This is a genomic window from Nonomuraea sp. NPDC049637, from assembly GCF_040675235.1.
Taxonomy (GTDB): Bacteria; Actinomycetota; Actinomycetes; order Streptosporangiales; family Streptosporangiaceae; genus Nonomuraea.
In genome coordinates this window covers 55,541-281,769 of the sequence record NZ_JBFAOM010000002.1, presented here as the reverse complement: position 1 = coordinate 281,769, position 226,229 = coordinate 55,541, and the positions used below count along the sequence as shown (strand labels likewise).

214 protein-coding genes, 4 tRNA genes, 1 pseudogene and 1 riboswitch (2 of these 220 running past the window's edge) are annotated in these 226,229 nt (G+C 70.5%); of the genes and pseudogenes, 115 read left to right on the top strand and 104 right to left on the bottom strand.

Going from position 1 to position 226,229, the window contains the following annotated elements; translation table 11 throughout:
- Both AB0J71_RS03770 and AB0J71_RS03765 read right to left on the bottom strand, forming a co-directional pair.
- Positions 1-398: the 5' end (the start) of a SpoIIE family protein phosphatase gene (locus AB0J71_RS03770; protein ID WP_364412544.1), read on the bottom strand. Its footprint begins 1,384 nt before the window's first position; only the first 398 of its 1,782 coding nucleotides appear in the window; its start codon is at positions 396-398; the stop codon falls past the left edge of the window.
- A gap of 136 nt (positions 399-534) precedes the next feature.
- Positions 535-684, bottom strand: coding sequence for a GPGG-motif small membrane protein (locus AB0J71_RS03765; RefSeq protein WP_165959640.1), 150 nt, complete (start codon positions 682-684; stop codon positions 535-537).
- 71 nt (positions 685-755) lie between these two features.
- Between AB0J71_RS03765 and AB0J71_RS03760 the strand changes: the two genes are divergently transcribed.
- Positions 756-1,709, top strand: a complete 954-nt coding sequence (locus AB0J71_RS03760; RefSeq protein ID WP_352319536.1) for a TIGR03557 family F420-dependent LLM class oxidoreductase — start codon at positions 756-758, stop codon at positions 1,707-1,709.
- A gap of 45 nt (positions 1,710-1,754) precedes the next feature.
- Here the strand turns inward: AB0J71_RS03760 and AB0J71_RS03755 are convergent, their stop codons facing one another.
- Positions 1,755-2,240: a DUF1360 domain-containing protein gene (locus tag AB0J71_RS03755; RefSeq protein ID WP_352319538.1), complete on the bottom strand. Its 486-nt coding sequence runs from the start codon at positions 2,238-2,240 to the stop codon at positions 1,755-1,757.
- Positions 2,241-2,391: 151 nt separating this feature from the next.
- Here AB0J71_RS03755 and AB0J71_RS03750 point away from each other — a divergent pair, with 151 nt between their 5' ends.
- On the top strand, positions 2,392-2,943 hold the full coding sequence (locus tag AB0J71_RS03750; RefSeq protein WP_352319540.1) for a nucleotidyltransferase: 552 nt from the start codon (positions 2,392-2,394) through the stop codon (positions 2,941-2,943).
- Positions 2,944-3,117: 174 nt separating this feature from the next.
- On the opposite strand, the gene AB0J71_RS03745 is transcribed toward AB0J71_RS03750, so the two are convergent.
- Complete coding sequence (locus tag AB0J71_RS03745) at positions 3,118-3,462, bottom strand: PRC-barrel domain containing protein (RefSeq protein WP_352319541.1); 345 nt, start codon at positions 3,460-3,462, stop codon at positions 3,118-3,120.
- 132 nt (positions 3,463-3,594) lie between these two features.
- Between AB0J71_RS03745 and AB0J71_RS03740 the strand changes: the two genes are divergently transcribed.
- From AB0J71_RS03740 to AB0J71_RS03720, 5 genes are all read left to right on the top strand, one after another.
- A complete protein-coding gene (locus AB0J71_RS03740; protein WP_364412541.1) occupies positions 3,595-4,410 on the top strand; it encodes an SAM-dependent methyltransferase in 816 nt (271 codons plus the stop codon).
- Between the two features lie 191 nt (positions 4,411-4,601).
- On the top strand, positions 4,602-5,471 hold the full coding sequence (locus AB0J71_RS03735) for an EamA family transporter (RefSeq protein ID WP_364412538.1): 870 nt from the start codon (positions 4,602-4,604) through the stop codon (positions 5,469-5,471).
- Positions 5,472-5,638: 167 nt separating this feature from the next.
- Positions 5,639-7,789, top strand: coding sequence for an accessory Sec system translocase SecA2 (gene secA2 / locus AB0J71_RS03730; RefSeq protein ID WP_364412536.1), 2,151 nt, complete (start codon positions 5,639-5,641; stop codon positions 7,787-7,789).
- Between the two features lie 54 nt (positions 7,790-7,843).
- The gene (locus tag AB0J71_RS03725) at positions 7,844-8,218 is read left to right on the top strand and encodes a VOC family protein (protein WP_352319548.1); all 375 of its coding nucleotides are present in this window, start codon (positions 7,844-7,846) and stop codon (positions 8,216-8,218) included.
- Positions 8,219-8,382: 164 nt separating this feature from the next.
- Positions 8,383-9,348, top strand: a complete 966-nt coding sequence (locus tag AB0J71_RS03720; protein WP_352319550.1) for a DMT family transporter — start codon at positions 8,383-8,385, stop codon at positions 9,346-9,348.
- On the opposite strand, the gene AB0J71_RS03715 is transcribed toward AB0J71_RS03720, so the two are convergent.
- Positions 9,317-10,477 (bottom strand): FAD-dependent monooxygenase, encoded by a 1,161-nt coding sequence (locus AB0J71_RS03715; protein WP_352319552.1) that lies wholly within the window; start codon positions 10,475-10,477, stop codon positions 9,317-9,319. The two genes, AB0J71_RS03720 and AB0J71_RS03715, sit on opposite strands and share 32 nt — an antisense overlap.
- 82 nt (positions 10,478-10,559) lie before the next feature.
- Between AB0J71_RS03715 and AB0J71_RS03710 the strand changes: the two genes are divergently transcribed.
- Positions 10,560-11,132, top strand: a complete 573-nt coding sequence (locus AB0J71_RS03710; protein ID WP_352319554.1) for a TetR/AcrR family transcriptional regulator — start codon at positions 10,560-10,562, stop codon at positions 11,130-11,132.
- Positions 11,133-11,174: 42 nt separating this feature from the next.
- On the opposite strand, the gene AB0J71_RS03705 is transcribed toward AB0J71_RS03710, so the two are convergent.
- From AB0J71_RS03705 to AB0J71_RS03695, 3 genes are all read right to left on the bottom strand, one after another.
- Positions 11,175-11,300 carry a hypothetical protein gene (locus AB0J71_RS03705; RefSeq protein WP_352319556.1) on the bottom strand — a complete coding sequence of 42 codons (126 nt, stop codon included), beginning with the start codon at positions 11,298-11,300 and terminating at the stop codon, positions 11,175-11,177.
- Between the two features lie 169 nt (positions 11,301-11,469).
- Positions 11,470-13,866, bottom strand: a complete 2,397-nt coding sequence (locus tag AB0J71_RS03700) for a hypothetical protein (RefSeq protein ID WP_364412533.1) — start codon at positions 13,864-13,866, stop codon at positions 11,470-11,472.
- 24 nt (positions 13,867-13,890) lie between these two features.
- On the bottom strand, positions 13,891-14,466 hold the full coding sequence (locus tag AB0J71_RS03695; RefSeq protein WP_352319560.1) for a GNAT family protein: 576 nt from the start codon (positions 14,464-14,466) through the stop codon (positions 13,891-13,893).
- A 107-nt stretch (positions 14,467-14,573) separates the two neighbouring features.
- Here AB0J71_RS03695 and AB0J71_RS03690 point away from each other — a divergent pair, with 107 nt between their 5' ends.
- The 3 genes from AB0J71_RS03690 to AB0J71_RS03680 are packed head-to-tail and all read left to right on the top strand — an operon-like array spanning position 14,574 to position 17,988.
- Positions 14,574-15,776: an acyl-CoA dehydrogenase family protein gene (locus tag AB0J71_RS03690; protein WP_364412530.1), complete on the top strand. Its 1,203-nt coding sequence runs from the start codon at positions 14,574-14,576 to the stop codon at positions 15,774-15,776.
- Positions 15,773-16,936, top strand: a complete 1,164-nt coding sequence (locus tag AB0J71_RS03685) for an acyl-CoA dehydrogenase family protein (protein WP_364412527.1) — start codon at positions 15,773-15,775, stop codon at positions 16,934-16,936. The genes AB0J71_RS03690 and AB0J71_RS03685 overlap by 4 nt, the downstream gene beginning before the upstream one ends.
- Positions 16,933-17,988, top strand: coding sequence for an acyl-CoA dehydrogenase family protein (locus AB0J71_RS03680; protein WP_364412524.1), 1,056 nt, complete (start codon positions 16,933-16,935; stop codon positions 17,986-17,988). The genes AB0J71_RS03685 and AB0J71_RS03680 overlap by 4 nt, the downstream gene beginning before the upstream one ends.
- On the opposite strand, the gene AB0J71_RS03675 is transcribed toward AB0J71_RS03680, so the two are convergent.
- Positions 17,947-18,537: a TetR/AcrR family transcriptional regulator gene (locus AB0J71_RS03675; protein ID WP_364412521.1), complete on the bottom strand. Its 591-nt coding sequence runs from the start codon at positions 18,535-18,537 to the stop codon at positions 17,947-17,949. The two genes, AB0J71_RS03680 and AB0J71_RS03675, sit on opposite strands and share 42 nt — an antisense overlap.
- A 173-nt stretch (positions 18,538-18,710) precedes the next feature.
- On the opposite strand from AB0J71_RS03675, the gene AB0J71_RS03670 reads away from it, so the two are divergent.
- Positions 18,711-19,475 (top strand): nuclease-related domain-containing protein, encoded by a 765-nt coding sequence (locus tag AB0J71_RS03670; protein WP_352319568.1) that lies wholly within the window; start codon positions 18,711-18,713, stop codon positions 19,473-19,475.
- Between the two features lie 6 nt (positions 19,476-19,481).
- On the opposite strand, the gene AB0J71_RS03665 is transcribed toward AB0J71_RS03670, so the two are convergent.
- Positions 19,482-20,861, bottom strand: a complete 1,380-nt coding sequence (locus AB0J71_RS03665) for a VWA domain-containing protein (RefSeq protein ID WP_364412518.1) — start codon at positions 20,859-20,861, stop codon at positions 19,482-19,484.
- A complete protein-coding gene (locus AB0J71_RS03660) occupies positions 20,854-21,693 on the bottom strand; it encodes a MoxR family ATPase (protein ID WP_352319572.1) in 840 nt (279 codons plus the stop codon). The genes AB0J71_RS03665 and AB0J71_RS03660 overlap by 8 nt, the downstream gene beginning before the upstream one ends.
- A gap of 101 nt (positions 21,694-21,794) precedes the next feature.
- On the opposite strand from AB0J71_RS03660, the gene AB0J71_RS03655 reads away from it, so the two are divergent.
- The 8 genes from AB0J71_RS03655 to AB0J71_RS03620 all read left to right on the top strand — a co-directional run bounded on the left by AB0J71_RS03655 (position 21,795) and on the right by AB0J71_RS03620 (position 30,224).
- Positions 21,795-21,868 (top strand) — tRNA-Lys (locus AB0J71_RS03655).
- Between the two features lie 213 nt (positions 21,869-22,081).
- Positions 22,082-23,245 (top strand): aminotransferase class V-fold PLP-dependent enzyme, encoded by a 1,164-nt coding sequence (locus AB0J71_RS03650; protein ID WP_364412515.1) that lies wholly within the window; start codon positions 22,082-22,084, stop codon positions 23,243-23,245.
- The gene (locus AB0J71_RS03645; protein ID WP_352319576.1) at positions 23,242-24,552 is read left to right on the top strand and encodes a sugar ABC transporter substrate-binding protein; all 1,311 of its coding nucleotides are present in this window, start codon (positions 23,242-23,244) and stop codon (positions 24,550-24,552) included. Before AB0J71_RS03650 ends, AB0J71_RS03645 begins: the two co-directional genes overlap by 4 nt.
- Complete coding sequence (locus tag AB0J71_RS03640) at positions 24,549-25,418, top strand: sugar ABC transporter permease (protein ID WP_364412512.1); 870 nt, start codon at positions 24,549-24,551, stop codon at positions 25,416-25,418. Before AB0J71_RS03645 ends, AB0J71_RS03640 begins: the two co-directional genes overlap by 4 nt.
- Positions 25,415-26,224, top strand: a complete 810-nt coding sequence (locus AB0J71_RS03635; RefSeq protein ID WP_352319580.1) for a carbohydrate ABC transporter permease — start codon at positions 25,415-25,417, stop codon at positions 26,222-26,224. Before AB0J71_RS03640 ends, AB0J71_RS03635 begins: the two co-directional genes overlap by 4 nt.
- Before the next feature lie 2 nt (positions 26,225-26,226).
- Entirely contained in the window at positions 26,227-27,870 is a 1,644-nt protein-coding gene (locus AB0J71_RS03630) for a glycoside hydrolase family 36 protein (protein WP_364412509.1), read from the top strand.
- Positions 27,871-28,887: a LacI family DNA-binding transcriptional regulator gene (locus tag AB0J71_RS03625; protein WP_364412506.1), complete on the top strand. Its 1,017-nt coding sequence runs from the start codon at positions 27,871-27,873 to the stop codon at positions 28,885-28,887.
- Positions 28,884-30,224, top strand: coding sequence for a hypothetical protein (locus AB0J71_RS03620; RefSeq protein ID WP_364412503.1), 1,341 nt, complete (start codon positions 28,884-28,886; stop codon positions 30,222-30,224). Before AB0J71_RS03625 ends, AB0J71_RS03620 begins: the two co-directional genes overlap by 4 nt.
- A gap of 42 nt (positions 30,225-30,266) precedes the next feature.
- Here the strand turns inward: AB0J71_RS03620 and AB0J71_RS03615 are convergent, their stop codons facing one another.
- Both AB0J71_RS03615 and AB0J71_RS03610 read right to left on the bottom strand, forming a co-directional pair.
- Positions 30,267-30,899, bottom strand: a complete 633-nt coding sequence (locus AB0J71_RS03615) for an L-threonylcarbamoyladenylate synthase (RefSeq protein ID WP_364412500.1) — start codon at positions 30,897-30,899, stop codon at positions 30,267-30,269.
- A gap of 72 nt (positions 30,900-30,971) precedes the next feature.
- A complete protein-coding gene (locus tag AB0J71_RS03610) occupies positions 30,972-31,727 on the bottom strand; it encodes a hypothetical protein (protein WP_364412497.1) in 756 nt (251 codons plus the stop codon).
- Between the two features lie 225 nt (positions 31,728-31,952).
- Between AB0J71_RS03610 and AB0J71_RS03605 the strand changes: the two genes are divergently transcribed.
- The 5 genes from AB0J71_RS03605 to AB0J71_RS03585 all read left to right on the top strand — a co-directional run bounded on the left by AB0J71_RS03605 (position 31,953) and on the right by AB0J71_RS03585 (position 38,939).
- Entirely contained in the window at positions 31,953-32,579 is a 627-nt protein-coding gene (locus AB0J71_RS03605; RefSeq protein WP_352323315.1) for a hypothetical protein, read from the top strand.
- 136 nt (positions 32,580-32,715) lie between these two features.
- Positions 32,716-34,425, top strand: coding sequence for an ATP-binding protein (locus AB0J71_RS03600; RefSeq protein WP_352323316.1), 1,710 nt, complete (start codon positions 32,716-32,718; stop codon positions 34,423-34,425).
- Positions 34,426-34,435: 10 nt separating this feature from the next.
- A complete protein-coding gene (locus tag AB0J71_RS03595) occupies positions 34,436-35,575 on the top strand; it encodes an exonuclease SbcCD subunit D (protein ID WP_352323317.1) in 1,140 nt (379 codons plus the stop codon).
- Entirely contained in the window at positions 35,575-37,995 is a 2,421-nt protein-coding gene (locus tag AB0J71_RS03590; protein ID WP_352323318.1) for an SMC family ATPase, read from the top strand. The genes AB0J71_RS03595 and AB0J71_RS03590 overlap by 1 nt, the downstream gene beginning before the upstream one ends.
- Positions 37,992-38,939: a hypothetical protein gene (locus AB0J71_RS03585; RefSeq protein ID WP_352323319.1), complete on the top strand. Its 948-nt coding sequence runs from the start codon at positions 37,992-37,994 to the stop codon at positions 38,937-38,939. Before AB0J71_RS03590 ends, AB0J71_RS03585 begins: the two co-directional genes overlap by 4 nt.
- A 5-nt stretch (positions 38,940-38,944) precedes the next feature.
- On the opposite strand, the gene AB0J71_RS03580 is transcribed toward AB0J71_RS03585, so the two are convergent.
- Both AB0J71_RS03580 and AB0J71_RS03575 read right to left on the bottom strand, forming a co-directional pair.
- Positions 38,945-40,132: a HAMP domain-containing sensor histidine kinase gene (locus AB0J71_RS03580; RefSeq protein WP_352323320.1), complete on the bottom strand. Its 1,188-nt coding sequence runs from the start codon at positions 40,130-40,132 to the stop codon at positions 38,945-38,947.
- Entirely contained in the window at positions 40,129-40,785 is a 657-nt protein-coding gene (locus AB0J71_RS03575) for a response regulator transcription factor (RefSeq protein WP_352323321.1), read from the bottom strand. Before AB0J71_RS03575 ends, AB0J71_RS03580 begins: the two co-directional genes overlap by 4 nt.
- Before the next feature lie 135 nt (positions 40,786-40,920).
- Here AB0J71_RS03575 and AB0J71_RS03570 point away from each other — a divergent pair, with 135 nt between their 5' ends.
- The 4 genes from AB0J71_RS03570 (at position 40,921) to AB0J71_RS03555 (ending at position 44,724) form a co-directional block, all read left to right on the top strand.
- Positions 40,921-41,442, top strand: coding sequence for a hypothetical protein (locus AB0J71_RS03570; protein WP_364412494.1), 522 nt, complete (start codon positions 40,921-40,923; stop codon positions 41,440-41,442).
- Positions 41,442-42,569 (top strand): efflux RND transporter periplasmic adaptor subunit, encoded by a 1,128-nt coding sequence (locus tag AB0J71_RS03565; RefSeq protein ID WP_352323323.1) that lies wholly within the window; start codon positions 41,442-41,444, stop codon positions 42,567-42,569. The genes AB0J71_RS03570 and AB0J71_RS03565 overlap by 1 nt, the downstream gene beginning before the upstream one ends.
- 107 nt (positions 42,570-42,676) lie before the next feature.
- Positions 42,677-43,510, top strand: coding sequence for an ABC transporter ATP-binding protein (locus tag AB0J71_RS03560; protein WP_364412491.1), 834 nt, complete (start codon positions 42,677-42,679; stop codon positions 43,508-43,510).
- Positions 43,510-44,724: an ABC transporter permease gene (locus AB0J71_RS03555; protein ID WP_364412488.1), complete on the top strand. Its 1,215-nt coding sequence runs from the start codon at positions 43,510-43,512 to the stop codon at positions 44,722-44,724. Before AB0J71_RS03560 ends, AB0J71_RS03555 begins: the two co-directional genes overlap by 1 nt.
- Positions 44,725-44,784: 60 nt before the next feature.
- Here AB0J71_RS03555 and AB0J71_RS03550 read toward each other — a convergent pair whose 3' ends face one another.
- The 4 genes from AB0J71_RS03550 to AB0J71_RS03535 form a co-directional block, all read right to left on the bottom strand.
- Positions 44,785-45,249 (bottom strand): hypothetical protein, encoded by a 465-nt coding sequence (locus AB0J71_RS03550; RefSeq protein ID WP_352323326.1) that lies wholly within the window; start codon positions 45,247-45,249, stop codon positions 44,785-44,787.
- A gap of 90 nt (positions 45,250-45,339) precedes the next feature.
- Positions 45,340-45,909: a YetF domain-containing protein gene (locus AB0J71_RS03545; RefSeq protein ID WP_352323327.1), complete on the bottom strand. Its 570-nt coding sequence runs from the start codon at positions 45,907-45,909 to the stop codon at positions 45,340-45,342.
- Positions 45,906-46,928 carry a rod shape-determining protein gene (locus AB0J71_RS03540; protein WP_364412485.1) on the bottom strand — a complete coding sequence of 341 codons (1,023 nt, stop codon included), beginning with the start codon at positions 46,926-46,928 and terminating at the stop codon, positions 45,906-45,908. Before AB0J71_RS03540 ends, AB0J71_RS03545 begins: the two co-directional genes overlap by 4 nt.
- A gap of 84 nt (positions 46,929-47,012) precedes the next feature.
- Entirely contained in the window at positions 47,013-47,510 is a 498-nt protein-coding gene (locus AB0J71_RS03535) for a PadR family transcriptional regulator (RefSeq protein ID WP_352323329.1), read from the bottom strand.
- Between the two features lie 56 nt (positions 47,511-47,566).
- Between AB0J71_RS03535 and AB0J71_RS03530 the strand changes: the two genes are divergently transcribed.
- The 4 genes and pseudogenes from AB0J71_RS03530 to AB0J71_RS03515 all read left to right on the top strand — a co-directional run bounded on the left by AB0J71_RS03530 (position 47,567) and on the right by AB0J71_RS03515 (position 51,382).
- Positions 47,567-49,021 carry an MDR family MFS transporter gene (locus tag AB0J71_RS03530; protein ID WP_364412482.1) on the top strand — a complete coding sequence of 485 codons (1,455 nt, stop codon included), beginning with the start codon at positions 47,567-47,569 and terminating at the stop codon, positions 49,019-49,021.
- Positions 49,022-49,068: 47 nt separating this feature from the next.
- Entirely contained in the window at positions 49,069-49,269 is a 201-nt protein-coding gene (locus AB0J71_RS03525; protein ID WP_352323331.1) for a DUF5302 domain-containing protein, read from the top strand.
- 165 nt (positions 49,270-49,434) lie between these two features.
- A riboswitch (cyclic di-AMP (ydaO/yuaA leader) is annotated at positions 49,435-49,569 on the top strand.
- A 223-nt stretch (positions 49,570-49,792) separates the two neighbouring features.
- A pseudogene (locus AB0J71_RS03520) lies at positions 49,793-50,221 on the top strand (hypothetical protein); the annotation flags it as partial.
- Positions 50,222-50,506: 285 nt separating this feature from the next.
- Complete coding sequence (locus AB0J71_RS03515) at positions 50,507-51,382, top strand: alpha/beta hydrolase (protein ID WP_352323332.1); 876 nt, start codon at positions 50,507-50,509, stop codon at positions 51,380-51,382.
- Between the two features lie 43 nt (positions 51,383-51,425).
- On the opposite strand, the gene AB0J71_RS03510 is transcribed toward AB0J71_RS03515, so the two are convergent.
- The 5 genes from AB0J71_RS03510 to AB0J71_RS03490 all read right to left on the bottom strand — a co-directional run bounded on the left by AB0J71_RS03510 (position 51,426) and on the right by AB0J71_RS03490 (position 53,921).
- Positions 51,426-51,797 carry a hypothetical protein gene (locus tag AB0J71_RS03510; protein ID WP_352323333.1) on the bottom strand — a complete coding sequence of 124 codons (372 nt, stop codon included), beginning with the start codon at positions 51,795-51,797 and terminating at the stop codon, positions 51,426-51,428.
- Positions 51,798-51,823: 26 nt separating this feature from the next.
- Positions 51,824-52,195: a roadblock/LC7 domain-containing protein gene (locus AB0J71_RS03505; protein ID WP_352323334.1), complete on the bottom strand. Its 372-nt coding sequence runs from the start codon at positions 52,193-52,195 to the stop codon at positions 51,824-51,826.
- Between the two features lie 32 nt (positions 52,196-52,227).
- Positions 52,228-53,055, bottom strand: coding sequence for a DUF4388 domain-containing protein (locus AB0J71_RS03500; RefSeq protein WP_364412479.1), 828 nt, complete (start codon positions 53,053-53,055; stop codon positions 52,228-52,230).
- A 3-nt stretch (positions 53,056-53,058) separates the two neighbouring features.
- A complete protein-coding gene (locus AB0J71_RS03495; protein ID WP_352323336.1) occupies positions 53,059-53,433 on the bottom strand; it encodes a roadblock/LC7 domain-containing protein in 375 nt (124 codons plus the stop codon).
- Between the two features lie 137 nt (positions 53,434-53,570).
- Positions 53,571-53,921, bottom strand: a complete 351-nt coding sequence (locus AB0J71_RS03490; protein WP_352323337.1) for a helix-turn-helix domain-containing protein — start codon at positions 53,919-53,921, stop codon at positions 53,571-53,573.
- 54 nt (positions 53,922-53,975) lie between these two features.
- On the opposite strand from AB0J71_RS03490, the gene AB0J71_RS03485 reads away from it, so the two are divergent.
- Complete coding sequence (locus AB0J71_RS03485; RefSeq protein ID WP_352323338.1) at positions 53,976-54,578, top strand: NAD(P)H-binding protein; 603 nt, start codon at positions 53,976-53,978, stop codon at positions 54,576-54,578.
- Here the strand turns inward: AB0J71_RS03485 and AB0J71_RS03480 are convergent.
- Entirely contained in the window at positions 54,572-55,789 is a 1,218-nt protein-coding gene (locus AB0J71_RS03480) for a DUF4032 domain-containing protein (protein ID WP_352323339.1), read from the bottom strand. The genes AB0J71_RS03485 and AB0J71_RS03480 overlap by 7 nt on opposite strands.
- Before the next feature lie 23 nt (positions 55,790-55,812).
- On the opposite strand from AB0J71_RS03480, the gene AB0J71_RS03475 reads away from it, so the two are divergent.
- Positions 55,813-57,381, top strand: coding sequence for a DUF885 domain-containing protein (locus tag AB0J71_RS03475; protein WP_364412476.1), 1,569 nt, complete (start codon positions 55,813-55,815; stop codon positions 57,379-57,381).
- 58 nt (positions 57,382-57,439) lie between these two features.
- On the opposite strand, the gene AB0J71_RS03470 is transcribed toward AB0J71_RS03475, so the two are convergent.
- Positions 57,440-58,078, bottom strand: coding sequence for a class II aldolase/adducin family protein (locus AB0J71_RS03470; RefSeq protein ID WP_352323341.1), 639 nt, complete (start codon positions 58,076-58,078; stop codon positions 57,440-57,442).
- Positions 58,079-58,132: 54 nt separating this feature from the next.
- Positions 58,133-58,717 carry a TetR/AcrR family transcriptional regulator gene (locus AB0J71_RS03465; protein ID WP_352323342.1) on the bottom strand — a complete coding sequence of 195 codons (585 nt, stop codon included), beginning with the start codon at positions 58,715-58,717 and terminating at the stop codon, positions 58,133-58,135.
- 72 nt (positions 58,718-58,789) lie between these two features.
- Here AB0J71_RS03465 and AB0J71_RS03460 point away from each other — a divergent pair, with 72 nt between their 5' ends.
- From AB0J71_RS03460 to AB0J71_RS03450, 3 genes are all read left to right on the top strand, one after another.
- Positions 58,790-59,710: a carbohydrate kinase family protein gene (locus AB0J71_RS03460; protein WP_352323343.1), complete on the top strand. Its 921-nt coding sequence runs from the start codon at positions 58,790-58,792 to the stop codon at positions 59,708-59,710.
- Positions 59,707-60,921 (top strand): aminotransferase class III-fold pyridoxal phosphate-dependent enzyme, encoded by a 1,215-nt coding sequence (locus AB0J71_RS03455; RefSeq protein WP_352323344.1) that lies wholly within the window; start codon positions 59,707-59,709, stop codon positions 60,919-60,921. The genes AB0J71_RS03460 and AB0J71_RS03455 overlap by 4 nt, the downstream gene beginning before the upstream one ends.
- Positions 60,922-61,169: 248 nt before the next feature.
- Positions 61,170-62,087: a hypothetical protein gene (locus AB0J71_RS03450; RefSeq protein WP_364412473.1), complete on the top strand. Its 918-nt coding sequence runs from the start codon at positions 61,170-61,172 to the stop codon at positions 62,085-62,087.
- Between the two features lie 262 nt (positions 62,088-62,349).
- On the opposite strand, the gene AB0J71_RS03445 is transcribed toward AB0J71_RS03450, so the two are convergent.
- Complete coding sequence (locus AB0J71_RS03445) at positions 62,350-62,793, bottom strand: NUDIX domain-containing protein (protein WP_352323346.1); 444 nt, start codon at positions 62,791-62,793, stop codon at positions 62,350-62,352.
- 92 nt (positions 62,794-62,885) lie between these two features.
- Between AB0J71_RS03445 and AB0J71_RS03440 the strand changes: the two genes are divergently transcribed.
- Together AB0J71_RS03440 and AB0J71_RS03435 are read left to right on the top strand one after the other, a co-directional pair.
- Positions 62,886-63,428, top strand: coding sequence for a sigma-70 family RNA polymerase sigma factor (locus tag AB0J71_RS03440; protein ID WP_352323347.1), 543 nt, complete (start codon positions 62,886-62,888; stop codon positions 63,426-63,428).
- On the top strand, positions 63,425-64,339 hold the full coding sequence (locus AB0J71_RS03435) for a hypothetical protein (protein ID WP_352323348.1): 915 nt from the start codon (positions 63,425-63,427) through the stop codon (positions 64,337-64,339). Before AB0J71_RS03440 ends, AB0J71_RS03435 begins: the two co-directional genes overlap by 4 nt.
- 33 nt (positions 64,340-64,372) lie before the next feature.
- On the opposite strand, the gene AB0J71_RS03430 is transcribed toward AB0J71_RS03435, so the two are convergent.
- Positions 64,373-65,704 carry an alkyl sulfatase dimerization domain-containing protein gene (locus tag AB0J71_RS03430; protein WP_364412470.1) on the bottom strand — a complete coding sequence of 444 codons (1,332 nt, stop codon included), beginning with the start codon at positions 65,702-65,704 and terminating at the stop codon, positions 64,373-64,375.
- A gap of 155 nt (positions 65,705-65,859) precedes the next feature.
- Here AB0J71_RS03430 and ngcE point away from each other — a divergent pair, with 155 nt between their 5' ends.
- The 6 genes from ngcE (at position 65,860) to AB0J71_RS03400 (ending at position 71,249) form a co-directional block, all read left to right on the top strand.
- On the top strand, positions 65,860-67,308 hold the full coding sequence (gene ngcE, locus AB0J71_RS03425) for an N-acetylglucosamine/diacetylchitobiose ABC transporter substrate-binding protein (protein WP_352326099.1): 1,449 nt from the start codon (positions 65,860-65,862) through the stop codon (positions 67,306-67,308).
- A gap of 4 nt (positions 67,309-67,312) precedes the next feature.
- Positions 67,313-68,230 (top strand): sugar ABC transporter permease, encoded by a 918-nt coding sequence (locus AB0J71_RS03420; RefSeq protein WP_352326100.1) that lies wholly within the window; start codon positions 67,313-67,315, stop codon positions 68,228-68,230.
- Positions 68,230-69,084 (top strand): carbohydrate ABC transporter permease, encoded by an 855-nt coding sequence (locus AB0J71_RS03415; protein ID WP_352326101.1) that lies wholly within the window; start codon positions 68,230-68,232, stop codon positions 69,082-69,084. Before AB0J71_RS03420 ends, AB0J71_RS03415 begins: the two co-directional genes overlap by 1 nt.
- A gap of 81 nt (positions 69,085-69,165) precedes the next feature.
- Positions 69,166-69,711 (top strand): superoxide dismutase family protein, encoded by a 546-nt coding sequence (locus AB0J71_RS03410; protein ID WP_352326102.1) that lies wholly within the window; start codon positions 69,166-69,168, stop codon positions 69,709-69,711.
- 84 nt (positions 69,712-69,795) lie between these two features.
- Positions 69,796-70,866, top strand: coding sequence for a low temperature requirement protein A (locus tag AB0J71_RS03405; RefSeq protein ID WP_364412467.1), 1,071 nt, complete (start codon positions 69,796-69,798; stop codon positions 70,864-70,866).
- 8 nt (positions 70,867-70,874) lie between these two features.
- Positions 70,875-71,249, top strand: coding sequence for a nuclear transport factor 2 family protein (locus AB0J71_RS03400; protein ID WP_364412464.1), 375 nt, complete (start codon positions 70,875-70,877; stop codon positions 71,247-71,249).
- Positions 71,250-71,325: 76 nt separating this feature from the next.
- Here AB0J71_RS03400 and AB0J71_RS03395 read toward each other — a convergent pair whose 3' ends face one another.
- From AB0J71_RS03395 to AB0J71_RS03385, 3 genes are all read right to left on the bottom strand, one after another.
- The gene (locus AB0J71_RS03395) at positions 71,326-71,874 is read right to left on the bottom strand and encodes a MarR family transcriptional regulator (RefSeq protein WP_364412461.1); all 549 of its coding nucleotides are present in this window, start codon (positions 71,872-71,874) and stop codon (positions 71,326-71,328) included.
- A gap of 66 nt (positions 71,875-71,940) precedes the next feature.
- Complete coding sequence (locus tag AB0J71_RS03390; RefSeq protein WP_364412458.1) at positions 71,941-72,912, bottom strand: pirin family protein; 972 nt, start codon at positions 72,910-72,912, stop codon at positions 71,941-71,943.
- A 65-nt stretch (positions 72,913-72,977) separates the two neighbouring features.
- Entirely contained in the window at positions 72,978-73,616 is a 639-nt protein-coding gene (locus AB0J71_RS03385; protein ID WP_352326109.1) for a GntR family transcriptional regulator, read from the bottom strand.
- A gap of 112 nt (positions 73,617-73,728) precedes the next feature.
- On the opposite strand from AB0J71_RS03385, the gene AB0J71_RS03380 reads away from it, so the two are divergent.
- From AB0J71_RS03380 to AB0J71_RS03340, 9 genes are read left to right on the top strand one after another with little or no spacing between them, the layout of a single operon-like run.
- Positions 73,729-75,675, top strand: coding sequence for a beta-galactosidase (locus AB0J71_RS03380; protein ID WP_352326110.1), 1,947 nt, complete (start codon positions 73,729-73,731; stop codon positions 75,673-75,675).
- Positions 75,672-77,003 carry an aminomethyl-transferring glycine dehydrogenase subunit GcvPA gene (gene gcvPA / locus AB0J71_RS03375; RefSeq protein ID WP_352326111.1) on the top strand — a complete coding sequence of 444 codons (1,332 nt, stop codon included), beginning with the start codon at positions 75,672-75,674 and terminating at the stop codon, positions 77,001-77,003. Before AB0J71_RS03380 ends, gcvPA begins: the two co-directional genes overlap by 4 nt.
- Positions 77,000-78,556, top strand: coding sequence for an aminomethyl-transferring glycine dehydrogenase subunit GcvPB (gcvPB, locus tag AB0J71_RS03370; RefSeq protein ID WP_352326113.1), 1,557 nt, complete (start codon positions 77,000-77,002; stop codon positions 78,554-78,556). Before gcvPA ends, gcvPB begins: the two co-directional genes overlap by 4 nt.
- 3 nt (positions 78,557-78,559) lie before the next feature.
- Positions 78,560-79,762 (top strand): NAD(+)/NADH kinase, encoded by a 1,203-nt coding sequence (locus tag AB0J71_RS03365; RefSeq protein ID WP_352326114.1) that lies wholly within the window; start codon positions 78,560-78,562, stop codon positions 79,760-79,762.
- Positions 79,759-80,514 carry an SDR family NAD(P)-dependent oxidoreductase gene (locus AB0J71_RS03360; protein ID WP_352326115.1) on the top strand — a complete coding sequence of 252 codons (756 nt, stop codon included), beginning with the start codon at positions 79,759-79,761 and terminating at the stop codon, positions 80,512-80,514. The genes AB0J71_RS03365 and AB0J71_RS03360 overlap by 4 nt, the downstream gene beginning before the upstream one ends.
- 36 nt (positions 80,515-80,550) lie before the next feature.
- On the top strand, positions 80,551-81,840 hold the full coding sequence (locus AB0J71_RS03355; protein ID WP_352326116.1) for a sugar ABC transporter substrate-binding protein: 1,290 nt from the start codon (positions 80,551-80,553) through the stop codon (positions 81,838-81,840).
- 3 nt (positions 81,841-81,843) lie between these two features.
- Positions 81,844-82,773, top strand: coding sequence for a sugar ABC transporter permease (locus AB0J71_RS03350; protein ID WP_364391629.1), 930 nt, complete (start codon positions 81,844-81,846; stop codon positions 82,771-82,773).
- A 10-nt stretch (positions 82,774-82,783) separates the two neighbouring features.
- Positions 82,784-83,605 (top strand): carbohydrate ABC transporter permease, encoded by an 822-nt coding sequence (locus AB0J71_RS03345; protein ID WP_352325200.1) that lies wholly within the window; start codon positions 82,784-82,786, stop codon positions 83,603-83,605.
- Positions 83,606-85,144 carry a glycogen debranching protein gene (locus AB0J71_RS03340; RefSeq protein ID WP_364412455.1) on the top strand — a complete coding sequence of 513 codons (1,539 nt, stop codon included), beginning with the start codon at positions 83,606-83,608 and terminating at the stop codon, positions 85,142-85,144. It begins immediately after the preceding gene.
- Between the two features lie 9 nt (positions 85,145-85,153).
- Here AB0J71_RS03340 and AB0J71_RS03335 read toward each other — a convergent pair whose 3' ends face one another.
- A complete protein-coding gene (locus tag AB0J71_RS03335; RefSeq protein WP_364412452.1) occupies positions 85,154-86,506 on the bottom strand; it encodes a serine hydrolase in 1,353 nt (450 codons plus the stop codon).
- 133 nt (positions 86,507-86,639) lie between these two features.
- On the opposite strand from AB0J71_RS03335, the gene AB0J71_RS03330 reads away from it, so the two are divergent.
- Together AB0J71_RS03330 and AB0J71_RS03325 are read left to right on the top strand one after the other, a co-directional pair.
- On the top strand, positions 86,640-88,370 hold the full coding sequence (locus AB0J71_RS03330; protein ID WP_364412449.1) for an ATP-binding protein: 1,731 nt from the start codon (positions 86,640-86,642) through the stop codon (positions 88,368-88,370).
- A complete protein-coding gene (locus AB0J71_RS03325; RefSeq protein ID WP_352325195.1) occupies positions 88,363-89,040 on the top strand; it encodes a response regulator transcription factor in 678 nt (225 codons plus the stop codon). Before AB0J71_RS03330 ends, AB0J71_RS03325 begins: the two co-directional genes overlap by 8 nt.
- Before the next feature lie 41 nt (positions 89,041-89,081).
- Here the strand turns inward: AB0J71_RS03325 and AB0J71_RS03320 are convergent, their stop codons facing one another.
- Positions 89,082-89,927, bottom strand: a complete 846-nt coding sequence (locus AB0J71_RS03320; protein ID WP_352325194.1) for a fused MFS/spermidine synthase — start codon at positions 89,925-89,927, stop codon at positions 89,082-89,084.
- Between the two features lie 25 nt (positions 89,928-89,952).
- On the opposite strand from AB0J71_RS03320, the gene AB0J71_RS03315 reads away from it, so the two are divergent.
- From AB0J71_RS03315 to lat, 4 genes are all read left to right on the top strand, one after another.
- Positions 89,953-91,485 carry a penicillin-binding transpeptidase domain-containing protein gene (locus tag AB0J71_RS03315; RefSeq protein ID WP_352325193.1) on the top strand — a complete coding sequence of 511 codons (1,533 nt, stop codon included), beginning with the start codon at positions 89,953-89,955 and terminating at the stop codon, positions 91,483-91,485.
- A 75-nt stretch (positions 91,486-91,560) separates the two neighbouring features.
- Entirely contained in the window at positions 91,561-92,208 is a 648-nt protein-coding gene (locus AB0J71_RS03310; protein ID WP_352325192.1) for a hemolysin III family protein, read from the top strand.
- A gap of 58 nt (positions 92,209-92,266) precedes the next feature.
- Complete coding sequence (locus tag AB0J71_RS03305) at positions 92,267-92,809, top strand: HdeD family acid-resistance protein (protein WP_352325190.1); 543 nt, start codon at positions 92,267-92,269, stop codon at positions 92,807-92,809.
- Between the two features lie 66 nt (positions 92,810-92,875).
- Positions 92,876-94,144: an L-lysine 6-transaminase gene (gene lat, locus AB0J71_RS03300; RefSeq protein ID WP_364412447.1), complete on the top strand. Its 1,269-nt coding sequence runs from the start codon at positions 92,876-92,878 to the stop codon at positions 94,142-94,144.
- 23 nt (positions 94,145-94,167) lie between these two features.
- Here the strand turns inward: lat and AB0J71_RS03295 are convergent, their stop codons facing one another.
- Positions 94,168-95,424, bottom strand: coding sequence for an NAD(P)/FAD-dependent oxidoreductase (locus AB0J71_RS03295; protein WP_364412444.1), 1,257 nt, complete (start codon positions 95,422-95,424; stop codon positions 94,168-94,170).
- Positions 95,425-95,511: 87 nt separating this feature from the next.
- Here AB0J71_RS03295 and AB0J71_RS03290 point away from each other — a divergent pair, with 87 nt between their 5' ends.
- Positions 95,512-96,180, top strand: a complete 669-nt coding sequence (locus AB0J71_RS03290) for a pyridoxamine 5'-phosphate oxidase family protein (RefSeq protein ID WP_364412441.1) — start codon at positions 95,512-95,514, stop codon at positions 96,178-96,180.
- 12 nt (positions 96,181-96,192) lie between these two features.
- Here AB0J71_RS03290 and AB0J71_RS03285 read toward each other — a convergent pair whose 3' ends face one another.
- The 8 genes from AB0J71_RS03285 to AB0J71_RS03250 form a co-directional block, all read right to left on the bottom strand.
- The gene (locus AB0J71_RS03285) at positions 96,193-96,426 is read right to left on the bottom strand and encodes a helix-turn-helix transcriptional regulator (RefSeq protein ID WP_352325186.1); all 234 of its coding nucleotides are present in this window, start codon (positions 96,424-96,426) and stop codon (positions 96,193-96,195) included.
- A gap of 155 nt (positions 96,427-96,581) precedes the next feature.
- A tRNA-His gene (locus AB0J71_RS03280) sits at positions 96,582-96,657 on the bottom strand.
- Between the two features lie 68 nt (positions 96,658-96,725).
- On the bottom strand, positions 96,726-97,319 hold the full coding sequence (orn, locus tag AB0J71_RS03275) for an oligoribonuclease (protein WP_352325185.1): 594 nt from the start codon (positions 97,317-97,319) through the stop codon (positions 96,726-96,728).
- 68 nt (positions 97,320-97,387) lie between these two features.
- Complete coding sequence (locus AB0J71_RS03270; protein ID WP_352325183.1) at positions 97,388-98,566, bottom strand: DUF2510 domain-containing protein; 1,179 nt, start codon at positions 98,564-98,566, stop codon at positions 97,388-97,390.
- A 46-nt stretch (positions 98,567-98,612) separates the two neighbouring features.
- Positions 98,613-100,022 carry a hypothetical protein gene (locus tag AB0J71_RS03265; protein WP_364412438.1) on the bottom strand — a complete coding sequence of 470 codons (1,410 nt, stop codon included), beginning with the start codon at positions 100,020-100,022 and terminating at the stop codon, positions 98,613-98,615.
- A gap of 22 nt (positions 100,023-100,044) precedes the next feature.
- Positions 100,045-101,712 (bottom strand): protein kinase, encoded by a 1,668-nt coding sequence (locus AB0J71_RS03260; protein ID WP_364412435.1) that lies wholly within the window; start codon positions 101,710-101,712, stop codon positions 100,045-100,047.
- A gap of 114 nt (positions 101,713-101,826) precedes the next feature.
- Positions 101,827-104,190 (bottom strand): protein kinase, encoded by a 2,364-nt coding sequence (locus AB0J71_RS03255; protein WP_364412432.1) that lies wholly within the window; start codon positions 104,188-104,190, stop codon positions 101,827-101,829.
- A gap of 85 nt (positions 104,191-104,275) precedes the next feature.
- Complete coding sequence (locus tag AB0J71_RS03250; RefSeq protein WP_352326057.1) at positions 104,276-104,914, bottom strand: pyridoxamine 5'-phosphate oxidase family protein; 639 nt, start codon at positions 104,912-104,914, stop codon at positions 104,276-104,278.
- Positions 104,915-104,985: 71 nt separating this feature from the next.
- Between AB0J71_RS03250 and AB0J71_RS03245 the strand changes: the two genes are divergently transcribed.
- Together AB0J71_RS03245 and AB0J71_RS03240 are read left to right on the top strand one after the other, a co-directional pair.
- Positions 104,986-106,380: a PLP-dependent aminotransferase family protein gene (locus tag AB0J71_RS03245; RefSeq protein ID WP_352326056.1), complete on the top strand. Its 1,395-nt coding sequence runs from the start codon at positions 104,986-104,988 to the stop codon at positions 106,378-106,380.
- 41 nt (positions 106,381-106,421) lie between these two features.
- The gene (locus AB0J71_RS03240; RefSeq protein WP_352326054.1) at positions 106,422-107,141 is read left to right on the top strand and encodes a hypothetical protein; all 720 of its coding nucleotides are present in this window, start codon (positions 106,422-106,424) and stop codon (positions 107,139-107,141) included.
- Here AB0J71_RS03240 and AB0J71_RS03235 read toward each other — a convergent pair.
- Together AB0J71_RS03235 and AB0J71_RS03230 are read right to left on the bottom strand one after the other, a co-directional pair.
- A complete protein-coding gene (locus AB0J71_RS03235; protein ID WP_364412429.1) occupies positions 107,113-108,243 on the bottom strand; it encodes a DegT/DnrJ/EryC1/StrS family aminotransferase in 1,131 nt (376 codons plus the stop codon). The two genes, AB0J71_RS03240 and AB0J71_RS03235, sit on opposite strands and share 29 nt — an antisense overlap.
- Positions 108,240-109,322, bottom strand: coding sequence for a GNAT family N-acetyltransferase (locus AB0J71_RS03230; RefSeq protein ID WP_352326052.1), 1,083 nt, complete (start codon positions 109,320-109,322; stop codon positions 108,240-108,242). Before AB0J71_RS03230 ends, AB0J71_RS03235 begins: the two co-directional genes overlap by 4 nt.
- A gap of 157 nt (positions 109,323-109,479) precedes the next feature.
- Between AB0J71_RS03230 and AB0J71_RS03225 the strand changes: the two genes are divergently transcribed.
- The 4 genes from AB0J71_RS03225 to AB0J71_RS03210 all read left to right on the top strand — a co-directional run bounded on the left by AB0J71_RS03225 (position 109,480) and on the right by AB0J71_RS03210 (position 113,982).
- Positions 109,480-110,517 carry a phosphotransferase family protein gene (locus AB0J71_RS03225; RefSeq protein WP_352326051.1) on the top strand — a complete coding sequence of 346 codons (1,038 nt, stop codon included), beginning with the start codon at positions 109,480-109,482 and terminating at the stop codon, positions 110,515-110,517.
- 16 nt (positions 110,518-110,533) lie between these two features.
- Complete coding sequence (locus tag AB0J71_RS03220) at positions 110,534-111,286, top strand: SDR family NAD(P)-dependent oxidoreductase (protein ID WP_364412426.1); 753 nt, start codon at positions 110,534-110,536, stop codon at positions 111,284-111,286.
- 90 nt (positions 111,287-111,376) lie between these two features.
- Positions 111,377-112,768 (top strand): xylan 1,4-beta-xylosidase, encoded by a 1,392-nt coding sequence (locus tag AB0J71_RS03215; protein WP_364412423.1) that lies wholly within the window; start codon positions 111,377-111,379, stop codon positions 112,766-112,768.
- A gap of 434 nt (positions 112,769-113,202) precedes the next feature.
- Positions 113,203-113,982 carry a methyltransferase domain-containing protein gene (locus AB0J71_RS03210; RefSeq protein WP_364412420.1) on the top strand — a complete coding sequence of 260 codons (780 nt, stop codon included), beginning with the start codon at positions 113,203-113,205 and terminating at the stop codon, positions 113,980-113,982.
- Positions 113,983-114,180: 198 nt separating this feature from the next.
- On the opposite strand, the gene AB0J71_RS03205 is transcribed toward AB0J71_RS03210, so the two are convergent.
- Positions 114,181-114,756 carry a TetR/AcrR family transcriptional regulator gene (locus AB0J71_RS03205; RefSeq protein WP_364412417.1) on the bottom strand — a complete coding sequence of 192 codons (576 nt, stop codon included), beginning with the start codon at positions 114,754-114,756 and terminating at the stop codon, positions 114,181-114,183.
- 52 nt (positions 114,757-114,808) lie between these two features.
- On the opposite strand from AB0J71_RS03205, the gene AB0J71_RS03200 reads away from it, so the two are divergent.
- Positions 114,809-115,273, top strand: a complete 465-nt coding sequence (locus tag AB0J71_RS03200) for a DUF2867 domain-containing protein (RefSeq protein WP_352326045.1) — start codon at positions 114,809-114,811, stop codon at positions 115,271-115,273.
- Here the strand turns inward: AB0J71_RS03200 and AB0J71_RS03195 are convergent.
- The 14 genes from AB0J71_RS03195 to AB0J71_RS03130 all read right to left on the bottom strand — a co-directional run bounded on the left by AB0J71_RS03195 (position 115,263) and on the right by AB0J71_RS03130 (position 131,472).
- On the bottom strand, positions 115,263-116,237 hold the full coding sequence (locus AB0J71_RS03195) for an NAD(P)-dependent alcohol dehydrogenase (RefSeq protein WP_364412414.1): 975 nt from the start codon (positions 116,235-116,237) through the stop codon (positions 115,263-115,265). The genes AB0J71_RS03200 and AB0J71_RS03195 overlap by 11 nt on opposite strands.
- Before the next feature lie 9 nt (positions 116,238-116,246).
- On the bottom strand, positions 116,247-116,513 hold the full coding sequence (locus AB0J71_RS03190) for a hypothetical protein (protein WP_352326042.1): 267 nt from the start codon (positions 116,511-116,513) through the stop codon (positions 116,247-116,249).
- On the bottom strand, positions 116,513-116,851 hold the full coding sequence (locus tag AB0J71_RS03185) for a winged helix-turn-helix domain-containing protein (protein ID WP_352326040.1): 339 nt from the start codon (positions 116,849-116,851) through the stop codon (positions 116,513-116,515). Before AB0J71_RS03185 ends, AB0J71_RS03190 begins: the two co-directional genes overlap by 1 nt.
- Before the next feature lie 75 nt (positions 116,852-116,926).
- Positions 116,927-118,132, bottom strand: coding sequence for a DUF418 domain-containing protein (locus AB0J71_RS03180; RefSeq protein ID WP_364412411.1), 1,206 nt, complete (start codon positions 118,130-118,132; stop codon positions 116,927-116,929).
- 70 nt (positions 118,133-118,202) lie between these two features.
- Positions 118,203-121,409 (bottom strand): hypothetical protein, encoded by a 3,207-nt coding sequence (locus tag AB0J71_RS03175; RefSeq protein ID WP_364412408.1) that lies wholly within the window; start codon positions 121,407-121,409, stop codon positions 118,203-118,205.
- A gap of 32 nt (positions 121,410-121,441) precedes the next feature.
- The gene (locus tag AB0J71_RS03170; RefSeq protein ID WP_352327064.1) at positions 121,442-122,758 is read right to left on the bottom strand and encodes a hypothetical protein; all 1,317 of its coding nucleotides are present in this window, start codon (positions 122,756-122,758) and stop codon (positions 121,442-121,444) included.
- A complete protein-coding gene (locus tag AB0J71_RS03165) occupies positions 122,751-123,554 on the bottom strand; it encodes a polysaccharide deacetylase family protein (RefSeq protein WP_352327063.1) in 804 nt (267 codons plus the stop codon). Before AB0J71_RS03165 ends, AB0J71_RS03170 begins: the two co-directional genes overlap by 8 nt.
- Complete coding sequence (locus tag AB0J71_RS03160) at positions 123,551-124,492, bottom strand: glycosyltransferase family 2 protein (RefSeq protein ID WP_358288006.1); 942 nt, start codon at positions 124,490-124,492, stop codon at positions 123,551-123,553. The genes AB0J71_RS03165 and AB0J71_RS03160 overlap by 4 nt, the downstream gene beginning before the upstream one ends.
- Before the next feature lie 11 nt (positions 124,493-124,503).
- Positions 124,504-125,337, bottom strand: a complete 834-nt coding sequence (locus AB0J71_RS03155; RefSeq protein ID WP_352327061.1) for a glycosyltransferase family 2 protein — start codon at positions 125,335-125,337, stop codon at positions 124,504-124,506.
- A gap of 150 nt (positions 125,338-125,487) precedes the next feature.
- Positions 125,488-126,603, bottom strand: coding sequence for a GNAT family N-acetyltransferase (locus tag AB0J71_RS03150; RefSeq protein ID WP_352327060.1), 1,116 nt, complete (start codon positions 126,601-126,603; stop codon positions 125,488-125,490).
- An 11-nt stretch (positions 126,604-126,614) separates the two neighbouring features.
- Entirely contained in the window at positions 126,615-126,983 is a 369-nt protein-coding gene (locus AB0J71_RS03145) for a hypothetical protein (protein WP_352327059.1), read from the bottom strand.
- Positions 126,984-127,257: 274 nt separating this feature from the next.
- Positions 127,258-128,787 (bottom strand): sigma factor-like helix-turn-helix DNA-binding protein, encoded by a 1,530-nt coding sequence (locus AB0J71_RS03140; protein ID WP_364412405.1) that lies wholly within the window; start codon positions 128,785-128,787, stop codon positions 127,258-127,260.
- A 139-nt stretch (positions 128,788-128,926) separates the two neighbouring features.
- Positions 128,927-130,699: a substrate-binding domain-containing protein gene (locus AB0J71_RS03135; protein WP_364412402.1), complete on the bottom strand. Its 1,773-nt coding sequence runs from the start codon at positions 130,697-130,699 to the stop codon at positions 128,927-128,929.
- Positions 130,700-130,833: 134 nt separating this feature from the next.
- Positions 130,834-131,472, bottom strand: coding sequence for a hypothetical protein (locus AB0J71_RS03130; protein ID WP_352327056.1), 639 nt, complete (start codon positions 131,470-131,472; stop codon positions 130,834-130,836).
- A 139-nt stretch (positions 131,473-131,611) separates the two neighbouring features.
- Here AB0J71_RS03130 and AB0J71_RS03125 point away from each other — a divergent pair, with 139 nt between their 5' ends.
- The 3 genes from AB0J71_RS03125 to AB0J71_RS03115 are packed head-to-tail and all read left to right on the top strand — an operon-like array spanning position 131,612 to position 133,701.
- Positions 131,612-132,385 (top strand): DUF4184 family protein, encoded by a 774-nt coding sequence (locus AB0J71_RS03125; RefSeq protein ID WP_364412399.1) that lies wholly within the window; start codon positions 131,612-131,614, stop codon positions 132,383-132,385.
- Positions 132,378-133,193, top strand: coding sequence for an RNA methyltransferase (locus tag AB0J71_RS03120; RefSeq protein ID WP_352327054.1), 816 nt, complete (start codon positions 132,378-132,380; stop codon positions 133,191-133,193). Before AB0J71_RS03125 ends, AB0J71_RS03120 begins: the two co-directional genes overlap by 8 nt.
- Before the next feature lie 58 nt (positions 133,194-133,251).
- Positions 133,252-133,701, top strand: a complete 450-nt coding sequence (locus tag AB0J71_RS03115) for a group II truncated hemoglobin (RefSeq protein WP_352327053.1) — start codon at positions 133,252-133,254, stop codon at positions 133,699-133,701.
- A gap of 4 nt (positions 133,702-133,705) precedes the next feature.
- Here the strand turns inward: AB0J71_RS03115 and AB0J71_RS03110 are convergent, their stop codons facing one another.
- A complete protein-coding gene (locus AB0J71_RS03110) occupies positions 133,706-133,999 on the bottom strand; it encodes a hypothetical protein (RefSeq protein WP_352327052.1) in 294 nt (97 codons plus the stop codon).
- A 196-nt stretch (positions 134,000-134,195) separates the two neighbouring features.
- Here AB0J71_RS03110 and AB0J71_RS03105 point away from each other — a divergent pair, with 196 nt between their 5' ends.
- Complete coding sequence (locus AB0J71_RS03105) at positions 134,196-134,807, top strand: hypothetical protein (RefSeq protein ID WP_364412396.1); 612 nt, start codon at positions 134,196-134,198, stop codon at positions 134,805-134,807.
- Positions 134,808-134,903: 96 nt separating this feature from the next.
- Here AB0J71_RS03105 and AB0J71_RS03100 read toward each other — a convergent pair whose 3' ends face one another.
- A complete protein-coding gene (locus AB0J71_RS03100) occupies positions 134,904-135,749 on the bottom strand; it encodes a serine hydrolase (protein WP_352327050.1) in 846 nt (281 codons plus the stop codon).
- Between the two features lie 111 nt (positions 135,750-135,860).
- Here AB0J71_RS03100 and AB0J71_RS03095 point away from each other — a divergent pair, with 111 nt between their 5' ends.
- Positions 135,861-136,052 (top strand): DUF1508 domain-containing protein, encoded by a 192-nt coding sequence (locus AB0J71_RS03095; protein ID WP_352327049.1) that lies wholly within the window; start codon positions 135,861-135,863, stop codon positions 136,050-136,052.
- On the opposite strand, the gene AB0J71_RS03090 is transcribed toward AB0J71_RS03095, so the two are convergent.
- Positions 136,049-136,570 (bottom strand): VTT domain-containing protein, encoded by a 522-nt coding sequence (locus tag AB0J71_RS03090; RefSeq protein ID WP_364412392.1) that lies wholly within the window; start codon positions 136,568-136,570, stop codon positions 136,049-136,051. The genes AB0J71_RS03095 and AB0J71_RS03090 overlap by 4 nt on opposite strands.
- A 154-nt stretch (positions 136,571-136,724) precedes the next feature.
- Here AB0J71_RS03090 and AB0J71_RS03085 point away from each other — a divergent pair, with 154 nt between their 5' ends.
- Complete coding sequence (locus AB0J71_RS03085; RefSeq protein ID WP_352327047.1) at positions 136,725-137,240, top strand: hypothetical protein; 516 nt, start codon at positions 136,725-136,727, stop codon at positions 137,238-137,240.
- On the opposite strand, the gene AB0J71_RS03080 is transcribed toward AB0J71_RS03085, so the two are convergent.
- The 3 genes from AB0J71_RS03080 to AB0J71_RS03070 all read right to left on the bottom strand — a co-directional run bounded on the left by AB0J71_RS03080 (position 137,209) and on the right by AB0J71_RS03070 (position 142,603).
- Positions 137,209-140,613: a BTAD domain-containing putative transcriptional regulator gene (locus tag AB0J71_RS03080; protein ID WP_352327046.1), complete on the bottom strand. Its 3,405-nt coding sequence runs from the start codon at positions 140,611-140,613 to the stop codon at positions 137,209-137,211. The genes AB0J71_RS03085 and AB0J71_RS03080 overlap by 32 nt on opposite strands.
- 63 nt (positions 140,614-140,676) lie before the next feature.
- Entirely contained in the window at positions 140,677-141,735 is a 1,059-nt protein-coding gene (locus tag AB0J71_RS03075; protein ID WP_352327045.1) for a lysylphosphatidylglycerol synthase transmembrane domain-containing protein, read from the bottom strand.
- A 49-nt stretch (positions 141,736-141,784) separates the two neighbouring features.
- The gene (locus AB0J71_RS03070) at positions 141,785-142,603 is read right to left on the bottom strand and encodes a PIG-L family deacetylase (protein ID WP_352327044.1); all 819 of its coding nucleotides are present in this window, start codon (positions 142,601-142,603) and stop codon (positions 141,785-141,787) included.
- A gap of 38 nt (positions 142,604-142,641) precedes the next feature.
- On the opposite strand from AB0J71_RS03070, the gene AB0J71_RS03065 reads away from it, so the two are divergent.
- A complete protein-coding gene (locus AB0J71_RS03065; RefSeq protein ID WP_364412389.1) occupies positions 142,642-143,724 on the top strand; it encodes a glycosyltransferase in 1,083 nt (360 codons plus the stop codon).
- Here the strand turns inward: AB0J71_RS03065 and AB0J71_RS03060 are convergent.
- From AB0J71_RS03060 to AB0J71_RS03050, 3 genes are all read right to left on the bottom strand, one after another.
- Positions 143,721-144,512 carry an NAD(P)-dependent oxidoreductase gene (locus AB0J71_RS03060; protein ID WP_364412386.1) on the bottom strand — a complete coding sequence of 264 codons (792 nt, stop codon included), beginning with the start codon at positions 144,510-144,512 and terminating at the stop codon, positions 143,721-143,723. The genes AB0J71_RS03065 and AB0J71_RS03060 overlap by 4 nt on opposite strands.
- A gap of 31 nt (positions 144,513-144,543) precedes the next feature.
- Positions 144,544-146,007, bottom strand: coding sequence for a DUF2079 domain-containing protein (locus AB0J71_RS03055; RefSeq protein ID WP_352327041.1), 1,464 nt, complete (start codon positions 146,005-146,007; stop codon positions 144,544-144,546).
- Between the two features lie 115 nt (positions 146,008-146,122).
- On the bottom strand, positions 146,123-146,491 hold the full coding sequence (locus AB0J71_RS03050; protein ID WP_352327040.1) for a hypothetical protein: 369 nt from the start codon (positions 146,489-146,491) through the stop codon (positions 146,123-146,125).
- Between the two features lie 218 nt (positions 146,492-146,709).
- Between AB0J71_RS03050 and AB0J71_RS03045 the strand changes: the two genes are divergently transcribed.
- On the top strand, positions 146,710-147,822 hold the full coding sequence (locus tag AB0J71_RS03045) for an aromatic ring-hydroxylating dioxygenase subunit alpha (RefSeq protein ID WP_364412383.1): 1,113 nt from the start codon (positions 146,710-146,712) through the stop codon (positions 147,820-147,822).
- Here AB0J71_RS03045 and AB0J71_RS03040 read toward each other — a convergent pair.
- On the bottom strand, positions 147,792-148,346 hold the full coding sequence (locus tag AB0J71_RS03040) for a DUF1707 domain-containing protein (protein ID WP_364391683.1): 555 nt from the start codon (positions 148,344-148,346) through the stop codon (positions 147,792-147,794). The two genes, AB0J71_RS03045 and AB0J71_RS03040, sit on opposite strands and share 31 nt — an antisense overlap.
- A gap of 179 nt (positions 148,347-148,525) precedes the next feature.
- Here AB0J71_RS03040 and AB0J71_RS03035 point away from each other — a divergent pair, with 179 nt between their 5' ends.
- Together AB0J71_RS03035 and AB0J71_RS03030 are read left to right on the top strand one after the other, a co-directional pair.
- Positions 148,526-149,458, top strand: a complete 933-nt coding sequence (locus AB0J71_RS03035; protein WP_352327176.1) for a sensor histidine kinase — start codon at positions 148,526-148,528, stop codon at positions 149,456-149,458.
- Between the two features lie 10 nt (positions 149,459-149,468).
- The gene (locus AB0J71_RS03030; RefSeq protein ID WP_364412381.1) at positions 149,469-150,608 is read left to right on the top strand and encodes a low temperature requirement protein A; all 1,140 of its coding nucleotides are present in this window, start codon (positions 149,469-149,471) and stop codon (positions 150,606-150,608) included.
- Here AB0J71_RS03030 and AB0J71_RS03025 read toward each other — a convergent pair.
- Both AB0J71_RS03025 and AB0J71_RS03020 read right to left on the bottom strand, forming a co-directional pair.
- Positions 150,605-151,579, bottom strand: a complete 975-nt coding sequence (locus tag AB0J71_RS03025) for an aldo/keto reductase (RefSeq protein WP_352327174.1) — start codon at positions 151,577-151,579, stop codon at positions 150,605-150,607. The two genes, AB0J71_RS03030 and AB0J71_RS03025, sit on opposite strands and share 4 nt — an antisense overlap.
- Positions 151,576-151,926: a MerR family transcriptional regulator gene (locus AB0J71_RS03020; RefSeq protein ID WP_364412378.1), complete on the bottom strand. Its 351-nt coding sequence runs from the start codon at positions 151,924-151,926 to the stop codon at positions 151,576-151,578. Before AB0J71_RS03020 ends, AB0J71_RS03025 begins: the two co-directional genes overlap by 4 nt.
- A 216-nt stretch (positions 151,927-152,142) precedes the next feature.
- Between AB0J71_RS03020 and AB0J71_RS03015 the strand changes: the two genes are divergently transcribed.
- The 8 genes from AB0J71_RS03015 to AB0J71_RS02980 all read left to right on the top strand — a co-directional run bounded on the left by AB0J71_RS03015 (position 152,143) and on the right by AB0J71_RS02980 (position 159,241).
- A complete protein-coding gene (locus tag AB0J71_RS03015) occupies positions 152,143-152,760 on the top strand; it encodes a DUF998 domain-containing protein (protein WP_352327172.1) in 618 nt (205 codons plus the stop codon).
- Between the two features lie 110 nt (positions 152,761-152,870).
- On the top strand, positions 152,871-153,329 hold the full coding sequence (locus tag AB0J71_RS03010) for a universal stress protein (RefSeq protein WP_352327171.1): 459 nt from the start codon (positions 152,871-152,873) through the stop codon (positions 153,327-153,329).
- Between the two features lie 104 nt (positions 153,330-153,433).
- Positions 153,434-154,681 (top strand): APC family permease, encoded by a 1,248-nt coding sequence (locus AB0J71_RS03005; protein WP_352327170.1) that lies wholly within the window; start codon positions 153,434-153,436, stop codon positions 154,679-154,681.
- A 92-nt stretch (positions 154,682-154,773) separates the two neighbouring features.
- Positions 154,774-155,277 carry a TrmH family RNA methyltransferase gene (locus tag AB0J71_RS03000; protein ID WP_352327169.1) on the top strand — a complete coding sequence of 168 codons (504 nt, stop codon included), beginning with the start codon at positions 154,774-154,776 and terminating at the stop codon, positions 155,275-155,277.
- 136 nt (positions 155,278-155,413) lie between these two features.
- Positions 155,414-156,811: a methionine--tRNA ligase gene (locus tag AB0J71_RS02995; protein WP_364412375.1), complete on the top strand. Its 1,398-nt coding sequence runs from the start codon at positions 155,414-155,416 to the stop codon at positions 156,809-156,811.
- Between the two features lie 109 nt (positions 156,812-156,920).
- Complete coding sequence (locus tag AB0J71_RS02990; RefSeq protein WP_364412372.1) at positions 156,921-157,898, top strand: phosphotriesterase-related protein; 978 nt, start codon at positions 156,921-156,923, stop codon at positions 157,896-157,898.
- Positions 157,899-157,950: 52 nt separating this feature from the next.
- Positions 157,951-158,337, top strand: a complete 387-nt coding sequence (locus tag AB0J71_RS02985) for an STAS domain-containing protein (protein ID WP_352327166.1) — start codon at positions 157,951-157,953, stop codon at positions 158,335-158,337.
- Positions 158,338-158,347: 10 nt separating this feature from the next.
- Positions 158,348-159,241, top strand: coding sequence for a sigma-70 family RNA polymerase sigma factor (locus AB0J71_RS02980; protein ID WP_352327165.1), 894 nt, complete (start codon positions 158,348-158,350; stop codon positions 159,239-159,241).
- Positions 159,242-159,561: 320 nt separating this feature from the next.
- On the opposite strand, the gene AB0J71_RS02975 is transcribed toward AB0J71_RS02980, so the two are convergent.
- The 7 genes from AB0J71_RS02975 to AB0J71_RS02945 all read right to left on the bottom strand — a co-directional run bounded on the left by AB0J71_RS02975 (position 159,562) and on the right by AB0J71_RS02945 (position 166,099).
- Positions 159,562-160,608 (bottom strand): hypothetical protein, encoded by a 1,047-nt coding sequence (locus tag AB0J71_RS02975; RefSeq protein WP_364412369.1) that lies wholly within the window; start codon positions 160,606-160,608, stop codon positions 159,562-159,564.
- 327 nt (positions 160,609-160,935) lie between these two features.
- Positions 160,936-163,458: a Tex family protein gene (locus tag AB0J71_RS02970; protein WP_364412366.1), complete on the bottom strand. Its 2,523-nt coding sequence runs from the start codon at positions 163,456-163,458 to the stop codon at positions 160,936-160,938.
- Positions 163,459-163,485: 27 nt separating this feature from the next.
- Entirely contained in the window at positions 163,486-164,649 is a 1,164-nt protein-coding gene (locus tag AB0J71_RS02965; RefSeq protein ID WP_364412364.1) for an amidohydrolase, read from the bottom strand.
- An 83-nt stretch (positions 164,650-164,732) separates the two neighbouring features.
- Positions 164,733-164,957 (bottom strand): hypothetical protein, encoded by a 225-nt coding sequence (locus AB0J71_RS02960; protein WP_352328727.1) that lies wholly within the window; start codon positions 164,955-164,957, stop codon positions 164,733-164,735.
- Positions 164,958-164,967: 10 nt separating this feature from the next.
- Positions 164,968-165,402, bottom strand: a complete 435-nt coding sequence (locus tag AB0J71_RS02955; protein ID WP_364412361.1) for an RpiB/LacA/LacB family sugar-phosphate isomerase — start codon at positions 165,400-165,402, stop codon at positions 164,968-164,970.
- A 22-nt stretch (positions 165,403-165,424) separates the two neighbouring features.
- Positions 165,425-165,500 (bottom strand) — tRNA-Met (locus AB0J71_RS02950).
- Between the two features lie 137 nt (positions 165,501-165,637).
- Positions 165,638-166,099, bottom strand: a complete 462-nt coding sequence (locus AB0J71_RS02945) for a MarR family transcriptional regulator (RefSeq protein ID WP_352328725.1) — start codon at positions 166,097-166,099, stop codon at positions 165,638-165,640.
- A gap of 73 nt (positions 166,100-166,172) precedes the next feature.
- Between AB0J71_RS02945 and AB0J71_RS02940 the strand changes: the two genes are divergently transcribed.
- A complete protein-coding gene (locus AB0J71_RS02940) occupies positions 166,173-167,579 on the top strand; it encodes an MFS transporter (protein WP_364412358.1) in 1,407 nt (468 codons plus the stop codon).
- Here the strand turns inward: AB0J71_RS02940 and AB0J71_RS02935 are convergent.
- Complete coding sequence (locus AB0J71_RS02935) at positions 167,557-167,913, bottom strand: DUF742 domain-containing protein (protein ID WP_352328721.1); 357 nt, start codon at positions 167,911-167,913, stop codon at positions 167,557-167,559. The genes AB0J71_RS02940 and AB0J71_RS02935 overlap by 23 nt on opposite strands.
- A complete protein-coding gene (locus tag AB0J71_RS02930; RefSeq protein WP_352328719.1) occupies positions 167,906-169,750 on the bottom strand; it encodes a nitrate- and nitrite sensing domain-containing protein in 1,845 nt (614 codons plus the stop codon). Before AB0J71_RS02930 ends, AB0J71_RS02935 begins: the two co-directional genes overlap by 8 nt.
- 208 nt (positions 169,751-169,958) lie before the next feature.
- On the opposite strand from AB0J71_RS02930, the gene AB0J71_RS02925 reads away from it, so the two are divergent.
- Positions 169,959-171,518: an ABC transporter substrate-binding protein gene (locus tag AB0J71_RS02925; RefSeq protein ID WP_364391703.1), complete on the top strand. Its 1,560-nt coding sequence runs from the start codon at positions 169,959-169,961 to the stop codon at positions 171,516-171,518.
- Here the strand turns inward: AB0J71_RS02925 and AB0J71_RS02920 are convergent.
- The gene (locus tag AB0J71_RS02920; RefSeq protein ID WP_352327461.1) at positions 171,494-171,685 is read right to left on the bottom strand and encodes a hypothetical protein; all 192 of its coding nucleotides are present in this window, start codon (positions 171,683-171,685) and stop codon (positions 171,494-171,496) included. The genes AB0J71_RS02925 and AB0J71_RS02920 overlap by 25 nt on opposite strands.
- Positions 171,686-171,705: 20 nt before the next feature.
- Here AB0J71_RS02920 and AB0J71_RS02915 point away from each other — a divergent pair, with 20 nt between their 5' ends.
- Complete coding sequence (locus AB0J71_RS02915; RefSeq protein WP_352327466.1) at positions 171,706-172,329, top strand: hypothetical protein; 624 nt, start codon at positions 171,706-171,708, stop codon at positions 172,327-172,329.
- On the opposite strand, the gene AB0J71_RS02910 is transcribed toward AB0J71_RS02915, so the two are convergent.
- Complete coding sequence (locus tag AB0J71_RS02910; RefSeq protein ID WP_364412355.1) at positions 172,298-173,401, bottom strand: MFS transporter; 1,104 nt, start codon at positions 173,399-173,401, stop codon at positions 172,298-172,300. The genes AB0J71_RS02915 and AB0J71_RS02910 overlap by 32 nt on opposite strands.
- A gap of 74 nt (positions 173,402-173,475) precedes the next feature.
- Between AB0J71_RS02910 and AB0J71_RS02905 the strand changes: the two genes are divergently transcribed.
- The 4 genes from AB0J71_RS02905 (at position 173,476) to AB0J71_RS02890 (ending at position 178,106) form a co-directional block, all read left to right on the top strand.
- Entirely contained in the window at positions 173,476-175,962 is a 2,487-nt protein-coding gene (locus AB0J71_RS02905) for an AAA family ATPase (RefSeq protein WP_364412352.1), read from the top strand.
- Positions 175,963-175,970: 8 nt separating this feature from the next.
- Positions 175,971-176,942 carry an inositol-3-phosphate synthase gene (locus tag AB0J71_RS02900; RefSeq protein ID WP_364412349.1) on the top strand — a complete coding sequence of 324 codons (972 nt, stop codon included), beginning with the start codon at positions 175,971-175,973 and terminating at the stop codon, positions 176,940-176,942.
- A 37-nt stretch (positions 176,943-176,979) separates the two neighbouring features.
- A complete protein-coding gene (locus tag AB0J71_RS02895) occupies positions 176,980-177,780 on the top strand; it encodes an exodeoxyribonuclease III (RefSeq protein ID WP_352328021.1) in 801 nt (266 codons plus the stop codon).
- An 89-nt stretch (positions 177,781-177,869) separates the two neighbouring features.
- On the top strand, positions 177,870-178,106 hold the full coding sequence (locus AB0J71_RS02890; RefSeq protein ID WP_352328020.1) for a hypothetical protein: 237 nt from the start codon (positions 177,870-177,872) through the stop codon (positions 178,104-178,106).
- A 24-nt stretch (positions 178,107-178,130) separates the two neighbouring features.
- On the opposite strand, the gene AB0J71_RS02885 is transcribed toward AB0J71_RS02890, so the two are convergent.
- Together AB0J71_RS02885 and AB0J71_RS02880 are read right to left on the bottom strand one after the other, a co-directional pair.
- On the bottom strand, positions 178,131-179,066 hold the full coding sequence (locus tag AB0J71_RS02885) for a cobalamin biosynthesis protein (protein WP_352328019.1): 936 nt from the start codon (positions 179,064-179,066) through the stop codon (positions 178,131-178,133).
- Complete coding sequence (locus AB0J71_RS02880; RefSeq protein ID WP_352328018.1) at positions 179,050-179,844, bottom strand: phosphotransferase; 795 nt, start codon at positions 179,842-179,844, stop codon at positions 179,050-179,052. The genes AB0J71_RS02885 and AB0J71_RS02880 overlap by 17 nt, the downstream gene beginning before the upstream one ends.
- A 593-nt stretch (positions 179,845-180,437) precedes the next feature.
- On the opposite strand from AB0J71_RS02880, the gene AB0J71_RS02875 reads away from it, so the two are divergent.
- Both AB0J71_RS02875 and AB0J71_RS02870 read left to right on the top strand, forming a co-directional pair.
- The gene (locus AB0J71_RS02875) at positions 180,438-181,172 is read left to right on the top strand and encodes a ZIP family metal transporter (RefSeq protein WP_352328017.1); all 735 of its coding nucleotides are present in this window, start codon (positions 180,438-180,440) and stop codon (positions 181,170-181,172) included.
- A 54-nt stretch (positions 181,173-181,226) separates the two neighbouring features.
- Positions 181,227-181,300: transfer RNA gene (locus tag AB0J71_RS02870), tRNA-Arg, on the top strand.
- 207 nt (positions 181,301-181,507) lie between these two features.
- Here the strand turns inward: AB0J71_RS02870 and AB0J71_RS02865 are convergent.
- Positions 181,508-182,164, bottom strand: coding sequence for a site-specific integrase (locus AB0J71_RS02865; RefSeq protein WP_364412347.1), 657 nt, complete (start codon positions 182,162-182,164; stop codon positions 181,508-181,510).
- Positions 182,165-182,542: 378 nt separating this feature from the next.
- On the opposite strand from AB0J71_RS02865, the gene AB0J71_RS02860 reads away from it, so the two are divergent.
- Together AB0J71_RS02860 and AB0J71_RS02855 are read left to right on the top strand one after the other, a co-directional pair.
- Positions 182,543-182,983, top strand: a complete 441-nt coding sequence (locus AB0J71_RS02860) for a hypothetical protein (RefSeq protein ID WP_364412344.1) — start codon at positions 182,543-182,545, stop codon at positions 182,981-182,983.
- Between the two features lie 28 nt (positions 182,984-183,011).
- Positions 183,012-183,230, top strand: coding sequence for a hypothetical protein (locus tag AB0J71_RS02855; protein ID WP_364412341.1), 219 nt, complete (start codon positions 183,012-183,014; stop codon positions 183,228-183,230).
- 170 nt (positions 183,231-183,400) lie between these two features.
- Here the strand turns inward: AB0J71_RS02855 and AB0J71_RS02850 are convergent, their stop codons facing one another.
- The 4 genes from AB0J71_RS02850 to AB0J71_RS02835 form a co-directional block, all read right to left on the bottom strand.
- Complete coding sequence (locus tag AB0J71_RS02850) at positions 183,401-186,718, bottom strand: S8 family serine peptidase (RefSeq protein WP_364412338.1); 3,318 nt, start codon at positions 186,716-186,718, stop codon at positions 183,401-183,403.
- A 15-nt stretch (positions 186,719-186,733) separates the two neighbouring features.
- On the bottom strand, positions 186,734-187,612 hold the full coding sequence (locus AB0J71_RS02845; protein ID WP_364412335.1) for a hypothetical protein: 879 nt from the start codon (positions 187,610-187,612) through the stop codon (positions 186,734-186,736).
- A gap of 96 nt (positions 187,613-187,708) precedes the next feature.
- Positions 187,709-188,767 carry a CU044_5270 family protein gene (locus AB0J71_RS02840; RefSeq protein WP_364412332.1) on the bottom strand — a complete coding sequence of 353 codons (1,059 nt, stop codon included), beginning with the start codon at positions 188,765-188,767 and terminating at the stop codon, positions 187,709-187,711.
- Positions 188,767-189,351, bottom strand: a complete 585-nt coding sequence (locus AB0J71_RS02835) for an RNA polymerase sigma factor (protein ID WP_364412329.1) — start codon at positions 189,349-189,351, stop codon at positions 188,767-188,769. Before AB0J71_RS02835 ends, AB0J71_RS02840 begins: the two co-directional genes overlap by 1 nt.
- 201 nt (positions 189,352-189,552) lie before the next feature.
- On the opposite strand from AB0J71_RS02835, the gene AB0J71_RS02830 reads away from it, so the two are divergent.
- The 4 genes from AB0J71_RS02830 to AB0J71_RS02815 all read left to right on the top strand — a co-directional run bounded on the left by AB0J71_RS02830 (position 189,553) and on the right by AB0J71_RS02815 (position 192,136).
- Positions 189,553-190,026, top strand: a complete 474-nt coding sequence (locus tag AB0J71_RS02830) for a hypothetical protein (protein ID WP_364412326.1) — start codon at positions 189,553-189,555, stop codon at positions 190,024-190,026.
- The gene (locus AB0J71_RS02825) at positions 190,026-190,166 is read left to right on the top strand and encodes a hypothetical protein (RefSeq protein ID WP_364412323.1); all 141 of its coding nucleotides are present in this window, start codon (positions 190,026-190,028) and stop codon (positions 190,164-190,166) included. Before AB0J71_RS02830 ends, AB0J71_RS02825 begins: the two co-directional genes overlap by 1 nt.
- 425 nt (positions 190,167-190,591) lie before the next feature.
- Positions 190,592-191,071: an integrase core domain-containing protein gene (locus tag AB0J71_RS02820; protein WP_364412320.1), complete on the top strand. Its 480-nt coding sequence runs from the start codon at positions 190,592-190,594 to the stop codon at positions 191,069-191,071.
- A 147-nt stretch (positions 191,072-191,218) separates the two neighbouring features.
- A complete protein-coding gene (locus AB0J71_RS02815; protein WP_364412317.1) occupies positions 191,219-192,136 on the top strand; it encodes a sulfotransferase domain-containing protein in 918 nt (305 codons plus the stop codon).
- A gap of 26 nt (positions 192,137-192,162) precedes the next feature.
- Here the strand turns inward: AB0J71_RS02815 and AB0J71_RS02810 are convergent, their stop codons facing one another.
- The 3 genes from AB0J71_RS02810 to AB0J71_RS02800 all read right to left on the bottom strand — a co-directional run bounded on the left by AB0J71_RS02810 (position 192,163) and on the right by AB0J71_RS02800 (position 193,540).
- On the bottom strand, positions 192,163-192,852 hold the full coding sequence (locus tag AB0J71_RS02810) for a hypothetical protein (RefSeq protein WP_364412314.1): 690 nt from the start codon (positions 192,850-192,852) through the stop codon (positions 192,163-192,165).
- 134 nt (positions 192,853-192,986) lie between these two features.
- Positions 192,987-193,262, bottom strand: a complete 276-nt coding sequence (locus AB0J71_RS02805) for a hypothetical protein (protein ID WP_364412311.1) — start codon at positions 193,260-193,262, stop codon at positions 192,987-192,989.
- Positions 193,259-193,540 (bottom strand): hypothetical protein, encoded by a 282-nt coding sequence (locus AB0J71_RS02800; RefSeq protein ID WP_364412308.1) that lies wholly within the window; start codon positions 193,538-193,540, stop codon positions 193,259-193,261. The genes AB0J71_RS02805 and AB0J71_RS02800 overlap by 4 nt, the downstream gene beginning before the upstream one ends.
- Positions 193,541-193,580: 40 nt before the next feature.
- Here AB0J71_RS02800 and AB0J71_RS02795 point away from each other — a divergent pair, with 40 nt between their 5' ends.
- Entirely contained in the window at positions 193,581-194,501 is a 921-nt protein-coding gene (locus tag AB0J71_RS02795; RefSeq protein WP_364412305.1) for a pentapeptide repeat-containing protein, read from the top strand.
- A gap of 156 nt (positions 194,502-194,657) precedes the next feature.
- Here the strand turns inward: AB0J71_RS02795 and AB0J71_RS02790 are convergent, their stop codons facing one another.
- The 6 genes from AB0J71_RS02790 to AB0J71_RS02765 form a co-directional block, all read right to left on the bottom strand.
- On the bottom strand, positions 194,658-195,548 hold the full coding sequence (locus AB0J71_RS02790) for a hypothetical protein (protein WP_364412302.1): 891 nt from the start codon (positions 195,546-195,548) through the stop codon (positions 194,658-194,660).
- 822 nt (positions 195,549-196,370) lie between these two features.
- Positions 196,371-196,598, bottom strand: a complete 228-nt coding sequence (locus AB0J71_RS02785) for a hypothetical protein (RefSeq protein WP_364412299.1) — start codon at positions 196,596-196,598, stop codon at positions 196,371-196,373.
- A gap of 1 nt (position 196,599) precedes the next feature.
- Positions 196,600-197,664, bottom strand: a complete 1,065-nt coding sequence (locus AB0J71_RS02780) for an integrase core domain-containing protein (RefSeq protein WP_364412296.1) — start codon at positions 197,662-197,664, stop codon at positions 196,600-196,602.
- Positions 197,665-198,221: 557 nt separating this feature from the next.
- The gene (locus AB0J71_RS02775) at positions 198,222-198,833 is read right to left on the bottom strand and encodes a hypothetical protein (protein ID WP_364412293.1); all 612 of its coding nucleotides are present in this window, start codon (positions 198,831-198,833) and stop codon (positions 198,222-198,224) included.
- Positions 198,834-198,926: 93 nt separating this feature from the next.
- A complete protein-coding gene (locus AB0J71_RS02770; RefSeq protein ID WP_364412290.1) occupies positions 198,927-200,912 on the bottom strand; it encodes a hypothetical protein in 1,986 nt (661 codons plus the stop codon).
- 404 nt (positions 200,913-201,316) lie between these two features.
- Positions 201,317-201,481, bottom strand: a complete 165-nt coding sequence (locus AB0J71_RS02765; protein ID WP_352330316.1) for a hypothetical protein — start codon at positions 201,479-201,481, stop codon at positions 201,317-201,319.
- A gap of 1,866 nt (positions 201,482-203,347) precedes the next feature.
- Between AB0J71_RS02765 and AB0J71_RS02760 the strand changes: the two genes are divergently transcribed.
- From AB0J71_RS02760 to AB0J71_RS02745, 4 genes are all read left to right on the top strand, one after another.
- Positions 203,348-206,308, top strand: a complete 2,961-nt coding sequence (locus AB0J71_RS02760) for a BTAD domain-containing putative transcriptional regulator (protein ID WP_364412287.1) — start codon at positions 203,348-203,350, stop codon at positions 206,306-206,308.
- 322 nt (positions 206,309-206,630) lie between these two features.
- Complete coding sequence (locus tag AB0J71_RS02755; protein WP_364412284.1) at positions 206,631-207,179, top strand: hydroxyisourate hydrolase; 549 nt, start codon at positions 206,631-206,633, stop codon at positions 207,177-207,179.
- A gap of 80 nt (positions 207,180-207,259) precedes the next feature.
- Positions 207,260-208,081, top strand: coding sequence for an AfsR/SARP family transcriptional regulator (locus AB0J71_RS02750; protein ID WP_364412281.1), 822 nt, complete (start codon positions 207,260-207,262; stop codon positions 208,079-208,081).
- A 136-nt stretch (positions 208,082-208,217) separates the two neighbouring features.
- Positions 208,218-209,195 (top strand): hypothetical protein, encoded by a 978-nt coding sequence (locus AB0J71_RS02745; RefSeq protein ID WP_364412278.1) that lies wholly within the window; start codon positions 208,218-208,220, stop codon positions 209,193-209,195.
- Between the two features lie 61 nt (positions 209,196-209,256).
- Here AB0J71_RS02745 and AB0J71_RS02740 read toward each other — a convergent pair whose 3' ends face one another.
- Entirely contained in the window at positions 209,257-210,471 is a 1,215-nt protein-coding gene (locus AB0J71_RS02740; RefSeq protein WP_352324167.1) for a lanthionine synthetase C family protein, read from the bottom strand.
- A gap of 275 nt (positions 210,472-210,746) precedes the next feature.
- On the opposite strand from AB0J71_RS02740, the gene AB0J71_RS02735 reads away from it, so the two are divergent.
- From AB0J71_RS02735 to AB0J71_RS02710, 6 genes are all read left to right on the top strand, one after another.
- Positions 210,747-210,938 (top strand): hypothetical protein, encoded by a 192-nt coding sequence (locus AB0J71_RS02735; RefSeq protein WP_352324169.1) that lies wholly within the window; start codon positions 210,747-210,749, stop codon positions 210,936-210,938.
- A 47-nt stretch (positions 210,939-210,985) separates the two neighbouring features.
- Positions 210,986-211,753 (top strand): transposase, encoded by a 768-nt coding sequence (locus AB0J71_RS02730; protein ID WP_364412747.1) that lies wholly within the window; start codon positions 210,986-210,988, stop codon positions 211,751-211,753.
- Positions 211,754-212,694: 941 nt separating this feature from the next.
- A complete protein-coding gene (locus AB0J71_RS02725; RefSeq protein WP_364412274.1) occupies positions 212,695-215,871 on the top strand; it encodes a lantibiotic dehydratase in 3,177 nt (1,058 codons plus the stop codon).
- Positions 215,872-215,876: 5 nt separating this feature from the next.
- Entirely contained in the window at positions 215,877-217,217 is a 1,341-nt protein-coding gene (locus AB0J71_RS02720; RefSeq protein ID WP_364412744.1) for a lanthionine synthetase C family protein, read from the top strand.
- Between the two features lie 109 nt (positions 217,218-217,326).
- On the top strand, positions 217,327-219,273 hold the full coding sequence (locus AB0J71_RS02715; protein ID WP_364412271.1) for an ABC transporter ATP-binding protein: 1,947 nt from the start codon (positions 217,327-217,329) through the stop codon (positions 219,271-219,273).
- A gap of 1,019 nt (positions 219,274-220,292) precedes the next feature.
- Positions 220,293-221,111 carry a DUF2785 domain-containing protein gene (locus AB0J71_RS02710; RefSeq protein WP_364412268.1) on the top strand — a complete coding sequence of 273 codons (819 nt, stop codon included), beginning with the start codon at positions 220,293-220,295 and terminating at the stop codon, positions 221,109-221,111.
- A gap of 477 nt (positions 221,112-221,588) precedes the next feature.
- Here the strand turns inward: AB0J71_RS02710 and AB0J71_RS02705 are convergent, their stop codons facing one another.
- The 3 genes from AB0J71_RS02705 to AB0J71_RS02695 all read right to left on the bottom strand — a co-directional run bounded on the left by AB0J71_RS02705 (position 221,589) and on the right by AB0J71_RS02695 (position 223,810).
- A complete protein-coding gene (locus AB0J71_RS02705) occupies positions 221,589-222,752 on the bottom strand; it encodes a hypothetical protein (protein WP_364412265.1) in 1,164 nt (387 codons plus the stop codon).
- Complete coding sequence (locus AB0J71_RS02700; protein ID WP_364412262.1) at positions 222,749-223,279, bottom strand: RNA polymerase sigma factor; 531 nt, start codon at positions 223,277-223,279, stop codon at positions 222,749-222,751. Before AB0J71_RS02700 ends, AB0J71_RS02705 begins: the two co-directional genes overlap by 4 nt.
- Positions 223,280-223,597: 318 nt before the next feature.
- The gene (locus tag AB0J71_RS02695; protein ID WP_364412259.1) at positions 223,598-223,810 is read right to left on the bottom strand and encodes a hypothetical protein; all 213 of its coding nucleotides are present in this window, start codon (positions 223,808-223,810) and stop codon (positions 223,598-223,600) included.
- 40 nt (positions 223,811-223,850) lie between these two features.
- Here AB0J71_RS02695 and AB0J71_RS02690 point away from each other — a divergent pair, with 40 nt between their 5' ends.
- Positions 223,851-224,288, top strand: a complete 438-nt coding sequence (locus tag AB0J71_RS02690; protein WP_364412256.1) for a GNAT family N-acetyltransferase — start codon at positions 223,851-223,853, stop codon at positions 224,286-224,288.
- A gap of 299 nt (positions 224,289-224,587) precedes the next feature.
- Here AB0J71_RS02690 and AB0J71_RS02685 read toward each other — a convergent pair whose 3' ends face one another.
- Positions 224,588-225,520 (bottom strand): NADP-dependent oxidoreductase, encoded by a 933-nt coding sequence (locus AB0J71_RS02685; RefSeq protein WP_364412253.1) that lies wholly within the window; start codon positions 225,518-225,520, stop codon positions 224,588-224,590.
- 118 nt (positions 225,521-225,638) lie between these two features.
- Here AB0J71_RS02685 and AB0J71_RS02680 point away from each other — a divergent pair, with 118 nt between their 5' ends.
- Positions 225,639-226,229, top strand: partial view of a helix-turn-helix domain-containing protein gene (locus tag AB0J71_RS02680; protein ID WP_352324179.1) — the 5' portion only. Its footprint extends 390 nt past the window's final position; the window shows 591 of its 981 coding nt (coding positions 1-591); its start codon is at positions 225,639-225,641; the stop codon falls past the right edge of the window.

The following is a 226,229-nucleotide window of genomic DNA, read 5'->3' as shown; positions in this document are numbered from 1 at the left end:
GCGGGGGTCCGGGCGTGCTGGTTCGCGGCCAGGACGAGGAAGTCCACGACGCGGCCCGCGTCGTCGTGGACGGGGGTGAGGAAGAGGGCCGAGGCGTGCACGCCCGCCAGCATGCCGCGTACCCACTCGGGCACCTCGGGCCGTTCGAGCACCTGCTCGGACGGCCGTTCGATGCCCTTGGCGACCTCGATGAGATCCAGACCGCTGTGCTGGGCCATCCTGGCGAGTTGCTCGGCGGCCTCGCCTGGGCGGATGTTGAGCCGGGTGGCCAGGCGGGCCGTGGCCTCGTCGAGGATGGCCTGGGTACGCAGGTGGCGGCGTACGTGAACAAGTTGCTCACGGACCCGTGCCGAAGCCGCGTTCATCTCGAAGCGGCTGAACGGCGGGAATCTGCTCACTCGCTCCCCATGCCCGATCAATCGGGATTGAGGGCCGGTGGTGCTGATATTTCGGCAAAACTATGGGGTCCGCTGGGCCGTTCTCGAGGTTCGGCCCAGCGGGTTGTCACGGACGGAGTGCGGGGCGGCGTGCGCCCTACACATTGAAGATGCTGACCCCGCCCGGGCCCACGAGGAAGCCGAGGACGATGAGCACGATCCCCCAGAGGAGGTCGCGACGGGCCAGAATCACATAGATCCCGGAGATGACGAGGATAACGGCGATGATCCAAAGCAAAGTAGCCATGTGACTGCAACTGCCCCCACGCGCGACTCCTTAACATGTTTTCCTCCGCCGTAACGGGCAGGTGGTGATCCATGACGACATTCGGCTATTTCTTGTCGTGTGAGGAACACGGACCCAAAGAACTGGTACGCCAGGCCAAGGCCGCCGAACGCGCCGGTTTCGAGGCTCTGTGGATCTCCGACCACTTCCACCCCTGGCTGGACGAGCAGGGCCAGGCGCCCTTCGTCTGGTCGGTGATCGGCGCGGTGGCCGAGGCGACCTCCCTGCCCATCACCACGGCCGTCACCTGTCCCCTCATCCGTACGCACCCGGTCGTCGTCGCGCAGGCCGCCGCCACCACCGGGGCGCTCACCGGCGGACGTTTCCGGCTCGGCGTGGGCACCGGCGAGGCGCTGAACGAGCACGTCGTCGAGTCGCGCTGGCCCCCGCTCAGCGAGCGCCTGGAGATGCTCGAAGAGGCCGTCGGGCTGATGCGCGAGCTGTTCACCGGCAAGCTGGTGACCCACCGGGGCGCTCACTACCGCGTGGACACCGCCCGGCTCTACACGCTGCCCGACGAGCCGGTGCCCATCCTGATGTCGGGGTTCGGCGAGAAGTCCACGACGCTGGCCGGCCGGCTGGCCGACGGCTACATCTCCACCGCGCCGGACGCCGAGTCCGTCACGCGGTTCCGCGAGGCGGGCGGCGCGGGCAAACCGGCGCTCGGCGGCCTCAAGGCGTGCTACGCGGCCGACGAGGCCACCGCGCGCAAGACCGTCCACCGCCTGTGGCCCACGCAGGGGATCAAGGGGGAGGCGTCGCAGATCCTGCCGCTGCCCCGCCACTTCGAGCAGCTCGCCGAGTCGGTCACCGAGGACGAGGCCGTGGGCGGCAGCCCGGTCGGCCCCGACCCCGAGGTCCACGCGCGGGCGCTCAAGGAGTACGTGGACGCTGGCTTCGACGAGGTCTACGTCAACCAGATCGGCACGGAGCAGGACGCGTTCTTCGACTTCTACGAACGCGAGGTGCTCCCGAGAGTGCGCTGACCGGCCGGCTTCGTCGGCTCGACGTACCCGAGGGGGCGCTGACAGCTAGTCGGCCGACTTCATCAGCTTGGCGTACCCGAGCTGCAGCCAGTCGGAGATGGCCACCGCGGTCATCGTGGCGCCGACGAGCCTGGTCACCCTGGGGGCGAAGACCAGGCCGACGGCGTACGCGGTGGCCGCCCACTGGGCCAGGCAGAACGGGCAGGCCAGCAGCTCGCCCATCGGCCCGCGCGGCTCCTCCTGGACCTCGGAGGGGCCGCCCTGGCCCTCGTACCTGGTGAAGGGCGCCCGCAGGGGGCTCATGACCGGGTCCTTGGCCAGGCGCCGGGAGACCTTGTGCGTGCAGGCCGCCATGAGCGCGATGTCGAGGACGCCGACCCGTTCGGGCAGCTTCCGCTTGGTGAGCACCGCGGCCGCCGCCGCCCCGGCCACCCCTGCGCCGTACGTGGCGAGGATGCCCAGGTAGCCGCCCAGCGGACGATCATGCCCGTTGCCGTAGGCGCGTTCCGTCTTCTCCAGCATGTCGGTCATAGGGTGTGGCGCTACCCTCAACCCCTGCCTCTACGCGCCGTCCCTCGGGGTGTCTCTTGGGCTGTTCCCAACGTCTACATGACGATCGTGAGGGTAGCCCGGAACCATGAGCAGCCATGGTCATGCGGTCACTGACGCCATCCTTGACACGTTGAAGCGCGCGAGCTCCGGGCTGAAGGACGCCGGGGTGAAGTTCGCGCTGGCCGGCGGCTGCGCGGCCTATGCGAGAGGCGCCGCCCCCTCCTTGCACGACGTCGACTTCGTGCTCACCGAGCATGACGTGCCCGCCGCCCTGGAGGCCCTGCGCGGGCTGGGCTTCGAGACCGCCAAACCGCCGGAGGACTGGCTGGTCAAGGCGTACGACGAGGGCCGGCTGGTCGATCTGATCTTCCGCGTCTCCGACCATGAGATCACCGAGGAGCTGCTGGACCGGGCCGAGCCGCTGAAGGCGTCGGCGGTGATCGTGCCCGTGCTGGAGGCCACCGACCTGGTCATCTCCTGGCTGCTGCCGCTGTCGGAGCACGCCTGCGACTACGGCTCCCTGCTGGCCCAGGTGCGGGCGCTGCGCGAGCAGGTGGACTGGCCGCGGGTGGTGGCGGTGGTGGCCGACTCGCCGTACGCGACGACGTTCGTGACGCTGCTGGAGCGGCTGGGCGTGCTGAGCGAGCCGGTGGTGGCGAGCGGCGAAAGCCGGTGGCCGTGACCCCGCGCCCCTGACCCCGCGCCCCTGACCCCGCGCCCCTGACCCCGCGCCCCTGACTCCGCAGCCCTGACCCGGCGGCCCTGAAAGGCCCTGAAAGGCTCGGAAAGGCCCGGAACGGGCGGAGGGCCGCGCCCTGATCGGACGCGGCCCTCCCTCTAGGACAGACTGCGAGGGTCACCCGCCGTAGCGGCCGTAGTAGTCACCCAGCCGCGTGCGGTACTCGGGCTCCTTGTACCTGCCCTCGTCGAACTCGGGCGCGTCCTTGATCTCGGCCTTGGTGCGCGCGACGTGCACGTTGCGCTCCTGAGGGTCGATGCGCGTGACGACCTGCGCCGGCAGCATGACCTTCTTGCCGAAGATCCAGGGACCGGTGTCGACGATGATGTAACTCTCGCCGACCTCGTACGTCGCCTCGTCGACGGACCCGATCTTCCCGTCGGTCGCCTGGACGTGGTACCCCACGAGATCCAGGCTCTGGCCGCGGTCATAGACGTCAGGACGATAGTTCCAGAGCTCCATCGGGCTCTCTTCCTCTCTTCTTCCGTCTTTTCTCGGGCAAGACCTCCGCTACCCCGACATACTCCGGTAAACCCCCAACAAAGCGTCGGTGGTGGCGGATACGATCCGCGTCACGGACTGGAAGGGGGCCGGATGACCGTCGGCGAGGCGCAGGAGTGGGTCCCTCCGGGCGTCGACGTCACGCGTCCCAGCGTGGCCCGCGTGCACGACTGCCTGCTCGGCGGCGTGGAGAACTTCTCCGTCGACCGCTCGGTGGCGCGCCGGCTCAAGGACGCCGTGCCCGAGGTGGTCGACCTCGTCTGGTGCAACCGGGCCTTCATCGGCCGGGTCGTCGACTTCCTCGTCCGCGAGGCGGGCATCAGGCAGATCGTCGACCTCGGCGCCGGGCTGCCGACCATCGAGAACACGCACGAGGTCGCCCAGTTCGCCGACCCCCGTACCCGGGTCGTCTACGTGGACATCGACCCCATGGTCGAGCCGCACGCCCGCGCCATCCTGAGCGGCAACCCCCACGCCACCGCGATCACCGCCGACGCCCGCGACGTCGACGCCGTGCTCAGCCACCCCGAGCTGGGCCGCCTGATCGACCTCGACCAGCCCACGGCCCTGCTGGCCATCGGGCTGCTGCACCTGTTCCCCGACGCCGACGACCCCCACGGCCTGGTCCGGCGGTACGTCGCCGAACTCGCCCCCGGCAGCCACCTGGCCGTCTCCAACATGCTGGCCTCCGGCAACCCCAAGGCCAAGGCGCTGGAGGCGCTGCTCCAGGCCACGATGGGCACCGGCCACTTCCGCGAGCGCGCGGCGATCGAGGCGTACTTCGACGGTCTCGTGCTGGTCGAGCCCGGGGTGGTGCACTTCCCCGAGTGGCACCCCGACGAGCGGCTGCCCGGCCCGCTGGCTCCCTGGGAAGAGCTGCTGCTGGGAGGCGTGGCCCGCAAGCCGTGAAACCCGGGTGCTTTCGCGGCGGAGGGACGGCTAGGGTGGCGCCCATGCCGCGTCGATTCCTCGTCTGCTCCCCGCCGCCGGCCCGCTAGCGGGCGGCGGCGTCTCAGGATTCTCCGGGTCTGAGCGATCCGGGGGTGGTTGCTGCCCGCATACGGGCCCATTCCGACCACTCCATCCGGAGAACTCCTGTCATGACCCCTGTCTCCGCCCGCCGTGGCGCCGTCTACGTCTCCGTGGCCGCCACGGCCTGGGGCACCGGCGGCGCCGCCGGCGCGCTGCTGTTCGAGTCGGGCCACCTCGGCCCCGTCGGCGTCTCGCTCTGGCGCTACCTGCTCGGCGCCGCCTTCCTGCTCGCGCTCACCCGCCGCGCGGCGCGTCCGCGCCGGCTCACCTGGCACGTGCTGCCGATCGGGGCCGGCATGGCCGTCTACCAGACCGCGTACTTCGCGGCCATCGCCGGGTCCGGCGTCGCGGTCGCGACGGTCGTGACCATGGGCGCCACGCCGATCATCACCGCCCTCGGCGGGCGGCTGCTGCTGCGCGAGCCGCTCGGCCCGGTCGCCCGCGCCGCGCTGGCCGCCGCGCCGGTCGGGCTCGTCCTGCTCACCTGGGAGTCCGTCGTCCAGGCCCGCTCTCTGTCCGGCATCGGGTACGCCCTGCTCTCGGCCGCCGGGTACGCCGGCGTGACGCTCTTCTCCCGCCACCACAGGGCGGCCGACCCGCAGGCCACCGCGGTCGGCGGTTTCGTGGTCGGGGCGGCCTGCCTGGCGCCCTTCGCCCTCCCGGCGGGCGTGCTGCCCGAGCTGAGCCTGTCATCGGTGGCGCTGCTGCTCTATCTGGGCGCGGTGCCCACCGCCCTGGCCTACGGCCTGTTCTTCCGCGCGCTCACCGCGTTGCCGGCCACCACGGTCTCGATCATCTCGCTGGGCGAGGCGGCCGGGGCCGCGCTGATCGGCGTCCTGCTGTTCGGCGAGCGGCTGACCCCGCTCGCCTGGTGCGGGTGCGCGCTCCTGCTCGCCGCGGTCGCCGTTCTCGCGCTGAAAGCGGAAACGGAGATGTGAGGTCCAGGGCCCGTGATGAGTTAAGGTCCGGTACGGCGACGCTTGCCGTATCGTCGCTCCGTTCTCTCATTTCGGCATAACGGAACGGCGCCGGCGAAAAGTGCGTTGGAGGAACTGTGGCCTCGATAAAGGGAATATTCAGAAACCTCCTGGATCGTCCAGGCGGCGTGAACCTGAGCCCCTATCTGAAGATCGTCAAGGCGGCCGAAGACCGCGCCGGCCGCGTCGGGAAGCTCGACGAGCTGCCGACGCCGGCCATGGACGATCTGGCCGAGTTCTGCGCCGTCGTGCGTGAGGCCGCCGACCGCACTCTCGGGCTCCGGCCGTACGACGTGCAGTTGCTGGGCACGCTCGCCCTGCTCGACGGCAAGGTGGCGGAGATGGCGACCGGCGAGGGCAAGACCCTGTCGGGCGCCATGGCCGCCGCCGGCTACGCGTTGCAGGGCAAGCGCGTCCACGTGATGTCCGTCAACGACTACCTGGCCAGGCGCGACGCCGAGTGGATGGGCCCGCTCTACGAGGCGCTCGGCGTCAGCGTGGGCTGGATCGACCAGAACTCCACCCCGGAGGAGCGCCGCGCCGCCTACGCCAAGGACGTCACGTACGGGCCGGTCAGCGAGATCGGCTTCGACGTGTTGCGCGACCGGCTGCGCACCGACCCGGCCGAGATCGTGGTGCCCGCGCCCGAGGTGGCGCTGATCGACGAGGCCGACTCCGTGCTGGTCGACGAGGCGCGGGTGCCGCTGGTGATGGCGGGCGCGGCCGACCCCGGCAGCGCGGTGCCGGAGATGGCGGCGCTGGTGCGCACGCTCGTCCGCGGCTACCACTACGAGATCGACGAGCAGGCGCGCAACGTCTACCTCACCCCCAAGGGCGCCGACAGCGTCGAGAACATCCTCGGCGTCGAGCTCTACGACGAGCACGAGCCCGGCACCCTCATCGAGCTCAACCTCGCCCTGCACGCCCACGCGCTGCTCGCCCGCGACGTCGACTACATCGTGCGCGACGGCAGGGTGCAGCTGATCAACCCCTCGCGCGGCCGGGTGGCGCTGCTGCAGCGCTGGCCCGACGGGCTGCAGGCGGCGGTGGAGGCCAAGGAGGCGCTGCCGCCGAGCGAGAAGGGCGAGATCCTCGACTCGATCACCGTCCAGGGGCTGATCCGCCGCTACCCGCAGATCTGCGGCATGACGGGCACCGCCGTCGCGGTCAACGAGCAGCTCGGCGAGTTCTACGGCCTCAAGGTCGCGGTCATCCCGTCCAACCGGCCGTGCGTGCGCCAGGACGAGCCCGACCGCATCTACCCGACCGTCCCCGACAAGGACGCCGCGCTGGTCGAGGAGATCCAGGAGGTGCACGAGACGGGCCGGCCGATCCTCATCGGCACCCTCGACGTGGCCGAGTCGGAGAACCTCGCCAAGCTGCTGCAGCGCCGCGGCATGGAGCCGGTCGTCCTCAACGCCAAGAACGACGCCGAAGAGGCCACGATCATCTCCAGGGCGGGCGAGCGCGGCGCGATCACCGTCTCCACCCAGATGGCCGGTCGCGGCACCGACATCCGGCTCGGCGAGGGCGTGGCCGAGCTCGGCGGCCTCTACGTGATCGGCTCCGGCCGCCACGCCAGCAGCCGCCTCGACGACCAGCTCCGCGGCCGGGCCGGCCGCCAGGGCGACCCGGGCGGCTCGGTCTTCTTCGTCAGCATGACCGACGACCTGATCACCCAGTTCGTCCCCGACGAGCGCCCGCCCGCCCCCGACCCCGACGGCCTGGTGCGCCACCGGCGCGGCGCGTACATCGTGGGCCACGCCCAGCGGGTGGCCGAGGGCGTCAACCTGGAGATCCACCGCAACACCTGGCGCTACACCCGCCTGCTGGAACACCAGCGTGAGCTGATCCTCGAATGGCGCGACAAGGTCCTGCACGGCGACGCCGCGGCCAAGGCGCTGGCCGAGGCCGACCCCGAGCGCTGGGCCGAGCTGCCCGAGGACACCAGGGACGAGACGGCCCGCCAGATCGTCCTGCACGCCATCGACACCTGCTGGACCGAGCACCTGGCCTTCCTCAACGACCTGCGCGAGGGCATCCACCTGCGCGCGCTGGGCCGGATGAGCCCGGTCGACGAGTTCCAGCGGGAGGCCGTGGCCGAGTACAAGGCGCTGCAGGCCGAGGTCGAACGCCGCTCGCTGGAGTCGTTCGAGGCCCCCGAGCCCGACCTCAAGCGCCCGTCGGCCACCTGGACGTACCTGGTGCAGGACAACCCGTTCGGCACGGAATGGGACCGGATCCTCAAGCGGGTGACCGCCGCCACGCGCCGCGGCTGAACCCGCCGGGCGTACCTGACAGAAGATGACAGGTACGCCCGACAGAATGGACGCATGACGACGAAAGCCAAGCTCATCGCCTTCACCATCGACTGCGACGACCCCCGGAAGCTGGCCGCCTTCTACCACGAGGTGACCGGCTTCGAGATCCAGTACTCGGAGGAGGAGTACGCGGCGATCGGCGACGGGTCCACGAACATCTACTTCGGCCGTGTCCCCGGTTACAAGCCGGGCGAGTGGCCCAGCGCCGACAAGAAGTTCCATCTCGACTTCCGCGTGCCCGACCTGGACAAGGCGGTCGAGGAGTACACCGCGCTCGGGGCGGTCAAGCCGGAGTTCCAGCCGGGCGTCACCGAGGAGGGCACGCGCTGGATCGTGCTGCAGGACCCGGAGGGCCACCTGTTCTGCGTGGTGCCCGAGCAATCGTAGGCCCCGCGACGCCCCCGCGGGGGCTCAAGGATCAGCCACAAGTTCCTGCAGGTGGCAGCCCCAATTGGGCGATTTATCAGCCTAAAGAATGATGGTAGTGCTCCGCTCGGCTCTTAAGCTGGAGCAATGCTCCTGCACGGACCCCTGCCCCTGCGTGGGCGCCGATGACCTGGATCGGACTGCTCATCGCGCTGGCCGGAGCGCTGGGATACGCGCTCGGCGCCGCCCTCCAACAGTACGAGGCCGTGGCCGCGGGCGCCTCGCTCAAGCTGGTCCGGCGCCCCCGCTGGTGGATCGGCGGCGTCATCGGCTTCACCGGGGCGTGCCTGCACGCCGTGGCGCTCAGCTTCGCGCCGCTGGTGGCCGTGCAGCCGATCAGCGTGGCCACCCTGGTGTTCGCGGTGCCGCTGGCCGCCTTCATGTACGGGCGCAGGCCGTACCGGGCGGAGATCCTCGGCTCGATCGCCGTGGCCGTGGGCCTGCTCTGGCTCATGCTGCTGGTGCCCCAGCACAACGTCACGCCCCGGCTGAGCAGCGGCGCCGCGCTCGCCTTCCTGGGCGTCATCGCGGCGATCGCGCTGGTGTCGCAGGTGCTCGCGCGGCGCTTCCACGGGCCCGCGCGGGCGCTGCTGCTGTCGGTGGGCGCCGGCGTCGTGACGGCGAGCGTCTCGACGTTCGTGCGGGTGGTCGGCGGCGGGCTGGAGGGCGACTGGGGGCGGCTGATCCACTGGTTCACGCTGGCCGTGCCGGTGCTGCTGGTCTGCGCGGTGGTGCTGCTCCAGCGCTCGTACGCGGTCGGCTACTTCGGCATCGCCTACGCCGGCGTCCAGGTCATCGACCCGATCACCTCGGTGCTGGCGGGGGCGATCCTGCTCGGCGAACCGCTGCCCGCCAGCCCGTCCACGGCGATCCCCGCCCTGCTGGCCGGGGCGCTGACCATCGGCGGCACGATCACCCTCGGCCGCCTCACCCCCGACCACTCCAAGCCGGCCCCGGCCCCCGCTCCCGTCCCCCCGGTGCTGACCTCCGCCACGGTGGCCGCCGAGGCGGCAACCAAGGCGTCCGGGACGGCCTCCGAGACGGCCTCCGAGGGCGCGGTCACCGGTCGGCGGCCCGCGTCCGGTCAGTGACCGCCGCCACCGGCGGACGCCAGGCCAGCACGTCGTCCATCGAACGCAGCATCAGCTCCGGGCTGAGCCGGCCCGCCACGGTCACCGCGAGGTCGCGCAGCCGTACCGCGAGCGGGTTGCGCAGCTTGGTGACCCGGCAGATCGTCATCGACCGCCGCACGACGTCCGACGTGCGCGCCAGCCGGGCCGCGGTGTAGGCGGCCAGGTCGCCGTCCGCCACGTGCGCGAGCACCACGGCGTCCTCCAGCGCCTGGCAGGCGCCCTGGCCCAGGTTCGGGGTCATCGGATGGGCCGCGTCGCCCACCAGCGCCACCCTGCCCCGGTGCAGGGCGGGCAGCGGCGTCCTCAGGTAGTGGACGTCGTTGCGGATGATCCGGGCGGGGTCGGCGGCCCGCAGCAGCGCCGGGATCGGCTCGTGCCAGCCGCCGAACCTGCGCAGCAGCTCCTCCCGCTCGTCCCCGTGGGCGGCGCCGGCGGGTGACAGGTCGGTGGCGTACAGGTAGACCAGGTCGTCGGTGAGCTGGTGGACGCCGAACACCAGCCCCCTGCCCCAGCTCTCCGACCGGGGGATCTCCAGCCCGTTCCGCGGGACGAGCGCCCGCCACGCCGTCACCCCCGAGTACACCGGTCCCGGATGGCCGGGGAAGAGCGCCCGCCGGGTCGCCGAGCGGATGCCGTCGGCGCCCACGACGAGGTCCGCCTCGATCTCGTCCGCGTCCGTGCGCACGATCCCGCGCTCGGCGTCCACGCCCGTCACGGTGACGCCCAGCCGCAGGACGCCCGGGTCCAGCGCGCCGGCGAGCACGTCCATGAGGGTCGCCCGCAGCATGACCACCACCGAGTCCCCGTACCGGGCGTCGGCGTGGTCGGTCGTGGTGCGCGTCAGCCAGCGGCCGTCCGGCCGCCGCACGCCGAGCGGCCCCTCCACCGTGGACAGCTCGCGCACCCGGTCGCCCAATCCCAGCGTGTCGAGCGCCTTGAGGGCGTTGGCGGCGACCGCCAGCCCCGACCCGACGGGCTCGACGGCGGCCGCCCGCTCAAGGACGCTCACCTCCCACCCCTTGCGGCGCAGGGCCACGCCGCAGGCCAGCCCTCCGATGCCGCCACCGATCACCACAGCCTTGGGCATGACGCCTCCTCGGTTACTACGTCTGTAGTGCGAGCGTACTACACCTGTAGTTCGCTCGCACTACCCCTGTAGTATTCGGTCCGTGAAACGAGCCGACGCCGTCGCCGACACGGCCATCACCCTGCTGGCCGAGCGGGGCATGCGCGGCCTCACCCACCGCGCCGTGGACGAGGCGGCCGGGCTGCCGCCCGGATCCACCTCCAACCTGGCCCGCACCCGGGCCGCGCTGCTGGAGCTGACCCTGTCCCGGCTCACCGAGCTGGAGATGAAGGCCATGGCGATCGCGTACGAGCCGGCGGCGCTCACCCTCGACGACCTGCCCGCCCGGCTGGCCGAGGCGGTGCGCGTGCAGCTCGACGACCGCAGGCGCACCCTGGCCCGCTACGAGCTGGCCCTGGAGGCCACCAGGCGTCCGGAACTGCGCGAGATCTACAACCGGGCGGGCCGCCACTTCCGCGACCCGGCGCCCGCCATGCTGGCCGCCCTGGGGTCGAAGGACCCGGCGCGCCACGCCCGCCAGCTCGTGGCCTTCGGCGAGGGGCTGATGTTCGACGCGATCGCGGGCGCGGGCTCCGTGCCCACCGTGAAGGAGCTCACCCTCGCGCTGCGCGACCTGCTGACCGGCATGCTGCGTGACGAGGGCGCCGGCGGATAGGACCGCCGGCGCCCGTGTCGGCCGTGCGTGGCCTCGGGCGGCCTACTTCTCGCCGCCCGTGTCCTCGCCGTCCCTCGCGTGCTTGCCGCGAGGCTCCCGGTGGCCGTCGGCCGCGCCGGACTCGGCCTCCGGCGACTCGTCCTTGGGGGGTGCCTCATGCCTGCCCATACGGGGGGAACTCTCCTTCTCTTCGACCAACAGCTCACGGTGACCGTATGACTACAGTTACGTGCCCGGCAAGGGGGTTGGTTCAAGATCCACGCAACGAATTCGAGAATAATTCGCGTAACGCCGTGATCAGCCGGAATCGGCAGCGGTCAGCCGGGATCAGCCGCCGTCAGCCGGGACAGGTCGGTCGGTAGGGCACCTCGGGCAGGTGCCGGGCCCAGTCCGCGGCCGACAGGCCCCCGTAGCGGGCGCACACCGCCGACGCCGGGTCGCCGGCCGCGGGCGAGCGGGCCAGGTCCAGCGTGAGCACCGTCCCGCCGGCGGCCAGCACGCGGGCCGTACGCCCGTCGCCGGCCAGCACCGCCCGCGCCGGCCGGTCCGCGCCGCCCACCGGCACCTGACGTTCGGCCAGCAACACGCGGTCGGGGACGCGCCACACCCGCACCCGGTCGTTGTCCGTCCCGGCCAGCAGTCGGCCGTCCGGGCTGAAGCGCAGGTGGCCGGGGGAGGGCCGCAGCCGGGTGCCGAGCACGGGCACGCCGTCCAGGTCGTAGATCTGGATGCCGGTCTCCTCGGCGATGGCCACCCGCTCGCCGTCCGGCGCGAACGTCGTGTACTCCCACGGCATCCGGTCCAGCCACGGCGCGGGCGTGACGCGGTCGCCGCGCCTGATCGCCGAGCGCCGGCCGTCGAACGTCAGCGCCACCCGGTCACCGGGGCCGGCCACCGCGTACTCGCCGACGAAGGCCGCCCGGCGGGCCCGCAGGTCCCAGGCCCACCGCTCGCCCGACTGCCGGGCCGCCGCGAACAGCAGCCCGCCGCCCGGGCTGAACCACGCCGACTGCTCGCCCGGCGCGCCCAGCCCCCTCCCGAACGGCGGCCCCACGCCCTGCCCCGACGCCGTGTCCCACAGGTACGATCGGTCCACGCCGACGAAGGCCAGCGTGCGGCCGTCGGGGGACCAGGCCATCGCCCGCACGCTCTGCTCGGGACCGGCCGTCTCGGCGATCCGCCGGTGCCCGGGGACGTCGTAGACGCGTACCGTATCGTCGGTCAGCGCGGCCAGCCGGGAGCCGTCGTCGCTGATCGCGTACAGCGAGCGCGGCCCGGCCTGCGGGTCGGTGAAGACGTCCACGGCCGGGTCGGCGGCCGCCGCCGTCAGCGCCCGCCGCGCCTGCGGCACCCGGGCCAGCCGCCAGGCCGCCAGGCTCAGCCGGCGCGCGGTCACCGGATCGGCCACCCGCAGCGCCTCGGCCCGCGACGCGGCGACCCTGGCCATCGCCTGCTCCAGCCGCCCTTCGGCGGCCCCGCGCTGCCACACCGCGAGCAGCGCCGCCAGCAGCGCGACCGACAACAGGCCCGACAGCAGCCCGACCATGAGCCGCCGCCGCCTGCGCGCGCCGCCGCGGGCCCGCGCGAGGGCCTCGTCCAGGAAGGTCTGCTCGCCGGGGCTCAGGGTGACCCGCCGCCGCCCGCCGGCCGCCCATGCCATCGCCTGGTCGAGGGGTTCGCCCTGGTAGAGGTCGGACTCGCGGCGCCCGCCCGCCTCCCAGGCGCGCGCCACCCTGGCCAGCTCCCGGTGCACGGCCAGGCCCTCCCGCTCGCCGTCCAGCCACTCGTGCAGGCGCGGCCAGGCCCGCAGCAACGCCGTGTACGTGATCGTGAGGGATCCCCGGTCGCCGATCGTCAGGATCCCGGCCTTCCCGTACGCCTCCAGCACCCGGTCGATCGCGGCCACCTCGTCGGGGGCGCGTCCGGCGACCAGGTCGTCACGGAGGGCGGGGGCCACGGTGTCGCCGCCGGACTCGTCGAGCCCGACCAGGCGCAGGAAGACCTCGGGCACCAGATCCTGGTCCGCCCGGCAGAGCTGGAGGTAGATGGCCTCGGCACGGACGCCGAGCGGCGGGTCGTCGACCGGCTCCGGCGGCAGCAGGCGGCCGAGCTGGGACTGCGGGGCGTCGAGCAGGGACATGAGCAGGTGGCGGGCGTCCGGACGCCGGTCGGGGTCGTCGTGGAGCGCGGCGGCGACCAGGCCGCGTAACAGCCGGTCGAGGCGCTCCCCGTTGCCTAATCGCTCGGTGAGCCCGTACGCGGCGAACAGCAGGACGCGCCCCCACGCCTGGACGTCGTCCGCCGGCCCGGCCTCGGCGTCGGCCAGCCCCAGCCCCACCAGGCGCGGCCCCTCGACGCCTAAGATGATCTTGTCGGGCGTGAGCGACCCGTGCACCGCCCCCGCCTCGTGCACCGCGGCCAGCGCGGTGGCCGTGGCGGCGGCCAGGCGGTAGAGGTCGTCACCGGCGAAGGGGCCGTGCCGCTCGACGACCTGGCGCAGCGTCGGCCCCTCGATGTACTCGCTGACCAGGTACGGCGGATCGCCCTGCGGGCACGCCTCGACCAGTCGCGCCGCGTGCACCGAGCGCACCTGCGGGACCGTCGCGTACGCGCCCGGTCCTGGCAGGTGGAGGGCATGGCGACCGCCCGACTCGTCGTAGGCCTCGCGGACGGTGGTCCGCCCGCCGCCGTCGAGCCGGGCGCCGAGCCAGTAGCCTCCCAGCCGATCAGTCATGCGGGATTAGATGCCGCCTTCCGTTCAGCGGTTCAGTCGAGCCCGGTGCTCCGGCCATTCCTCTTCGAGGATGCCGAAATAGACCGTGTCGCGCCAGGTGCCGTCGGGCCTCCTGCGGTGGCGGCGCAGGGTTCCCTCGTGCACGCCGCCGATGCGCCGGATGGCGGCCTGGGAGCGCAGGTTCAGCACGTCGGTCTTGAGCAGGACCCGGTTGAACCCGAGTCCGAAGGCGTGGTCGAGCAGCAGCAGCTTGCAGTTGGTGTTCACCGCGGTGCGCCAGTGGGCGCGGCCGTACCAGGTCCAGCCGATCTCGACGCTGTCGTCGAAGCCGGGCACGTCGATGTAGGTCGTCCAGCCGCCCGGCCGTCCGGTCTCCTTGGGGATCACCGCGAACGGCACGTGCTGGTCGTCGCCGATGAGCGCGCGGGCGGTCCTGGCCAGGTCCTCCTCGGTGCGCGGGGTGGCGATCGGCAGCCAGCGCCACAGCTCGTCGTCCCCGCCGCCGGCGGCGAACAGGTCGGGGACGTGTTCCAGGGTGAGCGGCTCTAGGCGCACGACGTCGTTCTCCAGCACCACGGGCGCGGGCAGCTTGGCGGTCATGCCGCCACGATAGGCGGCGGTCCCGTCGCAGGTTGACGGCCACCTGGCCCTTTTTGCGGGGAACCACCTGTCGACATCCATACCGGCCGGTCGGTAGGCTCACCGGCATGGACTTCGCCTTCGACACCGTCACCGAGGACCTGCGCGAGCGCCTGCTCCGCTTCATGGACGAATGCGTCTATCCGGCCGAGCCCGCCTTCGAGGAGCAGGCCGCGGCCGCCGGCTGGAGCCCGCCACCGCTGCTCGACGACCTCAAGGACGAGGCGAGGAAGCGCGGCCTGTGGAACCTGTTCCTGCCCGGGGCGCACGGCGCCGGCCTGACGAACCTCCAGTACGCCCCGCTGGCCGAGATCATGGCCCGCAGCCCCAGCATCGCCCCCACCGCCACCAACTGCGCCGCCCCCGACACCGGCAACATGGAAGTGCTGGCGATGTTCGGCAGCCAGTGGCAGCGCGAGGAGTGGCTGCGCCCGCTGCTCGACGGCGAGATCCGGTCGGCCTTCGCGATGACCGAGCCCGACGTCGCCTCCTCCGACGCCACCAACATCGCCACCTCGATCGTCCGCGACGGCGGCGAGTACGTCATCAACGGCCGCAAGTGGTTCATCTCCGGCGCGATGAACCCCAATTGCAAGATCTTCGTCGTCATGGGCAAGACGAACCCCGACGCGCCCAAGCACCGCCAGCAGAGCATGGTCCTGGTGCCGCGCGACACCCCGGGGCTGCACGTCAAGCGCGGCATGCACGTCTTCGGCTACACCGACGCCGACCACGGCGGCCACGCCGAAGTGATCTTCGAGGACGTGCGCGTACCGGTCGAGAACCTGATCGGCGAGGAGGGCGGCGGCTTCGCCATCGCGCAGGCCAGGCTCGGCCCCGGCCGCATCCACCACTGCATGCGCCTGATCGGCATGGCCGAGCGCGCGGTCGAGCTGATGTGCCGGCGGGCCCTGGCCAGGACGGCGTTCGGCAAGCCGGTCGCCCAGCAGGGCGTGGTCCAGGACTGGATCGCCGAGTCCCGCATCAGGATCGAGCAGTTGCGCCTGCTCGTGCTCAAGACCGCCTGGCTGATGGACACCGTGGGCAACCAGGGCGCCCACACCGAGATCCAGGCCATCAAGATCTCCACCCCGATCACCGTCGAATGGATCCTGGACAAGGCCATCCAGGTGCACGGCGCGGGCGGGGTCTCCCAGGACTTCCCGCTGGCCGCGCTCTGGGCGGGCGCCCGGTCCCTGCGTCTGGCCGACGGCCCCGACGAGGTGCACAAGCGGTCCCTGGCCCATCGCGAGCTGAAGAGGTTCATGTGAACGAAGCGCAGATCAAGGAGCGCGTGCGCGCGTTCCTCGGCGAGCACGACCCCGAGGGGGACCGGCTGGAGTTCCTGCGGGCCAGGTTCGACGCCGGGCTGGCCTGGGTCTGGTTCCCCGAAGGGCTCGGCGGCCTCGGCGCGGCCAGGGAGCTGCAGCAGGTGGTTGAGCACGAGCTGGCCGGCACGCCGCAGATCAACAGCGGCGTCCAGGGCATCGGCCTCGGCATGGCCGCGCCGACGATCCTGGCGTTCGGCACGCCGGAGCAGAAACGGCGCTTCCTGCGCCCGCTGTGGACCGGCGAGGAGATCTGGTGCCAGCTCTTCAGCGAGCCCGGCGCCGGCTCCGACCTGGCCACGCTCGCCACCCGCGCGGTCCGCGACGGCGAGGAGTGGGTGGTCGACGGCCAGAAGGTCTGGACGTCGGGCGCCCACCACTCCCGCTGGGCCATCCTGGTCACCCGCACCGACCCGGACGTGCCCAAGCACCGCGGCATGACGTACTTCGTCTGCGACATGCACGCCCCCGGCGTCGAGGTGCGGCCGCTGCGGCAGATCACCGGCGAGGCCGAGTTCAACGAGGTGTTCCTGACCGGCGTGCGGCTCTCCGACGACCTGCGGCTGGGCGAGGTCGGCGACGGCTGGCGGGTCGCGCAGACCACGCTGATGAACGAACGCGTCGCGATCGGCGGCGCACCCGTGCGGCGCGGCGGCGGCATGGTCGGCGCGGTGCTGGAAGCCTGGCGCGCACACCCCGAGCTGCGCACCCATGACCTGCACCAGCGGCTGCTGGCGTTGTGGGTGGAGGCCGAGGTCACCCGCCTGTCCGGGGCCCGGCTGCGCGAGCAGCTCGCCGCCGGCCAGCCCGGCCCCGAGGGCTCGGGCATGAAGTTGTCGTTCGCCAGGCTCAACCAGGCGCTGTCCGGCTTCGACGTCGAGCTCCGCCGCGACCTCGGCTACGACGACTGGACGTTCCGCCGCTCGGAGGACGTCGACTTCTACGGCCGCGGCCCCGGCTACCGCTACCTGCGGGCCAAGGGCAACTCGATCGAGGGCGGCACGTCCGAGATCCTGCGCAACATCATCTCCGAACGGGTGCTCGGCCTGCCCTCCGAGCCCCGCGTCGACAAGGACGTGCCCTGGAAGGACCTGCCGCGATGACTCTGCTCTACTCCGAGGTCGAGGAGGAGCTGCGGGCGGCCGTGCGCGGCCTGCTCGCCGACCGCTGCCCGCCCGCCGCGGTGCTCGGGCGCGTCGAGTCGCAGCCCTACGACCTGGACCTGTGGAAGACGCTGGCGGGCGAGATCGGCGTCGCCGGGCTGCTCGTGCCCGAGGAGCTGGGCGGCGCGGGCGCCTCGGCCAGCGAGGCGGCCGTCGTGCTGGAGGAACTGGGCCGGGCCGTGGCGCCGGTGCCGTTCCTGACCAGCGCGGTCCTGGCCACCAAGGCGCTGCTGCCCACCGGTGACGCCCTGCTCGGCGAGCTGGCCGAAGGACGCAGGACGGCGGCGCTGGTCGTGTCGTTCGCGGCCTCGCCGTACCGGCCGGGGCGCGGGTCGTCGCTGCGGCTGGCGGACGGGCGGCTGTCCGGCACCGTCACCGGCGTGGCCGGCGCGGACGTGGCCGACGTGCTCCTCGTCCCCTTCGAGGGCAGGCTGTACGAGGCCGAGGGCGCCACCGTGGAGGTCGTGCCCTCGCTCGACCTGACCCGGCCGGTCGCCACCGTCACCCTGTCCGGGGCGCAGGTCCGCGACGTCGGCGCGTGCGACCTGGCCGGCGTGCTGAGGTTCGGGGCCGGGCTGCTGGCCTCCGAGCAGGTCGGCGTGGCCGAGTGGTGCCTCGACACGACGCTCGCCTACGTCAAGGAGCGCCACCAGTTCGCCCGGCCGGTCGGCTCGTTCCAGGCGATCAAGCACCGGCTGGCCGACCTCTGGCTGGACGTCGTCAGGGCTCGGGCCGCCGCCCGCGGCGCGGCCGCCGATCCCGGGGACATCGCGGTCGCGGTGGCGCAGTCGTGGAACGCGGGGGTGGCGGTGCACGCCGCCGAGGAGGCGGTGCAGCTCCACGGCGGGATCGGGATGACCTGGGAGCATCCCGTACATCTGTATCTCAAGCGCGCCAAGGCCAGCGAGATCGCGCTCGGCACGCCCGGCGACCATCGGGAGGCGCTGGCCTCACTCGCCGGCGTCCCCGGCCCCGAGGGAGTTCAGCAGTAGGTCGGCGAAGTGCTTGCCCACCTGGGCGCCGGTCAGCGGCCCGTCCGCGTGGAACCAGGTGCCCAGGTGGTGCACCGAGCCGAAGAAGTAGTCGACGACCAGCTCGGCGGGCACCCGGTCGCTGAGCACGCCGGTGCGCTGCCCCTCGGCCACCAGGTCGCGGAAACGCTCGTGGTAGCGGCGGCGCTCGGCGCGCACGGTCTTCTGCTTCTCGGTCGCGAGCAGGTGCATCGACCTGAAGAAGATCTTGGAGTCGTCGAGGTTGGCGGTCGTGGTCTCCACGACGTCGGCCGCGGCCCGGTGCAGCCGCTCGCGGATCGTGCCGGGGCCGTCGGCGATGCGCGTCAGCCGGTCCATCTGCATGCGGAGCAGGCGGGCGTAGATCTCGTGCAGCAGATCGTCTTTTGAGTCAAAATAGTGGTACATGGCGCCCTTGGTGACGCCGGCCGCCTGGACGATCTCCTGGACCGAGGTCCCCTCGAATCCACGGGCCGCGAACAGCCGGGTCGCCTCGGCGAGCAACCGCTGCCGAACGGGTTCTTCCTTCACATCGTCCCCCTTGTCACCCGCCATAGCATACCGACTGGTCGGTTGACGGTCTTGCAGGTTTTATTTGCGTCACCTTAGGCTCGCCTTGGTTCGTACTTGGGTATGCCTCCGTCCGGCGAGGGATCTTCGGAGTGGCAGATCCTGAGGGTTTCTACTCATTCGGGGAGTTTGCCGTGCCCGGTGGCTCTATCTACGTGCAGCAGGACGAGAAGTACACAGGCTCATCCCCGCAGTGGTGGTACGAGAAGTTCTGGCGCGAGGACGCGCCCAACCGCCGCCGCTCCCGGTACGTCAAGGCAGGCGTGGGCGCGGTGGGCGGCATCCTGCTGGCGCTGCGGTTCGGCTCGGAGTACATGCTGTTCTGGGGGGCCGTCACCGCCGGTCTCGTGGCCGCCGTCGACTGGTACATCGACTGGCGCGCCTTCCGCGCGACAGCCGTCTGGCGCGGCGCCCGGCGCGGTGAGCTGATCACCGGCCGGCTGCTGCGCAGGCAGCTCGCCAGGCGCGGCTACCAGGTGCTCGACGGCCGCGCGATCCGCGACCAGGCCTCCATCGACCACCTCGTGATCGGCCCGACCGGCATCTGGGTCATCGACAACGAGTCCTGGAGCCCCGACACCGAGATCGGCTGCTACAACGGCAGGCTGTTCTTCAGCGAGAAGTACGGCACCAAGTGGGCCAAACCGCTGGTGGACACCGCCGAGGCCTTCGCCGAGCTGCTGACCCGCGAGACCGGGATCGAGGTCACGATCTCGCCCATGCTGGCCGTCCACTGCGGGCTGCTGCCGCGCGGCGGCGTCGTGGTCGGGGAGGGGCTCACGCTGCTCAAGCCGCGCCTGGTGGCCAGGCGCATCAAGGCGGTCGACGGCGTGGTGTTCACCGACGAGCAGGTCGAGCTGCTGGCCCGCACCGCGGCCAGGGAGCTGCAGAAGGTCTGACCGCCGTCAGGCCAGCGTCTCGATGAACGCGGTGAGCTGAGCGACGTTGCGGCACTCGTGCATCTCCACCACGGTGCCGTACTCGCTCGCGACCGAGTCGCCGGTGTCCCACTGCTGCCTGGGCTCGGGGTTGAGCCAATAGGCGTGGCGGGCCCCCGACGTCAGGCGCCTGAGCACGTCGAGGGCCGGCGGCTGGTAGTTGGAGCGGGCGTCGCCGAGGATCAGCAGCGAGGTCCTGGGGCCGATGGCGTCGGAGTGCCGCTCGGCGAAGCCTTCCAGGGCGTGGCCGTAGTTCGTCCGTCCGAAGCGCGACATGTCGGCCTCGTTCGCGAGCCGCGTCATGGCCTCCACGACGTCCGCGCCGGGCACGAAGAAGCGGGTGATCTCGTCCACCCTGTCCACGAACCCGAACGCCCGCACCTTCGTGAACTGCTCCCGCAGCGCGTACGTCAGCAGCAGCGTGAAGTGCGCGAACGACGAGACCGAGTCGCTGGTGTCGCAGAGGATGACCAGCTCCGGCTTGTGCGGCCGGGGCGGTCTGAAGTGCGTGGTCAGCGGCACGCCGCCGCTCTGCAGCGAGGCCCGTACGGTGCGCCGGAAGTCCAGCCGCCCCCTGCGCCCCTTCCTGTGCTTGATCGTCAGCCGCGCGGCCAGCCGCCTGGCCAGCGGATGGACCTCCTTGCGCAGCCTGGCCAGGTCGGCCCTGGTGATGCGGAGGAAGTCGATCTGGTCGAGCGGCGGGCGCACGGCCGAGCGGGCGATGCGCTCGATCCCCGAGTCCTCGGCGATGCGCCGGCGCACGTCGGTGGCCACGGCCTCCTCGAACCGCCGGATGTTGCCGGTGACGCGCTGCCGCACGGTCTTCTCGGCCAGCCCGCCGCGTTCCTGCCCGGCCAGCACGTTCTGCAGGATGCGGGCCATCAGCGTCTCGGGGGACAGGGCGCGCAGGACGCTGTAGGAGAACCAGTTCTGGCGGCCCGGCCCGGTGGTCTGCTGGCGGCCGAACCGCTCGACCATGGCCTGGGCGAACTCCCGCAGCTCGCTGTCCGTGCTGCCGGTGAGCAGCTCCGCCAGGCGCTCGCGCAGCTCGTCCACCGGGGCCGTCTGAGGGTCCAGGCGGGCTTCGGCGGGGCGGGGGGCGTACATGCCGGTCGTGGACGACGGGAACCACAGGTCGAACAGCACGTCGAAGCCCGGACGGTAGGCCGGCTTCTTGACCAGCGTGGCCGCGTAGGCGGCGCGCAGCGACTCGCGCTCGCTCAGGTCGATCACCCGCAGCGCGCGGGCCGCGTCGAGCCCCTCGGCGAGCGACACCGGCAGGCCCGCCTCGCGCAGCGCGTGCACGAAACCGACATGCCGGTCCACCAGCGATCCGCGCTCAGGCATCCGGCAGCCCCAGCTCCTTGATCGCCCGCGTCTGGTCGGAGGCGTGCTTGAGCACCACGCCCAGCGTCCCGGCCACCGTCGCCTCGTCCAGCTCCTGGCGGCCGAGGGCCAGCAGCGTGTTGGCCCAGTCGACGGTCTCGGCGACCGACGGCGCCTTCTTCAGCTCCAGCGCCCGCATGGTGGCGACCGTCCTGGCGAGCTGCTCGGCCAGGTCGGCGCGGATGGTGGGCACCTGCGCGAGCACGATGTCGCGCTCCCGCTCCGGCGTCGGGTACTCGATGTGCAGGTAGAGGCAGCGCCGCTTGAGCGCCTCGGACAGCTCGCGGGTGGCGTTGGAGGTCAGCAGCACGAACGGCCGGCGGGTGGCGGCGATCGTGCCCAGCTCGGGGATGGTGACCTGGAAGTCCGACAGCAGCTCCAGCAGCAGGCCCTCGACCTCGACGTCGGCCTTGTCGGTCTCGTCGATGAGCAGCACGGTGGGGGCGGCCGACCTGATCGCCTTCAGCAGCGGGCGTTCGAGCAGGAACTCCTCGGTGAAGATGTCGTCGTCGGCGCTGGTGGCCTGGATGCGGAGCAGCTGCTTCTTGTAGTTCCACTCGTACAGCGCGCGGGCCTCGTCGAGACCTTCGTAACACTGGAGGCGGACCAGCTCTGAGCCGGTCGCTTGGGCCACGGCCTTGGCGAGCTGCGTCTTGCCCACCCCGGCGGGCCCTTCGACCAGCAGCGGCTTGCCCAGCGCGGCGGCGAGGAACACCGAGGTGGAGATGGCGTCGTCGGAGAGGTAGTCCACGGCGGCGAGCCGCGCCGTCACGTCGGCGGGCGAGTCGAACATCGATGCTCCCTGTCTGCAGGCCGAACTTTATTCTAGCGGTAGGAGCTCGACCCAGGTCGATTCGACCAACATGCGGATCACCGGTATATTCCTCTCTGCAAGCGCCGCTAGCTCAGTTGGTTAGAGCAGCTGACTCTTAATCAGCGGGTCCGGGGTTCGAGTCCCTGGCGGCGCACCGCACGAAAGCCCCAGTTCAGTACGCTGAGCTGGGGCTTTCTCGTTTTCCCGCAGCTGTGTGAGCCGCCTGCTTCCCTGGCCCGTTATGCAATCTTTGCTTGCGGCCAGGAGGAAGCTGCGTAATATGAACGTTCATATCGCTTCGCCCTGTTATCCCCGGTCAACAGCACACTCCTCCCTTCGTCATGCCTAGACGGGCCCGCCAGAGGATATGAACGTTCAAAATTTTGGAGAGCCGTCCGGCTACCTCGACTTCGCCCGGCTGGGGCCGCTCTCCCACGCGGTCGCGGCGGTCCTGGCCGAGTCGGCCCGCCGCCGCGTCGGCGACATGCCGCTCGCCTGGTTCGAGGAGCAGGCCGCGCGCACGCGCTCGGCCGCGGCGCGGCTGCTGCGGGCGGCCGAGCACGAAGTGGCGTTCCTCTCCTCCACCAGCCACGGGCTGTTCGCCGCCGCCGCCGCGCTGCCCGGAGAGGGCGTGGTGCTGCTGCCCCGGGGCGAGTTCCCCGCGAACGTCTACCCCTGGCTGCGGTTCGAGGGACGCGGCGGGCTCCGGGTGCGGTGGATCGACGAAGCGCGCCTCACCCCACAGGTGCTGGCCGAGCACCTGGACGCGTCGGTGCGGGCACTCGCGGTCAGCGCGGTCGACGCGCTCACCGGCTACCCGGCGCCGCTGGGCGCGCTGAAGGAGGTGCTCGGGCCGGGACGCGTGCTCGTCGTGGACGCGATCCAGGGGCTGGGCGTCGTGCCGCTGGAGGTGGAGGCCGCCGACGTGCTGGTCTGCGGCGGGCAGAAGTGGCTGCGCGCCGGATGGGGAGCGGCTCTCCTCCTGGCCCGCGACCGCGTCGCCGGGCTGATGGCGCCAGGACTCGGCGGGTGGTCGGGGGTCGAGGACCCGCTGGCGGGGCCCGCGCCCCGGCCGCCGCTCGCGGGAGCGGCCGCGCACACGATGACCAATCCCGACTGGTCCGCCGTGGCCGCCCTGGGCGTCGCGATCGAGCTGGTCCTGGAGGCCGGCGTCGCGGAGATCGGCCGCAGGACGGCCGACCGGCTGGGTGAGCTGCTCGACACGGCCCGCGCCGCCGGGGCACGGGTGCTGCTGGACGGGCCCGCCGGCGCCGGCGGACCGGCGCCGCCCGGCGCCGGACGTGGCGCCGGACATGGCGCCGGACGCGGCGCCGCGGAGTGGAGCGGGATCGGGTCCTTCACGATGCCCGGCCGGGATCCGGCGGCCGTCCATGCCGCGCTGGCCGCCGCCGGGCTCACCACGACTCTGCGGGGCGAGTGGATCCGTCTGTCGCCCCACGCCACCACCTCGGGCGAGGCCGTACAGCGTCTGGCCGCCGCCCTGCACCCCCCGAGAAAGGAATCATCATGAACCGACCTCTCGTCACGGTCGTCTCCGCGACTCTCGCCCTGGCCGTCACGGCCTGCGGCGGCGGGGGCGGGAGCGACCAGACGTCCACCGGTCCCGTGAAGATCACGGTCTGGAGCTGGAAGCCCGCCTCCGACGGGCTGGCCTCGGTGGCCAAGGACTTCGAGCAGGCGAACCCCGGCATCAAGGTCGACGTCCAGGTGGTCGGGAACCCCGCGATCTGGGAGAAGATCACGGTGGGGATGGCCGCGGGAGGCAAGGGCCTGGGGGACGTCCTGCACATCGGCATCGACTACCTGCCCGGATACATGGAGAAGTTCCCCGGCGGGCTGGCGGACCTGAGCGAGCTGGGCGCCGACAAGTACAAGGACGCCTTCGCCAAGGGTCTGTGGCCGACGGTCACCGGCAAGGACGGCAAGGCGTACGCGATGCCGTGGGAGGTCAACCCGGTCGGGTTCTTCTACCGTTCGGACCTGTTCGACAAGGCGGGCATCGACTCGGCGGCGATCAGGACCTGGGACGACGCGATCGAGGCGGGCAAGAAGCTCAAGGAGAAGACGGGCGCCTACCTGATCGGACTGAACAAGCCGGCGGCCGGCAGCGTGGACATGGACCTCTTCCAGTCGCTGCTGCAGCAGCAGGGCGCCTTCTACTTCGACCGTCAGGGAGAGGTCACGCTCTCCTCGGCGCCCGCCGTGCAGGCGATGACCCTGATCAAGAAGATGAACGACGCCGGGATCGTCGCCGACACCTCCGGCGAGGGCACGCGGAAGAAGCTGATCAGCGAGAACAAGGTCGCGGTGCTGCCGTGGGCGGCCTGGGCGGTCGGCTACATCCCCGAGATGTGGCCGGAGCAGAAGGGGCTCTGGCGCGTCATGCAGCCGCCGGCCGTCGTGCCGGGCGGCAAGCGCACCGCGATCGTCAACTCCACGTACCTGTCGGTCTCCGGGACCAGCCCGCACAAGGCGGAGGCGTTCAAGTTCCTCGAGTACGCGCTGACCAGGCCCGAGGTCATCAACAAGGCGTTCAAGGACGGCGGGGTCTTCCCCGCCCTGAACGCCGCCTACGCCGACCCGCGGTTCACCGCCAAGACGGACTACTACGGCGGGCAGCCCGCGCTCAAGACCTTCGTGGACGCGCTGGGCGAGGGCGCGGACGCCACCTACTACTCCGGCGACTACGCCCGCGCGCTGAAGATCGCCAGTGACGCGCAGACCCAGGTTCTGCTGAAGGGCGCCGACCCGGCCGCGGCGCTGAGCCAGGCGGCCCAGCAGTTGTCCCAGCAGTCCGGCAGGAAGCTCGCGGGATGACCGGCCGCCTGCTCACCAGGAGAAACGTTCCGTACTTCCTGGTGCTGCCCGCGCTGCTCGGCTTCGTCTGCTTCAAGGCCTATCCGATCCTGGCGGCGGCCTACATCAGCCTGACGACCGGCGCCGGGGCGGCGCGTTCCTTCGCCGGACTGGACAACTACGTCAGGCTGGTGAACGACCCGCTGTTTTGGACGTCGTTGTGGAACACCGCGCTGATCCTCGTCGTCCAGGTCCCGATCATGCTGATCCTCGCGCTGCTGCTGGCGCTGGGCCTCAACTCCAGGCTCGTACGGCTGCGCGCCCTGTGGCGGCTCGGCGTCTTCATGCCCTCGCTGACCGGCCTGGTCGCCTACGGCGTGATGTTCTCGGTGATCCTCAGCAAGGACTCCGGCCTGCTCAACTGGCTGCTCGGCCTCTTCGGCGTCAGCCCGATCGACTGGCTGGGCAGCCCCTTCTGGGCGCGAATCGCCATCGTCATCGCGCTGACCTGGCACTACTGCGGCTACAACGCGGTGATCTACCTGGCCGGGCTGCAGAGCATCGCGAAGGAGCTGTACGAGGCGGCGATGGTCGACGGCGCGGGAGCGGTCCGCCGCTTCTGGTCGATCACCGTCCCGCAACTGCGGCCGATCCTGCTGCTGACGATCGTGTTGTCGGCGATCGGCACGCTGCAGCTGTTCGACGAGCCGTTCGTGCTCACCGGCGGCGGCCCGGACAACTCCACCCTGACGATCTCCCTCTACCTGTACCAGAACGGCTTCCGCTACTTCGACTTCGGTTACGCCTCGGCGATCGCCTACGCGCTCACGCTGATCGTGGCCGGCTTCGGGCTGGTGCAGCTCAAGCTCACCGGAGGCAGGAAATGAAGGGCTGGCTGCTGACCTTCGCGCTCGCCGCGTGCTTCGCCCTGTGCGTCGGCCCGTTCTACTGGCTGACCATGGCGGCCACGCACGCCAACGCCGACATCTTCGGCGCCACGCCCACGTTCTCGCCGGGCGACCAGCTCGGAGCGAACACCGCGAAGCTGGAGGAGTCCATCGGCCTGCTGCACGTGCTGGGGAACACGCTGCTCGTGGCGACCGTCCAGACGTCGATCGCGCTGGTCGTGGCGTTGCTGGCGGGCTACGCGTTCGCCAAGTTCGAGTTCCGTGGCAGGAACGCCTTCTTCGTCCTGCTGCTGTCGACGCTGGTGATCCCGGGCGGCGTCACCATCATCCCGATCTTCGAGATGATGAACGACCTCGGGCTGATCGACACCTTCCCGGCGCTCATCCTGCCGAACCTGACCGTCCCGTTCGGGATCTTCCTCATCCGGCAGTCGCTGCAGGCCGTCCCCGACGAGTTGCTGGACGCGGCGCGCGTGGACGGGGCGGGGGAGCTCCGGGTGTTGTGGCGGGTGGTGGTGCCGGTCATGCGGCCCGCGCTCGCGGCGTTGGCGGTCTTCCTGTTCCTCGGCGCGTGGAACGACTTCCTGTGGCCGCTGATCGCGCTGCGCACGCCCGGGATGTTCACCCTGCCGGTCGCGCTGGCCACCCTCCAGGGGCTGGCCAGGACCGACTTCGGCCAGGTCATGGTGGGCACCGCGATCTCCGCGCTGCCCATGATGATCCTCTTTCTCGTCCTTCAGAAACAGTTCATCTCCGGCCTGCTGGCCGGGGCCACGAAAGGTTGATCATGCAGATCTGGGAGCCGCACGCCCTCGGGGAGACGACCGTCGTCCGCGCGGGCGAGGTCGAGGTGGCGATAGCCGGTACGGAGGCGATCACGGTCACCCCGGTCGCGCCGGACGTCTGGCTGATCGACGCCCCGGAAGGGACCGCGGCGCAGTGGAGACTGCCGTGCGTCGACGCCGCGGCCTTCTGGACGCCGGGCTCGGGCACCCGCTGGATCCCGCCGATCTGGAGCTCTGCGACGGCGGCCGGGCTGGTCTCCGGCGCGCCCGTCGTCAGCCTTGTCGGCACGGCGGGGGCCAACCTGTGCACGGTGGCCCTGGCCTCGGTGACCGGCAGCTTCACCGGCGGCGTGATCGAGGAGACCGGCGAGTTCGTCTTCACCGTGCAGAACGAGGGGCTGCGGATCCGGCTGGACCTGTCGGACCGGCAGTTCTCCGCGGCGCTGACCGAGGTCGCCGGATGGTGGCAGGAGGGCCGCGACCTGCCGCCCACGCCGCGTCAGGCCAGGCTGCCCGTGTACTCGACCTGGTACAGCATGCACCAGGAGGTCTCGCGGGAGTCGGTGGAGCTCCAGGCCCGGCTGGCGAAGGAGCTGGGCTGCGCCACGATGATCGTGGACGACGGGTGGCAGACGGCCGACCGGTCGCGGGGGTACGCCTTCTGCGGCGACTGGGAGCCCAACATCTCCGACATCCGGCAGCACATCCAGAAGGTCCAGAACGACGGCATGGCCTACCTGTTGTGGTACGCGCTGCCGTTCGTGGGCAAGCACAACGCCGCGTTCGAGCGTTTCGAGGGGAAGTTCCTGCGCTACCTCGACCACATGGACGCGGCCGTCCTCGACCCGCGTCACCCCGAGGTGCGCGCGTTTCTCGTCGACAAGCTGGCGCGAGCGGTGGAGGAGTGGGGCGCGGACGGCCTGAAGATCGACTTCGTCGACCGTTTCGGCACCGACGAAGGGGTGGCCGAGCTGCTGCGCGAGCTCGACGTCAGGCTCCGGGCGGCGAAGCCGGACGTGCTGATCGAGCACCGCCAGCCGTACACGAGCCCAGGTCTGTGGCCGTACGCGAACATGGTCAGGGCGGTGGACTGCCCGCTCAGCCCGCAGGAGAACCGGCAGCGGACGATCGACCTGCGGCTGACCGCCGGACCTCAGGCCGTGCACTCGGACATGATCCTCTGGCATCCGGACGAGTCCGCCGAGCAGGTCGCGGTACACCTGATCAACGTGCTCTTCTCGGTGCCGCAGATCTCCGTGGACCTGGCGGCCCAGCGGCCCGACCAGCTCGCCGCGATCCGGTTCTGGCTGGGCGTCTTCCGCAGCCACCTGGCCACGCTGCAGCTCGGCGTGCTGGAACCGCACGGGGTCGAGCACGGATACCCGCTGGTGCGGGCCTACAGTGAGGAGAGCGAGGTCGTGGCCCGGTACGCTGCCCTGCCTGTGGACGTGCCGGAGACCGCAGAGCTGCTCGTGGCCAACGCCGCCCCCGACACCCGCGTCGTCCTGTACGGGCGGGGTGTCGCGACGGCCGAGGTCCGCGACTGCGGCGGGCGGCTCGTGAGCGAGAGCGAGCTGCGCTTCACCTCCGGCGCGAGCGTGGTCGAGGTCCCCGTGGGGGGCCTGCTGACGGTGAGGAGAGACTGAGTGGCGGCACGCCGTGGGATCACCATCGAGGACGTCGCCCGCGCGGCCGGCGTGTCCCGCCAGACGATCTCCAACGCGCTCAACGCCCCCCAGCGGCTCAAGCCGGAGACGCTGGAACGGGTGACCCGGCTGATCGAGGAGCTCGGCTACCGGCCCGACCAGTCGGCGCGCAGCCTCAAGTCGGGCACCAGGCGCATCATCGCCTACCCGACGCCGGTGGACGACCCCGCCAACCCCAACCCGCTGATGGGCGGGTTCCTGGAGGCCGTGGTGGCCTCGGCCGGCGAGGTCGGCTACCGGATCCTGCTGCTGCGGCCGCGCCCGGGCCAGAGCCAGGAACAGGCGCTGGACGAGGTGATCGCGGCCCGCACCGTGGACGCCTTCCTGCTGTCGGACGTGATGCGCGACGACCCCAGAGTCGCGCACCTGACCGAGGCGGGGTTCCCGTTCGCCGCGTTCGGCAGGACGATGCCGGACCAGCCGCAGTCGTGGGTGGACGTCGACAGCGTTCAGGCGGTCATCGAGCTGGTCGGGCTGCTGGCCGCCAGGGGGCATCGGCGCGTGGCCTTCCTGGCCTCCGTCGGCGCGCAACCCTGGATGGAGGACCGCAGAGAGGGCTTCCGCGCCGGCGTCCGCAGGCACGGCCTGGTGGGGCAGGAGTTCTCCGCGCCGGGCGACGGCCCAGCGGAGCTCGTCACGGTCACCCGTGAGCTGCTGCGCGGACGCAACCGTCCGACGGCCGTCGTGGCCGCCGGCGACTGGCTCGCGCTCGGCGTCTACGCCGCGGCCAGGGAGGAGGGCATCGAGATCGGCGCCGACCTCGCTCTGGCCGCCTTCGACGACCTTCCCCTCACCGCGTTCCTCCATCCCGCCCTGACCACGGTACGGCTGCCGCTCCAGCGCATCGCGCGGGCGCTGATCGGCCGGCTGATCCAGACGGTGGAGGACGGCGCGACCCCTCAGGCGGGGCTGCTGCTGCCCGGGGAGCTGGTGATCCGTCCCAGCATCGGCCCATGATGCGCATCGGCTCGGCCAGCTCCGAGCTGGTCGCGATGTTCGAGTGGGCCCGGGCGAAGGCGCTGCGCCTGCGGCACGAGGGCGGCTCGCAGGGCCCCGTCGACGTCGACGAGCACCGGCCCGAGGGGACGGGACAGGGCCGCTACCTGCCCTCCTACTGGGCGGGTTACGCACACCGCAGCGGCTTCTACGCCCGCGACTTCGCCCACCAGATCGTCGGCGCGCACCTGCTCGGCATGGCCGAGGCCAACCTCACCATGCTGCGCTGCTTCGCCGCCTCGGCCACCCCCGAGCACGGCTTCCACCCGGTGTGGGCGTTCAACTTCGACGGCTCCTACCTGTCCATCGACTACCGCGGCCCCGGCTCCTTCGTCCGCGAGCTGCCCGCGGTGTACGAGCTGGTGGAGAAGGCCTGGGCCGCCTACCGATGGACCTGGGACCGCGCCTACGTCGAGGATCCCGTGCTGTGGTCCTACTACCGCAACGCGCTGACGGAGATCGTGCCGCGGGCCACCGGAAAAGGCATCTTCCAGGGCGTGGCCAGCTACAACGAGCTGGCCGGCGAGCACCTGGCGGAGGCGGGGGACTCCGTCGGCTCCCGGTACCAGGCGTACCTGGCGATGAGCGCCCTGAGCCGGGCCCGCGGCCTGGACGGCGAGGACTTCGCCGGCCGGGCCGCCGAGCTGAGGCGGCACTTCAACGAGGTCTGGAGCGTTGGCGAGAACCCCGCGGACCTGGTGCGCGGCTACACCGTGGACGGCGCCCCCGTCACCGGATGGGGCTGTGAGAACAGCTGGTTCATGCCGCTCAAGGACCTCATCGAGCCAGGTCCGCGCAACGAGGCCTACCTCGACTTCATCGACGGCCAAGCCGCCGGCCCCGAGCGTCCCCGCAACATCGAGGCCTACACGTACCTGCCCGACACCTTCTTCCGTCACGACAGGAACGCGGCCGCCTGGCGCTGGATGCGGCACGTCTTCGACCGGCGTGCGGAACCGCACGTCGCGGGCGGCCTCAACGGCGACTACCCGGAGGTGTCCTTCACTCTCGTCAGCCAGGTCGTCGAGGGCCTGCTCGGCGTCTCACCCGATGTGAACGCCGTGACCACGCTGTCCCGCCTGCCCGACGACATCGCCTGGGCCGAGGTCTCGGGCATCCCCGTGGGTGACGGCACGATCACCGTCCGGCACGACGGCAGGACCGCCACCACGCTCACCAACACCTCCAGCGACACCACCTACCGCTGGCAGGCCCGCTTCCCGGACGCCCCCGCCGTGGTCACGCGGGTCGCGCCGGGACAGAGCGCCCTGGTCACCGCTCCCGGCCGTCCAGGGTGAGAGCGGGCCCGGCCGGCTTCCCCTTCGGGTGGCCGGCCGGGCCTATTCGAAGAGGGACGGGTCTCCGGTGCCGCGACGAAGGATCTCGGGCTCGTCCTGCGAGAGGTCCACGACGGTCGTCGGCGTGGCGCCGCATTCCCCCGAATCGATGACGGCGTCCACCAGGTGGTCGAGGCTCTCCTTGATCTCCCAGCCCTGCGTCGAGGGCTCGGTCTCGCCGGGCAGGATCAGCGTGCTCGACACCAGCGGTTCGCCGAGCTCGGCCAGCAGCGCCTGGGTGACGACGTGATCGGGGATCCGGACGCCGACGGTCTTCTTCCGGGGATGCAGCAACCTGCGCGGCACCTCCTTGGTCGCCGGCAGGATGAACGTGTACCCGCCCGGAGTCGCCGCCTTGACCAGCCGGAACACCGCGTTGCTCACATGAACGAACTGACCGAACTGCGCGAAGTCCTTGCAGACCAGGGTGAAGTGGTGGTCGCTGCCGAGGTGCCGGATCTCTCTGATCCGGTCGAGGCCGTCCTTGTTGCCCAGCCGGCACCCCAGCGCGTAGCACGAGTCCGTCGGGTACGCGATCAGCCCGTCGGCGTGCAGGGACTCGACCACCTGGCCGATCAGGCGAGGCTGGGGGTTGTCAGGGTGCAGGTCGAAGTACTTGGCCACGCATCGGATCATAGGAGCACGTACGTGCACGCATGACACGCGGCCCGGCCCGTACGGCCGGGTCACGCACCGGGCGCGGACCGTCTACGGGCGGGACGGGCGGCGCAGGCGTAGGCCGGTGAGGGCGGCGGCGAGGACCAGCGAGCCGGCCAGCGCCAGCGCCCGCCCGTCGGGGCCCGCCTCGCCCCCGCCGCCCGTGTTCGCGCCGCCCGTCGGCGTGGCGGTGGGCGTGTCCTCGGCGGTCTCGTCCGGGGGCGTGGCCTCAGTGTCCGAGGTGTCTTGGGTGTCCGGAGTGTCCGAGGTATCCGGGCTCGCGGCGGTGCCGGCGGCGGTGACGGTCAGGGGGTACGACTTGGGCGCGTCCTTGTCCTGGAGCTCGCACTCGATCAGGCGTCGCTGCGGGGTCGGCCCGAAGTTCACCGACGCGGGCCGGACCGTGCCCGCTCCCGGATCCCGGGGCGTGGTCCGCAGCTCGACCGTGCCCCGGGGGAGGGGGATGACCGCCCCCGGGACGATCAGGCCGGGGCTGCCGACGCCCGTCGCCGAGGTCAGCCGGTCGATCCCGCTGACGGCGGCGTAGGCGTAGAGGTTGACCTCGCCGTCCAGGCCGGTGGCGGGGGCGCGCAGCTCGGCGCCCTCGACGTACGAGCCGCGCCAGCCGATGGTCATCTGCCGGCCTGCGGAGGCGGTCGCGGGCACGGTGAGCGTGATGTCCATCTTGACGATCTGCGTCTCGTTCGTACCGGTGGTCCTGCACGTGTACGCCGCCACCGTGCCGCTCCCGGGCGCGGGCGTGGCGAACAGCAGGACGGCCAAGGGCAGGATCAGGGGCAGGCGCACGACGTTTTCCCTTTGTGACGGATGTGACACAGAAGGGACGGCGGACGGACGCGACAGGTTGACCGGACCGTCCACATCCGGACAACGCGGGCTGTGCGGAGCCGGTTCTGTCGGACCCGGGTGGTATCCATGGCTCCCATCAAGATGATCACGCTGGACGGCGGAGGCCCCGGGCTCTCGTGGAGAACGCGCAACTGAAGGTAATCGGTCTGCAACAATTCGTGCATGGCGATGTTGCGGTCAGTCAATGGCCTGCCCCACCACGGGTGCGGCGAGCTCGGGCGGGTGGCTCACGGCGCGCTGACCGGCCCCTCGGAGTCGGCCGGGTGGCCGAGGCTGTTCCTCGGCTACAACACCCTCCCCGACCCGCCGTTCCCGCTGGTCGGCTACCTGCAGTACGAGCTGGCTCCGCCGGCGGGCGAGCTCGACCTGCCGGCGTTGCTGCGCACGATGGCCGAGTCGATGCGGGCCCAGCCCGTGCCGCCAGAGACGGCCTTCGACGAGTCCCGGCGGCGGGTGGCCACGGCGATGCGGGTCGACGCGATGGTGCTCGTCGCCCCCGCGCCTGCCCTCGCGCCGGCGGAGGGCCAGGCCGCGTGGCGACCTCCGGCGCACCGGGAGGGGCCGCGCAGGCCCGCCGCGGCGCACCGCGACGGCGCGTGGGAGCCGGCCGCGGCCCTGGCGGTCGACCGGGCGGGCGCGCGGGTGCTGCTGGTGGCCGGGCGGAGCGCCGAGGGCGGCCGCATCGGGCCGAGGCAGTCGGCCGGGCGGGCCGACCCCGCGCTGGCCGGCCTGCTGGGCGAGGTTCTCGACGCCCAGTTCGCCTGGACCAAGGCGGCCTTCGCGCTCTGACGCGGCGCGGCGAAGGCGGCAATGAGCCGGACGCATCCCCGGCCCCCGACTACTCTCCTTTGGAAGGGCATGTCTGGTGGTGGAGGGATTCGTGACGGTCAACGGGGCTGCGAGCCGCGAGGCGTCTCCTGCGGCGATGGCGACCGGTGAGGCGGTCGGCCGGGTCCTGGGCACCCAGGCCGCCTCGCCGCTGTCGTTCTGGGTCGGCCTGGAGCCCGGCAAGGTGCTCCAGCTCGACGACGTCGTGGTCACCAGGCGCGACGTGCCCGGCCACGGCCCGGTGCTGGTCGCCGGCGTGGTGACCACGGTCGAGGCCAGGCACGAGGGCGCCGCCTACGACTCCGACGTGTTCCTCATCGCCGAGGGCGCGCTGCCCGCCGCCGTGGTCGAGGTGGCCGAGGTGCGGGTGACCAGGGTCGAGCCCGAGGTGTTCGTGCCGCCGCTGCCGGGCGCGAAGGTCTTCGTGGCCGGGGCCGGCGACCGCGACCAGGCGCTCTACTTCGACGTGATGGACCGCCGGGTGCCCATGGGCATGGGCCGCGACGGCCTGCCGCTCTACGTCAACTTCGACTTCCTCGACGGCACCCGCGGCGCGCACGTGTCGATCTCCGGCGTCTCCGGCGTGGCCACCAAGACGTCCTTCGCCACGTTCCTGCTCTACTCGATCTTCAACTCGGGCGTGCTCGACGCCGAGTCGGCCAACACCAAGGCCCTGATCTTCTCCGTCAAGGGCGAGGACCTGCTCTTCCTCGACCACGACAACGTGCGCCTCGACGACCAGGCGCGGGCCGCGTACGCCCGGCTCGGGCTGCCCGCCCAGCCGTTCGGCAGCGTGCACGTGTTCGCGCCGCCGCGGCCCGGCGACCCCAACGGCGTGCCGCACGTGTCCGCCCGCACCCAGGGCGTCAGCTCGTTCTACTGGACGCTGGTCGAGCTGTGCGAGGAGGAGCTGCTGCGGTTCGTCTTCGCCGACGCCGACGACGAGCGCGCCGGCTACTCCCTGCTGGTGGGCCAGGTGGCGGCCCGGCTGAAGTCATGGGCCGAGCCGGTCGGCGACGGCGGCGCGGTCATGATCAGGGGCACCGCCTGCCGCACCTTCGGCGACCTGGTCGAGCTGCTGTCCGACCAGTTGCAGGACGAGGCCACCCGCATCGAGTGGACCGGCGCCCAGACCCCGCTCGGCACGGTCAACGCCTTCCTGCGCAGGCTGCGCAGCGCCGTCAAGCCGCTGTCCCCGATCGTCCGCGGCGACCTGCCGTTCTTCCGGGCCCACTCGGTGCGCACGTCCGACGCCCAGGTCACCATCGTCGACCTGCACAACCTGCCCGAACGGGCCCAGCGGTTCGTGGTGGGCGTCGTGCTGCGCGGCGAGTTCCACCGCAAGGAGACCTCGGGCACGGCCAAGCCGCTGCTGTTCGTCGTGCTCGACGAGCTGAACAAGTACGCGCCGCGCGAGGGCGACTCGCCGATCAAGGAGATCCTGCTCGACGTGGCCGAGCGCGGCCGGTCGCTCGGCGTGATCCTCATCGGCGCCCAGCAGACCGCCTCCGAGGTCGAGCGCCGCATCGTCTCCAACAGCGCCGTACGCGTCGCCGGCCGCCTCGACCCGGCCGAGGCCGCCCGCTCCGAGTACGGCTGGCTGCCCCCGGCCGTCAGGGAACGCGCCACGATCGCCAAGCCGGGCACCATGTTCGTCGCCCAGCCGGAGATCCCGGTGCCGCTGGCCGTCGCCTTCCCGTTCCCCGCCTGGGCGACCCGGCCGGCCGAGGCGGCCTCGCGGGTCAGCCCGTCGGCCGACCCGTTCCAGGGGTTGCCGGGCGTCGAAGACGACATTCCGCCGTTCTGAAGGGAGCTCGGTGAAATTCCTGCACACCGCGGACTGGCACGTGGGCAAGGTGCTCAAGGGCCGCTCCCGCATGGACGAGCACCGGGCCGTGCTGCGCGAGCTGGTCGCGGCGGCCCGCACCCACGACGTCGACGCGGTCGTGGTGGCCGGCGACCTGTTCGACACCTCCGCGCCGACGCCCGAGGCGCAGTCGCTGGTGCTCAACGCGCTCATGGCGCTGCGCGGCGACGGCCGTGACGTGGTGGTGCTGGCCGGCAACCACGACAACCCGCAGCTCTTCGAGGTCTACCGGCCGGTGCTGGGCAAGCTCGGCATGCACGTGGTGGGCGTCTTCCGCCGTCCCGACGCGGGCGGCACGCTGGCCTTCACCGCGCGCACGGGGGAGCCGGTGCGGCTGGGCGTGCTGCCGTTCCTGTCCCACCGCTATGTCGTACGCGCCGCGGAGGTGCTCACCGGCACCACCGCCGACCACAACCGCGACTACGCCACCCGCATCTCCGAGCTGGTCGGCGCGCTGACCGCGGGCTTCCAGAGCGACACCGTCAACCTGATCACCACGCACGGCACCCTGCCGGGCGGCGCGTTCGGCGGCGGCGAGCGCGAGGCCCAGTCGATCTTCTCCTACTACTTCGAGCCCAACGCCTTCCCGGTCTCCACCCAGTACGCCGCGCTCGGCCACCTGCACCGCAGGCAGCAGATCCCCGGCCCGTGCCCGATCTGGTACAGCGGCTCGCCGCTGGCCGTCGACTTCGGCGAGGAGGGCAACACGCCGGGCGCGCTGCTGGTGGAGGTCACGCCGGGGCGGCCCGCGGTGGTGCGGGAGCTGACGTTCGCCGCGGCGCGCCGGCTGCGCACGGTGCGCGGCACGCTGGAGCAGCTGGAGGGCCTGGAGGCGGGCGACGACTGGCTCAAGGTGATCGTGGAGGAGAAGCCCCGCGTCGGCCTGTCCGACCAGGTGCGCGACCTGCTGCCCGGCTCGGTCGACGTCGTCCTCGACGAGCGGTTCCGGCCGGTGCCCGCGGTGCGCCGGGCCGGGTCGGCCGCACGCAGCCCGCGCGAGCTGTTCCGCGAGTACCTGAGTGCGACCGGCCGCCACGACGACCAGGTCGCCGCCCTGTTCGACCGGCTCTACGACGAGGTGACCGGCTGATGCGTCCCCTGCTGCTGCACCTCGACCACTTCGGCAGTTTCCGCGAGCCGGCCACCGTCGACTTCTCCGACACCGAGTACTTCGCCCTGGTCGGCCCGACCGGCGCCGGCAAGAGCACGATCATCGACGCCATCTGCTTCGCCCTGTACGGCACCGTCCCGCGCTGGGGCAAGGAGAACGTCATCGCCCACGCCCTGGCGCCGTCGGCGAGCTCGGGCAAGGTGGCGCTGGTGTTCGAGAGCGACCGGCGGCGCTACGGCGTGGTGCGCTCGCTGGTCCGCGACGCCAAGGGGACCGTCCGTACCAAAGAGGCCAGGATCGACGAGCTCGACCCGGCGGCGCCGCTCGACGCGGCGTACGAGATGGTACTGAAGCCGCTGGCCGAGGGAGAGAACGTCACGCCCGAGGTGCAGCGGGTGACCGGCCTGGAGTACAGGTTCTTCACCCAGTGCGTGGTGCTGCCGCAGGGCCGGTTCGCCGAGTTCCTGCACGCCGCGCCGCGCGAGCGCCAGGACCTGCTGGTGCAGCTCCTCGACGCCGACGTCTACGAGCTGATCAGGCAGCGGGCCGCCCGCGACGAGGAGGCCGCGCGCAACGCCGCCGCCTTCGCCCGCGACCAGCTCGCCAAGCTGGCCGGCGCGTCCGACGAGGCCGAACGCGAGCTGGCCGACCGGCTGGCCGCGCTGCGGCGGCTGGCCGGCACCATCGACACCGACCTCGACCTGCTGCGCTCCCGCGAGGGCGACATCGGGCGGGCCGAGCAGGAACGCGCGGCGGTGGCCGAGCGGCAGTCGGCGCTGGCCGCGCTGCGCATGCCGCCCGCGGTGCCGACGCTGGCCTCGGCCCGCCGCGAGGCCGCCGACGCGGTCGCCGCGCTGGAGACCGAGACGGCGTCCGTGGAGGCCGACGAGCACGAGGCGTTCGAGGCGCTGGCCGCGCTAGGCGACCGCGCCGAGCCGGTGGCCGCGCTGGCCGCCCTCGACGCCCGCGAGCGCCTCACCGCCCAGGCCGCCGACGCCCGCCGGGCGGCGGCCGAGGCCGCCACGGCGCTGGAACGCCTCACCCCCGCGGTCGCCGACGCCGAACGCGCGCTGAGCGACGCCGAGCACGAGCGCGAACGGCTGCGCGACGCCCACACCGCGGCCGGTCTGAGCCACCGGCTGGCCGTGGGGGAGCCGTGCCCGCTCTGCCTGCGCCCGCTCACCGAGCTGCCCCACCACGACAGGCCCGCCGATCTCGGCGCCGCCGACCGCGCCTTGGCAGCGGCCCGCGACCACGCGGCCCGTGGCAGGGCGGCCCTGGCCAAGGCCGAGACGTCGGCGTCCATGCTGGCCACGCAGTCGAGCCGGCTCGACGCCGAGCTGGCCGCGCTGCCCGCCCCCGGCGACCGCAACGAGATCGAAGGCCGCCTGGCCGCCATCGCCAAGGCCGAGGCCCTGGCCACCGAGGCCCGTACCGCCATGCGCAACGCGCGCAAGAAGCTCGAACGCGCCCGTACCGCCGCCGAACAGGTCGAACGGCAGGCCGAGAGCGCCTGGCAGACGCTCGCGGCCACCCGCGACCGGCTGCTCGTGCTCGCGCCCACCGGCGACGCGCCGCCGCCGCTCACCCGCGACGACCTCCACCGCGCCTGGACCGAGCTGCTCGGCTGGCGCGACCGGGCCGCCGAGGCCGCCCGCGCCGCCCTGGCCGAGCGCGAGCAGGAGCTCGCCCAGGCCACCGCCCGGCTCGCCGCCGAACGCCACCGGCTGACCGAACGCCTGGCCGAGCACGGCGTCACCGTCCCCCGCAACGCCACCCCCGACCAGCTCGGCGCGGCCGTCGCCGGAGCGGTCGCGCGGGCCGACGGCGCCCTCGAACGGGTCCGCGAGGAACGCAGGCGCGCCGCCGAGCTGGAGACCGCCGTCGCGGAGAAGGATCACGAGGCCAAGGTCGCCCACGAGCTGGCGCTGCGCCTGCGGGCCAACGCCTTCGAGCGGTGGTTGTGCGCCGAGGCCCTGGCCGTGCTGGTCGCCGCGGCGTCCGAGACGCTGATGGAGCTGTCCGACGGCCAGTACGAGCTGGCGCTCGGCGAACGCACCGGCGACATCGAGGTCATCGACCACGGCGAGGCCGGCCTGCGGCGCAGCGCCCGCACGCTGTCCGGCGGCGAGACCTTCCAGGCCGCGCTGTCCCTGGCCCTGGCGCTGTCGGGGGCCGTCGCCAGAGGGCTCGACTCGATCTTCCTGGACGAGGGCTTCGGCACCCTCGACCCGGCCACCCTCGACACCGTCGCCACCACCCTCGAACGCCTGGCCGCCGGTCAGGAGCGCATGATCGGCGTCGTCACCCACGTCCCGGCGCTGGCCGACCGGGTGCCCGCGCGCTTCGAGGTGCTGCGCGACGCGAAGGGCTCGCACGTGCGCAAGGTGGGGCCGTGAACCCGGGCTTCACCGTCGACCCCTGGGACCCGGGTTACGCCGCCGCGATCGCCGTCGAGGCCCTGTCCGAACTGGGCGCCACCAGTGCCGAGCTGGTGCTCGACGTCGAGCGGCCGGCCGCCGACTGGAAGCCCGTCACGCCGGGCCCCGGCGCCGCCGCCCCCGAGACGCTGCTGGTCGCCGACGGGGTGCGCCGGATCGACGCCCGCGTGTGGGTGCACGATCCCGACCTGCCGATGCCCGTCCCCGGGATCGCCGCCTCCTACGCCGCCGGGATCGTCCGCTGCGGGCGCGAGGGGGCCGAGCTGGCCGCGATCGAGGTCAACAGGACGCTGATCTCGGCCTCGCCGTACGCGCCGGAGGTCAAGACCGCGCACGCCTCCTACCTGCCGAACAAGGCCGCCGACTCCAGCTTCGAGGAGCTGTCGCTCGCCCTGCAACGCCAGGTCACCCAGCTGGAGGTGGACCTCGCCGTCCGCCACCGGTCGCTGGGCGACGACCTGCTGCTGGTGGACGGCCCGCTGCGGGGACGCACCCACCTGCCCCGGACGGTCGGCTACATCAAGACGCACCACGCGGCGTACCTGCCGCAGCCGCAGTCGGCCGTGGTGGCCGCGCTCACGCCGGGGCAGCGCACGCCGGTGTTCCTCATGGGCACGAGCTGGCGCCGGCACGCCTGGTACCTGCGGCTGCCGGTCCAGTCGACGGCGCCGTGGGCGGGGATCGCCCGCTGCGAGGCCAGCGCCGAGCTCGACCCCTCGCAGGTCGTCGAGCTGGCCGACGCCGTCACGCTGGCCCTGCCGGCGCTGGCCGGCGTCGACTACAAGGACCCGCGCGCCCCCCAGAACCTGGTCCCGATCGGCGGCCTGGAGAAGCTGCTCCGCCACCATCTGGGCGACCCGCGCCTGCTCTACCGTTCACTGCGCACGGCCGCCCACCAGTAGCCCGGTCAGCCGGCCGGGAGGGTGGCGGTGACGACCAGGCCGCCGCCCTCGCGCGGGCGGGCCGTCACGTCCCCTCCGTGCGCGACGGCCACCGAGCGCACGATCGACAGCCCGAGCCCCGCGCTCGTCCCGGTGACCACCCGTTCGGCGCCGTGCCGGTGGAACGGCTTGAACAGCAGCGGCACGTCGTACGGGGGGATGCTCGGCCCGCTGTTGCTCACCTCCACCTCGGCCCGCCCGTCCGGCGTCGTCCGGCTCACCACCCGGACCCATCCGCCGTCGCCGAGGTTGTGCCGGACGCCGTTCTCGACCAGGTTGTGCACCAGCCGTTCGAGCAGCAGCGCGTCGCCCGCGGTCGGCGCGGGCCCGGCCTCCTCCTTCACGACGACGTTCGCCTCCGCCGCGGCGCGGGCGGTCTGGGCGACGACGTGCGAGACGATGTCGGCGAGGTCCACCGGGGAGCGGTCGGCGATCTCCTGCTCGGAGCGGGCCAGCAGCAGCAGGCCCGAGATGAGCCGCTCGTGGCGGGCGTTGATCTGCAGCAGGCTCTCGCCCAGCTCCTTGACGTCGTCGGAGGCGGTACGCCGGTGCATCGCCAGCTCCACCAGCGCCCGGTTGAGCGTCAGGGGGGTGCGCAGCTCGTGGGAGGCGTTGGCGACGAACCTGCGCTGGCCGTCGAAGGAGTGGTCGAGCCGCTCCACCATCGTGTCGAACGTGTCGGCCAGCGTCTTGACCTCGTCCGGGGGGCCGCCGAGCGCGATGCGCTCGTGCAGGCCGCGTTCGGCCATGGGGGCGGCGGCGATCCTGCGCGCGGTCTCGGTCACCAGGTGCAGCGGGGCCAGCACGCGTCCGGCCACCACCCAGCCGAGCCAGATGGCGGTCCCGCACACGACGACCAGCGCGATCGCGCCCTGGGTGAGCAGCGAGGTCGCGGCGGCCTCCCGCACCCCTTCCTCCTGCTGCCGCATCCAGTCGACGGCGGCGGCGCCGGCCAGCTCGACGCCGTCCTGCTTGAGGAAGATCACGTTCTTGCGGGTGCCGGCAGTGGTCACGAACCGGTTCTCGAACGACTGCGCGAGCTGCTGGTTGAACAGCAGGTACGTGACGCCCAGCAGGGCCAGCCCCGCCACCAGGAACAGGGCGCCGTACACGAGGGTGAGGCGCAGCCTGAGGGTGGGGTGCGGCAGTCTCATGCGATCCGGTACCCCACTCCCGGCACCGTCTCCACCACCGGCGGGTCGGCCAGCTTGCGGCGCAGCTTGAGTATCGTCAGCCGCACCGCGCCGGTGAACGGGTCGGCGTGCTCGTCCCACGCCTTCTCCAGCAGGTGCTCGGCCGAGACGACCGCGCCCTGCGCCCGCATCAGCTCGGCCAGGACGGCGAACTCCTTCTTCGACAGCGGCACGAACCGCCCGTTCCTGAACACCTCCCTGCGCCCGGGGTCGAGCGTGATCCCGGCCCGGCGCAGCACCGGGGGAGTGGCCGGGCGCGAGCGCCGTCCCAGCGCCAGGACGCGCGCCGCCAGCTCGGGGAAGGCGAACGGCTTGGACAGGTAGTCGTCGGCGCCGATGGACAGCCCGCTGACCCGGTCGTCGAGCTGGGCGGCGGCCGTGAGCATCAGCACCCGCGCGTCGGAGTCGGAGGCGACCAGCTCCCTGCACACGTCGTCGCCGTGCACGCGCGGCAGGTCGCGGTCCAGGACGACCACGTCGTAGTCGTTGACCGCGATCCGCTCCAGCGCCGCCGCGCCGTCGTGCGCGAGGTCGACCGCGTGGGTCTCGTCGCGCAGCCATTCGGCGATCGCGCCGGCGAGCACGCGCTCGTCCTCCACCACCAGCACCCGCATTCCGTACCTCCGGCTCGATTCTTGCGCGGGTGGTATTTGATCCGGATAAGCCGGAGATGGAAACGCTGGAGAAACACGTCCGCGTATTGCATCTCCCCTCGTAAGTCCACCGGCTTTCGAGCGAGGAGAGCATTCATGCGAGGACGATCCCTCATGGCGCTGGTCGCGGCCGCGCTGTTCCTGACGGCGTGCGGCGCCCAGGAAGGCGGGTCGGACGTGGCGTCGGTGACCGGCACCGGCACCGGCGACAAGCCGACGGCCGGCGCCACGGCCACCGCCGACCGCAACGCGCAGGCCGTGAAGTACACCACCTGCCTGCGCGAACAGGGCCTGGACATCGCCGACCCCGGCCCGGATGGCCGGATCCAGATGAAGTTCGACAAGAGCTCCGGCGGCCCGGAGAAGGTCCAGAAGGCCATGGACGCCTGCAAGGCGCTCCAGCCCGCGGGCATGAACCTGGGCAAGGGCGGCGACCCTAAGCAGGCCGAGAACATGCGCAAGCAGGCGCAGTGCATGCGGGACAACGGCGTGGAGGCGTTCCCCGACCCCGAGGGCGGCATGGTGCGCATCACGCCCGAGGTCGGCGAGGACCCCGACTTCAAGGCCGCGCAGGAGAAGTGCCGGATGAACATCGGCGGGGGACAGGGGGGCTCTTGATGGGCACGGCCACCATCGACGGAAAGGCCGAGCCGGACGCCCCTTCCCCGCGCGCCCGCCGCCGCGGCGGGCGGGCGGTCCTCGCCCTCGTCGGGGTGGCCGCCGTCGCGGGGGCGGCGGTCCTGGCGGTCAATCCCGGCGGGCTGCTGGACGGCGGCGCCACCCCGTCCGCGTCGGCCGGCGCGCTGCCCCCGGCCACCACCCCGGTCACCCGCCAGACGCTGAACGACACCAGGGACGCCGACGGCGAGCTCGGCTACGGCCCGGTCACCACGGCCATGGCCAGGAAGGCCGGCACCGTCACCTGGCTCCCGGACAGCGGCGACCGGATCACCCGCGGCCGGTCCCTGTACCGCCTGGACAACAAGCCGGTCATGCTCCTGTACGGCACCACCCCCGCCTACCGCGACCTGCGGATCGGCAGCGAGGGCAAGGACGTCGAGAACCTGGAGCGCAACCTGCGCAAGCTCGGCTACGACGGCTTCACCGTGGACGACGAGTACACCTACGACACCGCGCAGGCGGTGCGGGAGTGGCAGGAGGACCGCGGCCTCGACGAGACCGGCGTGGTGGAGCTGGGACGCGTCGTCTTCGCCCCCGGCAAGGTCCGGGTGGAGAGCCTGGAGGCCGAGCAGGGCCAGCCCACCGGCCCCGGCCAGAAGATCCTCACCTACACGGGCACGAAGAAGGTCGTCACCGCAGAACTGGCCGCCGAGGACCAGCGGATGGCCAGGAAGGGCACCAAGGTCTCGGTCACGATGCCGGACGGCAAGGACGTCACCGGCCGGATCACCGAGGTGGCCACGATCATCGACCCCGGTGACGGGCAGAACGCCGACCCGGAGACCCGCCTGGAGGTGCAGGTCTCGCTGGGGAACGCCAAGGCGGCCAAGGGGCTGGACCGGGCGGCGGTGAAGGTGACGTTCACCGCCGACCGGCGCAGGGGCGTGCTGACCGTGCCGGTGTCGGCGCTGGTCGCGTTGCGGGAGGGCGGGTTCGGGGTGGAGGTGGTGGAGGGTGGCCGGTCGCGATATGTCGCCGTGCGGACCGGGTTGTTCGCCGGTGGGCGCGTCGAGATCTCCGGCGACGGGCTCACCGACGGCATGACAGTGGGAATCCCGAAATGACCCTCACCCCGAACAACCCCGAAACCCGCATCTCGCCCCCTGCGGACACCTCCGCCCCGGGCCTTGCGGGCACGCCCGCCACAAGCCCGGCGGAGGAGGGGCGGGCCATGATCGTGCTCGCCGGCGTGTCCCGGACCTATCCCGGCGGGGTGGCCGCGCTGGACGCGGTGTCGCTGGAGGTCCGGCGCGGCGAGCTGGTCGCCATCGTCGGCCCGTCGGGCTCGGGCAAGTCCACGATGCTCAACATCGTCGGCACCCTCGACCGCCCGTCGGCGGGCCGCGTCGAGATCGACGGCTACGACGTCTCGACGCTGTCGGACAACGAGCTCTCGGCCCTGCGCGCGACCACGATCGGCTTCGTCTTCCAGCACTTCCACCTGGCCGCCAAGGTCTCCGCCCTGGACAACGTGGCAGACGGCCTGATCTACACCGGCCTGCCGCCGGCCGAACGCCGCCGCAGGGCAGCGACGGCGCTGCGCCGCGTCGGCCTCGGGCACCGCGTCGACCACGAGCCGCACGAGCTGTCCGGCGGCGAACGGCAGCGCGTGGCCATCGCCAGGGCGGTGGCCGGCGACCCGCCGCTGCTGCTGGCCGACGAGCCCACCGGCGCGCTGGACTCCGTCTCGGGCGCCGGCGTGATGGACCTGCTGCACGAGCTGAACGGGAGCGGCACCACCATCGTGATCATCACCCACGACCGCGAGATCGCCGCCGGCCTCCCCCGCCAGGTGAGCATGCGAGACGGCCGCATCGTCTCCGACTCGGCCTTCGACTCGGCCTCCGACTCGGCCTCCGACTCGGCCTCCGACTCGGCCTCCGACTCGGCCTCCGACTCGGCCTCCGACTCGGCCTCCGGCTCCAGCGCGGACTCGGGCTCCGGTTCCGGTTCAGAGGGCGGTGGCCGGTGCGTGCGCGAGCCCGTCGAATCCGAGGTGGCGTGATGGCGACCCTGGAGCGCCCCAGGCTCTCCCCGGCCAGGATGCGCCCGCGCGATGTGATGCGCGTCGGCGCGGTCGGCCTGCGTACGCGCCCGCTGCGGGCGTTCCTGTCGGCGCTCGGCATCGCGATCGGCATCGCCGCGATGATCGGCGTGGTGGGCATCTCGTCCTCCTCCAGCGCCGAGCTGGACCGTACGCTGTCCGCGCTGGGCACGAACCTGCTCACCGTCTCCTCCGGCACCACGCTCCTGGGCGAGGCGGCCCAGATGCCGATGGACGCCGAGGCGATGATCGAGCGCATCGGCCCGGTGGAGTCGGTCTCGTCCACCGGCAAGGTGCCCGAGGCCAAGGTCTACCGCAGCGAGGAGATCCCGGCGCCCCAGACCAACGGCCTGGTCACGATCGCCGCCCGCCTCGACCTGCTGCCGACCGTGGGCGCGACGGTCCGCCGCGGCACCTGGCTCAACGCGGCCACCGAACGCTACCCGGCCGTCGTGCTCGGCTCGGCCGCCGCCCAGCGGCTCGGCATCGGCACCGTCACCCCCGACACGCAGGTGGTGATCGGCGGCATCCGGTTCACGGTGGTCGGGCTGCTCGACCCGGTGCCCCTGGCCGAGGAGCTGGACAGCGCGGCCCTGGTCGGCTGGCCGGTCGCGGAGTCCAGGCTGGACTTCGACGGGCATCCGACCACGCTCTACACCCGCTCGCAGGAGGCGAGGCTGGAGGACGTGCGGTCGGTCCTGGCCGGCACGGCCAACCCCGAGGCGTCCAGCGAGGTGGACGTCTCCCGCCCGTCCGACGCGCTGGCCGCCAAGCAGGCGACCAGCCAGGCCTTCGCCGGGCTGCTGCTCGGCGTCGGGGCGGTGGCGCTGCTCGTGGGCGGCGTCGGCGTGGCCAACACGATGGTCATCTCGGTGCTGGAACGCCGCGCGGAGATAGGCTTGCGCCGGTCGCTCGGCGCGACGCGGGGCCAGATCCGCACCCAGTTCCTCGCCGAGTCGCTGCTGCTGTCCGCGCTGGGCGGCGCGGGCGGGATCCTGCTGGGGGCCGGCGTCACCGTCGCCTACGCCTTCTCCCGCGGATGGCCCGCCGTGGTGCCCGCGTGGGCGACCGTCGGGGGCCTGGCGGCCACGCTGCTCATCGGCGCGGTGGCGGGGCTCTACCCGGCCGTGCGCGCCTCCCGGCTGTCGCCGACGGAGGCGCTGTCGGCGCCGTGAGACAGGCGCCCCGGGGCAGGACGGAGCGGGTCAGGACAGGGCGGGTCAGGACAGAGCGGGTCAGGACAGAGCGGACCCGGGGGCGGGGGAGTAGCAGGTCGTCCTGCCGACGATCCTGACGTTCGGCCCGTCGAGCACGGTGAGCTCGAACGTCAGGTTCGTCCGGGGGTTGCGCACGACGGAGACGACCGGGGTCTCGTCACGCAGGTCGAGGTCCTCGACGATCTGGTCGTAGCCCAGGTCCTGGAGGGTGTGCAGGAGGCCGTCGGGAGCGTCGGCGGCCTCGCCCTCGGCCCGGACGAGCCGGCGCACCTGGCCGGGCACGCACGAGCGGTCCTCGGTCTCGTCGGAGCGGTCGGCCGGCGAGACGCGCAGAGGGCCGCTGGTGAGCAGGGCGTCGGTGTCGGCGGCGAGCTGCCTGGCCGCGTCCTCGAAGGAGGACTGGCGGCCGGAGGTACAGGCTGCCGCGACCGCGACGCACACGAGCACCGCGGACATCATGACCGAGCGACCAGCCAGGCGCACGTTGGGACGATATCGGAGATCAATTCCGCGCGCAGGGGGATTAACGCAATATTAATGGCCGATATCAAATTGCCATCTGGCCGCGCATTCTCAGGAGGGGCCGGATTTCAGCTCGTCCAGCTTGCGTTCGATGCGGTCGAGGCGCCGGCACAGCTCTTCCAGGTCGCCGCGTTCGGCTTCCTCCTCCTCGGGGCGCAGGCGGACCAGGAGCGAGCCGCCGGGCTCCAGGCGTACCAGGTCGGTGTCGGTGACGCTCTCGGCCCCCCGGAGCTGCAGCATCACGTTGAGGTCGGCCTGCCGCACGCCCATCCGGCGCAGCGCGGAGGGGATGAAGTGCCCGTCGCGGGCCAGGACGACCGGCGTGCCCTCGAACACCCTGCCGACCGAGGGCACGGTGGCCGCCAGCCGCACCACGATCGAGTTGACCGCCACCAGGATCACCACGCCCACCAGGCCGCCGACCAGCGAGTTGTCCGGGCCGATGATCGCGTTCTGCACGACGTTGCTCATCAGCAGCATGACCACGAAGTCGAAGTTGTTGAGCTGCGCGATGCCGCGTTTGCCGGCGATGCGGAGCAGCACGGCGATCGTCACGTAGACGGCGATCGTCCTGACGGTCTTGTCGGCGACGGAGACCCCCAGGTCGAACAGGTCGCTCACCGGCGCCTCAGCTTGGCGATCAGCCCCAGGTCCTCCACGCAGCGTCCGAGCCCCAGGGCCACCGAGTCGGTGGGCCGCTCCGCCCGCCGCACCGGCATGGACAGCCCCTCCTGCAGCCGCCGGCGCAGGCCGGGCAGCAGCGCACCGCCGCCGACCAGCACCATTCCGCGCTCGCCCAGGTCGGCGGTCAACTCGGGAGGGCAGCGTTCCATGGTGTGCTCGGCGGCCCGCACGATGTGCTCGACCGGCTGGACGGCCGCCTCGCGCACGCGCGCCGCGGGCAGCGCCACCGCGCGCTCCTCGCCGGTGCCGGCGTCCCTGCCGCGGATCAGCACGTTCCCGGTCGGCTCCCGCGTCGCGCGCAGCTTGGCCGCCTCGGCCTCCCGCTCGTCGGCCAGCAGGCCGTGCTCGTCCTCGACCAGGCGGGCGACGGCGCGGGTCACGGCGTTGCCGCCGCCGCGCACGGTTCCGGCGGCGACCACGGCCCCGCAGGACAGCACGGCGACCCTGGTGGCGTCCCGGCCGATGTCGACGACCATGTGCCCGCTGCCGTCGCGCACCGGCAGGCCCGCGCCGAGCGCGGCGGCGATCGCGTGCTTGACCAGCAGGATCCCGCGGGCCTCCGCCTCGAAGCCGGCGTCGCGCAGCGCCACCCGCTCGATCGGCGTGAACTCGTCCGGCACGGCCATCACCAGGCGCGGCCGGGGGAAGGGGTGCCGGTGCACCTTGCGCAGGAAGTGCCTGATCATGCGCCGGGCGAGCTCGCCGTCCTGGGGCAGGCCGTCGCTGATCGGCCAGTACGTCTCGCCGTCAGCGCCGTCAACGCCGTCAACGCCGTCAACGCCGTCAGCGCCGTCAGCGCCGGTCACGGCATCGGCGCCGAAGCCGACGACCTTGCCCGTCCGCCGGTCGCGCAGGACGACCGACGGCTCGTCCAGCACGATGCCCCTGCCCTTGGCGTAGATCCTCGTGCCGGCCGCGCCGAGGTCGATCGCCAGGTCACGACCCAGGAGGCTCATCGCCGTACTGGGAGGTTGAGCATCATGCCTGGGTGTATATCCGGCGCTTCTCCAACGCAACACCAGGAACCGCAGAGTTCCGTTTTACCCTTCGCGCCGCAGGGCGGCCAGGGTCTCGTCGGCCCACTCGATGCCGGAGCGCGCCTGGTGCAGGCCCAGGGAGAGGGCGTACTTGCCGAACAGGCCCTCGGGCTGGCAGTCGAGCACCGCGAGGCGGGCCTGGAAGTGGCCCTTGATGCGCTCGACCACGGCGGCGGCCTGCTCGGCGTCGAGCAGCGCCAGCAGGAACGCCTGGAGGGCGGTCTCGCTGCGCACGGTCGCCGACGGGTCGTGGCCGACCAGCCACTCGGTGACCAGCGTGCGGCCCTCGGGGGTGATGGCGTAGATCTTGCGGCCCCGGGCGCCCTCGTGCTCGACCGTCACCAGGCCGTCGGCGGCCATCTTGACCAGCTCCGGATAGATCTGCGTGTGCCCCGCCTGCCAGACGTGGTTGAGCGAGTGCTCGAACTTCTTGGCCAGGTCGTAGCCGCTGGCCGGGCCTTTGGTGGCGAGCAGGCCGAGGAGCGCGATCCGCAGGGACATGTCCGCCAGCATAGCGAAGGCTTGACATGTCAGCTCTTACATATCAATCTTCACCTGTGACTAATGACATGAAGACCAAGGGCAACGGGCTGGTGTTGCTGGCGGTGCTCGGCGGGATGTTCCTGGCGATGCTCGACCAGACGATCGTCGGCACCGCGCTGCCCCGCATCACCGGCGAACTGGGCGGCACCCGGCTCTACACCTGGGTGGTCACGGCCTATCTGCTCACCTCCACGGTGACCGTGCCGCTGTACGGCCGGCTCTCCGACCAGCACGGCAGGAAGCCGCTGCTGCTCGTCGGGATGTCGGTGTTCGTCGTCGGATCGGCGTTGTGCGGGCTCGCCCAGGACATGACCCAGCTCATCGCCTTCCGCGCCGTGCAGGGGCTGGGCGCGGGCGCGTTGTTGCCGCTGTCGCTGGCCCTGGTGATGGAGATGTTCCCGCCCGGCCGCAACGGCGCCCGCGTGCAGGGCGCGCTCGGCGGCGTGATGGCGTTGACGTACCTGGCCGGGCCCTTCCTGGGCGGGTTGTTCACCGACCACGCGAGCTGGCGGTGGGCCTTCTACGTGAACGTGCCGCTCGGGATCGTGCTGATCGCGATCGTGGTGCTGCGGCTGCCGTTCCGTGCGGGCACCGGCGGCGGGGGCCGGCCGGACTACGCGGGCATCGCGGTGTTCAGCGTGGCCATCAGCGCCCTGCTGCTCGGCCTGACCGAGAAGGGCCTGGACGGCAACTCCTGGACGTCCCCGTCCGTGGCCGGGCCGATCCTGCTGGCGCTGGTGCTGCTGGCCGCGTTCGTGCTGGTCGAGTTGCGGGCGGCGAACCCGGTCATGCCGATGCACCTGTTCCGGGACCGTACCTACACGCTGGTCAACGCGACCTCCTTCTTCACCGCCTTCTGCATGTACGCCGGCGTGGTGTTCCTGCCCCGCTACTTCCAGCAGGCGCTGGGCATCAGCGCCACCGAGTCGGGGCTGAGGATCTACCCGATGACGCTGGCCATGGTGGCGGGCAGCGCGCTCATGGGCACGCTGATGTCCAGGACGCGCACGTACAAGCCGTGGCTGGTCGGGGCGCCGTTCCTGCTGGCAGCCGGCAGCCTGCTCTGCCTGAACCTCACCGTGCGCACCGACGGCCTGCTGCTGGCCGGGTGGATGGCGCTGCTCGGGCTCGGCATGGGGCCGATGTTGTCGGGGCTGACCGTGGCCGTGCAGCAGGCCGTCCCGCCGCGGTACATCGGCACGGCCTCGGCCAACCTCACCTTCTTCCGGCAGATCGGCGGCTCCGTGGCGCTGGCGCTGGCCGGCACCGCGTACACGTCGGTCATCACCACGGACGCGCCCGTCCACGGGCTCGCGGCCGCGCACGCCTCGGCGGCGGCCGTGGTCATCCCGTCGCTGGGCGTGGCGGGCGCGGTGATCGCCCTGGTCGCGCTGGTCATGATGCCCGGCAGGCGGCTGGAGCAGGCGCCCGCCGCGGAGAGCAGAGTGGAGGCCGGTTTCGCGTCGTAAGCGACGTCGTGCGAAGCTGTGGATGTCCCCAGAACCAGGAGGTCCTCATGGCGGAAACACCGGAGCCGGAAGTCAGCGAGACTCCCGAGGACGAGATGAAGCGCAAGTTCCGCGAGGCGTTGGAACGCAAGCGCGGGCAGCAGGCCGACTCGGCCGCGGGTGGCAGGGGCGTGGACCCGTCGAAGATCCACGGGGCGCACGGTCCGGCAGCGAGTAAAAGATCCTTCAGGCGCAAGAGCGGCGGCTGAAAGGCCCGATTTAGCAGGGGGTACGGCATGCCGTGCCCCCTTTCTCTTTGCCGTGATAGGTAGATCTTTACCCGGTTCATGACGATTCGTTTGTATTTGTCCGAATCTCTGGGTACGGTCTTAACCAATTACCAGCTGGTGGCGTAGTCCCTACCAGGAGAGGGACGACAGCTGGCGCCGAATCCCGACTTGTCGGGAACCGGGGACCCATCTCATTGGGGTGAATCCGGCCACGTGCCGGTAGGGCATCTCCACGCCCGAACCCGTCAGCTAACCCGGTAGGCGAGATGGAGAGGACTTCACGCATGTACCACCTCGTCGTACCCCCGGACAGTGTAGTGACGACCGCCTGCTGAGCGGTCTCTTCCCTGACTTCCCCCACGCGCCGCGTAACCACCTTTTCGGCGCTCTGCCCGGTTACGCACCGTAGTCACGCGCGTTCCCCCTGTCCCCTCGCGAAGGACTTCACTGCTTCATGTCTCGATTTGGCCTGCGCTCTCTCGCTCTGCTGTCCGTGTCCGCCATGGGCGCGCTGACGATCTCCGCCACCGGCGCCCACGCCGACACCGGCGACGACCAGAAGATCCTGCTCAAGGGTTCCACGAAGGCTTCCTACTTCTGGGACGACTCCTCCGGCCGCGCCGGCGACACCGGCCTGCCGGCCAGCGGCAAGCCCATGCAGAAGGGCCTGGCCGCCAGCCCCAGCTGGCCCCTCATGACCGAGGGTTACGTGACCTACAACGGCAAGAAGATGCCGTTCTTCGTGGGCGACCGCGGCCCCGGCGAGCCCTCCAGCCGTGGCGTCATGCTCGACCTCGACGCCAAGACCTTCGCCGAGCTGACCGGCGGCACCTTCAACCCCGACACGCTCGGCGTGGACGGCAACGGCGGCCAGGGCCACATCAAGATCGACTACGTCATCACCAAGTGGGGCGACGGCAAGGGCAAGAAGAACTACCCCGTGGCCTTCTCCACCGGCGCATGGGGCAGGTTCGACGACAACCCCGCCGAGCCCCCCAAGGTGCTGGCCGAAAAGCCCGCCGACGACGCGGCCGGTTCCGCCGGCGGCCAGGTCGGGAAGACCGTCGCGATGGGCGGCACCGTGATGGCCGGCGTGCTCGTGCTGGCCGGCGGCGGCGTGGTGCTCGGCGGCGAGCGTCTGCGCAAGCTCCTCAACGACTGATCTGCGGACAGACCACTCTTTACGCCTCGCGACCAGAATGACATTCTGGTCGCTGTGATCCAGCGCGCAGCCGCCAACGGCATCGAGATCGCCTACGAGAGCTTCGGCTCACCGGAAGGCAGGCCCCTGCTGCTCATCATGGGACTCGGCGCCCAGCTCATCCACTGGGACGACGAGTTCTGCGAACTCCTGGCCGAGCAGGGCCACCACGTCATCAGGTTCGACAACCGCGACGCGGGCCTGTCCACCCACCTCCACGACGAGGGCGTGCCCGCATGGGGTGCGCCCTCGCCGTACGTGCTGGACGACCTGGCCGACGACAGCGCCGGGCTCATGGACGTCCTGGGCCTGCCCGCCGCGCACGTCGTCGGCGCCTCGATGGGCGGGATGATCGCCCAGGCGCTGGCCATCCGGCACCCCGCCCGCGTGCTGAGCCTGACCTCGATCATGTCCACGCCCAGCCCGCAGGCGGCCCCGCCGACCGAGGCGGCCGCCGCGGTGCTCCTCGCCAAGCCCGCGACCGACCGCGAGGGGGTCGTCGCCGGCGCGCTGAGCACCTGGGCCGTGCTCGGGTCCCCCGGCTGGGAGCTGGACCGTGAACGCGTCACCAGGCTGGCCGGGCTCGCCTTCGACCGCTGCCACGACCCGTCCGGCACCGCCCGCCAGCTCGCCGCCATCATGGCCTCGGGCGACCGCACGTCCGCGCTGGGCGGGCTGAAGGTGCCCGCGCTGGTCATCCACGGCGAGGACGACCAGCTCGTGCCGCTCGCCGGCGGGCGGGCCACGGCCGCCGCCATCCCGGACTCCCGCCTGGTCACCTACCCCGGCATGGGCCACGACCTGCCCCGCCCCCTCTGGCCCGCGATCGTCGCCGAGATCACCGCCCACACCGGCTCCGCGACGCCCGCCCGGCCGGAGCCCGCCGCGTGACCCGCCACAAGACCCGCCGCAGAGCCTTTGTCGGCGCGGGCCGTCAGAGCTCCAGCTTCTCCTCGATGACCTTGAGCATGTGCCGGGCCAGGGCCAGGTTGGCCCGGTTGCGGTCGAGGGCGAGGTAGAGGAACAGGCCCTTGCCGCTGCGGCCGGTCAGCGGGCGGATGATGTGGTACTGGGCGGTCAGCGTGATCAGGATGTCCTCGATGCCGTCCTTGAGGCCCAGTGAGTCCATCGTGCGCAGCTTGGCCTTGATGACCTCGGTGTTGCCCGCCGCCGCGACCTGCAGGTCCAGCTCCTTCGAGCCGCCGAGCGTGCCGAGCGCCATGCCGCTGCCGTGGTCGACGATCGCCGCCCCGATCGAGCCGTCGATGCTCATCATCTCTTTGAGGGAGACGTCCATGCCTGCCATGCTTTCCTCCGCTTCGGTGGGGATGGTCAGTGTTTGCGTGCCACGGCGGCCACGGAGGCCGCCGTCTTCCTGCCCTCCAGCCGGAGGAGCCCGACGTTGGCGCCGGGTCCCGCCAGAACCGTGAGGACGATCGTGGGGCCCGCGGCGTAGAAGGCCACGAACCCTGCGGTGCCGGACACGAGGGTCTCCTCGAACGTCCCGCGGCCCGCCATGGTCAGCATCCGGCCGCTCATCGCGAGCAGCGCCGCCGACAGCGCCGCCACCTGCTCGCCGGTGTCTCCTTGCAGGTCGCAGGCGATCCGCAGGCCGTCGACGGTGCACGCCACGCTGCCGGTGACGTCCGGCGTGCGGCCGCGCAGGAGCTCCATCTCAGCCAGGACCTCTTGCCGTAGCTCCACGGGTGGCCTCCTCCTGCGTCGTGAGGGGAACCTCACGGCATCTCCTCCAGGGCCTTCTTCAGCCGCAGCAGCAGCGTCAGATCGGTCGGATCACCCGTCGGCACCGGCCCCGAGCCCGGCCCGGCGCGCCCGTCGCCGGCGGGAACGGCCACCGGGGCCGGCACCCGCTTGGGCAGCGCCTCCCCGTCGTCCGTACGGCGTTGCGCGGGCCGTGCCGGATCGGGCGGGACGAGGAGGCCGGCGGCGGCCAGCCTCCTGACGGCCAGCAGCACCGAGTAGCCCGACCGGCCCAGCTGCCGGGCCAGCTCCAGCGGGGTCGCCTTGTGGTCGGCCCGTACGACGACCTCCCACTGCACCTGGCTGAGCGCCACCCCGTGCCCGGGCAGGCGCGGGACCGGCCGCACGGGCTGGCTGTCCACCTCCGGCGAGGGCCAGATGCCGGCCAGCTGCTCCCGGCGGCGGGCGGACTCCCGCACCAGCTCCTGGACGTCGAAGAACCACTGCCCGCCCAGCCAGTGCTCCTCCCCGGGCCGGAACTTCGGCCGCACGCCGGTCACCGGCAGCAGGAAGAAGGCGGCGTCGTGGACCACGCCGAGCACGGCGTACTGGAGCTCGGCCAGGGTGACCGGGCCCTCCTGGAGCAGCCGGGCGCGGCCGCCGTCGGCCTGCAGGGCGCGCAGTGCCGGCTCCGGCACCCGCCCCCTGGCCGCGAACAGCCGCTCGACGCCCGGCGTCTGGGCGCACTCCATGTACGTCACGCGCCCGTCCGACAGGTAGATCGTGCCGTTGCGGCCCAGGCGGAGCGCACCCGTCGCGCGTTCGCGGGCGAGTCCGGCGAGGAGTGAGTCGAGCGCGGCCATGGCTCAGGCGGTCAGCAGGTCGGAGATGGCCCGCAGGCGGTAACGGGCCAGGGCCAGGTTCGACCGTTCCGGGTCGAGGCGGACGTAGATGACCAGCGGCCCCTCGAAGACCGTCTCCAGCAGCCGGAGCAGGTGGTGCCCCCGGTCGGTGGTGACGATCATGTCGTCGATGCGCACGATCTCGCCGGGGCACGTCCTGGTCAGCCCGTCGGTGGTGGCGCGCAACGCCTCGGTCAGCGCCGCGGCGGACCTGTCGGCGTCCACGCCGGACGCGCTGCTGAAGGCGACCGCCATGCCGCTCGTGCCGTCGACCAGCATGGCGTCGAGCGCGCCCGGTATCGACATGACCTCAGCCAGGCAGGTGTCCACTCCCAGCACCGCGAGCCTCCCTCCATCGTGGGACGGGGAAAGCGTAGGGGGCCACAAGAGACCAGAAGGTACGCGATTAACCGAGAGATACGTTTTTATACGGCCAGGACGAAGAAAAGCATCACTCGTACGGAAATATGATCAATTCACGAGATTTTTTCACGATGACGGAGAATTTCGTGCACGTTCTCCTCGGCCCACCGCGCGACCACCGAGATCGGCGCGTGCAGCGAGCGGCCGAGGTCGGTCAGGGTGTACTCCACCCGCGGCGGCACCTCGGCGAAGACCTCGCGGGTGATCAGCCCGTCCAGCTCCATGGCCCGCAGCGTCTGGGTGAGCACCTTCGGCGTCACGCCGCCGATCCGCCCGCGGAGCACGGTGAAGCGCATCGGCCCGTCGCTGAGGCTGAGCAGCACCAGCACCGACCACTTGTCGCCGATCCGGTCGAGGACCAGCCGGGTCGGGCAGTTCGGGTCGAAGGCGTCACCGGTATCCATAAGGTACTTATAGCACGATGAAGTAACCAGTATCCATTGGATACTGTGCTTCTCATGAAGATCCTCGTGTTCGGCGCGACCGGAATGATCGGTCAGCGCATCGTCACCGAACTCACCGGCCGCGGCCACGACGTCACCGGTGTCAGCCGCCGCGGTCCCGTCAAGGGCGACGTCCACGACGCCGCCACGCTCGCCGAGGGCTACGACGCCGTCGTCTGCGCCATCGCCCCGCCGCGTGACGGCACCGAGCCCGAGCCGCCGTTCCTGGCCGCCAACCGCGCCCTCATCGACGGCCTGCGCGCCGCCGGGGTGAGCCGGGTGCTGGTCGTGGGCGGCGCGGGCAGCCTCAAGGCCGGGCCGGACGTCGACCTGGTCGACACGCCCGGCTTCCCGGAGATCTACAAGAAGGAGGCCAAGGCCGCGCGGGCCGCGCTCGGGCTCTACCGGGAGGTGACCGACCTCGACTGGACCTACGTCTCACCGGCCGCCGAGATCGCGCCCGGCGAGCGCACCGGCGTCTACCGGATCGGCCGCGACGACCTGCTCAGCGACGCCGACGGCCGCAGCTTCATCACCGCCGAGGACTACGCGGTGGCGATCGCCGACGAGCTGGAGGAGCACGCACACCCGCGCACCCGCATCACGGTCGCCTACTGATCGTCCTCGTCCGGGTCGTCGGGCAGCAGCGCCTTCTCGTCGGGCTTGTGCACCAGCACGTTGTCCACGTACGACTTCACCGCCGTGGCCAGCCCGACGTCGCCGCCCGCCGCCTCCGACAGGTACCAGCGGTGGTCGAGTATCTCGTGGAAGAGCTGCGCGGGCTCCAGCTTGCCGCGCAGCCCGGCGGGGATGTCGTCGACCGTCGGATGGAACACCTCGGCGAGCCAGCGGTGGGCGACGATGGCCTCGTCCTCGTGGCGCAGGCCCTTGGCGACCCGGTAGCCGTCCAGGTCGTTGAGCAGCCGCCGCGCCTGGTTCTCCTCCACGTCGAGCCCGGTCAGCCTGATCAGCCGGCGCTGGTGGTGGCCGGCGTCCACCACCTTGGGCCGGACGATCAGGCGGCCGGTGCCGACCTTGCGCCGCACCATCATCTCGGCGACGTCGAAGCCGAGCAGGTTCAGGCGGCGGATGCGCTGCTCCACGCGGTGCCAGTCGACCTCGTCGATGATCTCGCTGTCGGTGATCTCGGCCCACAGGCGGTGGTAGCGGGTGACGATGTCCTCGGCGGTCTCCATGGGGTCGATCGACGGGTGCAGCAGCCCGCCGGCCTCCAGGTCGAGCATCTCGCCGAAGATGTTGGTGTGGGCGACGTCGATGTCGGTCAGCCGCTGGCCCTCGCTGATCATCGGGTGCATCTCGCCGGTCTCGGCGTCCACCAGGTAGGCCGCGAAGGCGCCGGCGTCCCGGCGGAAGAGCGTGTTGGACAGCGAGCAGTCGCCCCAGTAGAAGCCGTTCAGGTGCAGGCGCACCAGCAGCACGGCGAGCGCGTCGAGCAGGCGGGTGAGCGTGTCGGGGCGCAGGGTGCCGGACATCACGGCGCGGTAGGGGAGCGAGAACTGCAGGTGCCGGGTGATCAGCGCGGCGTCCAGGCCCTCGTCGCGGCCGGTCACGTACGCCACGGGCTCGACGGCCGGGGCGTCCAGCCGGGCCAGGTCCCACAGGAGCTGGTACTCGCGTCTGGCGTACCGCTCGCTGATCTCCTTGATCGCGTAGACCTTGCCGGACAGCCGGGCGAACCGCACGACGTGGCGGGAGATGCCGCGCGGCAGATCGACCAGATGATGCTTGGGCCAGTCGGCCAGCGGGACGTCCCAGGGGAGCCGGATGAGGTCGGGGTCGCCTAGCGCGCCAGTGATCTGCAGGGGCATGAACGTCAGGATATGGTGCGTAGGTGGACGAGTTTCTCAACTGGTACTTTTCCGACCGTCCCGTCGTCGCCAGCCAATTGGGAGCCGACGGCTACGACCACACCCTCGGCGATTTCACCGCCGCCGCCTGGGAGAACAGAGCCCGGGAAGAGATCCGCTGGATCGACCGCCTCTCCGACGCCCCGGCCGACTCGCTCGACGACGCCATCGACAGAGACCTGGTCCTGTCCCAGCTGAGGGGCTCGGTCGCGCTCGAATCCTGGCCCGAGTGGCGGCGCAACCCGGGCCTGTACCTCTCGGCCGTCTTCGGGTCGCTGTTCAACGCCTTCCAGCAGCGGCTCAAGCCGGAGGCCGAACTGGTCGCCGCCGCGATCTCCCGCCTGGCCGAGGTGCCCGGCGTGCTGGCCGCCTGCCAGGCCAACCTCGACCCCGACCTCGCCGCGCCGCTGCTGGTCACGCGCGGGCTCAACCAGGCACGTACGGGCCGCAACTTCCTCACCCGCACGCTCCCCGCGATGGTCGGCGACGAGACGCTGCGCGCCCGGCTCGCCGAGGCCGCCGGACCCGCCGCCGACGCGTTCGACGCGCTGGTGTCCTTCCTCGAAGGCTTCCGGTGCGGCGGCACCTGGCGGATGGGGGAGAAGCTCTACTCCACCCTGCTGCGCGAGCGCGAGATGCTCACGTACGGCGCCGCCGAGCTGCACCAGAAGGGCAGGGCCGCCTGGGCCGACCTGGACGCCCGGATGCGCCGCGTCGCCCTCGGCATGACCGGCGCCGAGGACTGGCGGGCCGCCATGGAGTCCCTCATGGACGACCACCCGCCGACCCTGGCCGACATGCGGGCCGAGTACGAGGCCGAGACCCGGCGGGCCCGCGAGTTCGTCCGCGAGCGCGGGCTGGTCACCTTCCCCGAGGGGGAGGAGTGCGAGGTCCTGCCCTCGGCCGAGTACGCCCGCCCGGTGCTGTACGTCGCCCACTACCTGGCCCCGCCGCCGCTCAGCAGCTCGCGCACGGGCATCTTCTTCGTTCCCTACACCCCCGACGGCTTCACCGAGGAGCAGGTGCGCCAGCGCCTGCGCACCAACGCGCGCGCCCAGATGCCCTCGATCGCCGTGCACGAGGCCTACCCCGGGCACCACTGGCACCTGTCGTACATGGCGGACAACCCGCGTACGGTCCGCAAGGTCTTCAGGACGCCGTACTTCACCGAGGGCTGGGCCCTGTACGTCGAGAAGGTGCTGCACGAGCAGGGCTACTTCGACACCCCCGCCACCGAGCTGGCCCACCTGGACTTCCGCCTCTTCCGCGCCGCCCGGATCATCGTGGACACCGCGCTGCACTGCGAGGACATGTCGATCGAGGAGGCCGAGACGTTCATGGCCACCAAGGCGTCGCTGTCGCCCGGCACCGCCCGGGGCGAGGTGAACCGCTACTGCGCCTGGCCGACGCAGGCGCCGTCGTACCTGACGGGGGCCATCGAGATCGACCGCATCCGGGAGTCGTTCACCGGGTCGCTGCGGGAGTTCCACGACCGGATCGCCGGCTCCGGCGGCCTGCCGCTGGGCCTGGCCGAACAGGCCGCGCTGGCCTGACCGGGCCGATCGCGCTCCCGGGGCTCATCGCGCTCCCCGGGCTCCCGGGCTCTTCGCGCTAGCTCGGGCGGCGCGGGAAGGCCGGCGGGTTGGCCGCGCGGTCCACGACGGCGGCGAGCTGCTCGTCGGTCAGGACCGTCGGCCGGCCCACGGCCAGCCCGCGCACGTAGACCTCGCACAGCCACTCCAGCAGGCGGGTGGCCTCGAACGCCTGCTCCATCGTCGCCCCGATGGTCACCCCGCCGTGGTTGGCCATCAGGGCGGCCTGCTTGCCCGCCAGCGCCGCCCGCACGTTGGCGGCCAGCTCGGGCGTGCCGTAGGTGGCGTACTCGGCCACCTTGACCACGCCGCCCAGCAGCAGCGCGTTGTAGTGGACCGGCGGCAGCTCGGTCATCGTCGTGGCCACGACCGTCCCGAACACCGAATGCGTGTGCACGATCGCCTGAGTGCCCGTCGCCTGGTAGACGGCCAGGTGCATGGGGGTCTCCGACGACGGCTGCAGCTCGCCCTCGACCAGGTGGCCCTCCAGGTCCACGATCGGGCACGCCTCCGGGGTCAGCCGGTCGAGCGCCACGCCGGACGGAGTGACCGCCACCTGGTCGCCCCGGCGCACGCTCAGGTTGCCCGAGGTGCCGATGACCAGGCCCAGCTCGACGGCGCGCCTGCCGTACTCGCACAACTGCTCGCGGAGGCTCATGGGCGGGCATAGTAGTCGGTCGTCCGAAATACTTCCAGCTCCGGCCTCTCTTCGTCAGAGGCGGTCGAGCGCCTGGAGCATGAGCCGTTCGAGGTCGACGCGGGTGAGCCGGCCCGGGTAGAGGAGCAGGTGCAGGCTGAGGCCGTCGACCAGGGCGAGCAGGTGCTCGGCGAGGTCGTCGAGGCTGCCGTCCGCGCGCACCTCGCCGGCCGCGCGGGCCTGGGCCAGCAGCTCCCGTACGGCGGCGCGCAGCTCGTCGGCCTCGGCGCGCTGGACCTCCGCCAGCCGTTCCGAGGCCAGGCTGCGGCTCCAGAAGCTGACCTCCAGCCGGCTCTCCTGGGTGCGCTCGGCGTCCAGCGGCAGGTTGTCCAGCAGCAGCTCGCGCAGGGCGGCCAGGCCCGTGACGCCCTCGACCTTGCGCGTCAGCCGCTCCCTGATGCGCTGGTGCGACTGGCTCAGCGCCGACAGCAGGATCTCGTCCTTGTCGGCGAAGTAGTGCGCCAGCACGCCGTTGGAGTAGCCGGCCTCCTTGGCGATGGCCCTGGTGGTGGCGGCGTCGATGCCGTCCCTGACGATCACCCTGCGGGCCGCCGACAGGACCTCGGCCCTGCGCTCATCGTGATCGACGATCTTCGGCATCGGGATCCCCCTCTTTGTCGCGGCGACTCCCACCATATTGACTTTTTATTCGGACGTCTGTCTATTTAGTCCATGACCGTCGCCACGGTCGGCGTGCACATCGTCGACATCCTCGCCAGGCCCGTCGAGCACATCCCCGAGGGCCAGGACACCGTACTCGTCGAGCAGATCCGCCTCACCGCCGCCGGCGCCGCCGCCGGAACGGCCGTGGACCTGGTCAAACTCGGCAACGACGTGATCACCATGGGCGCGATCGGGGACGACGAGCTCGGCGACTTCCTGGTGGCCGTCCTCGCCAAGCGCGGCGTGGACGCCTCCCGCCTGGTCCGCAGGGCCGGCGAGCAGACCGCCGCCTCGATCCTGCCCATCCGCCCCGACGGCGGCCGGCCCAGCTTCCACGTGCCCGGCGCCAACCTCGGCGTCACCCTCGCCGACCTGGACCCCGACGTGCTCCGCCGCGCCCGGGCGATCCACCTGGGCGGCATGGACGTCACCTTCGGCCTGGGCGACCCCGCCTTCTTCGCGCTCCTCGACGAGGTGCGCGCGGCCGGCACGATCGTCACGATGGACCTGCTGTCGGAGCTGCCCGACCTGCTGGCGATGGCCCGCGCGTTCCTGCCCCACGTGGACTACGTGCTGCCCAACGAGTCGCAGGCGCTGCTCATGACCGGCGACCCCGACGTGGCCACCGCCGCCGCGACCCTGCTCGCCGACGGCCCCGAGGGCGTGCTCGTCACCCTCGGCGCGGCCGGCAGCCTCGTGCTGACCTCCGGCGGCGGGCCCGAGCGGGTGCCCGCGCTGGAGACGGAGGTCGCCGACACGACCGGATGCGGCGACGCGTACTGCGCCGGCTTCCTGACCGGCCTGCTGCACGGCCGCGACGTCGTCGAGGCCGCCCGCTGGGGCACCGCCGCGGCGGCCCGCGTGGCCACCGGGCTCGGCTCCGACGCCGGCCTCACCGACCTCGAATCCACCCTAAGGACTCTCGCATGACTGACGCCGAACTCCGCGAGCGCGCGCTGAAGGTCGTCCCCGGCGGCATGTACGGACACCTCAACGCGGCCATCTTCGCCCCCGGCTACCCCCAGTTCTTCCAGCGCGGCGAGGGCTGCCGCCAGTGGGACGTGGACGGGCGCGAGTACATCGACCTCATGTGCAGCTGGGGACCGGTCGTGCTCGGGCACCGGCACCCGCGCGTGGAGGAGGCCGCCGCGCGCCAGCTCGCGCTCGGCGACTGCCTCAACGGCCCGGGGCCGATCATGGTGGAGCTGGCCGAGCTGCTGGTCGACACCGTGCCGAGCGCCGACTGGGCGATGTTCTCCAAGAACGGCACCGACGCCACCACCCAGGCGCTCATGGTCGCCCGCGCCGCCACCGGCCGCACGAAGGTGCTGATGGCGCACGGCGCGTACCACGGCGCCGACCCCTGGTGCACGCCCTCGACCGCCGGCACCACCCCGAACGAGCGCGCCGACCTGGTCGAGTTCACCTACAACTCGCTGGAGTCCCTGGAGGCCGCCGCCGCCACCGTCGAGGGCGACGTCGCGGCGATCATCTGCACCCCCTTCAAGCACGACTCCTTCGAGGACCAGGAACTGGTCGAGCCCGCCTTCGCGCGCGGCGCCCGCGCCCTGGCCGACCGCATCGGGGCGGCCCTGGTGATCGACGACGTGCGGGCCGGGTTCCGGATCGACCTGCGGGGGTCGTGGGAGCCGTACGGGGTGCGTCCCGACCTGACCGCCTGGTCCAAGGCCATGGCCAACGGCTACCCGATCGCCGCCGTCACCGGCACCGACGCCCTGCGCGGAGCTGCCCAGACCCTCTACACGACCGGCTCCTTCTGGTTCTCGGCCGTGGCGATGGCCGCCGCCAAGGCCACCATCGAGACCCTGCGCGACACGGACGGCATCGCCGCCATGGAACGCGCCGGCGCCCAGCTCAGGGAGGGCCTGTACGCCCAGGCCAAGTCCCACGGCTTCGTCGTGAACCAGACCGGCCCGGTGACCATCCCGTGGCTCAGCTTCGACGGGGACGCCGACCTGTCCACGGCCCTGTACTGGAGCGACGCCTGCCTGCGGCACGGGGTGTACCTGCACCCGTGGCACAACTGGTTCATGTCGGCGGCCCTGACGGAGCAGGACGTGGCCCGCGCCCTGGAAGCCACCGACCAGGCCTTCACCGAAACCCGCACCCACTTCGCCTGACCCCCTCCCCGGTCCCCGCCTGCCATCGGCCCACCCGCTGCCCGGTCACCGGGTGGGCCTGCCGGCGCTTGAGGTAGGCCCTGCCTGTCGGCCCGTTACGAGCGGGCCCGACGCGACCGCCTTAGCACGCTTCGCCCGCAGTAGACGGGGTCGCACGATGCCACGGCCCCCGGACCATGGTCACGCTACGCGCTCGCCGTGTAACAATAAGTGCCATGCCGTCCCCCCGACATGACGCCCTCAGACAGATGTTCGCCGACCGTCCCCAGGCGGCGGTGGAGATCCTGCGTGACCTCATGGGCGTGCAACTGCCGTCCACTCCGCTGGTGCGCCAGGAGGACCGGTTGTTCAACACCCGTCCCTCCGACGACATCGAACCGGATCTCAGCATCGTGCTCGGCCCGCCTCAGAGCCCCGCGCACGCCATCATCGTGGAGATCCAGCAGGACACGTCCAAAGACCCCCGGCAACTGGCCCGGTACGCCGCCGCGCAATGGCTGATGCTCCGCTGCGACGTGACGGTCCTGATGGTGTGCCCCGATCGAGCCGCCGCCGCCTACTACTCCAAGCCGATCGACTCCGGGCTGACCGGCTACCGCCTGCAGGCACACGTGCTCGGTCCGGGCGACGTGCCGGCCATCACCGACCCGCAGGAGGCCGCCGCTCACATCGAACTCGCAGTCATGTCCGTCATGATCCACGGACGCGAACGCAAGGTGCTGGAGGCATTCGCGACGGCTCTGACGGAGACGACCGTCGATCACGCTCCGAAGTATTATGAATACGCACAGGGTATGTCCGTCCCTGAGATCGCACGCACGTTGGAGGAGATCATGAAGTCCACCTACTGGCCGGTCTACACCCCCTTCGCCCGTGAACACTTCGGCCGAGGCCACACGATCGGCCACGCGGAAGGGATCCAGGAGGGCCGTGCGGAGGGCCGCGCGGAGGGCCGTGCGGAAGGCCGTGCGGAAGCGGCCCCTGCAATCGGGCGGGATTTCGTGCTGTACGCGCTGGAAGCGCGCGGACTCGATGTTCCCGAGGACGTTCGTGCGCGCATCGATGCCTGTACCGACGTCGACCTGCTCAAGCGCTGGGCTCTGCGTGCGAGCAGTGTTCGGTCCGCCCGTGACGTGTTCGACGAGTCGGACGGCCAACGCTCCTAGCGTCGGGTGCTCGGTACACCCGGTTCAGGTTCTGATCGATCCGTCCGCTGGTTCAGTGGCAGCTCGCTGACCCGTGTTCGGGATGTCGGGGTGCCGCGGCGTGGCGATGTGCCGGATGTCCCGAAGGCGGGCCGGGAGCGTGTGATCGGCCGTCGGTTCGGCCCGCTCACGGGGATTCGGCGTTTGCGTAGGCCATGACGTCCATCAATTGGCCGTCCTTCCGTTCGCGAACCGTACAAGCATGCCCGCCTACCTGACCTGGTCACGGCCGGGCGGTGGGCGGCGGCGTGATCCTGTAGAGTCCGTCGCCGGAGCCGGGAGCCGGGATGGCCAGGACGAGGGCGGTCGCCGGGAACAGCGGCGACGGCAGCCCGTCGTAAGGGAACCACTGCCATGAGCGGAAGACATGCGGCTCGGTCACCGCCGGAGCGTCGGCGCCCCGGAGCAGGGTGACCGCCGCCGTCACCCGCACGGCTCCCTCGGGATGGTCCAGGGCCACGCCGGTGACGAGCGGCGGCCCGGCGTCGCGGATGCCGGTCTCCTCGGCCAGTTCCCGGACGGCCGCCGCCTCGAAGGTCTCGCCGGGCTCCACCGCCCCGCCGGGCAGGCACCACGACAGGGGTTCGCCCGCCTTCACCCGCTCGCCGAGCAGCACGCGGCCGTCCGGGTCCGTGAGCAGCACGCCGACGCCTACGATGCGATTCACCGTCAAAACAGACTCCTCCCGCCAAGAGCTGTAATGCTGCCAAAAATCCGGACATGGGGTGAGTGTTGTTGATGCTCACTTAAGGAGACCGGATGGGAGCCGATCCCGAGAGCCGGTTCGAGGAGATTTACGCATTCTCCTACAGACCCCTGCTCGGCTACGCGCTGCGCCGCTGCCCCGATCCCGACGACGCGGCCGACGTGGTGGCCGAGACGTTCATGATCGCGTGGCGGCGCATCGAGGAGGTGCCGGGCGGCGAGGAGGCCCGGCTCTGGCTGTACGGCGTGGCCAGGAAGGTGCTGGCCAACCACCGGCGCGGTGAACGCCGCCACGAGCGGCGCACCGAGGCGTTACGCGCGGAACTGGCCGCCGCGCCCATGGTGGCCGGGCCGTCCGTCGAGGATCTGTCGCCGCTGGCCCGGGCGTTCAGGACGCTGTCCGACGACGACCGGGAGCTGCTCACCCTGGTCGCCTGGGAGAAGCTGGACACCGGCCAGATCGCCACCGCCCTCGGCATCACCCGCAACGCCGTACGGGTCCGCCTGTACCGGGCCCGCCGGCGCTTCGCCCGCCGCCTGACCGAGGCCGGGGTCGAGCGCCCACAGGCCGTCGCCCTCGAAGGGAGCCCGTTGTGAACATCGCCGATCTCGCCCGCGTGCGCGACGAGGAACTGGCGGGCGTGCCCGCCGGGCAGGCGTCCGGCGCGGGGGCGCGGGCGCTCATGAAGTCGATCACGTCGGAGCCGGTCACGTCCGAGCCGGTGACCGCCGGGGAGCCCGAGTCCGTCGCGCGCCGCAGGGGGCCGCGCAAGGTGTTCCTGCTGGGGCTGGTGGCGGCCGGGCTGGCCGCCGTGCTCGCCGTCACGCTGCCGATCTTCGGCCCGGTCACCGAGTACGCCAACGCCGCCGTCACCGTCAAGACCGGCGACGACTTCATCGACGTCGTCATCACCGACCCCGAGGCGGAGGCGGCGGCCTACACCGAGGCGTTCAGGGCCGTCGGCCTGGACGCCACGGTGAAGAAGATCCCGGTCGCGCCCGAGTACGCGGGCATGCTGTTCGGCCCGGCCACCCCCGGGAACTTCCCGCCGGGGACCGGCGTGACCGTTCGCGGCGCCGAGAGTTGCGCGTCGGTCTGGTGCGGCACGATCTCCATGCCGACGGGGTACCAGGGCAAGATCGTCATCGGCATCGGCCGCCCGGCCGCGCCCGGCGAGCGGTATGCCGCGATGGCGCCGAGCACGGTGGGCCTGGCCGCCGACGGCGTGGCCGGGGTCAAGCTCGTGGGCAAGCCCGTCTCGCACGCCAGGGCCGAGCTGTCGCGCCGCGGCCTCAAGATCGAGTACGTGGTGATGTGGTCGAACCCCGACGGCAGCGGCAGCGGTTACGACGTGGCCGCGGAGCACGTCAAGGACGACTGGATCGTCGACAGCGTGATGAAGGTCGCCTCGGACACGGTCAGGGTGGACGCCGTGGCTTCCGCCGACGTCCCCAAGGACTCCCTCCCGCGGGCCGACCGGCCGCAGGACGGCTGGACCGGCGGCTGAGCCCGCGAACCCCGGCGCCGGCCCCGCAGGCGTCTAAGCGCCTTCGGGCGGCGCCGGGGTTCCCCGGTCCGCCCGGGCCGAGGATTCGGTGGCGCCCCGGTCCGCCCGGGCCGAGGATTCGGTGGCGCCCCGGTCCGCCCGGGCCGAGGATTCCGTGGCGGCCCAGGTGAAAATTCCCTTCGCCATCAATGATTGTTCACCGGCCGCCCGCGCGGCGAAAACCTGGGCCCTGACCCGGTGCACACCCGCGTCGTCAGGAGCCGCCAGTGCGGCCATTTCCGCGAGATGCCCGGCGAGCCGCTCGTCGCCCTCGGAAAGGGCTTTGAGCGCCGCGTCGGCGAGCGCGTGCGGGCCGCCCGCGAGTTCCGCCACGGATTCGGCCAGCACCGCCTCGGGGGCCGGTTTGAGATTGGCCGGGTTGCCGTCGTACCAGCCGCCGTAAAGGCGCCAGAGATTGCGTACGACGAATTCCGGCTCGTCATAACGGGCCCGCAGATAGGGCCGGTCGGAATGGCGCTGCGAAGGTTTCACCGAATGCACGATCTCGTCGAGCCGGGCGCCCGCGTTGAGCAGGTCGAGCGTCTGCGTGATGATCGACTCCAGCCATTCGGCCGTCTCCAGCAGCGCCTGCCGCACGCGGTCGGCGCCGAAGACGGGCGCGCCGTGGCTGGGCAGCATGATCTCGGCGTCGAGGGCCGCCATCCGGCGCAGCGCGTGCACCCACTCGCGCGGGTAACGCTGCACCTTCTGGGGGTTGCCGCAGTTGGGGGTCACCCAGATGAACAGGTCGCCGGGCAGCAGCAGCCGGTGCTCGCGCACGTAGCCGACGGTGGCGTCGTCGGTCTCGCCCTTGGCGTGCAGCAGGTCGAAGGTCAGCCCGCCACGCCGTACGGTCAGCGCGTCGGTGTAGGTGACGTCGGGCCGCCGGTAGTCGGCGGGCCAGCGCAGGCGGGTGTTCTGGAACTGCCGCTGGTTGATCACCGTGTTGTAACCATTTGTCAGCAGGTAGCGGTCGAACCGATCGACCACCGCCTGATGGGCGTAAACCGTGGCCCGAGGGCCCGACTCCTCGAACGGTCCCGTGCCGAAGACGTGGTCGATGTGCCCGTGGGAGTAGAACGCGGTGGTCAGCGACGCCCGGGACCAGCGGCGGACGTCCTCGTGCAGGCGGGCGGCGGCCCACGGCCCGCCGGTGTCGAAGAGCAGCAGCTCGCCCTCGGTCTCGAAGGCGATCACGTTGCCGAACCCGGCCCACCAGCCCACGCCTTCCGTCACGGTCTGGACGCCCTTGCCCTCCATGCCGGTGTCCACGATGCTGTCGTCAGACTCGCCGCGCCACACCCGGTCCGCGTACTCGATAATCATGTGACCCACCCTGCTTCTAGAACGTCGTTCTAGGCAAGGGATCACGGCAAGGTCACGTCTCGATTGCGCCCCCTTGACGCGTGTCGGCGGGCGTTCGTACGTTCGGGCAAACGTTTAGGAAACTTTCCTAACTGAATCCTCTTCGGGAGCCCCCCATGACCCACCCGGGCGAGATCACTCGGCGTCAGCTGCTCCGCCGCATCGGCCTGACCGCGCTCGTGGCCGGGCCCGGCGCGAGCCTGCTGAGCGCCTGCGCGACCAGCGGCGGTGGCGGTGACCAGCCCTCGGCGGCGCCCGCCACGTCGATCGCGGCGTCGGCGGACCCCAAGAACCCCTTCGGCGTCGACGTCAAGAAGCCGCTCGAAGTGGTCATCTTCAGCGGCGGCTACGGCGACTCCTACGCCAAGGACCTGCACGAAGAGCTCTACAAGAAGGCCCACGCCGGCGTCACGGTCAAGCACACCGCCACCCAGCAGATCGGCACCCAGCTCCGGCCGCGCATCGTCGGCAACGACATGCCCGACGTGATCAACAACTCCGGCCCCGAGGCGCTCGACCTGGCCGCGCTGGCCGCCGAGGGCCACCTGGCCGACCTGACCCCGCTCTACGACGCGCCCTCCTTCGACGACCCGTCCAAGAAGGTCCGCGACACGATCACGCCCCTCGTGCTGCAGAACGGCAAGCTCGACGGCAAGGACCTGGTGCTCAACTACACCGTCTCCCACCGGGCGCTGTGGTACAACGCCAAGCTGTTCGCCGCCAAGGGCTGGAGCGTGCCGAAGACCTGGGCCGAGTTCACCGCGCTCGGCGAGACGGCCAAGAAGGAAGGCATCGCGCTCTTCGCCTACCCCGGCAAGAAGGGCCCGTACTACCAGCTCTGGAACGTCCTCTACACGGCCGCCAAGATCGGCGGCAACCAGGTCATCATCGACATCGACAACCTCGTCGACAACGCCTGGAAGAGCGAGGCGGTCAAGCAGGCGGTCACCGCCTGGCTGGACATCCAGCAGAAGTACGGCGACAAGGCGTACCTGGGCCTCGACCACACCCAGACCCAGGTCAAGCAGCTGCAGAACAAGGTGCTGTTCTACCCGTGCGGCTCCTGGCTCGAGAACGAGATGACCAAGGACATCCCGTCCGACTTCGAGTACGCCCTGGCTCCCATCCCCGACGTCACCGCCTCCGACAAGATGCCGTACGGCGCGATCCAGGTCGGCGTGGGCGAGAACTTCGTCGTCGCGGCGAAGGGCAAGAACCCGCAGGGCGGCCTGGAGTACCTGCGGATCATGTTGTCGAAGGAGGGCGCGGCGGGCTTCACCAAGAAGACCAACAACCTCACGGTGGTGACCGGCGCCGCCGACAGCTCCGAGTTCCCGCCCGGCCTGGTCAGCGCCGCCAAGGCGCAGGAGGCGGCCGGCGAGAACATCATCACCGACGCCCGGTTCGAGGGCTGGTACAAGGAGCTGTTCGACTACGGCTGGGAGCAGACCAACGTCCTGATGTCCGGCCGCATCACCCCCGACGAGTTCTGCGAGCGCATGCAGAAGAAGGCCGACGACGTCAAGAAGGACGACTCCGTCACCAAGCAGACGCGGAGCGCCTGAGCACATGGAGCGGTTGCGCAAGTACGGATTCGTCATCGGGTTCCTGGCCGTCCCGGTCGCGCTTTACACGGTCTTCGTGATCAGCCCCTATGTGCAGGCTTTCCAGCTCTCGCTGACGAGCTGGAACGGCGTCAGCTCGGTCGTCCGATACGTGGGGCTGGACAATTTCGGCCGGTTGTTCGAGGACGACAATTTCTGGCAGGCCCTGCGCAATCACGGAATTCTCCTGCTGGTGCTGCCGCTCCTGACGATCGTCATCGCATTGTTCCTGTCGTTCCTGCTGAATCTCGGCGGCGGCACCCGCGGCGCGGGAATGCGCGGGGTGTGGGGGTCGAATTTCTACCGGGTGGTGTTCTTCTTCCCCCAGGTTCTCGCCGTGGCCGTGGTCGGCGTGCTGTTCCAGGCCATCTACCGTCCCGACGAGGACGGTGTGATCAACGGCACGCTGGCCAGGCTCGGGCTGTCCGAGCCGATCGGCTGGCTCACCGAGCCGGGACTCGCGCTCTGGTCGATCATCGCGGTGATGGTCTGGCAGGCGGTCGGCTTCTACGTGGTGCTGTTCTCCGCGGGCATGGCCGCCATTCCCAAGGACTACTTCGAGGCCGCCTCGATCGACGGGGCCGGCCGCGTGCGGCTGTTCTTCTCCATCACGCTGCCGCTGTTGCGCGACACCCTCCAGGTCGGCTGGATCTACCTGGGGATCGCCGCGTTCGACGGCTTCGCGCTGATCCAGGTGCTGGCGGGCGACCGGGGCGAGCCCGACGGGGCCACCACCATCCTGCCCATCACCATCTACAAGACCGCCTTCGACTATCACAAGGTCGGCTACGCCTCGGCGATGGGCGTCGTGCTGTTCTTCCTGACCGTGACGTTCGCCGTGCTGACGCTCCGCACGACCAGGCGTGAAAGGGTTGAGCTCTGATGGCTTCGCGTGGAGCGGGCAGGCCGCGGCCCGGCGTGCTGAGCGGGCTGTCCCATGTCGCCCTGGCCGTCTGGGCCCTGCTGATCATCCTGCCGCTGTTGTGGACGTTCCTGGCCTCGTTCAAGAGCAACACCGAGATCTTCGGCGACCCGCTCCAGCTCCCGGGGGCGCTGCGGCTGGACGCCTGGGGCCGGGCCTGGGACAAGGCGCACGTCGGGCAGTACATGCTCAACACGGTCATCGTCGTGTTCTTCGGCACGGCGGGCACGATGTTGTTCGGCTCGATGGCGGCGTACGTGCTGGCCCGCTACAAGTTCCTCGGCGGCAAGCTGATCTACTACTACTTCGTCGCCGGGCTCGCCTTCCCCATCTTCCTGGCGCTCGGGCCGCTGTTCTTCGTGGTCAAGCAGTTCGGGCTGCTCGACTCGCACATCGGCCTGATCATCGTCTACATCGCGTACTCGCTGCCCTTCACGATCTTCTTCCTGGCCGCGTTCTTCCGCACCCTGCCCGAGGCGGTCGCCGAGGCGGCGCTGATCGACGGCGCCTCGCACACCAGGACGTTCTTCCAGATCATGGTGCCGATGGCCAAGCCCGGCCTGGTCAGCATAACGATCTTCAACGTGCTGGGGCAGTGGAACCAGTACCTGCTGCCCCTGGCGCTCATGGGCGGCGCGCCGGACAAGTGGCCGCTCACGCTCGGCATCGCCAGGATCTCCACCAGGGCCGGCTACGAGGCGGACTGGCCGGGCCTGTTCGCCGCGCTGAGCATGACGATCCTGCCGGTGATGGTGGTCTACATCATCTTCCAGCGGCAGATCCAGTCCGGGCTCAGCTCGGGCGCGCTGAAGTGAGTTTCGCCGAACACGGCGTGTAGCCGTACGGCTACTCGTTAGAGTGAGGGGCCTTCCGTCAGCACACCCGGAGGGTCCCTCATGCGCGTGCCCGCACTCCTGCTCGTCCTGTTCACGGCCGCCGCCTGCGCCGGGCCGCCGGCGCCGCTGCAGGAGGTCACCAAGCCCAGCCCGCCGGGCGTGCCGGAGCTGAGCGGCGGCGGCGAGTTCACCTCCGGCGACACCGCGGCGATCGCCTACGACCGCCGCCTGGCCCCCGAGGGCGCGCAGGCCAGCCTCACGGCCGAGTCCACCGGCGGCGAGACCCGTACCTCGCTGGTCGTGGAGGGCTTCCTGCCGCGCCACCACTACGGCGCCCACCTGCACACCGCGCCCTGCGGCGCCGACCCCGACGACGCGGGCGGCCACTACCAGCACAACCCCGGCCACGCCGACCCGGCCAGCGAGATCTGGCTCGACGTCACCACCGACGGGTCGGGCGCGGGGCGTTCGACGGCCCGCCATCCCTGGAGCCTCGACCCCGCCGCCCTGCCGAAGTCGCTGGTCATCCACGCCAGGGCCACGAAGAAGAGCGGCGCCCACGCGGGCGAGGCGGGCCCTCGGGTGGCCTGCCTGACGCTGCACTAGCCGAAAGGCGTGCATAATTACACAATTACATATTGTGGAGGTCCCGCGTTGACTAGCCGCCAGTGGCAGCCGCCCCGTTTACGGTTGTTCGAGCAGGTGCACCGCCGGGCCACCTGGCTGGAGCTACTCTACGACCTCGTCTTCGTCGTCGCGGTCGCCGAGCTGGCCGACGTGCTCGCCGGCGGGGCCGACGCCGGCCGCGTCCTGACCTTCGTCGGCCTGTTCGTGCCGGTCTGGTGGTCGTGGGCGGGTTACGTCTTCTACGCCAACCGGTTCGACACCGACGACGTCAGCCACCGCCTGCTCGCGCTGCCGCAGATCCTCGCGGTGGCCACGATGGCGGCCAGCGTCAGCGACATCGAGCAACGCTCGGCCCTGTTCGCGATCTCCTACGCCGCGGCCCGGATCCTGCTGGTCGTCGCCTACCTCAGAGCCGGCCGGCACGTCCCGGAGGCCAGGCCGCTCACCGTGCGGTACGCGGCCGGGTTCAGCGTCGCCGCGGTCATCTGGGTGGCCTCCCTCGCCGTCGAACCGCCGCAGCGGTACGCCCTGTGGGCCGTGGCGCTGGTGATCGACCTGGCCACCCCACTGCTCAGCCGCGGCCACCAGAGCCGGCTGCCGCCGCAGAGCGAGCACCTGCCGGAGCGGTTCGGGCTGTTCGTCGTGATCGTGCTCGGCGAGGTGGTCGCCGCCGTGGTCACCGGCCTCAAGGGGCACGACGTCACGCCGTCCGTGCTGCTGGTCGCGCTGGCCGGGGTGGCCATCGCGATGGCCTTCTGGTGGTTGTACTTCGACCACGTCGACGAGTCCGTCGTGCTGCGCACCAAGCTGGCCGGGCAGGTGTGGGTGTACTCGCACCTGCCGCTGTCGATGGGCCTGGTGGCGTTCGGCATCGGGATCGAGCACGCGATCATGCACCCGTCGGGGGCGAGCTGGGCCGTCGGGGTGCCGGCCGCCGTGGTCTTCGCCGTGCTCGGCCTTCAGCACCTGTGCTCGTCCGACCGCCGGGCGGGGGCCGTCCGGCTGGCCGCCGCCGTGCTCGCCCTCGCCTCCGCCGCGCTGCCCGTCGCGGCGGCGCTCCCCCTCCTGCTGTTGTACGGCGCCGCGCAGGTGGGTTACGACCTGCTGCGCCCCTCCTCGGAAGGCACACCGTGACCCAGAAAGTGACCCAGAAAGTGACCCAGGACGTGACCCAGGACGTGACCCAGGACGTGACCCAGGACGTGTTCGACCGCCAGCTCGCCGCCATCGCCGACGGCGACCTGGCCGCGCTGCTGGCCCAGTACCACGACGAGGCGGTGGTCGTCCGGTTCGACCGGGCGGCCAGGGGCGCCGCCGAGATCCGCGAGCTGTTCACCGCCTACCTGGCGGCCGGCCCGCGGGTGGAGGAGATCACGTCGCTGCGCGTCGAGGACGACGTGATCTTCTACAACGCGGTCATGACCGTGGGCGGGAACCGGGTCACCACGTTCGGGACGCTGGTCGTCAAGGACGGCAGGATCTGGCGCCAGACCGCCGCCGCCCTGCCGCTCACCTGATCGCCGAGGCCATCGGCCGGCACGTCGCCGCGGAGCCTGGCCTCGTGGTAGGCCCTGACCACCTCGCGGGCGCCCGTCATCGGCCCTCCAGGTGTGCCGCGAGCCGCTGCTGGTTGTCGGCCAGCCGCAGGCACAGGTGCCGCAGCGCGGTCAGGTCCGCGGCCGAGAAGCCCTGGAACATCGCCCGCATCGCCATCTGCGACGGCCTGCGGAACGCCTCGATCCACGCCCGGCCCTCGTCGGTGATCACGGCCAGCACCGAGCGCCGGTCGCGGCTGTCCTGGACCCGCCGCGCCAGGCCGTCGCGTTCCAGGGTGTCCACCAGGCCGGTCACGTTGCGCGAGCTGACCCCGGCGGCCTGGGCCAGGTCGCCGATGCTGATGCCGGCGCCCGCGCCCGCCGCGCCGAGGCGCAGCAGCACGTCCATCGCGCCGGAGCTGAGCCCGCGTCCCTCGCTGCCGTGCGCGCGCATGCGCTCGATCGCCTGGTACGCCGTCCGCACGGCGGCGGCCGCCTCGAAGGCCGCGGTGTCGCCGCCGCCGGCGAACTCGCTCATGGCCGCCCTGGCCCGCGGGTCGAAGAGGGAGCCGTCCGGCTCCTGGTCAAATTTATGTACGTCCTTCACAATGAATGTCTACCAGAAAACCTGAAGGCCCGCGCGAGATACGCACGGGCCTTCAGGGCGGGACGGTCAGGAGTGGGCGTGCTCGGCCGGGATCGTGCCGAGGCGGCCCGCCTGGAAGTCCTCGAACGCCTGGACCAGCTCGGCGCGGGTGTTCATGACGAACGGGCCGTGGTGGGCCACCGGCTCGCCGATCGGCTCGCCGCCCAGCACGATCACGTCGAGCGTGTCCTTGGCCTCGATCGTGATGGTCTCGCCCAGGGTGGTCAGGCCCGGCCGGTTGCCGAAGCCGTCGAAGACCGCGAGCTGCCCGCCGTGCAGCGGACGCCGCTCGGCGCCGACCGCGCCGCGGCCGGAGAGGGCGTACGCCAGGGCGTTGTAGTCCTTGCGCCAGGGCAGGGTCAGCCGCGCGCCCGGGGTGATGGTGGCGTGCAGCAGCGTGATCGGCGTCTGCGTGCTGCCCGGACCGCTGTTCCCGGCCAGCTCGCCGGCGATCAGCCGGACCAGCGCGCCGCCGTCGTGGCTGCTCAGCAGCGCGACGCTGGACCGCCCGATGTCCTGGTACTTCGGCGCGATCATCTTCTTGGCGCCCGGCAGGTTGACCCAGAGCTGGATGCCGTGGAACAGCCCGCCCTTCTGCACCAGCCACTCCGGCGGCGCCTCCTTGTGCAGGATGCCGGAGGCGGCCGTCATCCACTGGGTGTCGCCGTTGCTGATCGTGCCGCCGCCGCCGTTGGAGTCGAGGTGCTCCATGACGCCGTCGATCATGTACGTGACGGTCTCGAAGCCGCGGTGCGGGTGCCAGGGGGTGCCCTTGGGCTCGCCGGCGGCGTAGTCGATCTCGCCCATCTGGTCCATCATCACGAACGGGTCGAGGTATTCGAGCTTGATCGCCGCCAGGGCGCGGCGGACGGGGAAGCCCTCGCCCTCGAACCCGCTGGGCGCGGTCTCGACGGCGAGCACCTTCCGCTGGGGCACTCCCGCCACGGGCGCGGGCACGCGGGGGAGGGTGAGCGGGTTCTCAACGGTTACGGCGGGCATGTCGCGCTCCTTCCAGCGGGATCTGCCCCATGCAACCAAGTTGAGATTTCAACTATTCCGCCGCGTCACGGGATGCGGGACATCATCCGTTCCATGCCGTTGATCCAATTGTCGCGCAGCGCCTGGACGGCCTTGGCCGGCTCGTCGGCCAGCAGGAACTCGGCGATGCGGCGGTGCTCGGCGGCCTCGCGCTCCAGGGGAGCGTCGTCGCCGGCGATCAGGTGCGCGTAACGGCGCATGCCGGCCTTGACGCTGGTGATGAGGTCGAGCAGGCGCTCGTTGCGGCAGCCGCTCAGCAGCAGGTCGTGCCACTCGTCGTCGTGGCGCTCGATGACCTGCTGCTCGGCCACGTTGTCGGGGAAGTCCTGGGCCAGCTTGAGCAGGTCGGGGGCGATCGAGCGCAGGTGGGCCGGGTCGGAGCAGTCGAGGGCCAGCGACTCCAGGGCGGCCACGATCTCGCACAGCTCGCGGAACTCGCGCCGGCTGACCGGCGCGAAGCGGAAGCCGCGGCCCTGGTTGCTCTCCAGCACGCCCTCGCCCGCCAGGGTGATCAGCGCCTCGCGCAGGGGAGTGCGGCTGACGCCCAGGTCGGCGGCGAGGGAGGCCTCGTTGATGTCGGTGCCGGCGGCGAAGTCGCCTCGGTCGAGCCGGCTCAGCAGCTCTTCCCTGATCTGCTCACGCAACGGTCGCCGCTCGATCGGCATGGGGGACTCCCTCTCGTTCAGGACAACCGAATCTTAACCCTTGACGTGATGCAAAATACTGCACTATGAATTCGGCATACAAAATATTACATTGCATGATCGAGGAGTTCGAGTGGGGCTGACCCGGATACCGGGGCTGCTGTTCGGCGGGGACTACAACCCCGAGCAGTGGCCGGAGGAGGTGTGGGCCGAGGACGCGCGGCTCATGGCCGAGGCCGGGGTCAACATGGCGACCGTCGCGGTGTTCTCCTGGTCGCGCCTGGAGCCCGAGCGCGGGGTCTACGACTTCGGCTGGCTCGACCGGGTCATCGACCTGCTGCACGAGCACGGCATCGCCGCCGACCTGGCCACCGCGACCGCGACGCCGCCGCCGTGGCTGGTGCGCGAGCACCCCGAGATGATGCCGGTCAACGCCGACGGCGTGCGGCTGGAGTTCGGCTCCCGGCAGGGCTACTGCCCGAGCTCGCCGGTCTACCGCGAGCACGCCGTACGGATGGCCACCGCGATGGCCGAGCGCTACGGCGACCACCCGGCGCTGGCCATGTGGCACATCGGCAACGAGTACGCCGACCACACGCTGGAGTGCTTCTGCCCCGAGTCCGCCGCCCACTTCCGCCGCTGGCTGGAAGAGCGGTACACGACCGTCGGCGGCCTCAACGCCGCCTGGGGCACCTCCTGCTGGGGCCAGCACTACACGTCCTTCGGCCAGGTCGAGCCGCCCAGGACGGCCCCGGGCCCGGTCAACCCCGCCCAGCTGCTCGACTGGCGGCGGTTCTGCAGCGACGCCCTCCTGGAGCTGTTCCTGGCCGAGAAGGCCGCGCTGCGCGCGATCACGCCGGACGTGCCGGTCACCACGAACTTCATGAGCATCCTGCACGGCCTCGACTACTGGAAGTGGGCCGCGGCCGAGGACCTGGTGAGCGACGACGCCTACCCCGACCCGGCCGACCCGACCTCGCACGTGCAGGTGGCGCTCAGCTACGACCTCATGCGCTCGCTGCGGCAGAAGCCGTGGCTGCTGCTGGAGTCCGCGCCGTCCGCGGTGTCCTGGCGCGAGGTGAACGTCCCCAAGCCGCCCGGCATGATGCGCCTGCACAGCCTCCAGGCGCTCGCCCACGGCTCCGACGGCGTGATGTTCTTCCAGTGGCGGCAGGCCAAGTACGGCCCCGAGAAGTTCCACTCGGCGATGTTGCCGCACGGCGGGACGCGTACCCGCGGCTGGCGGGACACCCTGGCGCTCGGCGCCGACCTGCGGCGGTTGTCGGAGGTCGCGGGCAGTGAGACCCGCGCCCAGGTCGCGCTGGTGCTCGACTGGCCGAGCTGGTGGGCCCTGGAGGCGCCGGAGTCCATGCCGTCCAACCGGCTCAGGCTCAAGGAGCTGCTGCTGGCCTGGTACGCCCCGCTGCACGCCAGGGGCATCGCGGTCGACCTCGTGCCGCCCGGCCGGGACCTGTCGCCGTACGAGCTGGTCATCGCCCCGAACCTGTACATGTGCACCGCCGAGCAGGCCAAGGCGCTGGAGGCCTACCAGGGCAGGCTCGTCGTCGGCCCGTTCAGCGGCGTCGTGGACGAGAGCGACCAGGTGCACGAGGGCGGCGCGCCCGGCCCGCTGGCCGGCCTGCTCGGCATCGCCGTGGAGGAGTTCTGGCCGCTGGCCGACGGGGACGTCCAGCGCACCGGCCTGGGCGAGGCCCGCACCTGGGCCGAGTGGATCAGGCTGGAGGGCGCCGAGCCCGTCGCCCTGTTCGAGGGCGGCGACCTGGACGGCCTGCCCGCCGTCACCCGCAAGGGCACGGCCACCTACGTCGGCTGCCTGCTCGACGACGTGACGCCGGTGCTGGAGCCGCTGCTGGACGGCATCGACCGCATCGACGTGCCGCAGGGCGTGGAGGCCGTCAGGAGGGGCGGCCACCTGTTCCTCCTCAACCACACCACCGCCCCACAGCCGGTCACGCTCCCGCACCCGGGGACGGACCTGCTCACCGGGGCCGAACTGCGGGGCGGCATCGAGCTGGCCCCGCGCGACGCCGTCGTGCTCAGGATCGAAGGAGACAAGTGACGCACCCGTACATACCCAACGCCGAGCCGGGCGTACGAGCCGAGATGCTCGCGGCGGTCGGCGCGTCGAGCGTCGACGAGTTCTACGCCGACATCCCCGCCGAGCTGCGGCTCGACCGGCCCCTCGACCTGCCGGCGCCGTTCACCGCCGAGCGCGACCTGGTGCGCCACATGAAGGGGCTGTTCGCCCGGACCACCGACACCGAGGAGGCGCTCAGCTTCCTCGGCCACGGCTGCTACCCGCACCACGTGCCCGCCGTCTGCGACGAGGTCAACTCCAGGAGCGAGTTCCTGACCGCATACGCGGGCGAGCCGTACGAGGACCACGGCCGCTTCCAGGCCCTGTTCGAGTACGTCAGCATGATGGGCGAGCTCCTGGAGATGGACGTCGTCAACGTCCCCACCTACGACGGCTTCCAGGCCTCGGGCACCGCGCTGCGCATGGCCTGCCGCTACACCAAGCGGTCGAAGGTGCTGGTCACCGGGGCGATCGGCGCCGACAAACTGAGCAAGCTGCGTGACTTCCTGGCCCCCGACATCACCATCGAGCTGGCCCCGGTGGCCGAGGACGGGCAGATCGGCGAGGTCGCGCTCGACGACTCCTACGCCGCCCTGTACCTGGAGACCCCGAACGTCTACGGCGTCGTCGAGACCCGTGGCCGGGAGCTGGCCGACCACGCGCACGCCGCCGGCGCGCTGCTGGTCGTCAGCGCCGACCCCATCTCGCTGGGCGTGCTGGCCCCGCCCGCCTCCTACGGCGCCGACATCGTCTGCGGCGACATCCAGTCGCTCGGCATCCACCAGAACTACGGCGGCGGCCACGCCGGCTACATCGCCACCCAGGACCACGAGCCGCTGGTCGCCGAGTTCCCCTCGCGCCTGTTCGGCATCGCCCCGACGAAGGTCCCCGGCGAGTACGGCTTCGGCGACGTCTTCTACGACCGCACCTCCTTCGCCCTGCGCGAAGAGGGCAAGGAGTGGGTGGGCACGGCCGCGGCCCTGTGGGGCATCACGGCCGGGGTCTACCTCGCGCTCATGGGCCCGCAGGGCATGAAGGAGCTCGGCGAGACCGTCCTGGCCCGCACCCGGTACGCGATGGACGCCCTGGGCCGGTCGGTCACAGTCCGGCACGCCGGCTCGGTGCACTTCCGCGAGTTCGCGATCGAGGTGGCCGACTCCGCGTCGCTGCTCGCCGCGCTGCGCGAGCGCGGCATCTACGGCGGCGTCCCGCTGGACGACCGCACGGTGCTGGTCTGCGTGACCGAACGCCACACCATCGACGACATCGACCGGCTCGCGGCAGCCGTACAGGAGGTTGTGCAGGCATGAGCGGGCACGGAGCCGAGTCCTTCGCGGAGCTGCCGGTGGCGCCCAAGCCGCCGCTGCGCCGCTTCCACCAGGCACGCTGGGACGAGCCGATCATCTTCGAGCTGTCCAGCCCAGGCCGCCGCGGCATAGCCGTGCCCGAGCCGGGCGCGCCGAAGGTCGAGCTGCCCGAGGGCGTCGGGCGGGCCACCCCGCCGAAGCTGCCCGAGATGTCGCAGCCGCACGTGGTGCGGCACTACCTGCGGCTGTCGCAGGAGAACCTGGGCGTCGACCTCAACATCGACATCGGCCAGGGCACCTGCACGATGAAGTACAGCCCGAAGGTCAACGACCAGTTCGCCAACGCGATCGCCGAGCTGCACCCGCTGCAGCACGAGGACACCGTGCAGGGCGTGCTGGAGATCTACTGGCGGCTGGAGCGCATGCTGGCCGAGATCTCCGGCATGTCGCGGGTGTCCCTCCAGCCCGGCTCGGGCTCGGCGGCGATCTACGCCAACATCGCCATGATCAGGGCCTACCACGCCGCCCGCGGCGAGGGCCACCGGGACCAGGTCATCACCACGATGTTCTCGCACCCCTCGAACGCGGCCTGCGCCAAGGTCGCCGGGTACGAGGTCATCACCCTCATGCCGGACGCCAACGGCCTGCCCGACATCGAGGCGCTGCGCGCCGCCGTCGGCCCGCGCACGGCCGCCCTGATGATCACCAACCCCGAGGACACCGGCATCTACAACTCCCGGATCAAGGAGTTCGTGGACCTGGTGCACGAGGTCGGCGGCCTGGCCTGCTACGACCAGGCCAACGCCAACGGCATCCTCGGCATCACCAGGGCCCGCGACGCCGGGTTCGACCTGTGCCACTTCAACCTGCACAAGACGTTCTCCACGCCGCACGCCTGCGGCGGCCCGGCGGCCGGCGCCTGCGGCGTCTCGCCGGAGCTGGAGCCGTTCCTGCCCGGCCCGGTCGTCTCCTTCGACGGCGACTCCTACGGCCTGGAGACGCCCGCGCAGAGCGTCGGCAAGATCCGGCCGTTCCTCGGCGTCACCCCGAACATCGTGCGCGCCTACGCCTGGATCATGACCCTGGGCGCGAAGGGGCTGCGCGAGGTGGCCGAGACCGCGGCGCTGAACAACAACTACCTGATGCACAAGGTGCTGCAGATCCCCGGGGCCTCGGCGCCGTGGAACCAGCGCCGGATCGAGCAGGTCCGCTACTCCTGGCAGGAGCTGTCGGAGGAGACGGGGGTGCACTCGGAGGAGATCGGCGTGCGCGCCGCCGACTTCGGCGTCCACTACTGGACCAGCCACCACCCGTACCTGGTGCCGGAGCCGTTCACGCTGGAGCCGACGGAGTCGTACTCGCGGGAGGACCTGGACGAGTACGCGGCGATCCTGGAGCACGTCGCCTCGGAGGCGCGGCGGGATCCGGAGTTCGTCAAGGGAGCGCCGTACAACCAGACGATCCACAAGATCGACCCGACGCCGCTCGACGACCCCAAGCAGTGGGCGCCGACCTGGCGGGCGTACGTGCGCAAGCACCTGGCCGCGGGCGGCTGAGCCATGACGTCCGGAGGGAACGGCGTGATCGGGCTGGTCGTCAACCCGGTCGCCGGGCTGGGCGGGTCCGTGGGGCTCAAGGGCAGCGACGGCGCCGACGTGCAGCGCGCGGCCCTGGCCAAGGGCGCCGAGCCCAAGGCCGGGCGGCGGGCCGCGCAGGCCGTCGCCACGCTGCTGGCCCGCCGTCCCGGGGCCCGGCTGGTGACCGTGGCGGGGGCGATGGGCGAGGACAGCGCCCGCGCCGCCGCGGTCCCGTACGAGCTGGCGCCCTCCGGCGTCCAGGGCAACGACGTGAGCACGGCCACGACCACGGCCGCGGACACCCGGGCGGCCGTCGCCGCGCTCGCCGGCGTGGACCTGCTGCTGTTCGCCGGCGGCGACGGCACGGCCCGCGACGTGCTCGACGCCGTGCGGGAGCTGGGCGGCCAGGCGCCGCCGGTGCTCGGGATCCCGGCCGGGGTCAAGGTGTACTCGGGATGCTTCGCGCTCAGCCCGGCCACCGCCGGGTTCGTGGCCGCCGACTTCCTGGCCCGGCCGGACAGCGTCGAGGCCGAGGTGGTGGACCTGGACGAGGAGCGCTACCGCCGCGGGCTCGTCAGCCCCCGGCTCTACGGTAGCCTGCGCGTCCCGGCAGGTCGCGCGGCCCTGTCGGGACGCAAGGCGGGCTCCTCGGACGCGGTTCCGGCCACGGTCGAGGGCATCGCCCGGGAGGTCGCGGCCCGGCTGCGGCCGGGGGCGCGCTACGTGCTCGGTCCCGGCGCCACCACGGCGGCCGTGGGCAGGGAGCTCGGGCTCGCCACCACGCTGCTCGGCGTGGACGTGGTCGAGGCCCGCGCGGGCGGTGGCGCCGACCTGGTGGCCGCCGACGTGACCGAGGGGGAGCTGTTCGAGCTGGTACGCGGCAGGGAGACGGTCATCGTGCTGTCGGTGATCGGCGGCCAGGGCTTCGTGCTCGGCCGCGGCAACCAGCAGGTCTCGCCGCGGGTGCTCGACGAGGTGCTCGGCGGCGTCCCCGGTGACGGCGACCGGCTGGTCGTGCTGGCCACCCAGCAGAAGCTGGCCGGGCTCGGCGGACGGCCGCTGCTGGCCGACAGCGGGGACCAGGAACTGGACCGGAAGCTGTCCGGGCACGTACGGGTGATCACCGGATACCGCGAAAGCACGATTTATCGCATTTGTGCGGCAAGTGAGGAGTTCTACGGATGAACAGGCTCGATGGCAAGGTCGCGATCGTCACCGGCGGTGCCTCCGGCATCGGCCGGGCGACGGCGTTGCTCTTCGCCGAGGCGGGCGCCCAGGTCGTCGTCGCCGACATCGACGGCGCCGGGGCCGAGGCGACGGCCAAGGAGATCACGCGGACGGGTGCGGCCGCGGTGGCCGTCCAGGGGGACGTGTCCGCGGAGGAGGACTGCCGGCGCATCACCCGCACGGCCGTGGACACCTACGGCGGCCTGCACGTCCTGTTCAACAACGCGGGCATCATCCGCCGCACCACCGCGCTCGACCTCGACGCCGACGAGTGGGACCGGGTGATGGCGGTCAACGTGCGCTCGGTGTTCCTGATGTGCAAGCACGCCATCCCGCTCATGACCGAGGGCGGCTCGATCGTCAACACGGGCTCCGGCTGGGGCCTCAAGGGCGGTGGGAACGCGATCTCCTACTGCGCCTCCAAGGCGGCCGTCGTCAACATGACCAGGGCGCTGGCGATCGACCACGCCAAGGCCGGGATCCGGGTGAACTCCGTCAACCCCGGCGACACGAACACCCCGATGCTGCGGGACGAGGCCCGTCAGCTCAACGAGGACTGGGCCGCCTTCGAGGCCGACGCCGCCGACCGGCCGATGGGCCGCTCGGGCAGCCCCGAGGAGATCGCCCAGGCCGTCCTCTTCCTGGCGAGCGACGCCGCCAGTTACGTCACCGGTTCCGCTCTCGTCGTCGACGGCGGCGGGCTCGCGTAGCCCCCAACAGCACCACCCCCCCCGAAGGAGCCCATCATGAAGCGTGCGCTGGCCGTACTGGGTCTGCTCGCCACCGCCGCCACCGCCTGCAGCGGCGGTGGAGGGAACGTTCCAGGCGTGAGCGGGAACGCCGCCGCAGGGCAGGTCACCATCCGCTGGTCCACGTGGGGATCGGCGGAGGACGTCAAGCTCTACGAGTCCTTCACCAAGGACTTCGAGCAGCGTCACCCCAACATCAAGCTCAAGCTGGAGTCCGTCGCCAAGTACGAGGACTACCACCCCAAACTGCTCGCCCAGCTCACCAGCGGCACGGCCCCCGACGTGTTCTTCGTGGGCGACGACAACATCGGCAAGTTCGTCTCCGCCGGTGTCGTCTCGCCGCTCAACGACCAGCTCGCGGGCCCGGACTCCAAGAGCAAGCCCGAGGACTTCTTCGAGGGCGTGTACGGCGGCGCCAAGAAGGACGGCAAGATCTACGGCGTCCCGAACGACACCAACCCCGAGGTCCTCTGGTACGACAAGAAGGCCCTGAAGGCCGCCGGCATCACCGAGGACCCGGCCGCCCTCAACGCCTCCAAGCAGTGGACCATGGCCAAGTACCTGGACATGAACGCCAAGCTCAAGGCCGCGGGCCTGGGCGGGTCCGTCTACTGGAACTGGTACGGATCCACGTACTCGGTCATCTCCGGCTTCGGCGGCAAGGTCTGGGACGGCGGCAAGTTCGTCGCCACGACCGACCCCAAGTCCCGCAAGGCGCTGGAGACCCTGGCCAAGGGCTACCAGGACAAGACGTTCCTGAGCGCGGACCTGCAGCCCGCGAGCAACAGCGGGAACACCCAGCTCATCAAGCACAAGGTCGGCTTCTACGCCGGCGGCCGCTGGGTGATCGACATCGTCAAGAAGGGCGGTGAGCTGGACAACTACGACATCGTCCCGTTCCCGTCCGAGACCGGCGAGCCGATGCCCGGCGCCGTGGCGGCCTCCTACCTGTCGCTCAACAAGGGCACCAAGCAGCCCAAGGAGGCCTTCACCTTCCTGACGGAGTTCGTCAGCAAGGAGGGCCAGCTCCTGCGGCTCAAGGACGGCGGCGCGGTGCCCTCGATCAAGGGCGCCGAGCAGGTCGTGCTGGCCGGCAACTACCCCGCGCACGCCCAGACCTTCCTCGACGTGCGGGACACCGGCTTCGCGAACTACCCCGAAGAGGTCGCGGTGCCCGGCCTGACCGCCTCGATCAACGAGCACCTGATGAAGGTCTGGCAGGGCAAGCTCGGCTTCGAGCAGGGCATGACCGAGCTGCAGACCCTCGTCGACGGCAAGCTGGGCTAGCGGATGGCCGTGCTCGCCGGGCCGCGCGGCAAGACCGCCGCGCGGCCCGCCAAGAAGCTGCGCGACCGCGACGGCTGGTGGGCCGCGATCTTCCTCGCGCCGCAGGTCGGCGCGCTGGTGGTGTTCCTGGTGATCCCGCTCGGGTTCGCCGTGGTGCTGGCCTTCATGAACTGGGACGGGCTCGGCGAGAAGTCGTGGGCCGGGCTGTCCAACTTCGCCGCCCAGCTCACCGACCCGCTGTTCGGCCGCGCGGTGTGGAACACGGTCAAGCTGGCGCTGCTGACCGTGCCGTTCGGGCTGGCCCTGGCGGTGCTGATCGCGGTGGCCCTGAACAGCATCAAGGGCAGCAACGTCTACCGGGTCGTGTACTTCATGCCGGTCGTCACCAGTTCGGTGGCCGTCGCCCTGATGTGGCAGGTCATCCTGGCCGGCGACGAGAACGGCGTGCTGAACACCTCGTTGCAGCGCTGGTTCGGCGTCAGCGGCCCCGACTGGCTGCTCGACCCGGGCTGGGTCATCGTGGCGATCGCCGTGGTGACGATCTGGTCCTCGCTCGGCCTCAACGTGGTGATCTTCATGGCCGGGCTGCAGACCATCCCGCCGCAGGTCGTCGAGGCCGCCCGGATCGACGGCGCGAGCTCCTTCCGGATCTTCCGGTCGGTCACGCTGCCGCTGCTGTCACCCACGATCTTCTTCTCCACCGTGGTCGCGGTGATCAGCTCGTTCCAGGCGTTCGACCAGATCTACGTGCTGGTGGACCCGAAGGACAACGAGGGCGCGCGCACGATCGTGTACCACATCTTCGATCTCGGCTTCAAGAAGTTCGAGTTCGGGCCGAGCAGCGCGGCCGCCCTGATCCTGCTGGTGCTGACGCTGCTCGTGACGCTGGTCCAGTTCGCCGCGCAGAAGCGCTTCGTCCACTACGACTCGTGAGGCGGTACGCATGAGATCACGGCAGATCGGACTGCACGCCGCGCTCACGGTCGGCGGGCTGCTGATGTTGTTCCCGTTCGTGTGGATGTTGTTCACCTCCGCCAAGGGCGTGCGGCAGATGATCAACGACCCGACCGCCTGGCTGCCCGACCCCTGGACCTGGCAGAACTATCCCGACGCGCTGTCGACCATGCCGTTCGGGCTGGCCTACTGGAACAGCTTCTACATCGCCGCGCTCAACGTGGTGCTCACCCTGCTCACCTCGGCCATGGCCGCCTACGCCTTCGCCCGGATCAGGTTCAGGGGCTCGGGCGTGCTGTTCGTGCTGTTCCTGGCCACGCAGATGGTGCCGTCGCAGGTGACGATCGTGCCGCTCTACCTGATGCTGGCCAAGTTCGGCTGGATCGACTCGCACCTGTCGCTGATCGTCCCGTCGCTGGCGAACCCGTTCGCGGTGTTCCTGCTGCGCCAGTTCATCAGGGCGGTGCCGATCGAGCTGGAGGAGGCGGCCAGGATCGACGGCGCGGGCCGGTGGCGGTGCTTCTGGAGCATCGTCCTGCCCAACATCCGGCCCGGTCTCGGCGCGCTCGGCATCATCGTGTTCCTGGCGTCCTGGAACTCGTTCCTGTTCCCGCTGATCTTCCTGAACACGCCGGAGCTGGCCACCGTCCCGCTGCTGCTCAGCCAGTTCGCCCAGCAGCACGGCGCGACCGACTACGGGCAGATCCTGGCGGCCTCGGCGATCGCCGTGGTGCCGACGCTGATCGCGTTCCTGATCGGGCAGCGGAAGATCATCAACTCGATGGCCGCCTCCGGCCTGGGAGGAAAGTAAGTGCTGGACCTGCGCGAACGTCCCTTCACCGAGCGCGGCTCGCGGCTGCTCGTCATGGCGGCCGACGACGGCTCGCTGCGCGTCGCCGAGGCGCTCTACGAGACCCGGCTCGACGACACGACCGTCCGCGCCGGGCTGCGGTTCTACGCCGGTTCCCGGGAACTGCGCGTACGCCGGGCCCTGCCCCACCGGGTGGAGTTCGACGGTGACGTGACCCTGGCCTTCGCCGACCCCGACACCCTCGTCGCGGTCGGCGAGGGCGCCAGGGCCGTCTGGGACGGCGGCGAGGCCGCCGTGGACGGCTGCCTCACCCTGGCCGGCGAGCGGACCGTCACCGACGGCGCGAAGGTGCTGGCCGAGGCCGCCGAACGCTGGGCCGCCTGGTTCGCCCGGATGCCCGCCGTCCCCGGCGAGCTGCGCGAACGCGCCGAGCAGGCCTGGTGGACGCTGGCCGTCAACCTGGTGCGCATCCAGGGCAGGGAATCCCTCATCCCCTCCAAGTACGGCTACGTCGGCCTGTGGAACTGGGACTCCTACTTCCACGCCATCGCCCTGCGGCACGCCGACCCCGCCCTGGCCAGGGAGCAGATCCGCATCCTGCTCGACAACCAGCGCCCCGACGGCCTGATCCCGGACGTCGTGCACGATCACGGCGTGCTCGCCGAGACCACCGACCTGCCCCGCTCCGACCTGGCCCGGCTGGCCCAGCACGTCGGCGGCGAGCCGATCCGGCACGTCGTGCCCGTCACCAAGCCGCCGCTGACCGCCTGGGCGGTGTGGAAGATCCACGAGGTGGACCCGGACCCGGGCTTCCTGGCCGAGGTCTACGAGCCGCTGGTCAGGTCGCAGCAGTGGTGGTTCGCCCACTCCGACCCGGACGGCGACGGCCTGGCCGAATACCTGCACCCGTACTCCTCGGGCCTGGACGACAGCCCCATCTGGGACGGCGGCCCGCGCGCCGAGCCCCCGGACCTCAACTCCTACCTGGCCCTCCAGTACGACCGCCTCGGCGACATCGCCGCCGCGCTCGGCAAGGACGCCGGCGAGTGGCGGGCCAGGGCCCAGGCGCTGGTGGACCGCATGGTCGAACGCCGCTGGAACGGCCGCCGCTTCGTCACCAAGGTCGCCGGCGCGGCCGACGCCGACGTGCGCACGCCGCTCGACCTCATGCCGCTGCTCACCGGCCGCCTCCCGGCCGGGATCGCCGACCGGCTGGTCCAGGACCTGACCTCGCCCGCCTTCTGGGGCGAGCGGCCGGTCCCGACGGTGGCCTTCGACGACCCGCGCTTCGACCCCGACGCCATGTGGCGCGGCCCGGTCTGGCTGAACGTCAACTACCTGCTGATCGACGGCCTGCGCCGCTCGGGCCACCCGGACGTCGCCGCCGAGCTCGCCGCCCGCACCCTGGCCATGGTGCGCGACGGCGGCGGCCTGTACGAGTACTGGAACCCCCTCACGGGACGGCGGGCGGGCCGCGCCACGACCGGCTTCGGCTGGTCCTCGGCCCTGTTCGTCGACCTCGCCCACGCCGCCCTCTGAGAGCGCCCGCTACGAGGACTTGACCAGCCCGAACGCCCCCCGCGTCAGCACCAGCAGCTCCTGGGCCACCGGGCCCTGCTGGAAGGGGGCGTCCGGGTTCACGGCCGTCGTGGACACCACGTACGTCCGGCCGGCGGCCGTACGGGCGAGGAAGCTCATGGCCAGCAGGCCAGGCTCCGAGCCGCCCTTGTGCCACACGACGGGCCACTGGTTCCTGTCCAGCCGCAGCCCCGCGTCGGTGATCGACAACACCTCGCCGACGCGGGGGTCCTTCAGCCGGGCCAGGCCGCTGTAGGCGCGGCAGACCTGGGCGGGCGTGGCGAACCACTCCAGCCGGTCCAGCTCGCGCGGCTCGGCCCACGGCCGCACCTTCGACAGCGGCACCTTGTCCACGACCCCGGCCAGGTAGCCGCGACGCGCCGACGTGCCGAGCGACAGGTACCGCTTGGCGTGCCGGGGGTAGTCGGCGCCCTTGAGCACGAACAGCTCCCGGGTCGTCAGGAACGGCACGTTGCGCCGGTCGCCGCCCCACGAGCGCACGACCCGCTCGACCGCCTTGCGACCGGCCTGGTGGATCAGCAGGTCGGTGGCGGTGTTGTCGCTGATGGAGATCATCAGCCGGGCCGCCTCCAGCACCGTCACCTTGCTGTTGTCCGGGCGGTCCTGGAGCTCGCCGCTCGGCAGGCTCTTCAGCTCAGGTTTGATCGTCAGCTCGGTGTCCCAGCCGAACGCGCCGCTCCTGATGCGCTCGGCCACCGCGCCCAGCACGTACAGCTTGAACATCGAGCCGAGCGGGAAGGTCTTCTCGCCGGCCACCGCGTGGACCGGGCGGCAGCGGCCGTCGCCGGTCAGCTCGGCGGCCAGGAAGCCGGCCCGCGGCGCGGCCTGGCGCAGCCGCTGGTCCAGCTCCGACCAACTGGCCGGCGCGACGCCGGTGAACTCGATGTAGTCGACCTTCCCGGCGCCGTCCACCCCGAGCGCGAGGGTGAACGCCTTGCCGGCCGCCGTGACGGTCGCCGACAACGACCGTTCCTGGGCCTGGTCCAGCCGGTCCAGCCGCATGTCCTCGAACCCGGCCAGCGCCTGGTTGAGCTGCGCCGGAGGGATCTGGGCGAGGAAGCCCGGCGCGAAGTGCCCGGCCAGCTCGGCCTCGCCGACCGGCAGCCGGGTGACCGCCTCCAGCAGCCAGCGGAGCTGCCGGCCGACGGGGGTGTCGGGGATCTCGGCCGCGGCGCTCGCCGTCGGGGAGGCAGCGGGGGAAGCCGTGACGGTGGCCAGGGCGGGCACGGGCTGCGTCGCGCAGGCCGTGACCGCCGCGGCCATGACGGCCGTGGCCAGTGCGGGGAACCTGTAGTGAGACATGTGCCCAGCCAACAGCCGCGGGCGGGCCCGCGCCCACCATACGGGCCGCCGTTCCGGCAGGTGGGGCTGTCCGTACGGAATGTGCGGTTAACCTCATAGACGCCCTTTCGGTTCCCCTTGACGATGGTGGTCCATGAGTTCCAGGCTGCTCGCCGGGTCGCTGGCGACCATCGGGTCCGGGAGCGTCCTGGCCGGCGCGCTGCTGGAGTCCGGGCTGCCCGTGCCGCCCCAGGAGTGGGCCTTCGCCGTCCTCGGCGTCGTGCTGCCCGGGCTGGGCTGGCTGCTCACCGTCCGCCGCCCCGACCTGCGGTACGGCTGGCTGTTCCTGGCCGCCGGAGCGTGCCTCGGCCTCGGCGCGCTCGGCACGGGCGTGGCGATCAGGTTCCACCACACCGGGCCGGTCGTCGTCTGGCTGTCCGCGCTCTTCGCCGTCTTCTACGGCCTGACCTGGGTCTTCGTCCCGCTGCTCTTCCCCGACGGCCGCCTGCCGTCCCGCCGCTGGCGGCCCGTGGCGTGGGTCGGCGGGATCGCGATCGCCATGCACACGGTGGGGCTCGGGCTGTTCGGCGGGAACCCGGCCCGGCCGCGCGAGCTGACGGCCGGATCGATCTGGGCGGCCGCGGCCGGCGGGCTGGGCCAGTTCCTCGTCTTCCTGACGGCCGTCGTCGTCCTCGCCGGGCTCGTGGTCCGCTGGTGGCGCAGCCAGCCGCCCGAGCGCGGTCAGTACGCCTGGATGGTCGCCGGCACCGCCGTCCAGCTCTTCGCGGGCGTGCTGCTGCTGTTCCTGATGGACGCGCAATTGTGGGGCGCCGCGCTGGTCGGCCTGCTCGCGGTGATGACGGCGCTGCCGGTCGCCGTCCTGGTGGGGATCGTGCGGCACCGGCTGCTCGACATCCGGTTCGGGCTGCGGGGCTCCCGCCTGCACCTGATCTTCGACCTGCGGCCCACCGTGGACGAGGTGCTGTCCGGCCTCGGCACCGCGCTGGCGGCCACGCCCGAGCCGGTCGAGCAGCTCGGCAGGCTCGCCGCCGCCGTCCGCGACGGGCTGGAGGCCAGGTGGGCGGCCGTGACGCTGGCCGACGGCACCCGGGTGGCCGCGGGCGAGGAGGAAGGCGGGACGGCGCTGTCCGTGCCGGTGCGCGGCGGCCTCGGCCGCATCGAGCTCGGCCCGCGCCGAGCCGGCCGGTACGACCGGGAGGACCGGCGCTTCCTGGAGGCCCTGGCCGTGCCCGCCGGGCTGGCCGTCCAGAGCGCCGGGCTGGTCGCCCGCCTGGTCAACGCCCAGGAGGCCGAGCGGCGGCGGATCGAGCGCAACATCCACGACGGCGTGCAGCAGCAGCTCGTCGCGCTCATCGCCGGGCTGGAGCTGGCCCGCGTCACCGGCGCCGGCCCCGACGCGCTGGCCCGCCTGCGCGAGCAGGCCCGCCAGACGCTCGCCGACCTGCGCGAGCTGGCCGCCGGCATCCACCCGTCGGCCCTCAGCCAGGGCGGCCTGGTGGAGGCCGTCGAGGAACGCTGCTCCGGGCTGCCCGTGCCCACGACCGTCACCGCCGACCCCGGGCTGCGGGCCCGGCGGTTCGCCGACGAGGTCGAGGGCGCGATGTACTTCACCGTCAGCGAGGCCGTCGCCAACGCGCTCAAGCACGCCGCCGCCGTCCGGATCGAGGTACGACTGACCCTGGCGGCGGGCCGCGTACGGGCCACCGTGGCCGACGACGGCAGGGGCTTCGACCCGGCCACCGCCGCCCGCCGCGGCCTGGCCACGCTCGCCGACCGCCTGGACGCGCTGGGCGGCGGCATGGAACTCGACAGCGAGCCCGGAAAGGGGACACGCATGCACGCCTGGGTGCCGGCCGATGCCTGAGCCCGTCCGCACGGTCGTCGCCGACGACCACTACCTGGTGCGCGAGGGCACCCGGCAGCTGCTGGAACTGTCCGGCGAGGTGACCGTCGTCGGCGCGGTCGGCGACGCCGACGAGCTGCTGGACGCCGTGCGCAGGCTGGAGCCGCAGGTCGTCGTCACCGACATCCGCATGCCCGGCGGCGAGTGGCGGCCGGGCTTCGAGGGCATCGACGCGGCCCACCGCATCAGGGCCGGCCACCCCGGCACCGGCGTGGTGGTGCTGTCGCAGTTCTCCGACGCCCTGTTCGCCTTCGAGCTGTTCAAGCACGGGACGGCCGGGTTCGCCTACCTGCTGAAGGACCGCGTGGGCGACCTCGACGAGCTGCTCGGCGCGATCCGGGCGGTCGCCGCGGGCGGCTCGGTCATCGACCCCAAGGTGGTCGAGGGCCTGCTGGCCAGGCGCGAGGTCCGCGGGCAGGGGGAGTCGCTGACCCCGAGGGAGCGGGACGTGCTGCGCGAGATGGCCCACGGCCGCTCCAACGCCGGCATCGCCCGCGCCCTGCACCTGTCGATCTCCTCGGTGGAGAAGAACGTGAACGCCATCTTCACCAAGCTGGGGCTGGAGAACAGCGGCGACGTGCACCGGAGGGTGGCCGCCGTGCTGGCCTACCTGGGGCCGTCCGGCCGCTGACCCCGCCGTCCGGGCGCTGACCCCGCCGTCCGGGCGCCGGCTCAGCCGAAGACGGCCGGGGGCGGGACCGGGGCGAGCACGGCGTCGCCGTCCTTGATGGGGTAGGCGCCGCCGATGAAGTTCTGCAGCGTCTCCCCGTGCACGCAGCGCGCCTGGGTGAGGCCGCCGGCCGCGCGCCGGGACAGCAGGTCGAGCGGCAGTTCCGTGCGCGAGGCCGCGACGATCAGGTTGCCGAACCGGCGGCCCCGCATGATCCCCGGCTCGGCCAGCAGCGCCACGTGCCGGAACGCGTCGCACACCGTGGCCAGCAGCCGCTTGGCGAACGCCAGGCCCTTGCCGTCGGCCATGTTGATCAGCAGCGTGCCGTCGGGGCGCAGCACGCGGGCCAGGTCGCCCATGTACTCGGCGGTGGCCAGCTCCACCGGCATCGTGGCGCCGGTGAACGCGTCGAGCACGACCAGGTCGGCCGAGTCGTCCCACACCTTGGCCGTGCCCTCGCGGCCGCCGGCCACGATGACCTTCAGCCGGGGGACCGAGCGCAGGTCGAGCTGCTCGCGGACCAGGTTGACCAGCAGGCCGTCGGGCTCGATCACGATGTGCCGGGAGCCGGGGCGGGTGGCCGCGACGTACCGCGGGATCGTGCACGCGCCGCCCCCGATGTGGACGCAGCTCAGCGGCCCCTCCGGCAGGAGGTCGATGACGTCGGCCATGAGCCTGACGTACTCGAAATCCAGAAATGTCGGGTCTTGTAGGTCAACGTACGACTGAGGTACGCCATCCTTGGACAGCACCCAGCCGTCCTGCCTGTCCAGGTCCCGGAGAAGCTCGACCTCGCCGAACGTCACCGGATAACGGCCAGGCATCGGTTCCCGCTGTCCACGTGCCACGCTGATCCCTCCCTGGGAGAACCGTATGCGACGCAAGAGGTTGATTGTGCTCGTCATCGCGGTTGTCGCGGTATTGGCGGCGGGCGCCTTCGCCGTTCTGGCCGCCGGGCACGTCAAGGGCAGCGCCGCCAAGACCGCCGCCGCGTACTTCGACGCCTGGCGGAAGGGCGACGTCGCGGGCATGGCGCTGCTGGTCGACCGGCCGCCGGCCGACTTCTTCGACCGGCACCGCCAGCTGTCGGAGAACCTGCACGTCGAGTCGATCCGGCTCACGCCGGGGCCGGTGCGCGGCACGGGGGAGGAGTCGGCCGAGGTGCGCTTCGCGGGCGTGCGGGAGCTGACGGACCTCGGGCCGTGGCCGTTCGACAGCACGCTGCGGCTGGGCGTGCGCGACCGGGCCTGGCGGGTGCTGTGGACGCCCGAGACGCTGCACCCGCTGCTCAAGGACGGCGGCACGCTGGAGGTGGAGGAGGTCGATGCCCCGGCGGCCGAGCTGGTCACCAGCGAGGGCGCCAAGATCCCCAACGACAGCTACGCCGACGCCTACCTCGACCCGCTCAAGCCCGAGTTCGCCAAGGCCAACCACGGGCTGGAGCTGGTGTCGCGGGCGCCGGGACGGCCTGACAAGGTGCTGCTGACCCGCCTGCCGAAGGCGAACGTCGAGCGCACCACTCTGTCGCAGCCGGTCCAGGCCGCCGCCGCGCGGGCCCTGGACGGCGTGGCGAACTCCTCGATCGTGGTGCTCAGGCCGAGCACGGGCGAGATCCTGGCCCTGGCCGACCGGCTGGAGGACAACTTCAGCGCGGTGCGCGACGCCTTCCCGCCCGGCTCCACGTTCAAGACGATCGTCGCCGCCGCGCTGCTGGAGAAGGGGGTCGCCACGGGCGACGAGATGGGCTGCCCGGCCTCGTACGCACCGGACTTCTCGGCGGCGATCAGCAACGACGGCGACGTGGACCGGGGGACCGTGACCTTCGCCGACGCCTACGCCTACTCCTGCAACACCACGTTCGTCGAGCAGGCCACCACCCGGCTGTCGCTGGAGGACCTGCGCCGGACCGCCGCCCGCTGGGGCTTCGACCGGCCGATGGCGACCGGCGTGGGCGGCCGGTGCGGCACGATGCAGCAGACCGAGGGCACGGACATGTTCTCCCTGGACGTCATCGGCCAGGGCACGGTGGTGGCCACCCCGCTGTGCATGGCCGCCGTGGCCGCCGCCGTGCAGAGCGGCACGTGGCGCTCGCCCCGCCTGCTGTCGGAGGACGACGTGCGCCGCGTGGACGGCGAGCCGTTCCCCGACGTCAAGCTGGACGAGGGCGTGGTCGGGGCGTTGCGGGAGATGATGGCCGCCGTCGTGGACCACGGGACGGCGAGCCAGGCCGGCCTGCCGGAGGGCGTGGCGGGCAAGACGGGCACCGCCGAGGTGCAGGACCAGACCTCGCACGGCTGGTTCATCGGCTACCGGGGCGACCTGGCCTTCTGCGTGTTCGTCAGGAACGGCGGATCGGGCCGCTCGGCGGCGGTGCCGATCGCCGTGCGCTTCCTGAACGGCCTGTGACGGCCCGGCCCGCGCGGACGCCTTGTGACCTTTGGCACTTCAGCTCAATCCGTAACCTACGGTACCGTAGGTTACATGACGACCATCACCGTGAAGCCGAGGCTGCGTGGCTGGTTGCACACCGGGGCGCTGCCGGTGACGCTGGTGGCCGGGTTCGTGCTCGTGGCGCTCGGCCCGACCCTGCAGGCCCGGCTGGCGGCCGGCGTCTACGCGATCACCTCGGGGCTGCTGTTCGGCATCTCGGCGACCTACCACCGGGGCACGCTGGGGCCGCGCCTGGCCGAGGTGCTGCGCAGGTTCGACCACGCCAACATCTACCTGATCATCGCGGGCACGTACACGCCGTTCGGGCTGCTCGCCCTCGACGGCGCGGCCAGGGTGGCCGTGCTCTCGGTGGTGTGGGGCGGCGCGCTGGCCGGGGTGCTGTTCCGGGTGTGCTGGATGAACGCGCCGCGCTGGCTCTACACCGTCCTGTACCTGGCGCTGGGCTGGACGGCGATCTTCGTGATGCCGCAGCTGCTCGAAGGGGCCGGGGTGGCCGCCGTCGTGCTGGTGGCCGTGGGCGGGGTCTTCTACTCGGCCGGCGCGATCGTCTACGGGCTGCGCCGTCCGGATCCGTCGCCGCGCTGGTTCGGCTTCCACGAGGTCTTCCACGCCTGCACGATCGCCGCGTACCTGGTGCAGTACATCGCGGTGTCGATCGTGGTCTATTCCCACATGTAGGTCGACATTTGACGCAAAGCTGGTCTGTTTTCGCACCAATCACGGAAAGCAGACCAGTATGCAGGAACTTACGCGTTCGTGGTGGCTGCTGCTCGTCCGCGGCATCGCCGCGATCATCTTCGGTGTGCTGGCGTTGATCTGGCCGGGGATCACTCTGCTGGTGCTGGTGATCTTCTTCGGTGCGTACGCCATCGTCTCCGGCGTCTTCGAGCTCTTCGCCGCCTTCCGGCACGGCGCCCGGTCACGGGCCTGGCTGATCTTCTCCGGCATCGTCGGCATCGTGGCCGGCATCATGGCCTTCGCCTGGCCCGGGATCACCTCGCTCGCGCTGCTCTACCTCATCGCCTTCTGGGCCATCGTCTCCGGAATCTCCGAGATCGTGGCGGGCGTGCGGCTGCGCAAGTCCATCGAGAACGAGTGGATGTTCATCATCGCCGGCATCCTGTCGGTGATCTTCGGTGTGCTGCTCCTCATCTGGCCCGGCGCCGGAATGCTGAGCCTCGTCTGGCTGATCGGCATTTTCGCGATCCTGTATGGAATCGCGATGATTGTGCTGTCACTTCGTTTGAAGAAGTTCACTCGCGGGGCAGGAATACCGTAAATTTTACGGATACGACCGGGTTCCCTGTATGGAACCTCCGGCCTGTCTCACGACATTGGAGAAGGCATGGACGTACACACCCGCCTTGCCCGTCACCTGCTCGTCGATGGCTACCGTCTCGTCCTCGATCTCGAACTCAGCCGTGGCTCCTGGTTGGTGGACGCCCGCAACGGCCGCCGCTACCTGGACTTCTACACCTTCTTCGCGTCCGCCCCGCTCGGTGTGAACCCGCCCTTCGACCCCGACTTCGCCGCCCTGCTCGGCCAGGTCGCCCGGAACAAGCCCGCCAACCCCGACATCTACACCGAGCACCTGGCCGACTTCGTCGACACGTTCGCCCGCGTGCTCGGCGACCCCGAGCTGCCCCACCTGTTCTTCGTCGAGGGCGGCGCCCTGGCCGTGGAGAACGCGCTCAAGACCGCCTTCGACTGGAAGAGCCGGCGCAACGAGGCCGCCGGCCGCCCCCGCGACCTGGGCACCAAGGTCATGCACCTGACCCGCGCCTTCCACGGTCGCAGCGGCTACACGCTGAGCCTGACCAACACCGAGCCGGGCAAGACCGACCGCTTCCCCAAGTTCGACTGGCCGCGCATCGACGTGCCGGCCGTCCACCTCGGCGACGTCGAGGCCGCCGAGGAACGCGCGCTGGCCCAGGCCAGGGCGGCCTTCGAACGTCACCCGCACGACATCGCCTGCTTCATCGCCGAGCCGATCCAGGGCGAGGGCGGCGACAACCACATGCGCGGCGAGTTTCTGCGTGCCATGCAGGCCCTGTGCCACGAGCACGACGCCCTGTTCGTCCTGGACGAGGTCCAGACCGGCGGCGGCACCACCGGCACGCCCTGGGCCTACCAGCAGCTCGGCCTGGCCCCCGACGTGGTGGCCTTCGCCAAGAAGGTGCAGGTCGGCGGGATCATGGCCGGTCGCAGGGTCGACCTGGTGGCCGACAACGTGTTCCAGCTCAGCGGCCGGATCAACTCCACGTGGGGCGGCGGCCTGGTGGACATGGTCCGCAGCCGCGGCATCCTGGAGATCATCGAGCGCGACGGCCTGATCGCCCGGGCCGGCAGGCTCGGCGGCGTCCTGCTCGAACGGCTCACCAAGCTGGAGGCCGAGCACCCCGACACGGTCTCCGGCGTGCGCGGCAGGGGCCTGATGTGCGCCTTCGACCTGCCCGACCAGGCCGCCAGGGACGGCTACGTGACCCGGCTCAGGGAGGAGCACGGCGTGCTGGCGCTGCCGTGCGGGCCCCGGTCCGTCCGGCTGCGCCCGGCGCTGAACATCCCCGAGGCCGACCTCGAACACGGCCTGGCCGCACTGTCGGCCGCGCTCTGAGCACCCGCACCCCTACCCGGTGCTCACTCGGTCGAGGCGATGCTGGTGGCGCTGCGGCGCGGCCCGCCGTAGCGCCAGAAGAAGTTCAGCAGCACGCTGACCCGGTTGCGCCCGCCCAGCAGGTACGCCACGTGCACGAAGATCCAGGCCAGCCAGGCGGGCAGGCCGCGCATGGTCAGCCCGTTGCGCAGCTGGAGCACCGCCTCGGCCTTGCCGACCGTGGCCATGATCCCCGGGTCGCGGTAGGAGAAGCGGCTGACCGGCCGCCCGTGCGCGGCGGCCAGGATCTGCCTGCCCACGTGCTTGCCCATCTGGATGGCCGGCTGGGCGAGCTGGGGCAGCGCGTCCGGCTGCCCGGCCAGGTCGCCGGCCACGAAGATCTCGGGATGGCCGGGCACGGTGAGCGCGTCGGTGAGCGTGATCCGGCCGCCCTTGCCCTGCGGCAGCCCCCAGTCGGTCACCTCCTTGGGCGCGGTCACGCCGAGGGCCCAGACGGTCACGTCGCTCGGCAGGCGCGTCCCGTCCTCCAGGATGACGGCGTCCGGCTCGACGCCCGCCACCGTGGCTCCCAGGCGCATCCGGACGCCTCTCCTGCGCAGCGCCTCGGCCGCCGCGTCCCGCAGTCGCGGCTTGTACGGCGCCAGCACATAGTCGAACCGCTCGACCAGGGTGACGCTCGTCTGGTCGGGCCGGATCTCGGGATGCGTCAGCGGCATCGTGCGGCGGCGCAGCTCGGCCAGCGTGCCCGCGGTCTCCACGCCGGTCGCGCCGCCGCCCACCACCACGACGTGGGCGCTCTCGCGCCGGCCCGCCGCGGTGTCCTCCAGGCAGTGCTGGAGATGCCGTCGCAGGTCGGCGGCGTCGCGCAGCGAGTAGATCGGCAGCGCGTTCTCCTCGGCGCCGGTCACGTGGACCCAGTTGGTGGTGACGCCGGTGGCGATCACCAGGTAGTCGTAGTCGAGGGTGGAGCCGTCCGCGAACTCCACCCGCCGGTCGGACGGGTGCACCTTGCTCAGCGCGGCCCGGTGGGCGCGGACGTTCGGCCACTTGGCGGCGAACGTGCGGATCGGGTAGGAGACGTCGGACGTGCCCATGCCCGCCGTGGCCACCTGGTAGAGCAGCGGCTGGAAGGTCGAGTAGGGGTTCCGGTCCACGAGTGTGACCAGGGCGCCGCCCTTGGCCAGCTCCCGCGTCGCGGCCAGGCCGGCGAAGCCCGCTCCCACGACGACGACGCGCGCTCTCCGCACCATCACCACGTCCCTTCCAGGATTGCGTTCCATGGTCCATATGGCACCCAGAGCATCGGTTAAACCATTTCTGCCACAGACACCACCGGGAAGAGGGGAGATCCGGGGTAGGGCACCGGTATGTCTGAGCAAGTGACCACGATGGAACGCCTGGGCCGCCGGATAGCCGAACGTCGGGAATCGCTGAACCTGAGCCGGCAGGAGCTGGCCGACAGGTCCGGCGTGGCGGTCGGCTACGTCGCCTATCTGGAGGACCAGTCCGGCATCTCGGTGCGCGAGGCCCTGGCCCGCCTGGCCGAGGCGCTGGAGACCACCGTGGAGGGCCTGCTCGGGGAGGTGGCCGAGCCCGCCGGCGCGGGGCCCGCCGCGGAGCACCCCACGCTGGTGCCGCTGGCGGAGGAGGAGTGCCTGCGGCTGCTGCGGCCCGGAGGAGTGGGCCGCATCGCCTTCGAGGGCCGCTACGGCCTGACCGTGCTGCCGGTGAACTTCCGGATGTCGGAGGGGGCGATCGTGTTCCGCACCGCGGCGGGCGGCAGCACCGACGAGGACCTGAGCACGGGGGTGGAGGACGTCGAGTACGAGGTCGCGTTCGAGGTCGATCGCATCGAGGAGCTGACGCGGGGCGGCTGGAGCGTGCTCGTCCACGGCTCGCTGCACCACGTCACGGACGAGGACGAGCGGGCCGAGGCGGAGAGCACGGGCGTCGAGCCGTGGGCCGGCGGGCGGCGCCAGCACTACCTGAAGATCCGGCCCACCCGCCTGACCGGCCGCCGGATCACGACCGGCTGAACCGCCGCCGGGTCAGGAGCCGTCCTTCCTGAGCGACAACCACAGTCCGATGGCCGTGACCCGGGAGTCGACGCCGAGCTTGGCGTAGATCCGGTTGACGTGGTTCTTCACGGTCTTCTCGCTGAGGAACAGGCACTGGGCGATCTGGCCGTTGGACCGGCCCGCGGCGATCAGATCCATGACCTCGGCCTCACGTTTGCTCAAGGACGTGATCACGCTGTCGAACGCTGCGTCGTCGACTCTCATCCGGCCTCCGGGGGCGCGCAGACGGTCTGATCGCCGTTGGCCCCCGTGCTTCCGGCGTTAGCGGTAGACAGCGAGCATAACTCGCATTGTCCTGATTTGGGGGCGTTGTCGGGAGAAAACGACAACAGCCGGTCCCGAGGGACCGGCTGTGCGCTTGGGGTGAGTGAAGGGACTTGAACCCTCGACATCCAGGACCACAACCTGGCGCTCTGCCAACTGAGCTACACCCACCATGGCCGCCCGCTTCGTGACGGCACAGGAAAAGTGTAGCGGGGTTCGGGAGTCTTTACGCCATCCAATTAGCCGGTGACCCGCTCGGCGAGTTGCCGGGCGGTCGCCGAGTCGGGGCCGGGCTGCGCCACGAAGATCGCCGCGCGGTAGTAGCGCAGCTCCCTGATGCTCTCCTTGATGTCGGCGAGCGCGCGGTGGCCGCCCTGCTTCTCGGGGGCCGCGAAGTAGACCCGCGGGTACCAGCGGCGCACCAGCTCCTTGATCGACGAGACGTCGACCATGCGGTAGTGCAGCCAGGCGTCGACCCCGGGCATGTCCCTGGCGATGAACGTGCGGTCGGTGCCGATCGAGTTGCCGCACAGCGGCGCCTTCTTCGGCTCCGGCACGTGCCGCCGGATGTAGTCGAGCACGAGCGACTCCGCCTCGGCCAGCGTGACGCCGCCCGGCAGCTCGGGCAGCAGGCCCGAGGCGGTGTGCATCTCGCGCACGACCTGCGACATCTGCTCCAGCGACTCCGGCGGCGGCTTGATGACCACGTCGACGCCTTCGTCGAGCAGATTGAGCTCGCTGTCGGTGATGACACAGGCCACCTCGACGAGCGCGTCGCGCCCCAGGTCGAGCCCGGTCATCTCGCAGTCGATCCAGACCAGCACGTCACTCATTCGATCTCCTCGCCCAGCGGCTCGGAGCAATCCGCCCGCTTGTTACCCCACCAGCCTAGTGCCCCCGCTTACGCGGGCTTGAGCGAGCCGAGAACCTTGGCGACCACGTCCGTGCCCAGATTGTCGGGAACGGAGATGTACAGCAACGTCGGACGCTGCCCCGCCCCGCGGTCCATGAGCACGAGCGCGGCGTTCTCCTTCTTCCACTTGTAGCCGTTCTTCTCCGCGACGGCGGTGAAGTCGAGCTGGAACTGCATCACCCACGCGTCATGGTCGCCGATCTTCGTGGCCTTGTTCTCGATCAGCTTGGTGGTGTGCTGCGGCTCGTAGAACTGGGTGCTGAACTGCATGAACAGCATCTTGGCCGTGTCCTCCAGCGCAGAGGCGCCGGTGTAGGGGATGAGCGCGGCCAGCGGGCCGGCGTAGGCGTTGCCGATCCAGTCCTTGTCGCCCTCGTAGTTCTCCTGCGAGCTGGCCTGCACCCCGCTCGTCCACATCTGCTGGGACGGGTCGGTGCCGTTGACGTCACCGTACGCGGGCACCTTCCAGCCGTCGGGCACCTGGTAGGACAGGCCGCTCCGCGGGTCGGTGATGCGGCCGTCCTGCGGCTGCGGCAGCTCGCCGCCCTGCGGGGGCAGCTCGGTCGGCGGCCCGGCGGAGGGCGGTTCGGCCGTCGGGAACGGCTGCGGCTCCTCGGTGGTGGGCGAGGCGACCGGGGTGCTGCTGCCCCGGTTGAGGAAGAAGATCCCGGCGACCACGATCAGCGCGACCACGACCAGCGCGGCCAGGCCGCCGAACACCCACGGCAGCGGGTTGCCCTGCTTGGGCGGCGGCGCCTGGCCGGGACCGGGCAGCGGACCCCCGGCCCACTGCGTGGACTGCTGCGCGGGGTGCTGTGCGGACTGCTGTCCGAAGGCGGGCTGCTGCCGGGTGGGCGGCCCGTAGGCGGGCGGGCTCTGGGCAGGCTGCCCGCCGTAGGGAGGCTGACCCTGCGCGGGCTGCTGGTCGGCGGGCGGCCCGTAGGGCGGCTGGCCGGGCGAGGGCCGGCCGTACTGGAGCGTGGGGTTCGCCGGGGTGGCCGACCAGTCGGGGGACGACTGCGGCTGCGGCCCGGAGGACGGCTGCTGCGGCTGAGGCTGCCGCTCCTGCGCGTGGGTGGCGTCCGTCCATTGGTTGCCGTCCCACCAGCGGAGCTGCGGCTCTCCGTACGGGTCGGGGTACCAGCCCGCGGGGGTCTGCGTGGTCATGCCCGTCAGATTAGTAAGAACCGCTTTGTTGCGCATTCAGGGAAGGTCAGCACTTGTAGGTGAAGCTCGCCTTGTCGGTACGCGCCGGGCCCGGCGAGAGCACCTTGAGCGTGGCCGTGGCCTTGACGCTGCTCTTGCCCGACAACGTCCAGCGCAGCGGCACCGCGTAGGACGTCTTGTCGGCGCTCGTGCGCAGGCTGCCCTTGACGACCTCCTTGTCCAGGTTCTTGCGCCACTCGTAGCGGATCTCGCCCACGCCGCCGTTGGTGACCACCGTCCCGGTCAGGACGATCGCGCCGCCGCAGCCCAGCGTCTTCTTCGGCGCGACCACGTCGATCGACCGCACCGCCAGCTCGGGGGCGTCCGTCAGCCTGAACCAGGCCACGATCGCGCCCGCCATGACGACCGCGAAGAGCGCCGTGGACAGGATCGTGCGCCGCCGGCGTCGCCGCGACACCTTGGCCACCCGGCCTTGGGAGCGCTTGTCCGGCTGGTGGACGGTCGCGGCGCCGTCGCGTCCCTCGCGCCAGATGCGTTCGGCCGTCGTCTCCTGGCGGGGCTGCCGCACGGTCCCGGCGCCGGTCCCCGGGCCGGCTTCCGGACCGCCCACCCCCGGGCCGAACTGCAGGCGGGGCGGCGACCCCGACGCCGGCACGTGCAGCAGCGTGACGATGTCGCCCTCGTCCTGGGGCGCCGGCGGCGGCTGCGCGGCGAACGCCGGCGGCTGGGCGAACGCCGACCTGCCGCGTGCCGCCCGCGCCAGCGAGTCCCGGCTGATCAGGCCGCCGGGCAGCGCCGCGCGTTCCTGGCTCAGCATGGCGCGGGCCGGTTCGAGGCCGAGCGTGACGGCCGTGCCCGCGGCCCGTTCGAACAGGCCGGCGGCCCGCGGCGCGGTCTGCGTGAAGGACGCGGCCAGCCCGCGGGCCAGCGACGCCCAGCCCGCCGCGTCCCGCTCACGCGGCGAGACCTGGCCGCGGATCGCGTCGGACAGGCCGCGCTCCGACAGCAGCGCGGCCCCCTCGGCGGTGATCACCACCGTGCCCGGGTGCACCGAGCCGTGCGTGACCCCGGCGGCGTGCAGCGCGAGCAGCGTCTGGGCGGTCTCCGTCAGCACCGACGCCGCCCCCGCCGGGTCGACGGGCGCGCCGGCGAGCAGGTCGGCCAGCGTGGGGCTGACCGCCTGCGCGGTGAGCAGCCACACCTGGTCGCCCGCCGCGACGACGTCGGCCACCGGGATCAGCCCGCCCATGCCGCCCAGCACGAGGTGCTGGTCGGTCATGACGGTGTTCACCACGCGTTCCCGGACGCCGGGCAGGCCGATGACCCGCGGGTCGAACAGCAGCGCCCCGGCCCTGCGGCCATCCGGCGAGATGGCGTCGATCCAGTTGCCGAGCTCGGTCATCCACGTGTGCTCGGTCAGCCGGAACCCGGCGATACCGTTCCTGTGGTTGTCCATCCCCCTTGGCCCCCCGGCGCGTCTAGCGCTGCTTTCTGTGGCGTCCTGTCATGCGACGTTTCACCGCAAGTGTGACCGGAACCGCGCCGGACGTCATCAGGCCGAGCGCGAGGAGTCCGGCCTGCGCCTTGCCCACCTGGTCCAGGGTGGGCGTCTGGGTGCTGCCGCCGTCGTCGCCGCCGCCGTCGTCAGTCGAGGTCCTTGTCGGCGTCTGCGATGTCTCCGAGGGGGCCGGGCTGGTCGGCGGCTGGCTGGTCGGAGGCGTCCTGGTGGGCGGGGCGGAGGTCCGGGTGGGCGTGGGAGCGGCCGAGGTGGGCCTGCTGCCGTCGCTGCTCGTGCTGCTCCGGCCGGTGATGTCCGGCTCGGGGGAGTCGGTCGGCGTCGGCTTCGGCGTCCTGACCGGCCGCCTGGTCGGCTTCCGCGTCGGGGTCGGCTTGGGCGTCCTGGACGGCGAGGCCGCCGCCGTCGCCGTCGCCGTCGGCAGGACGGGCGGCGGGGTCGAGACGGCCGGGTCCGCCGAGGTCGGCGTCGGGTCCGGCTCCGGGGTGGTCTCCTCGGGTGTCGCGGTCGGCTCCTCCTCCGTGGGCTCCTCGTCGATCACCGGGTCGGTCGCGCTGGGCGTGACCTCGCTCGTCTGGGCCCGCAGCACCGGCTCGTCGGAGGAGGAGTTGACCAGGATCACGCCCACGGCCACCACCACGCCCACGGCGACCGCGCCGATCGCGATCTTCGCCGAGAGCTTGCTCAGCAGGCGGGCGGGGTCGGGGAAACGGGTCTCGGTGAGCGCGGTCCGCGTCTCGGCGGCATCGTGCAGGGGGCTCGGGAACAGCAGGATCAGCAGGCCCGCGAGCGCGGCCAGGCGGCGGCGTCCGCGCTCCTCCCAGTCGGCGCCGTACGCCTCGGCCGCGATGGCCTCCAGCTCGGTCAGGAACGCCTCGGCGGACGGCGGCCGTTCGCCCGGCTGCTTGGCCAGGCCGCGTTCGACCAGGCTCTGGAGCGCCGAGGGCACCTCCTCGACGGGCGGCGGCGCGCTCTGGTGCTGGCGGGCCAGCGCGGCGATGTTGGGCGCCCGGAAGGGCCGGGTGCCGGTCAGGCACTCGAAGAACACGACGGTGGCGGCGTAGACGTCGGTCGCCGGCCCGGCGGCCCCGCCCGCCCACTGCTCGGGCGCCATGTACGGCGGCGTGCCCGCGGCGCTCGCCCCCTCGCCGGCCCGGACCGCGATGCCGAAGTCCACCAGCTTGCTGACGCCGTCGCCCTGGACCATCACGTTCTCGGGCTTGAAGTCGCGGTGGACGACGCCGATCGCGTGCGCGGCGGCCAGCCCCTGGAGCGAGCCCTTGAGCACGACCAGCGCCGCCTCGGCCCCGGTCGGCCCCTCGGAGCGCAGGATCTCGCGCAGCGAGACGCCGTTGACCAGCTCCATGACGATCGCCGCGCCCTGCCCCGACTCGACGTAGTCGATCAGGCGCGCGTGGTGCGAGCTCTGCAGGGTGCCCAGCAGCCGGGCCTCGTGCCGGAACCTGGCCACGAAGCCCATGTCGGACCTGAGCTCGTCATTCAGATATTTGATGGCGACTTCCACGCCGTCGTGGTCGCGCGTGGCCAGGACCACCCGGCCGGCGGCACCGCTGCCCAGTTCCCGGACTTCGGTGTAGCCGGGGACCCCCCACTGCCCTTCGCCGTACATAAACGGTCTCCTCTGGAGTCATTCGGGCCCCCACCCGCATCAAACGCTGCGTAGCTTAACCAGAGGGAAGGGCTTTCCCACCACCGATATGCCGATATGGCCGAATTTGCGAGGTTAGTCCACCGTGCCGGGCCTATCGGATGATGGGGATTCCTGCGGTTTGGGCGTTTCCTGTGGCTTTGGGGTTTCTTCGGGCTTAGGTGTCTCTCTGGGGCATTCTGCGGTTTTCCCGGTCGCCCGGTCCGGTCCGCCGGCCGCCTCCGGCGTCGTGCTCGCCGTGACGGTCCAGGTGGTGCCGCACGGGACGGTCCTGAGCGCCCGGCTCACCGTCCTGGTGTAGGCGGTGTCGCCGGACAGCGTGATCCGCTCCGAGCCGGCCGGCTCGCCGCCGAGCAGGAACCCCACGTCCAGCGTCACCGGCCGGTCGTCGGCGGTGACCACCGAGACGGTCGCCACCAGGCCGCCCTCGCCCAGACCGGCCCTGACGATCGAGACCCGCCGCACGGCGGGCGGGCAGGTGACCTCGACCCGGGCGGTCCGGACGCGGTCGCCGGCGCGAACCCGTACCGACAGGGTGGAGCCGCAGGGGCGGGCGCGGAAGGCGTGGGTAAGGACGCGGGAGTAGGAGGTCCGGCCGGACAGGCTCGCCGTACGGGTGCCGACGGTCTCGCCGTCCACCGCGAACGCGGCCTCGACCGGGATTGCGCCGGTGCCGTCGGCGGTCACGCCGACCCGGGCGCGCGCGGTCAGCCCCGGCGCGTCGGGCATCGCCAGCGAGACGAACAGCCCGTTCACCCGCGTCGGGCAGGCCGGCACCGCTACCGAGGAGGACCGGGCGCCGCCCGGCGCGGCGGGGGAGGTGACGACGGTCAGCGTGACGGTCCTGCCGCACGGCCGTTCGCCGAGGTCCCAGGTGAAGGCGCGGGTGTAGAATGTCGCGCCGCTCAGCCGCAGGCGCTGGACGCGGCCGTCGACGCCCGGCGCGGTCCACGTCCCGGTGGCGGTGACGGGGGCGCCCCCGGCGGTCCGGACGGTGACGGAGGCGCGCGCGACGCCGTCGCCGTCCACCGTGACGGCGCCCACGCTCACCCCGAGAACGGTCGCGACGGGCGTCGGCGTGGGGGTCGGCGTGGGTGTCGGTTCGGGACTCGGGGTGGGGGTCGGCGTCGGGGTCCGGGTGGGCGTCACCGGGGGCTTCGGCGTGGCGGTCCTGGTCGGCCTCCTCGTGGGCCCGGCCGTCGGCGTGCGCGGCGCCCGGGTGGTGACCGGCGGGCTGGAGGTCGTCGGCGGCGGCAGCAGCTCGGGCGGGGACGCCGGCGACGGCGGCCCCTCGGCGGAGGTCCGCGGCGTCGCCTCGGGCGTCGTCGGCGGCGCGATCACGGCCTCGGCCGTGCTCGGCGGCGCGGTCACCGCCTCCGTCGTGGCCGGCGGCACCGCGACGGCCGCGCCGACCGGCTGCTCGGCAGGCTGCCGCCGGGCGGCGAGCGCGACCACCACCGCCACCGTCACCACCGCCACCAGGGCGGTGCCCATGCCCACCCGCACCGCGTTGGACCGCAGCCCGCGGAAGACCGTCCTGGCCAGGGACGTGGTGACCTCGGGGGTGGGCTGCGGCGGGGCCGGCAGCAGCAGCGCGAGCAGGGCGACCAGCGCGGCAAGGCGCCGCCTGCCCCGCTCCTCCCAGTCCTCGCCGTACGCGGCCCGCGCCGTGGCCTCCAGCTCCTCGACGAAGGCCAGCGCGCTCGGCGGCCGGTCCCGCGGCTCCTTGGCCAGGCCGCGCCGGACGAGCTCCTGGACCGGCTCGGGCGCGTCGTGGAAGGGCACCGGCGCGTGCACGTGCTGGTAGCCGAGCACGCTGGGCTCGGTGGACCGGTACGGCCGGTGCCCGGTCAGGCACTCGAAGAAGACCGCGGTGGCCGCGTACACGTCGGTCGCCGGCGAGGCGGGCCGGCCGGCCCACAACTCCGGCGCCATGTACGGCGGCGTCCCCTCCGGATGCGTGGCCGTGCCCTGCGGCACCGCGACGCCGAAGTCCACGAGCTTGCTCGTCCCGTCGTCGCGGACGAGCACGTTCTCGGGCTTGTAGTCCTTGTGCACCACCCCGGACCCGTGGGCCCTGGCCAGGCCCAGCAGCGAGCCCTTCAGCACGACCAGCGCCGCCTCGGGCTCGGTGGTGCCGTTCTCACGCAGCAGGGCGCGCAGCGAGACGCCGTTGACCAGCTCCATCACGATGCAGGCGCCGTTCGGCTCCTGGATGTACTCCCACATCGTGGCGATGTTCGGATCGCGCAGCGAGGTCAGCACCCGCGCCTCGGCCTGGAAGCGGGACAGGGCGGCGGGGTCGCGCAGCAGCGCCTCGGAGAGGTACTTGATCGCGACCTTCACGCCCGTCTCGTCGTGCACGCCCAGCACGACGCGCCCGCTCGCGCCCGCGCCGAGCTGTCTGATCTCCGTGTAACCGGGAGCACTCCACTCCATCGCCCTCTCCCATCAGGAGCCGGCCCACCTGATGAGACGCGTGATCAAGGAGTCGGGTTTGCCAGGTGGTTCCGGATTCATGGAACTACTCCCGACGGAGGATGTGAACCGGTATATCGATACCTTCTGGAAGTGCCGGATCCGGTTGCGGTTCGCCCCAGGACGTGACCAGCGGATGCACCCCGGCCCAGACCGGCAGCGCGTAGTCCTCCTCGTCGTCCTCCGGCGCCCCGCTGCGGATCTTGACCGACGCCTCCGCCAGCGACAGGGCCAGCACGGCGGTGGCGGCCAGCTCCTTGCGCGTGGGCGGCCGGACGTAGTCCCACTGGCCGGGGGCGAGCTGCTCGGTGAGCGCCCGCAGGGCCGCCAGCCGCTCGTCGGGGTCGCTCACCAGCCGGGCCCGGCCGTAGACGATCGCCGAACGGTAGTTGACGGAGTGGTTGAAGACCGAGCGGGCCAGCACGATGCCGTCCAGGTGGGTGACCGTGACGCACACCTCGGCGCCGTCGCCGGCCCGCAGCGAGCGCGCGCCGGTGGAGCCGTGCAGGTAGAGGGTGTCGCCGATCCGTCCGTAGCCGGTGGGCACGACCATGGGATGGCCGTCGGCCACCACGCCCAGGTGGCAGACGAGCCCGCTGTCGAGCACGTCGTAGAGGTCGTTCCGGTCGGTGCTGCCGCGGTGCTTCTCTCGGCCGAGAGCCGTGCGCGGGGTGGAGGAGAGCATGATTCGACGCTATTCGTGAAGTGGACCTATCCTGTAGGGCCACTAACCGACCCTTCCTAGAGACCACTTTCGTGCGCACCCACATTGACCTGCCGGTATCCCTGTCCCGCGACTCGGCCGTCCCGCTGACCACCCAGCTCGCCGGCTGGCTGCGGCACGCCATGATGGGCGGCGCGCTCGCGCCGGGCGAGCGGCTGCCGTCCACGCGGGCGCTGGCCGACCAGCTCAAGGTCAGCCGGACGGTCGTCACCGAGGCATACCAGCAGCTCTACGCCGAGGGCTGGCTGGAGGGGCGCCACGGGTCCGGCACGTTCGTGGCGGCCATGGAGTCGCACGTCCCGCCGCGCGAGAGCCCGTACGAACCGGCGCCGCCCGCCCGCCGCCCCGAGGGCGAGTGGATCGACCTGCGTCCGGGGGACCCGTGGGTGCGCGACTACGACCGGGCCGCCTGGAAGCGGGCCTGGCGCCGGGCCGGCGAGCTGCCGCCCGGCGACTCGCCCGACCTGCACGGCCTGCCGCGCCTGCGCGAGCTGCTCGCCGACCACCTGCGCAGGGCCAGGGGCATGGCCGTCGGCCCGGAGAACGTCCTGGTCACCAGGGGCACCGGCAACGGCCTCGACCTGTGCGCGCTGGCCCTGCTGGCCGGCGGCGGACGGGCGGGCGTCGAGGACCCGGGCTACCACGTGGCCCGCACGGTGTTCGCGGCCAGGGGCGCCGAGGTCGTGCCCTGCCCGGTGGACGAGGACGGTGTGATCGTCGACGGCCTGCCCCGCGACCTGCGCGTCCTCTACACCACCCCCGCTCACCAGTACCCGCTGGGCGGCCGGCTGCCGATCCCGCGCCGCGAACGCCTGCTGTCCTGGGCCAGGAGCACCGGCGCCACGATCGTCGAGGACGACTACGACGCCGAGTTCCGCTACGACGTCGCCCCCCTGCCCGCCCTCTACGGCCTCGACCCCACCCGCGTCGTGCTGCTCGGCTCGCTGTCCAAGACCCTGGCCCCCGACGTCGGCGTCGGCTGGCTGGTCGGCACGCCCGACCTGGTGAGCCGGATCGCCGCCATCCGCGCCGCGGTCTCCGACCGCACCAGCGGACCGGTCCAGCAGGCCGTCGCCACCCTCCTGGAACGCGGCGACCTCGACCGCCACCTGCGCAGGATGCGCCTGGAGTACGCCCGCCGCCGGGCCGCCGTGGTGGAGATCCTCGGCCCGGTCTGCCGCCTGCGCGGCGACACCGCCGGGCTGCACGTGCTGGCCGAGCTGCCCGCGGGCGACGTCCAGGAGGTCGTGGAGCGGGCCAGGGAACGCGGCGTGCTGCTCGACCCCGCCGACCGCCACCACCACGACCGCGCCCGCCTGCACGGACTGGTCCTCGGCTACGGCTCGGCCTCGCTCAGGGACGTCCGGCGCGGCTGCGCGGTGCTGGCCGGCCTGATCCGGGATGCTCAGACCGGATTGAGTATCTGAGCGCTGGCGCCCGCCGGGCCGCCGCCTGCAGGGTGGCGGGCATGAAACCCTGGCTCCTGCCGGCCTCGCTGATCGTCACGGCGGTCACCGCGTGGCTCGTCCTGTACGCGGGCGTGCCCCTGTCCACCCTCCTGTCGCTGGGCCTGGGCGCGGTCTGCCTGGTCTGGCTGGTCGTCCTGCTGACCTTCCCGTGGAACCTGTCCTTCGCCGCCCGGCAGGTGGTGCACGACATCGCGGTTTCCCGCGAGACCGGCATCGACGTCCCGGCCCGCGGGGAGCAGGAGGCCAGGACGATCGCCCGCCGCATGCTCGTCCTCGCGGTCGCCGGGCACGTGGTCTCGGCCGTCGTGGTCGCGGTGGTCACGTTCTTCTCCGGGCGGCAGATCGGCTACTACTTCGCCGGGTTCTACCTGCTGGCCACCGCGTTCCGGCCGGCCGGGGCCTACGTCGGGCACCTGCGCGAACGGGTCAGGACGCTGGGACGCGAGGTCCGCTACCCGCGCCTCGACGTGATCGCGCTGCGCGACCAGGTCGAGACGCTGTCCGCCGCCGCCGAACGGCTCACCCGGCAGGTCGAGGAGCTCGGCGGCGAGCTCGCGGCCACCCGGGCCGGCCTGGAACGGGCCGACCATGACCTGGAGCGCCGGATCACGCTGACGGCCCGCCGCTTCGAGGAGACCGTGGACGGCCTCAACGACAACCAGGAGATCATCACCGGGCTGCGCGCGTTCCTCAGGCTGCTTCGCGCGGACCCCGCATAGGCGGCTCCAGACCGCGCAGGACGGGCAGCGAGCGGGCCGCGTACAGCGGGTCCACGGGCAGCACGTGCCGGGCCCACCAGCGCGCGGGGCCCGGGTCCGGCGAGGCGTCGGTGAAGCCGAGGGCGTACTCGTCGTACGGCGGGTCGTACAGGTAGCCGGTGGCCACCCCGCGGCGCTCCAGCTCGGCGACGGCCGCGTCCCTGTCGTGCACCAGCAGCGGGACGCGGAACAGCGGCTGGTCCAGGTGGTCCAGCACGGCCGGCGCCACCGTGGGCAGCTCGGCCAGCCGGGCGATCCCGGCCAGCCGCCGCGCCCGCTCGCCGGGCACCTTGGCCAGACGCCTGGACTGGTACCAGCGGACCAGCCGGCCCCGCCGGGCGCGGTAGGCCGCCAGGTCGGCGCGTACCCACGGGTCGAACGGCGGCAGCGCGGGCACCTGCTTGAGCGCCAGCTCCAGCGCGTCGGGCTCCAGGGCGATGCGGTAGCCCTCGCGCTCCTCCTGCATGCCGAGGGCGCGCATGAGCGCGAGCGCCGGGCGCACGAGGTCGAGCCTGAGCGCCGCCTGCCGGGCCATGGAGGTGGCCACGCTGAACAGGTCGGCGCGCAGCGCGCCGGGGACGAGCAGCTCGTCGCGGGCGCGTTCGAGCGCTTCGAGGTCGGCGCGGTCGGTCACCGCCAGCACGCCGCCCGAGCCCGCGCCCGGATGTTTGGACAGGCTGAACACCCCCGCCTGGCCGAACGTGCCCAGCGGGCGCCCGCCGGGAGCGGTCTCCAGGGCGTGCGCCACGTCCTCGATCAGGATCTTTCCCGTGAAGGCGGACACCTGGTCGGGCAGGCCGTACAGGTTCGTCGTCAGGACGGCGTCCACCGTGGACAGATCGACACGGGAGACGTCGATGTTGCCGTCACGCGGGGACAGCGGCGCGATCACCGGGCGCAGACCGGCGGCCAGCACGAGGAAGAGGATCTCGTCGGCCGAGACCGGAGACATGAGCAGCCGCTGACCCGGCAGGCACCAGTGGCGCAGCGCGAGGTAGAGGCCGAGGCGGTTGGATGGGAGCCACAGGCAGTGCCGCCCGGTGCGCTCCGCGATGAGTCTCACCCTTGTAGGACGGTACGCAAGCGCCCAAAAGTTTTCAACGCCTTGTCGGCGGTCTTGAGCAGCAGCGGATTGGCCATCACCGTGGCGCGTGTCTTGCGCACCGGCACCCGCATCATCCAGTGGACCCCGGCCGCCACACCGGCCCTGGCCACGCGGCCCTCCGCGACTTCCAGCTCGCCGTTCTTGAGCTTCTCCTTGTACTCCTTCTCGCCCCGGCCCATGTCGATCACCTGGACGCCCGACGCGGCGGCCGCCTCGGCCATCGCCAGGTGGTGGATGAGCCCGGGGGAGTACTTGGCGAAGGCGGTGTCGTAGGCCGGGAACCAGCCGGCCAGCGTCGTGCGGGTGCGCACCCCGAAGTGCCCGGCCACCGGCACGTCGTCGACGTAGACCATGTCGAGGACGCCGGCGAAGCTGTCGGACCGGGTCGCGAGCAGCCGCTCGACCAGCTCGACGATCCACCGCTGGGAGAACCGGTCGGTGCGCCCGGTACGCCGGTACTGGTCGGTCTTCCAGCCGAGCAGCGTGTGCAGCGGGCCGGTGTCGGTGATCGCGTAGTCATGGCGCAGCGGCCCCGACTCGCGCTGCAGCTTGCGCGACTTGGCCAGCGTCGACTTGTACGTCTTGCCGGACCGGTCCCGCAACGTCTCGGTGTAGGGGCCGTAGCCGTCGCGCAGGTCGATGATCGGCGACGGGTGCGTGGTGTATCGCCCGTCGAGCAGCGGCTGGCCGGAGACCAGGTGGTCGAACTCGTAGACCGACAGCCCGCAGTCCTTGATCAGCCGGTGCGGGTCGAGGTCGAGGCCCTTGGCGTGGACCAGGCCCTGCGCGTCGGTCAGGCCCGCGGCGACCGGCTTGCCGATGCCCAGCGGATGGCGTTCGAAGGGGAAGAAGCCGACGATGTCCGGCCCGTCGTGCAGGACGGCCACCCGGACCAGATCGCGGAGCTCGCCCACCGTGACCGTGAACTCCGGGGACAGGAAGGGGTTGTCGAAGGCGGCGTCGGACTCCTGCAGGGCGCGCCATCGGCTGAGTTCGGGCTGTCCCAGATCACGAGGGTGGGCAACGGTGACGCGCATGGGCTCCTACTGTCGGCTTACCACAATCTGACCAGCATGCGGTCAGAGGTGTATGGCCAGGTTAAAGGATGGGCGTCCATGCCTGGGATGTGCCGGGCCTACTGTTATGCAACTCTCAGCTGGCTTTCAGGACCGAGTGGCGTTCTAATGTGTGTCCATGACCGTACCAGGGATCGACTGGCCGCGGCTGGTCTCGTGGCTGGGCAGGAACGTGCCGGACGCCGGGGAGCCGCTGTCCGTCTCGCTGATCTCCGGAGGCAGGTCGAACCTGACCTACCTGGTGGAGGCGCGCGAGCGCCGGCTGGTGCTGCGCAGGCCGCCGCTGGGTCACGTGCTGCCCACCGCCCACGACATGCGGCGGGAGTGGCGGGTCATCTCCGCGCTGGCGCCGACGCCCGTCCCGGTGCCCGAGCCCGTCGCCTTCTGCGCCGACGAGGAGGTGGTCGGGGCGCCGTTCTATGTCATGGGGTACGTGCCCGGCGCCGCCGTCCAGACCAAGGACGAGCTGGGGCGGCCGACGCCGGCCCAGACGCGGCGGCTGTCGGAGCGGCTGGCCGAGGTGCTGGCCGCCATCCACGCCGTGGACTACCGCGAGGTCGGGCTCGGCGACTTCGGCCGTCCCGAGGGATACCTGGCCCGGCAGCTCGACCGGTGGTGCCAGCAGTGGGAACGGTCGAAGACCGCCGACCTGCCCGACTACGACAGCCTCGTCCGGCGGCTGCGCGAGCGGCTGCCCGCCGCGTCCGACAGCACCCTGGTGCACGGCGACTACCGGCTGGACAACACGCTGGTGCGCCTGGCGCCGCCGCCGGCCGAGATCGAGATCATGGCCGTGGTCGACTGGGAGATGTCCACGCTCGGCGACCCGCTGGCCGACCTGGGGCTGACGCTGACGTACTGGCACGACCGCGGGGACGACGAACGGGCCCGCATCCCCGTCTCCGGGGACGTGACGGTGGCGCCGGGGTTCATGAACGCCGCCGAGTTCGCCGCCCACTACGGGAAGGTCTCCGGCCGCGACATCTCCGACCTCGGGTTCTACGTGGCCTTCGGCAATTTCAAGCTGGCGGTGATCGTGGAGGGTATCCACGCCCGGTTCAAGCAGGGTAAGACCGTGGGGGAGGGGTTCGACCGCATCGGCGCGGCCGTGCCGACCCTGATCGCCCGCGCCCATCGCATGCTCGACCAGCCCTGACCCCGCAAGGAGCCCCATGAGCACAGTTGCACTCATCACCGGAGCGGCCAGCGGCATCGGCGCCGCGGTGGCCCGGCGGCTGTCGTCGGGCGGCGCGAAGTGCGTCCTCGTCGACCGCGACGGCGAGGGCGTCGAACGGGTGGCCAAGGAGGTCGAGGGCGCGTGGCTGGCCGCCGACGTCAGCACCGAGGAAGCCTCCCTGGAGGCCGTCGCGCTCGCCGAGCAGCGGTACGGCCGCCTCGACCTGGTGCATCTCAACGCCGGCATCTCCGGGGGCGTCGACCTGGCGGACTTCGACCTGGAGCGCTACCGCGCGGTGGTCGGCGTGAACGTGGACGGCGTCGTCTTCGGGGTGCGCGCCAGCGTGCCGCTGCTGGCCAGGTCGGGCGGCGGCGCGATCGTGGCCACGTCCTCGCTGGCCGGGCTGGTGGCCTTCGCCGGCGACCCGATCTACACCATGACCAAGCACGCCGTCGTCGGCCTGGTCCGGGCGCTGGCCGAGCCGCTGTCCCAGCAGAACATCCGGATCAACGCCGTCTGCCCCGGATTCACCGACACTCCGCTGGTGGCCGCCGCGCGGGACATGTTCGTCGACGCCGGATTCCCGCTGCTCACCGCCGAGGACGTCGCCGCCGCCGTCGAGTCCGCCTTCTACGCCGAGACGCCGGGCACCCTGCTCGTCGTGCAGCCGGGTAGGCAGCCGGTGGCGTACCGTTACTCAGGGGTTCCCGGGCCCGCGGGCGGTCAGCGCCCACCCGCTTCCGATTGACATCAAGTCTGCTGCAAGCGGAACGATTACCGTCATAAGGGCCGGGCACTGCCTGGCCCTTGTACGTTGCGTGATGGTAAGGAGCGTTCCGTGATTCCCACCGAGGGCAGACACGCGCGCAGACGGTCGCCATGGCCGATCGCCCTGGGGGCCGGCGTCCTCGCGGTCGTGCTCGTCGTCGGCATCATGGTCTACGCGGGCATGCGGTCGAGCCCCCGCGAGGGTTTCAAGGGCGGCGAGGTGGCCGAGGTCGGGCCCACCCAGGCGCCGCCGCGGCTCGAACAGCCGCCCGTGCTCAACGACTGGCCCCGGTGGGGCGTCACGCACACGCAGTACAGCACCGAGACGGAGCCGCGCCAGGTCGTCGACCAGGCCAGGGGCCTGCTCGGGCGGGTGCCGATGCTGCAGAACCAGCACATCATGGGGTGGGGCGTGGGCAACCCCGAGCCGAGCCCCGGCCAGTTCAGCTTCCGCGACCTCGACCGGCGGCTGACGTTCATGGCGTCGTCGCGGGCGGTGCCGGTGATCACCCTGTGCTGCGCGCCCGACTGGATGAAGGGCGGGCAGCCCGGACGTACCGACTGGAGCAAGAACCACACCGTCGCCCCCGAGCCGGAGCACTTCGACGACTACGCCAAGCTGGCCGCGCGGGTGGCCCGGCAGTACCCGACCGTCAAGTACTACATGGTGTGGAACGAGTTCAAGGGCTTCTGGGACCCCTCGACCAACCGCTGGGACGCCGAGGGGTACACCCAGCTCTACAACAAGGTCTACGCGGCGCTGAAGAAGGTCGACCCGCAGATCAAGGTGGGCGGGCCGTACATGCCGATCGAGACCGGCTCGGGCGGCGGGCCCTCCGAGCTGAAGGGCCCCTGGGGGACCGTCGACCAGCGGGCGCTCGACGCCATCGAGTACTGGATCGAGCACAAGAAGGGCGCCGACTTCATCGTCGTGGACGGCGCCTCGATGACGACCGACAAGGGGAACATTCCCGACGACTTCGGCGCGCTCGGCAAGTTCGGCGCGATCACGAAGTGGCTGCGGGAGAAGAGCGGCGACCTGCCCGTCTGGTGGGCCGAGTGGTACGTCGAGCCGGAGAACTCCGGGTGGAGCGAGGAGCGGCGCACGGCCGTCCAGGCGGCGGCGATGATGGAGTTCGCCAGGAGCGGCGTCACCACCGCCCTGTACTGGAACCCGCAGGTGAAGGGGACGGGCCAGTGTGACGGCTGCCTCTGGGCGCCCGGGCGGGGGGACGAGATGCCGATGGCGGGGCTGCTGAGCGGGTTCACCCGGTGGTTCCCGGCGGGGGCGCGGCTCGACAGCGCGGTGACGTCGTCCGACCCGAAGGTGAAGGTGCTGGCGCAGGAGCAGCAGGTCGTCATGGTGAACACGTCCGACCGGGAGGTGACGGCCACGGTGGACGGCAAGACGGTGACGCTGAGGGCGTACGAGATCAAGTGGGCGGGAAGAGGCGGCACCTGACGGCCCCGGCGCCTTCGGCGCCCATGGTCCACCCAGCCCGTTGCCTGGTTGCCGGGTGGGTCTGCTGGAGCCCGCCCTGGTGGGGGCGCCTTCGGCGCTGACGGTTCCACCGTCGGACGCCTTCGGGACCCCCTGGAGGGGCACCTCGCCCCTGGAAAAGCGCCCCTTCGGCCATCCCGGAAGGGCGCTTTCAGTCCCCTCCGGTTGGCGCGTCGTTGCTCTGTTACCGGCGAAGTACTGCGTTCAGCTTCTGCCTCGACTCCTGGGGTTCGCCGCCGCCCTCCCGCAGCGACCCCCCAGCTTCCCAAACCCTGGGACCCGTCCCAGACCAGCCCCCTCGGCACGGTCCACCGCTTCACCGATCCAGATACGCATGAACGTAGAGTGGTCCTCCATAAGCTGAAAGTGACTGACTTGTGACGCCGGGGACCGTGATGACCGACAGCAATGCCGAGCCGCCCATCGTGCACATCCTCGACCCGATGAGCGCGGCCTACGACGCCGCCTTCGCCACCTTCCTGGCCCACACCGACCAGAAGATCCGGGCCCGCGAAGAACTGGCCCGGATCGTGGGACGGCTGCCCCACCGCCGTACGTTCATCGACGCCGGCGCGGGCACGGGCGAGACCACCGCGTGGCTGGAGCCCAGGTTCGACCGGACGATCGCCATCGAGCCGAACGAGCACCTGCGGGCGGAGCTGGCCCGCCGGTGTCCCGGGGCCACGATCCTCGGCCAGGACATCGCCACCGCCGAGCCGCAGGAGACCGCCGACCTGGTGTTGTGCGCGCACGTCCTGTACTACGTGCCGCAGCAGACGTGGCTGGGCCAGCTCCAGAGGCTGGCCTCCTGGACGGCCGAGGGCGGCTTCGCCGTGGTCGTCATGCAGAACCCCGACAGCGACTGCATGCGCCTGCTGCGCCGCTTCACCGGCCACCGCTACGACCTGGACGCCCTCGGACGCGCCTTCGCCGCCACCGCCGGCACCGAGTGGGAGATCGGCATCAGCACCGACCCGGCCTCCGTGACCATGCCCGACCTGGAAACCGCCCTGGCGGTCGCGCAGTTCATGCTGAACGTCGTCCCGCTGCCGGAGCCGCCCGCCATGGACGAGGTCGCCGCCTACCTCCAGGAGAACTTCCGCACCCCGGACGGCTACCGCCTGAGCTGCGACCAGGACTTCCTGGAACTCCGGCGCAACGGCCCGGACGCCTGACAACCGTCCGTCCGAACAGCCCAGCGGCGTCCCGGCGGCTCCGGGATGCGGCCCGGACCGCCCCTCACCCCCGAAGCCGGCCCTGGCGGACCTGCGCGATCGGGCCTGGCGGACCTGCGCGATCGGGCCTGGCGGACCTGCGCGATCGGGCCTGACGGACCTGCGCGGTCGGGCCTGACGAACGTCCGCGGTCGGACCTCACTCGCCCTGGGACCGGGGCGGTGTGACGGCCATCGTGAAAGCCGTCTCGGTGAGGAGCGTCTGGTCGAGCACGATGTGTGGCCGCGTGCCGCGTTCGAGCTGCTGGAGGCCGAGCACCACCGCCAGCGCGAGCAGCGCCCGGCGTTCCGCCTCCTCCTCGTCGAAGCCCAGCCCCACCAGGAGACCGGCGACGAAGTCGACGCGGCGGCGGGTGACCCGGGTGACGATGTCGGCGACGCCCTCGCGTTCGGCGTCGAGGTAGAGGCGGCTCTCGCCGCCGCGCCGCCCGGCGCGGGCCGCGACCGTGCCGAACAGGGCGCGCAGCCGGGCGCGCGGCTCGGCCTCGGCGGAGGCGGCCGCGATGATGTGCTCGGTCTCCTCTGCCTCCCAGCGCTCCATGACCGCCCGGACGAGCGCGCCGCGGTCGGCGTGGTGCCAGTAGAAGGAGCCCTTGGTGGTGCCGAGGTCGCGGGCGACGGCCTCGACCCGCACCGAGTCCAGCCCGATCTTGGTGAACCGCGCGTACGCCGCGTCCACCCACTGTTCCGCCGTGATCCGGCCCCCTTGCGCCATTCGCCATACGGTACCGTATAGTCCTCACCATACGGCACCGTATGGAGGCGTCATGAGAACACCCGTCTACTGGTCGTCCGCCCTGGACGACATGCCCGCGCCCGACTACGCCGACGTGGTCGTCGGCGTGCTGCCGCCGCGCGCGACCGCCGATCCGCGGGCCTGGGCGAAGGCCGTCTTCTCGGTCGCGTCGATGCCCCGCTGGATCGCCGCGGCCCTGTGGTTGCGCCAGGCGGTCGTGCCGCTGGCCGGCATCCCGCGCGCGCCGCGCGACGTCTTCCAGGTCGCCCGGGTCGAGGGGGAGGAGGCGCTGATCGTGGCCGACGACCGGCACCTGGACTTCCGCTGCGGGGTGGGGGTCGACCGCGAGGCGCGGCTCGTGCGGGTCACGACCACCGTCCGGCTGAAGGGCCGGCGCGGCCGGCTCTACTTCTGGCCGGTACGCCTCGTGCACCCGATCATCGTCCGGGCCATGCTGCGCTCCGCCCAGCGCCGCCTGGGTGCGCCTACAGGGTGACGACGACCTTGCCCGTGGCGTGGCCCTGCTCGACGTGGGCGATGGCCTCGGGCACCTGGTCCAGCCGGTACGTCCGGCTGACGACCGGGACGACCTCGCCCGCCTCGACGAGCCCGCGCACGGCGGCCAGCGTGTCCCGGTCCGGGGCGGTGACGAAGTTGACCATGCGCTGCCGGACGAACGGCTTGGTCGCGAGCACGCGCAGGATGCGCCCGGCCGGCCCGAGCAGCGATCCACCGCCGGAGCCCCCGTTGGGGACGTAGGTGCCGGTGGGGGTGAGGGCCCGCCGGTAGTCCGCGAGACGCCGGTCGCCGACGTTGTCGAGGATGAGGTCGTACCGGCCGGTGTTGTGGCTGAAGTCCTGTCTGGTGTAGTCGATGACCTCGTCGGCCCCCAAGGACGCGACCAGCTCCGCCTTGCCGCCGTTGCACACGCCGGTCACCTCGGCGCCCAGCGCCTTGGCGATCTGCACCGCGAACGTCCCCACCCCGCCCGCCGCGCCGACGACCAGGACCTTCTGCCCTGGTTTGACCTCACCTCTGACGGCCAGGGCCTCGTAGGCGGTCAGCGCCGCCAGCGGCACGGCCGCCGCCTGCTCGTACGTAGAACCGGCCGGCTTCTCCAGCAGCACCTTGTCCTGGGGGACGGCGACGTACTCGGCGAAGGTGCCCCGGAAGTGGCCGAACACCTCGTCGCCGGGCTTCAGCCGGGTGACGTTGCGGCCCGTCGCCTCGACCTGCCCGGCCAGGTCCATGCCGAGCCCGTCGAACGTGGGCCGGCGCAGCCCGGAGACGGCCCGCATCACGTACGGCAGGCCGCGCACGAAGTGCCAGTCGCCCGGGTTGACGGACGCGGCCCGCACCCGGACCAGCACGTCGTCGTCGCCGACCGGCGGCGGGTCGACCTCGCGCAGCTCGATGACGGCCTCGGGCGGCCCGTAGGCGGCGTAACGGATGGCTTTCATGGCACGCTCCTACTCGACGGTTCTGAGGATCTGCTCGATCGACGCCGTGCGGGCGCGCAGTTCGGCCAGGTCGGCCGCCGAGCGCTGCTGGGCGTCGAGGGTGTTCTCGGCGAGCTGCTCGAACCTGTGCACGAGCCGGCGCAGGTCGTCCTTCTGCAGGGCCTCCAGCTTCGCCTTGCGGAAGTCGAAGAGGCCGACGATGACCAGGCAGATCAGGAAGCCGGTCACGAGCAGCACGCCGAGGATGAAGATCACCTCGGGCCAGGCGGTGGGCATCAGGGGCGCTCCTTGGGCTCCGGGTCGGGCGCGGTGAGGGTCTTGGCCGCCTCGGCCAGCGCCGCTGCGGTGAGGTGGACGTCGAAGTCGGTGACTTCGTAGTACTTCATGGCCTTGCCGTCCTCGGAGAGCTCCAGCGTGCCGACGATCAGGCCGGCCGCTTCCAGCCGCCGCAGGTGCATGTGGAGGAGCGGACGGCTGACGCCGATCTCGCGGGCCAGGTGGCTCACATAGTCGCGGCCGGCGGCCAGGGTCGCGACGATGCGCACCCGCAGGGGGTTGCCCAGCGCCGCCAGCATCTCGACCAGCTCGTCACCGGTCGGCGCGGCATCGGTCATGGTTTCCCGTCACGTGAAAGATTTTCCTTACACATGAGAGCGTACCTCGCCCAAGGGACATTTGGACAGACGATTTCAGACGGCCTGCGCGGAATCGGGAACCTTGTGCCGCTGGCCCGTGGGCCTGCGCCAGTACGTCAGGTAGCGCAGCACCCACTCCACCGGCCCGTACCGGTGTCCCTTGAGCCACCAGTGGCTGTAGAGCACCTGGACGGTGAAGATGGCCAGCGCGATCAGCACCTCGACGGCGGGGCTGACCCGGTCCACCAGGGCCAGGCCGTAACCGGTGAAGATCAGCGAACAGATCAGCGACTGGCCCAGGTAGTTCGACAGGGCCATCCGCCCGGGGGCGGCCAGGGCCCGGCCCACCCGCGGCAGGTACGGCAGCACCCGCAGGAACGTGGCCGCGTACGCGGCGGCCAGCAGCGGCGCGGTCACCAGGTCGATGGCCTCGCCCAGGAACTTGTTCACCGTGCCGTTCCAGGCCGACTGCGTGTAGACGAAGGCGCCGGCCAGCCCGACCGTGAACCCGGTCCACTGCAACCTGCGCAGCGCCACCTTGTGCGCCGACAGGTTCCGCAGCACGCCCAGCTTGCCGACCGCCAGCCCGATCAGGCACGCGGCCAGCACCGCCGGCCCCTGGAACAGCACCCGCAGCAGGACGATCAGCGACAGCTTGCGCATGTGCTCGGAGATGATCTGCCAGAACACCCCGCCGAGTGCGGTGTCGGACCTGGCGGCCTCGGCGGTGCCCTCGGCGACCGTGCCGGACGCGTCCAGGCCGACCATCGCCAGCAGGGCCAGCATCAGGAACCCGAACGCGAGCATCAGGGTCAGCAGCCCGGCCAGCACGATCGCGGTCTTGGGGCCGATCCTGCGCAGCACCAGCAGCGCGATCCCGACGAACGCGTACGTGGTCAGGATGTCGCCGGGGAACAGCAGCACCGCGTGGGCCAGGCCGATCAGCAGCAGCCCGCCCAGGCGGCGCAGGAACATCGGCACGAACGCCCGCCCCTGCCGGACGGCCGAGTCGAGCTGGAGCGTGAAGCTGTAGCCGAACAGGAAGGAGAACAGCAGGTAGAACTTGTTCTCCATGAACAGCGTCACGGTCCAGCGCACGACCCAGTCGAGGGAGGAGTCGAAGCCGGGCTCCGCCATCCCGGCCATCCGGAAACCGGAGGCCAGGAAGGCGATGTTGACGACGAGGATGCCCAGCAGCGAGAAGCCGCGCAGGGCGTCCACAGAAGTGATCCTCGCAGCCGCGAGTCGTGCATCGGGCATGGCGGGAAGTGTCTCCTGTGTCCTCATCAGGCCTACATCATCCCGCAAAACCTTAGCGTTTCCTGTGAATTCAGTTATTTAGTGCGATGTGGATAAATCTCTCCACGATCACTGCTATAGAGATCAAGAACGACGGGATGGCCAGGAACATCAGCCCTCTGCGCGCCCGTCGTGCCCGGTTCGGCCCGTTCAGCCCGATGACCTCGTAGCCGAACAGCGCCACCCACGTCACGACCAGCGCCCCGATGCCGACGGGCGTCCAGGGCGAGGTGGGGTCGCCGCGGCCCTTGTAGGGGTTGGGATCGGGGATCTCCGTGCCCTTCACGAACTTCTTCCAGGTGTAGAGCGCGGCGTCGTCGTTGGAGAAGACCTTCTTCAGGTCGGGCGAGGCGTCGAGGGCGGCCCGGAACCGCTGCCCCCAGTCCTCCGGGAAGCCCTCGTTGAGCTGCAGGTAGCTGACCTGCCCGCGGCTCACCATCAGGTACGAGTTGCGCGGCTGCTCCTTCAGCTTGGCCACCGCGTCGGCGATCTGCGTCGGGTCCTTGTGCACCAGCGCCTGCACGCCGAAGTTGACCAGCTCGACGTCCCGCTCGCCCCACGGCAGGGTCGGCGTGACCTCCGGCCCCTCCTTGGGCACCAGGTAGAGCACCTTGGCGCTCGGCTTGTCGTGGTCGTAGACGTAGTGCAGGGCGGCGACCTCGCCGGTGGTGACCCGTTCGAACTTCTCGTTGCCGTACCGGGCCAGCAGGAACGCGAAGGCGAACAGCACCGCGAAGCAGGCGGCGAGCACGACCGAGATCTTCCTGGTCAGCTCGGGGTTGAAGCGCACGTTCCGCCTGCGCAGCGGCACGGTCTCCTCGCGCACGTCCGCGCTGTCGGCCGGCAGGTTCGGGAAGAACGCGTAGGCGGCCAGCAGGCAGGAGCCCGGCAGCGCGAACATGTAGATGCGCAGGCCGATCTCGCCGCCGTAGCTCTGCAACCCCAGCGCCAGCACCGGCACGCACAGCAGGATCAGCGCGGACCGGTCGAACACCCCGCGGCGCAGCCGCCGGAACAGCCCGGCCGCCGCCAGCGAGAGGATGACCCCGAGGATGCCGAGCCGCGCCTGCAACACCAGCGCGTGCGCCGGGTCGCTGCCCTCGACGCGGTCGGAGGTGGCGCTGCCGATGTTCTGCAGGATCTTGCCCAGGCCGCCGAAGATCGCGTCGATCTGGCCCGCCCAGAACCCGACCGTCATGTAGCTGATCCACGCCAGCGTCACGAGACCGAGGAAGAACGGCAGCGCCCACGTCAGCGAGGTCCGCTTGAAGATCAGGAAGGCCGTCACCACGCCCATCATCATGAACGGCGTGATCTGGTGCGAGGCCACCGACGCGAAGAACAACGCCAGCAACATCAGCAACATCAGCAGCTTGTCGGCCCGGTACGTGCCGGTGTTCACGATCTCGCCGGGCGTCATCGCGTCGAGCCTGCCCAGCAGCTTGCGCAGCCCCTTGGGCGGGATCGGCTTGGTACGCGGCTCCACCCATCCGAACCAGCGCAACAGGATCGCCACGAACGCCAGATACAGGGCGAAGGTGAACCCCTGCGGCGAGAAGTAGTCCTGTCCGATCCACTGCACGAGGATGAACAGCAGCGCCGCGAACCAGCGGGCCCGCGTCGTCGCCACCACCTGGCGCAGGATCAGGACGAACGGGAGAAGGTAGAGCAGGTTCGACAGGAGCGGCGTCCACTGCAGGATCGTCGTCATGTCGGTGATGCCGGCGGCCTTGGTGACGAACGCGAACAACGCGAAGAAGCCCGGCCAGCCCATGCGGGCGTCGATGCTGATCGCCGTCTCGCCCGTCCTGGAGATGAACTCCACGAAACCGGCGTGGATGTACGCCGTGGGAAAACGCGGCTCGGTGGCCACCAGGGCGCCCGCGCCGTGCAGGGCGAACGTGATGGCGGCGATCTGGAACAGCAGCAGGAACTTGCGGTCGGTGCTCTGGGCGACCGTGACGAAGAACGACACGATCATGATCAGGATGGCGATGAACGCCGTCGCCGGCAGCGCCGAGATCAGGCCCAGGCCGTTGATGTTGTCCGGGTCCACACCCCGCAGCGGCCCCGGGGGCACGCGCAGGGCGAGGATGTACATGAGCAGGCCCTCGAGCACGAGGACGACCGGCAACCACTTGGGCGCGCCGGCGATCAGCGCCGCGAGCCGCCCTCCGGCGGCCCGGCCCTGCTGTCCCGCGGCCACGGGCGCGCCTTCGCCGCCCCGCGGGCCGCCCACGCCCTGCCCGTCGCCGGAAGCCGCCGGAGCCCGCTCGACGACCGGCGCCCGCTCGACGGCCGGAGCCCGCTCGACGACCGGAGCCCCGGCGCCGGACGCCGCAACGGCACCGGCACCGGCCGTCCGGGAAGCAGGCGCCCTGAAGGCGACGGTCCTGCCGTCACCATCACCCTCGCCGTCATCGGCGGCGCCGGCCCCCTCGGGGCCGGACGCGTCCGTGCCGGATGCGCCCGCGCTCCCCGCGTCGGCGACCCCGGTACGACCGGCGCCCGCCTCCCCGTTCGGCGAGGCGCCACCCGCGTCGGAGGACGCCCCGGAACGAGCCCCCTCCGTCGCGCCCGATCCGGAGCCCTTCGGGCCACTGACCGGACGTGCGGGTGCCGCGGAGCTCTTCGAGGAGCCGGCGGCAGGGGTGGGGGAGCCGCCCTCGGCGGCCTCGGCGGGCGGAGCCTGGGGAGGCCGCGCCACAGGCATCGGCATGGTCCCGGCGGCCGGCGAGCCCTTCGACTCCGCAGCCGCGCCCTCCCCGGACACCCCTTCGGGACCGGACGCCCCTTCGGGACCGGACGCCCCCTCGGGACCGGACGCCCCCTCGGGACCGGACGCCCCCTCAGGGCCGGACGGCTCGGCCGCCGGGGCGTGGGGCGCCCTGGCGGTGAACGCGTTGGGCCCCACCGTCTTGGGCCGGGCCTCGCCGTCGCGCTCCGCGAACGCCTGCGAAGGCCCGGAAGCGGGCTCGTCAGCCGTGGGCGGGTGGCCGATGTGCAGGGGTGCGGGGACGCGGAAGGCCGTCGTCGTCTCGGCGTTCACCTCCGCCGGGGAGCCGGACGCCGCCGGCGCCTCCTCGTCCGACGCCGGTGGGGACGCCGGAGCGCCTCCTTGCCCGTCGTCGAACGTCAGCCGCGGGATCACCCCCGTGGCCTCCGGATCGAAGGGCGTCTCTGTCTCCTCCCCGGCGTCCTTGCGAACGTCGGAGGAGCCGGTCTTCCCCTTAGTCATGCCATCGCCGTCCCGTTGCCTCACGTTGACCATCATGCGGCCCCGGACGACCCCTGAGTGACAGTCGGCTGCCCAGTTTCACCAAAATTGAGTATTTTGCGTAGATTTCCGAAGATCAGAAGTGCCACCAGCAGCTCGCTGAAGAGCAGCCCGTAACCCACCGCGTTCACCCCGAAGTGCGGGAAGAGGGCCACCGTGGACACCAGCACCAGCACCGCCAGCCCGATCTGCACGAGCGCCAGCGTGCGCGCGTGGCTCTGTGCCCGCAACGCGCTCAGGTACACCTCGATCAGCACCCGCGGCAGCACGGCCAGCGCCATCAGCCGCAGCAGCGTGGACCCCTCGTCGGCGAACTCGGCGCCGAAGACGGTCAGGATCAGCGGCGCCCCGATGATGGCCACCGCGATGATCGGCGTCACGATCATGAAGCCGCGCCGCAGCGCCCGCCGGCAGTTCAGAGCCAGTTTGGAACGATCGAAGGAACCCTCGACCGTCAGCGACACCGCCATGTTCATGGCCAGCAGCTCGATCATGCTGGCCAGCGTGTGGGCCATCGAGAAGCGCCCGAACGTGGCCTCGCCCACCTTGGTCGCCACCACCACGGGCACCAGGTAGACGATCGCCAGGATCGACAGGGTGCCGGGGAAGTCACCGGCCAGGAATCGGCCGATCTGCCGCAGGCCGGGCGGCTCGTGGGCGGTGCCGAGGCTCTTGACGTGCCGGGGCACGACGAAGCCGAAGATCAGCCAGTTGACCGGGATCAGCGCGAGCGCGGTGGGGATCATCCACGAGACGAAGATCCCGCCGTCGGGCAGCGCGCCGGCCAGCGCGACCAGCAGGCCCATCTTGACCAGGCCGAACACCAGGTTGTTGACCGGCACCCAGGTGGCCTTGCGCAACCCGGTGAGCACGACGTCCTGGAGTGTGAAGACGGCCCACACCAGCACCGAGGCCAGGAAGAACAACCCCGGCCCGAACCCGGCCAGCACCGAGTACGTCTTCCCCCACAGCGGCAACGTCAGCAGGAAGCCGAGCGCCGCGACCCCGCCCGTGGCGGCGGCCAGGCCGTAGCCGCGCAGGATGAGCTCGGGCGTGCGCCGACCGGCCACCGGCAGGAAGCGGGCCAGCGCGCCCACGAAGCCGAGCGCGGTCAGCGACGCGAACAGCCGCATCGCGGTGATCACCGCCTGGCCGCGCCCGAACTCCTCGGGGGTGTAGAAGTGCGCCGCCAGCAGCCAGTAGCCCATGCCGAGGGTGCCCGTGACGACCGTGTTGGCCATCAGGGCGTAACCCTGGCGGAAGAGCGGATTGCTGAGGTCGCGCAGGAGCTTTTCCCGCAGGCTAGACATTTCCGCGCACCCGCTGCAGCCCGTACCTCGTCCGCCGGACGACCGCGTACCCCTTGGTGAGGATGCGTTCGCGCAGGTAGATGAGAGGCACGGCGTTGCCTTCGACGGCGCGCTTGAACATGCTGATGGTCGTCGGCTTGCCGACCGTCAGCCGGGGGATGGCCAGCATGTCGTGGCGGTCGGCCGCGATGGTGTTGCTCACGGCGCAGGCGGCGAAGTAGCCGGCCTTGCGCACCTCCTGGCGGACCCGGGCGCTGGAGTAGCCGTAGGGGTAGGCCATGGTGGCGACCGGCGCGCCGATCTTCTCCTCCAGCAGCCCCTTGTTCCTGCGCAGCTCCTGCCGCAGGTCGTCGGTGCGGAGCTGGTCGAGCTGCGGGTGGCTGTGGCTGTGGCCGCCGATCTCGATGCCGTTCTGGGCGGCCTCGCGGGCCTGGCCCCACGACAGCATGTCGTCGAGCGGACGGCCCGCGGCGTCCTTGCCCGCGTCGGCCACCCAGCCGCTGGTCAGGAAGACCGTGGCCGGGAAGTTGTAGCGGTCGAGCAGGGGCAGCGCCTGGCTGTGGAAGTCGGCGTAGCCGTCGTCGAAGGTCAGCACGATCGGCTTCGCCGGCACCGTACGGCCGTCGATCTTGTTCAGCGCGGCCACCAGGTCGCCCAGCGTGAGCGGGGTGAACCCGCTCTCCGACAGGTAGGCGAGCTGCTCGGCCAGGTCGGACGGCCGCACGGCGTGCGGCCGCGTCTCGTCGTTGGGGCTGTCGCTGACCGAGTGGTACATCAGGATCGGAATGCGGATCATGAGCGTGCCACCTTCAGCCGTGCCGTGCCAACCACGTAACCCCAGGTCGTCCAGGCCAGGCCGACGACGATCGCGGCGGCCCTGCCGAGCCCGGACGGATCGCCGCGCAGGGCGTCGCCCACGCCGCGCAGCGCGCCGAGCGGCAGCGTCTTCATGGCGTGGGCACGCTCGCTGGCCAGGCCGTCCTGGGTGCCGACCTCCCGCGTGACCAGGGCCTTCGACAGGCCCTCCGCGTAGCACCTGGACCTGAAGTAGGCGAAGCCCTCGCGCTGCCTGGACACCTTGTGCCCGATGACCGCGCGGGGCTCGAACAGCATGACCGAGCCCGGCTTGCGCTGGCTCAGCCTGATGCAGAACTCGGTCTCCTCGCAGCCCAGCGGGCGCGACTTGCGGCCCTGCACGCTGCGGCCGATGCCGCTGTGGAAGCCGCCGACCTCGGCGACGACCTCGCGCAGGAAGGCGGCGTTGCCGCCCATGACGTTGCGGATCGGCGCGCGTACCGCGGGCATGCCGCGGTACGTGCACCCGACCGTCCAGTCGAACTCGTACGGGAACCAGCGGGGCCGGCGCTTCGACGCCCACAAGGGGTCGGTACGCCCGCCCACGCCCACCACACCGGATTCCTGGAAGCCCTCCTCCAAAGCCTCCAGCCACCCCGCGTCGGCGACCGCGTCGTCGTCGAGAAACGCGACGATCTCACCGGTGGCCGTGGCCACGCCGGTGTTCTTGCCGCCGGACAGCCCCTGCTCGTGCGTGTTCTCCACCACAATGGCCTGTGGATAGGCGCGCTTGAGCTTCAGGTGCAGGTCCGGATTGTGGTCGACCACCAGGATCAGCTCGTGTGCCGGGCGGCTCTGGTTCTCGACCGACTCGACTGCCTGCCTGATGTCCTCCCAGCGCTCTTCTGTGTAGACGCAGATGACAACAGACGTGTTCACAACGGTTCCTCTTACGCGACGCCTCGGTCAGCGGCGGGAGTGGCGGTGGGCTCAGGCTGAGGGGCGGAGGGCTGGCGGCGCCACTCCTTCAGGATCGTCTTGAGCACACGGAAGCCATCTCGTACGGCACGCAGGTTGCTCTCGCCGTGAATGCGGTTGCGCTCGTGGCTGGGCACCTCGTGCACCTTCAGCCCGGCCTTGGCCGCCCGCACGTTCATCAGGGTCTCGACCTCGAAGCCGTCGCAGTCGAGGTCGAGCACGTCGAGGTGACGCGCCCAGAACGCGTTGTAGCCGTAGCACAGGTCGGTGTAGTTCGTCTTGTACATCACGTTGACGATGCCGGTCAGGACCTTGTTGCCCAGGCGCCGGTTGAGCGTCAGGTCGTCGCTGCCGCCCCCGGCGGCGTAACGCGAGCCCTTGACGAAGTCGGCCCCGGTCACGAGGGCGCCCACGAACGAGATGATCTCGCGGCCGTCCGTCGAGCCGTCGGCGTCGATCATGACGATGATGTCGCTGGTGCACGCGGCGAAGCCGGCGGCCAGGGCGTCGCCCTTGCCCTTGCCGGTCTGCGTGACGATCTTCACGTTGGGCCGCAGGCGCCTGGCGACCTCGACCGTGTCGTCGACGGAGTTGCCGTCGACGAGCACGATCTCGTCGACCCACTGGGGGATCGTCGCGAAGACGTGCGGCAGGTTCTCCGCCTCGTTCATCGCCGGCACGACCACGCTCACCGTCGGGGAAATGGCCAGGTGAGGGGTGACGGGCGTGAAACTCGAAGGGGGCGGCATGGAACGCAAGGGGGACTTCTGAACCTTGCCGTTGTGCTTGGTGATCTCGGGACTCATGACGAGGGATATCCTTCCGGGACCCGGCCCTGCTCACCGCACGGAGTCATCCCCGGGTGCTGCGGGAATGACGGAGCCGACGAGCGGTGCATTGTTGGGTCCTGTGGAGTGAGGGTGTGTGCTGGTGCCGGGGGGTGATGCCGGGAGCGTTCAGCCGGCTCCCGTTGGTTCCTTGACTACATTGGGTGACTCCTGCTGCTGCTGCATCGAGGTGCGCACCCGACCAAAACCCTTGAGGACGCGGTCGGCCGCCTTATAAAGAGACGGTCGATCCAACACGATTGTTCGAGCTTTGTTGAAAGGAGTTCGGCCCATCCAGTGGACGGCCGCTGTCGCGGACGGTCGTGAGATGCGGCCCTCGGCGACGTACAGGACCCCGCTCTTGAGCCAGTCTTTGTACTCCTTGCCGCCCTTGCCCATGTCAACCATGTGCATCCCGTCGTTCGCGGCGGCCTCGGCCATCTGCAGATGGTGGACGATGCCGGGCGAGTAGCGGGCGTACTCGGTGTCGTAGGCGGGGAACCACCCTACAAGCGTTGTGGCGGTACGGAGACCGAAATGCCCGGCAACAGGCACGTCCCCGGCATAAAGCATGGTGAGGATGCCGGAGAAGTCCGATGACTTCTCGGCATGCATCATGTCGATGAGTTCGACGATCCAGGGCTGGGCGAACCGGTCGACCCGGCCGGTGCGCCGGTACTGGTCGGACTTCCAGGCCAGGAGCGTGCGCAGGACCTCGGGGTCGGTGGCGTTCCACTCGAAGCGCAGCCCGCCCTGCTCCCGGCCGAACTTGCGCTCCTTGTAGCGGACGGTCTTGAGGTTCTTGGGGGAGTTGGCCTTGACCTGCTCCAGCCACGAGTCGAAGCCGGAGGTGAAATCCATCACGGGGGCCGGGCGCACGTCGGCCTCGTACGGGGCGAACGTCGGCTGGCCGGCGACCAGGTGGTCGAAGTCGAACACGCTGAGCTTGCAGGCGCGCAGCAGCTGCTTGGCGTCGAGCCGCAGGTCGGGGAGCGCGATCAGGCCGTGGCAGGTGGTCAGGAAGCCGCCGAGCGGCTTGCCGATGCCGAAGCTGTGCCGTTCGTACGGGAAGAACCCGGCGATGCGGTTGCCGTCGGAGATGACCGCCACCCTCACGTAGTCACGCAAGCGGTCCATCGCCACGGCGAACTCGACGGAGAGGAACGGGTTGTCCAGACTCGGATCGGCCTTCTGCAGCTCCCGCCATCGGGCGCGTTCGGCGTCTCCGAGGTCTCTCGGGCGCACTACCTGGATGTTCACCTTGCCCTGGCCCCCTGTTCGGTCTGCATGTTCTTCCCCCGGTACAACACGCGAAGCACGTACATGAACCCGCCGAGCACGGCGACCGTCGCCACGCCGGCTCTGGGCGACCATGCGTTGAACAGCAGCATGGCTTCGGCGAGGAGCACGTTCAGGACGAGGCTGGCCGCGGCTCCTACTGATAGTGCGGCAAGGGGGTCACGATCGCGCAACAGCCCCACCACCGCCGCCCCCGGCACCACCATGAGGAACAGGGAGATCAAGAACGGGCGCAGCGGGGTGTCGAGGTCGAACAGCGCGACCACGGCCCCCGCTATGCAGGCGAGCGCCAGCAGCCATGCCAGCGCTCTGCGGTGCTTGAGCATCTCCTGTTTCTCTCCTGCTCTTTCCGGTCAAGACATGGTTGATCGATTTTCATGGGACCAATCCTGGTCCGGGCACGTCAATGCCGACGCTTGGTGAGCCGTTGAGGTTCACCGGCATGGCGAAGTTTCTCCTGTGACGTCCGCCACATGACGTGGTGACTCCGGGTTTCCGGGCGTGTTCCCCAAGCTAACCAGAATGCCCTATGTGGCCTATGATGTTCGAGCCAGGGTCCTGTTTATCCCGTTATGTCCGCTCTCCCTGGGGAAGTGTTCGTCACCCTTGTGGTGCCGCGTCCACATTCGAGCTCGGCCCTTCGCTCGGCGTCTCGGACGGGTCGGCGGTGGGCGTGGGCGGATCGGAAGGGGGATCGGTCTCGGGGGCGCGGTCGGCGTTCCAGGCGAGCGAGCAACTGGCGGCGCCGCCGTTCGAGGTGAACGAGACGCGGCCGCGGCCGCCGGCGCTCGGGTCCACGACGGTCACCCAGATCGACACCGAGCCGCCCGCCTTGACCGAACCGCTGGCGGGGAAGACGTCGAGGCCCTGTGACGCGGTCGCCACCCAGGAGACCGCGGCGTTGCGGGCGCGCAGCCCGATCTTGGCGGCGCCCGCGATCGAAGCGGGACACGTCGTGCCGAGCCGGGCGACCGGCGCGGGCCGGCGGCGGCTCACCGTGGGCGCGGCCGGCCCGCCGCTGGGCCGCCGGGCGGGCCGCCGGACCGTCGGCGTGGCGGACGGGGACGTCTCCGGCGCGTCGGCGCTCGGCGTGGGCTCGGGCGTCACGTCCTCCTCCGGCGCCGGCGTGAGCTCGGCGGAGGGGGAGACGGCAGGCGTGGGCGTCCGGGTGAGCGCGGTCCGCGCGGCGTCGCCGCCGTTCAGCACGACCACCGCCCCGGTCGCGGCCAGCACGCACGCCCCGGCCAGCACCACCGGCCCGAGACGGCGCGGACGGCGGCGGCGCGAGCGCCGTTCGGCGGCCACCGGGAAGCCGGTCCGGTCGAAGTTGTCGCCGCGGTCGGTGATCAGCGTCCTGGTCTGGTCGCGCCCGGGGTCGACGCAGGTGTCCACCACCCGGTGGCGCAGCGAGAGCGGCGGGAACTCGACCGGCACCAGGTCGAGCAGGCGCGAGGCCGACACCTGGCGGTGCTTGCCCTCGGTGCACACCTCGCACCCGGCGATGTGCCCCGACAGCCGCCGCCGCAGCAACGGCGTGAGCGGCCCCTCCCAGGAGTCCACCATCGCCGACAGGTCCGGGCAGTGTGCGCGGCCCGTCTTCGCCAGGACGACCGCCGCGGCCGCGTTCTCCAACTGGTCGCGGGCCCGGCCCAGCCGGGTGGCGGCCTGGCGGGAGGTCAGCCCCAGCACCGAGGCGACCTCGACCGGCGTCAGGCCGTGCCGCAGCGACAGCAGGACGATCTCGCGCTCGTTCCCGCTCAGCTCGCCCAGCGCCTCGCGGACCAGCCCGGCCAGCTCGGAGTCGGGCTCCCCAGGCGCCTGCGGCAGGCCCCCGGCGGGCGTGCCGCGATGCGCCATCCTGGCCCGGACCTGAAACCTGGTCAGCGCGTACACCCAGGCGCGCAGGCGGCCGGCCTCCTTCAGCCGGTCCACGCAGCCCTGCGCGGTCACCAGGGCGTCGTGCACGGCGTCGCCGGCCGAGTCCCGGTCGCCGATCAGCGTGAGGGCGTAGTCGTAGAGCCGTTCGCCGTAGGAGTCGTACAGGGCGGCGGGGGCGTCGGTGTCGGCCCGCCGCAGAGCGGCGACCAGCTCCTGATCGTCGGCGCGGCCGACCGTCGGCCATCCAGGCACGGATTCCCCTCCCCGCGGGTGGAACGGGCGCTCAGGCCCCCACGCGGGAGAGGACGCCGCCTCGATCGGCCAGGTTGACCGGCGCGGCCGCGGTCATGCCGAACCGGCATGAGCTGGTGATCCGTGTGACAGGAGTGGCTCAGCCGTCGCAGTCGGGGGCGCAGAGACGGCGTTCCATGCCCTGGAGGAAGAAGTCGCGGACCTGGAGCACGTCCTTGGCGATGTAGGCCTCGCCGCCGGTCGTGCCGGCCAGCGCGTCCATCTGCTTGCGGCCCGCCTCGGCCTCCGGCCCGAAGGCGATGAGCAGGATGCTGATCGGCCGCTTCGGGTTGTAGGTTTTCTTGAGGTACTGCAGGATCTGGGCGTTCGAGACGCCGCCGTCGGGGTCGTCGTTGCCCGCGCCGTCCGTGAGGATCAGCAGCGTGTTGATCTTGTCTTCCTGGTACGTCTTCGTCAGCTCGGCGTAGGCGGCCTTGATGGTGTCGTTCAGGCCGGTGTCGCCGGTGGCCTTGGCCTGGATCTGCCCGAACTGCCGGACCAATGCCTGCTTGCGCAGCACGCCGTTGGTGGACTCGGCGAGCGGGCCGACGGAGACGAGTTCCTGCCAGTCCTTGCCCTGTCCGTCCATGTGGGTGGAGAACGTCCACAGGCCCAGCTCGGAGTCGGCCGGGAACAGCCCCAGGCCCTCCATGGCGATCTTGTTGATGGCCTGCATGCGGGTCATGTTCGTGCCGGGGACGGGCAGCGCCATCGTGCCGGAGACGTCGAGCAGAGTGAGCAGCCGGGTGCCGAGGTTCAGCCGCGACCAGGTCTGCACCATCGAGGCCACGCTCTTGGCGTCGGGCCTGGGCAGCGCCTCCGGCTTGTCGGGGACGAACCCCTTCTCCTTCGTCAGCGCCTCGCCCGCCTTGCCGTCGGGGCTGCGGAAGCCGGCGTCGCGCAGGATCTTCTTGGCCGCGTCCGTGCCGAGGTCCTGCCTGAAGTCCGCGGCCGCCTTCTGGATCGCCGGGTCCTTGGTGACGATCGTGATCGGGTAGTCGAGGCTGAGCGTGCCCTCCTTGGGATAGAGGGCGACCACCGGGGCCTCGGGCTTCTTGGCGTTGTGGGCGTAGACGGCCTGCTCGGAGGCGACGCCGACCGGCACCTTGCTGCCCGACTTCACCGTCAGGCTGGCCAGCAGCGCCGCTGGGTCGGAGGCGAGCTGGCCGGAGATCTCCTTCAGCGCGCCGACCAGCGCCTTGTTCTGCCCGGCCTCCTTGGCGGAGGTGGCGGCGGCCAGCAGCGCGGCCAGCCCGGCGGAGTTCTTCTGCGGGTCGAGCGCCAGCACCCGGACCTTCCGGCCGGGACCGTCGGGGTTGACCACGTTGGCCGCCGCGATCATGCCCGCCCAGCTCGGCGTGAGGCTGGCGGACAGCTTCGCCGCGGCGGACTTGGCCGCGGCCAGCACGACGGGCGACACGGCGATCGAGCCGGCCGGCTGCGGCAGCGCCGAGCCCGCGGGGGAGTTGCGGAGGTTGCCCACCAGCAGGCTGGAGTCGGCCACCCACACGTCCGCGGCGGACTTGCCGGCGGCCAGCCCGTTCGCGGTCTTGGCCGCCGCCTCCCTGGTCACGGTGACCTCGACGCACTTGCTGTCGATCGAGTGCAGGGCCTTGGTGTAGTTGGCGGCGATCTTGTTGAGCGCGGGGTGGATGTCGGGGGTGGCCACGACGCGCAGCGGCAGCTTGCCGGCCGAGCAGTCGTGCTCCCGGTTGAAGATCACGAACGCCGCGACACCGAGGAGCACGGCCAGCGCGACGGCCCCGGCCAGCGGTACGAGCACCCTGCCACGCCCGCTGACCGACCGCCTGCGGGAGGGTGGTTCCTGGGCTCGGTAGCCGCCGTCGAGCTCGTCTGTCCGGTGTCGCCCCACGATGTCCTCTTAGGTGTGTTGAGACCTTCCGGAGACCCTAGCGGGAGTTGCTCCGCAATACTCCGGGAACACTACTCGGTGGGCTCTGTGTGGCAAAACCGCTCTTTTGGTGCGCCTATTACGGAGAGTGGCGGTCAATGGCAGCAGGCGTGACCGCGCCAGGCGCGCGCTCCCTCACGCACCGCGACCGCCGCGAGGGCCACCGCCATGGCCGGATCCACCCACCACCAGCCCAGCGTGTTCAGCCACAGACCGGCCAGCACGCCGGCCGCCATGGCGGCGCAGATCAGGTTCTGGGTGCCCTCGCCGGACGTCGCCGCCGACGCCAGCCGCGCCCCCAGCCGCCGCTTGACCAGCCCCAGCGCGGGCATGCTGACCAGGCTGACCGTCGTGACCACGATGCCGAGCACGGTCGGCACGGCCCGGTGGCCGGCGTCGAGGTCGTGCGCGACGTGCCCGACCAGGTAGGGCGCGAGCAGCCAGAAGCTCACCGCCACCGCGCGCCTGGCGGTGGTCTCGGCGTGCGGCGAGAGCGTGCGGGCGCCGGTGAAGCGCCACACCACGATCAGGCTCGCCCCGGCCTCGGCGAATGCCGACAGCCCCCACCCGATCAGCGCGACGGAATGCGCCGACAACCCGGCGGCCAGGCCCAGCGTGCTCTCCACGGCCAGCCAGGCGAGCGTGGCCACCGACAGCGCACGCGCGGCGCGGGCGGCCCGCAGCCAGTCGGCCGTCGCGGCCGGATGCTCATGAATCCGCTGGTCAGACACCATGAACCCCCGAACTCCCGGCTGTCCGGCCGGCGACAGCGTTACGTAACGTACCCATGACCCATGGTGACCTTAAGCCTTGTGCGGCAAAGGATGTTCAAGATTCACCGGATAATGGCGGTGATCGTCCGGGGGAGGGATCGTGCCGTTCACGCCCAGTCACATCGCCGCCGTGCTGCCGCTCGTGGCGTCCGGCCGGGCGCGGCGGTTCGCCGATCCGTGGGCGCTCGCGCTCGGGGCGATGGTGCCCGATCTGCCGATCTTCCTGCCGTTCCTGCCGGTCTACGGCGACTGGCACTCCTGGCAGGGCGTGCTCACCCTCGACCTGGCCGCGGTGCTGCTGCTCCTGCCGCTGTTCCACCTCGTGCTGCGTGATCCGCTGATCTCGCTGCTGCCGCCGTCCCTGGCCGGCCCGGCGGCGGCGCTCCTGCGGCCGGGCCGGCTCAGGATCCTGCCGGTGGTGGCCGGCGGCGTGATCGGCTCGGCCACCCACCTGTTCTGGGACTCCTTCACCCACTCCTACGCCTCCGCCCGCTGGGGCGCCTGGCCGGACACCCCCGTCTTCGGCACGACCAGGCTCTTCAGCGTGCTGCAGTACACCTCCTCGGCCGTCGGGCTGGCCGTGGTGGTGTGGTGGGCCTGGCGCGCGTTGTCCCGCGCCGAGGCGGCCGGCGTGCCGGGCCGCCTGCGGCTCGCGCCCGCCGTGCGGTGGGCGGTGCTGGCCGCCTGCGCGCTCGGCACGGTCGCCGGCGCCCTGCTGTGGCCGCTGGTGGACGAGCCCAACCCCGCGTTCGGCTTCCGGAGCGTGCTCACCAAGACGGGCGCGGGCACCGTGGTCGGGCTGTCGGCCGTCCTGGCCTGCTACGCGGTCGTCTGGCAGGTCAGGCGGCGCATGGCAGTATCGGAAGGTGCCTGACTACGTGTTCGACGCCGACGACCCCCGAATCGCCGACTACACCCGGCTGCGGGACGTCGAGCTGCGCAAGAGCCTGGAGGCGGAGCGCGGCCTGTTCCTCGCCGAGGGGGAGAAGGTGATCAGGCGGGCCATCGCCGCCGGCTACCCCATCCGCTCGGTCCTGACCACCCGGCGCTGGTACGAGTCGCTGTCCGACGTCATCGGCGACGCCACCGTCTACGAGGTGAGCGACGAGCTGATGGCCGGCATCGCGGGCTTCCAGATCCACCGCGGCGCGCTGGCCTCCATGCGACGCCTGCCGCTGCCCACGGCCGAGAACCTGATCAAGGGCGGCGCCCGCCGGCTGCTGGTCCTGGAGGACCTGGTCGACCACTCCAACGTCGGCGCGATCTTCCGCTGCGCCGCCGCGCTCGGCGTGGACGGCGTCCTGCTCTCGCCGCGCTGCGCCGACCCGCTCTACCGCCGGGCGGTGAAGGTCTCCATGGGCGCGGTCTTCTCGATCCCGTACGCGCGGCTCGACGACTGGTACACCGGCCTCGGCGAGCTGCGCGCGGCCGGGTTCCAGACCCTGGCGCTGACCCCCGACCAGAGCGCGGTCCCCCTCGACCGGGTGCCGATGGGCGAACGCGTGGCGCTGCTGCTCGGCTCCGAGGGCGACGGCCTGTCCTCCCACTGGCTGCACGAGGCCGACCACGCGGTGTGCATCCCCATGAGCCCGGCCGCGATGGACGCGGGCGTCGACTCGCTCAACGTGGTGGCCGCGGCGGCGATCGCCTGCCACGGGCTGATGCGCTCCACCGCGCACTGACGTCCGAGTGCGCGAATGGGTCTGGTGGCGCTTCGACCAGGCGGGTAACCCTGTAATCATGCAGACCTTGTTCGAGCACGCCGGCGGCGAAGAGGGCTTACGCCGCTTCATCGAGATCTTCTACCGCAGCCTGCTGGCCGACCCGCTGCTCCAGCCGCTCTTCGGCGAGGGCAAGGCGAGCCACGTGGACAACCTGACCGCCTTCACCGTCGAGACGTTCGGCGGCCCCGACACGTTCTCGGCGGAGATGGGCGGCTTCCCGCTGCTCATCGAGGCGCACCGCGGGCTGGGCATCGAGGAGGCCCAGCGGCGGCGGTTCGTCGAGCTGTACATGGAGGCCGCCGACGCGGCGGGGCTGCCCGGCGACGAGCCGTTCCGGGCCTCGCTCCGCTCGCACGTGGAGTTCGGCACGCAGGTGGCGCTGCAGAACTCCCACGCCGAGACCGACGACCAGCTCCACCCGCTGCGCGAGGTGCCGCGCTGGGACTGGGAGCGGCCGCCGGAGTAGCCGGTCAGGGGAGGTCGGTGTCCTCGGTGAGCCAGTCGGGGTAGGCGTCGACGTCGTGCAGCACCGGCTGGGTCTCGACGGGGCCGGCGCCGCCGTTCGCGCTGATGTGCGCCGCCAGCGCGGCGGCCTGTTCGCGCGGTGTGATGAGGGTGAGCTGCCAGGAGACCCCGGCCTGCGCGGCCGGGACTTCCGCGATGTCGATCGAGGTGGCCAGCCCCGCGAGCAGGATCGTGTGCGCGAGCGCGGCGGCCTGCTCATGGCCTTCGATCGTCGTGCGGACTTCGATGAATTCCGCCATGATCTTCCTTATTGCGGAGGGGTACATTCGCCACCCTATCTGCGTGAATCGACCGCGGGGTGGGCTTCCGGCCGCCGAAATCCGCCGGGGTGGCGGCGGTTGCGACGAGCCGGTACCCGAGATCGGCGGCCTCAATCACTCCAGGATGCGGCAAGATGTGATGCGCCGATCACCGAGAGCGACCGACGGAGGTCCCGTGAAGCCGACCTGGATCATCGCGGCCGCGCTCGCGGCCACCCCGCCCGCGTTCACGACCCCGCATGCCTTCACGACCCCGCACGTGCCCCGCGCGGGAGCGGTCGTGCGCCCGGCGGCGACCGCGCAGCCGCGGGCCGCCACCGCCGACCGTAGCGCCCTGGCCTGCGCCGTCAGCTCCCCGGCCGGCCGGCCGCTGACCTTCAGCCCGCGCATCGGCCTCACCGCGAGGCCGGTGTCGGCCCGCGGGAACCTCCAGCTCACCGGCTGCCTGTCGGGCGACGGCTCGGCCCCCTACCTGCGTTCGGGCTGGGTCACCCTGAAGAGCGTGGGCCGGGCCTCGTGCGCGAGCGCCCGGCAGGTCCACGGCACCGCCCGCATCACCTGGTTCGGCCTCGACGGGCGGCCGGTCGGCACCTCGGAGGTGCGGACGCGGGCCGACCGGCTGGCCACCCAGAGCCCGGCCGACAGCTTCCTGACCGGCACGGTCGTGTCGGGGCCGCTGGACCGCGAGCGCGTCCACGGCACGATCACGCCCGCCATGGGCCTGCTGGCCTGCGCGACCGGCGGCCTGGGCACGCTGTCCGCGGCGGGCCGCCTCACCTTCGGCTGACCGCCCCGATCTCCGGCCGCCTCACCTTCGGCTGACCGCCCCGATCTCCGGCCGCCTCACCTTCGGCTGATCTCCCGCAGGTCTCGGTCTTCGGGGTCAGCCGCCGGCGATCTGCTCGCCCGCGAAGTCCAGCAGCTGCTCGGCGGTGCTGAAGCGGCGCTCGTCCCCGTCGTGCAGCAGGACGCCGAACACGCGCCGGCCGCCGCGGTCGCCCGCGAACAGCAGGCAGTACTGCGCCGCGTTCGTGTACCCGGTCTTCACGCCCACGACGTCCGCGGAACGGCCGAGCAGCTTGTTGGAGTTGCGCCAGGTGTGCGCCCCGTGCAGGGCCGACTTGGCGACCTTGTACACCTTGCTGCCCACCACCGTGCGGAAGACCGGGTCGGCCATCGCCCGCTGTGCCAGCTTGACCTGGTCCACGGCGGTCGAGTAGCCGCCGTTGCCCGGCGTGGGCAGTCCGTCGGGGTTGGTGTAGCGGGTGTCGCCGAGGCCGAGCGAGCGCGCGGCCCGGTTCATCTTGGCCACGAACGCGGTCTTGCCCGGCCCGTACTCCCTGGCCAGGGCGTTGGCGGCGTCGGCGCCCGAGGGGAGCATGAGGCCGTACAGCAGGTCCCTGGCCGTGAGGCGCTCGCCCTTCCGCAGGCCGGCCGTGGTCGCGCCGTTGCTGGTCGCGTGCTTCGTGTCCGCGGCGGTGACGGTGATCGGCTCGTTCAGGCGTCCCTCGCGCAGGACGACGTAGGCCGTCATCACCTTGACCAGGCTGGCGACCGGCACCCGCCGGGTCTCCCGCTTCGCGAAGTGGATCGTTCCGTCCGAGTCCACTACATATGCCGCCCCCGCTTTCACGGTCGGGACGTCGGCGGCCCGTGCGGCGGACGCCGGGTAAGAGATCCCCACAACCAACGCGAGTACGGCAGAGCCGATGAAACCCCCAATACGCATGCCAGACATGTTCGCAGGAGATCAAGGGTTGGTTTGCGAAACTCGGCCGTAAGTGGCCCTCAGTTGGGGGTAAATGCTTGATAGATCCGACATCTGCGGGGAGACGAGGCCGTGGCAGGCAGATTCATCATCAGTCAGGACGAGCGGGGCACGTTCCGTTTCGCGCTCGTCGCGAACAACGGGCAGACGCTGGCCGTGGGCGAGGGCTATCCGAGCAAGGCCGCCTGCGTCAACGGCATCGAGACCGTGCGCAGGAACGCCCCCGACGCCGCCATCGACGACCAGGCCCCGCCCACCGTCTAGGACGAGGCCAGGGCCTTGCGCCGGCGGCGGACGAAGAACCAGGCCACGCCGGCCGCGACCGCGAGCAGCAGGACCAGCGCGCTGACGGGCGAGCGGGCGGCCAGTTGCAGCCAGCCCCACACCAGCGCCGTGAGCCCGAACCACCAGATGGGCGCCCAGGTCAGGCAGCCGAGCGCGCTCGCCACCACGTACCAGGGATAGGACACCCGCAGCGCGCCCGCCACCCACGGCAGCGTGTGCCGCAGCATGGGCACCCAGAAGCAGCCGTAGACGGCCAGCGCGCCCCACTTCTCGACGACGCCCTCGATCCGCGCGATGCGCTCGCGGCCGAGCCGCACGCCGACCTTGGACTCGTAGAGCTTCTCGCCGAGCTTGCGGCCGACCCAGTAGTAGACCTGGAACGCGCCGAACAGCGCGAGGATGAGAACGGCCCCCACCAGCCAGTACGGCAGCCCGAACCAGAACGGCCGGGCGGGATCGGGGAGGGCGGCAGCCGTATGCCACATCAGCCCGCTCACCCCCACTCCAACGCTTAGGTCAGCCTTACCTTAGTCAAGGAAGAGACGTTCCGCCACATCAGCTTGCAAGGCCAGGTCACCGGCTGCAAGTAGCCGACAACCACCCCTCAACCCTCCCGCCCTATACCTGAACTGAGCAAAAGGGGTGTTGATCATGTCGTCGAGAAGTGCGGTGGTCCTGGCCGGCGGTACCGCCAACGCGGTCAAGCTCTTCGTGGCTGCGCTCGCCTTCACCAGCGCCTACGTCGGCTTCTCCGCCTACAGCAGCGCCGGGTCGGCCGCCGAGCCGGTGCGGACCGTCACCCTCTCGGCCCGCGAGCTGCCCATCACCGCCCCGGCCCGGCAGAGCGTCCCCGCGCGGGCGGGCGAGATCGCCCTCAGCGCCCTGACCGACGACGCCCCCGGCTGCGGCAGGTCGTTCCTGGCCCGCGGCCTGCTGGTCAACCCGCGGCCCGGCACGACCGTCCTGTACCGCTGGCGGTTGTCGCGCTGGAGCCCGGCGACCGGGACGTGGCGCACCTACCTGGCGGACCACTCCGGGTTCGCCGGCGGCAGCCGGAACGTGGAGTGGCGGCCGCAGATCTCCGGCAACGCCGGGTGGTACCGGGTCGAGCTGATCGCCCGGCCCGGCGGGACCGTCACGAGTGAGCGTTTCCAGGTGAGCTGCTGACCGAGCGGCGCGCCGCCTCCACCCAGCGCGGCACGCCCACCCGCTGGGCCACCTCAAGAGCCTTCTCGTAGTGCTCGCGCGCCGCGTCGGGCTGGCCCAGCCGGATGGCCAGGTCGCCCAGGGTCAGCGCCACCGGCCACAACGCCACGACGCCCGTGCCCGCGCCGGCCACCCGGTCGGCGAACGGCTTGAGCTTGTCGTAGCAGTCGACCATGCGCTCGCGGTCGTCGAGCAGCATGCCCGCCAGGGCCCGCCAGGTCATCACCAGCTCGTAGAGGAAGTCGGGGCGGACGGGCGGGCGGGTGGCGGCCACGGCCCTGGCGTCGTTGAGGTGCCCGGCCGAGGCCAGGGCGAGGGCGTAGGCGTCGAGCGTCCACTTGGCGCCGCGCTGGTGGGCCGGCGCCAGCAACTCGACGGTCTCGGCCGCCCGGCCGTCGACCAGGTGCAGGCAGAACGCGGTGATCAGCGGGAGGTCCTGGCGGCCTTCGAGCATGCCGGCCCGCGCGGTCATCCTGGCGGCCTCGCGGTAGGTGCGTTCGGCGCCCGCGTAGTCGCCGGCGATCATCATGCGCTGACCGGCATACCAGACGACGACGGCGGCCGGAGCCGACAGGTCGTACTGCTTGGCCAGGCGGTCGGCGGCGGCGGCGTGCTCGTCGGCGGCGGCGAACTCGCCCCTGGCCGCCGCGCACTCCAGCAGCACCAGGTGGGCCAGGGCCTGCGTGGCCATCTGGCCCGAGCGCTGGGCGACCTCCAGCAGCTCCCTGCCGATGCCCTCGCGGGTGTCGACGGCCGGGATGTCGTAGGACTGGCGCAGCCGGCCGCTCAGCGCCGCCGCGATCAGCGTCGGGTCGCCGCTCTGCCTGGCCAGCTCCAGCGCCTCCAGCGACGCCTGCCGCCCGCGCTCGGGCGCGGAGGAGCCCTCCAGCTCCAGCGCCAGCGTGGTGAGCAGGCTCGCCCGCAGGCGCTGCTCGCCCGCCGGCAGCTCCATGAGCGCCTTCTCGGTGACGTCGACGATCTCCCACGCGGTACGGGTGAAGTCGCGGGCCATGCCCTTGTGCGGCACCGCCAGCGACGCGGCCACCTTGGCGGTGATCTCCAGATCGCCCAGCGGCAGCGCGGCGTCCATGGCCTGGCGGCGCAGCAGCCTGGCCGCCGTCATGTCGCCGCACAACGCCAGCGCCTTGATCTGCCGCAGCATCAGCCGCAGCCGCTCCTTGGCGCGCTCCGGCTCGGACTCGCGGCCCTTGCCGTCCTGGCGCGGACCGCCGCGGTCGAAGGCCGCGATGGCCTGCTCCCACAGGGTGGCCGCCTCGCGGTGGGCGAAGCGCCGCTCGGCCTGCTCGGCCGCCAGGCCCGCGTAGTGGACGGCCTTCTCGGCCGCGTCGGCCAGGAAGTAGTGGTGGGCCAGCGCCGCCACGTCGGAGGACGTGCGCTGCTCGATCACCGCGGCGACCGCGGCGTGCAGGCGGGTGCGGCGCAGGCGGGAGGCGTCGGAGTAGATCGTGTCGCGCACCAGGTCGTGGTCGAAGCGCAGCAGCCCAGGCCCCGGCTCGGTCACCAGCCCGGCCAGCAGCGCGGCCTCGACCGCCTCGATCACCGCGTCTTCGTCGCCGGCGACCGTGACCAGCACGTCGAGGTCGACGTCGCGGCCGATCACCGCGGCCTGGAGCAGGATCTGCTGGGCGCCCGCGGGCAGCCGCGAGATGCGCCGCCGCAGCACGTCGCGCACGCCCGAGGGCACCCGCGAGAGCACCTGCGTGGCGCTGGCCCGGTCGGCCGCGCCCTCGGCGTCGAGCAGCCGGACGGTCTCGCGCACGAAGAACGGGTTGCCGCCGGTGCGCTCGACGATGGACTCGACCGCGTCCTCGTCGATCTCGCGGACGCAGGTGGCCTTGACCAGCTCGGCCACGGCCTTGGGGTCGAGGCCCGACAGGCCCACGCGCAGCGGCTCAAGCCGGGCCAGGGCGGCCAGCACGTCGGACTGGCGGTCGTCGAGCTCGCTCTCCCGGCACGTCACGACCAGCAGCACGCGGCTGGTGGCCAGCAGGCTCGGCAGCGCGCGCAGCAGGGCCAGCGTCTGGTCGTCGGCCCAGTGGAGGTCCTCCAGCGTGAGCAGCACCGGCGCCCGGCGGGCTACGCCGGCGAGGTAGCCGCCGACCGCGCGGTGCAGGCGGAAGCCGCCCGAGACCTCGTCCTCGTCGGGGTCGGGGGCGGTGTCGTCGAGCAGCGGGGCCAGGAGCTGGGCGTATTCGCCGGCGCCGGTGGCGCCGATCAGCGAGCGCAGGATCTCCACCCAGGCCCAGCCCGGCGGGGTCGCGCTGGAGTCGGGGCAGGCGCCGGAGGCGGTGATCCAGCCGTCGGCGCCGAGCCTGCCGTCGAGCTGGCGCAGCAGCGTGGTCTTGCCCGCGCCCGCGACGCCGGTCACGATCGCGACCTGGAAGCGGCCGGTGCGCGAGGCGGCCGTGGTCAGCCTGGCCAGCTCGGCGTCGCGGCCGACGAACGGCTCGGGCTCCAGCGGCGGCGGCTCGACGTGCGCGGCGGCCGGCCGGGGCGGCCAGGTGTCGGTGACCGGGGCGGGCCTGGCGGGCCGCGGCGGCGCGGCCAGCTCCAGCTCGGGGGCCTGGGCCAGGATGTCGGACTCCAGCTTGCGCAGCGCGGGCCCGGGGTCGATGCCCAGCTCGTCGGCCAGCATGTTCCTGGCCCTGCGCAGCGCGGCCAGCGCGTCGCCCTGCCTGCCGCAGCGGTAGAGGCCCAGCGCCAGCAGCCGCCAGCCCTCCTCGCGCAGCGGGTGCTCGGTGGTCAGCGCCTCCAGGTCGGGGACGGTCTCGGCGTGCAGGGCCAGCCGCAGGCCGGTGTCGGCGTGCCGCTCGCGGGCCACCAGGCGCAGCTCGGCCAGCCGGTTGACCTCGGCCTCCGCCCAGGGCTGGTCGGCGAAGTCGGAGTAGGGGGTGCCGCGCCACAGCCCCAGCGCCTTCTCCAGGCGGCCGCGGGCGGACTGCGGGTCGCCCTCTTCGAGGTGCTCGCCCGCCGCCCTGACCAGCTGCTCGAAGCGCAGCGCGTCGACCTGCTCGGCGGCCACGCGCAGCGCGTAGCCGGAGGCGACGGTCACCAGCAGGCGGTTGGGGCCGCCGCGTGGCCGGCCCGGTTCGAGCACCCTGCGCAGGCGGGAGATGTAGACCTGCAGGCCCGACTGGGCGCCCTTGGCGGCGTCGTCGTCCCACAGGTCGTAAAGAAGCGTGTCAACCGGCACGACCTGACCTCTGGCCACGAGAAGTCGGGCGAGGACGGCCCGCTGCCGCAACCCGCCGAGGTCGAGTTCGTCGTCGTGTTCGTACGCCTCGACTGGCCCCAGAACCCGGAACGCCACCATGTCAGCCGCCACGCTATGCGGGCTTCCGAAGGGCGCACAAGGTCTTTGATGGCTTTGGGATTGTCACTGCGGGGCCTTCGAGATCGCGGACGGGGGTTCCGCGGCGGCGTTCCGGCCGTTGCGCCTGCGCAGGAGCGCCCACGCGCCGAGCGCGAGACCGCCGAACGGGATCTCGATAGTGTAAGTCCAGAAGCCGAAAAGTAGTGCTGTCGCGACGGCCGGAGTGCCGGGCACGCCGAACGTGATCAGCATCGCGGCGACCCCGCTCTCCATGATCCCGGCCCCGCTGGGCGTGATGACGGCGCTGGTGAGCACGCGGGACAGCGCGAAGACCGCGATCGACTGGGCCAGGCCCGGCCAGGCGCCGGTGGCCGTCATGCAGGCCGCCATGATCGCCCACTGGAAGCCCAGGAAGAACACCATGCCGAGCGACAGGCCGAGCGCGCGCGTGCGGACGACCTCCGTGGTGTCGGCGCGCAGCCGGTGGAAGGCCTCGGAGGCGTGCACCTTCAGGCGCAGCAGCCGGGTGAGCCCGTCGAGCGCCCGGCCGAGCACGGCGGCGGCCCGGTCCCAGTAGAGGGCGACCGCCACGACCAGGCACAGCGCCAGGATGGAGATCGCGCCCGTCCAGCCCGCCCGGACGAACGCCGGGTCGAGCACCTCGCCCGCCATGAGCAGCGCGATGATGCCCACGGCCGGCAGGATGAACCTGAACAACGTGTTCCAGATGCCGCTGACCAGCGTCATCACCACGATGGGCCGGTTGGCGAAGCCCCAGCCCCTGGTCATGGCGAACGACAGCGCCACCCCGACCGCGCCGCCGAACGGCAGCAGGTTGCTGACCGCGCTGCCCGCCGCGTTGAGTGCCAGGCCCTGGAGGTTGTTCAGCCCCGGCAGCGAGTTGGTCAGCACGAACGTGTACGCCAGCAGGCTCAGCAGCCACAGGGCCGTCATCAGGGCGATCTGGCCGAAGCTGAGCGCCCCGAAGACCGCGCCGATCTCGCGCCAGGAGACCGGCTTGCCGGTGAGCGCGTGCACGATCTGCGGCAGGTAGACCACGAGCAGCACGGCCAGCCCGAGCGACAGGACGGACAGGGTGATCTGGAGCGGCTTGTTCTTCATCGCCCACCAGTCTGACGGGTCGCCGGAGCCGGCACGTCACCCTCAGGTGCTACTTCGGCCATGGGTCGAAAGGGTGAGTGAGACGAGTGCCGGGCGGCAGGTCGCGGCGTACGAACCACTCGGTGCCGAAGACCAGACGGTAGAGCGGGCCGGGGACCTTCAGCATGACGGCGAGGGTGCGGTCGCTGTCGCCGCCGCTGGCCTGGGACGCGTGCGCGGCCATCGAGGCGCGCTTCTGCCGGGCGTAGCGGCGGACGTTGACCCGGTGGGTGATCGTGTCGCTCGCCGAGTACGCGCTCTCGAACGTGCGCACGTCGAACTCCGGCGGGAACTTGTACACCCGGCCCGCCATGCGCAGCAGCCGCACCAGCGGGTCGCGGTTGACCGTCGCCTCCAGGACGATCGGCGTGCCGGCGATCTGCGCCGCCCGCTTGCCCACCCGGTGGACCTGCACGTGGTCGGGGTGCCCGTAGCCGCCGGCCGGGTCGTAGATCGACAGCAGCTCGGCCTTCTCCTCCTCCAGGATCGCCGCGAGGGCCCTGGCCGCCGCCTCGGTGTCGGCGTCGATGAAGGCGTTGTCGGGCCGCTCCTCGGCGACGCCGCCCTTCGGGCTCAGCCCGGAGTCGCCGTAGCCCAGGCACTCGACGCGGGCGCAGCCGAGCAGCGCGGCCGACTCGTAGAGCTCCTTGAGCCTGGTCTCGCGCAGCTCCTCGCCGGGGCCGATCTCGGCCAGGCCGCGCTCGCCGGCGGTGGCGACCACGAGCACCACGCGGTGGCCCTCGGCCGCGAGCATCGCCATGGTGCCCGCCGTGAGCAGGGCCTCGTCGTCGGGATGGGCGTGGAAGAAGACCGCGGTACGTGGAGGCACACGCCCAGATTAGTCTGGGAGGGGTGCGGATCTTTCACGTGAGTGACTGTTACCTGCCGAGACTCGGGGGGATCGAGGTCCAGGTGGCCGACCTGGTGCGGGCGCAGCGCGAGGCCGGGCACGACGTGGTCGTGGCCACGGCGACCAGGGGCGAGGCGCTGCCGGGCGTGCGCAGGGTCGTCGCCAGGATGCCGTTCGACCTGCCGGTCCATCCGTTCGGAGTGGGGCATCTCACTCGGGGCATCTCCGTCGTCCGGCCCGACGTGGTGCACGTGCACACCGGCGCGGTCTCGCCGTTCGCCTGGATGGGGGTGCGGGCGGCGCGGCGGGCGGGGGTGCCGTGCGTGGTCACCGTGCACAGCATGTGGGACCCGGTCACGCGGGCGCTCTACCGGCTGCTGCGGCTGGCGTTCGGCTGGCAGCGGTGGGGGCTGGTGGCCACCACGGTGAGCACCGCGGCGGCGGCGCCGATCAGGGCGGTGGCCGGGCCCGGCGTGCCGGTGCGGGTGGTCTCCAACGGCCTCGACCTGTCGGGCTGGGCGCCCGCCCCCGGCGTGCCGGACGAGCGGGCGGAGGTGCACGTGGTGGCCGTCGGCCGGCTGGCGCCGCGCAAGCAGCCCGTACGGCTGCTCAGGCTGCTGCGGGCCGCGCGGGCGCGGGTGCCCGCCGCGATCCCGATGCGCGCCACGATCGTCGGCGACGGCCCCGCGCGCGCCCGCATGGAACGTTTCCTGGCCGAGCACGGCATGACCGGCTGGGTGTCGCTGCCCGGCCGCTACTCGCGGGAGCAGATCGCCAAGCTGCTGGAGTCGGCCGACGTCTTCGTGGCCCCGGCTCCCAGGGAGTCGTTCGGCATCGCGGCGCTGGAGGCGCGGGCGGCCGGCGTGCCGGTGGTGGCCAGGGCCCAGAGCGGCGTCGCCGACTTCGTCAAGGACGGCACCGAGGGGCTGCTCGGCCGCACCCTGGACGACCTGGCCGGGGCGGTGGCCCGGCTGTGCTCCGACGCGGGGCTGCGCCGGGAGATCGCCGGCCACAACCGCTCGACGCCGCCCGTCGCGGGCTCGTGGGCCGGGGTGCTGGAGGGGTTCGACCGGGCCTACGAGCAGGCGATCGCGCGTTAGGCCAGCCCGCCCCTGCGCAGCGTGTACTCCGGCGCGGCGAAGTCGCCGCCCTGCGGGGTGTCGTCGGTGAAGAAGGCGGCCGGCGTGCCGGTCACGCGGGCGGCGTACGACTCGGCGTCGTCCTCGGGCTCGTAGCCGAGCTCGGGGGAGAGCAGCCAGAAGCGGCGGGTGTTGGCCGAGACGGCGTAGGCGGCCAGGAAGCGCAGGCCGGGCGTGGTGACGGCGGCGTGCACGAACCCGGCGCAGTCGCGCGGGCTCAGCCAGGTCGCCAGGTGGCGGACGTCCAGCGGCTCGGGCTCCAGGCTGCCGATGCGCAGGCAGACCACTTCGAGGCCGAACTTGTCGGCGTACAGGCGGCCGAGTGCCTCGACGGCGGCCTTGCTGACGCCGTACAGGCCGTCGGGGCGCGGCGGCAGGTCGGGGGAGATCGTGGCGGTGGCCGGGTACATGCCGGTCAGGCGGTTGCTGCCGGCCAGCACCACGCGCGGCACGCCGGCCAGCCGGGCCGCCTCCAGCACGCGGTGGGTGGTCAGCACGTTGCCGTCGAGCAGGTCGGGCAGGGGCGCCTCGTCCGGCACCCCGGCCAGGTGCACGATCGCGTCGGCGCCCTTGACCAGCGCCACGGTCTCGGCCAGGTCCGACAGGTCGGTGCGGACGGCCTCCTCGCCCGGCCCGGCCTCCATGGGCACCCGGTCGGCCAGGACGAGCCTGGTGGCGGACCGGCGGAGCCGCTCGCGTACGGCACCGCCCACCATGCCGGCAGCGCCGGTGAGCACGATCATCTCCATGCCGACATTGTGCGGCATCGGGCCGATGCGGTCAGTTCCGCCGGAGAACGACGTACCCGTCGCGTTCGAACACCTTCGTGTAGCCCTCGGTCTGGAGCTGCTCGACCCGGTTGCGCTGGTCGTCGGCGGAGCCGAAGGGGAACTCCCAGCGGGCGGTGTCGGCCACGATCCACGGCGCGCCGCGCGGGGCCGCGCTCCACAGCAGGACGGTGGTGCGCGAGGACAGCGCCGGGCCCACGGAGTTGACCGCCTCGACCGTCACCCCCGACGGCACCCTGCTCACCGCCTCGGCCGCGGCGGCGGCCTTGTCCTCCTTGTAGAAGGCGGGATGGTAGAGCTGGTCGAGCGCGAACCTGGGCACCAGGGTGACGGCGACGGCGCAGGCCGCGGCCGCCCAGGCCAGCTTGAGCCCCTGCCGGTCGGCGCGCCCGGTCCAGCGCAGCAGCCTGGCCAGGCCGTCCACGCCGGCGCAGAACAGGATCATGACGGTGAACGCGCTGTACTGGAAGTCGGCCTGCCACCACTGGGGACGGTCGGACAGCAGGCGTTCGAGCACGTGCGGCAGCGCCGCCAGCGACAGCGGCGACAGCAGGCACAGCAGCAACGTCGGCCAGGCCAGCAGGAACAGGGTGTCGACCTTGGCCTCGTCGCTGAAGGGCAGCAGCAGGGCGGCGAGCGGGTCGCGCAGCATCGCCAGCAGCGCGGCGGGCGCGTCGGGGCCGAGGTGGCCGTAGGCCCAGAAGTCTTTGCTGTCGCCGCCGAAGGAGGTGATCAGCAGGCCCCGGACGAGCACGACGGCCCCCGCGCCGGCCAGCGCGCACACGACGCCGCGCAGGCGGTCGCCGACGACGAAAAGGTACAGCCCCGCCCCGATCACCAGCAGCCCCATGTCCTCCTTGACGAGCAGGAGCCCGAGCATCGCCAGGAACGCCGGCAGCACCCGTCCGGCGTGGTAGCGCTCGATCATGATCGCGGTGAGCAGCGGGACGAACATCACCTCGTGCGCGTCGAAGGCGACGGCCTGGGCGATCGGCCACGACAGCGCGTACGCCACGGCGACCAGATAGGCCGGCCCGACGCCCAGCACCCGGCGGGTGAACAGCCACAGGAACGGGATCGCCCCCGCGAACAGCAGCGCCTGGGCCACGATGAGCGTCTCGGGCCCGTCGTGCAGCCAGTAGAGGGGCGCGAGCAGCGCGTAGATCGGGGAGAAGTGGTCGGCGAGCTGGAGGTAGTCCGTGCCGCGCTCGTGGAAGACGCCGAGCACCGGCACGTACGGCGGCCGGAGGCGGGCGTAGTTGCGCACCGCCTGGTCCACGATCACCAGGTCGAACGTGGTCGCCCGGAAGGTGGCCAGCTTGACCAGCCCGAGAACGGCGTACGCCACCGCGGCGAGCAGCGCGATCGCGCCGACCCGCACGCGGTGGCGGAAGAGCACTCTGGCGGGGAGTGCGGTGCCTGCCGGAGGCCGTGCGATCACCGTTTCGTCGGTCACGGCAGCAAGCGTAAGGGGATCATCCGGTCCTGTCCGTACCCCGTACCGGCGGACCGGATGAGGCGGTCACCGCGCCGGCCTGCCCCCCGCAGGCGGTGCGGCGACCGCGGACCGGTCAGGAGCAGGCGGCGGTGATCTTCGAGGTGAAGCCGCTCATCTTGCCGCTGAACTCGGTCGTCTTGCTGATGTCACCGCTCTGCAGGCTCTCGAAGCCGGCGGCGAAGTCGTTCAGGGCGGCCGCGACGTCGCCGTCGTACTTGCCGGCGAGCTCCTTGGTCTTGGCGGCGGCGGCCTTGGAGGCGTCGCCGACGGCCGAGGCGTCCGTGGCGTTCTTCGTGATGGCGCCGCTCCACTCGGTGGTGATCTTCGAGAGCTCGTTGACGGCGGTGTTGCAGTCAACGGCCTGGCCGACACCGCACGCGGTGGACAGAGCGGCAAGGGAGATCGTCGCGACTGCGAGGGCGAGTCGGCGAGGGGGAGTCATTTTTGGTGCCCTTCGTTGGTTTTCCGTACGAGGAGGACATTAGCGATCTCTGGTTGATCTCCGCTTGCACGCCGCTAACATTCCGGCCGTCAGGTGGGCGTAAAGCCGTGCAACAGCACGTGAAGGTTCGGCGCCTGCCTCTTGACAGCCTGTGAGGGCCGCCGGACGATGTCGCATATAGAGCAACTCGGTGCGTAATACGCAACAAGGGGTGTCGGTTGACCACCACGTCGAGCTTGATCTCCACGCTTCCCGGCCGCTCCTACACCGACCCCGACCTGTTCGCCGCGGAACAGGCCAAGATCTTCGAGGCCATGTGGTTTTGCGCCGTGCGCGCCGGCGACCTGCCGAAACCGGGGGCGTTCCGGACCGTCCAGGTGGGCACGGAGAGCGTGCTCGTGGTCCGCGGGCGCGACGGGCTGCTGCGCGCCTTCCTCAACGTCTGCCGCCACCGCGGCGCGCGGCTGTGCGTGGAGGAGCGGGGCGAGGTCAGACGGACCATCAGGTGCGCCTACCACGCCTGGTCCTACGACCTGGACGGCAGGCTGGCCGCCGCCCCCAACCTGGCGAAGATGCCCGACATCGACCGCGTCGAGTACGGCCTGGTCCCGGTGAGCCTGCGCGAATGGCTCGGGTACGCCTGGGTCTGCCTGGCCGACGAGCCGCCGTCGTTCGAGGACACCGTCACCTACGCGGCCACCGAACGCCTGGGCGACCCGGCCGCCATCGAGAACTACCACGTCGACCGGCTGGCCCTGGGCCGCCGGGTGGTCTACGACGTCAAGGCCAACTGGAAGCTGGTCGTCGAGAACTTCATGGAGTGCTACCACTGCGCCACGATCCACCCCGAGCTGGTGGCCGTGCTGCCCGAGTTCGCCGGCGGGTACGCCGCCCAGTACTACGTGGGCCACGGCGCCGAGTTCGCCGAGCGCGTCCAGGGCTTCACCGTGGACGGCGGCGCGGGCTTCGGCCGGCTCCCCGACGTGGCCCCGGAGCAGGACCGCCGCTACTACGCGATCACCGTCAAGCCGCAGGTGTTCGTCAACCTGGTGCCCGACCACGTGATCCTGCACCGGATGTTCCCCATGGCCGCCGACCGCACGGTCGTCGAGTGCGACTGGCTCTACCACCCCGACGTGGTGGCCTCGGGGGCCGACCTGACGCCGTCCGTCGAGCTGTTCCACCGGGTCAACGAGCAGGACTTCGACGCCTGCGAGCGGACCCAGCTCGGCATGGCGTCACGCGCCTACCGGGCGGGCGGCGTGCTGGTGCCGAGCGAGCACCACATCTCGGCCTTCCATCAGTGGGTGAACCAGCGTTTGCGCGGATAGCGCACCCGCAGGCCGCCGTAGTTGGCCCGGCCGCCGACCACCAGGTAGAGGGCGCCGGGCCGCTGCCTGCCCGGCACGTCGCCGACGGCGATCTGACCCCAGTCGGTCCGGAAGGCGTCCACGTTCACCACGGCGCCCTCGGGCACGGTGATCCTGGCGGAGCCGTACGTGAGGTCGAGTTCGAGGTCGACGACGGGGTGCGGGATGACGGCCTGGGACAGGTCGAGGTCGACGCCGCCGTACTGGGAGGAGATCCGCAGCCGCCGCGGGACGGCCCAGTCACCCGACCGGCGCACGTGCCCGCTCTTGGACTCCAGCTCGACCACGTCGTCGGCCGGGGGCGCCGGGGCGGGCAGATCGGTGATCAGGCCGAGCAGGTCGCCGTAGGTCCTGGCGGCGAGCGCCAGCCCGAGCCGGTCCTCCAGCTCGGGACGCGTCAGGCGGCCCTCGACGAAGGCGTGCCGGAGCTGCTCCGCCGTGCGCTCCCGGTCCTCGTCGGAGACCCGCATGTGCATTTCCGACATGTCCCGAGCATAGGTTCGCGGCGGTCAGAACGGGAGGCGTCGCCCCGAAGGGGTTCGCAGATCGAGGTGGGAGTACCGGCGCCCCCGCAGGGGCCTGCGCACGAGCTGAAGTCGCTTCACGCCCCGTAAATACCCATTTGATTGTCTAAGAGTCCTCATGCGGAGGTACCGTGTGCCTGATGTCGGCGGACCCTTTCGTGCATCCGGCCCTCTTCTATCGAGGTGACCCGGAATATGTGGCTGCCACCACGGCTTTCGTCCGCGAGGGGCTGGCGGCCGGGGAGCCCGTGGCGGTGGCCGTGCCCGCCGCGAACCTCGCCAAGATCGAGGCGGGGCTGGGCGCCGACGCGGCCCGGGTGACCCTGCTCGACATGGGCGTGGCGGGCCGCAACCCGGGGCGGATCATCCCGGCCGTGCTGCGGGCCGTCGCCGACCGGCATCCCGGCGAGCACGTGCGGATCATCGGCGAGCCGATCTGGCCCGGCCGCTCGGCGACCGAATACCCGGCCTGCGCCCAGCACGAGGCGCTGATCAACCTGTCGTTCACGGGGCGGCGCGTCACGATCCTGTGCCCGTACGACCTGGCGGGGCTGACGCCCGAGGTGCTGCGCGAGGCCGAGCGCACCCACCCGGTGCTGCGCGACGCCTCCGGAGAGTGGGCCAGCTCCAGCTACGCGCCCGACGAGGTCGTCGCGCGGCACAACCAGCCGCTCGCCGAGCCGGCCACGTGCGTCTCGCTGCGCTTCGACCACACCAACCTGGCCGCCGCCCGCACCCTGGCGGCCGGCCAGGCCGAGGCGGCGGGCTTCAGTGACGACCGGCTCGACGACATCCGGCTCGTGGTGGCCGAACTCGGCGCCAACAGCCTCGACTACGGCGGCGGCGCCGGCCTGATCAGGGTCTGGATCGAGGACGCGCGGCTGGTCTGCGAGGTCGCCGACGGCGGTCACATCACCGATCCGCTGGCCGGGCGCCTGCCCGTCGAGGCCCGCCGCTCCGGCTCGCGCGGCCTGCTCATCGTCAACCTGCTCGCCGACCTCGTACGCGTCCACAGCCGCCCCGGCGCGACCGCGGTCCGCGCCTACTTCGACCTGCCGGCCTCCCTGGTGTAGACATCGGAGGATGATCCGGCTGCGGCCCATGCGGGCGCGCGACGCGGGCGAGTCCCACCGCGTCGCCACCAACCTGGAACTCTTCTTCGACCTGTGCTTCGTCGTCGCGGTCTCGTTCGCCGGCTCCCAGCTCCACCACGCGCTCAGCGAAGGGCACCTGGCCGAGGGCGTCCTCGGCTACCTGACGACGTTCTTCGCCATCTGGTGGGCGTGGATGAACTACACCTGGTTCGCCTCCGCCTACGACAACGACGACTGGTTGTTCCGGGTGACCACGCTGGTCCAGATGGCGGGCGTGCTGGTGCTGGCCGCCGGGGTGCCCAGGGCGTTCCAGAAGCACGACTTCCGCGTGGTCTACGCCGGGTATGTCATCATGCGCCTGGCCATGGCCGCCCACTGGCTGCGGGCGGCCTGCGGCGATCGTCCGGGCCGGCGGACGGCCGTGCGGTACGCCGCCGGCATCTGCGTCGCGCAGGTCGGCTGGATCCCGCTGCTGGTCGTGCCGGGGGAGTGGTACCTGGCGGCGTTCGCGCTCGGCGTGGTGCTGGAGCTCGCGGTGCCCGTGTGGGCCGAGCGGGGCAGCCCGACCCCCTGGCACCCGCACCACATCGCCGAGCGGTACGGCCTGTTCACGATCATCATGATGGGCGAGAACGTGCTGGCCGCCACAGTCGCCTTCCAGGCCGAGGCGAGCGCCGCCGGCCTGCGGCCCGAGCTGATCGTCCTGGCCCTGGGCGCGCTGGTGATCGCCTTCGCCATGTGGTGGCTCTACTTCGACCCGCCGACCGCCGAGATCCTCGACTCCACCAGGCGCGCCCTGCTCTGGGGGTACGGCCACTACGCGATCTTCGCGGCGGTCGGGGCGTTCAGCGCCGGGGTCGAGGTGAGCATCGACCACGCGGCGGGCACGTCACACCTGTCCGCCACGGGCGCGGCGCTGGCCGTGTCGGTGCCCGTCGCGGTGTTCCTGTCGATGCTCTGGCTGCTGCACGTGCGGCCTCACCGCTACGGCCCGGCCGACGGCGTCGCCTTCCTGGGCGCGGCCGTGCTCGTGCTGCTGTCGGCCCTGACGCCGGCGCCGATCCCGCTGACGGCGCTCGTCCTGGTCGCGCTGGTGGTCGTGACCGGCGCGACCAGGCGCGCGGCCTAGCGCTCGACCTCCGACATGTTCGGGTAGCGGGCGCCCCGGACGGCGTCCGCGGGCACCGCCCTGGCCAGGGCGTCGAGCTGGTCGGCGGTCAGCGTGACGTCGGCCGCGGCGGCGTTCTCCGCCAGGTACGTCAGGCGTTTCGTGCCGGGGATCGGCACCACGTCGTCGCCCTGGGCCAGCAGCCAGGCCAGCGCGAGCTGGGCGGGGGTGATCCCGGCCGCCGCGGCGATCTCGCGGACCCGCTCGACCAGGCGGGCGTTGTGCTCGGCGTGCTCGCCGGACATGCGGGGCAGGTGCTTGCGGAAGTCGTCGTCGGGGAGCTGGTCGGCGCTCGGCAGCGCGCCGCCGAGCAGGCCGCGGCTGATCGGCGAGTACGCCACCAGCGCGGTGCCCAGCTCCCTGGCCGCGGGCCGGATCTCGGCCTCCAGACCCCGCGTGAACAGCGAGTACTCGCTCTGCAGCGCGGCGATCGGGTGCACGGCGGCGGCCCTGCGCAGCGTGTCCGCGCTCACCTCCGACAGCCCGAGATGGCCCACCTTGCCCTGCTGGACCAGCTCGGCCATGGCGCCGACCGACTCCTCGATCGGCACGTCGGGGTTGCGGCGGTGCATGTAGTAGACGTCGATGTGGTCGACGCCGAGCCGCCGGAGCGAGGCGTCGCAGGCCGCCCTGATGTACTCGGGGCTGTTCTCGACCGTGCGTGTGCCGTCGTGGCGGTTGATGCCGAACTTGGTCGCCAGGACGACCTCGTCGCGGCGGTTCTTGACGGCCCGGCCGACCAGCTCCTCGTTGTGGCCTCGTCCGTACATGTCGGCTGTGTCCAGAAAATTCATGCCAAGGTCGAGGGCGCGGTGGATGACCGCTATCGACTCCTTCTCGTCCCCTTTGCCGTAGAACTCCGACATGCCCATGCAACCCAGGCCGAGGGCCGACACCCGCGGGCCGCCGGTCCCCAGGACGCGCGTCTTCACATCCGCTCCCGATAATTGTCGATCTTGTGGTCGAGGACGTCCATGTCCGCGCTCAGCTCGGCGATCCTGACCCGGACGCGCTCGCGGTGCAGCTCCAGCATCGCCAGCCGCTCGGCGGAGGTGTGCTCGCCCATGCGGCGCAGCTCCGCGTAGCGGCACATGTCGGCGATGGGCATGCCGGTGGTCCGCAGCTTGGTGAGGAAGTCCAGCCACCGCAGGTCCGCCTCCGCGTAGTCCCGATGCCCGCTGACGTTGCGGCCGACCGAGTGGATGAGCCCGATGCGCTCGTAGTAGCGCAAGGTGTGGGCGCTGAGACCCGTACGCTGGGCGGCCTCTTGGATCGTCATGCATCCAGAGTCACCCTTCGAGTGCACTCCAAGTCAAATCGGGGGTGCCGCCGACTGCACCCACCCTGAGGAGGCAGGCCCTACCCAGGGTCGTCTTTCCGCAGGTCACGAGCCTGTCCCCGGAGCCTTTCGACCAAGGTATTAGGGGGCGGGTCAGGGCCCGCTGGGGGCTCATCTCCGATGCCGGTCAAGGCCGCCTTACGCGAGCTTTAAGGCATGAGGGGATTGCTTGTCAGCGGATTCACGGCCATCGGCACCGGAGCCGGCGCGATGCTCACCTTGCACGCCGAGGCGGGTCTCGACCCGTTGCACAGCGTGATCAGCGAGTACGCCTTCCAGGCGTCCGGCTGGCTGCTGCCGGCCTCGCTGACGCTGTTCGCCGTGGGGTCCGGGCTGATCGCCGAGGCGCTGCGCCGCTCCGGCGCCAACCGCTGGGTCGTCGCGCTGCTGGTGGCGTGGGGGGCGAGCATGTTCCTGATCGGGGCCTTCCCGACCGACCGCCCCGGGGTGCCGCTCTCGTTGTCCGGCGGCATCCACCGCTACGCCGCCTTCGCCGCCTTCCTGGTCATGCCCGCGGCGGGGTTCCTGCTGGCCAAGGCCAGGATCCGGTACGCCAGAGCGATGCGCGTGCTGAGCGGCGTGGCCCTCGGGGCGCTGTTGCTGGTCGTGGTCCCGTACGTGGTGCGCATGTTCGGCATCCCGTTGAGCAACGACGACATCCCGGCGGGCCTGACCCAGCGCGTGGTGGTCGTGACCGAGATCGGGGTGCTGGCGCTGGCGGGCCTGTCGATGCTCAGGCCGGCGGCGCGGCGGGTGTCGGCCGTGCTGGCCTGACGCCTGGCCGGTTCGCGAGGGGTGGGATGATCTTCCCGCCCCTTTTCGCGTGAGAACGGCCCGCTCCTGGAAAGAGGGAGGGCTCTGACCTCGCCCAAGGAGCTGTGAAGATGACCATTTTGATCGCCTACGACGGTTCGGACGACTCCAAGGCCGCCATCGAGTTCGCCGGACGGGCCGTGCAGGACAGGTCCGCCGTCGTGCTGACCGTGTGGGAGCGGCTGGCGATGACCTCCGCCCGCGCCTCGGCCGGGCTCATGATGACCCTCGACAACACCGCGGCCGAGGACGAGGCGATCGGCCAGGCGATGACCGAACTGGCCGGGCACGGCGCCGAACTGGCCCGCGAGGCCGGCCTCGACGCGACGCCGCGGTGCGACCTGGACTCGGTGGCGGTGTGGTCGACCATCGTGGACGTCGCCGACGAGATCGACGCCACCCTCATCGTCACCGGCACGCGGGGACTGGGCGGCGTGCGATCGTTGCTGCTCGGCAGCACCTCGGACCGCGTCCTGCACCACGCCCGGCGTCCCGTGCTGGTGGTCCCGGGCCCCGAGGCGACCTCCTGACGGCCCCGGCGGCGAGGATGTCGGTGGCGTGCGGCAGAGTGGGGGCCTCGGGATCTCCTGACCGGTGACCCGATCGAGGGTGCGGGCCGGTGGGAGGGGGCGGCATGGCCGAGGGCCTGGCGCGGCGGCTGGGCACCGGCGACGCGGTCGTCGTCGGGCTGAGCGCGATGATCGGCGCGGGCGTGTTCGCCGCCTTCGCCCCGGCTGCCGCCGCGGCGGGCGGCTCGCTGCTCGCCGCCCTCGCGCTCGCCGCCGTCGTGGCCTACTGCAACGCCACCTCCTCGGCCCGGCTGGCCGCCCTCCATCCCGAGTCCGGCGGCACCTACGTCTACGGCCGGCGGCGGCTCGGCCCGCTGTGGGGCTACCTGGCGGGCTGGGGCTTCACCGTCGGCAAGACGGCCTCGTGCGCCGCGATGGCCCTCACCTTCGGCTCGTACGTCGCCCCGGGCGCGGCCCGGCCGCTGGCCGTCGCGGCGGTCGTCGCGCTCACCCTGCTCAACCTGTTCGGCGTCCAGCGTTCGGCCGCGGTCGCCCGGGTGATCGTCGTGCTCGTGCTCGCCGTGCTGGCCGCGGTGATCGTCGCCGGGCTGGCGGGGGAGCGGCCGCCCGGAACGCCGGGCGCGGGGCTGCCCGGCTCGGGCCCGTGGGGCGTGCTCCAGGGCGCCGGGCTGCTGTTCTTCGCGTTCGCCGGATACGCCAGGATCGCCACGCTGGGGGAGGAGGTGCGCGATCCGGCCCGTGCCATCCCGCGGGCGATCGGCATCGCCCTCGGCGTCACGCTCGTCGTCTACACGCTGGTGGCGGTGGCCGCTCTGCGCACGCTCGGGGCGTCCGGGCTGGCCGGGTCCGCGGCGCCGCTGGCCGACGTCGTGCGCCGGGCGGGGGCGCAGTGGCTGGTCCCCGTCGTGGGGGCGGGGGCGGCGGTGGCCTCGCTCGGGGCGCTGCTCGCGCTGCTGCTCGGCGTCTCCCGCACCGTGCTCGCGATGGCCAGGGAGCGTGACCTGCCGGGCGTGCTGGCCGCGGTCGACCCGGAGCGCCGGGTCCCGCGCCGGGCCGAGGCGGCGGTCGGGGCCGCCGTGGTCGTGCTGCTGCTGGTGGCCGACCTGCGCGGCGCGATCGGGTTCTCCTCGTTCGGGGTGCTGGTCTACTACGCGATCGCCAACGCCTGCGCGCTGACCCTCTCCCGGGCCGAGGGCGCGCCGGTCAAGGCCGTGCCGGTGCTCGGGCTGGTGTTGTGCCTGGTGCTGGCGTTCACCCTGCCGCTCGCCTCCGTGCTCGCGGGGGTGGCCGTCTTCGCGGTGGGGCTGGCCGTCTGGGCCGTACGCCGTCGCGCGCGTGGCTCACGGGCGTAGACTGAGTGTGATTCCTCTCGACGATGGCCCGGGCGTGCCGACGAAAGCGCCCTTCTCGTGAACGTCCGCGTAAGGAACCTCCGCCCGGCCGCATGAGCGGCATCCGGGTGCGCACCCCCAGAGAGCTCCAGGCCCAGCGGCGGCGCAGGCGGCCCCGATGCCTCGGCCACCTCACCGTCGCCCCTTTGTGGCCTATGCACGGCGTCAACCTCGGCACCCTGCTGCGCACCTGCGACGCGGCCGGCGCGTGCATGGCCGTGCCCCGCCTGCCCTGGGTGCCCGAGGCGCTGGCCAGGGGGAACACCCTCCGGTCCGGAGCCTGCGTCCACTGGGTCGATCCGCTGCCGTGGCTGGCCTCCCGGCGCGAGCGTGTGCTGGGCGTCGAGCTGGCCGAGAACGCCATCAGGCTGGCCGACCTGACCATGGCCCGCGAGCCGACCGTCGTCGTGCTCGGCCACGAGGCCACCGGCATCCCCGGCGAGGCGCTCGACCTGCTCGACGCCGTGGTCGAGATCCCGATGATCGGCACCGGGGCCAGCCTCAACGTGGCGGTGGCCGGGTCGCTCGTGCTCTACAAGCTGGCCGGGCTGGCCTGAGGCCGGGTACGATGGCGGACATGACGATCAGCACGGTGATGATGGCCCCGTAGGGGGTTTCACCGACGACGTCCTGTTGAGGCCCTGTGACCCGGGGCCTCTCGTCGTGTCGGGGCCCCTTTCCTGGAGGCTGCCGATGTACATCACGACGACCATCCCCTACGTCAACGCCCGCCCGCACCTCGGGCACGCGCTGGAGCTCGTCCAGGCGGACGTGCTGGCCAGGCACCACCGGCGGCGCGGCGAACCCGTGCGGTTCCAGACCGGTACCGACGACAACTCGCTGAAGAACGTGCTGGCCGCCGAGGCCGAAGGACTGCCGGTACGGGAGTTCGTGGACCGCAACGCGGCCGCGTTCGAAGGGCTGCGCGAACCGCTCGACCTGTCCTTCGACGCGTTCGTCAGGACGAGCAGCCACCCCGCGCACCGCGCCGGGGTCGAACGCATCTGGAAGGCCGTCGAACGCGACCTCTACCAGCGGCACTACGAAGGGCGCTACTGCGTCGGCTGCGAGCAGTTCTACCCCGAGGGGCCCTGCACGGAAGGGCACGAGGGGCCCTTGCAGGTGGTCTCGGAGCGGAACTGGTTCTTCCGGCTCTCCCGCTACCAGGACGCCCTGCTCGACCTCATCCGCGGCGGCGGCCTGCGCATCGAGCCGGCCGCCCGGCGCAACGAGGTGCTGGCGTTCGTCGAGGCGGGGCTGGCCGACATCAGCGTCTCGCGGTCGGCGGCGCGCGCCCGCGGCTGGGGCATCCCCGTGCCCGGCGATCCCACCCAGGTCGTGTACGTGTGGTGGGACGCCCTCGCCAACTACGTCACCGCCCTGGAAGGGGAGGACCACGAGCGCTGGTGGGTGTCCGAGCCGGACAAGGTGCACCTGGTCGGGAAGGGGGTGATCCGCTTCCACGCCGTCTACTGGCCGGCGATGCTGCTGGCCGCCGGCGAGCCGCTGCCGTCGCAGATCTTCGTGCACGACTACCTCACCGCGAACGGCCGCAAGATCAGCAAGTCGTCCGGGACCGCCGTCGACCCGGTGGCCCTGGTGGACGCGTACGGCGTGGACGCGGTGCGGTGGTGGCTGCTGCGCGAGGTGCCGCGCGTGGGCGACGCCGACTTCGCCACGGACCGCCTGATCGCCAGGGCCGACGAGGACCTGGCCAACGGCGTGGGCAACCTGGTCAACCGGGTGGCCACCATGGTCCACCGGTTCCTGGACGGCAACGTGCCGGAGGTGCGCGAGGAGTTCGAGCCGGGCGACGTGCACGGCGCGCTGCGGGACTTCGACTTCCGCCGGGCCGCCGGAGCGGTGTGGCGGCTGGTGGAGGAGGCGAACCGGTACGTCGAACGCGTCCGCCCGTGGCAGCAGGCGGCCGGGCAGCGGGAGGCGTCGCTGGGCGTGCTGGTGGGGGCGTGCCGGACGCTGGCCGTCCAGCTGGAGCCGTTCCTGCCGACGGCGGCGGCCCGGGTGGCGGCGGCGGTGGCGGGGGAACGGCTGCCGCGGCCGGAACCCCTGTTCCCGCGCCTGACCCGGTGAATCACGACATGTGCCGACGCGCCGATCGCAACGCGCCCCGGACGGTTGACGGTGCGGCAGGGGCGGCCTACGTTGGGCGCACTTACTGACCAGTTGGTATGGAGGTCCCATGCCCACCGTCGAGACCGTCCGGGGCCCGATCGACGTCGAACGGCTCGGCCAGACGCTCATGCACGAGCACGTGTTCGTCGTGGCCGCCGAGCACGTGGACAACTACGGCAAGGGCGCCTGGTGGGACGAGGAGTTCCGGGTCGCCGACGCCATCGCCAAGCTCGGCGCGGTGGCGGCCAAGGGCGTGCGGACGATCGTCGACCCGACGGTGTGGGGCCTCGGCCGCCACATCCCGCGCATCCAGCGGGTGGCCGCCGAGGTGCCCGGCCTGAACATCGTCGTCGCCACCGGCCTGTACGCCTTCGAGGAACTGCCCCACCAGTACGAGCACCGCGGCCCCGGCCTGTTCCTCGACATGCCCGACCCGATGATCGACGACTTCGTCCGCGACCTCACCGAGGGCATCGCCGACACCGGGGTGAAGGCCGCGCTGCTGAAATGCGTGGTGGAGCACAAGGGGCTGACGCCCGGCGTCGAGCGCATCTGCCGGGCCGTCGCGCGGGCCCACGTGCTGACCGGGGCGCCGATCACCGTCCACACGAACGCCTTCACCCAGAGCGGGGTGCTCGCGCTGGACCTGTTCGCCAAGGAAGGGGTGAACCTGGAGAAAGTGGTCGTCGGGCACGCGGGCGACAGCAACGACCTCGACTACCTGATGCGCCTGGCCGACACCGGCGCGACGCTGGGCATGGACCGGTTCGGCCTCGACGTCTACAACCCGACCGAGCAGCGCGTGGCCACGGTCGCGGCCCTGTGCCGGCGCGGATACGCCGACCGCATGGTCCTCAGCCACGACACCGCCTGCTTCATGGACTACTTCGGCGGCGCATGGGACGAGGCCAGGAACACGCTCGCGCCGAACTGGCGCTACGATCACATTCACGATGACGTTCTGGCCGCACTGCTCGGCTCTGGTGTCACCGATGACCAGATCGAACAGATGCTGGTGTTCAACCCGAGGCGCTACTTCTCGTAAAGTGGTCGAGAAGTGACGACAAGTGGGAAACAACGCGGGTAGGTGGAGCTGGGTGACTTCGGAGCAGGCTTTGTCGATCAGCCTCGGACTCCAGGGCCCCTGCGTCATCGCACGGCTGACCGGGGATTTCGACTTCGGGTCCGCGGCCGAGGTGCGCGACCGGGTCACCAAGGCGCTCGACCTCACCCAGCCGCCGCTCCTCGTCATCGACATGCAGGCCGTCAGCGTCTGCGACTCCTCCGGCCTGTCCGTGCTGGTCTACCTGCACAAGGCCGTCACCGCCTCCGGCGGCAAGCTGCTGCTGTCCGGCCTGAACGGCCGGTGCAAGCACCTGTTCGCGATCACCGCGCTGGACAAGTTCTTCGACATCCGCAGCACGGCCGAGCTGGCCATCGCCGAACTCAACGAAGCCGGGAATTCACCGCCGTTCACCGGGTAGTTGCCGCTGCATGTCGGCCGCAGAGCCCGACCTGCTCGGCATGTACCTGGAGCAGATCGGAAAGAACCCCCTGCTCTCCGCCGCGGACGAAGTCGACCTCGCCCGGCGGATCGAGGCAGGACTGTACGCAGGTCACCTGATCGAGCGCGGCGCCGCGACACCGGAGCTCGAAGCCGTCGTGCGCGACGGGCGGCGGGCCAAGGACCAGCTGATCAGGTCCAACCTCCGCCTGGTCGTCGCCGCCGCCCGGCGGTACGCCTTCCGCGGGCTGCCGCTGCTCGACGTCATCCAGGAGGGCAACCTCGGGCTGATCAGGGCCGTGGAGAAGTTCGACTACACCCGCGGGTACAAGTTCTCGACGTACGGGATGTGGTGGATCCGCCAAGCCATCGAACGCGGCATCCACGACAAGAGCCGCACCGTACGGCTGCCCATCCACGTGGGCGAGGACCTGTCGCGGCTGGTCAGGACCGAGCGGCGACTCGCCGCCGACCTCGGCCGCGATCCGACGGACGACGAGCTCGCCGCGTCGGCGTCGCTCACCGCCGGGCAGGTCGCCGCGTTACGCAGGCTTGGCCAGGAGGTGGTCAGCCTGGACCTGCCGGTCGGCGAGTCCGGCGAGAGCCGCATCGCCGACATGATCGCCGACGAGGACGGGGCAGGGGTGCAGGAAGTCGCCGAACGCCGCGCCATGAGCGCCGACGTCCGGGAGGTGGTCACGTCGCTGCCGCCGCGCGAGGCGTTCGTCATCAGGCTCCGGTACGGCCTCAGCGGGCAGAAGGCGGAGAGCTACAGCGAGATCGCCGACCGCCTCGGGCTCACCAGGGAACGCATCAGGCAGTTGGAGAAGCAGGCACTGAAACGCCTCCGCCAGTACCGACCCCTGCTGGCCTGGGCCTCCTGACCGCCCGGCCACCCGCCGCACTCCCACCTCGCCATTTCACGTGCCGCCGCCGGACAGCGGACGGGGGCCGAGCGTGTGCTCGGCCCCCGTTCTCCTCGGGTCTTGGGTCAGGCGGTGACGAGGAGCGCGACCCCGATCAGCACCGCAACCGGGACGAGCCACATGACGGCCTCGACAGCGAACTCCTTGTACATCGCGCAAGTCTCCCTCGAAACGCCCAAGTGGGGCACTGCTAACGTCACTGCGCAGCATAGCCGCCCCCACCCCCGCCTCGATCCACCCACATCCCGGCCGATGCCCCCCACGCCCTCAGGCGGAGCTCACAGCTGCCGGCGGGCGATGCGTTTGCCGAGTCCCGCCAGGGACTCGTCGGCCATCAGGGCGGGCAGGCGCGGGGCGTCCACGTCGATCTGGTGCAGTACGGCGGGATGGGCGCCGTTGAACCGGCTCCACGCCCGGACCACCTCCGGCATCGCCGCCACCGCCGTGTCCGACAGGATGGCCTCCCTCGGCAGCCACGACGTCAGGAACTGGCTCACCCGCGCCGGACTCCACCAAAGCGGACGCTCACCCACGAACTCCGCCAACTTCTCGAACGCCTCCCGCGCCCCGGGCACATCGGGCAGATCGTGGAAGCCGGCCATCGTGCCGTCGGGCGCCTGCCGTACGAGCCCGGGCACGGCGAGGGCCCGCGCGATGGCCAGCGGACGGACGGCGGGCAGCGTGTCGGCCACCTGGGTCCCCATGATCCGGTCGCCCAGCTCGAACGCGTCCAGCACCCGTCCGGCCACCACCCCCGGCTCGGCCGGGCTCAGGCCCAGGTCGTCGAGGAACTTGACCTCCTCGACGACGGCGTCCACCGCGAGGCCGCCGTTGGGCTGGTCGATGCCGACGACGAGGATGTGCGGCTCCTTGCCGTTCGCGTACCTGAAGGACAGGACGGCCAGGGTCTGCTCGCCGTACGGGTCGGCCTTGCCGTACCAGGCTCCTTCGCAGGTCACCTGGCCCATGCGGCGCACCCAGCCGGGCAGCTCGAGATCGGCCTCCGTCGTCCAGGGAACCTCCAGCCCCAGAACCCGCAGCACCCCCGGCCGCGCCCCAGCTGCCGATTCGGATTCCGGAGAGGATTCCGCCCCCGCTCCCGCCTCGGATTCCGGAGAGGATTCCGCCCCAGCCCATCCCGTCCTGTCGACCGCAGCCAGGGCGGCGAGGGTGAGCCGCGACTCGGCGCTGCCGTCCTCGGCCAGCTCCCGCAGGAACGGCCCCACCTCATCGGGCTCGAGAGCGGCGGTGAGCCGGGCCGCCCAGAGCTCGGTCCGCAGCGGCGAACGCCAGCGAAGCAGGTCGCGGGCTTGGCCGACAGCCATGGAAAACACAGATGTCCTCACCCTCCGACCGTATCGCCCCCCACCAGGGAACCCCCCGCCCAGTCGGTGACTGAGCCGGCTTGAACTGCGCATCGGCGGCTGGGCCAGCCTGAACGGTCGGCTGGTGGTGAGGGCAGCCTGATCAGCGGGCCAGCGGCTCGGCGGGGTCAGCGGTGGGCTGGTGTCTGAGAAGGCCTGATGGGTGGGGCGGTGGCTGAGCCGGCCTGAACGGTGGGCTGGTGGCAGGGTGGCAGCCCTGATGGTGGGTTGTTGGGAGGGGCAGCCCTGATGGGGGCCGGTTGGGGCCGGCCCCCGTCAGGGGTGAGGTCAGCGGTTGTCGCCGCCGAGGCCCGCTTTGCGGAGGGCTTCGGCCATCGCGCCCATGGGGGCCGGACGGTCCTGGCGGCGCTGCCCGCCGCGCTGACCGTCGCCGCGGCCCTGGCCACGCCCCCCGCCGTCGCCACGGCCACCCTGACCGCGACCGCCGTCACGACCGCCGTCACGACCGCCACCGCCGCGGGCGCCGTCGCCCCGGCCGCCGTCGCGGCCGCCGTCGCGGCCGTCGCCGCGTGAGCCGCCGTCGCGGCCGCCCTCGCCACGGGTAGCGCTACCGTCGCGAGCGGAGCCGTCGCGGCGGGGCTCGTTGCGGGAGCCGTCCGGACGGGCGCCCGACTTGCGGGGCGGGCGGCCCTCCGAGGACGGCTGGGTGACGTCGTCCTCCAGCCGGAGGGTCAGGGAGATGCGCTTGCGCGGGATGTCCACCTCAAGGACCTTGACGCGCACGATGTCGCCCGGCTTGACCACGTCGCGCGGGTCCTTGACGAAGGTGTGGGACATGGCCGACACGTGGACCAGACCGTCCTGGTGGACGCCGACGTCGACGAACGCGCCGAAGGCGGCCACGTTGGTGACCACGCCCTCCAGGATCATCCCGGCCACCAGGTCAGAGATCTTCTCCACGCCCTCCTTGAAGGCCGCCGTCTTGAACGCCGGACGCGGGTCGCGCCCCGGCTTCTCCAGCTCGCGCAGGATGTCGGTGACGGTCGGCAGGCCGAAGGTGTCGTCGGTGAAGTCCTGGGGCCGGATCGTGTGCAGGGCCGAGGTGTTGCCGATCAGCGACTTGAGGTCGGTCTGGACCGAGCTCAGGATGCGCCGGACCACCGGGTAGGCCTCCGGGTGCACGCTGGAGGCGTCGAGCGGGTCGTCGCCGCCCGGGATGCGCAGGAAGCCGGCGCACTGTTCGAACGCCTTGGGCCCGAGCCGCGAGACGTCCTTCAGCGCCGTGCGGGTGCGGAACGGGCCGTTGGCGTCGCGGTGGCGCACGATGCCCTCGGCCAGCGTCGCGCCGATGCCCGACACCCGCGTGAGCAGCGGCGCGGACGCCGTGTTGACGTCGACCCCGACCGCGTTGACGCAGTCTTCGACGACGGCGTCGAGCGAGCGGGACAGCTTGGACTCGGCCAGGTCGTGCTGGTACTGGCCGACGCCGATCGACTTGGGGTCGATCTTGACCAGCTCGGCCAGCGGGTCCTGCAGCCGGCGCGCGATGGAGACCGCGCCGCGCAGCGACACGTCGAGGTCGGGCAGCTCCTGGGAGGCGTAGGCCGAGGCCGAGTAGACCGAGGCGCCCGCCTCCGACACCACGATCTTGGTGATCGACGGCATGAGCTTGACCAGGTCGCCGGCCAGCTTGTCGGTCTCGCGCGAGGCGGTGCCGTTGCCGATGGCGATCAGCTCGACGCCGTGCTTCTGGGCCAGCGCGCCGAGCACGGCCAGCGACTGGTCCCACTGGCGCTTGGGCTCGTGGGGGTAGATGGTGGCGGTCTCGACGACCTTGCCCGTGGCGTCGACCACGGCCACCTTCACGCCGGTGCGCAGGCCGGGGTCGAGGCCCATGGTCGTGCGGCTGCCGGCCGGGGCGGCCAGCAGCAGGTCGCGCAGGTTGGCGGCGAACACGCGCACCGCTTCGTCCTCGGCGGCCTGCCACAGGCGCATGCGCAGGTCGATGCCGAGATGCACGAGGATGCGGGTGCGCCAGGCCCAGCGCACGGTCTCGGCCAGCCACGTGTCGGCCGGGCGCCCCTTGTCGGAGATGCCGAACCGGGCGCCGATGCGCAGCTCGTAGTCGGCGGTCTCGTCGGGCTCCAGCGCGACGTTGAGCACCTCCTCCTTCTCGCCCCTGAACATCGCCAGGATGCGGTGGGAGGGCAGCTTGGTGAACGGCTCGGTGAAGTCGAAGTAGTCGGAGAACTTGGCCCCCGCCTCCTGCTTGCCCTCGCGCACCTTCGACACGAGCCGGCCGCGGCTCCACAGCCGCTCGCGCAGGTCGCCGATGAGGTCGGCGTCTTCGGCGAAGCGCTCGATCAGGATCGCCCTGGCCCCTTCGAGGGCCGCGCCGGCGTCGGCCACGCCCTCGGTGACGAACTCCGCGGCGACCGTGGCCGGGTGGAGCATCGGGTCGCCGAGCAGCTTGTCGGCCAGCGGCTCCAGGCCGAGCTCGCGGGCGATCTGCGCCTTGGTGCGCCGCTTGGGCTTGTAGGGCAGGTAGACGTCTTCGAGCCTGGCCTTGGTCTCGGCCGCCATGATCTGCGCGCGCAGTTCGTCGTCGAGCTTGCCCTGAGACTCGATCGACTCCAGGATCGCCGCCCTGCGCTCGTCGAGCTCGCGCAGGTAGCGCAGCCGCTCCTCGAGCGTGCGGAGCTGCGCGTCGTCGAGGGCGCCGGTGACCTCCTTGCGGTAGCGCGCGATGAACGGCACGGTGGCGCCGCCGTCGAGCAGATCGACCGCCGCCTGCACCTGCCCGTCGCGCACGCCGAGCTCTGCCGCGATCCGCTGGTGAATAGAGAGCACTTGCCTGCCTTTCGATGGTCCCGCCGGTCAATTGTGCAGGACGACGCCGTCTTTCATGACCAGAGTGCGCCGAGGGTGAACGACCACGGCCTCTCCAGGGCCGCTCGCGGGCACCACGACGAGGTCGGCGCGGTCGCCCGGGGCCAGGCCGTAGCCGGGCAGCCCGAGGGCCCGCGCGCCGCCCACGGTCGCGGCCTCCAGGGCGAGCTCGATGTCCTCGTCGCGGCGGAACGTGCTGCGGTAGGCGAGGTGCATCGCGCGCTCCAGCATGTCGCCCGAGCCGTAGGGGCCCCACAGGTCGCGGATGCCGTCGTGGCCGCAGGCGACGGTGACGCCCGCGGCGCGCAGCTTCTTGACCGGCGGCACCGGGTAGCTGTAGACGGCGGCGGTGGCGATGGCCACGCCCGCGTCGACGAAGCCCTGGATCAGGCGATCCTGGGCGGCCTCGCCGAGCTCGCCCAGCGCGTACGCGTGGCTGACCGTGACCCGGCCGCCGAGCCCCAGCGCCTTGGTGCGCTCGGTGATCAGCTCCAGCTCCCAGCCGCCGAGCGAGCCGCCGTCGTGAAGATGGATGTCGATGCGCGCGCCGAACCGGTCGGCCAGGCCGAAGATCAGGTCGAGGTGGCGCACCGGATCGCGGTCGACGCCGGCCGGGTCGAGGCCGCCGATCGCCTCGACGCCGCTGCGGAGCGCCTCGGCCAGCAGGTCGGCGGTGCCGGGGTTGGTGAGCACGCCGTGTTGCGGGAAGGCGACCTGCTGCACGTGGACGGGGGAGCGGGCGGCGGCCTCACGCACGGCCTCCACGCCCCGCAGGCCCACGGACGGGTCGATGTCGGTGTGGGTGCGCACGTGGGTGGTGCCGGCCTCGCTCATCCGGGCCAGCAGCGCGGCGGCGCGCTCGGCGCTCGGCACGCCTAATTCGGCGCGGCGGCCCAGGTCGTTGGCGATGCGGCCGGCCAGGGAGTCGTCGGCGGAGTGGGGGACCCAGGGGCCGCCGTAGAGGGTCTTGTCGAGGTGGCAGTGGGCGTCGACGAGACCGGGCAGGACGAGCTGACCGGACACGTCGAGGACGAGGGCGCCGGGCGCGTCGAGGGACGGCCCCACCCGGTGGATGCGGCCGTCGCGGACGAGCAGGTCGGCGGGGGACGCGAGCCCCCAGGGCCGGCCGCCGCGGATCAGCACGTCGGTCATGCCCAGCACCCTAGAGGGCGGCACCGACGATTTCCGTGCCCCCGGACGTGAGGGTCATGAGCCGACCGCCACGGCGGGACGGGCTAGTCGGGGCGGGTGGCGAACAGTTCGAGGTGGTGGCAGGAGCGGCAGCGGTAGGCGTCGATCTCCCACTTGGGACGGCCCATCAGCCGGGCGCCGCCGAAGATCCCGCGCGACAGCGCCCCCTCGACCCAGCGGGCGTACCCCCGGGAGTGCTCACCCTGGTCGGCGACGAACCCGGGTTCGAGCCCCTCCGCGCCGCAATGCGTGCACCGTAAGTTGTCCATGCCGCAGAGCCTAGATCTCCGCGAGGTGCGCCACGTTGGCCACGTCGGCCGGATCGGTGCTGGGCCGGCCGCCGAACCAGGCGTCGAGGATCTCGCCGAGCACGACGTCGGAGGTGAGGCGGAGGCTGAGGGCCAGCACGTTGGCGTCGTTCCATCTGCGCGCCCCCTCGGCGGTGTAGGCGTCGGGGCAGAGCGCGGCCCGCACGCCGGGCACCTTGTTGGCCGCGATGGAGGCGCCCGTGCCCGTCCAGCAGCAGACCACCGCCTGGTCGGCCCGGCCCTCCGCGACGTCTCTGGCGGCCAGTTCGCAGGCCCACGCCCAGTCGTCGCGCTCGCCGTCGTGGAGTGCGCCGTGGGTCAGCACCTCGTGACCCCGCCCGCGCAGCTCGGCCACGATGCGCCCGGCCACCCCGTCGTTGCTGTCCGCCGCCACCGAAATCCGCATGGGCCCATCTCTACCAGCAATGTGGTGACGGGTGCGGGGATCGAACCCGCCTGGAGCGGCTTATGAAACCGCCGGGCACACCAGCGCCCCCACCCGCCTGGAACGGGCCGGGGGCCGCCGATCTCAACGGCGGGAGCCCCCGGACGGGTGCGGCATGCGCATTCGCCGGATGACCAGCTGGATGACCATGGGCACGAGCATGCCGCCCGCGCCCCCGGCCCCGCAACGCGTTTTCTCAGGTGTACCGGGCGCGCATGCGCTCGCAGAAGTCGTCCGACAGCTTGGTCATCAGCCTGGACAGCTCGGCCCGCTCCGCCTCCGGCCAGTCGGACAGCACCTCCTCGAACCACTCGGTGGTGACCCGGCGGCACCTGCTCGCCACCTCGGCCCCCTCCTCGGTGAGCGCGATGCGCCAGGCCCGCCGGTCGTCGGGGTCGCGTACGCGCTCGACCAGCCCGCGCTGCTCAAGGGCCGCGACGTGCCTGGTCACGTGCGGGCTCTCGACCTGCAGCCCCTCGGCGATCATGCCGATCCTGCGGGGCTCGCCCGCGTCGAGCAGGTAGACGATGATCTGCACGTCGGGCCGGTCGAGCCGGATGCCGGCCGCCTCGGTGAGCCACTCATGGGTCTTGGCGCGGTTGAGCGTGACGACCAGCCGCCGGAAGGCCGACACCGTCCTGTTGAGATCTTCGCCCATCTGTTTGCTTACCTAACTTACGTATGTATCATCGTTTCTCGGTTACTTACCTAAGTTATCTAAAGGAGCCGACATGGCGACAGCCGTCGTACCCGCGGCGCGTGAGACGTCGATGCGCAATCCCTGGCCCACGGTGGTCTCCCTGGCGTTCGCGGCCTCCATCGCCGCCCTCCAGAACACCGCGGTGGTCCCGTTGCTTCCCGTGCTGCAGCGGGAGCTGCACGCCTCGCTCTCGGCCGTGAGCTGGACGCTCACCATCAGCCTGCTGGTCGCCGCGGTCTCCACGCCGTTGCTGTCGCGCTTCGGCGACATGTACGGCCGGCGCCCGATGATCCTCGGCGCGCTGGGCCTGCTGGTGGTGGGCTCGGTCATGGCGGCGATGGCCACGTCGCTGACCTGGTTGATCGTCGCCCGGATCCTGCAAGGGGCGGTGTCCGCGCTGGTCCCGTTGTCGATCGGCGTGGTCCGCGACCTGCTGCCCAGGCAGCAGCTCGCGACCGGCATCGGCGTGCTGAGCGCCACGATGGGGTTCGGCAGCGGCGGCGGCATGATCCTGGCCGGGCTGGCCGCCGGTGACTACCACCTGGTGTTCTGGATCACCGGCGGGATCTCGGCGGTGGCCGTCGTGATCCTGGCCTTCCTCGTGCGGGACGTGGCGCCGGCCGGCAAGGGCCGTCCCGACCTCGCCGGGGCCGCGTTGCTGACCGCCTGGCTGGTCGCGCTGCTGCTGGCGATCAGCGAGGGCGGCTCGTGGGGCTGGACGTCGCCCGGCGTGCTCGGGCTGTTCGCCGCGGCCGCCGTGCTGGCCGTGGTCTGGGTGCTGGTCGAGCGCAGGGTGGCCGAGCCACTGGTCGAGATGTCGATGCTGGTGCACAGGGGCACGATCGGCGCGACGGTCTCCTCGATGCTGCTCGGGTTCTCGTTCTTCACGATGCTGACCGGCATGTCGCAGTTCGCCCAGGTTCCGAAGGCGACCGGCTTCGGCTTCGGCGCCTCCACCCTCCAGGTCGGGCTCTTCCTGCTGCCGAGCACCCTGTTCATGCTGGTCATCTCGCTGTTCGCGGGGCGGATCATGCGCCGGTTCGCCGCCTCGTTCATGGTGGCGACGGGCGCGGGCGTGACCGGGCTCGCGGGGGCGTGGCTGGCGTTCGAGCACGGCAGCCCGGCCACTCTGTACGTGGCCTCCTCCCTCATGGGCGTCGGCCTCGGCATCGGCTACGCCGCCCTGGGCACGATGGCCGTCGAGCACGTCGAGCCGTCCAGGACCGCGCTGGCCGCGGGCGTCAACGCGCTGGTGCGCATCGTCGGCGGCAGCGTGGCGGGCGCGGCCATCGCCGCGATCCTGGCCGCGCGCCCCGGCGTCCTGGGCTTCCAGTGGGTGTTCGGCACCGCCGCGGCGGCCGGGCTGGTCGCGGCGGTGTTCGCCACCGTCTACGGAATGCTGAACAGCCGGGCCGTCACAGCGCCTTCAGCCCACTGATCACTTCCAGCAGCACCTTGGCGTCCGGCGCGGGGGGCGGCAGCTCGACCTGGACGAGCTGCCGCGCGTGCAGGTCGCCGACCAGCACCCGCACCACGCCGATGGGCAGGTTCAGCTCGGCGGCCACGTCCACCAGCCGGGTGGGCTTGGTGCACTTCTGCATGATGATCAGGTGCTCGGGCCCGAGCCCCACCGGGGGCGTCAGCCCGCCGGCGGTGACGATGACCGCGATGAGGTCGATGGCCTCGCTCGCGGGCACCGTACGGCCCCTGGTCAGCAGGTAGGCCGGGACGATCGGACCGGCGTCCTCGTCCAGCCAGCGCTCGTCACTCACTTGGCACCACCCGCATGACAGGACGGGCGGGCTCCTTCACGTCGGCCTCCGGTTCCGGATCGGCGACGTGCTCAGCCGGGATCAACACGATCGCGGTGGTCCCTCCATATGGTGAACCGCGTAGCGTCACGCGGATGTCGTGCCTGGCGGCCAGGCGCGAGACGACGAAAAGCCCCAGCTTGTCGCTGTCGGCCAGGTCGAACTCGGGTGGGCTGGCCAGCCGCTCGTTGAGTTCGGCCAGCTCCTGGGCGCTCAGCCCGAGCCCGCGGTCCTCGACCTCGAAGGCGAAGCCGCGGGCGGTCTCCTCACCGCGCACGATGACCTGCGTGTGCGGCGGCGAGTAGACGGTCGCGTTCTCGATGAGCTCGGCGACCAGGTGGATCACGTCGCCGACCACCGGCCCGGCCAGGCGCTGGCCGGACATCGGCTCGACGGTGACCCGGCGGTAGTCCTCCACCTCGGCCGTCGCGCCGCGGGCCACGTCGAGCAGCGGCACCGGCTTGCTCCAGCCGCGGCCGGGGGTGGCGCCCGACAGGATGATCAGGCCCTCGGCGTGGCGGCGCATGCGGGTGGTCAGGTGGTCGAGGCGGAACAGGTCGTCCAGGGCCTCGGGGTCGGTGGCGCGGTGCTGCATGTCCTCCAGCTGGATGCGCTGGCGGTGCAGCAGGGCCTGGGAACGCCTGGCGAGGTTCCGGAAGACGTGCCCGACGCCCTCGCTGAGCTGCGCCTGGCCGATCGCGGCCTCGACGGCGGTCTGCTGGACGGTGGAGAAGGCCTGGCCGACGTCGCCGATCTCGACCGTGCTGGTGGCCACCGACAACTCCGGCATCTCCACCCTCTCGCCCTTGCGCAGCTTGGCCACCACGTGCGGCAGCCGCTCCTGGGCCACCTCCAGCGCGGCGAGCCGGAGCGCGCCCAGCTCCTTCGACAGCCGGTTGCCCATCCGGATCGAGAACACGATCGACACGATGACCAGCAGGAAACACGTGCCGGCCAGGATGAACGCCCGCGACAGCACCTGGTCGGCCACGGGGTCGGCGCGCGCGTTGAGCAGCGTGCTGGCCCGCATGAGCGACTCGCCGTACGTCTTGGAGATCGACTCGGTGGTGCTCAGCCAGCCGCGCGGCGGCGTGGCGCCGGCGATGATCCGGTCCTCCATCAGCCGCATGCGCTGGTAGACGGGGGAGGTGACGAGGGAGACCTGGGTGTCGCGCAGGCTCGCGTCCAGCTCGCCGAGCCCCTGGTCGATGAGGAAGCGCCGGTTGCCGACGATCTGGGTGAACTGCCGGCGTTCGGACGGCGTGACCGGGCCGAGCGCGATGGCCTGCTCCCTGGTCAGCAGCTCCTTGGCGTAGCCCAGCTCGATGATCACGCGGGACTGCTCGTAGATCGGGATGTCGTCGATGAGCGCGACGCGCCGGTGCAGGCCGTACAGGGAGTCGATCACGGAGTTGTACGCCTCGCCGGCGAGCAGACGGTCGGACAGGCCGTCGTCGATCTCACCCCGGATCGCGTCGAGCCTGCCGAGCTGCGTGTACACCGCGTCCACCTGCGTACGGATCTCTTCCGATCGGTCCTTGGAGTTGCTGGAGAGCTTTCTGAACTCGTCCCTGGCGGCGTCGGTGCGGGTGCGCTGGTCGGCCACGTCCTTCCGGGAGGCGGCCTGGCGCAGCAGCTTGGCCGAGGAGAGACGCTCGTGCTGGAGCTCGCTGATCAACTTGTACGCCGGATGGCGGAGGTTCGTCCAGAGTGTCTTGTACTGACGCAGCTCCAGGCTCTCGCCGGCGGTGACGGCGGTGATCACGCCCCACAACACGACCATGGAGGTCAGAGGCACGAGTAGTAGTCCGATGATCTTCATGCGGATCGTCCGGCTACGACCCATGGCACCTCACTCCGGTCGGTCCCCTGCTGGCAACCCCGGACGGGACAAGCCCAGAGGATAGCAATTCGATCACCCAATTGCCCAATTTTTCGGGACTTTTGGACATGTGTCAGTGATCTTGCAGTAGGTTTCCCCCAAATCGGTTACAGAGGGAGATGCGTTGCGCCGTCGTCTCGCAGCGGCCGCCGCGCTGGCGCTTCTGTCGGCCTGTTCCGGGCCCAGGGAGGTCCCCCGGCCCCCCGCCGCCGAGTCGGTCTTCGTGTACGCGCAGAACCTGGACGTCATCTCCGACTGGGACCCCGCGAGCTCCTACTCCAACGAGCTCATCGCCTTCCAGAACGTCTACGAGACCCTGACCCTCTGGAACCCCTTCACCAAGAAGTCGGCCCCCCGCCTGGCCACCTCCTGGCGCTCGACGCCCGACGGCCGCACCTGGACGTTCACCCTGCGCCAGGGCGCGACCTTCCACACCGGCCGGCCGGTGGACGCCGCGGCGGTCAAGGCGTCGATCGAGCGCACGATGAAGACCGGCGCGGGCGCGTCCTACATCTGGGACGCCGTCTCCTCCGTCAAGGCCGAGGACGCGAGCACCGTCACCTTCGCCCTGAAGTACGCCGTGCCGCTCGACCTGGTGGCCTCCTCCGGGTACGCGGCCTACATCTACGACACGCAGGCGGCGCCCGACCTGCGCTCATGGCTCGGCGCGGGCAGGGACGCCGGATCGGGGCCGTACACGGTGGCGGCCTGGCACCCGGGCCAGGAGGAGGAGCTGACGCTCAAGGCGTACCCGAAATACTGGGGTGGATGGGACAAGCCGCACTACAGCACGGTCAAGTACCGCGTCGTGCCCGACCCCGACCGCGCGTGGCGGATGCTGGCCCGCGGCGAGGTGAGCTTCGTGGACCGGCTCAGCCCCCGGCTGTTCGCCAGGGCCGCGGTCACGCCCGGGGTGCGCACCAGCGAGCGGGACTCCTACCAGACGGCCATGCTGCTGTTCAACACCGCGAGCGGCCCGATGAAGGACGTGCGGGTGCGCCGCGCGGTGCAGCAGGCCGTCGACTACCGCGGCCTGGTCAGGGCGCTCAGGGGCGCGGCCGCGCCGGCCAGCGGCATCGTCCCTGAAGGGCTGACCGGCCACGTCGCCGGCCGCGCCCCCCGGCAGGACCTGGCGGGCGCGGCGGCCCTGCTGGGCCGCGCCGGGTACGGACCCGCGGGCCGGCCGCTGCGGCTGCGGCTCACCTACGCGCAGGGCGACCACGACCAGCGGCTGCTGGCCACCAGCCTGGCGGCGGAGCTGAAGCCGCTGAACGTCACCCTCGACGCCCGCGCCATGTCCTGGAACGCCCAGTGGCAGCAGGGCAGGAAACGCGGCCAGGACATCTTCGTCATGTACTGGTGGCCTGACTACGCCGACGGCTACTCGTGGTTCGGCAACGTCTTCCGCAGTGGCAACCCGCCGGTGTTCAACCTGGCCTACCTGCGCGACAGGACCCTGGACGAGCTGCTCGAAGGGCTGCCCGAGCTGAGCGTGACCGACAAGGAGGCCGCGCAGGCGGCGTACGAGCAGGCCACCGGACGCGTGCTCGACGTGCGCGCCGCCGCGGCGCTGCCGTGGGTGGTGCGGTACCAGCGGGCCTACCTGGGCGGCGTCCAGGGGTACGACGACAACCCGGCCTACCCCGACGTGGTCTTCGCCTACGAGCTGCGCCCGTCCGGCTGAGCCGCCTCCGCCGCCGACTCCGACGCCGCCTCGACCCGCTCACGCAGCCGCGTCCTGATCTCCTCGGGCGTGTACGCCCGCCGCCTGCGTTCGGCGCGCGCGATCACCACCCCCGTGGCCGCGACCCCCGCGATTCCCGCCAGACCGAGCATCTTCCACCAGCGCATGTGCCTAGGCTAGCGATGTGCTGACTCTCGACGAGGCCGTCAAGGTGACCAGAACCGGCGATCTGTGGATCTTCCGCGGCAGGTCCGTGCCCGACCGGGCCATCCAGACGATGACCAACAGCCCGGTCAACCACGTGGGCATGGCGATCGTGATCGAGGACCTGCCGCCCATGATGTGGCACGCCGAGCTGGGCAAGTCGCTGCTCGACCTGTGGTCGGGCACCCACCAGCGCGGGGTCCAGCTGCACGACCTGCGCGACGCGGTCACCGTCTGGGCCGACCGCTATGGCCAGCGTCCGTGGCTGCGCCAGCTCGAACCGCAGGCCACCCCCGAGATGGAGGACGCCGCGCTGCGCGTGGTCGCCCGGCTCGACGGCACCCCGTTCCCGTCCACCGCCCGGCTGGCCGCCCGCTGGGCCAGGGGCCGGGTCCCGCGGCGGGCCAGGAAGGAGGCCACGCTGGAGAGCGCGTACTGCGCGGAGGTCGTGGCCGTCACCTACGAGGAGATGGGCCTGCTGCCCGGCGGCCGGCGTCCCAACTGGTACGACCCGGGCAGGTTCTGGAGCGGCGACGACCTGGAGCTGCTGACCGGCCGCCGCCTCGGCCACGAGATCACCGTGGGAGTGCCGCGTACGCGGGCCTGACCCTGGCCAGCGGGACCGTCACCACGACGAGCGCGGCCACCAGCACGAAACCCAGCCGGTAACCGGTGTGCCCGAGCACCAGCCCGAACCCCGTCGCGCCCACGCCCATCCCCGCGTCGTAGGCCAGGTTCCACAGGGCGCTGACGCGGGCCGGCTCGCCGCGCTGGAGCATCACCGTCAGCGTGGCGTTCTGCAGCACCCCGAACCCCGCCCCGAACAGCGCCATCCCGGCCACGACCGGCGCCGGCGCGGCCGTCCACGCCTGCAGCGCGATGCCCGCGGCGGCGGCGAGCAGGCCCGGCACGAGCAGCTTGGCCGGGCCGTGACGGTCGCCGAACCGGCCCGCCCACCAGCGGGCCGCCGGCGTGGCGAGCGACTGGGCGAGCAGGGCCGCCGAGGCCAGCCCGGGCGAGCCCGCCAGCGGCAGGAACGTCACCAGGACGCCGACGGACAGCGTGACCGAGCCGAAGAGCAGCATCGGCGCGGCCAGCCCGCCCGTCCGCCCGCCCGCGCCGGCCGTGACGGGCCGGCCGGCGGGCAGGCCGGTCACCGCCACGAGCCCCACGAGCGGCAGCAGCCCGGCGACCACGAGGACGGGCGCGAACCCGAGCACGTCGGCCGCCCACAGGCCCAGCGGCAGGCCGGCGACCGAGGGCACGCCGACGGCCAGGCCGTACAGGCCGAGCCCTTCGCCGCGGCGCTCGGCGGGCACCAGGTCGGCGGTGAGCGCGGTGCCGGTGACCACGAGCACGCCGAGGCCCGCGCCGCGCAGCAGCGAGACGGCCAGCACCACGGGCAGCTCCGCCGACAGCGGCAGCAGCAGGGCGGGCAGGCCGAGCAGGACCAGGCCGAGCGCCATCGCCGCCCGGTAGCCGTGCCGCGACAGCAGCCACGGGACGGCCAGCTCGGCCAGCACCGTGGACAGCATCATCGCGCCGGTCGCCAGGCCCGCGCCGGACGCGCCGGAGCCGCCGGTCGCCGCGTACAGGGGGACGGTGGAGAACAGCAGGAAGAAACCGAGCATCCCGGTCACCGAGGCGGCCATCATCAGGCTTAACGAACGCGTCATCATGCCTTCGACGATGACAAATCCCGTTCTGGGCGGGATCGGGCATGATGCGTAGCCGCCTCTTCATAATGAGAGGTGTGTTCGTGGGACGTGAGGCCGAACTGGGCCGGCTGGCCGCCGCGTGGGCCCGCACCCCGAGTGCGGTGCTGGTCGTGGGCGAGGCGGGGATCGGCAAGTCCAGGCTGGTCGCGAGGTTCGCCGGCGGGGTGGACGCGCTGGTGGCCGAGGGCGGGGCCGATCCGGGCGGGCCGGCGTACGCGCCGTTCGTGCCCGTGTTGCGCCGCCTGGTCAGGGAGTACGGCGCCGGGCTCGTGCCGGGCGGCGGGCGCAAGGGGCTGGCGTGCCTGCTGCCCGAGCTGGGGGAGCTGGACGACACGCCCGACCTGGGCCGGGCCCGGCTGTTCGAGGAGGTGCTGCTGCTGGTCGAGCGGGCCGCCGAGCGCCGTCCCCTGGTGATCGTGCTGGAGGATCTGCACTGGGCCGACCAGGCCGCCCGCGACCTGCTGGCGTACCTGCTGCGCAACCTGACACGGCCCGGCGTGATGGTCGTCGCGACCTCGCGCGAGCCGTTGCGGCTGCCCGGCGCCGAGGTGGTCAGGGTGCCGCCGCTCGGCCGCGACGAGGTGGCCCGCCTGCTCGGCCGCGACGACGTCGACGCGATCGTGGCGCGCAGCGAGGGCAACCCGCTGTTCGCCGAGGCGCTGGCCGAGGCGGGCGACACGACCCCCGCCTCGCTGCGCGAGCTGCTGCTCGCCGGGGCCGAGAAGCTGCCGGGGCCCGGTCTCGACGTGCTGCGGATCGCCGCCGTGGCCGGGCGCAGGACGCCCCACGAGGTGCTGCGCCAGGTCGCCGGGCTCGACGACCTCACGCTCGACGAGGCGCTGCGGCCGGTCGTCCGGGCCCGGCTGCTGCTCGTGGACGGCGACGCCTACGTCTTCCGGCACGCGCTCATCCGCGAGGCCGTCTACGACGACCTGCTCCCCGGCGAACGCCGCCGCCTGCACGCCCGCTGCGCCCCGGCCCAGCCCGAGCTGGCCGCCGACCACTGGCTCGCCGCGGGCGACGGGCCGCGCGCCTTCGAGGCCGCCTGGCGGGCCCGCAGATGGGACCTGGTGCTGGAGCTGTGGGCGCACGCGGACGGCCAGGACCACGCCCAGGTGCTCGAGGACGCCGCCAGGGACGCCCTGCGCGACGGCGACGCCCACCGCGCCGACGACCTGGCCGGCCGGGCGCTCGCCGAGGTCGCCGACCCGCTGCGCGCGGCCCACCTGCTGGAGCTGCGCGTCGCCATCCGCGACCTGCACGGCGAGGAGGGCCTGGACGACCTGCGCGAGGCCGTCCGGCTGGCCCCCCGCGAGTCCCGGCTGCTCGGCGCCCTGGCCTGCACGCTGGCCTGGCACGGCCAGGACGACGAGGCCCGCGCCCGCGCCGAGGAGGCGTACGCGCTGGGCGACGCCAGGTCCCTGGTCACCCTGGCCGCGCTCGCCGCGCTCGACGACGACCTCGCCACCGCCTCCGCCCTGTACGCCCGCGCCCGGATCAGCGCGCCCGACGACGACACGCTGCTCGTCTCCTACGCCGGCGAGGCCGACGCGCTGGAGGCCGCCGGCGAGCACGCCAGGGCCGAGGCGGTCGCGCGGCGCGGCATCGCCGAGGCCGCCCGCCTGGGCCTGTCCCGCTCGCGCGGCGCCCACCTGGCCGCCAACCTGGCCGAGCCGCTCGCCTCGCTGGGCCGCTGGAAGGAGGCCCGCGAGGTCGCCGCCCCAGCGCTCGCGCTCGACCCGCCGCCGATCTACCGCGCCTGGATCCTGCTCGTGCTCGGCACGGTCGCGGTGCGGGAGGGCTCGCTGTCCGCGGCCGGCGCGCTGCTCGCGCAGGCCAGGCCGCTCATGCGCGGGCGTTCGCGCGGCTACGACTCCTGCCTGGAGCCCGACCTGCTCGAATGCCGCCTCGCCGAGGCCGGGGGAGACCTGGACCGGGCGCGCCGGCTGGTCGACCACGTGCTGGCCGAGCACGACCTGACCCGCAGCCGCCGCTACGCCTGGCCGCTGCTGGCCCTCGCGGCCCGCATCGGACGGGTGCGCGCCGCGCCCCCGGGCCTGTCCACCGTCGGGCGGCTGCAGGAGGCGTACAAGGCCACCTTCGAGGCCGAGCTCGGCGGCTCGTGGGCGGACGCGGTGGCCGCCTGGCGGGCCGTGGGGCAGCCGTACGGGCTGGGGCGGGCGCTGGTCGGCGCGGCCGAACGGGACCCGGCGCGGGCCCGCGAGCCGCTGCGCGAGGCCCTGGCCATCGCCGCCGCGCTCGGCGCGGAGCCGCTGCGGCGGCAGGCGGAGGCGGCGGCGGCCACCGCCCGGGTGACGCTGTCGGCGACGCCGGGGCTGTCGGCCCGCGAGCTGGAGGTGCTCGGCCTGGTCGCCGAGGGCCTGAGCAACCGGCAGATCGCCGAGCGGCTGTTCATCTCGGCCAGGACCTCCGGCGTGCACGTGTCGAACATCATGGCCAAGCTGGGCGCCGCCTCCCGCGTCGAGGCCGCCGCCGTCGCCCGCCGGACCGGCCTGATATGAACTCCGGCATGACCACCGTGAACGTCGCCCTCATCGGCGTGGGCAACTGCGCGTCGTCCCTCGTGCAGGGCGTCGAGTACTACGGCGACGGCGAGGCGCCCGGCCTGCTCAACCCCGTGTGCGCTGGATACGCCGTCTCCGACGTGCGCTTCACCGCCGCCTTCGACGTCGGCCGGGCCAAGCTCGGCCTGGACCTGTCGCAGGCGATCTGGGCGCCGCCGAACAACTCCCGCCGCTTCGCCGACGTGCCGCACCTGGACGTGCCGGTGCGCGAGGGCATCCTGGCCGACGGCGTGGGCGAGGGCTCTGCGGAGCTGGTCGAGCCGAGCGGCGCCGCGACGGTCGCCGACGTGGCCGCCCACCTGCGCGGGACCGGCTCCCAGGTCGTGGTGAGCTTCCTGCCCACCGGCGCCCAGCGCGCCACCGAGTTGTACGCCGAGGCCGCGATCGAGGCCGGCTGCGCGTTCGTCAACTGCATGCCCGCCGTGCTCGCCCGCTCCGGGCGCTGGCGCGACCGCTTCGCCGCGGCCGGGCTGCCGCTGCTCGGCGACGACCTGAAGAGCTCGTTCGGCGCGACGCTCGTGCACCGGGCGCTGGTCGACGCCCTGACCGCGAGCGGGGTGCGGCTGCGCGACGGCCACCAGCTGCTGGCCGGGGGCAACATGGACTTCGTCAACCTCCAGGACCCGGCCAGGATGGCCGGCAAGCGGGCCACCAAGACGTCCGGCGCCGGCACCTCCACCCACGTCGGCGCCCAGTACCTGCCCTTCCTCGACGACCGCAAGATCGCCTTCATCCGCCTGGAGGGCGAGGGGTTCGGCGGCTCCCCGCTGGAGGTCGAGCTGCGCATGGTGGTGGAGGACTCGCCGAGCGCGGCGGGCAACGTTCTCGACGCCGTGCGCCAGGCCAAGGCGGCGCTCGACGCGGGCGCCGGCGGCTTCCTGCGGGACGTCTCGGCCGCCCTCATGAAGGCGGTCTGACCCCGGACGCCGGGACCGGCCGTGGCAGGCTAGGAGGATGCGCCTGGCGACCTGGAACGTGAACTCGGTCAAGGCACGGCTGCCGCGCCTGCTCGACTGGCTGGCCGCGACCGAGCCCGACATCGTCTGCCTGCAGGAGACGAAGTGCCCCGCGGAGTCGTTCCCCGTGGCGGAGGTGGGCGAGCTCGGCTACGCCGCCGCCGCCCACGGCGACGGCCGGTGGAACGGCGTCGCCGTGTTGTCGAGGGTCGGGCTGGAGGAGGTGACGCCGAGCTTCCCCGGCGAACCGGGCTTCGCCGCGCTCGACGGGGTGGGCGCCGCCCGTCCCGAGGCCCGCGCGCTCGGCGCGACCTGCGGCGGCCTGCGGGTCTGGTCCCTGTACGCGCCGAACGGCCGCGCGGTCGACTCGCCGCACTACGCCTACAAGCTGGAGTGGTTCGCCGCGCTGCGGGACGCGCTGGCCGAGGAGGCCGGCTCGCCGCTGGTGGCCTGCGGCGACTACAACGTGGCGCCGACCGACGCCGACGTCTGGGACCCCGCGCTGTTCGCCGGCTCCACGCACGTCACCCCCGCCGAACGCCGAGCGCTCGCCGAGTTGCTCGACCTCGGCCTGCGCGACGTGGTGCCGACGCCGATGAAGGGGCCGCACCCGTACACGTACTGGGACTACCGGGCCGGGATGTTCCACCAGAACAAGGGCATGCGGATCGACCTGGTCTACGCCAGCGCCGAGGTCGCGGAACGGGTGCGGGGGGCGTACGTCGACCGGGAGGCGCGCAAGGGGAAAGGCCCCTCGGATCACGCTCCCATCGTGGTGGATCTCGACCCGATAAATTAAATCAACAAACAGCTGCCAGACGAGTATCGTGAGTAACCAAATGTGCGGGGGCACGCTTCTTCTTCAAGACCGAAAAAGGGGGCCGTGTCGTGGAACCTGCCGATGGTCGTGTCATCCTGTTCGTCCTCATCGGGCTGGCCCTGTTCGCGCTCGGACGCCGCTTCCAGAACATGATCATGCTCAGGCAGGTCTGGAAGCAGACGCAGCGGCAGGTGACGGTGCGGCGGGAGACCGCGCACAACGCGGTGAAGGGTCTGGTCGCCGTCACCGCCGTCGCCGCCTTCGTCATCTGGCTGGCGATCAATCTCAATCGGATAATGAGTTGACCGCCATTCAGCCGATTACCGCGATCATCCGGAACGGCGGCGGCGCAGGCCCCATGCGGTGAGCACGGCCAGCCCCGCCGCCGCCAGTCCGACCGCGCGGGTGAGCCGGGCGGCGCGCCGGATGTCCTTGACGTCCGGCTTGGGGCCGTCGCCCATCGTGGGGCGGTGTTCCGTCCTGCCGCCGTACACGTTCGTGCCGCCGAGGGTGACGCCGAGCGCGCCGGCGAAGGCGGCCTCGCACCTGCCCGCGTTCGGGCTGGGGTGACGGTGACCGTCCCGTCGCAGCATCCGCAGCGCCCGGACGGGGTCGTCGGCCAGCGCCGCCGTCAGCAGTCCCGTCACGCGGGCCGGCACGTAGTTCGCCACGTCGTCGAGCCGGGCCGCGGCCCAGCCGAACCGTTCGTAGCGGGGGGAGTGGTGGCCGATCATGGCGTCCAGCGTGTTGACCGCCCGGTAGGCCAGCAGCCCCGGCACGCCCGCCACCGCGCCCCAGAACAGCGGGGCGACCACGGCGTCGGAGGTGTTCTCGGCCAGCGACTCCACCGTCGCCCTGGCCAGCTCGGGCGCCTCAAGGCCGGCGGGGTCGCGGCCGCACAGGTGGGGGAGCCGGGCCCGGGCCCGCCCGAGATCGTCCTGCTCCAGGGCCTCGGCCATGTGCACGCCCTCGCGGGCGAGCGTCGTGCCGCCGAGCACGGCCCACGTGGCGAACGCCGTCACCGCCGTACGGACCGCCCGCCCGCCGCTCCTCTGGGCCAGCACGCCCAGGGCGGCCGCGCCCCCGACGCAGATCCCGACATGGACCACCCCGCGCCACCTCGTGTCGCCGTACGACGACTCCTCCAGCTTCGCCGCCGCCCGTCCGAACAGCGCGACGGGGTGGGCCGAGCTGCGAGGATCACCGAGAACCTGGTCGAGTGCGACACCGAGCGCGAGACCTAGCGGGTCATACCAAATGGGCATGAAGCTCATCTTCGTGCACATCCAGCCAGGATGCCGCCCGGCGGATGCGTTCCCCGGCGCCGCCCGCCCACATCTTGGCCCAGTTCCCGCCGGCTTGGGCGCGGGTGCGCATGACGTCGTAGGAGCGGTGGAAGCGGAGCCTGGACAGTTCGAGCAGCCGCCGGCGTTCGCGGGGCGCAAGGCCGTAGGCGTCGCAGAACAGACGGATCCTGGCCCCGACGTCGGCGTCGCGCTGAAGGGGGTGGCGGTCGACCGGGTCGGCGATCGGGGCCCAGTGGCGGAGCGTGGTGACGATGTCGAACAGCCGGGTGGTGGGCCGGGCGAGGTCGAAGTCGATCAGCGCGACGGGGGTGGCCGCGGCGGTGTCCTGACGGAAGATCACGTTGTCCGGCGTCAGATCGCAATGTCCGATGACCTCCGGCGGGCGGTCGTCGTTCGACCCGCCTTCCCATCCGCCGGCGTCGAGCGGGAACCCCGCGGTCGCGTCGTGGAACTCCCTCACCAGTAACGCCAGGTCGACCAGGAACGCGTCCGTCGAACCCGCCCGGCACAACCCGCTCCGCCCGGGGACGTACGTGAGGATCTCGCGCCCTAAGCCGTCCGTGCCCAGGACCCGCGGCGCACCCCCGAACCCGGCTGCCTCAAGGTGTCTGAGCAGGGCGTGCACGGCGGGCGTGGCCGGACCGACCGGCCTGCGCACCGTGTCACCGACGCGCACCACCCCGTCTGTCACGTCCCCGCCCTGCAGGGGAATCTCATGCAGGAGCGTCGCGACCATGCCACAACAGCTTAGCCCCATTTGCCCCACGACCGCCTGCCCTTTACCCCACCCCCTCCCTTCCCACCCCGCCCCCTCTTCCCCTGCTACCGGCAGATGCTTCTGCCGACTCCGGCAGCTCTTCTCCTGGTTTCGGCAGCTCCTTCTCCTGGCTCCGGCAGTTCCTTCTCCCGGTTCCGGGCCGCCCTGCCCCGCCGATCCCCTTCGCCCTGCCCTGAACCCGCCACCGTGACGCCTTGGCGACCGACGTATGCCGTGCCGCACGAGAATCCCGCGCCTGTCCCCGATCTGCGCCTCTCACGTGCCTGCCCTGGAACCCGCGCATCTTGCGAGCCTGTGTCCGAAGCCGTGCCTCCCATGCGCCCGTCTCCAAAGCCGTGCCGCTCGCGTGCCTGCCCTGGAACCCGCGCATCTTGCGAGCCGGCCTTTGAATTCGCACCCCTCGCCAGGCTGTCCCCGAACCCGTGCACTTCGGGAGCCTGTCTCCGAACCCATGCCCCTGGTGGGCCTGCTTCCGGAGCCGTGCTCCTGGAATCCTGCGGCCGAGTGTCGTACCGCCCCCGCCTCCCGGCCACCCCCTAGCCTGAGGAACCGTGCCCATCCTGCTCTCCTTGGCGGCCTTCCTCATGACGCTGCTGGGCGGGCTGGTCGCCGACCGCGTCAAGAACAACCGCCACCTCGTGCTCGGCGCCGCCGCGGGCGTGATGCTGGGCGTCGTGGCCTTCGACCTCCTCCCCGAAGCCCTCACCCGGGACGCCGTCGACGTGCTCGGCGTCCCGCTCCCGATGCTCATGTTCGCCCTGGCGTTCCTCGGCATCCACATCGTCGAACGCTCCATGGGCATGCACGACGCGCACGAAGGCGACTACGCCGCCCACCGCCACGCCCGAGCCGGCGTAGGCGTCACGGCCGGATCCGCCCTGGTCATCCACAGCCTCCTGGACGGCGCCGCCATCGGAGCCTCCTACCAGACGGACGCCTCGCTCGCCGTCGCCGTGGCCATCGGCGTCATCGCCCACGACTTCACCGACGGCTTCAACACGTACACGATTACGTCGCTGTACGGAAACGCCCGCCGCCGCGCCCTCACCCTCCTGGCCCTGGACGCCCTGGCCCCCGTGATCGGCGCCACCCTGACCTTCCTCATCGCCATCCCGGCCCACGTCCTGACCGCCTACCTGGGCCTTTTCGCCGGATTCCTCCTCTACCTGGCCATCTCCGACATCCTCCCGGAGGCCCACACCACCAGACGCGCCACCGGCTGGACCCTGGCCGCCACGGTAACGGGAACCCTCTTCATGTGGCTGGTGATCGCCCTGTCGGCCTGACACGACCAGAACGTGTGCGTGACAAGTCGCCGGATCATGCACAATAAGGCAGGAGCGCCCTTAGCTCAGCTGGATAGAGCACCGGACTTCTAATCCGACGGTCGCAGGTTCGAATCCTGCAGGGCGCGCTTTGATCATGGCCTGACCTGCGGCTATGCGGGATCAGATGCGTTCTAGAATTTTCGTCTAGCGGTTGCGTGCTCCGTGCGTGCTCGGTCGCACCAACCCTGCACACACCATGATCATCCGCCATCCCGGGTCGGCTCAGCAAGAGCAGCGGCCTCGCCTCGCCGCGAGCAGGCGGCGAACGCGGGGCCGGATGCTTAATCCGACTGTCAGCTCCTCAACGAGACCACTCTCCCGCTCTCGCCCTGCTCTTCCTTGCCAAACAGCAGGGCGGCGGTCTTCTCCGCCGCCGCGGTGGCCACCTGCGGGTAGACGGAAGTGTAGGTGTCGGCGGTGAACGCGCTGGAGGTGTGACCCAGCGTTTCCTGCACCACCTTCATCTCCACCCCGACCGCCAGCATCAGCGAGGCCGCGCCATGCCGGAGGTCATGAAGCCGGATCGGTGGCAGGCCGGCCAGATAGGCCAGCCACAGGAACTGGTCGGAGACGTGCTGGGGGTGCAGGCGGTTGCCGTCGGGCTGGGTGAACACGAACCCGGTGGCGACCCACACCTCGCCCATGGCCAGCCGTTCCTGCAGTTGCTGCTGCCGGTGGGCGCGCAGCACTTGGACGGTGTCGGTGTCCAGGGGGATGGTGCGTACTGAGGCGTCGGTCTTCGGGGTGCCTTCGTGGACCTGCCAGGCCAGCTGCACCAGCTGCCAGTTCACCGTCAGACTGTGGCCGTTGAGGTCAACCTCGTTCCACCGCAGCCCGCATGCCTCGCCTCGGCGTAGCCCGCGCAGCGCGATCAGCTGATACAAGGCGAACAGCCGGTGGGCTCGTGCTTCTTCGAGGAACAGGCGGGTCTGGGCGGGTGTCCACACCATGACGGGGGAGGGGCGGGGCACGCTGGTGTAGGCGTCGTTGGGATCGACCCGCCGTCCGCCCCGGCGCCGCTTCTCCGCCCGGCGGTAGGCGGAGAAGTCCTCCTGCCAGGCGTGGACCCGTGCTTGAGCCGTGTGCCGCGACGAGTGGCACGCCCGGTTCTGAGGGGGCCCCGGTGCAGCAATGCACCGGGGCTACCCGGCGAGCGGAGGGTCTTCATGTGGATCTGCAGCGCGGTGGTGGCAGTCAGGCTCATGGTACGGGTGCCCTGAACCGAGGTGATGGAGAACTTCTCTGCAGCGTTGGCGCGCAGCAGGGTGTCGATGTGGTGGTCGGCGGCGTGGGGTAAGGAGATCGACCAGGTGAGGTACTGAGCGCTGGTGGTCCAGTTGGTGATCCACCAGTTCTTGGGCAGTTCGGTGGCGGATTGGGTCAGTGTCGAGCTTCGCGCGGCCGAGTGCGCCATGAGGACGGCGAGGTCGTCGGAGCCGGTGCCGGGGGTGATGACGTTGGGGTTGCTGCTCGACGTCGGTCCCACCGGTAGCGGAGCGTTCCCGCCCCAGGCGGTGGAGCGGCTGGAGGCGTTCACCGGCTGGATGGAGCGGCATGCGGGGAGCGTCCACGACGTACGGCCCGGCTTGGCACTGTGGCAGTTCCACGGCCGCTCTGCCGAACGGACCCTGCCGGACAGCCGCACCCGCATCCACCTGTACCTGATCATGCGCCCCTACGAAGGAATCACCGTCCGCGGCCTTCCCGTGGCACGCATCCGTGAGGTGCGGATGCTCGGCACCGGCCAGGCGCCCACCGGGCTGGCGTGACGGTCCTGCCCGGTTCCACCTTGTGGAGGTGGAGGGCTACCAGCGGATGCGCGAACACCTGCGTGACCATCCCGCGAACCGGCCCTGGCGCCGCCGCATGGCCGAACACCTCGAGGCGACAGACGACTACTCCGGCGACGGCGACGCCGGGCTCCGGCTCGTCCGGCACCTGTGGCCGCCAAGGAGCGGCTCGTTCGGGATGCCGTTCACTGTCATCCCGTCCACCAGAATCTTTTGCTTGCCGTAGGTGTGGCGGGGCTGTTTGGTCCAGGGCTTGCCGGGCGCGGTGCTGCTCGTAGCACCGTTCATGGCCTGCGTACCGGCAGTGCCACTCGGTGCAGGTGTTCTGATCGCAGGCGCGCACATGTGCGGAGCCGGAGGCGACGGTGGTCGTCTCCGGCTCCACGGCTGGGGAGGTTATCCGACCGCGTAGGCGCGGTGGATGGTCTGGCTGACGCGGTTGTCCGCGGTGTCGGTCACCATGGTGCGCAGGGACACGAAGCCTGCTGTGCGCGGATTGTTGATCTGCGCCGTCCAGGCCGAACCCTTGGCCCTGACCCGGATGTCGCGCCAGGTCACTCCGTCATCGACGGACATCTGCAGGTGGATGGAGTTCACGGCCGCCGCGGGAGCGCCGGGATTGCGTTCGATCCAGAGGGGCACCCGGGTGGACGATCCGGGCTTGGCCCGGTTGTACTCGTCCAGCCCCTTGGGGGCGTAGCGGACCGCCAACAGGGAGAGTGCTCCCCGCTCGGAGGTGTGCGCCGAACGGAACGTCCACGTCGACTCCACCTTCGTGGACAGCGTGGAGTACGGCACCTGCCGGTCGGCCGTCGCGCTGAGCGTGTACGTCGCGGGCTTCGCCGGGACGCCGGCGGTCAACCGGCAGGAATCGAGCTCCCACGGCCCGCACCTGGTGTAGTCGATCGTGGAGATGACCTGACCATCCCTGGCGAGGCTGACGGTGCCGGTCGCCGTGCCATCCATGCCGACCCGGCCGGGCACGCCCTCGGAGAACAGCCGGGCGCCGTCGAACACCACGGTGTCCCCCTCTCGCCAGCCGCCCACGGTGGCGAAGGACGGGCCGCTCACCGCGACGCCCCACGTCTGCCGATCGCGGCCGTGGCCGATGGGTTCCGTGGCCCCCGTGACCGCGGATTCGCCGACGCGCAGCGCGCTGGACCACTTGTGCCCTCGCGTCCGGTATTCCGTCAGCTTGCCTGGCAGCGGCACATCGTTCGTGGGGGTCAGGAATCCGTTGGAGAGGCCTTCGATGGCTGTCGCCACGTAGTAGGTGCCCTTCGCGGCCGTTCCGGCGCCGCGGAAGGTCGTGGTCACCTTGTCGAGGTCCTTCACCCTGGCCGTGTAGGTGGGGTCTTCGGGTATGCCGTCCTGGCGTTCGTCCACCAGGTCGTAGCGGATGGGGGTGGGAGAGGCGTCCTTGTTGTGGAAGTGCATCCTGCTGACGTACTTCAGTCCGGGCTGCTTGGAGCCGAGCAGGAAGTACACGGAGCTGGGGTCGGGCCTGCCTCCGGACCAGCCGAGCCACCATGAACCGTTGATCACCCACATCTCGACCCATCCACTGGTGACAGCCGTGGGTTCGTCCAGGGTGAACCTGATCGGTTTGGCCTTGCGCGTGTCCAGGATCACCTCCGTGCCCTGTTCGCCGACCTTCACCGGCAGGTGTGTGGTCGTGATGCGTGGTCCTTCATAGATGTCCACGTACAGGCTCCACTCGCCGGCGGGGAGCCGGTAGGTGTCCGGCGCGCCGTGCAGGACCATCCGAACGCTCTCGCCCTTGCCTTTGTAGAACTCCCCGACCGCGTCGACGGGCCGGCCGTCGGTGCCGAGGGCGCTGATCTTCACGTCGTAGGCTTCCGGCTCCACGTACGCGGTGGCGACGGTACGGATGAGAAGGTCACCCGATCGGGCCGTGATGGTGCCCGAATGATCACCGGGCTGTTTGCCGGTCCCGTCGATCGTCACGGTGACGGACGCCGTGCCCTTGGCGGGCACCTCGACCCGCTGTGCCGAGGTGCGCAGCACGTCGCCGTCCACGGTGAGGTCGAGCGTGACCGGGGAATCGCCTGCGTTGGTGTAGGTGAGCTCCTTGGCCGCCCGCGGCTCGCCGGATTCGCCCCAGCGGAAGACTGTGCCGATGTTCGCGGGACTGGCGTACACCTCCTGGCCGATCGCCCGGACCACGTCGACGCGACCGGCGCCCTGGTCGAAGTGTGTGGCGCCGGCCTGCGGCGCGGCGCTGCCGATGAGCGCGGCCTTGAGCTGCTCTCCGTTCCAGTCCGGGTGCTGCTGGGCGAGGATCGCCGCCGCGCCCGCGACGTGTGGCGCCGCCATGGAGGTGCCGTTGTGGGCGACGTACGGGCCGTCTGCCGTGCCCTGCGCGGCCGCCGCCGTGATGTCGACGCCGGGGGCGGTCACGTCGGGCTTGATCGCGTGATCGCCCCGTCTCGGGCCGCGGCTGGAGAATTCGGCCATCTGGTCGGACTTGTCGACCGCGCCGACCGTAAGTGCCGCGTCGGCGCTGCCCGGGCTGTTGACCGAGCCGGGTGTTCCGTCGTTGCCCGCCGCGACGACGAACAGCGCTCCCGTACGCGCTGACAGGGTGTTGACGGCGTGCTCCAGCGGATCGACGCCAGGCGTGTCCGTGCCGCCGACGCTCATGTTGATGATCTTCGCTTTGACCTCGGCGGCGGCCCATTCCATGCCTGCCAACAGTGCCGCTTCGCTGGCGTACTCTCCGCCGACCTTGCCCAACGCGATCTTCGCCCCCGGTGCGACACCCCGGTACTTGGCTCCGGCTCCTGCCACGATGGAGGAAACATGGGTGCCATGTCCAACGTTGTCGGTGATGTCGGGTTCGTCGGAGAAGTTGCGCGACTGCGTGACGACGTCCTTGAGATCGGGGTGCGTGGCGTCGTAACCGGAGTCGAGCACGGCGACCGTGACGCCGGCTCCGGTCAGCCCCTGTTGCCACGCCTGCGGGGCCCCGATCTGCTTGACGCTCTGGTCAAGGGTGATGCGCCGCTTCCCGTCCAGCCAGATCTTCGACTCGCCGGCGGCCAGTGATCGGGCGCCGCCGACCAGGCTCTGCCAGGTCTGGCCCGCCGTCGCCTTGGGGACGCTCGTGGCGGCCAGTCCCAGCCCGGCGAACTCCTTCGCCTTGCGCGTTCCGCTGAGCGCCGGTGCCGCCTTCCCCTCGGTTGACTGCACGATCAGCGGTATCTCCGCCTTGTGGGCGTCGCCGTACCGCCAGGCGAGCAACTGCGTGACGTCGAACAAACGCTCATCCAGCAGACCCTGGGCCAGCAGCCGCTTCGCGTCCTCTGGAATGACGTGGAGGTGTCCCTGACGGCGCTGAACGTCGAAGCGTTCCTTTCTGCCCGGTCCCGGCTCGATCCGGTGACCGTTCGCGGTGACGGTCACCCGGTCACCGGTCAGCAGCGTCACCGAGCCCGACACCTCGGTCACCGGAGATGCCGGCTCTGCCGCCTGCGCGGCGCTCGTGGATCCGCTAGCGATGAGACATCCCGCCACGAGCATGGCGAGGGTTCCGTGTGTTGATTTCATCTGCTCTCTCGTGGTCGATGTGCGGAGAGTTGCTCGTCCGATGGAGCAGAGACGCTGATGGCCGGGGAAGCGACTCTGCGGGCCACCGGCAGGAACCTTGGAGGCGGACGAATCGAGGTGCCGCTCGCGCGCCGCGAGCGGCACCTCGGGAGTGCTGGGTCAGCCGAGCTTGTGGTAGATCCGGGTCGGGATCGCCTGGGCCGCGCCCTCCCTGCCGAACTCCTGGTAGACCCGCGACGTGATCTCCATGGCCTTGGGGGAGTAGGCGGGGTAGAAGTCCTTGCCGCACTCCAGGTCCTTCAGCGCCGCCTTGATCTCCTTGTCCAGGTACGGCCTGGCCTGGGCGGGCTTCAGATTCGGCTGGAAGATGACGGTCTTGCCTTTGGGCGCCTTGGGCAGTTCGCCCTTCCACGCCTTCTTCGCGACGTCCGAAGCCTGTCGCACGATCTTCGTGTGGCTCAGACCGTCCAGCGCGGTCGGCTCGGTCTGGTCGACGCCCAGGCACGCGGCGAACTGCTTGCCCAGCCGCATGAGCTCCTTGTCCTGGTCGAGGACGCTCAACGACTTCCGTTCCGCCGCTTCGAGCTGGTCGTGGTAGTCCTCCTGGGAGGTGACGGTCTTGCCCAGCACCTCCTTGACCGCCTGGGAGAAGCAAGACTCGTCGGCGGCGCGCCACTTCTTCAGCTCACCGGCCGACAGCGACATCAGCATCTTGTTGTTCGGGTTCTCCTGCTGGACGGGGTTGACGACCTCGTCCTTCGGATAGACGTTCACTGACCAGACACCGAAGCCGTACTTGGCCCGGTAGGCCCGCAATGCCTCCAGGTCACCCGCGAGCCGCTCCTGCTCCCCGGGCTGCCACTTGTAGCGAGCCTCCGGGGAGGCCACGTAGTCCAGGCCCCGCTCCGTCATGCAGGCGACGCGCTTGGCCTCCAGTTGCGTCTGCTCGTACGCGGCGGCGTCCCCCGACGGCGACGCGGTGAGGCCGCCGAACGTGCCGGCGAGCAGGGTGGCAGCGACCACCTTGGCAACAAGCATGGATGTTCTCCTTCTTTCTTGAGGGCATGCAGGATCGATCTGAAGGCATGCGAAACAGAGCTCACGGCCGGAATGGCCGGATCAGGTGGGAAAGTCTCAGCAGGGGATCTTCATGCGGGACGCCTTCGGCGACACCTGGGGCAAGGCGGGGGCGAGATCGACGGCGAGGACCGCGCTGCCGGTCACGGTGCCCTTCTTCTCGGTGTACTCGACGCCGGAGGACACCTTCACCTTGCGGTCCCTGGTGCTCACTGTGCGTTCACCCAGATAGTGGTAGGTCGTCCGATCGAAGATCAGCTCGGACCGGGTGCCGTCGCCCTCGTCCATGGCGGCGGCCAGGCCGGGGCGGCCGGCGGCGTCCACGGCGTCGCCGACGAGCACGATGCCGTCCAGCCCGGCCGCGACCTGGTACAGCGCGGCCCCCAGGCTGGGCCGTACCACGGACTCGCGGACCAGGCCCTGGAGAGCGCGCCAGACGCGCAGCGGCTCCTCGCCCGTGTCGGCCACGATCTTCGCGCGCACCTGGTCGGGATCCGTCGGCCACGCGCCAAGCCGCGCGTAGGCCGGCTGGCCGGGACAGGTTCCCGGCTCGTACACGATGTCCTCGACGCCGTGGTCCCAGTACCTGCGGGGCGCCGGTCCTGTGCCCGACAGGCTCTGGCTGCGGCTCAGCCAGGGCTTGCCCACGTCGGCGGCCTCCCACCGCTCTTCGTTGACCATCACCTTGGTATAGAGCGTCCGGCCCGACTCGTCCTTGGTGTGCAGACTGCGCTGGGCCAGCGTCTTGGTGTGAACGTACTGGCCGCGGGCCGGCACCGTGTCGGGGCGGTCGCCAGCGGCCCGCGCGGCCAGGGTGAGCAGCGCCTTGGCGTCGGCCGGAGGGGCGGCGATCAGATACCCGGGGGTACGCGGGTCGGAGCCGCCCAGACTCACCTGGCTGACGATGATGCCGCCGGTGAGCATCACCGCCATGGCGCCGACCAGGGCGACGCGCCGGATCGGCAGCCCGGCGGGCCACCCGCGGCGCGGAAGGCGCAACCGTGACGCCCGTGCTTCGCCGGTCAGGCGGAGAAGGCGGTCACGCCCCCTCGCCGCCGCCTCCGGCGTGGGCTCGGGCTCCGCGAACACGGCCTCGACCAGCTTCAACTCGTCCATCACCACTCCCCGATCGGGTTGACGTCGCCCAGGGCCTTGCGCAGCTTCCTGCGCGCCCTGTTGATCCGGGACCCGACGGTCCCCACCGGTATGTCCAGAGCGGTGGCGATCTCCTCGTAGCCCAGCCCGCCGAACACGAGCAGGAACACCACGTCGCGATCGCCCTTCGCCAGCCCCTTCAGCCCCCGTACCAGCTCCGGCCGGCTGGCCCGCGCCGCGAGTTGCGCGGTCACCCGATCCTCGTGCCCGTCGATGGATTCCTCGGCAGCCACCTTGCTGAGCGCGTTCAGGCGGCGGCCCTCCCTGCGGCGGTGACGGCCCACGACGTTCGTGGCGATGCCGAACAACCACGACCGCACGGTCCCCCGCTGCGGGTCGAAGCCGTGCCTGCCGTTGAACGCGAGCAGGAAGGCGTCCGCGACCAGATCCTCGGCCTGCTCACTGCCGAGCCGGGCGGCCAGGTAGCGGTAGACCTCGTTGAAGTACCGGTCGTACAGGAGGGCGAAAAGCTCGGGACTGTCCAGCGACCGCTCGACCACCGTGACGTCTTCCATCACGTCGTTGGCGTCAGGTGGTGCAGTCATGGCGTCCTTCCGAAGGCAACTGTCATCCAGTGTTCGCCGCTCGGCAGGTTTTCTTCACGGCAATTTCCGTCCAGGCAGGGCCGGCCTGGCGTCCGGCGAGCGCGGACTCAGACGCAGCTTCTCGGCTTCAGGGACGTGGACCAGGCCGGGAGCATGCCGGCGATTCGCCCCCGAGGTATGGATCAAGGTTCACCCGTCAGCGTGTGGTTGCCCGCCCAGGCAGCACGGGTCTGGGGTGTGCTCGGCGATGCAGGCCGCGTACGCGAGGCGATCACGCAGGCCGCTCAGGCACGCGAGCAGGTCCAGCCGGACGACCTGGACGGGCTCGGCGGCATCATGACGTTCACTCTCCCTCGGCAGCTCTACTACGCGGCCGACGCCAAGGTGTGGCTGCCCGGCGAAGAACACGACGCGGCCGCCGCCGCTCAGGAAGCGATCTCCGCCTACGAAGAGGCTGACGAAGCCGAGCAGTCCTGCAGCGACGAGGCCGGCGCTCGCGCCGACCTCGCGCTGGTCCGTATCCACCTGCACGACCTCGACGGTGCCGCCGACGCCCTGGGGGACGTACTCGGGGTGCCACCGGAATATGGCAGAAACGGGCCTGTGCGGTGCCAAAACTCGTGCATGGCGTCTGACCGGGCCTTCTATCCTCAGCACTCGTGTTTCTACGCCTGATGTATCTGCTGATGGTCCGGTTGTTCGGCCGGTTGGCGCTTCTCTCGCGGGGCGACACTTCCAAGGACGTGGAGATTTTGGTGCTGCGTCATGAGGTCGCCGTCCTGCGTCGTCAGGTTTCCCGGCCGCAACCGGACTAGGCCGACCGGGCGCTGCCAGCCGCACTGGCGCGGCTGCTTCCTGCACGGCTTCGCCTCCATCGGATCGTGACGCCTGGCACCTTGTTGGCCTGGCACCGCCGACTGGTCAGCCAACGCTGGACGTACCCGAACGCGACCGGGCGTCCACCGATCCCGAACGAGCTACGTCATCTGGTGATCCGACCGGCCAGGGAAATCCCCGATGGGGGCACCGGCGGATCCAGGGGGAACTGCTCGGCCTCGGCCATCGAATCGGGGAAGGCACCATTCGCCGGATCCTCGCCGCGGCCGGCCTCGGCCCAGCGCCACGACAGACCTCACCGACCTGGCGACAGTTCCTCACCTCGCAAACCTCCGGCATCCTGGCCTGCGACTTCCTGCACGTCGACACTGTCTTCCTCAAACGCTTGTACGTCCTGTTCGTCATGGAGATCGAGACACGCCGCGTGCACGTGCTGGGCCTCACCTCCAACCCCACGGGCGCATGGACCACCCAGCAAGCCCGGAATCTGCTGATGGACCTGGGAGAACGCGCCGACGCGTTCAAGTTCCTCATCCGGGACCGTGACGGCAAGTTCTCCCGCTCCTTCGATGAGCTGTTCACCGCCGCCGGCGTGCGAGTCATCAAGACGCCCATCCGGTCCCCACGAGCGAACGCATTCGCCGAACGATTCGTGGGAACACTACGCCGAGAGTGCCTCGACCACCTGCTCATCCATGGCGAGCGGCACCTGCGCAAGGTCCTGACCGAGTACGAACACCACTACAACCAACATCGCCCGCATCAGAGCCGTTCCCTCCGCTCGCCGTTGCACGACCCCAGCGAAGTGATCGACGTAGCCACCCGGATCCACCGTCGAAGGACCATCACAGGATTGATCAGCGAGTACCGCAGAGCAGCCTAATCGTCCGGCAAACGCCCAGCTCAGCAGCAGTATCCGCGTTTTGGCGCCGCACACCCTTCGGAACCTCAGTCTTGAGCCCTCGGCAGGATGTTGTGCGTTGAATCATCTGGGCCTCACGGGATCGGATCCGCTGCAAGGATGACGGCCGTGCGCCGCTACGAGACGAGTATGTACGACAGCAACCGCTGGGACGGCTTCGAGCTCCGCCCCGGCGACCTCATCATCAGCACCCCGCCGAAGTGCGGGACGACGTGGACGCAGATGATCTGCGCCCTGCTCATCCTGCAGGAACCGGAGCTCCCGCTCCCGTTGGACACGCTCTCGCCGTGGATCGACATGGTGACTCGCGCCCGCACAGACGTGTTCGCGGACCTGGAAGCCCAGACGCACCGCCGGTTCATCAAGACCCACACGCCGCTCGACGGGATACCCAACGATCCGACGGTCACGTACATCTGCGTCGGGCGGGACCCACGCGACGTGGGGCTGTCGATCGACCGCCATATCGACAACACCGACATCGACGCGTTCCTCAGCCAACGCGAACGGGCGGCCGCGATCGACGGTATCGAGCTCGGACCATTGCGGCCACCGCGGCCGCGCCCCGACGGCGAGCGGGACCGCTTCTGGCAGTGGGTCGACGACGAGACGCCATCGACGCAGGTCGGGTCGTCGCTGCGGCGCACTGTAGAGCACCTGCAGACGTTCCGGGACGCCGCCGACGATCTCGACGTCGTGCACTTGCACTACGACGACCTGAAGGCCGACCTGGAGGGGCAGATGCGGCAGATGGCCGCGCGTCTCGGCATCGACGTCAACGAGCACCGATGGCCCCGTCTGGTCCAGGCGGCGACGTTCGAGTCGATGCGCAGCAGGGCCGACATGACCGTCCCCGCCGGCGGTCCGGAGCACTGGATCGATCCCGCCGCGTTCTTCAACCGCGGCACGAGCGGCCAGTGGCGCGACCTCCTCGATGACGCCGACCTCGCCCGGTACGCCGCGCGCGTGCGAGCGCTCGCGTCCGATGATCTCGTCAAGTGGGTGCATCGCGAGGCGATCGACTGAGATCCCCGTCCGGCGGTATACCCGCACTACCCAAGCTGATCGTCAGCGCCGCCCGCCGCCCATGACTGCCGATCCGCGCTCGCCTCAACCGACGCCGGATTCGGCGATCGGGGCAGTGTGGCAGCGCGTCGGCTAGCGAATCTGGTCACACTCTGTGATAGCCATAGCGCCTTCTTCCTTGCCGCCAGCGGCCAGATCCGGTCGGCCCATGTTGTGGAGGCCCGCTCGGGCGCCGGATCGAGACCTTCCTGCTTGAGGATTTCCCACACCGTGGACGGCGCGACCTTGATGCCGAGCGTGGTGAGTTCACCATGCACCCGCCGATAGCCCCAGCTGGGGTTCTCCCGAACCAGACGCAGAATGAGAGCGCGGATGGAGCGGACCGTGGGCGGGCGCCCACGTCGCTTCGGCCGGGAGGTACGGGCATGACGCCGTCTCATCAGATCGCGATGCCGGCGCAGCACGGTATCCGGTTGGATGAGCAGCCGCAGGCGGCGCAGGACCTCCCGGCGCAGCGAGGTCAGGAGCGCGGCGAGGAAGGCTCGGTCCTCGGGTGCGAATCTCACCCGGGTGTCGGCGCTGAGCTGGCGTTCAAGGACGCTGATCTGGTGACGCAGGGCGAGGATCTCCACGTCCTTGTCTCGATCGCCCATGGGCAGCAACCGCAGCACGGCGAAGGCGTTCGTGACGGTCAGGTAGGCCAGGCGAAGCAGCACAGCGGATCATCCTGCCGTACGCGCTTCCGTCTCCCGGATGACTGGAGCTCGCGTACGTTGAAGTGAAAGCCCTCGCAGAGCCATGACCTGGGCGGATGTAGTTATCGGCAGGCGCAGTGTCCACATCCGCAGAATCAAGGATCACCTGGGTACACGTAACCCTCCTCGGCGATCTCTTCCAGTCTCTCGTCTCCGATCACCGCTTCCACAGCGTCGCCGACGAGTTCGCGTGCCCTGGCCAGGCGCTGGAACAGCTCACGGTCGACCATGTAGTCCACCAAGATTCGCGGGCTTGCATCGGCGAAGGCGATCCTCGAGCGGATCCGGTCGAGCGACACCACGAACTCGTTCAAATCGCTGAAGAGCTCGATCGCCTCCGAAAGCCGCAACGTGACTTCGGGTTCACTCATCGCACCACCCTGATGTTCGAGAGCGGAGTATCTCCTGTCGCTATCCACTCGGTGATACCCATCGTCGGATTGGGGCGACTGCTGACCAGATCTTCGGCGACCGGGTTGGACGCGATGGACGAGTTCTGTTTGCACCAGGCATCCGCATGCGAGCGATCACAGCCGCTGCCGCTGCCGCTGCCGCGCTTGGTATGGCCATTGCGGTTGTTCCCTGACACGCTGAGCTTCGTCCCCGACCGCACTGGCTGAGCCAGGGGAGTCAGCTTGTCGAGACGCATTCCGCTGTGGGCCCTTGCCAGCGTCCTTGCAGGTGTGGCGATGCTGCTGCTCGCCGTCGTACTGTTTCTGCCTCATCTGATCTATCCGCCGTTGCCGCCCGGCGAACTGCACGCCGTTCCAGGCGTCGAAGCGCGGATCCAGTTGCAACAAGCGCAGGCTGGGCTCCAGAGCACTCTGCGTGGGCAACTGCTTCAGGCTTTCGGCGCCCTGTTTGTGATGGCCGGTGTCATCGCCGCGTGGCAGCAGGTGCGCGTGGCGAGGGAAGGGCATCTCACCGATCGTTTCAGTCGCGCGATCGAACACCTCGGCAGTGACACCGTGGACATCCGTTTGGGCGGGTTGCATGCGCTGGAGCGCATCGCCAAGAACTCCTATGCGGACCGCCCCACAGTGGCTACGATCCTGGCGGCCTATGTCCGAGGACACGCTGCCTGGCCCGTGGGCGCGCCGAACGGGCCACTGCATCCAGACGAAATCGATGATGACCTGCCGTGGCTGTCGAGCCGTGCTCCAGACGTGCAGATTGCCATGCACATTCTCGCCCGTCTGCCTGACCATGCTGACGGCGGCGACAAGTACCTGTCCCGGGTCGATCTGCGGCGCATCCAACTGAGCGGAACCCTGGACCATATCAGTTTGCGTCATGCGACTTTAAATCGTGCGCGGCTCAGGCGAATCTCACTTCGCGGCGCCGATCTGACAGACGCCGATCTCCGGCAGGCGAATCTCGAAAAAGCGAATCTGGCTGAGGCTCGGCTTGCGGGGGCACACCTGCAGGGGGCTCGCATGCGTGAAGCTGTCCTACGAGGAGCGGACTTGCGCGGGGCTGACCTGAGCAAGGCTGATCTGCGTGACGTCGACCTCAGTGACACCCGTCTTACAGGAGCAAAACTCGACGACATTGTCGCTAACGCGGGCACCCGGCTGCCGGCACCTGAACCCGACGGGGGACAGGAGTAGTCGCATGAATTATTAAGCTGCGAATTGCACTGGCCGTATGGCTGTCTGTGTGCTCTGGGCGTCGTGGTTGTCGCCTTGCTCATCGTTCGTCGACTGCTGTGCACGGACAGCTTGCTGTGAGAGTCCAAAGTGCCGTGTTGTTCTGCAGGTCGCTCATCACCAATCATCGGAGATGAGACGCTCGGGCGGAGCGGTGATCTTGACGGGGGTTCCCCATCCTCGATAGACGATGTTCATTGTCATCGTTCCGGCCTCGTCGCCCTCCGGCCAGGTGAACTTCATGATGGCCTGAAAGCGTCTCGGCAGGTTGTCCGGGCCCGTCCAGAGTTTCCAGGCGATCTGCCCGCCGTGCACCCCCTCCTCCTCGGTGTCGAAGGAGATGCCGGCCTGCCTCTCCGTCAACTTGGTAACCGTCACGGTGCCGGTGTGGAGGGTCGTCTTCACTCCCTCGAAGGTTCCGCCGTCGGCGCTGGTCGCGCCGTAGGAGGCGACCAGTTCGAGGAAGCCCGGGTTGATCCCGTTGACCAGATCCTTGCCCCAGACGACCCCGGAGAAGTTCCGCCCGTAGGTCCACTCTCCCAGCGTCTGTGGCGACCTCCAGGTGTACTTGCCCTCGTCGGAACGCACGTAGCCCTGCGAGTAGAACTCCCGGCCTATGGTGATCTCCCGGGACCGTCCCGTCGCCGCCCTCTCGCGGGAGATCTCGGTGAGGTCGGCGGCGTACATGCCCAAAGCGTTGAAGCGGTACGCGCCGGAGATCCTGAGATCCTCCGAGGGGGAAGGGCCGCCGCGCCGCCTGACGGAGAAGCGCACGGTGCTCTTCTTCGCGAACTGCTTTTTGATCGCCTGCACGACGGAGTCGAGAGACTCCGATGCGGAAGCCGCGTGCACGGCGCCGCCCGGAATCGTCACGCTTAGCAGGCCGGCCACGACCAGCGCGACGCTCATGCGCTTCATGCGTCGATCATCGCAGTCGTTGATCTCTGTCTCATCACGCCAGGGCGCCGGCCCGACGCCGTCGTTCGGCCAGAAGCGGCGCGCAAGCACGGCGGCGATGAGAGGTGGTCTGTTCGAGCGTCCCTCGGCGGGACGGCGTACGAGGGGGAGCCTTGGAGAAGCCGGCAGGGACGGGTGGTCAGGGCGAACATTGATGCCAGCGCGCGGCGCAGCACTTGCTGTGTTGTGGCTGGACAGAGGTATCGCCTTACGCGATGCTCAACGGCTGGCCTGCTCAATCGTCCGACTTGCCGTCTTCGCTTGTGGTGGCGCAACTGTGGGTAGGGCATCCGCGGCCAGAAGAGTTCGGCGTGCTCGTGTCGGGTCTTAAGGGGGGCCTGACGCTCCTCGGGGCAGGTTGACCTCCCCGCAGGGCGCCCGGAGGGCACGTTCGGGCGTGCGAGCACGCGCCGAGCACAGTGGCGGCATCTCTACCTGTGGTCTGAAGTGCGCGATGAGTCTGGACAGCCACGATGAAATGATCAACAGGTTGTCCGGCGTGCTCGGTGCGTGCTCGTACGCCCTGTCACGTACCGTCAGGGCCCGGCACCGACTGACACGCGAAGTATGCGGAGGCGGCATGAACTATCATCAAGCGGTATCACGCGGCACTAAAAGATCTTGCTTCTAATCCGACGGTCGCAGGTTCGAATCCTGCAGGGCGCGCTTTGATCATGGCTTGACCTGCGAGAACGTGGCGTCGGATTCGTTCTAGAATTTTCGTCTAGCGGTTGCGTGCTCCGTGCGTGCTCGGTCGCACCAACCCTGCACACACCATGATCATCCGCCATCCCGGGCCGGCTCAGCAAGAACAGCGGCCCCGCCTCGCCAGGAGCAGTCAGCGAATGCGGGGCCGGATGCTTAATCCGACTGTCAGCTCCTCAGCGAGACGATTCTCCCGGTTTCGGCCTGGTCTTCCTTGCCGAACAGCAGGGCGGCGGTCTTCTCGGCCGCTGCCGTGGCCACCTGCGGGTAGACGGAGGTATGGGTGTCAGCGGTGAACGCGCTGGAGGTGTGGCCCAGCGTTTCCTGTACCACTTTCATGTCCACTCCGGCGGCCAGCATGAGCGAGGCGGCTGTGGGTGCCAAGAACTCGGCCATGCTACGCGACCTGCGCGTATTCGTGGATCAGTTCGCCAAGGCGGTCACGTCGGATGACCTTGATATCGTCCTCGACCGGGTCGGGAAGGTCTCGCAGCGGGGCGGCGTGGCCCAGGGAGCGATGTGGGCGATGCTCATTGAAGTGGGCCTCGTAGATGGCCAGCACACGACGTAGGTGGCGGGCATTGACGATGAGGATCCGATCGAGGACTTCGCGGCGTAGGCCACCGATCCAGCGTTCGGCGAACGCGTTGGCCCGCGGAGCCCGGGGTGGTGTCTTGATGATGTGGATGCCCTCGGCCGTGAAGACTTCGCCGAATATCGTGGTGAATTTCGTATCCCGGTCGCGGATGAGGAACCTGAGCCCCTCTGCTCTATCTCCCAGCTCGATCATCAGGTTCCTGGCCTGCTGTGCAACCCACAGCCCGGTCGGATGCTCGGTGGCGCCGAGGACATGCACCCGGCGGGTCCTGAGCTCCATGACGACCAGGCAATACAGGCGCTTGAACAGCACGGTGTCGCAATGGAAGAAGTCACACGCCAAGATCCCCGTAGCTTGAGCATGCAGGAACTCACTCCAGGTCGGTCCCGCACGTCGCGGCGCCGGGTCGATGCCGCCGTTCTTCAAGATCAACCACACCGTAGAGGCCCCGACCCGGTAGCCCAGAGCGGCGAGTTCCCCGGCGATCCGTCGGTAACCCCACAGTGAATTCTCCCGGGCCAGACGAAGTACCAAGGCCCGGATGGAGGCGCAGGTTGCGGGTCGACCATGGCTGCGCCGCTTGAAGGTCCACCGCCGTCGCACCAGCTCGGCGTGCCAGCGCAGCAGTGTGCCTGGCGTCACGAACAACCGCCGACGACCGGCTGGAGACAATAGCCGCGCCAGCGCGCTGATCACCGCCCGGTCCGCCCACGACGGCCGAGGCCTTGCCGCCTGCCGACGCAACACCGCGACCTGATGACGCAAGATGAGGATCTCCGCTTCCTTCGACCTCTGCGAGCGGCCCAGCAGCACCACCCAGCCCGCGAGCCGAACGAAGATCAGATAGACCAGACGCAGTGCCATAGACGCGATCATGCCTGCCAGCACTGAAACGCCCGACTCCAGGTCAGACCCAACGGCCGAGTTTCGGGCACCCACACCCTCACCAACCGGCAGACAAGCGACAACAGCCCCTCGCCATGGTCGCAGCCGCCGTCTTGATCGCGCAGCAACAACCCAGCTCACAGTATGAAACCGTGTTTCCGAGCGGGACACCCATTCGCCGCCGACCCTGTGTGCGATGGAACGGAATCCGGCGTTACCACGTCCAGAAAACCGCAACGGCAAAGACTCACTGACCTGGAGGGAGCTGCGTTAACGCCGGATTCCGTTAATCTCTCTGACTCCTGCGTCCACGAGGGGTGAGGTCGTCGGAGGCCCGTAGGGCAGGTCGCGTCGATGATCTCTTCGGAAAGGGGTGAGCCTGTCAGCTCTCCCTCTGAAAGCGAGCATGCGCTTGGTTGGTCACCCCGTTAACGCCGCCGGAGGCGCGCCAGCACCGAAGGGCGCCGGGGTCGCTCCCAGAAGGGCCGCGATCAGGAGGGGAAGCAAGTCGCGCGAGGCCGAGCCGCGGGTCGGCCTCAGGCCGAAGGGGACGGGACGCCATAGGCGCGGCCCACGGTATGGAACCAGTCCTCGTCGAGGAAGCGGCCCGTCATCCGTCCCACGACGGTGAGAAAGGCGTGCGCCAGCTTCTCCTCGCCCGCGTTCAGGTCTTCGCCTTGTGGGAGACCGTGGGCATAGGGCTCGAATTCTGGCCCGGGCATGAACTCGCCGGAGGGAAGAGCCGGGATCTCGGCGACCACGTTTCCGTCCCGGTAATAGGCGAGGTCGGAGAGGCCGTCGATTTCCCAGTCCCAGTCGACCATGAACATCGCACGGTTTCCCGAACTGAGCCACCATCCACCTGTTTCCGGACCGCTGACGCCGATCACCACGGACCAGCCGGGACTGTGGGGCCCGATCCAGAGGCTGTCCTTCTCGTCGATCGGGACGGACGGGTCCGCCATCGTGGCCGCTTCTTGCATCAACCGCACATCGCGCCGGGATCGCGGGTCGAGGCGCATCAGCTCGGCGAGCTCGTCGAGGTCGTCCCGTTCTATCCAGAGCCCGAAAAAGGTGGTGTCGAACCCGTGCGCCGCCAGCAGTTCATATTGGTCGCGCTCCGGTAGCGCGGTTCGAATGTCGGTCATCTCGTCTTCTCCATGTGGTCGGGCGACCGTGTCCGGAGCGCCGCCGAGGCGGCGCTCCGGACACGGCGTCCACAGATCAGGGCGATTCAGGGATCAGTTGACGATCCAGACCCAGAACTTGTCGTCGGGCAGGACTCGGTTGCGGTCGTAGAAGCTCTTCAGGACCTTCCCGTGGCTACCGCGAGCGGTGCTGTTGTGACTCTTCCCGACCGCACGGAGAGAGTAATGGTTCTTCATGCCCCTGTCCGCCGCATAGCCGGCTCCGTCCTTGGTCGAGGCGAAGGGGTACTCGTCGCACTCGGCCCTCTTGTACACCGGATCGAGCATCGACAGCAGCGGCTCCTTGTAGTTCTCAGGGAAGTAGTACTGGCAGTAGCTGGTGTAGCTGGTGGTGCCCACCTTGAACGACCGGGAGAAGACGTTCCGGTTCTTCGGCTGGTTGCCGGCCTTGTCCTTGGTGAGGGGGTCGCCCGGCTCCACCCGGTTCGGGTCGGTGCCCTTGGGAGCCGCCCAGTTGCCCGGAATGATCTTGGGCTTCTCAGTACCGAAAACGCCCTTGACCGGCGGGTCCTGCGTCTCGTTGTCGCGCAGCGGCGGCACCGTGTACCTGTTGTCGCTGGTGCCTGTGTGCCTCAACGCGGCTTCGATGTGCTGGATGACCTGCAGGAAGCTGGCGTCCTTGCTCTTGGACATCACGAAGATCCGCTTGGCGAGAGGGAAGATGCACGCGCCGACGTGCACGCCGCTCGTCGCGCTGGCCGCCGCCGTGCGAGTCAGGGACTCGCCTTCGGCGTCACCGCCCGCGGTGCGGAACCAGTCACACCGTACGTGCGGCGTATAGGGCTTCTCGTAAGGGTCGTTCCCGGAGGGGTCACCTCCGCCGGTGCGCTTGCCGATCACCTGCCCCTGCTCGTCATAGACGACCTGGCTCCACAGGTTCATTGGCCTGTAGGTCCACTCGTCATCGACATCGATCATGATGGGGCGCAAGGTGCACTTGTCCGCCTTGTCGCCGTCGGTGTCCTGCATCGTGAAGACGAACTCGTCGTCCCCATCCGCCTTCCAGCCGCCCACCGTCGTCTCGCGCTTGGATCCGGAGGTCATCGTGCACTGGGAGCCGGCATCGCCCGTCGGCTTGACCTCCAGCCGCAGGAACTCGTCGTCGTCCACGTCGGTGACATTGCCCACCGGATCGTAGGCGTTGATGTTGCTGATCTTGGTCCACATCTTGATCTGCTGAGGCTTGACGCCGGAAGTGCCGCCGTTCTCGACTCCATCGCCCGTGGCGTCGCCCAGGTAGGTGTGCATGACCCAGGTCGCCTGGAACTGCAGACGAACCGACGACCACTGAAGGCCCTTCTTCGCCTTCTTCGGAATCCATTTGCGCAGCTTGGCGGCGTACACGTAGTCGATGGCGTTGAAGTAGCGGCTCCAGCAGGCGCTGTACGGCCTGACGACCAGCTGGGCCAGGTTCCCGCGCCCCATCCCCGGGTCGAGGCCCGCTTGCCGCGCCGCTTCCAGGCACTGCTCCATCGAGATGTGGTCGTAGCTGAACGGGGTCGTGGCCGCGGCGGCGGTGGCCGTGGCGGCATCGCCGTCGGTCCGCTGGGTCGCGCTCTTCTTCGGCTTCGCCCCCTTGGTCGTGAGCAGCTTCGCCGGGCCGTGCTGCCGCGGCTTACGGACAACCGCGCCGGCCTTCGCCGAGGCGAGTCCGGCGCCGGAAACGAGCGTGATTTCGTCGAAGTACATCGTGGCCGCGCCGCCCGTGTACAGCACCGCCCACGCGGCGTCGTCGGGGGCGGTCACCGTCCCTGACACCGCCTGCCACTGGCCGACGGTGGGGTCACCCACGAAGTTGTCCGTGCCCACCTGCTCGAAGTCGGCGTCGTACCACTCGACGCCGAAGTCGAACCCGTATTCCATCGGGTCCGTGGTGGCCGGCTGGAACCAGCCGGACAGGCGGTAATCCCCGCTGGCCGGGACTTCGAAAAGCTCTGCCGCCAAGCCCCAGAAATCGCTGTCCGGGACGAACTTGGCCGATGCCACACCCTGGTGCGCCCTGTCGGTGGACCTCGTCACGGTGGGTGAGTTGACCCAGGGTTCCCACGGCTCGATGGTGGATTCGAAGTAGGGGTTGGGATTGACCGGTTCGGCCGCGGGTGCGGCGACCGTGCTGAACGACCAGACACGAGGAGCTTGGACGTTTCCAGCGGCGTCGGCCCCTCCGTCGGCGGTGACCGTGTAGGTGGTGCCCGACGGTCGCAGGTTCGAATCCTGCAGGGCGCGCTTTGATCATGTTCTGACCTGCGGTTATGCGGCGTCGGACTCGTTCTAGAATTTTCGTCCAGCGGTTGTGTGCTCCGTACGCGCTCGGTTTCACATACCATGATCATTCGGCATCCCCGAGCCTGTGCGGCAAGAGCAGCAGCCCCGCCTCGCCGCGGGCAGGCGGCGAACGCGGGGCCGGATGCCTAATCCGACGGTCAGCTCCTCAACGAGACGACCCTCCCGGCCTCGGCCTGGTCTTCCTTGCCGAACAGCTGGGCGGCGGCCTTCTCGGCCGCGGCGGTGGCCACCTGCAGGTAGACGGAGGTGTAGGTGTCGGCGGTGAACGCGCTGGAGGTGTGTCCCAGCGTTACCTGCACCACCTTCATCTCCACTCGCGCCCTGCTCGAGCGAGGCTTCCGACCATTGGCGAACACGCTGACCGGGCGCATGCTGACCACGACCTCGCCGGATGGATGGGTGTTGTAGGCAACCTTGCTCCAACCTCCGGCGAGGTCCCTGCCAAGCCTGCCCGCGTCCGCGACCTCACCTCCGTTTACGCGCAGAACTGGCGCGAGGGAGGTTCGATGGGTCGAGGGCCCCACGCTTACGCCCTACCCTTCGTTCGACCGGGTCGACTGAGGGATGAGACATATAGATGGAATCTAGGTGCTAGCGCTAGGGTGTTTACCCGCTATGCGTATGAATCCTGAATTATTACACACAGGGCACAGCGCATGGCTATTTAAGGTCTTGCGGTCTAAAACCGCCCAAAGATACGCTCTGTGTGCTTGGTTCTGCTCTGGACCTTCCGTGGCAAAGAATGTGTTCCACTTAGGATAAAAGAGAAGCGTCTGATGTTCTCGTTGGCTCGGAGTATGAGTAGATGCGTTGTGGACAGTTTCCTGCTGCCGTAACTCGAAATATCTGGCGCGTTCCAACCCTTGTCGGCGTGCTGCCCGGTCTAAGTTGGTGTTTGTCTTGCCGGTGAAAGCTGTCACTGGTGAGCTTGTTGTCGATGGGCAGAGAGATCCAGACACGCCCGCACGGCAGTGGGAAACAACTGGTGCGTTGCCGCCGCCGGTTGAAACGGATGCCAGGACGAACAGCATGAAGAGCGAGTCGTCCAAGCAGGATCTGCGTCTGCGTGAGGGCGCCTGCTGCCCGAGGGGCGGTTCGATGGAGAGGCCCGGGCGTCTATGTAGGAACAATCCGCCGGGGATCAGGAATAAGCTCACCCGTATCGCTCGTCCTATTCCGCCTACGTCTCGTCCACCAGCCCGTTCGTAGGGTTCGCGGGTCGCCTGTGTAGTGGCGGCGGGACGAGGTGCATCTGGACCGCGCGTGTGTCTGTCCCGGCTTGTCAGGTGGCGGGTTCGACCTGCTAGGAGATGATGCCCGAAGGAGCGGGATTATTGCGAGATTCGTCGGTGGTGAATAGCCTTTCAAGGACGGCGATCGGTGATGCGGCACGAGAATCTGATCGACAGGCGCAGATGCCCGACCGGACGAGGAGCCGGAGCCGGCGCAGTCTCTCCCGGGGGCGGAGAGGTCAGGAGCGCAGCTAGGCAGACCCACTCCTCCAGGAGAATTCCACCTCGGTGTCGCGGTGAGCTGTCGTGCGAGGACGGTCATCTGGTGGCGTAGGACGAGGCTCGTCACGACCTTGCCCCGATCGTGTATTGGCGGCGATCGCAGCACGGCGAAGGTGTTCGTGACAGTGGGATAGACCAGCCGAAGGAGCTCAGGCGATCGTTATGTCGCACTGGGATTCCTCTCCTGGTGGCCGGAACTGCGTTTGCCGCGGTAAAGCACTTCAAGGCCATGACCTGGGGGATGGAATCATCGGCAGGTACGGCCGTAGGGTGCGGGCAAGTGTCGTCCCCATGTTGGGAGCTGTGCAGTCATTCTCGAGCGTGACGGGCGGGCAGCTGGACCAAGCGCCGCCACGGACCACTAATGCAGTTACCTCGCCGAGCTGCTGCTACCCGATCGCCACATGAGAGGACTGCGACTCTCCCCAGGCGAGCCCGTGTAGCGGTAACGCCTCAGATCGATGTAATCACACACGGCTATTAGGAATATCAACGTGTGAATGTGTTCGACAAGAATCGATAACAAACCGTCATGTTTGCAGAGCGGTGATACAGGTTATAGTTTGATGGTACAAACGTCCCAATGGCGCGCTCCGGACTAGCTGGAGCGCGTGCGGCGCCACTGTGGGCAGGCGCCTCGTGCAAGGAGTTTCATTGGAGTTTCGCCTCTTGGGCCAGTTGGAGGCTTTGATCGACGGCAGGCCTCTCGGCCTTGAGGGCACCCGTCAGCAAACGGTGTTGGCTTATCTTCTTCTCCATCCCTGCCAAACAGTCGTTTCCGATAGGTTATTGTCGGCACTCTATGGCGAAACACCCCCCTTAACGGCACGAACCCAGTTGCAGATCGTGATCTCGTCACTCAGGCGTCTGTTCGCTGCCGGAAAGCAGAGCAACTCCATTCAGACCAAGCCTCACGGATACCTCCTGAAGACGGACCCCTCCCGGCTGGATTCGCATCAGTTCGGAGACCTGGTCCAGCGGGCTCGAGTGACCAGGGACGCAGGCCGCATCGAAGAGGCGATCAGTCTCTATCGCAAGGGACTGGCGATGTGGCGCGGACCCGTCCTGTGCGGGATCAGCAGCCCCGAGGTGCAAGCGGCCGCGGCCCACCTCGCCGAGTTACGCGTCACGGCGAACGAAGAGTGCATCGAACTGGCGTTGACACAGGGACGGCATCATGAAGTGGTCGGCGAGCTGGCGGCGTTGGTGAAGGAACACCCGCTGCGCGAGCGTCTGCATGGCCAACTCATGCTTGCGCTGTACCGCTCCGGTCGCCAGGCGGAAGCGTTGCAATCCTACCGGGCGGTGCGCGAACTCATGATCAATGAGCTTGGCATCGAGCCGAACGAGCGTCTGCAGCAGTTAGAGACCGCGATACTCACCTGTGATGCTGGTATCAGCCTGTCTGGGGAGCACAGCGGACAGTCAATTCGGTTGGCGCGGAGCGCCCCACGTCTGCTACCTCCAGATATAGCCGACTTCACAGGGCGAGAGCCACAGACTAGGGATATCGAGCAGATTCTTCTTTCCTCCACCGTAGTCTCCGCCTCGCGTGCGGTGCCCATTGTAGTGATCAGCGGCATGCCCGGTGTCGGCAAGTCGGCGCTTGCCGTGCACGTCTCTCACCGACTCGCTGAGCACTTTGCCGACGGCTGTCTTTTCGCGGACCTGCACGGTGTCGAATCTCGCAGGCTCAGCCCCATGCAGGTTCTGGAGCGCTTTCTGCGCGCGCTCGGCGTACCCGGGACGGAGATTCCTGACGAGATGGAGGAACGAGCCAGCTTGTATCGGCGGCTGCTCGGGGACCGCCGTGTGCTGGTCACGCTGGATGACGCCGGGGGCGAGAGCCATGTCCTGCCTTTGCTGCCTGGCACCCCAGGCTCGGCTGTGCTTATTACGAGCAGGAGCCGACTCGCCGCCCTCCCCGGCGTCCACCATTTGGAGTTGGAGCTGTTCGACGTGGAGCAGGCGCTGAGGCTGCTGTCGCGGATCGCTGGAGACGAACGGATCAACTCGGACATGAGCTCGGCCAAAGCCGTTGCCGAGCTGTGCGGCAATCTACCGCTCGCACTGCGTATCGTCGGAGCCAGACTGTCCGCCCGCCAGCATTGGAGCGTCGAGCAGTTACGGAACCGACTGGAGAACGAAAGCCGCCGGCTCGACGAGCTCAACCATGCAGGCTTGGGCATCCGCGCAACGATCTCACTGATCTACGAGGGGGTGAGCGAGGATGCCAGGCGGCTCTTCCGCCGGCTAGCCATTTTCGACACACCACAGTTCTCTGGTTGGGTCGTCATCGCGTTGTTGGATGTCCCTCCCATGGAGTCGGAAGATCTACTGGACGAACTTGTCGATGCCCAGTTGATCCAGCCGCTCACGGTAGGTGAAGGGATATCCGGTCTTTACCGCTTCCATGATCTCATCAAGGTCTTCGCGCGAGAAAAACTGGCGGCGCACGAAAGTCCCGGCGACCGCGAAGGCCTGTTGCGGAGGGTCCTGGGTGCCCTCCTCGCATTGGCCGAGGAAGCGCACATCCGCCTGTACGGCGGGCCGTTCGTTCAGATCCACTCCAAGGCCGCCCGCTGGCCGCTGCCCAAGGAGATCGTGGACGGACTCATGGCCAAGCCGCTCCACTGGTTCGAGCGTGAACGGTCCAGTCTCGTTCACGGCGTTCGTCAGGCGGCGCAGGCTGGATTCACTGACCTGTGCTGGGATCTGGCTCTGAGTTCCGTCACACTGTTCGAGTCCAGGATGTACCTCGATGACTGGCGAGAGACCCATCAAGTTGCCTTGGAGGCCGCCCGGCAGGCAGGAGACCTGCGCGGCCAGGCCGCAACCTTGTATTCGACCGGTTCGCTCTATATCCACGAGCAGCGATTTCCGGAAGCCAGACATGAACTCGAAGCTGCGGCAAGAACCTTTCGGCAATGTGGCGACGAGCGTGGGGTAGCACTCGCCGTCCGCAACATCGCCTTTCTCGACCGCGTCGCCGGCCGTTATGAAGCAGCTGAGGCTCGCTACATCGAGGGACTAGAGGTATTCCGACGAGTTGAGGACGGTATAGCAATTGCATACGTGCTGCAAGGTCTCGCGCACCTCAAGTTGGAACTTGGCAACCCCGCTGAAGCGGAACAGCTGCTGACAGAGGCCATCGCGTTGGCACGCGGGGCCAACAGTCCCAGGGTGGAGGCGCAGGTTCTGCACAGAATCGGGGAGGTCTGGCTGTCCTTGGACGACCCGGCGCGAGCAGTCAAAGCATTCGAACAGGCGCTCGTGCACGTCCGCAGCCTCGCCGATCGTGTGGGTGAAGCATACAACTTGCACGGCCTCGGCCTAGCCCTCCTGCGCTTGAGCCTGCATCACGAAGCAAGAGAAGCGTTGGGTGAGGGCCGACGCTTGGCTAGGCTTTCCGCCGAGCGGCTTGCCGAGGCACGGATTCTTCTTGGCATGGGAGAGTTGGCCCGCGCTGAGGGGGACTCGACGTTGGCCGCTGCCTATTATCGTGAGGCATTGGATCTTGCTGACCGGATCGGTGCCGCCGCGTTGCATGCTCGGGCGACAGCCCTGCTGGAGGATAGCGGCCGGAATGTCGAAGCCAGGTCCGCCACCCGCTGACTCAGCCCCACGGTGTATTCGATACAGAAACGGAAAGGTTCGCCTCGCCATCCGCGCATGCGGCGCTCGGGAGTGCAGAAGATACGAACAGTGCGGCGAGCGTTATGAGCAGGCACTTGACAAGGAAAACCTTGTTGTTCTTCAAGACGGGCCTCCTGTGTGCGGCATCGGTAGTAATTGCCGCTGCTCCGAAAACATATAACAAGATAGGTATCGCCAGGCTATTGCGAACCTTTCCGCAGCGGGCGACGCCAGGACCGGGAAGAGCGGGGGTCAGGGAAGATAGCAGGCGAGAAGCGCCAGGATAGTGTGTTGCGTCATTATGGCTTTGACAATGCACCGCGCTCATCGTGCACATGCGTCGATCGGCGCAGGCAGGAGATTCCAAGTGTCCCCTTCGAGTATCACCCCGTACGCGCTCGACGTCGCGTACGGCAGACCTGCTGCTGGGATCCCCGTCCTATTGCAGCACTTGGCAGGAGGATGCTGGCAAACCGCAGCTCGTGCCGCGACCGATGAAGACGGCTTGGTGCGAGACTGGGGCTCCAAAGACCTTGAGCAAGGGCATTACCGATTGCTGTTCAACATCGATCACTACTTCGCCACTCTTGGGTTGAGCGTGCCCTACCCGACCGTCACAGCGAACTTGCGCCTACAGGACGTTTCGGTTGACTGGCAAATGCAGCTGACCCTGGCGCCGCACTCATACGTGATCTCTTTCTGTGCCCATGCCTCCCACTTTCGCCATGCAGGCCGGTCGGCGAACGCGAACGCGGCGGGGGTATCTGACGGACGCCCACCAGAAGATTCAACCGTTGGTAGAACCGCCGAAAAGATCATCGCCAGACCAAGCAACATTCGTGCGTCCTGACCGACAGCACTACAAGTGTTAATCGACATGATTCAGGAGGCCACCCGTTCTGCGGCCACACTTGGAATGCAAGGCACTGAATGAACCAGGAAGGCCTCGTGATTTTTCATCTACTTGGACCGGTTCGTCTGGGCTCGGAGGCTGTCATCCCCTGCCCCGCGTCGCCCACATCACTGGGCATACTTGCGGCTCTCATGCTCGCCGGGGGCCACGGCCTGTCGGCGTCCAGGCTGAAACGGCTGATCTGGGACAACCCCCCGCGTTCTGCGATGTCCAACCTTCGCACGTATATCGGACAAGCCCGTACACACCTGCGGGAATACGGTCTGACTGACCGTCTACACACTAATCGTGGTACCGGCGGAGCCGACGCGACATACCAGCTGTTCATCGAGAGCGGGGAGAGCGATGTACAGGCGTTCAACGAGCACACGTCCCAGGCTGGCGTCGCGTCTGCTCGCGGCCAATTCGACGTCGCGATGCACAGGCTCAGGCAAGGGCTGTCGCTGTGGGCGGGGCCTGCATGCTCCAATGCATCGGGTAGCACGGTGATGCGAGGGTACATCTATGCTCTTAATGAGCAGAGACTGCTCGCCCGCGAGGACTACATTGAGGCGGGTCTCGCGCTCGGGTTGGCCCATGTTCTTGTTGGAGAGGCTCGTGCCGTCGTAGCTGATCACCCGACCAGAGAGCGAGCGTCCGAGCAGCTCATCCGAGTTCTCTACGCGAGTGGCGACCCGCACGGCGCTCTGAACGAGCACAGGAGACTGTCGATGCGGCTAAGAGAGGATCTTGGGGTGGATCCCTCGCCTGCACTCCAGCGCCTCTACAGCGCGATTCTGAGTCACGACGAATCGTTGCAGCGCCGGAAGGACCCACAAATTCTTGGGTGGTCCGCATGACCGCCAATATGTGACCGGCCAGTTCGGTAGCTGCGGGAGTAGGCCGGTCGCGAGTGGCTGGGAACAACCCGCGGACGGTGCAGCGGCTGCTTGGAAGAGGCCCCGATCATGCTTGAGACGAAAAGGAGTTTGCAAGGTGCATAGGATCCGAACGGCTGCTGCCGTACTGATTTCGCTGATGATTCATGCGAGCACCCTGGCGCTGATGGCGCTGGGTGTCCGGGTCATCTATGTCAACGCCGACTTCCTCTTCGCCTGGCTGATCGGAGCCTTGCTCATAGGCGTCGGCGTACTGATGTGTCCTCGGCCACCCCGCTTACCCGTTGATGTCGAGGTGGTGGAGCGGTCAGCCGCTCCCGAACTCCACGCTTTGGCCGAGAGAGTAGCGCGAACCATGCACGTCCAGCCGCCGGCCAGCGTGGCGGTCAGAGATCTGGGAATGACAAGCGAATATGTGCGAACCGGGTTCAGGGGCAGGACACTGGTGATCGGGCTGCCAATCTGGCTACTCCTGCCTGCACGACATCGGGTAGCTCTGTTGGCCCATGCTTACGCCAACCAGGGTCATGAGGGGCTGATCATCGGTAGCGCGCTGTCCACCCTGACGCAATGGCGTGAGTCGCTGCAAGGCAGTCGCGGCAGCGCGTCGCACCTGCGCGAGGAGCAGTACACACGCATCGGCGCCGTGCTCGGCGCGCAGGGCACACCAGCAGGCACGTACGAAGCGGCGGGGTCGATCGGGCGCGTGGTCGGCCACGTCCTGGGCTGGCCAGTGATGTTGCTTCAGCGACTGCTGACCAGGCTCATACGGGCCGACGGCGGTAGGCGCACGCACCAGAACCCTCCGGAGGTACGTGCGGTCGTCACAGACACCGACCTACGCGAGCTGTCCGAGCTTATGGAAGGATCGCGATTCTTGGCGCCGGTACAAGCCGCTGCCTTGCGTGGGGCTACCATGTCCGCGATCCGGGAATCGGCGCTTGATCGAGCCTCGGAGCTTGGCATGGACACAGGCGATGCCGACGTGCTGACGGCACCGGCCTCATGTCGAATCGACTGCGAGCTCTCCCGGCACTATTCGCGGGCCATCCGCGGGTTCGGCCTGATCTCCTAGCTCCCGGGTGTGCCTGTGCAGGCGTTTCTGCCAGAGCACGCAAGCGCCTGCACGCGTGTCGTCATCCCATTAGTACGGCGCGTTCCCAGGTCAGGGGTTTATCGGCAGCAAAGGCGGCAAGGACCGCGGCTATTCCTGCCGCCCCTTCAAGAAACCCTGGATGGTCCCGGGGGCCTATGCGCAAGTGGATGTCTCGGTAGCCGAAGTCGGCCTCAGGGTCGTACTTGTCGAGCAGTTCATCCAGCTCTTGTTCTAGTGCCTTATGGAGTAAGCGGCGCGGTTTGGAGGCATCACGGACGAACCGGTGGAGCACGTGCACCAGCCCCGCCTTGCCGTGACAGAACGTGGGAGACGGGATGGCTCTGACGTCCTCGCTGCGTCCGAGAGATGCATGCAAGATCTCGGCCGCTGTGTCCTCCCAAGCAGGACGGTCGCAGGCTAACGCGGCAAGCTGTAGTGCCCGGGCAGCGCCAGGGTTCCCGTAGCACCACGCCGATCGGGTCTGGCGCTCCAAGGATGGGGCGACATGAGCGAGGTAGTGGTAAGGGATATCTGGTCCGCCAGAGGTCTCGAGGATGCAGGCGTTCAATCGCTCTGCAAGCGTTGTGATCAGTGGTGTGAGGTCGAAGTTCAGTAGGGCCGCACGCTTGATGAGGCAAGCAAGAGCAAGCGGTCCAGCGATGCCATGTGCCACTCCAAGGTTGAGATATCCGCTGCGCGCTTCTGGATACGGGTCACGGATCCGGTCTGGTGGCGTCCAGAAGCCTCCGGGAACAGGCTGGAGGGCCCACACGGTGAAACGTCGCATGATGCGTTCTAGAAGGCTGATCGCCAGGGTGGAATGAGTGCTGGGCGTACTCGTCCGCCCAGCCAGGTGACGAGAGTCCTCTGCAGCTACGGTCAATGGGACGGCTGCACCGCTCAGACCGTCGATCAGGTCGAAGTCCGCCTCAGCCAGCCCTCCCGCAGGCGGCAACTTGTCAAGCGCCACGCCGATCCGAGCGAAGAGCATGGCCTCCACTTGTTCCAGCACACCAACGTAGCGTTGTCCGCTACGAGAGAGGCAGCGCAGCGCGAAGGTGACTCCAGCCACGCTGTGGAACAGCGATATCGATTGAGGCGCGGCTGCGGTTCCCAGCGCCGCCTTGAGAAATGCGTGCCCGCAGGCATCCCACCCTTCATCGGGCCACAGTTCGGCGAATGCGCTGCAGGTTATCGCGAGGCCAGTGTCACCTCTGAGCATACTGTGCGCTGACCACTCGCCGGCGGTGGCCAAGCGCGAGCGGTCCCTCAAGGTGCCCATGGTCGCATGTGCTATCTGCGCAGCTCGTGCGCGCCGCGCAGCGTCAATAACTTCCACTCTCCGCTCCTGAAACTCTGCGTATTTTTAAGGGACGGTACCTCATTGATCGCGTTCGAGCCATAGGCATTTACCGTGTGCAGAGTATGTGCGGAGCATGTGCCGTGGGTCACTATATTGGCAAATATCCACTCGATGCCGCAAAATGCGCGCCTAATAGAGAAAGGTCTGTCATGACTCCTCCCCCTGCAGTGACTGCCCCCGAGGCGATCGACGATCTGGACTTCGACCTCGACGTTGCCGTCCTGACCCGCGCGGTCACCGACAACGACATCAACGCCTGTTCAGAGGCGACGGGCACGGGTACGAAGTACACCTGTCTGATCGTGACCAAGTGCGTCGCGACGACGCCGAGCGCTTTCAACATGTGCGAGACCTGCTGACGGGCGCGTGAGCGGGATCGGGTGCGCGAAGCGCCCGATCCCGGCTCATCGAATTTGATCGGGGCTTCGTCGACATCTCCGGCGGGCAAGGGCTGCTCGGCCAGGTCGAAGGCCGCACCAGTGCCGCCGTCACCGGCTGGCGCGGCCAGCGCGGCCAGGCCTGGCGTGATGGCGTGGCCTTCGTCGCGATCGACATGTGCACCATCTTCAAATCCGCCATCCGCACCGTGTTACCTCAGGCCAGGCTCGTCGTCGACCATTTTCATGTGGTCCAGTCGGCCAATCAGGCGGTGACCGAGGTCCGCTGCCGCGTCACCGTCCAGGTTCGAGGCCGGCGTGGACGCAAGGGCAACCGCGAATGGGAACGGCGTAACCGGCTGCCGCGATCAGCTGCCCGGATGCACGGCTCGCAGCTCGACCCGATGGTTGATGACCTGATGGCGTTGCCGAGACGGATCGCAGTGCCGGTCCTGGCTGCGTGGAACGCCAAGGAAGATCTGCTTGACCTGCTCTCTTTGGCGCGTACGTATCCCGCTCGTACTGTCGTCGCCGGCCGGCTGTTCCGTTTCTACAACCGCTGCGCCGCCTCGGGGCTGCCAGAATTCGAACGACTGGCGAGCACAATCGAGACTTGGTGGCCCGAGATTCTCGCGTTCATCCAGACCGGCATCGCCAACGCGCGCTCTGAAGGGACCAATCACGTGATCAGGACCGTCGCCCGCGACGCGTATGGATTTCGGAATGCCGAGAACCAGAGGTTACGCACCCGCTGCGCCACGACACGACGAAGCCGTGGGTGCCTCAACCCCGCTTAAGTTCGATGGGCCGGCATAAGTACCGGGAGGAGAAGACAAAAGCAGGATTTGCGTCACTTAAATAGCTTGGCGATCGAAGCAACGAAATACGCCATCCGCGCTGGCCCCGCCCCACGCCCTTCGGTCTTTAGCCGGAGTGACATTTGATGCCGTCTTTGATGCTTCCATCGCACGCCGGGCGAGATCGATTTAGCCTTCTATATGGTCGCATGCATCCCAGCGTGCCAACGCATGCAGCGCTGTGCGGTACGAGAGAGGCAGCGCAGCGCGGGGATGACTCTGGTCGCGGTGTCGAACTGCGATATCGATAGAGGTGCGACGACGGTTCCCGGTGCCGCCTTGAGGGAGGCATGCCGACAGGTATCTCATCCTTCATCGGGCCAAGGTTCGGCTAATGCGCTGCAGGATATCGCGAGGCCGTTGTTTCTCTGGCCACACTGTGTGCCGACCTCCCGCCAGTGGTGGCCATGCGCGACCCTCCGGATCAAGCAAAACTCAACGTCAGCGTGGCCACCAGCCAGGGGGAGATTCTGTACCTCGTCAGCTGCGTTCGAGCCATGTGCAATTGCCGTGTGCAGATTATGTGCGGAGCATGTGCTGTGGGCGACTAGGTTGTCAAATGTCCACTCGAGGCCGCGACATGCGTACTAATAGAGAAAGGCCTTCATGAATCCTCCCCCCACACTGACTACTCCCGAAGCGATCGACGATCTAGACTTCGACCTCGACGTTGCCTTCCTGACCCGCGCCGTCACCGACAACGACATCAACGCCTGTTCAGAGGGGTACACCACGGCTACGTGCGCTAACGCTACCTGCCAGATCGTGACCAGGTGCATCGCGACGACGCCGAGTGCTTTCAACATGTGCGAGACCTGCTGACGGGCGCGTGAGCGGGATCGGGTGCGCAAAGCGCCCGATCCCGCACAGCCGGTTCATCGATGAAACCGCTGAAAGAACATCTGCTGGTGATCGCCAGCATGAGGATACAGAAAACAGGGACAGTTTCGCGAAAGGCTGGTCTTGTGAGTCTCCAGGGATCTTTCATCGTTCGGTCGCCGGTGCTCCCTGCGCACCGTTACAACCGGACACTGATCGACCTGCATCAGAGCCTAGAAAACTATGCCGAACGGGTACGGGACTATCTGGTCGACCTTGCTGGCGATGCCCTCCTCATGGAGGCGATCCAGGTCGCTAGTCCGTCGCTTGCAAGGGGGTTGTTGTCGGCTCGAGAAGAGCAAAGTCCGCGCCGCCTTGAACAAATAGCGATAAAAGCCACTAAATACGCCATCCGCGCCGCACGCCGCCCCACGCCGTTCGGCCTTTTCGCTGGAGTGACACTCGGCTCCTTCTCCGATGCTCCCCTCGCGCGCTGGGGCGAGCTCCACCGCAAGCATGTGCGCCCCGACTCTGAATGGCTCGTGCCCATCCTGCACTCATGGCAACGCGACCTGCTGGAGGCGGTCAATTTCTCCACAAACAGTCTTTGTCACGTGCGAGGCGGGCGATACGTTCTCCCTTACGTATTTGCGATAAGTCCTGGTGCGCCGAACGGCATGACACGCGAAACGACCATCAGGGCATCGAAGGCCGTCACCACTCTCCTCAAGGCAGCGCGGACGCCGGCGACGTACCACGAGCTCCAGCAGGAATTGACCCAAGTCCTGCCGCATGCTACGCCGATCGCCGTACACGAGCTGATCGCTAACCTGGTCACTCACGACTTTCTGTTAACTGACCTGCAGTGGCACCAAAACTCCCATGATGGCCTCGAACAACTCGCCTGCCGTACTTCCACGCATCAGGGGGGCGCCGCACTCGCAGAAATAAATCAGCAGCTCGAGAAGTACGCAAGCCAGCCAGTCGGGGAGGGCTGGCGCGAGCTCGTGGACACTCAGGACGCCGTTACGCGCCTCACATCAGACTCCAGATCGGCACTTCAGATCGATCTAGAGCTAGATGTCGAGGTCGCTTTGCCGCGCAGTGTCCAGCGAGAGGCTGAACGCGTGGCCCAGGCATTGACCGCGATGGCTCGTAAATCTCCCTACGCGATTCCCCCTGCCCTCGCGAGCTACCACGCCAGATTCATGGAGCGCTACGGAACTCATACCTTAGTTCCATTAACTCAGCTGCTTGACACACACCTAGGGCTGGGGGCCCCGGACGGCTACGAAGTGCCCAGGGATACTACGCGTGCGCCCGCCCCGGGCGCATCTATCCCGTTAGCGCAGCCCAATTTCGTGTTGGCGAAGGCGTTGCAACAGGCGTGGTTGGACGACGCTCGAGAGATCATTCTCGATGCTGAGTTCATCGAGGCTATGGGGGAACCGTCGAATAAGCACCCTGAGATTGAGACGCCGGCCTACTTCGATCTATGTTTGGAGTTGAACTGCGAATCCCTAGAACAGGCTGCAGCGGGGGACTTCGCGTTGTTGCTATCAGGCGTCGCCTCAACCCCCACACCAGGTGCGATGCTGGGCCGGTTCGCGGAGCATTCGGGGGCAACGGCCTTGCTCAGCGACATGCTGCCTGCCCCATGCACGCTCGACTGGGTATCCGCGCAGATCGTCTACGCCCCGGCCAGGCCGCGTCAGATCAATGTCTCACGAGTACCGAACGTCTTAGATACCGTCATCCCATTAGGCGTACCGTACGACGAGAGCGTGACAGCGCTTCTACCAGACGAGATCGCAGTCGGCGCGACAGGAGAGCGACTCTTCCTGTGGTCTACGAAATATCGCTCTCCCGTGTTTGCCATGCTGCCACACATGGCGCGTATCGACGCCGCACCGAACCTCGCCCGCTTCCTTGCTGAGGTTTCCCAGACCTGGGTAACGGCACCGCGCCGCTGGAGCTGGGGACAGTTCGAAACTTTTCCATTCCTGCCCCGCGTCAGATACGGCCGCACGATAATAAGCAAGGCGCGCTGGCTCCCGGATGTGTCGCTTCGTGATCGATCACTGAGCTGGCGCGAGTGGGAGGCCGCCCTTCAACATTGGCGGGAGCGCTGGCAGGTACCGGACCTGGTAGAGGTCGGTGTGGGCGACAACCGTCTGGAACTCGATCTGAGCTCTGCGCTCCACCGTTCACTGTTACGGGCGGAACTGCAGAGCCGAGACGAGGTGGTGCTGGTCGAGGTTACACCCGTTGAACAGCGCTGCTGGCTCGACGGTCACACCGCCGAAATTGTCGTTTCCGTCAAGGAACGCCGCGACGGCTCCCCGCCGATCGCGACCCTCGTCGAGAAGCCAGTGCTGCGCGGCCGCCCAGCCCGGCACCCCATTGGAGGGGACTGGCTCTATGCGAAGCTTTACTCGCGCGCAGAGTCTCAGGAGGAACTGCTGCGAGATCGCCTTCCCGAGTTGCTGGCCAAGCTGGGGAACCAGGTGGACCGCTGGTTCTTCATCCGATATGTGGATCCGGATCATCATGTGCGGCTCCGGCTCCATGGGGACTCGGCCGACTTACGCCGTGAGGTGCTTCCGGTACTCAGCGACGTCATGGAGAGCCTGTGGAATGAGGGCCAGATCGTCGACTGGTCGATCGACAACTACGTGCCTGAGACGCACAGGTACGGTGGTCCGGAAAGCGTCACGAACGCCGAACGACTCTTTTGCGCCGACAGCGATATGGTCGTCACCCAGCTCCGAAGCAGGATGCACGACAGTTTGGGGGTCCGTCCAGAGACCCTGGTGGCGCTCAACAACATCCGGCTTCTTACGGACCTGGACCTCGATTGGGCCCGCTGGGCAGTGACTAGGCTCGCCCCGATGTTGTCGGGCGCCAGGCTGAAGCCCGAGTTGCGGCGCGAGGTGCGGATACTGGATCCCCGCAGCGACTGGGCCCGCCTTAAAATGTGCGACCCCGGTGCCCGACTGTACGACTCCTGGCTGGGCCGCGCTGATGTTGCCCGAAGATTCGCGGTCGCGTCCTCGACAGGAGCTTCGCCTACGGCGGTGGCCACAGACCTGTACGCCGACACGTCCGTGATCGCGCACAGCCTTCTCCATATGCACGCCAACCGCCTGATCGGTATCGATTCCGAGGCCGAGCTCCAATCGAACGCCCTGCTCCTTGCCGCCGCCCGCATGCTTCTGAATCGACAGGACGAGCTGTGAGCGGTATGCCGCTGCCTACCGACGATCTGAATGCCGACGATCGGCTGAAGCCCGCAGTGTTCGAGCGACGACAACGTGCACGCCAGCTAATCTCCAGGCTCGCTGAATTACTCGCGGAACCAGAACGTGTCACGACCACCGTCGAAGCTACGAGCCAGTGGGTCGAGCTTGACGGCGGCTGGAAAGCGCCGATCTGGGCAAGGGCAAGTCTATCCAGCGGACACAGCGGCCTCGCGCTATTGTACGCCGAGCTTTCCCAAAAGGAGAAAGCTCTGGCCCATCTGCGTAGTGCTGCGGCGAGCGTGCAATCCCTTCAAGGGTACGGGCTGCATCATGGTGCGGCTGGATTGGCCTATGCACTCCATGCCTGCGCTGACGGAGGGGAGGCATTCAGCCGGGCGAAATCGCGGCTCAACGGTGCGATCCAGGACGCCGTGTTAGAGCTCGTGGAGCGGATACTCGTAGGTCAGATAAAACTGGCCGGCATGCAATCGTATGACATATACGATCCGTTGAGCGGTATAACAGGAGTCGGGCAATACCTCCTGGCCTGTGGGGAGTCAGACTCACTCGTGCTCGCTCGCATTATGGAATCACTCGTAGTGCTCGGGCAACCCGTTGAACGTGATGGTGTGCGGGTTCCCGGGTGGTGGATCCCTGCCTCGCCCAGGTCGCCCATCGGGCCATACCGGAATGGACATCTCAATTTCGGTCTGGCGCATGGGATGGCTGGGCCACTGTCGTTGTTCGCCCTCTCTCGGCAGCGGGGAGTCTTGGTGCCGAAGCACGAGGAAGGCGCCGTGGCGATCGGGGAAGCTTTCGTCAGACACGTACAGGAGGACGAGGCCGGGCCGTACTGGCCAAGATATCTCGAAAGAGACATGCTCCTTGCACGAAACGGGCCCAGGTCGGCACCCACCTGGTGTTACGGCAGCGTCGGCATTGCGCGCGCCCTTCAAATGGCAGGGATTGCCTTTGCGCGTGACTCCTGGAAGTCGCTGGCCGACGATGTCATGCACGCCGAAATTCGTCGATTGCCAGAAGGGGCGTACCTCTCCAACTCCTTCATCTGCCATGGCCTGGCCGGCCTTCTGCTGATCTTAAGCAAATATCGAAATGATAGCCCGGGCGTTGTCCAACAAGCCAGTCTTGATGCCATCGTGGACCAGATCCTGGAGCGATATCAAGAAGATGTTCCGTTCGGCTTTCGGGTTCCCCGCATGGGATATACGCGAAAGGTCGATATTCCGGGCCTGCTTGAAGGGTCGGCAGGAATTGCTCTAGCTCTGAAGGTATACCTCGACGGAGATGCCACGACCAACTGGACCGCCGTCTTCGGTGTCTAGTCGAGCGGTCACGCCTCGCAGCGGAAGCACGGGTTGGGAGGCAAGAAGATCGTTTGACGAATTTGTTGAGGTGCAGCATTCGCGATGCAGTACGAGTAGAGGAGGTGTCATGGCAAAGTCGGCGACTGTCGCAGCGCCGGAGAAGCCGGCAGACTCGAATGACCTTGCGCTGGCTAGCTGGCAAGCGCACGAAGCCCAGATGATCTCGACAACCATGTGGCAGGTGGTCAGGCGATTGCCTGAGCTGCTCCGTCAGGCGCTGCGCCTTGGCTGGCAGGCGAGCCGACGGGATCTGGCGTCGGTCATCGCCTTCAACTCTCTGGCGGGGCTGTGCGCATGCCTCGGGTTGGTGTCAGGGGCACAGTTGCTTACACAACTACTATCGTCGCCCAACCTGACAAGGGAGGCCTTGCTGGAGACGCTGGGCCCGATCGTCGCGGTGGTGGCCGCGGGTGGCGCGCGCAGCTGGCTCTTGTCGCTTGCCCGGTGGGCGCAGGCAAGACTGAGACCGCAGGTCGAGCGGATCGTGGCCGTCAGGCTTGCGGAGGGTGCCAGCAAAGTGCCGCTGGCTGACTTCGACAATCCGACGTTCCATGACTCGATGACGCGCGCTCGCGATCGTGGGCTCTACGAAGCCCCGCAGATGGTGAGCCGTGCTGTAGACGTTCTCGGGGCGCTGATGGGTGTGATGGCCGCGGCGGGAGCGCTTACTGTGTTGCACCCGGTGCTCCTGCCACTGCTCACAGCCGCGATCGCGGTACAGGCCTGGACCACGGCCCGCTCGGCCCGCATGCGCTTTGAAACGATCTTTCAGCTGGCTTCGAGCCGGCGCAGAAAATGGATGCTTCACGATCTGATGGTTGGAAGGAGTGCCGCACTTGAGGTAAGAGCCTTCACAATGAGAGATTTCCTGCTCGTGGAGTACAATTCGATCGCCCGGCACGAGGAAGGGTTGGAACTCGGGCTTGCCCGTCGGGAACTAGTCATCGGGTTCACCGGGACAGTGCTACGTGGAATTGGCATCGGGCTGGTTTATGCGGCACTTGGCGTCTTGTTCGCCTCAGGAGTTATGCCGCTCTCGGCTGCTGGCGCTGCCATCTTCGCCATTCAGCTGGGCAGTAGTTCTTTGGGTGCCCTAGTCATCTCGCTCAACGGCTGCTACGAGTCGGGCTTGTACTTCTTGGATCTAGTGGAATTCCTCGAGGTCACGGCGGCTCGGCGGAGTGACTCCGCCTCCTCTGTCCGACCGATGGACGGTGTCTCGCCAAGTCAATCCCCTGTCGTGGCGCTTGCCCAACCTGCCCAGTTCGAACTCAGCGGGGTAAGCTTTTCGTATCCAGGCGGAACGTCTCCCGCTGTCAGCGACGTGTCGATTCGGGTAAGCCGTGGAGAGATGATCGCCTTGGTCGGCGAGAACGGCTCGGGGAAGAGCACGGTCGCGAAGCTGATCGCAGCCCTTTATGATCCCGACCACGGGGAGATCCGCTGGAACGGCGAATCGCTGGTGGGCATTCGCCAGGAAGAGTTATGGCGGCACATCGGATTCATCGCCCAGGACTTCACCCACTGGCCCTTCTCGGTCCGAGAGAACATCACTATGGGCCTTCCTGTGGACCAGGAACTCTTGGGTACGGCTGCCTTCAGATCTGGCGTTAATGTGGTCGTCGAAGGGCTGGATGCAGGCTATGACACGCTTCTCGACCGGCGTTTCAAGAGCGGTCACGAGTTGTCCAAAGGCCAGTGGCAGCGCATAGCCGCGGCCAGAGCATTCTATCGTGATCCTGCCTTGCTGATTTGTGACGAACCAACCGCTGCCTTGGATGCTCGCGGCGAACAAGCATTTCTTGATGCGTTGCGGGTCTACGCCCAGGACAAGGCGGTCATCCTCATCACGCATCGGCTGGAGAACGTGCGATACTGCGACCGCGCCTACGTCCTGACGAATGGTCGCGTTGCCGAGTCGGGTGACCATGACGAACTTGTGTCTCGCCAAGGTCCCTTCTACGAGTTGTATCGCCTTCAAGCCAACAGGTACGCACCGATACCATCGCTGTAGGCCGCAATCTTGCGAGCATTTCCGTGTCGGCGCAGGTTCAGTCAGGGCCGGGGTGGTCGTCCTGGCGGAGTAAAGGTGGCCGGCCGGGGCGATTGTCATCATAACCGAGGTCTCCGAGGGGACGCCCGCTGGAATCTGGGCGGGCCCTTGGGCACAGCCGACGGCCGTTGCTGGCGGGAGAGGAGTCGGCGGGGGCGTATGACCGAGTGGCTTATACGTCGAATGGCCGCTGAGTTGGAGTGTTCGCTGGGGTCGCGTTCACGGAGTGGTGTACGAGATAGAGCACGTGCCGAACACTGGGACCGACCTCTATCAAGCGTGTGGGCGCGGCTGGAACGTGGGGTCCATTCCAGGGAGCCTGATGCAATGATCAATAGAGTGTCCGCCGTGCTCGGTCGCGCCAACCCCGCACGCGCCATGACCATCCGCCATTCCCGGCCGGCTCGGCAAGAGCAGCAGCCCCGCCTCGCCGCGAGCAGGCGGCGAACGCTGGGCTGGATGCTTGATCCGACTGTCAGCTCCTCAACGAAACGACTCTCCCAGCCTTGGCCCTGCTCTTCTTTGCCGAACAGCAGGGCCGAGGTCTTCTCGGCCGCTGCGGTGGCCACGTGCGGGTAGATGGAGGTGTAGGAGTCGGTGGTGAACGCGCTTACATCGACCCAGGTCATGCCTGTGAGGGTTTCGCGTGGCGTGCGCGCGAGGTCCGGTCCCAGGAGAGATGGGCGGGGGCAGAATGATGATCGGCCGCGCTAGTGATGAAGCACCAGCAGCTCAACGTCCTTCGACAGATCAGCGCGGACCAGCATCGTCAGCAGGCACAACAAGCACCTCGCCAATCGGTGGAACAGCGACGACAACACCTTGCGACGGTCGCTGCCACTGCCCTGATCACGCAGCAGAATCCCAGATCAGAGCACGAAATCGTGTTCCGAGCGGGACAGGGTCCAGTGCGAAGCGCTGCTTCCCGATCTACAACCCTGCCGCGGCGGCGGTGCTGATGGCTGAGGTAGCATCCCGAAATGCCATCAACACACGTCGATTGGCCATCCGTCGCAGCTGCGGATTTCCCCTTTCCCAGCCATGTAGCGGTCCGCCGTCTGGCGGACGAACTCTCAGCCATGCTTGTGTCATCGGATCCTGCGGTCCGTGACGACCATGCCTACACCGCGCTTGCCCGTTGGACCGACGAGGGGTACCTGGACGAGGTGCTCGTGGACATCGGAGACACCTCGGCCACGCGTTTCACCCACCCAGACATCCAGGCACGTTCCTTCGCCGCGCTGGTGCTCGCCCGCGTTCTGGGCCGCGTCAGCGCCGTGCCGCGAGTCGTGGCCGAGGAGACCGCCGACCGCTGGTACGGGGCGTTCGCCGCATGGTTTCCCGCGGAGGTCGACACTCGGGGCTGGGACGACACCCTCGGTTGGCTGCACGCCGTCGCCCATGGCGCCGACGCCGCAGCCGCGTTCGCCTCTGTCCTGCCCTGGCGCGGCAGCACCTTGCTGGACCTGTGCGCACGCCGAATGACGGCCAAGGCGGCTCCCCACCGCTACGTCCAACTGGAAGACGCGCGACTCGCCCGCGCCATCACGACCATCCTCTTCGTCCCCTCTCTGTCCGTGGACGAGGCCACCGGTTGGCTGGACACCGTGGCCCACGCCTTCGCCGGCGCCGAACCCGGACCCGTGCCGCCGTGGGCGTTCAACACCTTCGCCACGTTGCAGTCTCTCCACATGCACCTGGCCCGGGGTCTGGCCGGCCGAGGCATGCCAACTCACGCCGAGGCCGTCGCCACTCGTGTCGTGGCCGTCCTCCGCGGGCCCTTCCCCTGGTTGTCGTAACGCTGCCGGCAACCGTCCCCTCAGGGCACTCAGGCCGGTGCACGAGCTCTGACGGATGCCGTCATCAATCTGCGCGACGTTTGAGTACCGCCCACTTCGGTGGCTATGGCCGTCACCAGCGCGGCACCAGCGGCCAGACCGATCGGATCCATACGCGGTCCCCTTGTCTCCGGAGAACAACTCCTCATGGGAGATAGAACCCCATGGGCAACAGGACCCCAAACCGCAGATGAGCACCGCCAATCACCCCGCCGGCGGTGTGATCGCCGCACGTGCTGGCAAGGCTTGGCCAGGGGGCCCATCGGGGCATCGCGAACGGTCATGAGCCCCTTATCGCAGATAGGAGCTCACCATCTGCGGTAACCGGAGCTGCTCCCTACAGGTAGAGATGATCGCCCGGGTGTTGAACCTTCAGGCAGGCATCCAGTTGATGACTTCCTGTACGTTCAGGGTTGACCGCCGAGTGGATGTCGGGCCTCAGCTGACGCACTCTTTCCCGCCGGTCTGATTGGGGGCGGAGCATTCCTTGGGAAGCCGGGCGGGGGTGTCAGTCCAGGCGGCTCGTCGGTAGACGAGTGCGTGGTGGACGGTTCCCGCGGGCAGGCCCGCGGCCCCTTCGTTGCCCGCCGGGTCCTGCGACCAGGGCTTCACGACGACGTTCTGCAGCGCGAGCAGCCGACCGCTGGATTCCTCCACGATGAGTTGCTGCTCGCTCTGTCCGTCCCCTACAGCCTGGGTCCATCCGATGCCGACCCCTAGGCGGCCCTCGGCATCGAGGATCCGGCCGAGGGCGCGGGTGCCGGGCAGGTTGGCCACCATCCGGTAGAGGGCCCCGCGGGTGCCTGCTGAGATCGGGGCGTGCTGGAGCAGTTCCAGGGAGATGTCGCGGAGCCAGGAGTCCTTCGTGGGTAGCGAGGTCCCTGTGGGCGGTGTCGGCCAGTCCTTCATCGTTTCGCTGTAGGCGGGCCAGAACGCCAGCAGGCGTTCGCGCAGCGCGTCCGGTTCCTGAGGCAGATCGAGCAGCTCAGCGGCGGGAAGCGTGAGCCCTTGCTCGCCGTAGGGCCAGGTGCCGGCCATGAACATGAATCTCGTGCGTCCGAGCGGAGCCGTGTCGTTCTTGCAGTCGGTGTCGTTGCCGCACAGCTTGGGTTTCCCTGCTCGCCGCCACGCCTGCTCCTCTTGTCCGGACGCCGGCACGGTGGGCAGGCCGCGTTCGGTGAGCACGGTGAGCGTCGCCGGGTCGCGCGGGGCCCATCGGCTGGTCTGGACCCGGGTCTTGATCCGGTAGTGGTTGCCCGGTGCCCCGATGATCTCCTCTCCTAGGATCAGGCCTTCGGTGTACCAGAACGGGCCGGGCGTCTGCTGCTGCGCTGCCGCGTTGCGGGCCGCCGTGTCCAGCGCGTTCCCAGCGGGATACGTGGCCACCTGCCCCGTGGAGACGCCGGGGTCGAGCAGGCGGGGGGAGGCCAGCGCCCCGATCACGGACACTGTGGCCAGCGACGCGGTGACTGCCCCGACCCACCGTGCGCGGCCCCGTTGCACCGGCGTGGGCAGTTCCTCCGCCGCCCGGGACGACCCCGGCATGTCGAGGTCGGCGGGCCGGGCCGCCGCCAGCAGATCAAGCGCGTTCTTCCGTTTCACTTCTCCTCCTCCGGGATGAATGCGGGCCGGGGGGCGGCCGCCGTCACGTTGTTCATGGCGGCCTCCAGTCGCCGGCGGGCCCGATGCAGCCTGACGAAGAACGCCGATCGCGAACTTCCCACCACCTTGGCCGCCTGCGCCGAGGTCAGTCCGTGCCACGAGACCAAGGTCAGCACTTCTTTGTCCGCGTCGCTCAACGTGGACAGGGCTTTCATCGCGGTGGCCCGTTCGGCCACATGGTCGGCCACGTCCCTCTCCAGCTCCTCGGTCCAGCCGCGCAGCGCCTCGTCCAGCGCCGCCTGCCGGAGCTCGTCGCGATAGAGCTCGCGGATCACGTTGTGCGCCACACCAAGCAGCCAGGGCAAGGGCGCCTTGGCCGGGATGACGTCCCGCCGTCGCCACACGACCACGAACGTCTCGCTGACCACCTCCTCGGCCAGCCGACGACCACATCTGCTCACCGCGTACGCGTACACCCGAGGGCGGTACGCATCAAACAAAGCGGCGAACTCATCATCACTCAGCACATAGGCTCCTTCTTTGGCCCTTACATCAGGTAATGGTCAAAGGCGGATCGGTCTTACAGTCGATGCGAAGACCGTTCCCTCGCGAACATGCCGCGGGCCGTGAGCCGTCCCCACGCTGCAAGGCGTTCAGCCCAACGCCCAGGACAGTGGTCCCAGCAATCGTTGTCTTGGGTTGCTGGCCCCTTCTCGCAGGTCGAGGCGAGATGATCTTCTCTTGTGATGTGAGGCGCGTTGGCCGCGCTGCCCGGCATGTTCTCCCAGCGCCAGAACCCGACGCCGGGGAACCCGCTGGGGCCGCAGCGAGGTCGAGCCGGGTGTTCATGCCCAGCCGGAACCGGCCGTAGGAGCCCCGACGTCTCCGACATCGGCCGCGAAGCCAACCCGCACACCGGCTTCGGCGGCGGTGCGCATTTCTGCCTCGGCAACCACCCCGCCAAGCTGGAGCTGCGCGTCCTGTTCGAACAACTCGCCCGCCGCTTTCCCCACCTCCGCCAGACCGGCGGGCGCCCGGCGGCTGCTCTCGAACGTCATCAACGGGAAAAGGCGTTGCCCGTCGGCCTAGGGTGACCTTGTGCACGTCATCGACATCTCGCCCGACCAGCGCCTGCTCGACCTGCAGCGCGCCGCCTACGCCGTCGAGGCCGCGCTCATCGGCGACGACCGCATCCCGCCGCTGCACGAGCCACTGTCCGACCTGCTCGCCGCGCCCCTCACCTGGGTCGGCGCCTTCGACGGGGACGCCCTGCTGGGGGCCATCGCCTGGGAGGCCGACGCGACCACGCTGGACATCAACCGGCTCGTGGTCTCGCCCTCGGCCTTCCGCCGCGGCATCGGACGCCTGCTCGTCGCCACCGCCCTCGACCGTGCCGCCGGCCGTACCGTCCTGGTCTCCACCGGCCGCGACAACATCCCCGCCCGCAGCCTCTACGAGGGATACGGCTTCGCCTGGCTGAACGACATCGAGGTCATCCCCGGCCTCTGGATCACCAACTACCACCTCACCCCCTGAACCTTTCCTCGGCTGTCCGCACAGGCCAACCCGGCTCTCGATCATCCGGACCGAGCACTTGGCCGGGGCCTCGGGCGGTCAGCGGGCGGTAGCGTTCGACGGCGAGAGCGTGTCTCGCACGAGGGGCCGGCGATCAACCAAACGCTCGGCGTCTGACGCGCAGTTGTGACCCCTGATGAAGGGAGCGGAGGCGATGAGCAGACGGAGGGCCGCCCGCCAGGCGAGCCCAGACCCGGCATCCCCGATGATGTGAAGGGCGGGAACCAGGCCGCGCCGGCCCTGGCCATGCGCACCGGCGATCAGGCCATGAGCGACAGCACGATCTTTCCCGTGGTACGGCCGGCATCGCTGAGCTCGTGAGCCTCGGCCGCCCGCTCCAGCGGGAACACCCGGTCGATCGCGGGACGCAGCAGCCCCGCCTCCACCAGCTCGGCGACCTGCCGCAACCCCGCCTGGTCGGCCTCCACGATCATGAAGGCGGCCCGCCGGCCCACGGCGGCGGCCTCCTCGGCCAGGTACGCCTCGGCCGGTGAGGCGAGCGAGACCAGGATGCCGCCCGGACGCAGGATCTTCAGCGACCGCGGCCCGTAGGCGCCGCCGATCGTGTCGATCACGACGTCCACCGGCTCCACGACCGCCTCGAAGTCGGTCTCGGTGTAGTCGATCAGCTCGTCCGCGCCGAGCCCGCGCAGGAACTCGTGCTTGGCCGTACGGGCGGTTCCGATCACATGGGCGCCGCGCGCCTTGGCGATCTGGACGGCCAGGTGCCCGACCCCGCCCGCCGCCGCGTGCACCAGGACCCGCTGCCCCGGGGCCACCTCGGCGACGTCCACCAGGGCCTGCCAGGCGGTGAGCGCGGCCAGCGGCAGCGCCGCAGCCTCTACGTGGGTCAACGTCCCGGGCTTGCGGACCAGGTGCCGGGCCGGGGAGGTCACATATTCGGCATACGTGCCCGCCGGAAGCGGGTGGCGCGGCATGCCGAACACCTCGTCGCCGGGGGCGAGCGTGGCGACCCCCGGACCGACCGCCTCGACCACGCCGGACAGGTCCCAGCCGAGCGGCACCACCGCGCCGGCCAGCCCGCCGGAACCCCGGTGCCAGGAGTCGGTCGGGTTGACACCCGCCGCGTGCACCCGCACCAGCACCTCGGCCGGGCCGGGCTCCGGCCGCTCCGCCTCGATCACCTTCAACACCTCAGGGCCGCCGAAACCGTCCTGGCCGATCGCGCGCATCGTCATCTCCTGCTGTCTTTCGCCCACCGCGCCCTGGTGGCCCGGCAAGGAAAAGACTCGCGCACCGGGCCACGGCGGAGCGAGTGGCAAGAATGCCATCATGTGAAAGAATCTTGCCATGCATCGCGTTCGCGTCCTGGCCCTTGACGGGGTCTATCCCTTCGAGCTCAGCATCCCGGTGCGGATCTTCGGCACTGCCGCCGGTCGCGCGGGCGAGCCGCTCTACGAGGTCACCACCTGCAGCTTGGACGGCGGGCCGGTTGCCACGAGCGCCGACTTCGCCATCACGGTGGCGCACGGCAGTGAGGCGCTCCGGACGGCCGACACCTTGGTCATCCCGCCGTTCGCCTGCGGCCCCGAGGCGGAGCGCGACTGGCTGCCCGACGCGCTGCGCCACGCCCTGGCGCTGGTGCCGGCCAGTGCGCGCATCGTCTCGATCTGCACGGCCTCCTACGTGCTCGCCGCCGCCGGCCTGCTCGACGACCGGCCCGCGACCACGCACTGGAACGAAGCCGAGCACTTCCAGCGTGCCTTCCCCCGGGTCCAGGTGGACGCGAACGTCCTGTTCGTCGACGAGGGGCGGATCCTCACCGCAGCGGGCGTCGCCGCCGGCATCGACCTCTGCCTGCACCTGGTACGCCGCGACCACGGCAGCGACGTCGCCAACCGGGTGGCCCGCCTCTGCGTGGTGCCCCCGTGGCGGGAGGGC

Coding starts and splice junctions, on each gene's coding strand:
- AB0J71_RS03525 (WP_352323331.1), top strand. CDS start 49,069: ATGGCGGAAACACCGGAGCCGGAAGTCAGCGAGACTCCCGAGGACGAG.
- AB0J71_RS02820 (WP_364412320.1), top strand. CDS start 190,592: ATGGAGATCGAGACACGCCGCGTGCACGTGCTGGGCCTCACCTCCAAC.
- AB0J71_RS03115 (WP_352327053.1), top strand. CDS start 133,252: ATGCAGACCTTGTTCGAGCACGCCGGCGGCGAAGAGGGCTTACGCCGC.
- AB0J71_RS03455 (WP_352323344.1), top strand. CDS start 59,707: ATGACTGACGCCGAACTCCGCGAGCGCGCGCTGAAGGTCGTCCCCGGC.
- AB0J71_RS02900 (WP_364412349.1), top strand. CDS start 175,971: ATGACCACCGTGAACGTCGCCCTCATCGGCGTGGGCAACTGCGCGTCG.
- AB0J71_RS03145 (WP_352327059.1), bottom strand. CDS start 126,983: ATGCTCAAGCACCGCAGAGCGCTGGCATGGCTGCTGGCGCTCGCCTGC.
- AB0J71_RS03265 (WP_364412438.1), bottom strand. CDS start 100,022: ATGGACAACCACAGGAACGGTATCGCCGGGTTCCGGCTGACCGAGCAC.
- AB0J71_RS03350 (WP_364391629.1), top strand. CDS start 81,844: ATGGCCGTGCTCGCCGGGCCGCGCGGCAAGACCGCCGCGCGGCCCGCC.
- AB0J71_RS03615 (WP_364412500.1), bottom strand. CDS start 30,899: ATGATCCGATGCGTGGCCAAGTACTTCGACCTGCACCCTGACAACCCC.
- AB0J71_RS03480 (WP_352323339.1), bottom strand. CDS start 55,789: ATGCCCCTGCAGATCACTGGCGCGCTAGGCGACCCCGACCTCATCCGG.
- AB0J71_RS03175 (WP_364412408.1), bottom strand. CDS start 121,409: ATGACTAAGGGGAAGACCGGCTCCTCCGACGTTCGCAAGGACGCCGGG.
- AB0J71_RS03565 (WP_352323323.1), top strand. CDS start 41,442: ATGGGCACGGCCACCATCGACGGAAAGGCCGAGCCGGACGCCCCTTCC.
- AB0J71_RS02785 (WP_364412299.1), bottom strand. CDS start 196,598: ATGGCCGAGTTCTTGGCACCCACAGCCGCCTCGCTCATGCTGGCCGCC.
- AB0J71_RS02840 (WP_364412332.1), bottom strand. CDS start 188,767: ATGGACGAGTTGAAGCTGGTCGAGGCCGTGTTCGCGGAGCCCGAGCCC.
- AB0J71_RS03715 (WP_352319552.1), bottom strand. CDS start 10,477: ATGCCCAAGGCTGTGGTGATCGGTGGCGGCATCGGAGGGCTGGCCTGC.
- AB0J71_RS03010 (WP_352327171.1), top strand. CDS start 152,871: ATGACCATTTTGATCGCCTACGACGGTTCGGACGACTCCAAGGCCGCC.
- AB0J71_RS03170 (WP_352327064.1), bottom strand. CDS start 122,758: ATGTCTAGCCTGCGGGAAAAGCTCCTGCGCGACCTCAGCAATCCGCTC.
- AB0J71_RS03570 (WP_364412494.1), top strand. CDS start 40,921: ATGCGAGGACGATCCCTCATGGCGCTGGTCGCGGCCGCGCTGTTCCTG.
- AB0J71_RS03450 (WP_364412473.1), top strand. CDS start 61,170: ATGTTCGCCGACCGTCCCCAGGCGGCGGTGGAGATCCTGCGTGACCTC.
- gcvPB (WP_352326113.1), top strand. CDS start 77,000: ATGAGCGGGCACGGAGCCGAGTCCTTCGCGGAGCTGCCGGTGGCGCCC.
- orn (WP_352325185.1), bottom strand. CDS start 97,319: ATGAGTGACGTGCTGGTCTGGATCGACTGCGAGATGACCGGGCTCGAC.
- AB0J71_RS03130 (WP_352327056.1), bottom strand. CDS start 131,472: ATGGTGTCTGACCAGCGGATTCATGAGCATCCGGCCGCGACGGCCGAC.
- AB0J71_RS02685 (WP_364412253.1), bottom strand. CDS start 225,520: ATGCGCGCGATCGGCCAGGACGGTTTCGGCGGCCCTGAGGTGTTGAAG.
- lat (WP_364412447.1), top strand. CDS start 92,876: ATGGACGTACACACCCGCCTTGCCCGTCACCTGCTCGTCGATGGCTAC.
- AB0J71_RS03605 (WP_352323315.1), top strand. CDS start 31,953: ATGGCGATGTTGCGGTCAGTCAATGGCCTGCCCCACCACGGGTGCGGC.
- AB0J71_RS03560 (WP_364412491.1), top strand. CDS start 42,677: ATGATCGTGCTCGCCGGCGTGTCCCGGACCTATCCCGGCGGGGTGGCC.
- AB0J71_RS02940 (WP_364412358.1), top strand. CDS start 166,173: ATGGCGACAGCCGTCGTACCCGCGGCGCGTGAGACGTCGATGCGCAAT.
- AB0J71_RS02780 (WP_364412296.1), bottom strand. CDS start 197,664: ATGGCACTGCGTCTGGTCTATCTGATCTTCGTTCGGCTCGCGGGCTGG.
- AB0J71_RS03205 (WP_364412417.1), bottom strand. CDS start 114,756: ATGGCGCAAGGGGGCCGGATCACGGCGGAACAGTGGGTGGACGCGGCG.
- AB0J71_RS03295 (WP_364412444.1), bottom strand. CDS start 95,424: ATGGAACGCAATCCTGGAAGGGACGTGGTGATGGTGCGGAGAGCGCGC.
- AB0J71_RS03060 (WP_364412386.1), bottom strand. CDS start 144,512: ATGGAGATGATCGTGCTCACCGGCGCTGCCGGCATGGTGGGCGGTGCC.
- AB0J71_RS03460 (WP_352323343.1), top strand. CDS start 58,790: ATGACCGTCGCCACGGTCGGCGTGCACATCGTCGACATCCTCGCCAGG.
- AB0J71_RS03260 (WP_364412435.1), bottom strand. CDS start 101,712: ATGTACGGCGAAGGGCAGTGGGGGGTCCCCGGCTACACCGAAGTCCGG.
- AB0J71_RS02795 (WP_364412305.1), top strand. CDS start 193,581: ATGCTGCTGCTCGCCGTCGTACTGTTTCTGCCTCATCTGATCTATCCG.
- AB0J71_RS02755 (WP_364412284.1), top strand. CDS start 206,631: ATGGCTTTGACAATGCACCGCGCTCATCGTGCACATGCGTCGATCGGC.
- AB0J71_RS03020 (WP_364412378.1), bottom strand. CDS start 151,926: ATGACGATCCAAGAGGCCGCCCAGCGTACGGGTCTCAGCGCCCACACC.
- AB0J71_RS02975 (WP_364412369.1), bottom strand. CDS start 160,608: ATGGCTGTCGGCCAAGCCCGCGACCTGCTTCGCTGGCGTTCGCCGCTG.
- AB0J71_RS03250 (WP_352326057.1), bottom strand. CDS start 104,914: ATGCTCTCCTCCACCCCGCGCACGGCTCTCGGCCGAGAGAAGCACCGC.
- AB0J71_RS02895 (WP_352328021.1), top strand. CDS start 176,980: ATGCGCCTGGCGACCTGGAACGTGAACTCGGTCAAGGCACGGCTGCCG.
- AB0J71_RS03240 (WP_352326054.1), top strand. CDS start 106,422: ATGAAACCCTGGCTCCTGCCGGCCTCGCTGATCGTCACGGCGGTCACC.
- AB0J71_RS02825 (WP_364412323.1), top strand. CDS start 190,026: ATGTATCTGCTGATGGTCCGGTTGTTCGGCCGGTTGGCGCTTCTCTCG.
- AB0J71_RS03415 (WP_352326101.1), top strand. CDS start 68,230: ATGGCTTCGCGTGGAGCGGGCAGGCCGCGGCCCGGCGTGCTGAGCGGG.
- AB0J71_RS03590 (WP_352323318.1), top strand. CDS start 35,575: ATGCGTCCCCTGCTGCTGCACCTCGACCACTTCGGCAGTTTCCGCGAG.
- AB0J71_RS02990 (WP_364412372.1), top strand. CDS start 156,921: ATGCCCACCGTCGAGACCGTCCGGGGCCCGATCGACGTCGAACGGCTC.
- AB0J71_RS03285 (WP_352325186.1), bottom strand. CDS start 96,426: ATGAGAGTCGACGACGCAGCGTTCGACAGCGTGATCACGTCCTTGAGC.
- AB0J71_RS03705 (WP_352319556.1), bottom strand. CDS start 11,300: ATGGGCAGGCATGAGGCACCCCCCAAGGACGAGTCGCCGGAGGCCGAG.
- AB0J71_RS02880 (WP_352328018.1), bottom strand. CDS start 179,844: ATGGTCGCGACGCTCCTGCATGAGATTCCCCTGCAGGGCGGGGACGTG.
- AB0J71_RS02865 (WP_364412347.1), bottom strand. CDS start 182,164: ATGGTGTGGACACCCGCCCAGACCCGCCTGTTCCTCGAAGAAGCACGA.
- AB0J71_RS03645 (WP_352319576.1), top strand. CDS start 23,242: ATGAACCGACCTCTCGTCACGGTCGTCTCCGCGACTCTCGCCCTGGCC.
- AB0J71_RS03635 (WP_352319580.1), top strand. CDS start 25,415: ATGAAGGGCTGGCTGCTGACCTTCGCGCTCGCCGCGTGCTTCGCCCTG.
- AB0J71_RS03035 (WP_352327176.1), top strand. CDS start 148,526: ATGTCGGCGGACCCTTTCGTGCATCCGGCCCTCTTCTATCGAGGTGAC.
- AB0J71_RS03700 (WP_364412533.1), bottom strand. CDS start 13,866: ATGACTGATCGGCTGGGAGGCTACTGGCTCGGCGCCCGGCTCGACGGC.
- AB0J71_RS03765 (WP_165959640.1), bottom strand. CDS start 684: ATGGCTACTTTGCTTTGGATCATCGCCGTTATCCTCGTCATCTCCGGG.
- AB0J71_RS03255 (WP_364412432.1), bottom strand. CDS start 104,190: ATGGAGTGGAGTGCTCCCGGTTACACGGAGATCAGACAGCTCGGCGCG.
- AB0J71_RS03075 (WP_352327045.1), bottom strand. CDS start 141,735: ATGAAGAACAAGCCGCTCCAGATCACCCTGTCCGTCCTGTCGCTCGGG.
- AB0J71_RS03225 (WP_352326051.1), top strand. CDS start 109,480: ATGACCGTACCAGGGATCGACTGGCCGCGGCTGGTCTCGTGGCTGGGC.
- AB0J71_RS03270 (WP_352325183.1), bottom strand. CDS start 98,566: ATGACCACGCAGACCCCCGCGGGCTGGTACCCCGACCCGTACGGAGAG.
- AB0J71_RS03760 (WP_352319536.1), top strand. CDS start 756: ATGACGACATTCGGCTATTTCTTGTCGTGTGAGGAACACGGACCCAAA.
- AB0J71_RS03735 (WP_364412538.1), top strand. CDS start 4,602: ATGACCCCTGTCTCCGCCCGCCGTGGCGCCGTCTACGTCTCCGTGGCC.
- AB0J71_RS03195 (WP_364412414.1), bottom strand. CDS start 116,237: ATGAAAGCCATCCGTTACGCCGCCTACGGGCCGCCCGAGGCCGTCATC.
- AB0J71_RS03410 (WP_352326102.1), top strand. CDS start 69,166: ATGCGCGTGCCCGCACTCCTGCTCGTCCTGTTCACGGCCGCCGCCTGC.
- AB0J71_RS03355 (WP_352326116.1), top strand. CDS start 80,551: ATGAAGCGTGCGCTGGCCGTACTGGGTCTGCTCGCCACCGCCGCCACC.
- AB0J71_RS03330 (WP_364412449.1), top strand. CDS start 86,640: ATGAGTTCCAGGCTGCTCGCCGGGTCGCTGGCGACCATCGGGTCCGGG.
- AB0J71_RS03540 (WP_364412485.1), bottom strand. CDS start 46,928: ATGAGCCTCCTGGGTCGTGACCTGGCGATCGACCTCGGCGCGGCCGGC.
- AB0J71_RS03720 (WP_352319550.1), top strand. CDS start 8,383: ATGACCTGGATCGGACTGCTCATCGCGCTGGCCGGAGCGCTGGGATAC.
- AB0J71_RS03690 (WP_364412530.1), top strand. CDS start 14,574: ATGGACTTCGCCTTCGACACCGTCACCGAGGACCTGCGCGAGCGCCTG.
- AB0J71_RS02800 (WP_364412308.1), bottom strand. CDS start 193,540: ATGCGTCTCGACAAGCTGACTCCCCTGGCTCAGCCAGTGCGGTCGGGG.
- AB0J71_RS02805 (WP_364412311.1), bottom strand. CDS start 193,262: ATGAGTGAACCCGAAGTCACGTTGCGGCTTTCGGAGGCGATCGAGCTC.
- AB0J71_RS02715 (WP_364412271.1), top strand. CDS start 217,327: ATGGCAAAGTCGGCGACTGTCGCAGCGCCGGAGAAGCCGGCAGACTCG.
- AB0J71_RS02945 (WP_352328725.1), bottom strand. CDS start 166,099: ATGGGCGAAGATCTCAACAGGACGGTGTCGGCCTTCCGGCGGCTGGTC.
- AB0J71_RS03335 (WP_364412452.1), bottom strand. CDS start 86,506: ATGTCTCACTACAGGTTCCCCGCACTGGCCACGGCCGTCATGGCCGCG.
- AB0J71_RS03600 (WP_352323316.1), top strand. CDS start 32,716: ATGGCGACCGGTGAGGCGGTCGGCCGGGTCCTGGGCACCCAGGCCGCC.
- AB0J71_RS02710 (WP_364412268.1), top strand. CDS start 220,293: ATGCCATCAACACACGTCGATTGGCCATCCGTCGCAGCTGCGGATTTC.
- AB0J71_RS02920 (WP_352327461.1), bottom strand. CDS start 171,685: ATGCGCTGGTGGAAGATGCTCGGTCTGGCGGGAATCGCGGGGGTCGCG.
- AB0J71_RS03490 (WP_352323337.1), bottom strand. CDS start 53,921: ATGGATACCGGTGACGCCTTCGACCCGAACTGCCCGACCCGGCTGGTC.
- AB0J71_RS02960 (WP_352328727.1), bottom strand. CDS start 164,957: ATGGACAACTTACGGTGCACGCATTGCGGCGCGGAGGGGCTCGAACCC.
- AB0J71_RS03470 (WP_352323341.1), bottom strand. CDS start 58,078: ATGAGCCTCCGCGAGCAGTTGTGCGAGTACGGCAGGCGCGCCGTCGAG.
- AB0J71_RS03365 (WP_352326114.1), top strand. CDS start 78,560: ATGACGTCCGGAGGGAACGGCGTGATCGGGCTGGTCGTCAACCCGGTC.
- AB0J71_RS02725 (WP_364412274.1), top strand. CDS start 212,695: ATGAAACCGCTGAAAGAACATCTGCTGGTGATCGCCAGCATGAGGATA.
- AB0J71_RS03740 (WP_364412541.1), top strand. CDS start 3,595: ATGACCGTCGGCGAGGCGCAGGAGTGGGTCCCTCCGGGCGTCGACGTC.
- AB0J71_RS03640 (WP_364412512.1), top strand. CDS start 24,549: ATGACCGGCCGCCTGCTCACCAGGAGAAACGTTCCGTACTTCCTGGTG.
- AB0J71_RS03005 (WP_352327170.1), top strand. CDS start 153,434: ATGGCCGAGGGCCTGGCGCGGCGGCTGGGCACCGGCGACGCGGTCGTC.
- AB0J71_RS03390 (WP_364412458.1), bottom strand. CDS start 72,912: ATGCCCGCCGTAACCGTTGAGAACCCGCTCACCCTCCCCCGCGTGCCC.
- AB0J71_RS03420 (WP_352326100.1), top strand. CDS start 67,313: ATGGAGCGGTTGCGCAAGTACGGATTCGTCATCGGGTTCCTGGCCGTC.
- AB0J71_RS03440 (WP_352323347.1), top strand. CDS start 62,886: ATGGGAGCCGATCCCGAGAGCCGGTTCGAGGAGATTTACGCATTCTCC.
- AB0J71_RS03190 (WP_352326042.1), bottom strand. CDS start 116,513: ATGCCCACCGCCTGGCCCGAGGTGATCTTCATCCTCGGCGTGCTGCTC.
- AB0J71_RS03665 (WP_364412518.1), bottom strand. CDS start 20,861: ATGCCTGAGCGCGGATCGCTGGTGGACCGGCATGTCGGTTTCGTGCAC.
- AB0J71_RS03230 (WP_352326052.1), bottom strand. CDS start 109,322: ATGCGCGTCACCGTTGCCCACCCTCGTGATCTGGGACAGCCCGAACTC.
- AB0J71_RS02910 (WP_364412355.1), bottom strand. CDS start 173,401: ATGATGACGCGTTCGTTAAGCCTGATGATGGCCGCCTCGGTGACCGGG.
- AB0J71_RS03630 (WP_364412509.1), top strand. CDS start 26,227: ATGCAGATCTGGGAGCCGCACGCCCTCGGGGAGACGACCGTCGTCCGC.
- AB0J71_RS03185 (WP_352326040.1), bottom strand. CDS start 116,851: ATGACCGATGCCGCGCCGACCGGTGACGAGCTGGTCGAGATGCTGGCG.
- AB0J71_RS02835 (WP_364412329.1), bottom strand. CDS start 189,351: ATGACTGCACCACCTGACGCCAACGACGTGATGGAAGACGTCACGGTG.
- AB0J71_RS03555 (WP_364412488.1), top strand. CDS start 43,510: ATGGCGACCCTGGAGCGCCCCAGGCTCTCCCCGGCCAGGATGCGCCCG.
- AB0J71_RS02955 (WP_364412361.1), bottom strand. CDS start 165,402: ATGCGGATTTCGGTGGCGGCGGACAGCAACGACGGGGTGGCCGGGCGC.
- AB0J71_RS03155 (WP_352327061.1), bottom strand. CDS start 125,337: ATGAGTCCCGAGATCACCAAGCACAACGGCAAGGTTCAGAAGTCCCCC.
- AB0J71_RS03000 (WP_352327169.1), top strand. CDS start 154,774: ATGAGCGGCATCCGGGTGCGCACCCCCAGAGAGCTCCAGGCCCAGCGG.
- AB0J71_RS03315 (WP_352325193.1), top strand. CDS start 89,953: ATGCGACGCAAGAGGTTGATTGTGCTCGTCATCGCGGTTGTCGCGGTA.
- AB0J71_RS03650 (WP_364412515.1), top strand. CDS start 22,082: ATGAACGTTCAAAATTTTGGAGAGCCGTCCGGCTACCTCGACTTCGCC.
- ngcE (WP_352326099.1), top strand. CDS start 65,860: ATGACCCACCCGGGCGAGATCACTCGGCGTCAGCTGCTCCGCCGCATC.
- AB0J71_RS03385 (WP_352326109.1), bottom strand. CDS start 73,616: ATGCCGATCGAGCGGCGACCGTTGCGTGAGCAGATCAGGGAAGAGCTG.
- AB0J71_RS03085 (WP_352327047.1), top strand. CDS start 136,725: ATGTCGTCGAGAAGTGCGGTGGTCCTGGCCGGCGGTACCGCCAACGCG.
- AB0J71_RS03575 (WP_352323321.1), bottom strand. CDS start 40,785: ATGCGGGTGCTGGTGGTGGAGGACGAGCGCGTGCTCGCCGGCGCGATC.
- AB0J71_RS03755 (WP_352319538.1), bottom strand. CDS start 2,240: ATGACCGACATGCTGGAGAAGACGGAACGCGCCTACGGCAACGGGCAT.
- AB0J71_RS03325 (WP_352325195.1), top strand. CDS start 88,363: ATGCCTGAGCCCGTCCGCACGGTCGTCGCCGACGACCACTACCTGGTG.
- AB0J71_RS03580 (WP_352323320.1), bottom strand. CDS start 40,132: ATGAGACTGCCGCACCCCACCCTCAGGCTGCGCCTCACCCTCGTGTAC.
- AB0J71_RS03695 (WP_352319560.1), bottom strand. CDS start 14,466: ATGACCGCCAAGCTGCCCGCGCCCGTGGTGCTGGAGAACGACGTCGTG.
- AB0J71_RS02965 (WP_364412364.1), bottom strand. CDS start 164,649: ATGACCGACGTGCTGATCCGCGGCGGCCGGCCCTGGGGGCTCGCGTCC.
- AB0J71_RS03500 (WP_364412479.1), bottom strand. CDS start 53,055: ATGGCCGCGCTCGACTCACTCCTCGCCGGACTCGCCCGCGAACGCGCG.
- AB0J71_RS03660 (WP_352319572.1), bottom strand. CDS start 21,693: ATGTTCGACTCGCCCGCCGACGTGACGGCGCGGCTCGCCGCCGTGGAC.
- AB0J71_RS03430 (WP_364412470.1), bottom strand. CDS start 65,704: ATGATTATCGAGTACGCGGACCGGGTGTGGCGCGGCGAGTCTGACGAC.
- AB0J71_RS02720 (WP_364412744.1), top strand. CDS start 215,877: ATGCCGCTGCCTACCGACGATCTGAATGCCGACGATCGGCTGAAGCCC.
- AB0J71_RS02695 (WP_364412259.1), bottom strand. CDS start 223,810: ATGACGTTCGAGAGCAGCCGCCGGGCGCCCGCCGGTCTGGCGGAGGTG.
- AB0J71_RS03180 (WP_364412411.1), bottom strand. CDS start 118,132: ATGCCCGATGCACGACTCGCGGCTGCGAGGATCACTTCTGTGGACGCC.
- AB0J71_RS03485 (WP_352323338.1), top strand. CDS start 53,976: ATGAAGATCCTCGTGTTCGGCGCGACCGGAATGATCGGTCAGCGCATC.
- AB0J71_RS02980 (WP_352327165.1), top strand. CDS start 158,348: ATGTCGGCCGCAGAGCCCGACCTGCTCGGCATGTACCTGGAGCAGATC.
- AB0J71_RS02750 (WP_364412281.1), top strand. CDS start 207,260: ATGAACCAGGAAGGCCTCGTGATTTTTCATCTACTTGGACCGGTTCGT.
- AB0J71_RS02995 (WP_364412375.1), top strand. CDS start 155,414: ATGTACATCACGACGACCATCCCCTACGTCAACGCCCGCCCGCACCTC.
- AB0J71_RS03050 (WP_352327040.1), bottom strand. CDS start 146,491: ATGACTCCCCCTCGCCGACTCGCCCTCGCAGTCGCGACGATCTCCCTT.
- AB0J71_RS02775 (WP_364412293.1), bottom strand. CDS start 198,833: ATGACCGACATTCGAACCGCGCTACCGGAGCGCGACCAATATGAACTG.
- AB0J71_RS03110 (WP_352327052.1), bottom strand. CDS start 133,999: ATGGCGGAATTCATCGAAGTCCGCACGACGATCGAAGGCCATGAGCAG.
- AB0J71_RS03220 (WP_364412426.1), top strand. CDS start 110,534: ATGAGCACAGTTGCACTCATCACCGGAGCGGCCAGCGGCATCGGCGCC.
- AB0J71_RS03200 (WP_352326045.1), top strand. CDS start 114,809: ATGAGAACACCCGTCTACTGGTCGTCCGCCCTGGACGACATGCCCGCG.
- AB0J71_RS02885 (WP_352328019.1), bottom strand. CDS start 179,066: ATGCCCATTTGGTATGACCCGCTAGGTCTCGCGCTCGGTGTCGCACTC.
- AB0J71_RS03030 (WP_364412381.1), top strand. CDS start 149,469: ATGATCCGGCTGCGGCCCATGCGGGCGCGCGACGCGGGCGAGTCCCAC.
- AB0J71_RS03080 (WP_352327046.1), bottom strand. CDS start 140,613: ATGGTGGCGTTCCGGGTTCTGGGGCCAGTCGAGGCGTACGAACACGAC.
- AB0J71_RS03210 (WP_364412420.1), top strand. CDS start 113,203: ATGACCGACAGCAATGCCGAGCCGCCCATCGTGCACATCCTCGACCCG.
- AB0J71_RS03360 (WP_352326115.1), top strand. CDS start 79,759: ATGAACAGGCTCGATGGCAAGGTCGCGATCGTCACCGGCGGTGCCTCC.
- AB0J71_RS03510 (WP_352323333.1), bottom strand. CDS start 51,797: ATGGCAGGCATGGACGTCTCCCTCAAAGAGATGATGAGCATCGACGGC.
- AB0J71_RS03680 (WP_364412524.1), top strand. CDS start 16,933: ATGACTCTGCTCTACTCCGAGGTCGAGGAGGAGCTGCGGGCGGCCGTG.
- AB0J71_RS03535 (WP_352323329.1), bottom strand. CDS start 47,510: ATGTCCCTGCGGATCGCGCTCCTCGGCCTGCTCGCCACCAAAGGCCCG.
- AB0J71_RS03015 (WP_352327172.1), top strand. CDS start 152,143: ATGAGGGGATTGCTTGTCAGCGGATTCACGGCCATCGGCACCGGAGCC.
- AB0J71_RS03745 (WP_352319541.1), bottom strand. CDS start 3,462: ATGGAGCTCTGGAACTATCGTCCTGACGTCTATGACCGCGGCCAGAGC.
- AB0J71_RS03100 (WP_352327050.1), bottom strand. CDS start 135,749: ATGCGTATTGGGGGTTTCATCGGCTCTGCCGTACTCGCGTTGGTTGTG.
- AB0J71_RS03040 (WP_364391683.1), bottom strand. CDS start 148,346: ATGTCGGAAATGCACATGCGGGTCTCCGACGAGGACCGGGAGCGCACG.
- AB0J71_RS03305 (WP_352325190.1), top strand. CDS start 92,267: ATGCAGGAACTTACGCGTTCGTGGTGGCTGCTGCTCGTCCGCGGCATC.
- AB0J71_RS03310 (WP_352325192.1), top strand. CDS start 91,561: ATGACGACCATCACCGTGAAGCCGAGGCTGCGTGGCTGGTTGCACACC.
- AB0J71_RS03345 (WP_352325200.1), top strand. CDS start 82,784: ATGAGATCACGGCAGATCGGACTGCACGCCGCGCTCACGGTCGGCGGG.
- AB0J71_RS03725 (WP_352319548.1), top strand. CDS start 7,844: ATGACGACGAAAGCCAAGCTCATCGCCTTCACCATCGACTGCGACGAC.
- AB0J71_RS03465 (WP_352323342.1), bottom strand. CDS start 58,717: ATGCCGAAGATCGTCGATCACGATGAGCGCAGGGCCGAGGTCCTGTCG.
- AB0J71_RS03620 (WP_364412503.1), top strand. CDS start 28,884: ATGATGCGCATCGGCTCGGCCAGCTCCGAGCTGGTCGCGATGTTCGAG.
- AB0J71_RS02845 (WP_364412335.1), bottom strand. CDS start 187,612: ATGCTTGTTGCCAAGGTGGTCGCTGCCACCCTGCTCGCCGGCACGTTC.
- AB0J71_RS03290 (WP_364412441.1), top strand. CDS start 95,512: ATGTCTGAGCAAGTGACCACGATGGAACGCCTGGGCCGCCGGATAGCC.
- AB0J71_RS03165 (WP_352327063.1), bottom strand. CDS start 123,554: ATGATCCGCATTCCGATCCTGATGTACCACTCGGTCAGCGACAGCCCC.